At 61.7% G+C, this 229,707-nt stretch carries 200 protein-coding genes, 2 tRNA genes and 22 pseudogenes (2 of these 224 running past the window's edge); 114 read left to right on the forward strand and 110 right to left on the reverse strand.

Annotation, left to right across the window (positions count from 1 at the left end):
- From uvrA to V5B59_RS19495, 3 genes are all read left to right on the forward strand, one after another.
- Positions 1-1,596: the 3' portion of an excinuclease ABC subunit UvrA gene (gene uvrA / locus V5B59_RS19485; protein WP_169069738.1), read on the forward strand. The gene continues 1,290 nt to the left of window position 1, outside the view; 1,596 of the gene's 2,886 nt are visible here — the last part of the coding sequence; its start codon lies off the left edge, out of view; its stop codon occupies positions 1,594-1,596.
- A gap of 199 nt (positions 1,597-1,795) precedes the next feature.
- A complete protein-coding gene (locus V5B59_RS19490; protein WP_169069651.1) occupies positions 1,796-2,107 on the forward strand; it encodes an HU family DNA-binding protein in 312 nt (103 codons plus the stop codon).
- 99 nt (positions 2,108-2,206) lie between these two features.
- Positions 2,207-2,704: a hypothetical protein gene (locus tag V5B59_RS19495; RefSeq protein WP_332352243.1), complete on the forward strand. Its 498-nt coding sequence runs from the start codon at positions 2,207-2,209 to the stop codon at positions 2,702-2,704.
- On the opposite strand, the gene V5B59_RS19500 is transcribed toward V5B59_RS19495, so the two are convergent.
- Positions 2,701-4,236: a DUF6399 domain-containing protein gene (locus V5B59_RS19500; RefSeq protein ID WP_332351228.1), complete on the reverse strand. Its 1,536-nt coding sequence runs from the start codon at positions 4,234-4,236 to the stop codon at positions 2,701-2,703. The genes V5B59_RS19495 and V5B59_RS19500 overlap by 4 nt on opposite strands.
- A 414-nt stretch (positions 4,237-4,650) precedes the next feature.
- Here V5B59_RS19500 and V5B59_RS19505 point away from each other — a divergent pair.
- Positions 4,651-4,726 (forward strand) — tRNA-Ala (locus V5B59_RS19505).
- A gap of 112 nt (positions 4,727-4,838) precedes the next feature.
- Here V5B59_RS19505 and V5B59_RS19510 read toward each other — a convergent pair.
- From V5B59_RS19510 to V5B59_RS19565, 12 genes are all read right to left on the reverse strand, one after another.
- A complete protein-coding gene (locus V5B59_RS19510; RefSeq protein ID WP_169069649.1) occupies positions 4,839-5,726 on the reverse strand; it encodes a lambda-exonuclease family protein in 888 nt (295 codons plus the stop codon).
- A complete protein-coding gene (locus tag V5B59_RS19515; RefSeq protein WP_169069648.1) occupies positions 5,726-6,442 on the reverse strand; it encodes a DUF1071 domain-containing protein in 717 nt (238 codons plus the stop codon). Before V5B59_RS19515 ends, V5B59_RS19510 begins: the two co-directional genes overlap by 1 nt.
- Before the next feature lie 403 nt (positions 6,443-6,845).
- Positions 6,846-7,745: an ArdC family protein gene (locus tag V5B59_RS19520; protein WP_169072246.1), complete on the reverse strand. Its 900-nt coding sequence runs from the start codon at positions 7,743-7,745 to the stop codon at positions 6,846-6,848.
- Positions 7,746-7,944: 199 nt separating this feature from the next.
- Positions 7,945-8,220 carry a hypothetical protein gene (locus tag V5B59_RS19525; protein WP_034909542.1) on the reverse strand — a complete coding sequence of 92 codons (276 nt, stop codon included), beginning with the start codon at positions 8,218-8,220 and terminating at the stop codon, positions 7,945-7,947.
- A gap of 12 nt (positions 8,221-8,232) precedes the next feature.
- The gene (locus V5B59_RS19530) at positions 8,233-8,433 is read right to left on the reverse strand and encodes a hypothetical protein (RefSeq protein WP_169069646.1); all 201 of its coding nucleotides are present in this window, start codon (positions 8,431-8,433) and stop codon (positions 8,233-8,235) included.
- Between the two features lie 384 nt (positions 8,434-8,817).
- Positions 8,818-9,933: a PEP-CTERM sorting domain-containing protein gene (locus V5B59_RS19535; RefSeq protein WP_332352244.1), complete on the reverse strand. Its 1,116-nt coding sequence runs from the start codon at positions 9,931-9,933 to the stop codon at positions 8,818-8,820.
- Positions 9,934-10,374: 441 nt separating this feature from the next.
- Entirely contained in the window at positions 10,375-10,890 is a 516-nt protein-coding gene (locus V5B59_RS19540; protein ID WP_332352245.1) for a hypothetical protein, read from the reverse strand.
- 45 nt (positions 10,891-10,935) lie between these two features.
- Positions 10,936-12,240: an IS701 family transposase gene (locus V5B59_RS19545; protein WP_246149239.1), complete on the reverse strand. Its 1,305-nt coding sequence runs from the start codon at positions 12,238-12,240 to the stop codon at positions 10,936-10,938.
- 226 nt (positions 12,241-12,466) lie between these two features.
- On the reverse strand, positions 12,467-14,002 hold the full coding sequence (locus V5B59_RS19550; RefSeq protein WP_332351228.1) for a DUF6399 domain-containing protein: 1,536 nt from the start codon (positions 14,000-14,002) through the stop codon (positions 12,467-12,469).
- 514 nt (positions 14,003-14,516) lie between these two features.
- Positions 14,517-16,265, reverse strand: a complete 1,749-nt coding sequence (tnpC, locus tag V5B59_RS19555) for an IS66 family transposase (RefSeq protein WP_332352246.1) — start codon at positions 16,263-16,265, stop codon at positions 14,517-14,519.
- 331 nt (positions 16,266-16,596) lie between these two features.
- A complete protein-coding gene (gene tnpB / locus V5B59_RS19560) occupies positions 16,597-16,944 on the reverse strand; it encodes an IS66 family insertion sequence element accessory protein TnpB (RefSeq protein WP_332351654.1) in 348 nt (115 codons plus the stop codon).
- Positions 16,932-17,348 carry a hypothetical protein gene (locus V5B59_RS19565; RefSeq protein ID WP_332351655.1) on the reverse strand — a complete coding sequence of 139 codons (417 nt, stop codon included), beginning with the start codon at positions 17,346-17,348 and terminating at the stop codon, positions 16,932-16,934. The genes tnpB (V5B59_RS19560) and V5B59_RS19565 overlap by 13 nt, the downstream gene beginning before the upstream one ends.
- A 141-nt stretch (positions 17,349-17,489) precedes the next feature.
- Here V5B59_RS19565 and V5B59_RS19570 point away from each other — a divergent pair, with 141 nt between their 5' ends.
- From V5B59_RS19570 to ychF, 8 genes are all read left to right on the forward strand, one after another.
- Positions 17,490-18,794, forward strand: a complete 1,305-nt coding sequence (locus V5B59_RS19570) for an IS701 family transposase (RefSeq protein ID WP_246149239.1) — start codon at positions 17,490-17,492, stop codon at positions 18,792-18,794.
- A gap of 114 nt (positions 18,795-18,908) precedes the next feature.
- A complete protein-coding gene (locus V5B59_RS19575; protein ID WP_169071993.1) occupies positions 18,909-19,790 on the forward strand; it encodes a reverse transcriptase domain-containing protein in 882 nt (293 codons plus the stop codon).
- A 9-nt stretch (positions 19,791-19,799) separates the two neighbouring features.
- Positions 19,800-20,063 (forward strand): group II intron maturase-specific domain-containing protein, encoded by a 264-nt coding sequence (locus V5B59_RS19580; RefSeq protein WP_332352474.1) that lies wholly within the window; start codon positions 19,800-19,802, stop codon positions 20,061-20,063.
- 249 nt (positions 20,064-20,312) lie between these two features.
- Positions 20,313-20,389: transfer RNA gene (locus tag V5B59_RS19585), tRNA-Gln, on the forward strand.
- Between the two features lie 89 nt (positions 20,390-20,478).
- Positions 20,479-21,429 (forward strand): ribose-phosphate pyrophosphokinase, encoded by a 951-nt coding sequence (locus tag V5B59_RS19590; protein ID WP_288129305.1) that lies wholly within the window; start codon positions 20,479-20,481, stop codon positions 21,427-21,429.
- Between the two features lie 215 nt (positions 21,430-21,644).
- A complete protein-coding gene (locus V5B59_RS19595) occupies positions 21,645-22,253 on the forward strand; it encodes a 50S ribosomal protein L25/general stress protein Ctc (RefSeq protein ID WP_034910473.1) in 609 nt (202 codons plus the stop codon).
- A gap of 66 nt (positions 22,254-22,319) precedes the next feature.
- Entirely contained in the window at positions 22,320-22,889 is a 570-nt protein-coding gene (pth, locus tag V5B59_RS19600; RefSeq protein ID WP_332352247.1) for an aminoacyl-tRNA hydrolase, read from the forward strand.
- A gap of 16 nt (positions 22,890-22,905) precedes the next feature.
- Positions 22,906-23,997 carry a redox-regulated ATPase YchF gene (gene ychF / locus V5B59_RS19605; protein ID WP_288129307.1) on the forward strand — a complete coding sequence of 364 codons (1,092 nt, stop codon included), beginning with the start codon at positions 22,906-22,908 and terminating at the stop codon, positions 23,995-23,997.
- Between the two features lie 15 nt (positions 23,998-24,012).
- On the opposite strand, the gene V5B59_RS19610 is transcribed toward ychF, so the two are convergent.
- The gene (locus V5B59_RS19610) at positions 24,013-24,579 is read right to left on the reverse strand and encodes a plasmid pRiA4b ORF-3 family protein (RefSeq protein WP_332352248.1); all 567 of its coding nucleotides are present in this window, start codon (positions 24,577-24,579) and stop codon (positions 24,013-24,015) included.
- 452 nt (positions 24,580-25,031) lie between these two features.
- The gene (locus V5B59_RS19615; protein WP_332352249.1) at positions 25,032-25,397 is read right to left on the reverse strand and encodes a hypothetical protein; all 366 of its coding nucleotides are present in this window, start codon (positions 25,395-25,397) and stop codon (positions 25,032-25,034) included.
- A gap of 161 nt (positions 25,398-25,558) precedes the next feature.
- Here V5B59_RS19615 and V5B59_RS26500 point away from each other — a divergent pair.
- The 4 genes and pseudogenes from V5B59_RS26500 to V5B59_RS19630 form a co-directional block, all read left to right on the forward strand.
- A pseudogene (locus V5B59_RS26500) lies at positions 25,559-26,251 on the forward strand (IS21 family transposase); the annotation flags it as partial.
- A gap of 7 nt (positions 26,252-26,258) precedes the next feature.
- Positions 26,259-26,801: a Mu transposase domain-containing protein gene (locus V5B59_RS26505; protein WP_434735633.1), complete on the forward strand. Its 543-nt coding sequence runs from the start codon at positions 26,259-26,261 to the stop codon at positions 26,799-26,801.
- Between the two features lie 12 nt (positions 26,802-26,813).
- Positions 26,814-27,548 (forward strand): annotated as a pseudogene (gene istB / locus V5B59_RS19625) (IS21-like element helper ATPase IstB).
- A 211-nt stretch (positions 27,549-27,759) separates the two neighbouring features.
- The gene (locus V5B59_RS19630; protein WP_169071141.1) at positions 27,760-28,041 is read left to right on the forward strand and encodes a hypothetical protein; all 282 of its coding nucleotides are present in this window, start codon (positions 27,760-27,762) and stop codon (positions 28,039-28,041) included.
- Positions 28,042-28,098: 57 nt separating this feature from the next.
- On the opposite strand, the gene V5B59_RS19635 is transcribed toward V5B59_RS19630, so the two are convergent.
- The 8 genes and pseudogenes from V5B59_RS19635 to V5B59_RS19670 form a co-directional block, all read right to left on the reverse strand.
- A complete protein-coding gene (locus tag V5B59_RS19635) occupies positions 28,099-28,650 on the reverse strand; it encodes a DCL family protein (protein ID WP_248594961.1) in 552 nt (183 codons plus the stop codon).
- 40 nt (positions 28,651-28,690) lie between these two features.
- Entirely contained in the window at positions 28,691-28,924 is a 234-nt protein-coding gene (locus V5B59_RS19640; protein WP_034909706.1) for a hypothetical protein, read from the reverse strand.
- Positions 28,845-29,113: pseudogene (locus V5B59_RS19645) on the reverse strand (phosphohydrolase); the annotation flags it as partial. The gene V5B59_RS19640 and the pseudogene V5B59_RS19645, both read right to left, overlap by 80 nt.
- Positions 29,113-32,409 carry a type I restriction endonuclease subunit R gene (locus V5B59_RS19650; protein WP_332352250.1) on the reverse strand — a complete coding sequence of 1,099 codons (3,297 nt, stop codon included), beginning with the start codon at positions 32,407-32,409 and terminating at the stop codon, positions 29,113-29,115. The gene V5B59_RS19650 and the pseudogene V5B59_RS19645, both read right to left, overlap by 1 nt.
- A gap of 185 nt (positions 32,410-32,594) precedes the next feature.
- Entirely contained in the window at positions 32,595-33,371 is a 777-nt protein-coding gene (locus tag V5B59_RS19655) for a DUF3800 domain-containing protein (RefSeq protein ID WP_169071140.1), read from the reverse strand.
- Positions 33,368-34,612 (reverse strand): restriction endonuclease subunit S, encoded by a 1,245-nt coding sequence (locus V5B59_RS19660; RefSeq protein ID WP_169071139.1) that lies wholly within the window; start codon positions 34,610-34,612, stop codon positions 33,368-33,370. The genes V5B59_RS19655 and V5B59_RS19660 overlap by 4 nt, the downstream gene beginning before the upstream one ends.
- Positions 34,609-36,786: a type I restriction-modification system subunit M gene (locus tag V5B59_RS19665; protein ID WP_169071138.1), complete on the reverse strand. Its 2,178-nt coding sequence runs from the start codon at positions 36,784-36,786 to the stop codon at positions 34,609-34,611. The genes V5B59_RS19660 and V5B59_RS19665 overlap by 4 nt, the downstream gene beginning before the upstream one ends.
- Positions 36,787-37,005 carry a helix-turn-helix domain-containing protein gene (locus V5B59_RS19670; RefSeq protein ID WP_034909712.1) on the reverse strand — a complete coding sequence of 73 codons (219 nt, stop codon included), beginning with the start codon at positions 37,003-37,005 and terminating at the stop codon, positions 36,787-36,789.
- An 868-nt stretch (positions 37,006-37,873) separates the two neighbouring features.
- Between V5B59_RS19670 and ilvB the strand changes: the two genes are divergently transcribed.
- Both ilvB and ilvN read left to right on the forward strand, forming a co-directional pair.
- Entirely contained in the window at positions 37,874-39,556 is a 1,683-nt protein-coding gene (ilvB, locus tag V5B59_RS19675; protein ID WP_169071137.1) for an acetolactate synthase large subunit, read from the forward strand.
- 2 nt (positions 39,557-39,558) lie between these two features.
- Positions 39,559-39,867 (forward strand): acetolactate synthase small subunit, encoded by a 309-nt coding sequence (ilvN, locus tag V5B59_RS19680; RefSeq protein WP_169071136.1) that lies wholly within the window; start codon positions 39,559-39,561, stop codon positions 39,865-39,867.
- Between the two features lie 51 nt (positions 39,868-39,918).
- On the opposite strand, the gene V5B59_RS19685 is transcribed toward ilvN, so the two are convergent.
- Positions 39,919-40,257, reverse strand: a complete 339-nt coding sequence (locus tag V5B59_RS19685; protein WP_332352251.1) for a hypothetical protein — start codon at positions 40,255-40,257, stop codon at positions 39,919-39,921.
- A gap of 108 nt (positions 40,258-40,365) precedes the next feature.
- On the opposite strand from V5B59_RS19685, the gene V5B59_RS19690 reads away from it, so the two are divergent.
- Positions 40,366-41,535, forward strand: coding sequence for an HD-GYP domain-containing protein (locus tag V5B59_RS19690; RefSeq protein WP_169071135.1), 1,170 nt, complete (start codon positions 40,366-40,368; stop codon positions 41,533-41,535).
- Positions 41,532-42,611, forward strand: a complete 1,080-nt coding sequence (gene aroG, locus V5B59_RS19695) for a 3-deoxy-7-phosphoheptulonate synthase AroG (RefSeq protein WP_169071134.1) — start codon at positions 41,532-41,534, stop codon at positions 42,609-42,611. Before V5B59_RS19690 ends, aroG begins: the two co-directional genes overlap by 4 nt.
- Positions 42,612-42,721: 110 nt before the next feature.
- Here the strand turns inward: aroG and rpmG are convergent, their stop codons facing one another.
- The 5 genes from rpmG to V5B59_RS19720 all read right to left on the reverse strand — a co-directional run bounded on the left by rpmG (position 42,722) and on the right by V5B59_RS19720 (position 46,922).
- The gene (rpmG, locus tag V5B59_RS19700) at positions 42,722-42,877 is read right to left on the reverse strand and encodes a 50S ribosomal protein L33 (RefSeq protein ID WP_034928807.1); all 156 of its coding nucleotides are present in this window, start codon (positions 42,875-42,877) and stop codon (positions 42,722-42,724) included.
- Between the two features lie 14 nt (positions 42,878-42,891).
- A complete protein-coding gene (gene rpmB, locus V5B59_RS19705) occupies positions 42,892-43,125 on the reverse strand; it encodes a 50S ribosomal protein L28 (RefSeq protein WP_169071133.1) in 234 nt (77 codons plus the stop codon).
- 509 nt (positions 43,126-43,634) lie between these two features.
- On the reverse strand, positions 43,635-44,495 hold the full coding sequence (gene ispE, locus V5B59_RS19710) for a 4-(cytidine 5'-diphospho)-2-C-methyl-D-erythritol kinase (protein ID WP_169071132.1): 861 nt from the start codon (positions 44,493-44,495) through the stop codon (positions 43,635-43,637).
- Positions 44,492-45,121, reverse strand: a complete 630-nt coding sequence (gene lolB / locus V5B59_RS19715; RefSeq protein WP_034911718.1) for a lipoprotein insertase outer membrane protein LolB — start codon at positions 45,119-45,121, stop codon at positions 44,492-44,494. The genes ispE and lolB overlap by 4 nt, the downstream gene beginning before the upstream one ends.
- A 46-nt stretch (positions 45,122-45,167) precedes the next feature.
- Positions 45,168-46,922: a tetratricopeptide repeat protein gene (locus tag V5B59_RS19720; RefSeq protein WP_169071131.1), complete on the reverse strand. Its 1,755-nt coding sequence runs from the start codon at positions 46,920-46,922 to the stop codon at positions 45,168-45,170.
- A gap of 91 nt (positions 46,923-47,013) precedes the next feature.
- On the opposite strand from V5B59_RS19720, the gene mutM reads away from it, so the two are divergent.
- Entirely contained in the window at positions 47,014-47,841 is an 828-nt protein-coding gene (gene mutM / locus V5B59_RS19725) for a bifunctional DNA-formamidopyrimidine glycosylase/DNA-(apurinic or apyrimidinic site) lyase (RefSeq protein WP_034915143.1), read from the forward strand.
- Between the two features lie 75 nt (positions 47,842-47,916).
- Positions 47,917-49,872, forward strand: a complete 1,956-nt coding sequence (locus V5B59_RS19730; protein ID WP_169071130.1) for a dynamin family protein — start codon at positions 47,917-47,919, stop codon at positions 49,870-49,872.
- 189 nt (positions 49,873-50,061) lie between these two features.
- Here V5B59_RS19730 and V5B59_RS19735 read toward each other — a convergent pair whose 3' ends face one another.
- The 4 genes from V5B59_RS19735 to V5B59_RS19750 all read right to left on the reverse strand — a co-directional run bounded on the left by V5B59_RS19735 (position 50,062) and on the right by V5B59_RS19750 (position 53,024).
- Positions 50,062-50,466, reverse strand: a complete 405-nt coding sequence (locus V5B59_RS19735) for a hypothetical protein (protein ID WP_308240156.1) — start codon at positions 50,464-50,466, stop codon at positions 50,062-50,064.
- A gap of 56 nt (positions 50,467-50,522) precedes the next feature.
- A complete protein-coding gene (locus tag V5B59_RS19740) occupies positions 50,523-51,707 on the reverse strand; it encodes an MFS transporter (protein ID WP_169071129.1) in 1,185 nt (394 codons plus the stop codon).
- A gap of 62 nt (positions 51,708-51,769) precedes the next feature.
- Positions 51,770-52,111 (reverse strand): hypothetical protein, encoded by a 342-nt coding sequence (locus V5B59_RS19745; protein WP_034919512.1) that lies wholly within the window; start codon positions 52,109-52,111, stop codon positions 51,770-51,772.
- A 64-nt stretch (positions 52,112-52,175) separates the two neighbouring features.
- Positions 52,176-53,024, reverse strand: coding sequence for a cache domain-containing protein (locus V5B59_RS19750; protein WP_169071128.1), 849 nt, complete (start codon positions 53,022-53,024; stop codon positions 52,176-52,178).
- Positions 53,025-53,291: 267 nt separating this feature from the next.
- Here V5B59_RS19750 and V5B59_RS19755 point away from each other — a divergent pair, with 267 nt between their 5' ends.
- Complete coding sequence (locus V5B59_RS19755) at positions 53,292-54,422, forward strand: ABC transporter substrate-binding protein (protein ID WP_169071127.1); 1,131 nt, start codon at positions 53,292-53,294, stop codon at positions 54,420-54,422.
- Between the two features lie 33 nt (positions 54,423-54,455).
- The gene (locus tag V5B59_RS19760) at positions 54,456-58,511 is read left to right on the forward strand and encodes an EAL domain-containing protein (RefSeq protein WP_169071126.1); all 4,056 of its coding nucleotides are present in this window, start codon (positions 54,456-54,458) and stop codon (positions 58,509-58,511) included.
- Between the two features lie 110 nt (positions 58,512-58,621).
- On the opposite strand, the gene V5B59_RS19765 is transcribed toward V5B59_RS19760, so the two are convergent.
- The 5 genes from V5B59_RS19765 to V5B59_RS19785 form a co-directional block, all read right to left on the reverse strand.
- Positions 58,622-59,131, reverse strand: coding sequence for a hypothetical protein (locus tag V5B59_RS19765; RefSeq protein WP_332352252.1), 510 nt, complete (start codon positions 59,129-59,131; stop codon positions 58,622-58,624).
- Between the two features lie 958 nt (positions 59,132-60,089).
- Positions 60,090-60,299: a hypothetical protein gene (locus tag V5B59_RS19770; RefSeq protein ID WP_332352253.1), complete on the reverse strand. Its 210-nt coding sequence runs from the start codon at positions 60,297-60,299 to the stop codon at positions 60,090-60,092.
- A 183-nt stretch (positions 60,300-60,482) separates the two neighbouring features.
- On the reverse strand, positions 60,483-61,253 hold the full coding sequence (gene istB, locus V5B59_RS19775; RefSeq protein WP_169071123.1) for an IS21-like element helper ATPase IstB: 771 nt from the start codon (positions 61,251-61,253) through the stop codon (positions 60,483-60,485).
- Positions 61,243-62,715 (reverse strand): IS21 family transposase, encoded by a 1,473-nt coding sequence (istA, locus tag V5B59_RS19780; protein ID WP_169071122.1) that lies wholly within the window; start codon positions 62,713-62,715, stop codon positions 61,243-61,245. The genes istB (V5B59_RS19775) and istA overlap by 11 nt, the downstream gene beginning before the upstream one ends.
- On the reverse strand, positions 62,712-63,104 hold the full coding sequence (locus V5B59_RS19785; protein WP_169071121.1) for a hypothetical protein: 393 nt from the start codon (positions 63,102-63,104) through the stop codon (positions 62,712-62,714). The genes istA and V5B59_RS19785 overlap by 4 nt, the downstream gene beginning before the upstream one ends.
- Before the next feature lie 902 nt (positions 63,105-64,006).
- Here V5B59_RS19785 and V5B59_RS19790 point away from each other — a divergent pair.
- Entirely contained in the window at positions 64,007-66,115 is a 2,109-nt protein-coding gene (locus V5B59_RS19790; RefSeq protein WP_169071120.1) for a hybrid sensor histidine kinase/response regulator, read from the forward strand.
- Between the two features lie 296 nt (positions 66,116-66,411).
- Complete coding sequence (locus V5B59_RS19795) at positions 66,412-67,002, forward strand: CHRD domain-containing protein (protein ID WP_034909861.1); 591 nt, start codon at positions 66,412-66,414, stop codon at positions 67,000-67,002.
- A 480-nt stretch (positions 67,003-67,482) separates the two neighbouring features.
- On the opposite strand, the pseudogene V5B59_RS26325 reads toward V5B59_RS19795, so the two are convergent.
- From V5B59_RS26325 to acnA, 5 genes and pseudogenes are all read right to left on the reverse strand, one after another.
- A pseudogene (locus V5B59_RS26325) lies at positions 67,483-67,665 on the reverse strand (aconitase family protein); the annotation flags it as partial.
- 116 nt (positions 67,666-67,781) lie between these two features.
- A complete protein-coding gene (locus tag V5B59_RS19805) occupies positions 67,782-68,840 on the reverse strand; it encodes an MBL fold metallo-hydrolase (RefSeq protein ID WP_169071119.1) in 1,059 nt (352 codons plus the stop codon).
- Positions 68,837-69,166: a hypothetical protein gene (locus V5B59_RS19810; protein WP_169071118.1), complete on the reverse strand. Its 330-nt coding sequence runs from the start codon at positions 69,164-69,166 to the stop codon at positions 68,837-68,839. Before V5B59_RS19810 ends, V5B59_RS19805 begins: the two co-directional genes overlap by 4 nt.
- Before the next feature lie 243 nt (positions 69,167-69,409).
- Positions 69,410-70,162 (reverse strand): hypothetical protein, encoded by a 753-nt coding sequence (locus V5B59_RS19815; protein WP_332352254.1) that lies wholly within the window; start codon positions 70,160-70,162, stop codon positions 69,410-69,412.
- A 16-nt stretch (positions 70,163-70,178) separates the two neighbouring features.
- Positions 70,179-72,923 (reverse strand): aconitate hydratase AcnA, encoded by a 2,745-nt coding sequence (gene acnA / locus V5B59_RS19820; RefSeq protein ID WP_169071116.1) that lies wholly within the window; start codon positions 72,921-72,923, stop codon positions 70,179-70,181.
- A gap of 284 nt (positions 72,924-73,207) precedes the next feature.
- On the opposite strand from acnA, the gene V5B59_RS19825 reads away from it, so the two are divergent.
- From V5B59_RS19825 to V5B59_RS19860, 8 genes and pseudogenes are all read left to right on the forward strand, one after another.
- A complete protein-coding gene (locus V5B59_RS19825) occupies positions 73,208-74,377 on the forward strand; it encodes a toxic anion resistance protein (protein WP_169071115.1) in 1,170 nt (389 codons plus the stop codon).
- Complete coding sequence (locus tag V5B59_RS19830; protein ID WP_169071114.1) at positions 74,374-75,153, forward strand: hypothetical protein; 780 nt, start codon at positions 74,374-74,376, stop codon at positions 75,151-75,153. The genes V5B59_RS19825 and V5B59_RS19830 overlap by 4 nt, the downstream gene beginning before the upstream one ends.
- Before the next feature lie 64 nt (positions 75,154-75,217).
- Complete coding sequence (locus V5B59_RS19835; RefSeq protein WP_169071113.1) at positions 75,218-76,915, forward strand: VWA domain-containing protein; 1,698 nt, start codon at positions 75,218-75,220, stop codon at positions 76,913-76,915.
- Positions 76,916-76,922: 7 nt separating this feature from the next.
- A complete protein-coding gene (locus tag V5B59_RS19840; RefSeq protein WP_034910513.1) occupies positions 76,923-77,339 on the forward strand; it encodes a hypothetical protein in 417 nt (138 codons plus the stop codon).
- Between the two features lie 10 nt (positions 77,340-77,349).
- Positions 77,350-77,421, forward strand: a pseudogene (locus tag V5B59_RS19845) (protease); the annotation flags it as partial.
- 360 nt (positions 77,422-77,781) lie between these two features.
- A complete protein-coding gene (locus tag V5B59_RS19850) occupies positions 77,782-78,555 on the forward strand; it encodes an ABC transporter substrate-binding protein (RefSeq protein ID WP_169069902.1) in 774 nt (257 codons plus the stop codon).
- A gap of 28 nt (positions 78,556-78,583) precedes the next feature.
- Positions 78,584-79,342 carry an amino acid ABC transporter permease gene (locus V5B59_RS19855; protein ID WP_169069901.1) on the forward strand — a complete coding sequence of 253 codons (759 nt, stop codon included), beginning with the start codon at positions 78,584-78,586 and terminating at the stop codon, positions 79,340-79,342.
- A 13-nt stretch (positions 79,343-79,355) separates the two neighbouring features.
- Positions 79,356-80,114, forward strand: coding sequence for an amino acid ABC transporter ATP-binding protein (locus V5B59_RS19860; RefSeq protein ID WP_211203346.1), 759 nt, complete (start codon positions 79,356-79,358; stop codon positions 80,112-80,114).
- Between the two features lie 13 nt (positions 80,115-80,127).
- Here the strand turns inward: V5B59_RS19860 and V5B59_RS19865 are convergent, their stop codons facing one another.
- Genes V5B59_RS19865 through ccmA form a run of 10 tightly spaced genes read right to left on the reverse strand, consistent with a single transcriptional unit; the run spans position 80,128 to position 88,143 of the window.
- The gene (locus V5B59_RS19865; RefSeq protein WP_169069900.1) at positions 80,128-81,027 is read right to left on the reverse strand and encodes a DMT family transporter; all 900 of its coding nucleotides are present in this window, start codon (positions 81,025-81,027) and stop codon (positions 80,128-80,130) included.
- A gap of 52 nt (positions 81,028-81,079) precedes the next feature.
- Positions 81,080-82,285 (reverse strand): c-type cytochrome biogenesis protein CcmI, encoded by a 1,206-nt coding sequence (ccmI, locus tag V5B59_RS19870; protein ID WP_169069899.1) that lies wholly within the window; start codon positions 82,283-82,285, stop codon positions 81,080-81,082.
- Positions 82,282-82,767, reverse strand: coding sequence for a cytochrome c-type biogenesis protein (locus V5B59_RS19875; protein ID WP_332352255.1), 486 nt, complete (start codon positions 82,765-82,767; stop codon positions 82,282-82,284). The genes ccmI and V5B59_RS19875 overlap by 4 nt, the downstream gene beginning before the upstream one ends.
- Positions 82,764-83,348: a DsbE family thiol:disulfide interchange protein gene (locus tag V5B59_RS19880; RefSeq protein WP_169069898.1), complete on the reverse strand. Its 585-nt coding sequence runs from the start codon at positions 83,346-83,348 to the stop codon at positions 82,764-82,766. Before V5B59_RS19880 ends, V5B59_RS19875 begins: the two co-directional genes overlap by 4 nt.
- A gap of 10 nt (positions 83,349-83,358) precedes the next feature.
- Positions 83,359-85,362, reverse strand: coding sequence for a heme lyase CcmF/NrfE family subunit (locus V5B59_RS19885; protein WP_169069897.1), 2,004 nt, complete (start codon positions 85,360-85,362; stop codon positions 83,359-83,361).
- Positions 85,363-85,374: 12 nt separating this feature from the next.
- On the reverse strand, positions 85,375-85,854 hold the full coding sequence (ccmE, locus tag V5B59_RS19890) for a cytochrome c maturation protein CcmE (RefSeq protein WP_169069896.1): 480 nt from the start codon (positions 85,852-85,854) through the stop codon (positions 85,375-85,377).
- Positions 85,851-86,075, reverse strand: coding sequence for a heme exporter protein CcmD (ccmD, locus tag V5B59_RS19895; protein ID WP_211203345.1), 225 nt, complete (start codon positions 86,073-86,075; stop codon positions 85,851-85,853). The genes ccmE and ccmD overlap by 4 nt, the downstream gene beginning before the upstream one ends.
- Before the next feature lie 4 nt (positions 86,076-86,079).
- Positions 86,080-86,829, reverse strand: coding sequence for a heme ABC transporter permease CcmC (gene ccmC / locus V5B59_RS19900; RefSeq protein ID WP_169069895.1), 750 nt, complete (start codon positions 86,827-86,829; stop codon positions 86,080-86,082).
- A complete protein-coding gene (gene ccmB, locus V5B59_RS19905) occupies positions 86,830-87,498 on the reverse strand; it encodes a heme exporter protein CcmB (RefSeq protein ID WP_034919750.1) in 669 nt (222 codons plus the stop codon). It abuts the gene before it with no gap.
- 12 nt (positions 87,499-87,510) lie between these two features.
- Positions 87,511-88,143 carry a cytochrome c biogenesis heme-transporting ATPase CcmA gene (ccmA, locus tag V5B59_RS19910; protein WP_169069894.1) on the reverse strand — a complete coding sequence of 211 codons (633 nt, stop codon included), beginning with the start codon at positions 88,141-88,143 and terminating at the stop codon, positions 87,511-87,513.
- A gap of 138 nt (positions 88,144-88,281) precedes the next feature.
- Here ccmA and V5B59_RS19915 point away from each other — a divergent pair, with 138 nt between their 5' ends.
- From V5B59_RS19915 to V5B59_RS19935, 5 genes and pseudogenes are all read left to right on the forward strand, one after another.
- Complete coding sequence (locus V5B59_RS19915; RefSeq protein WP_169069893.1) at positions 88,282-89,283, forward strand: nickel-dependent hydrogenase large subunit; 1,002 nt, start codon at positions 88,282-88,284, stop codon at positions 89,281-89,283.
- Positions 89,276-89,617, forward strand: a complete 342-nt coding sequence (gene hypA / locus V5B59_RS19920) for a hydrogenase maturation nickel metallochaperone HypA (RefSeq protein ID WP_034920174.1) — start codon at positions 89,276-89,278, stop codon at positions 89,615-89,617. Before V5B59_RS19915 ends, hypA begins: the two co-directional genes overlap by 8 nt.
- 19 nt (positions 89,618-89,636) lie before the next feature.
- Entirely contained in the window at positions 89,637-90,671 is a 1,035-nt protein-coding gene (gene hypB, locus V5B59_RS19925) for a hydrogenase nickel incorporation protein HypB (protein ID WP_034920176.1), read from the forward strand.
- A gap of 1 nt (position 90,672) precedes the next feature.
- Positions 90,673-93,004, forward strand: a pseudogene (gene hypF, locus V5B59_RS19930) (carbamoyltransferase HypF).
- Between the two features lie 11 nt (positions 93,005-93,015).
- Positions 93,016-93,273 (forward strand): HypC/HybG/HupF family hydrogenase formation chaperone, encoded by a 258-nt coding sequence (locus tag V5B59_RS19935; protein WP_034920180.1) that lies wholly within the window; start codon positions 93,016-93,018, stop codon positions 93,271-93,273.
- Positions 93,274-93,360: 87 nt separating this feature from the next.
- Here V5B59_RS19935 and V5B59_RS19940 read toward each other — a convergent pair whose 3' ends face one another.
- The 5 genes from V5B59_RS19940 to V5B59_RS19960 form a co-directional block, all read right to left on the reverse strand.
- Positions 93,361-94,617 (reverse strand): dihydroorotase, encoded by a 1,257-nt coding sequence (locus V5B59_RS19940; RefSeq protein ID WP_169069891.1) that lies wholly within the window; start codon positions 94,615-94,617, stop codon positions 93,361-93,363.
- Positions 94,618-94,620: 3 nt separating this feature from the next.
- On the reverse strand, positions 94,621-95,580 hold the full coding sequence (locus V5B59_RS19945) for an aspartate carbamoyltransferase catalytic subunit (protein ID WP_034910797.1): 960 nt from the start codon (positions 95,578-95,580) through the stop codon (positions 94,621-94,623).
- The gene (pyrR, locus tag V5B59_RS19950) at positions 95,573-96,085 is read right to left on the reverse strand and encodes a bifunctional pyr operon transcriptional regulator/uracil phosphoribosyltransferase PyrR (protein WP_332352256.1); all 513 of its coding nucleotides are present in this window, start codon (positions 96,083-96,085) and stop codon (positions 95,573-95,575) included. Before pyrR ends, V5B59_RS19945 begins: the two co-directional genes overlap by 8 nt.
- 110 nt (positions 96,086-96,195) lie before the next feature.
- Positions 96,196-96,657, reverse strand: a complete 462-nt coding sequence (gene ruvX / locus V5B59_RS19955; protein WP_169069889.1) for a Holliday junction resolvase RuvX — start codon at positions 96,655-96,657, stop codon at positions 96,196-96,198.
- Positions 96,650-97,210, reverse strand: coding sequence for a YqgE/AlgH family protein (locus V5B59_RS19960; RefSeq protein ID WP_332352257.1), 561 nt, complete (start codon positions 97,208-97,210; stop codon positions 96,650-96,652). Before V5B59_RS19960 ends, ruvX begins: the two co-directional genes overlap by 8 nt.
- 47 nt (positions 97,211-97,257) lie before the next feature.
- On the opposite strand from V5B59_RS19960, the gene V5B59_RS19965 reads away from it, so the two are divergent.
- Positions 97,258-98,709 (forward strand): cryptochrome/photolyase family protein, encoded by a 1,452-nt coding sequence (locus tag V5B59_RS19965; RefSeq protein WP_169069905.1) that lies wholly within the window; start codon positions 97,258-97,260, stop codon positions 98,707-98,709.
- On the opposite strand, the gene V5B59_RS19970 is transcribed toward V5B59_RS19965, so the two are convergent.
- The 6 genes from V5B59_RS19970 to V5B59_RS19995 form a co-directional block, all read right to left on the reverse strand.
- Positions 98,687-104,044 (reverse strand): hybrid sensor histidine kinase/response regulator, encoded by a 5,358-nt coding sequence (locus V5B59_RS19970; protein WP_169069888.1) that lies wholly within the window; start codon positions 104,042-104,044, stop codon positions 98,687-98,689. The two genes, V5B59_RS19965 and V5B59_RS19970, sit on opposite strands and share 23 nt — an antisense overlap.
- 7 nt (positions 104,045-104,051) lie before the next feature.
- Complete coding sequence (locus V5B59_RS19975; protein WP_169069887.1) at positions 104,052-106,229, reverse strand: methyl-accepting chemotaxis protein; 2,178 nt, start codon at positions 106,227-106,229, stop codon at positions 104,052-104,054.
- A gap of 72 nt (positions 106,230-106,301) precedes the next feature.
- A complete protein-coding gene (locus V5B59_RS19980; RefSeq protein WP_169069886.1) occupies positions 106,302-106,811 on the reverse strand; it encodes a chemotaxis protein CheW in 510 nt (169 codons plus the stop codon).
- Between the two features lie 5 nt (positions 106,812-106,816).
- A complete protein-coding gene (locus tag V5B59_RS19985; protein ID WP_034916360.1) occupies positions 106,817-107,179 on the reverse strand; it encodes a response regulator transcription factor in 363 nt (120 codons plus the stop codon).
- A 40-nt stretch (positions 107,180-107,219) separates the two neighbouring features.
- A complete protein-coding gene (locus V5B59_RS19990) occupies positions 107,220-107,582 on the reverse strand; it encodes a response regulator (RefSeq protein ID WP_211203344.1) in 363 nt (120 codons plus the stop codon).
- 127 nt (positions 107,583-107,709) lie between these two features.
- Positions 107,710-107,898 (reverse strand): rubredoxin, encoded by a 189-nt coding sequence (locus V5B59_RS19995; RefSeq protein WP_034916348.1) that lies wholly within the window; start codon positions 107,896-107,898, stop codon positions 107,710-107,712.
- 117 nt (positions 107,899-108,015) lie between these two features.
- Here V5B59_RS19995 and thiD point away from each other — a divergent pair, with 117 nt between their 5' ends.
- Genes thiD through hemL form a run of 3 tightly spaced genes read left to right on the forward strand, consistent with a single transcriptional unit; the run spans position 108,016 to position 110,771 of the window.
- Positions 108,016-108,858: a bifunctional hydroxymethylpyrimidine kinase/phosphomethylpyrimidine kinase gene (gene thiD, locus V5B59_RS20000; protein WP_169069885.1), complete on the forward strand. Its 843-nt coding sequence runs from the start codon at positions 108,016-108,018 to the stop codon at positions 108,856-108,858.
- The gene (thiE, locus tag V5B59_RS20005) at positions 108,851-109,519 is read left to right on the forward strand and encodes a thiamine phosphate synthase (protein ID WP_169069884.1); all 669 of its coding nucleotides are present in this window, start codon (positions 108,851-108,853) and stop codon (positions 109,517-109,519) included. The genes thiD and thiE overlap by 8 nt, the downstream gene beginning before the upstream one ends.
- Positions 109,491-110,771 (forward strand): glutamate-1-semialdehyde 2,1-aminomutase, encoded by a 1,281-nt coding sequence (gene hemL, locus V5B59_RS20010; protein ID WP_169069883.1) that lies wholly within the window; start codon positions 109,491-109,493, stop codon positions 110,769-110,771. The genes thiE and hemL overlap by 29 nt, the downstream gene beginning before the upstream one ends.
- Positions 110,772-110,880: 109 nt before the next feature.
- On the opposite strand, the gene V5B59_RS20015 is transcribed toward hemL, so the two are convergent.
- Complete coding sequence (locus V5B59_RS20015; RefSeq protein WP_034916357.1) at positions 110,881-112,230, reverse strand: CorA family divalent cation transporter; 1,350 nt, start codon at positions 112,228-112,230, stop codon at positions 110,881-110,883.
- A 472-nt stretch (positions 112,231-112,702) separates the two neighbouring features.
- Here V5B59_RS20015 and mgtE point away from each other — a divergent pair, with 472 nt between their 5' ends.
- The 4 genes from mgtE (at position 112,703) to V5B59_RS20035 (ending at position 119,223) form a co-directional block, all read left to right on the forward strand.
- Complete coding sequence (gene mgtE / locus V5B59_RS20020) at positions 112,703-114,091, forward strand: magnesium transporter (RefSeq protein ID WP_169069882.1); 1,389 nt, start codon at positions 112,703-112,705, stop codon at positions 114,089-114,091.
- 192 nt (positions 114,092-114,283) lie between these two features.
- Positions 114,284-116,188, forward strand: a complete 1,905-nt coding sequence (locus V5B59_RS20025; RefSeq protein ID WP_169069881.1) for a potassium transporter Kup — start codon at positions 114,284-114,286, stop codon at positions 116,186-116,188.
- A gap of 84 nt (positions 116,189-116,272) precedes the next feature.
- Positions 116,273-117,616, forward strand: coding sequence for a hypothetical protein (locus V5B59_RS20030; protein WP_034914570.1), 1,344 nt, complete (start codon positions 116,273-116,275; stop codon positions 117,614-117,616).
- Positions 117,617-117,696: 80 nt separating this feature from the next.
- Positions 117,697-119,223, forward strand: a complete 1,527-nt coding sequence (locus V5B59_RS20035; protein ID WP_169069880.1) for a C13 family peptidase — start codon at positions 117,697-117,699, stop codon at positions 119,221-119,223.
- Between the two features lie 25 nt (positions 119,224-119,248).
- Here V5B59_RS20035 and dsbD read toward each other — a convergent pair whose 3' ends face one another.
- The 4 genes from dsbD to V5B59_RS20055 all read right to left on the reverse strand — a co-directional run bounded on the left by dsbD (position 119,249) and on the right by V5B59_RS20055 (position 122,404).
- The gene (gene dsbD, locus V5B59_RS20040; RefSeq protein WP_034914573.1) at positions 119,249-121,048 is read right to left on the reverse strand and encodes a protein-disulfide reductase DsbD; all 1,800 of its coding nucleotides are present in this window, start codon (positions 121,046-121,048) and stop codon (positions 119,249-119,251) included.
- Positions 121,049-121,067: 19 nt separating this feature from the next.
- On the reverse strand, positions 121,068-121,400 hold the full coding sequence (gene cutA, locus V5B59_RS20045; RefSeq protein WP_034914576.1) for a divalent-cation tolerance protein CutA: 333 nt from the start codon (positions 121,398-121,400) through the stop codon (positions 121,068-121,070).
- A 182-nt stretch (positions 121,401-121,582) separates the two neighbouring features.
- Positions 121,583-121,957: an Hsp20/alpha crystallin family protein gene (locus tag V5B59_RS20050; protein ID WP_034914578.1), complete on the reverse strand. Its 375-nt coding sequence runs from the start codon at positions 121,955-121,957 to the stop codon at positions 121,583-121,585.
- 12 nt (positions 121,958-121,969) lie between these two features.
- A complete protein-coding gene (locus tag V5B59_RS20055; RefSeq protein WP_211203343.1) occupies positions 121,970-122,404 on the reverse strand; it encodes an Hsp20/alpha crystallin family protein in 435 nt (144 codons plus the stop codon).
- 150 nt (positions 122,405-122,554) lie between these two features.
- Between V5B59_RS20055 and V5B59_RS20060 the strand changes: the two genes are divergently transcribed.
- From V5B59_RS20060 to V5B59_RS20075, 4 genes are all read left to right on the forward strand, one after another.
- Positions 122,555-123,508: a DnaJ C-terminal domain-containing protein gene (locus tag V5B59_RS20060; protein WP_034914580.1), complete on the forward strand. Its 954-nt coding sequence runs from the start codon at positions 122,555-122,557 to the stop codon at positions 123,506-123,508.
- A gap of 3 nt (positions 123,509-123,511) precedes the next feature.
- Positions 123,512-123,814 carry a chaperone modulator CbpM gene (locus V5B59_RS20065; RefSeq protein WP_034914583.1) on the forward strand — a complete coding sequence of 101 codons (303 nt, stop codon included), beginning with the start codon at positions 123,512-123,514 and terminating at the stop codon, positions 123,812-123,814.
- Positions 123,815-124,003: 189 nt separating this feature from the next.
- Positions 124,004-124,330 carry a PepSY domain-containing protein gene (locus V5B59_RS20070; RefSeq protein WP_034915421.1) on the forward strand — a complete coding sequence of 109 codons (327 nt, stop codon included), beginning with the start codon at positions 124,004-124,006 and terminating at the stop codon, positions 124,328-124,330.
- Positions 124,331-124,414: 84 nt separating this feature from the next.
- Positions 124,415-125,029, forward strand: a complete 615-nt coding sequence (locus V5B59_RS20075) for a cytochrome b/b6 domain-containing protein (protein ID WP_169069879.1) — start codon at positions 124,415-124,417, stop codon at positions 125,027-125,029.
- A 123-nt stretch (positions 125,030-125,152) separates the two neighbouring features.
- On the opposite strand, the gene V5B59_RS20080 is transcribed toward V5B59_RS20075, so the two are convergent.
- Both V5B59_RS20080 and xseA read right to left on the reverse strand, forming a co-directional pair.
- The gene (locus tag V5B59_RS20080; RefSeq protein WP_169069878.1) at positions 125,153-125,740 is read right to left on the reverse strand and encodes a superoxide dismutase; all 588 of its coding nucleotides are present in this window, start codon (positions 125,738-125,740) and stop codon (positions 125,153-125,155) included.
- A 92-nt stretch (positions 125,741-125,832) separates the two neighbouring features.
- Positions 125,833-127,242, reverse strand: coding sequence for an exodeoxyribonuclease VII large subunit (gene xseA / locus V5B59_RS20085; protein ID WP_034915414.1), 1,410 nt, complete (start codon positions 127,240-127,242; stop codon positions 125,833-125,835).
- A gap of 302 nt (positions 127,243-127,544) precedes the next feature.
- Here xseA and V5B59_RS20090 point away from each other — a divergent pair, with 302 nt between their 5' ends.
- From V5B59_RS20090 to V5B59_RS20125, 8 genes are all read left to right on the forward strand, one after another.
- Positions 127,545-128,153 carry a MotA/TolQ/ExbB proton channel family protein gene (locus tag V5B59_RS20090; protein WP_034915423.1) on the forward strand — a complete coding sequence of 203 codons (609 nt, stop codon included), beginning with the start codon at positions 127,545-127,547 and terminating at the stop codon, positions 128,151-128,153.
- Between the two features lie 9 nt (positions 128,154-128,162).
- Positions 128,163-128,579 (forward strand): ExbD/TolR family protein, encoded by a 417-nt coding sequence (locus tag V5B59_RS20095; protein WP_034915412.1) that lies wholly within the window; start codon positions 128,163-128,165, stop codon positions 128,577-128,579.
- A gap of 14 nt (positions 128,580-128,593) precedes the next feature.
- A complete protein-coding gene (gene lpxK, locus V5B59_RS20100) occupies positions 128,594-129,628 on the forward strand; it encodes a tetraacyldisaccharide 4'-kinase (RefSeq protein ID WP_248594757.1) in 1,035 nt (344 codons plus the stop codon).
- Positions 129,609-129,785, forward strand: a complete 177-nt coding sequence (locus V5B59_RS20105; RefSeq protein WP_169069876.1) for a Trm112 family protein — start codon at positions 129,609-129,611, stop codon at positions 129,783-129,785. Before lpxK ends, V5B59_RS20105 begins: the two co-directional genes overlap by 20 nt.
- A 62-nt stretch (positions 129,786-129,847) precedes the next feature.
- Positions 129,848-130,612: a 3-deoxy-manno-octulosonate cytidylyltransferase gene (gene kdsB, locus V5B59_RS20110; protein ID WP_034910724.1), complete on the forward strand. Its 765-nt coding sequence runs from the start codon at positions 129,848-129,850 to the stop codon at positions 130,610-130,612.
- A gap of 131 nt (positions 130,613-130,743) precedes the next feature.
- Positions 130,744-131,397 (forward strand): adenylate kinase, encoded by a 654-nt coding sequence (adk, locus tag V5B59_RS20115; protein WP_034910720.1) that lies wholly within the window; start codon positions 130,744-130,746, stop codon positions 131,395-131,397.
- A 132-nt stretch (positions 131,398-131,529) separates the two neighbouring features.
- Entirely contained in the window at positions 131,530-133,935 is a 2,406-nt protein-coding gene (locus V5B59_RS20120; protein WP_169069874.1) for a sodium-translocating pyrophosphatase, read from the forward strand.
- A 261-nt stretch (positions 133,936-134,196) separates the two neighbouring features.
- Positions 134,197-135,813 (forward strand): IS1634 family transposase, encoded by a 1,617-nt coding sequence (locus tag V5B59_RS20125; protein WP_332351692.1) that lies wholly within the window; start codon positions 134,197-134,199, stop codon positions 135,811-135,813.
- A 33-nt stretch (positions 135,814-135,846) separates the two neighbouring features.
- Here V5B59_RS20125 and V5B59_RS20130 read toward each other — a convergent pair whose 3' ends face one another.
- The 3 genes from V5B59_RS20130 to V5B59_RS20140 all read right to left on the reverse strand — a co-directional run bounded on the left by V5B59_RS20130 (position 135,847) and on the right by V5B59_RS20140 (position 139,343).
- Positions 135,847-136,494: a YbhB/YbcL family Raf kinase inhibitor-like protein gene (locus V5B59_RS20130; protein ID WP_169069796.1), complete on the reverse strand. Its 648-nt coding sequence runs from the start codon at positions 136,492-136,494 to the stop codon at positions 135,847-135,849.
- Between the two features lie 19 nt (positions 136,495-136,513).
- Positions 136,514-138,052: a murein biosynthesis integral membrane protein MurJ gene (gene murJ, locus V5B59_RS20135; protein ID WP_169069797.1), complete on the reverse strand. Its 1,539-nt coding sequence runs from the start codon at positions 138,050-138,052 to the stop codon at positions 136,514-136,516.
- Positions 138,053-138,158: 106 nt separating this feature from the next.
- Positions 138,159-139,343 (reverse strand): lipocalin family protein, encoded by a 1,185-nt coding sequence (locus V5B59_RS20140; protein WP_169069798.1) that lies wholly within the window; start codon positions 139,341-139,343, stop codon positions 138,159-138,161.
- Positions 139,344-139,531: 188 nt separating this feature from the next.
- On the opposite strand from V5B59_RS20140, the gene V5B59_RS20145 reads away from it, so the two are divergent.
- The 6 genes and pseudogenes from V5B59_RS20145 to V5B59_RS20175 form a co-directional block, all read left to right on the forward strand.
- Entirely contained in the window at positions 139,532-140,317 is a 786-nt protein-coding gene (locus tag V5B59_RS20145; protein WP_332352258.1) for an extracellular solute-binding protein, read from the forward strand.
- A complete protein-coding gene (locus tag V5B59_RS20150; RefSeq protein ID WP_332352259.1) occupies positions 140,314-140,811 on the forward strand; it encodes a hypothetical protein in 498 nt (165 codons plus the stop codon). Before V5B59_RS20145 ends, V5B59_RS20150 begins: the two co-directional genes overlap by 4 nt.
- Positions 140,808-141,552: pseudogene (gene ugpQ, locus V5B59_RS26330) on the forward strand (glycerophosphodiester phosphodiesterase). The gene V5B59_RS20150 and the pseudogene ugpQ overlap by 4 nt, the downstream one beginning before the upstream one ends.
- Before the next feature lie 114 nt (positions 141,553-141,666).
- Positions 141,667-144,313, forward strand: a pseudogene (gene alaS, locus V5B59_RS20165) (alanine--tRNA ligase).
- 37 nt (positions 144,314-144,350) lie between these two features.
- Positions 144,351-144,943 (forward strand): annotated as a pseudogene (locus V5B59_RS26335) (beta-eliminating lyase-related protein); the annotation flags it as partial.
- Between the two features lie 478 nt (positions 144,944-145,421).
- Positions 145,422-145,709 (forward strand): annotated as a pseudogene (locus tag V5B59_RS20175) (NUDIX domain-containing protein); the annotation flags it as partial.
- A gap of 164 nt (positions 145,710-145,873) precedes the next feature.
- Here V5B59_RS20175 and V5B59_RS20180 read toward each other — a convergent pair.
- Genes V5B59_RS20180 through V5B59_RS20210 form a run of 7 tightly spaced genes read right to left on the reverse strand, consistent with a single transcriptional unit; the run spans position 145,874 to position 152,097 of the window.
- Positions 145,874-147,121 (reverse strand): EAL and HDOD domain-containing protein, encoded by a 1,248-nt coding sequence (locus tag V5B59_RS20180; protein ID WP_034913190.1) that lies wholly within the window; start codon positions 147,119-147,121, stop codon positions 145,874-145,876.
- A gap of 14 nt (positions 147,122-147,135) precedes the next feature.
- Positions 147,136-148,515: a phosphomannomutase/phosphoglucomutase gene (locus V5B59_RS20185; protein WP_169069801.1), complete on the reverse strand. Its 1,380-nt coding sequence runs from the start codon at positions 148,513-148,515 to the stop codon at positions 147,136-147,138.
- A 1-nt stretch (position 148,516) separates the two neighbouring features.
- Complete coding sequence (locus V5B59_RS20190) at positions 148,517-149,482, reverse strand: hydrolase (protein ID WP_034916983.1); 966 nt, start codon at positions 149,480-149,482, stop codon at positions 148,517-148,519.
- The gene (locus V5B59_RS20195) at positions 149,479-149,928 is read right to left on the reverse strand and encodes a YybH family protein (RefSeq protein ID WP_034916984.1); all 450 of its coding nucleotides are present in this window, start codon (positions 149,926-149,928) and stop codon (positions 149,479-149,481) included. Before V5B59_RS20195 ends, V5B59_RS20190 begins: the two co-directional genes overlap by 4 nt.
- Positions 149,925-150,941: a lipopolysaccharide heptosyltransferase II gene (gene waaF, locus V5B59_RS20200; protein ID WP_034916986.1), complete on the reverse strand. Its 1,017-nt coding sequence runs from the start codon at positions 150,939-150,941 to the stop codon at positions 149,925-149,927. The genes V5B59_RS20195 and waaF overlap by 4 nt, the downstream gene beginning before the upstream one ends.
- A 21-nt stretch (positions 150,942-150,962) precedes the next feature.
- Positions 150,963-151,160: a zinc-finger domain-containing protein gene (locus V5B59_RS20205; RefSeq protein ID WP_034916988.1), complete on the reverse strand. Its 198-nt coding sequence runs from the start codon at positions 151,158-151,160 to the stop codon at positions 150,963-150,965.
- Positions 151,161-151,176: 16 nt separating this feature from the next.
- Positions 151,177-152,097: a branched-chain amino acid transaminase gene (locus V5B59_RS20210; protein WP_034916990.1), complete on the reverse strand. Its 921-nt coding sequence runs from the start codon at positions 152,095-152,097 to the stop codon at positions 151,177-151,179.
- Positions 152,098-152,202: 105 nt separating this feature from the next.
- Here V5B59_RS20210 and V5B59_RS20215 point away from each other — a divergent pair, with 105 nt between their 5' ends.
- Genes V5B59_RS20215 through mnmA form a run of 3 tightly spaced genes read left to right on the forward strand, consistent with a single transcriptional unit; the run spans position 152,203 to position 154,386 of the window.
- Complete coding sequence (locus V5B59_RS20215; protein WP_034916993.1) at positions 152,203-152,658, forward strand: NUDIX hydrolase; 456 nt, start codon at positions 152,203-152,205, stop codon at positions 152,656-152,658.
- Entirely contained in the window at positions 152,658-153,272 is a 615-nt protein-coding gene (locus V5B59_RS20220) for a hypothetical protein (protein WP_332352263.1), read from the forward strand. Before V5B59_RS20215 ends, V5B59_RS20220 begins: the two co-directional genes overlap by 1 nt.
- 13 nt (positions 153,273-153,285) lie before the next feature.
- Positions 153,286-154,386 (forward strand): tRNA 2-thiouridine(34) synthase MnmA, encoded by a 1,101-nt coding sequence (gene mnmA / locus V5B59_RS20225; protein ID WP_169069802.1) that lies wholly within the window; start codon positions 153,286-153,288, stop codon positions 154,384-154,386.
- A 19-nt stretch (positions 154,387-154,405) separates the two neighbouring features.
- Here the strand turns inward: mnmA and ettA are convergent, their stop codons facing one another.
- Positions 154,406-156,070 (reverse strand): energy-dependent translational throttle protein EttA, encoded by a 1,665-nt coding sequence (ettA, locus tag V5B59_RS20230; RefSeq protein ID WP_169069803.1) that lies wholly within the window; start codon positions 156,068-156,070, stop codon positions 154,406-154,408.
- 111 nt (positions 156,071-156,181) lie between these two features.
- Positions 156,182-156,957 (reverse strand): annotated as a pseudogene (locus V5B59_RS20235) (ferredoxin--NADP reductase).
- 99 nt (positions 156,958-157,056) lie between these two features.
- Here V5B59_RS20235 and V5B59_RS20240 point away from each other — a divergent pair.
- Together V5B59_RS20240 and V5B59_RS20245 are read left to right on the forward strand one after the other, a co-directional pair.
- Positions 157,057-157,984 (forward strand): annotated as a pseudogene (locus V5B59_RS20240) (LysR family transcriptional regulator).
- A gap of 137 nt (positions 157,985-158,121) precedes the next feature.
- Complete coding sequence (locus V5B59_RS20245) at positions 158,122-158,535, forward strand: CZB domain-containing protein (protein ID WP_034920387.1); 414 nt, start codon at positions 158,122-158,124, stop codon at positions 158,533-158,535.
- 62 nt (positions 158,536-158,597) lie between these two features.
- Here the strand turns inward: V5B59_RS20245 and V5B59_RS26510 are convergent.
- Both V5B59_RS26510 and V5B59_RS20250 read right to left on the reverse strand, forming a co-directional pair.
- Positions 158,598-158,696: pseudogene (locus V5B59_RS26510) on the reverse strand (transposase); the annotation flags it as partial.
- A gap of 75 nt (positions 158,697-158,771) precedes the next feature.
- Complete coding sequence (locus V5B59_RS20250) at positions 158,772-159,998, reverse strand: IS110 family transposase (RefSeq protein ID WP_169069805.1); 1,227 nt, start codon at positions 159,996-159,998, stop codon at positions 158,772-158,774.
- 750 nt (positions 159,999-160,748) lie between these two features.
- Between V5B59_RS20250 and V5B59_RS26345 the strand changes: the two genes are divergently transcribed.
- Both V5B59_RS26345 and V5B59_RS20255 read left to right on the forward strand, forming a co-directional pair.
- Positions 160,749-160,973, forward strand: a complete 225-nt coding sequence (locus tag V5B59_RS26345) for an addiction module protein (RefSeq protein WP_169069806.1) — start codon at positions 160,749-160,751, stop codon at positions 160,971-160,973.
- Positions 160,970-161,266 carry a type II toxin-antitoxin system RelE/ParE family toxin gene (locus V5B59_RS20255; RefSeq protein WP_169069807.1) on the forward strand — a complete coding sequence of 99 codons (297 nt, stop codon included), beginning with the start codon at positions 160,970-160,972 and terminating at the stop codon, positions 161,264-161,266. The genes V5B59_RS26345 and V5B59_RS20255 overlap by 4 nt, the downstream gene beginning before the upstream one ends.
- Positions 161,267-161,697: 431 nt before the next feature.
- Here V5B59_RS20255 and V5B59_RS20260 read toward each other — a convergent pair whose 3' ends face one another.
- From V5B59_RS20260 to V5B59_RS20275, 4 genes are all read right to left on the reverse strand, one after another.
- Positions 161,698-161,883 carry a type II toxin-antitoxin system HicA family toxin gene (locus V5B59_RS20260; protein ID WP_169069808.1) on the reverse strand — a complete coding sequence of 62 codons (186 nt, stop codon included), beginning with the start codon at positions 161,881-161,883 and terminating at the stop codon, positions 161,698-161,700.
- Entirely contained in the window at positions 161,883-162,098 is a 216-nt protein-coding gene (locus V5B59_RS20265; protein ID WP_169069809.1) for a type II toxin-antitoxin system HicB family antitoxin, read from the reverse strand. Before V5B59_RS20265 ends, V5B59_RS20260 begins: the two co-directional genes overlap by 1 nt.
- A gap of 418 nt (positions 162,099-162,516) precedes the next feature.
- Positions 162,517-162,777, reverse strand: a complete 261-nt coding sequence (locus V5B59_RS20270; protein ID WP_169069810.1) for a hypothetical protein — start codon at positions 162,775-162,777, stop codon at positions 162,517-162,519.
- A gap of 79 nt (positions 162,778-162,856) precedes the next feature.
- Positions 162,857-163,177 (reverse strand): hypothetical protein, encoded by a 321-nt coding sequence (locus V5B59_RS20275; RefSeq protein WP_169069811.1) that lies wholly within the window; start codon positions 163,175-163,177, stop codon positions 162,857-162,859.
- A gap of 156 nt (positions 163,178-163,333) precedes the next feature.
- Here V5B59_RS20275 and V5B59_RS20280 point away from each other — a divergent pair, with 156 nt between their 5' ends.
- The 14 genes and pseudogenes from V5B59_RS20280 to V5B59_RS20345 all read left to right on the forward strand — a co-directional run bounded on the left by V5B59_RS20280 (position 163,334) and on the right by V5B59_RS20345 (position 175,423).
- Positions 163,334-164,230 carry an IS66 family transposase gene (locus V5B59_RS20280; protein WP_332352264.1) on the forward strand — a complete coding sequence of 299 codons (897 nt, stop codon included), beginning with the start codon at positions 163,334-163,336 and terminating at the stop codon, positions 164,228-164,230.
- Complete coding sequence (locus V5B59_RS20285; RefSeq protein ID WP_332352265.1) at positions 164,208-164,774, forward strand: IS66 family transposase; 567 nt, start codon at positions 164,208-164,210, stop codon at positions 164,772-164,774. Before V5B59_RS20280 ends, V5B59_RS20285 begins: the two co-directional genes overlap by 23 nt.
- 629 nt (positions 164,775-165,403) lie before the next feature.
- The gene (ltrA, locus tag V5B59_RS20290) at positions 165,404-166,357 is read left to right on the forward strand and encodes a group II intron reverse transcriptase/maturase (RefSeq protein ID WP_332352266.1); all 954 of its coding nucleotides are present in this window, start codon (positions 165,404-165,406) and stop codon (positions 166,355-166,357) included.
- Between the two features lie 22 nt (positions 166,358-166,379).
- Positions 166,380-166,796 (forward strand): hypothetical protein, encoded by a 417-nt coding sequence (locus V5B59_RS20295; RefSeq protein WP_332351655.1) that lies wholly within the window; start codon positions 166,380-166,382, stop codon positions 166,794-166,796.
- Positions 166,784-167,131: an IS66 family insertion sequence element accessory protein TnpB gene (gene tnpB / locus V5B59_RS20300; RefSeq protein WP_332352267.1), complete on the forward strand. Its 348-nt coding sequence runs from the start codon at positions 166,784-166,786 to the stop codon at positions 167,129-167,131. The genes V5B59_RS20295 and tnpB (V5B59_RS20300) overlap by 13 nt, the downstream gene beginning before the upstream one ends.
- A gap of 331 nt (positions 167,132-167,462) precedes the next feature.
- The gene (gene tnpC / locus V5B59_RS20305; RefSeq protein WP_332352268.1) at positions 167,463-169,211 is read left to right on the forward strand and encodes an IS66 family transposase; all 1,749 of its coding nucleotides are present in this window, start codon (positions 167,463-167,465) and stop codon (positions 169,209-169,211) included.
- A gap of 201 nt (positions 169,212-169,412) precedes the next feature.
- Complete coding sequence (locus V5B59_RS20310; RefSeq protein ID WP_332352269.1) at positions 169,413-169,841, forward strand: group II intron maturase-specific domain-containing protein; 429 nt, start codon at positions 169,413-169,415, stop codon at positions 169,839-169,841.
- 177 nt (positions 169,842-170,018) lie between these two features.
- On the forward strand, positions 170,019-170,510 hold the full coding sequence (locus tag V5B59_RS20315) for a hypothetical protein (protein WP_332352270.1): 492 nt from the start codon (positions 170,019-170,021) through the stop codon (positions 170,508-170,510).
- Between the two features lie 226 nt (positions 170,511-170,736).
- Positions 170,737-171,194: pseudogene (locus V5B59_RS20320) on the forward strand (tyrosine-type recombinase/integrase).
- Positions 171,191-172,299, forward strand: a pseudogene (locus V5B59_RS20325) (IS91 family transposase). Before V5B59_RS20320 ends, V5B59_RS20325 begins: the two co-directional pseudogenes overlap by 4 nt.
- 365 nt (positions 172,300-172,664) lie before the next feature.
- Positions 172,665-172,937, forward strand: a complete 273-nt coding sequence (locus tag V5B59_RS20330) for a BrnT family toxin (protein WP_169072141.1) — start codon at positions 172,665-172,667, stop codon at positions 172,935-172,937.
- Positions 172,900-173,220, forward strand: a complete 321-nt coding sequence (locus V5B59_RS20335; RefSeq protein ID WP_169072142.1) for a BrnA antitoxin family protein — start codon at positions 172,900-172,902, stop codon at positions 173,218-173,220. The genes V5B59_RS20330 and V5B59_RS20335 overlap by 38 nt, the downstream gene beginning before the upstream one ends.
- Before the next feature lie 189 nt (positions 173,221-173,409).
- Positions 173,410-174,320 (forward strand): annotated as a pseudogene (locus V5B59_RS20340) (tyrosine-type recombinase/integrase).
- On the forward strand, positions 174,317-175,423 hold the full coding sequence (locus tag V5B59_RS20345) for an IS91 family transposase (RefSeq protein ID WP_332352271.1): 1,107 nt from the start codon (positions 174,317-174,319) through the stop codon (positions 175,421-175,423). The pseudogene V5B59_RS20340 and the gene V5B59_RS20345 overlap by 4 nt, the downstream one beginning before the upstream one ends.
- Positions 175,424-176,250: 827 nt before the next feature.
- Here V5B59_RS20345 and V5B59_RS20350 read toward each other — a convergent pair.
- Positions 176,251-176,817, reverse strand: a complete 567-nt coding sequence (locus tag V5B59_RS20350; RefSeq protein WP_169072145.1) for an N-acetylmuramidase family protein — start codon at positions 176,815-176,817, stop codon at positions 176,251-176,253.
- A gap of 477 nt (positions 176,818-177,294) precedes the next feature.
- On the opposite strand from V5B59_RS20350, the gene V5B59_RS20355 reads away from it, so the two are divergent.
- The 4 genes from V5B59_RS20355 to V5B59_RS26350 all read left to right on the forward strand — a co-directional run bounded on the left by V5B59_RS20355 (position 177,295) and on the right by V5B59_RS26350 (position 180,131).
- Entirely contained in the window at positions 177,295-178,401 is a 1,107-nt protein-coding gene (locus tag V5B59_RS20355) for an IS4 family transposase (RefSeq protein ID WP_332352272.1), read from the forward strand.
- An 82-nt stretch (positions 178,402-178,483) separates the two neighbouring features.
- Entirely contained in the window at positions 178,484-178,906 is a 423-nt protein-coding gene (locus V5B59_RS20360; RefSeq protein ID WP_034931510.1) for a hypothetical protein, read from the forward strand.
- Positions 178,903-179,826: a hypothetical protein gene (locus V5B59_RS20365; protein ID WP_332351391.1), complete on the forward strand. Its 924-nt coding sequence runs from the start codon at positions 178,903-178,905 to the stop codon at positions 179,824-179,826. The genes V5B59_RS20360 and V5B59_RS20365 overlap by 4 nt, the downstream gene beginning before the upstream one ends.
- A gap of 68 nt (positions 179,827-179,894) precedes the next feature.
- Positions 179,895-180,131: an IS4 family transposase gene (locus tag V5B59_RS26350; RefSeq protein ID WP_246149237.1), complete on the forward strand. Its 237-nt coding sequence runs from the start codon at positions 179,895-179,897 to the stop codon at positions 180,129-180,131.
- A gap of 833 nt (positions 180,132-180,964) precedes the next feature.
- Here the strand turns inward: V5B59_RS26350 and V5B59_RS20375 are convergent.
- Positions 180,965-181,459 (reverse strand): hypothetical protein, encoded by a 495-nt coding sequence (locus V5B59_RS20375; RefSeq protein WP_332352274.1) that lies wholly within the window; start codon positions 181,457-181,459, stop codon positions 180,965-180,967.
- 329 nt (positions 181,460-181,788) lie between these two features.
- Between V5B59_RS20375 and V5B59_RS20380 the strand changes: the two genes are divergently transcribed.
- Positions 181,789-182,976 carry an IS4 family transposase gene (locus V5B59_RS20380; RefSeq protein ID WP_332351557.1) on the forward strand — a complete coding sequence of 396 codons (1,188 nt, stop codon included), beginning with the start codon at positions 181,789-181,791 and terminating at the stop codon, positions 182,974-182,976.
- Between the two features lie 454 nt (positions 182,977-183,430).
- On the opposite strand, the gene V5B59_RS20385 is transcribed toward V5B59_RS20380, so the two are convergent.
- From V5B59_RS20385 to V5B59_RS20395, 3 genes are all read right to left on the reverse strand, one after another.
- Entirely contained in the window at positions 183,431-183,952 is a 522-nt protein-coding gene (locus V5B59_RS20385) for a hypothetical protein (RefSeq protein WP_169069078.1), read from the reverse strand.
- 194 nt (positions 183,953-184,146) lie between these two features.
- Positions 184,147-185,043, reverse strand: a complete 897-nt coding sequence (locus V5B59_RS20390) for a nucleotidyltransferase domain-containing protein (protein ID WP_169069077.1) — start codon at positions 185,041-185,043, stop codon at positions 184,147-184,149.
- An 11-nt stretch (positions 185,044-185,054) separates the two neighbouring features.
- Positions 185,055-185,984: a patatin-like phospholipase family protein gene (locus V5B59_RS20395; protein ID WP_169069076.1), complete on the reverse strand. Its 930-nt coding sequence runs from the start codon at positions 185,982-185,984 to the stop codon at positions 185,055-185,057.
- Between the two features lie 408 nt (positions 185,985-186,392).
- On the opposite strand from V5B59_RS20395, the gene V5B59_RS20400 reads away from it, so the two are divergent.
- On the forward strand, positions 186,393-187,628 hold the full coding sequence (locus V5B59_RS20400; RefSeq protein ID WP_169069075.1) for an IS110 family transposase: 1,236 nt from the start codon (positions 186,393-186,395) through the stop codon (positions 187,626-187,628).
- 216 nt (positions 187,629-187,844) lie between these two features.
- Here the strand turns inward: V5B59_RS20400 and V5B59_RS20405 are convergent, their stop codons facing one another.
- Complete coding sequence (locus V5B59_RS20405; protein ID WP_332352275.1) at positions 187,845-188,213, reverse strand: hypothetical protein; 369 nt, start codon at positions 188,211-188,213, stop codon at positions 187,845-187,847.
- Positions 188,214-188,840: 627 nt separating this feature from the next.
- Here V5B59_RS20405 and V5B59_RS20410 point away from each other — a divergent pair.
- The 5 genes from V5B59_RS20410 to V5B59_RS20430 all read left to right on the forward strand — a co-directional run bounded on the left by V5B59_RS20410 (position 188,841) and on the right by V5B59_RS20430 (position 193,381).
- The gene (locus V5B59_RS20410) at positions 188,841-189,779 is read left to right on the forward strand and encodes an integron integrase (protein WP_308240027.1); all 939 of its coding nucleotides are present in this window, start codon (positions 188,841-188,843) and stop codon (positions 189,777-189,779) included.
- A gap of 348 nt (positions 189,780-190,127) precedes the next feature.
- Complete coding sequence (locus tag V5B59_RS20415) at positions 190,128-190,859, forward strand: UPF0149 family protein (protein WP_248594621.1); 732 nt, start codon at positions 190,128-190,130, stop codon at positions 190,857-190,859.
- Between the two features lie 59 nt (positions 190,860-190,918).
- A complete protein-coding gene (locus V5B59_RS20420) occupies positions 190,919-191,650 on the forward strand; it encodes a hypothetical protein (protein WP_169069073.1) in 732 nt (243 codons plus the stop codon).
- Positions 191,651-191,652: 2 nt separating this feature from the next.
- The gene (locus tag V5B59_RS20425; protein ID WP_169069072.1) at positions 191,653-192,282 is read left to right on the forward strand and encodes a phosphatase PAP2-related protein; all 630 of its coding nucleotides are present in this window, start codon (positions 191,653-191,655) and stop codon (positions 192,280-192,282) included.
- A 4-nt stretch (positions 192,283-192,286) separates the two neighbouring features.
- Positions 192,287-193,381 carry an acyltransferase family protein gene (locus V5B59_RS20430; protein ID WP_248594620.1) on the forward strand — a complete coding sequence of 365 codons (1,095 nt, stop codon included), beginning with the start codon at positions 192,287-192,289 and terminating at the stop codon, positions 193,379-193,381.
- Between the two features lie 3 nt (positions 193,382-193,384).
- On the opposite strand, the gene V5B59_RS20435 is transcribed toward V5B59_RS20430, so the two are convergent.
- The 4 genes from V5B59_RS20435 to V5B59_RS20450 form a co-directional block, all read right to left on the reverse strand.
- On the reverse strand, positions 193,385-195,745 hold the full coding sequence (locus V5B59_RS20435) for an SEC-C metal-binding domain-containing protein (RefSeq protein ID WP_248594619.1): 2,361 nt from the start codon (positions 195,743-195,745) through the stop codon (positions 193,385-193,387).
- Between the two features lie 88 nt (positions 195,746-195,833).
- Entirely contained in the window at positions 195,834-198,035 is a 2,202-nt protein-coding gene (locus V5B59_RS20440; RefSeq protein WP_169069070.1) for an EAL domain-containing response regulator, read from the reverse strand.
- Positions 198,032-200,251 (reverse strand): HDOD domain-containing protein, encoded by a 2,220-nt coding sequence (locus tag V5B59_RS20445; protein WP_169069069.1) that lies wholly within the window; start codon positions 200,249-200,251, stop codon positions 198,032-198,034. Before V5B59_RS20445 ends, V5B59_RS20440 begins: the two co-directional genes overlap by 4 nt.
- A 21-nt stretch (positions 200,252-200,272) precedes the next feature.
- Complete coding sequence (locus V5B59_RS20450; protein ID WP_169069090.1) at positions 200,273-201,070, reverse strand: outer membrane lipoprotein-sorting protein; 798 nt, start codon at positions 201,068-201,070, stop codon at positions 200,273-200,275.
- Between the two features lie 53 nt (positions 201,071-201,123).
- Here V5B59_RS20450 and V5B59_RS20455 point away from each other — a divergent pair, with 53 nt between their 5' ends.
- Positions 201,124-201,972, forward strand: coding sequence for an ABC transporter ATP-binding protein (locus V5B59_RS20455; RefSeq protein ID WP_372703481.1), 849 nt, complete (start codon positions 201,124-201,126; stop codon positions 201,970-201,972).
- Complete coding sequence (locus tag V5B59_RS20460) at positions 201,953-203,491, forward strand: DUF1302 family protein (RefSeq protein WP_169069088.1); 1,539 nt, start codon at positions 201,953-201,955, stop codon at positions 203,489-203,491. The genes V5B59_RS20455 and V5B59_RS20460 overlap by 20 nt, the downstream gene beginning before the upstream one ends.
- A 151-nt stretch (positions 203,492-203,642) precedes the next feature.
- On the opposite strand, the gene V5B59_RS20465 is transcribed toward V5B59_RS20460, so the two are convergent.
- Entirely contained in the window at positions 203,643-204,629 is a 987-nt protein-coding gene (locus tag V5B59_RS20465) for a zinc-dependent alcohol dehydrogenase family protein (protein WP_169069068.1), read from the reverse strand.
- A 146-nt stretch (positions 204,630-204,775) separates the two neighbouring features.
- Here V5B59_RS20465 and V5B59_RS20470 point away from each other — a divergent pair, with 146 nt between their 5' ends.
- The 5 genes from V5B59_RS20470 to V5B59_RS20490 all read left to right on the forward strand — a co-directional run bounded on the left by V5B59_RS20470 (position 204,776) and on the right by V5B59_RS20490 (position 209,438).
- Positions 204,776-205,861, forward strand: a complete 1,086-nt coding sequence (locus V5B59_RS20470; protein ID WP_034910347.1) for an ABC transporter ATP-binding protein — start codon at positions 204,776-204,778, stop codon at positions 205,859-205,861.
- Entirely contained in the window at positions 205,836-206,702 is an 867-nt protein-coding gene (locus tag V5B59_RS20475; RefSeq protein ID WP_169069067.1) for an ABC transporter permease, read from the forward strand. The genes V5B59_RS20470 and V5B59_RS20475 overlap by 26 nt, the downstream gene beginning before the upstream one ends.
- Positions 206,702-207,496, forward strand: a complete 795-nt coding sequence (locus V5B59_RS20480; protein WP_034910344.1) for an ABC transporter permease — start codon at positions 206,702-206,704, stop codon at positions 207,494-207,496. Before V5B59_RS20475 ends, V5B59_RS20480 begins: the two co-directional genes overlap by 1 nt.
- Complete coding sequence (locus V5B59_RS20485) at positions 207,493-208,563, forward strand: polyamine ABC transporter substrate-binding protein (protein WP_169069066.1); 1,071 nt, start codon at positions 207,493-207,495, stop codon at positions 208,561-208,563. The genes V5B59_RS20480 and V5B59_RS20485 overlap by 4 nt, the downstream gene beginning before the upstream one ends.
- 260 nt (positions 208,564-208,823) lie before the next feature.
- Complete coding sequence (locus V5B59_RS20490) at positions 208,824-209,438, forward strand: Uma2 family endonuclease (RefSeq protein WP_332352276.1); 615 nt, start codon at positions 208,824-208,826, stop codon at positions 209,436-209,438.
- Positions 209,439-209,499: 61 nt separating this feature from the next.
- Here the strand turns inward: V5B59_RS20490 and V5B59_RS20495 are convergent, their stop codons facing one another.
- From V5B59_RS20495 to V5B59_RS26360, 3 genes and pseudogenes are all read right to left on the reverse strand, one after another.
- Positions 209,500-209,970: a gamma-glutamyltransferase gene (locus V5B59_RS20495; RefSeq protein ID WP_332352277.1), complete on the reverse strand. Its 471-nt coding sequence runs from the start codon at positions 209,968-209,970 to the stop codon at positions 209,500-209,502.
- Between the two features lie 25 nt (positions 209,971-209,995).
- Positions 209,996-210,562: pseudogene (locus V5B59_RS26355) on the reverse strand (gamma-glutamyltransferase); the annotation flags it as partial.
- A 73-nt stretch (positions 210,563-210,635) separates the two neighbouring features.
- Positions 210,636-211,067, reverse strand: a pseudogene (locus tag V5B59_RS26360) (gamma-glutamyltransferase); the annotation flags it as partial.
- Here V5B59_RS26360 and ndk point away from each other — a divergent pair.
- The 10 genes from ndk (at position 211,060) to V5B59_RS20560 (ending at position 220,965) form a co-directional block, all read left to right on the forward strand.
- Positions 211,060-211,470 carry a nucleoside-diphosphate kinase gene (gene ndk, locus V5B59_RS20515; RefSeq protein WP_332352475.1) on the forward strand — a complete coding sequence of 137 codons (411 nt, stop codon included), beginning with the start codon at positions 211,060-211,062 and terminating at the stop codon, positions 211,468-211,470. The pseudogene V5B59_RS26360 and the gene ndk overlap by 8 nt on opposite strands.
- A 25-nt stretch (positions 211,471-211,495) precedes the next feature.
- Positions 211,496-212,614, forward strand: a complete 1,119-nt coding sequence (gene rlmN, locus V5B59_RS20520; protein ID WP_034912340.1) for a 23S rRNA (adenine(2503)-C(2))-methyltransferase RlmN — start codon at positions 211,496-211,498, stop codon at positions 212,612-212,614.
- Positions 212,611-213,414: a type IV pilus biogenesis/stability protein PilW gene (gene pilW, locus V5B59_RS20525; RefSeq protein WP_034912336.1), complete on the forward strand. Its 804-nt coding sequence runs from the start codon at positions 212,611-212,613 to the stop codon at positions 213,412-213,414. Before rlmN ends, pilW begins: the two co-directional genes overlap by 4 nt.
- A gap of 7 nt (positions 213,415-213,421) precedes the next feature.
- Positions 213,422-214,303: a helix-turn-helix domain-containing protein gene (locus V5B59_RS20530; protein ID WP_169069061.1), complete on the forward strand. Its 882-nt coding sequence runs from the start codon at positions 213,422-213,424 to the stop codon at positions 214,301-214,303.
- 37 nt (positions 214,304-214,340) lie between these two features.
- The gene (ispG, locus tag V5B59_RS20535) at positions 214,341-215,573 is read left to right on the forward strand and encodes a flavodoxin-dependent (E)-4-hydroxy-3-methylbut-2-enyl-diphosphate synthase (protein ID WP_169069087.1); all 1,233 of its coding nucleotides are present in this window, start codon (positions 214,341-214,343) and stop codon (positions 215,571-215,573) included.
- Positions 215,573-216,868 (forward strand): histidine--tRNA ligase, encoded by a 1,296-nt coding sequence (gene hisS, locus V5B59_RS20540; RefSeq protein ID WP_034912323.1) that lies wholly within the window; start codon positions 215,573-215,575, stop codon positions 216,866-216,868. The genes ispG and hisS overlap by 1 nt, the downstream gene beginning before the upstream one ends.
- Positions 216,868-217,551, forward strand: a complete 684-nt coding sequence (locus V5B59_RS20545; protein WP_034912321.1) for a YfgM family protein — start codon at positions 216,868-216,870, stop codon at positions 217,549-217,551. The genes hisS and V5B59_RS20545 overlap by 1 nt, the downstream gene beginning before the upstream one ends.
- A complete protein-coding gene (bamB, locus tag V5B59_RS20550) occupies positions 217,551-218,696 on the forward strand; it encodes an outer membrane protein assembly factor BamB (protein WP_332352281.1) in 1,146 nt (381 codons plus the stop codon). Before V5B59_RS20545 ends, bamB begins: the two co-directional genes overlap by 1 nt.
- Positions 218,693-220,147: a ribosome biogenesis GTPase Der gene (der, locus tag V5B59_RS20555; RefSeq protein ID WP_034912315.1), complete on the forward strand. Its 1,455-nt coding sequence runs from the start codon at positions 218,693-218,695 to the stop codon at positions 220,145-220,147. The genes bamB and der overlap by 4 nt, the downstream gene beginning before the upstream one ends.
- A 284-nt stretch (positions 220,148-220,431) precedes the next feature.
- Positions 220,432-220,965 (forward strand): low molecular weight protein-tyrosine-phosphatase, encoded by a 534-nt coding sequence (locus V5B59_RS20560; RefSeq protein WP_169069060.1) that lies wholly within the window; start codon positions 220,432-220,434, stop codon positions 220,963-220,965.
- Between the two features lie 5 nt (positions 220,966-220,970).
- Here the strand turns inward: V5B59_RS20560 and V5B59_RS20565 are convergent, their stop codons facing one another.
- The 7 genes and pseudogenes from V5B59_RS20565 to lgt form a co-directional block, all read right to left on the reverse strand.
- Entirely contained in the window at positions 220,971-225,494 is a 4,524-nt protein-coding gene (locus tag V5B59_RS20565; protein WP_332352282.1) for an EAL domain-containing protein, read from the reverse strand.
- 37 nt (positions 225,495-225,531) lie between these two features.
- Positions 225,532-226,342: pseudogene (ppk2, locus tag V5B59_RS20570) on the reverse strand (polyphosphate kinase 2).
- Between the two features lie 870 nt (positions 226,343-227,212).
- A complete protein-coding gene (locus V5B59_RS20575; protein WP_332352284.1) occupies positions 227,213-227,686 on the reverse strand; it encodes a VOC family protein in 474 nt (157 codons plus the stop codon).
- Positions 227,687-227,886: 200 nt separating this feature from the next.
- Positions 227,887-228,003, reverse strand: a pseudogene (locus tag V5B59_RS20580) (malonyl-CoA decarboxylase domain-containing protein); the annotation flags it as partial.
- A 112-nt stretch (positions 228,004-228,115) separates the two neighbouring features.
- Positions 228,116-228,720 (reverse strand): annotated as a pseudogene (locus V5B59_RS26365) (malonyl-CoA decarboxylase domain-containing protein).
- Positions 228,620-229,126: a malonyl-CoA decarboxylase N-terminal domain-containing protein gene (locus V5B59_RS20595; protein ID WP_332352286.1), complete on the reverse strand. Its 507-nt coding sequence runs from the start codon at positions 229,124-229,126 to the stop codon at positions 228,620-228,622. The pseudogene V5B59_RS26365 and the gene V5B59_RS20595 overlap by 101 nt, the downstream one beginning before the upstream one ends.
- A 38-nt stretch (positions 229,127-229,164) precedes the next feature.
- Positions 229,165-229,707: pseudogene (lgt, locus tag V5B59_RS20600) on the reverse strand (prolipoprotein diacylglyceryl transferase) (it continues 254 nt past the right edge of the window).

Here is a 229,707-nt window from a genome sequence, read left to right on the forward strand (position 1 = left end):
CACGAAATCAGCCGCCAGCCACTGCGTGAAGCGCGTGACTATTTTTTGGCGCTGCAACTCCCCGGCAACAAGGCGCAGGTTGCCGAGAAGGTACTCAAGGAGATCGGCAACCGCCTGCAGTTCCTGATCAACGTTGGCCTCGACTACCTGTCGCTCGACCGCTCGGCAGAAACGCTCTCCGGCGGCGAGGCGCAGCGTATCCGTCTGGCATCGCAGATCGGTTCCGGGCTGACCGGCGTGATGTACGTGCTCGACGAACCCTCGATCGGCCTGCATCAACGCGACAACGAGCGGCTGTTGAAGACCCTCAAACAACTCAGAGACATCGGTAATACGGTGATCGTCGTCGAACACGACGAGGAAGCCATCCGCAGCGCCGATTACGTGGTCGACATCGGTCCTGGTGCCGGCGTGCATGGCGGCCATATCGTCGCTGAAGGAGCACCTCAGGCAATCATCGACAATCCGGCCTCACTGACCGGCGACTACCTGGCCGGGCGAAGGCGCATCGGCATGCACGGCAAGCGACGCCAGCCGGATGCCGCACGCCTGCTGCAGGTCGTCGGCGCGCGCGGTAACAACCTTGCGAACGTCAGCGTCGACATCCCGGTCGGCCTGTTTACCTGCATCACTGGCGTCTCTGGCTCAGGCAAATCGACGCTGATCAACGACACCCTGTACGCGGCCGCGGCCAGGCATCTCTACGGATCGTCGGCCGAGCCGGCGGAGCACGACCGGATCGTCGGCCTTGATCATTTCGACAAGGTGATCAACGTCGATCAGAGTCCGATCGGACGCACGCCGCGCTCCAACCCCGCGACCTACACCGGCCTGCTGACGCCGATCCGCGAGTTGTTCGCGGGCGTCCCGGAAGCCCGCGCACGTGGCTATGGCCCCGGTCGTTTCTCGTTCAACGTCAAGGGTGGTCGCTGCGAGGCCTGCCAGGGAGATGGCTTGATCAAGGTCGAGATGCACTTCCTGCCCGACATCTACGTCGCCTGCGACGTTTGTCACGGCAAGCGTTACAACCGCGAGACCCTGGAAGTCCAGTACAAGGGCAGAAACATCCACGAAATCCTGCAGATGACGGTCGAGGTCGCGCGCGAATTCTTCGATGCCGTGCCGGTGGTGGCTCGCAAGCTGCAGACCCTGGTGGATGTCGGTCTCAGCTATATCACCCTGGGTCAGGCGGCCACGACGCTCTCGGGTGGTGAGGCGCAGCGCGTCAAGCTGGCGCTCGAGCTGTCGAAGCGCGACACCGGCAGAACCCTGTACATTCTCGACGAACCGACCACCGGGCTGCATTTCCAGGACATCGAAATGCTGCTGACCGTGCTGCACCGCCTGGCTGACCACGGCAACACCGTGGTGGTCATCGAACATAATCTTGATGTCATCAAGACCGCCGACTGGCTGGTGGACCTCGGCCCGGAAGGTGGCGCCGGCGGCGGCCGCATCCTTGCGGTCGGAACCCCGGAACAGCTTGCCGTGGTGCCTGGCAGCCACAGCGGTCGCTTCCTGGGTCTGCTGCTGGCGCGCCATAGCCAGAGCAGCGTCGCCGAAAATTCTTCGAGCACTGACGAATCCGAGCGCTGAACAGGCAGCAGCTATGCCTGACGAACACCAGTCGGGGCTCGCTTCGGAAAAGCCATTCGCGTTTGCAGTTGGCTTGCTGCTGCTGGCAAGAGCAGAAACTTGTCTGCAGCGGTGGAATCCATGCCAGAATTGCAGCCTTCCATTCTTGATCGCTGCCCTTCCCTAGTCGGCTGTGAAGTGCCAGAATTCGGCCAGAGAAATGCCCTTAATCACCAGAGGAGATACCATGAACAAGTCTGAAATGATCGATGCCATCGCCACCCGTACCGACCTGTCAAAGGTTGCATCAGCGAAAGCGCTGGATGCCGTAATCGACACCATCGTTGAGTCGGTTGCCAAGGGCGAGGCGGTGACTCTGGTCGGTTTCGGATCCTTCAAGGCCAGCGAGCGCGCTGCCCGGGAAGGCAAGAATCCGAAGACCGGAGCTAAAATCCTGATCCCGCAAACCATCGTTCCGAAGTTCGCTGCCGGCGCAACTTTCAAGGCCAGGGTCGCAGGCAAGGACGAGTAACTTTTCCACTTCCTTTTCAGTGGGCTTGGCGAAGTAAGCAGCCCGTTCGAGCACAGTCAGCCCATCATCCCCACATTTTTCCCGCTATCGGAGTCTTCAATGCGTATTCGTGTCGCACTTGCTGCTGCAGCCTTGGTCCTTTTCCCGCTTGCGGTATCCGCACAGCAACCCCCCGTCGCCGAAGCCATGACCGCTGTCGCGCCCGGCAAGTTCGCCGGCCTGATCGAAGCCAGGGTTACCCTGCTCGTAGACTCAATCGACAAGGCATCGCGCAGCGTCGTTCTCAAGAACGCCAGGGGCGAACATTTGAAGGTCATTGCCGGGGACGACATCAAGAATTTTGACCAGATCAAGGTCGGTGACCACGTCATTACGACCTACACCCAGGAACTGATGATGACGCTCAAGAAGGGCGGTGGAGCGCTTCGCGAGCGGATCGACAGCTCACAACAGGGCTCGGCCGCCGCAGGCCAGAAACCGGCAGCCTACGAGGCGAAAGAGGTAGCCTTCGTCGCCGATGTGCAACAGGTTGATCGCAAGAAACAGACCGTGACGCTACGCGGCGCGAAGAAGACGCTTACTCGGCTTCCCACTTAAGCCGGGACAATCTCTAACTTCAATGGGTTATGCACAACCCGGTGGCGGGACTTCCTCGGTAAGGGAAGTTCCCCCATCTGGTTGAGCAGCCAATCGAAAAGATCAGGGAAAGAGGTGCTAAACAGACGTTCGGCTGCGATAGTGCCGTCACTACGTCTCACCCCATAGTTGTGGATAACCGTTAGCGCAGCCAGGCGGCATTTCGTCAGACCTCGCCCGTTATGATACAACTGGGACAAGCGGCCATTGCGCCCTTCGACGGCGGAGGAGCTGCGATGGAACTGTCGCACCATCCATTCCCCCCATTCTAGCCAGCGCTGCAACTCACTCTCGGAGAATCCCGAATGGAACGGGTCTGCTTTCCAGGCCTCTAATGCTCGCTGCCAAGCCTCCTGATACCGTTTCCGGTGAACCCTGTTTTGCGTTTTCCGCATTTGGTAGTGCCAATAGAGTACGGGCAACAGCTTGCTCGTCAGCCATTGCCGAGTCGCTTCATCCAGAGACCAGCCCAGCAGGATTTCTTCTACCCAAAGCCACCAAAAGCTGACGTGACTCGATAAGGCGCCGATCTGGGCACGGAACTTCTTCAGGGCGGAACGGGTATCCTGGATCCCTTGTTGCGCCGCCAGAGTTTCCAGGGCCTGTGCTCGCGTTTCCAGTCCTGCCACTACGCTCTCCGCCGTCGTGCGAGTATTCTCCTCCAGGGAGAAGGGATGGATTTCCTCGGCGATTCCCAGCAACTGCTTCTGGTACTCTTGCTGCGCCTGTTCCACTTGCGCGCGGGCTTCCCAGGCACAGGCCTGTTGTGCCGCCAAAGCCGCCTTTTCCTCGGTACTGGCTCCGCGCGACGGCTGATCAAGGGCCTTCTGGGCCAGTTCGCAGCACTGATCCGCCTTGGCTTTTCGACGTCCCAAGGCCGGTGACAACCAGCGACTGAGGCCATATTGCTCGTGGAACGTATCCGCGCCCGAGGTACACTCAAAGCCTGTGACCGCTAATTTGATCAGGGCCTTCGCCCGGTCACTGATGGCGTGGTTGACTTCGATACCCAGTGCTTCCAGGCGCGGGGTCACCTGGGCAAACCAGGTATCGAAACCCCGGTCCTTCTGAATCGACTCCAGCAATAGGTAGCCCGAGGACAAATCCATCAGCACCAAGATCAGAATCTCCCCAAAGAACGTCTCATCCGCGGCCACCACCGCTTGGCGTGTCCGCGTCGGTACCGAGGCTTCACACTGTTGCTGAAACAGGGGCAACAGCGCTTCCATCCGGCTGAGTTGGGTCTGCAAGGCGCTGGGAGACACCCCCACATGGGTATGAAGGCGGATCAATTGGAAGAAATCCGACAAGGCACCCGCCCCCACATGATGTTGCAGCCCGAACGTGTACAGCACAGCAAATACCAGCAATCTCAGCCATGCCTCCCCCTCTTCGGTTTCCCAAAACCCCGATTCAGGATGTCGGTTCCTACGGGCTTGCGCTTGCAGGTGGCGATGAACACTGCTTTTCGGGCGATGAATTAATTCCCCCACTGCACGCAGGCTTCGTTTTCCCTGGTCTGTAAGTGCGGCAAAAATGACGCGGCTGGTTGTCCGTATGGCTTGAGTCGTAGAGTTTTTTTGTCATAAAACTGATGATACAGGAGATGCGGCAACCAGTTCCCATCTCCTCAGCTCCCTTCATCCTCAGACTCTATCGGTAGCATGACTGTCCCGCTTTAAGTGGGAAGCCGCTTACTCTGAAGATCAAGGATCCGGAACAACTCAAACTGATCAGCAAGGGTGATCAGGTGGAGGGGGTTTTTGCCGAGGCCATCGCCATTGCGGTTGTTCCTGCACCCGCCAAGGCAAAAAAATAATCCCACTATTCGACGGTAGCGCGATCGGGTGCGTGCGATCCTCGGGATTGACGTGGCAAATCGTGCAGCATAGAATGCATGCGCATTCGGGGGCATAGCTCAGCTGGGAGAGCGTCTGGTTCGCAATCAGAAGGTCGGCGGTTCGATCCCGCCTGTCTCCACCAAGAAAACAATCAGTTAGGCCAGCCTCTCGGGGCTGGCCTTTCTGTTTTCGGCTCTGTGTAAGCACCATGTAGGCATTTTGGCGGTGCCTATTCGCGCCAAATTGGGCTCCGCCTATCGCACGGCGGTTTCAGCTTTCGCAAGCGTCACCCTCGTCTCGAACCGCCCCTTCTGCCGATAGGCCTCAAGATTGACGCCCTGCAGCTCAGGCACCCGCTTGTAATCGACGTTGCCCTGCTTCCAGTAGCGAGTCACGGAAACACCGAAACCGGCCTCGCTCGGATGGGTGCTCAGTTCGAGCAAACGATCCTTCGCTGAATCGAGTCGTGCAACCAGTGCATCGGCGTCACGCTTCAAGCTCACGTACGCCTCTGCCGCCAGCCGCCAGTCTTCGTCCTTGCGAATCACCTTGTCCCGCTCGGTCAGTTCCGGTGGCGTGTCCGTTTCCAGGCAGCGCATGAAGCCGTCCCAGGCCTGCTGTATCCGCTTCCAGCGGGCGGGGTCCGGCGCCACTTCGAACAGGAGGCCCTGCTGCTGCTCACCGTCAAAGACGTACAGATGCGCCATAGCCGCCTTCGATACCATCAACTGGTGTTCGATCTGCCAGTCGTAGTGAGCGGGTACCTGGCCATCGGCAATGGCCTTCCAGAGGGTGGAAGCGCTTCCCTTCACCGGGCACTTGATCTCCAGAATCAGATCGCCGTCGAAGGTCAGCCCGTCGAGACTCGCAGAGTACAAGCCGTCGACCAATACCAGCGGCTGCATGACATGGCCGGTGAGGGCCTCGTAGGCAGCGCGGGCCTGTGGCTCCAGCGCCGTACCGCGGGCCATGGCCGCATTGACCTCGGGCTGCCGGCGACCGGTGCGCAGTTCCCACAGTTGATAGGGCGTCTGCCACGGTGAAGCGCCCATCACCACCGCCGTTTCGGAAGCGTTGCGACACTTCGCCCGGTGCTCGTGCCATTCCGGGCTGCCCTGGACCAGTTTGACGATGGTGGTCATCACGCGGCCCTCCGCTTCTTCGTTTCAAGCGCCGCGATGACACGGGTCACCTCGCTCCTGGGAATGGTCTCCAGCGAGTCGAAGCCAAAGTACGCCAGCAACTGCGCGACCTGGGTACCCGTCTCGGCGATCAGCCGCTCGATGAACTTCTTCTGGGCAGCGGTCAGGAAATGCTCGGATCCCGGCTGCGGGGTTTCACGATCCTCCTTGGTTGGCAGATTCGTGACCTTGGCCGCTGTAGCGGTGCGCCTGGGCTTGACCACAGGTACCGGAACCTCGGGGCTTCCCTCGCCGGTCTTGCTGGCGTTGCCTGCATCCTCCAGGTCAGGCAGGTCCTCGCCAGCGTAGATGGAGAGTCCCAGCCCGTGCAGCGCGATAGCCTTGACCAGGCAGCGCTGGATCGAGGTGTTGATGTCGAATGGCGTCGGCGCCAGGATCGGCCGGTTCTTGTTGTCCAGGACCGGATGAATCTGACTCAGTGTCACGCCTTGCACCGTCACCGCGACCTCGACGAAGAAGCCGAGTTCGCTCGACAGGTAGGGCAGCCCGTCGAAGCGGCGCACCTCCCAACTGGCGTCGGGATCGGCGAGCCGCAGTTGTGCCACGGCGAAGGGCCAGCTCAGGTACGAGAACAGGCCTTTCTTCTCGACGTGCTTCGACACATCGATCTGGAACAGGCGACGGAAGGGATTGGTTGAATGGGACGTGTTTTCCATGATGAACTCCAAAAAGGAACGCGAGAAACGACAACGCCCGACCGGCACAGGGCCAGGTCGGGCGTTGTCAGGGAACCGCCGGAATGGCGGCGATCAGGGTTGCGACGTTGTCAGATTTATTGACCGCATCAATGTCGCCCAACAGTCTTGTGGTGATTGCGGGAAGCCATGCCGGTCACCGGCAGAGCCCGCCCAGCGCCCTGGGGTGCAGGGACAGATCGCGTATCGGTGAAGAGATTGCCCAATACGTCAGCAGCACCGACGGGAGATCAGCGCAGCCGGGAAATCCGGGAGGTTTCCACAGGCTTTTTCGACGATCTATCCACAGAATTTGTGGATGAGCCGGCTCTCCACAGCCTGTCCTCAGCTTTGTCCACAGAATTGCCCACAGCGTCTGTACGCTTCAGGCAGCGAGCGGCATGGCGTCGGCCGGGGTGATCAGCCCGGCGTGTTCAAGCAGATAGTCGGCTGCCTTCTGGGCTTGCGCGGAAGCGGTGAACACCGCGCGCTTGTCGCGCTTGAGGACTTCCAGCCAACTGGCGATGTAGTTCGCGTGCTGCACCTGAACTTCAAGCCGGCAGTGCGCAGCCAGGAAAGCCGCGCCCATCTCGGCGATCAGCTCTTCCATCGCGTACGCCGATTCGCCAAAGCGCTTGCCGAGCTTCCTGCCGAGGCGAGAGCCGTGGCCCGTCCAGTGGCAAAGCTCATGGAGTGCCGTGCTGTAGTAACTCGCCTGGTCCCTGAAGGAGGAACGGAGCGGCAGGTAGATGAGATCGTTGGGTGGCGAGTAGAAGGCCCGGAAGCCGCCATGACGAATCTCGGCTCCGGAACACTCGATGATCCGCTCAGCGATCTCGGAAGGTTCCCAGGCGGGTCCCGTGTCCGGCGCCGCCCGGTATTCGTTGGGCAAGCCATCGACCTGGTCCAGATTGAAGACGTGGAAGACTTTGAGCAGCGGCAGGAAGCGCTTCTCGTCGTCGTCGCCTTCGGCGAGTGCTTTGCTGTCGGCCTTCTCGACCTGCCGTAGTTCGTAGTAGATGATGGTCGAACTGCGCTCGCCCTTGCGGATATGACCGCCAAGTTGCAGCGCTTGCCGGAAGGTCAGCCACTGGTGAGTGGTGTAACCGCGGCACAGCGCTTCCAGGCCGAGGACGATGGTATTGATGCCGCGATAGGGGCGCTGCGAGAGCGCATTGCGCGGGAACGGATCGTCGCCGCCGGCCCACGGTCGTATCCACGGCACGGTGCCGGCTTCCAGTTCGGCGATGATCTTGTCGGTGATGCTTTGATAGATGTCGTTCATTGCGAGTCTCCAAATAGGAACGCCCCAGCCGGGGATGACCCGGACTGGGGCGCGAAAGGGATGGATGAAAGGGAAAGATCGCCTGCAGGCTATCTCAGCAGGCGCAGGCTGTAACGCAGGATCAGGCGGACCCCCTGGCGTCCGGCTTCACCGGTGGCGGCAGCGAGGAGGACCCAGCGCAGCGACTGGTTGCCGCGTTTCACACGTCGAGGCGGATGCGTCCCGGATAGTAGTTCTGGCCGTCCGCGTAGCCGATCAGGCGTTTCAGGCCCGAGGTCGCCAGGCTGGTCAGCAGACCCGCCACCGTCGCTGCCATCACACCGCTGAAGGTGCCCCAGTGAATCAGAAGGACCAGCAGCGTCACCGCCAGGTCGAGCAGCAGGTCGTGCTTGAGTGCCCGCAGCATGGTTCGCCGGGGGAGTTTCGCCAGCAGCAGTGCGCCCGCGAGAAAGATCGTGAAACCGGTGGTCAGCATGATCTTTCTCCTTCAGGCGTTTGGGCGGGAGGACTCCTCCCACGCGTCACGGACATCGGAGGCTGCTTGACCGACGATACCGGGCACCGTCTTGGCGGCGTTGATGGTCGCGCGCACGAAGCGGAAGGTCACGAGCGCGGCGCTCTTGATGAGGCGCGTTTCGCTCTCGGCAACGGTCGGCGTGAGGGGGACGGGTTGAACTTGGGTTTTCATGGTATTGCTCCTGTTGAAGGTACCAATGGAAAGCGGCACCGCTCCAGAGGAGACAATGCCGCTACGGGTGTGAGGATCAGGGCGGTTGTCCTGGACCTCGACTACGGGGAAGGCTGGCGGCTACGTTGAGCGCAGCGCCAGACCGACGCAACGGGGAACGACGTTTGTCCGGAGAACGGACGAAGAAAAAGGAGTCTCTTGATCTAGAGGCTAAAGAGACTCCTTTTTCGGGGAAGAGAAAGCGATTCCGAACCGGGGGGCGGGTTTGTGGGAAGGGGGGATGGGTAAGGGCGCGAGCGGGTGCGCCCAAATTTTTGCAAAAATTTTTTGTGGCTCTCTAGCGCGCCTCAATTCGGCACAGCCGAAAGTTCTCTATGGTCGAGATCAGGTTGCGGACTCTTTAAAGCGACGACGCGAGGCCAACAAGCCCAGACCAAGCAGTAGCAAGGCCCAGGTTTCTGGCTCGGGAACCGGTGCCAATAGGTAGCCTTCATGAGTACCAGTGTGAATGTTGAGCGCTGGGCCGACAATCCACCCTTGGTCGTTGATAGCGTTAGCCCCGATAAGTACCCAGCCCGCACTCACTACGCTCGGATCGAGGAAGCTGTTGAGATCGGTCGCCGTCGCGCCATTCCACAAGGTAGCATGCTCAGCAACGTTGCCCGTGGTGTACGACCACCCTACCACTTGGCCAGAGTTATTGATGGCGACGGCTTGGCTGTGTGTGCCACCTACCGTGCCTAAGTCAATGGTCGTGGTGCCATTCCAGATGGTCGCGTGAAAGGCAGTGCTGCCCAGGATATCTGAAGACCCTGCCACCACGCCGGAGTCGTTGATGCCGCCGGCGTGACTATTGGCCCCGCCAAGCGTGCCTAAATCGGTCGCCGTAGCTCCGTTCCACACGGTGGCGTGGTAGACGCCTCCGACGATGTCAGAAAACCCTGCCACCACGCCGGCATCGTTGATGTCCATTGCGTAGCTGTTCGTCCCGCCCAGCGTTCCCAGGTCGGTCGGCGTGGCACCATGCCAAATGGTTGCATGATACGGAGCGCCACCTGGGGCAAGAAGGGAATACCCTGCCACGACGCCAGCGCTGTTGATAGATTGGACGAAGCTTTGTGTTCCCCCCAGCGTACCGAGATCGGTGACCGTAGCACCGTTCCACATCGCAGCATGGAAGGTAGCATTGCCCGTGGTATAGGACTCCCCGGCGACGATGCCGGCATCGTTGATGGCGATGGCGTAGCTGTTTGTCCCACCCAGCGTACCTAAGTCCGTTGATGTCGTGCCATGCCAAACGGTAGCGTGAGTGGCGGTATTGCCGATGATGCTGGCCGACCCTGCGATTACTCCAGTATTGTTTATGACATAGGCATCACTGTGAGTCCCACCCAGCGTGCCCAGTAATGTGAAGGTATAGGGTTGAGCACTCACCTGGGTCGCGCTCAATGTCACGCCCGTGAAGGCGATTGCACACACGGTTCGCACGCTCGATTTCATGAGGTTCTCCAGGTCGGGGTACGTGTCGTTCAGCTAAGCAGACACAAGATAATCTTAGATTCTGAATCAGCGTGCAGCAGCGTCTACGCCCCGCGATCCACGCATTTGGCAATGGCAGCATTCGATCGCAGGTTGAGGCAGTGTCTTAACCCAAGTTTAACATCCGGGATAAAAACATCTATTTAATCAGCTTGTTGCGACGGTACGGTTTTTTGTAGTGCAAAATAGCCGTAACTACTCAGGTAAAATTGTTATGTAAAAACAATTGGTTAGAAACATGAAAACAATGGCATAAATTTGCAACCACTTGATTCTAAATCAGTCCCATTCGTCATTATGCTATTTCAATATTCGCAACGTGTTGATTTTTAACAAGATGCAGTACCTGAGTAGTTACAAATAGCCTTATAACACATTGATTGTAAAAATGTTTTTTGCATGTTAAACCCCGGTTAAGTCAGAATTGCCGGGCTTGGTGTGAGCAATTCCTCTACTCGCTGATCTAGACTTGATCTGTGGGTGGGTGTCTGCTGGCGGGCTCGCCGCAAGAACTACTGGTTGCGGTGCGGGAGCAATAGGTGTTGACGGTGAGGGCGCCAGCAAGGCTGTGGGCTTGTCGGTGGTTTTGTTGGCGAGAAACGCGGCAACGACGATTAAGGTGACAACGGACCCAGTCCAAGATGCCCCTTCTTTCTTTTCTTCCGGCATTGTTGGGGGCAACTTGGGCGCCTTTGGCACAACAGCTTTCTGACTGTTTATGTAAGAGATGCCCACGAAAAATGCAACAGCCACTGCGAGTAGATCGACAGCCGCATAGGCTGGACTGCCGGTTACCACACCGATGACGCCAGCAATCATCGCGGTGACCGCGAGCCAAATCTTGCTGCGTTTCACTGCCCCAACGACAAGCACCGGAACGGCGTGCAGCAGGGCAATGAGGATGACCGTAAGCGTCATCGCGGAATCCTAAGGAGGCGAGCAATATTAACTTGTAATTCTACATTAACAGATTCTAATGGCATTTTTGGGTGCTGGCGGCTGCCTTCGGTAGGCGCTGTCGCGGGCGCTTTGTCGCCGTGCATGACGCTCGGCGATGATTCGCACGAGGTCTTCGCGACCGTGAATCTTCACCGGGAGCTGCGCCACGAGCATGTCGACGACATCGGCACAGGACAGTAATTCGGCGTAGGGTGAGTGTTGCCGCCGCTCCTTGACGAGAAAGAGTAGTGCAACGCAGACGAGCGCCATGTGGTTGTACCAAGCCCGCCACTTGCGTACCTGGTAGTCGGCCATCCCACAGCAACCTTTCGCATTCTCGAAGGCGCGCTCGATGAAGTGGCGCTGTGCCTGCATGCGTGCCAGCTCGCGAAGTGGCGTGTCGGGCGCCGCGTTGGAGAGCATGAACTTCACCTCCTTGCCATCGCGGCGTGCCAGGAGATGCCATTGGCGGGCCTGTGCGCTGTTCGGATGACTGATCCACACGCGGGTATGGGCAAACATCGCGCGCACTTCACCCTTCTCCCCGTCGCGCAGGATCACCGGGTGCCACTCCTTTCGTTTCAGGCGCGCGGCCCATTCGCGGGCTTCCCAGGCCGGTACCCACGCCTTTCCCGGATCGGTAAAGTAAAACTGCTGGTCGCTGTGCACCTCGGTGGCGAATACCTCACCTGCATCGTCCCAATCAAACAGCAGCCAAGTCGCGTGGCCATAGAGGCCGTCGGCACCGATGAAGCCAAAGCGCACCCCGGCGGCTCGTGCCCGCTTGACCATCTCGGCAGCCATCTGCGGCTTAGTCCGAAAGACCCGTGCCGATTCCGGAATCCCCGCTTCCTGGCAACGCTTGGCGTCTTCAACCCAACGCTCTGGAAGGAACAATTCGAAGTCGATGATCGCCGCCTGCGACCCTCGTGCCAAGGCGGCATACACTCCAACCTGCGAGTTCTCGACCTTACCCAGGCGACCGTTGTACTGCCTGGCGACGCCCGCTGAATGGTCGCCCTTCTTTTGGACCCCAGACTCATCGAGCAACAGTCCCGTCTCTGGCCCACCGATCCACTCGTCCGCTTGTCGCGCCGTCTCCCGACGCACATTCTCAAAGTCCCATGCAGCATCGCTCAACAGGTGGTGGAGGCTGTAATACTCGGTCTCCGCCACCGTCTCGCTCATCTGTTCCAGGTTCGCACGAGGGCTTTGAAAAAGGCCCCGCAAGTACTGTTCAGCTTGCTCGGCCGTGCTTCGCGTTTTACTGCGGAAACACTCCCGGAACGACTGAAAATGGCTGGTCAGATTCTCGCAGCAGCTGGCCACCGCACGCCCGATCCCAAATAAATAAATTTGGCGATTTCATCGTCATACTCCTTATGTGGTAGAGCATTAGATATGTAGCTCAATAGCCTGTATTTCAACCATTTTAGAAATGTGGCAAAGTAGAAGTAACTACTCAGGTACTGCATCTTGTTAAAAATCAACACGTTGCGAATATTGAAATAGCATAATGACGAATGGGACTGATTTAGAATCAAGGGCTTCCCACTTAAGCCGGGACAATCTCTAACTTCAATGGGTTATGCACAACCCGGTGGCGGGACTTCCTCGGTAAGGGAAGTTCCCCCATCTGGTTGAGCAGCCAATCGAAAAGATCAGGGAAAGAGGTGCTAAACAGACGTTCGGCTGCGATAGTGCCGTCACTACGTCTCACCCCATAGTTGTGGATAACCGTTAGCGCAGCCAGGCGGCATTTCGTCAGACCTCGCCCGTTATGATACAACTGGGACAAGCGGCCATTGCGCCCTTCGACGGCGGAGGAGCTGCGATGGAACTGTCGCACCATCCATTCCCCCCATTCTAGCCAGCGCTGCAACTCACTCTCGGAGAATCCCGAATGGAACGGGTCTGCTTTCCAGGCCTCTAATGCTCGCTGCCAAGCCTCCTGATACCGTTTCCGGTGAACCCTGTTTTGCGTTTTCCGCATTTGGTAGTGCCAATAGAGTACGGGCAACAGCTTGCTCGTCAGCCATTGCCGAGTCGCTTCATCCAGAGACCAGCCCAGCAGGATTTCTTCTACCCAAAGCCACCAAAAGCTGACGTGACTCGATAAGGCGCCGATCTGGGCACGGAACTTCTTCAGGGCGGAACGGGTATCCTGGATCCCTTGTTGCGCCGCCAGAGTTTCCAGGGCCTGTGCTCGCGTTTCCAGTCCTGCCACTACGCTCTCCGCCGTCGTGCGAGTATTCTCCTCCAGGGAGAAGGGATGGATTTCCTCGGCGATTCCCAGCAACTGCTTCTGGTACTCTTGCTGCGCCTGTTCCACTTGCGCGCGGGCTTCCCAGGCACAGGCCTGTTGTGCCGCCAAAGCCGCCTTTTCCTCGGTACTGGCTCCGCGCGACGGCTGATCAAGGGCCTTCTGGGCCAGTTCGCAGCACTGATCCGCCTTGGCTTTTCGACGTCCCAAGGCCGGTGACAACCAGCGACTGAGGCCATATTGCTCGTGGAACGTATCCGCGCCCGAGGTACACTCAAAGCCTGTGACCGCTAATTTGATCAGGGCCTTCGCCCGGTCACTGATGGCGTGGTTGACTTCGATACCCAGTGCTTCCAGGCGCGGGGTCACCTGGGCAAACCAGGTATCGAAACCCCGGTCCTTCTGAATCGACTCCAGCAATAGGTAGCCCGAGGACAAATCCATCAGCACCAAGATCAGAATCTCCCCAAAGAACGTCTCATCCGCGGCCACCACCGCTTGGCGTGTCCGCGTCGGTACCGAGGCTTCACACTGTTGCTGAAACAGGGGCAACAGCGCTTCCATCCGGCTGAGTTGGGTCTGCAAGGCGCTGGGAGACACCCCCACATGGGTATGAAGGCGGATCAATTGGAAGAAATCCGACAAGGCACCCGCCCCCACATGATGTTGCAGCCCGAACGTGTACAGCACAGCAAATACCAGCAATCTCAGCCATGCCTCCCCCTCTTCGGTTTCCCAAAACCCCGATTCAGGATGTCGGTTCCTACGGGCTTGCGCTTGCAGGTGGCGATGAACACTGCTTTTCGGGCGATGAATTAATTCCCCCACTGCACGCAGGCTTCGTTTTCCCTGGTCTGTAAGTGCGGCAAAAATGACGCGGCTGGTTGTCCGTATGGCTTGAGTCGTAGAGTTTTTTTGTCATAAAACTGATGATACAGGAGATGCGGCAACCAGTTCCCATCTCCTCAGCTCCCTTCATCCTCAGACTCTATCGGTAGCATGACTGTCCCGCTTTAAGTGGGAAGCCGAATCAAGTGGTTGCAAATTTATGCCATTGTTTTCATGTTTCTAACCAATTGTTTTTACATAACAATTTTACCTGAGTAGTTACATTAACTTGAACATATTGATAAAAAAATATAGCAAAAACATATTGTTAGAGCGTTGGTGTCCTTTCGGCAACGCTGCGAAACCCCGGTCGCGCGGGCCTCAGCCGCGCGGCGGCTGATCCGCGGTGACCGCCACGGGTGGCGCGCGGCCCCGCGGCCGTGCGCAGGCAAGCCCCAGCGGCAACCCGGCGTTCGCTTCCGTTCGGAACGTTGGAGATCGTTGCGCTGCCGGGTTAGTCCGGCGGAGGTTCGGTACTCTCCGCCTCGGCGTGTGCGAGGGCTTCGCTATAGTTCCAGGGCATCCAGGCCGCCGGATCGAGCGCCACCTGGCCCGAGTGGCGCAGCAGGGAAACGAGGTAGTGGAACGGCTCGATCTTGTGGAGTTCGGCGGTATGGATCAGGGTCATGAACAGATCACCGACGCGCGCGCCGTTCAACGTGCGATAGAAGAGCGCGTTCTTCCGATGCAGAATGGCCTTTTTGAGTATACGTTCGGTGATGTTGTTGTCGAGTGGGGCGCCCGGCACGCGCAGGAACAGGGTCAGCTTCTCCCAGTGGTTCTGCATGTACGCGATCGCCTGGCCGAGTCCTGAGTGGGGCTCCACGGTGTGCTCCGCGAACTGCTTGGCCATCCAGTCTTGCAGCGCCTTCATCCGTGGGCCGCTTTCCTTCTGGTGAAGGAGCAGGCGCTCGGCGGGCGAGAGCCCCTGCTGCTTGGCCTGCGCGTCGGTGTGGAAGACGGCGCGCAGCGTGTGCAGGACAAAGGCCACTTCTTCCGGAAAGGCCTCGACCACATCGACGTAATTGCGTCGCGCATGCGGGATGCACGAGGCGGACAGCGTGGAATGATCGCCCGGCCGGTTGCGCGTCGAGGCATCGGACATGTGGATCGGCGGATCGGTCACTTCCCGCAGATCGAGCACTTCGGCAAGGTGTTCGCCGGCATGACAGGGCCCGGTCTTGAACAAGGCGATCAAACCATTTGGCGTCTCGGCAACGACACCGGAAGTGAACACGCCGGTGCGATCGGCGGACGCGCCGACGGGCAGCGCTTCGGCGCGTGCCTCTTGCGTCAGGGTCAGGATGCGCATCGTCGTATCATCGTTGTACACCACGGTTCCTTGGGCTGCCTGCCGTGCCAGTTCGTCGAAGACCGGCATGAGGGGCGCGGCGGCGGCGGCCACGACTTCCCATTGCGTGCCGACCGGCATCGGGATGGCCAAACCCTGTTCCAGCCGCTCGATGCGGTGGAACGGCAGACCGCAGCCGTATTTGAGGAGCGCGATCATCGCCGCGGCGCTGTCGTCGTACTTTGCCTTGCCGACGCCTGGCGGGGGGTCGGCGGTAAACACGGTGCCACACAAGCCGCAACGCAGCCGTTCGAGTTCGTAGACCTCCGCAAGCAGCGGCGCTACGCCGGTGATGCGAACCAGGACCGCGGGCTCTCCTCGTTGCCCATACACCCGACCGGTACACCCGTCGACGGGACACGGATCGCCGTGCCGTAACGTCGCATGCGGTACGGCAATATGCGGCGCTCGCGGATAATCGGCCGCCCCGTTCCTTCCGTGCCCGGGGCGCTTCTTCTTGGGCTCGGCTACCCCGGATTCCGGGGAGGTGGTGTCCGAAGGAGCCTGGCCGGCGGCTTGCTCGTCGCCGCCTTCCGCCGATGGACGGGTCGGCGTGTCCGCTGGCGGCGTTTCGCCCTTCTTCCCTTCCCCGAGCACATGGGCCGTGCGCTCGGTCGGCGCGCCGAAGAGAATCCGCCGTAGGCGTGCCAGCGTGGTTTCCTTCGTCTCGAGTTCGGCGGTGAGCCGCGCGAGGGTGTCCACCGCTGCCTTCAGGGTCGCCTGTTCGGTCTCGGTCAGCGGTCTGGTTCCGCTATGCTCGACGATGGCCTCGATCTCCTGCACCGGGATGACCATCCGCTGCGGCGGGTTGTGTGCAGGCCGCTTCCGGTGGGATGCCCGCTGCCGGCTCATGGCCGTACGCCAACGAGCTGGCCGAAGTCCCCCCGCAGCCGCTTCCGGCAACGGTTCGAGCGATGGCGGGGGGCCTTGCGGCCACTGACCGCGGCTGCGCGGAGGCTCGCAACCTCCTCGGCGCGGAACTCCCGTCTGCCGTACCCCCAGCTTTGCGAACTCACCAGCTGCATTCTCAGTCCTCCAGCAGTGACCCTTTCTACCCAAGGTATTCTGCCAAAGACCAGCGACGATGTCTAGTCCTTTCGCGAAAGGTCGTTTTCGGTATCCCCGTTGCGGTGGGTGACGACCGGCTTTCGGAAGTTCTGCTTGCGGGCTGCGCTCTCGCAGGTCAGACGACCGCTCGCCATTCCGGGATTCCGCCGGCCGCGGCGTAGTCGCCTCCCGAGAGCAGGACCGCCAGCGCGTGCGGGGCGAGGAGCTTCCCTGGTGACTCCTGCGGCCAGAAGCGGTAGTGCCCCTGCGACAGCCGCTTTTGACAGAGCCAGAAGCCTTGCCCGTCATAGACCAGGAGTTTGACCGCCGTGCGCCGGCGATTGCAGAAAACGAACACGCCGCCGCTGAACGGGTCTTGGGCCAGTTTCTGCCGCACACGTCGGGCGAGACCGTCGATGCCGCAACGAAAATCCGCGGGCTCGGCAGCTACCCAGACACGCAGGCGCGCGTTCAGCGCGAGCATGGCTGGACCTGCCAGAGGCTACACGCGACCTCGGCCATGTGGCTGCTGGCCGCTTGTGGCAGTTCGATGCGCAGCGCGCGGCCCGCTCGGTCGGTGAGAACCAGGACGCACACAGGTGGCGCCAGCGGCAGGCCGAGATCGAGTTCGACGAAGCTCGATGACACGGGCGCGCTGCGCGCGTCTTCGGCGGCGTTCCTGGCGGTCAGGCGGTGCTTCAGGCTCTTGTAGTCGAGCTTCAGGGCGACGGCAACCTTGGCGATGCCGTACCGCTCGGCGAGTTCGGTCGCTTGCGACCACAGCTCCTCCGGAATGCGAGAACTGCGGCGGCGGGTGCTCCGCCACTGGGCAAGCGCCGCGGCGGTTTCGGCCAGTGGCGGGGCGGTTGCAGGTAAAGACGTTGACATTGGTAGGCCTTTCTAATTCTACTTTGCCACATTTCTAAAATGGTTGAAATACAGGCTATTGAGCTACATATCTAATGCTCTACCACATAAGGAGTATGACGATGAAATCGCCAAATTTATTTATTTGGGATCGGGCGTGCGGTGGCCAGCTGCTGCGAGAATCTGACCAGCCATTTTCAGTCGTTCCGGGAGTGTTTCCGCAGTAAAACGCGAAGCACGGCCGAGCAAGCTGAACAGTACTTGCGGGGCCTTTTTCAAAGCCCTCGTGCGAACCTGGAACAGATGAGCGAGACGGTGGCGGAGACCGAGTATTACAGCCTCCACCACCTGTTGAGCGATGCTGCATGGGACTTTGAGAATGTGCGTCGGGAGACGGCGCGACAAGCGGACGAGTGGATCGGTGGGCCAGAGACGGGACTGTTGCTCGATGAGTCTGGGGTCCAAAAGAAGGGCGACCATTCAGCGGGCGTCGCCAGGCAGTACAACGGTCGCCTGGGTAAGGTCGAGAACTCGCAGGTTGGAGTGTATGCCGCCTTGGCACGAGGGTCGCAGGCGGCGATCATCGACTTCGAATTGTTCCTTCCAGAGCGTTGGGTTGAAGACGCCAAGCGTTGCCAGGAAGCGGGGATTCCGGAATCGGCACGGGTCTTTCGGACTAAGCCGCAGATGGCTGCCGAGATGGTCAAGCGGGCACGAGCCGCCGGGGTGCGCTTTGGCTTCATCGGTGCCGACGGCCTCTATGGCCACGCGACTTGGCTGCTGTTTGATTGGGACGATGCAGGTGAGGTATTCGCCACCGAGGTGCACAGCGACCAGCAGTTTTACTTTACCGATCCGGGAAAGGCGTGGGTACCGGCCTGGGAAGCCCGCGAATGGGCCGCGCGCCTGAAACGAAAGGAGTGGCACCCGGTGATCCTGCGCGACGGGGAGAAGGGTGAAGTGCGCGCGATGTTTGCCCATACCCGCGTGTGGATCAGTCATCCGAACAGCGCACAGGCCCGCCAATGGCATCTCCTGGCACGCCGCGATGGCAAGGAGGTGAAGTTCATGCTCTCCAACGCGGCGCCCGACACGCCACTTCGCGAGCTGGCACGCATGCAGGCACAGCGCCACTTCATCGAGCGCGCCTTCGAGAATGCGAAAGGTTGCTGTGGGATGGCCGACTACCAGGTACGCAAGTGGCGGGCTTGGTACAACCACATGGCGCTCGTCTGCGTTGCACTACTCTTTCTCGTCAAGGAGCGGCGGCAACACTCACCCTACGCCGAGTTACTGTCCTGTGCCGATGTTGTCGACATGCTCGTGGCGCAGCTCCCGGTGAAGATTCACGGTCGCGAAGACCTCGTGCGAATCATCGCCGAGCGTCATGCACGGCGACAAAGCGCCCGCGACAGCGCCTACCGAAGGCAGCCGCCAGCACCCAAAAATGCCATTAGAATCTGTTAATGTAGAACTAACGGTCGTTACGGGCCTACCAAGGTACCAGGCCAGCGCTGGAATTTCACGCAGCATTGCCGAAAGGACACAGACTACCGACCGGAAGCGGTCAAGCGGGTCTGGATTCCCAAGCCGAACGGCAAGCTGCGCCCCTTGGGCATACCGACGATCACCGACCGGGTAGTCCAAACGGCGGCCATGCTCGTGCTGGAACCCATCTTTGAAGCCGATCTGCAACCGGAGCAATACGCGTACCGGGCAGAGCGGGGAGCGCAGGATGCGGTACAAGCGGTTCATCGTCTATTGAACACTGGACACCAGCAAGTGATCGATGCGGATCTATCCGGCTATTTCGATAGCATTCCGCACCCTGAGCTTATGAAGAGCGTCGCCCGTCGGATCGTGGATCGGCACGTTCTGCACCTCATCAAGCAATGGCTGGACGCGCCAGTGGAAGAGGACGATGGACACGGTCACCGGAAACGGACGACGTCCAACCGGGACACCGGACGTGGCACCCCGCAAGGGGCTCCGATTTCACCGCTGCTGTCGAATCTGTACATGCGGCGCTTCATCCTCGGATGGAAGACGTTGGGGTATGCCCGTCGCTGGTCGGCGCAAATCGTCAATTATGCGGACGACTTCGTCATCTGCTGCAAGGGCCGGGCAGAGGATGCCATGGCGGCGATGCGAGGAATGATGGAGCAACTGAAGCTGACGGTGAACGACGACAAGACCCACCTATGTCAGATACCGCAAGAGCGGTTTGACTTCCTGGGATACACCTTCGGGCGGTGCTACAGCCAGAAAACCGGGCGCGCCTACATCGGCACCCGGCCCTCGCCGAAAAGCGTCAAACGGATGGTGGAAAGCATCACTCAGGAAACCGACCGCCGCCGAACCATACTAGGTGATTTCCGCAAAACGCCGTACCAAGAGTCATGGCGTCAGGCCGGGCTCAGGGCCAGAAAAACAGGCCGCTGCGGTAGTTGTTCGGGATCCTGATTCCCGGAAATCACCCTAGATGCCGAGTTTGTCGTGGGACGGCTGAACCGGAAACTGATCGGCTGGGCGAATTACTTCTGCCTGGGTTCCGTCAGTCCGGCCTATCGGGCGATCAACACCCATGTCACGCAACGGCTCCGCCGGTGGTTATGCAAGAAACACAAGGTCTCCGGCACCGGGTGGGCGCGCTACCCGAATCAGTACCTTTACGAAAAGTTGGGACTGGTCAATTTGCCGGCGAGGACCCATGACCTTCCGTGGGCGAAAGCATGATGTCTTGTCCGAGAGCCGGATGCGGGAAATCTGCACGTCCGGTTCGATGAGCGGGATGTGGAAACGGGGCTATGGCAAGGCTACCTGGGCACCGTCAGACGAAAGGGACGGAAACAGACAAGCCGAACCTACGGCTACCGCGCCACATCTCGACTCTACACCCCCCCCCTGGATCGACACTTGTGCTTGCCGAAGAATCCCCGGTATAATCCGCGCCTCGTTCGTGATCCATGCGATACGAGCGACCGCTGGGGAGTGGCCAAGTTGGTTAAGGCACCGGATTTTGATTCCGGCATTCGAAGGTTCGAATCCTTCCTCCCCAGCCATTTCATTTCTGTCAAAGCGGGCAGGCAGTCTTGGCTGCCCGTCTTGCTTTATACGGCGCCGATGCTTCGCGCGCCACGGGAAGCGCAGCATGGCCTATGACAGCCTGATGGTATTTACCGGCAACGCCAACCCGGCATTGGCTGCCGATGTCGTCAAGCGTCTCAACATCTCACTAGGACGCGCCCAAGTCGGCCGATTCTCCGACGGCGAGATCAGTGTCGAAATCCAGGAGCACGTGCGCGGCATGGATGTGTTCATCCTGCAATCGACCTGCGCGCCGACCAACGAGAACCTGATGGAACTCCTGGTCATGGCCGACGCGCTGAAGCGTGCCTCGGCTGCCCGGATCACCGCCGCCATCCCCTATTTTGGTTACGCCCGCCAGGATCGCCGCGTGCGCTCGGCGCGCGTGCCGATCGCCGCCAAGCTGGTTGCCGACCTGCTGACGGCAGCGGGTGTCCACCGGGTGCTGACCATGGACCTGCACACCGAGCAGATTCAGGGCTTCTTCAACATCCCGGTCGACAACATCTACTCGCTGCCGATCATGCTGGGCGACGTCTGGAAGAAGAATTTCGATCACCTGATGGTCGTCTCGCCCGACGTCGGCGGTGTCGTCCGGGCACGGGCGCTGGCCAAGCGTCTCGAATGCGATCTGGCGATCATCGACAAGCGTCGTCCGAAAGCCAATGTTTCCGAAGTGATGAACATCATCGGGGATGTCCAGGGGCGCACCTGCGTGATCATGGACGACCTGGTCGACACCGCCGGCACCTTGTGCAAGGCCGCGAGCGCGCTCAAGCAACATGGCGCCAGACAGGTTCTTTCGTACTGCGTGCATCCAGTACTTTCGGGCCATGCCGTCGATCGCATCAACGCTTCCGATCTCGACGAACTGGTCGTCACCGACACCATTCCGCTGCGCCAGGACGCGCTCACTTCGCCGCGCATTCGCCAGCTTTCGGTGGCCGAAGTGATGGCCGAAACGATTCGCCGGATCAGCAACGAGGATTCCGTTTCCTCACTATTCATCGAGTAAGGCGCTCCACGCCTGCCCAACGGTCATGACTTTTTTCGACCCCCCGATCATGGAAGTCATGGCCGTTTCCCTCCCCTCCCCCGCGAGTGGGAGGGGAGCCCTTCGACAAGGCTCAGGGCCGGATTCGTGAGTCGCTGACGCGACTTTCACGGTAATCGATTTCTCAACCCTCCGCCTGGTCGCGGGCGGGGCTTGTATCACACCAGGAGTTGTCCATGAAGTTTCAATTCGAAGCGCGCAAGCGCACCTTGCAGGGGTCCGGAGCGAGCCGCCGCCTGCGTCGCCAGAATCGCGTGCCGGCAATCGTTTACGGTGGCTCAGCGGCACCGCAGTTGATCGACCTCGATCACAACCAAATTCTGCTCAACCTGCGCAAGGAAGCGTTTCATTCTTCCGTCCTGACGCTGGACATCGAGGGCAGCATCGAGAGCGTCGTGCTGCGTGACTCGCAGATGCACCCCTGGAAGCCTCTGGTCCTGCACGTCGACTTTCAGCGGGTCGATATGGGGCACGCCATCCACCAGCGCGTGCCGCTGCATTTCATCAACGCTGACATCGCGCCAGGGGTCAAGATCAGTGGCGGTCACGTCGCACACGTCCACAACGACGTCGAAGTGAGCTGCCTGCCGCAGGACCTGCCGGCGTTCATCGAAGTCGACCTGCAGAATCTCGAAGCTGGTCACTCGATCCATGCTTCCGAGCTGATTTTTCCGGCGGGGGTCACCCCGGTCCTGCACGGCGAGGATTACGTTCTGGTGTCGATCCCGGCCAAGAAGGGCGGCGAAGAGTCCGGTGCGGCCGAGGGCGAAGCGGCTGCCAGCTAAACCCGAACTTCATGCCTGCCCGCCGTCCGGCACCCGCTGCCCGCGGCGGCTTGGGCAGCACAGCGCATGCCACCACCCCGCCTGATCGTCGGCCTCGGCAACCCCGGCAAGGAATACGAAGATAACCGGCACAATGTCGGTTTCTGGTTCATCGACCAGTTGGCGCGGCGCTTGCAGGCACCGCTGACGCCGCAGGGCAGATTCCTTGGCCGCGTTGCCCGCATCGACGAGCTGTGGCTGTTACAGCCGATGACCTACATGAACCTCTCCGGCCAGGCGGTAGCCGCGCTGGCGCGTTTCTACAAGATCGCCCCCGAAGAGACGCTGGTCGTGCATGACGACCTCGACCTGCCACCCGGCAGCATCCGCCTCAAACAGGGCGGTGGCAACGGCGGGCACAATGGTCTCAAAGACATCCAGGCCCGCCTCGCCAGCCCGAATTTCTGGCGACTGCGCTTGGGAATCGGACATCCCGGCGAGCGCTCCGAAGTCATTCACCACGTCCTCAAGGCACCACGGCGAGAGGAGCAGGAACTGATCGACCCGGCCATCGATCGCTGCCTGATGGCCTGGCCCCTGCTCGCCGCCGGCGACTACGCTGCCGCGCAACGGCAACTGCACCTCAAGACCATTTAAATATCGGAATCCCAGCATGAGCCTCCAGTGCGGTATCGTCGGCCTGCCGAATGTCGGCAAGTCCACCCTCTTCAATGCCCTGACCAAAGCCGGCATCGCCGCCGAAAACTATCCCTTCTGCACCATCGAACCCAACGTCGGAATTGTCGAAGTGCCCGACCCGCGCCTGCAGCAGATCGCGGCGATCGTCAAACCGCAGCGCATCCAGCCGGCGATCGTCGAGTTCGTCGATATTGCCGGTCTGGTCGCCGGCGCCTCGAAAGGCGAAGGCCTGGGCAACCAGTTCCTCGCCAACATCCGCGAAACCGACGCCATCGTCAGTGTCGTCCGCTGCTTCGACGATGACAATGTCGTGCATGTCTCGGGGCGTGTCGATCCGCTGTCGGACATCGAAACCATCCTGACCGAACTGGCGCTTGCCGACCTCGCAGCCGTCGAACGTACTCTCAATCGCGAGAGCAAGAAAGCCCGCTCCGGTGACAAGGAAGCGCAGAAACTGGTTGGCATTCTCGAACGTCTGCTGCCACACCTCAACGACGGCAGGCCGGCGCGCACGCTGACCCTGGCCGCCGACGAGAAAGCGCTGCTCAAGCCCCTGTGCCTGCTGACCATCAAGCCGACGATGTACGTCGGCAACGTTCTCGAAGACGGATTCCGGAACAACCCGCACCTCGACCGCCTGCGCGAGCACGCGGCCACCGAAGCGGCGCCGGTGGTCGCCCTGTGCGCCAAGATCGAAGCCGAACTCGCCGATCTCGACGACGAAGACAAGGCGATCTTTCTCGCCGACCTCGGGCTCGAAGAACCCGGGCTGAACCGCCTGATCCGCGCCGCCTACCAGTTGCTCGGCCTGCAGACCTACTTCACGGCCGGTGTCAAGGAAGTGCGGGCCTGGACCATCCACGTCGGCGATACCGCCCCGCAGGCCGCCGGCGTCATCCACACCGACTTCGAAAGAGGCTTCATCCGCGCGCAGACCATCGCGCTGGCCGACTTTCTCGCCTGCAAGGGCGAGCAGGGAGCCAAAGAAGCCGGCAAGATGCGCGCCGAGGGCAAGGAGTACGTCGTCAAGGACGGTGACGTATTGAATTTTCTGTTCAACGTCTAACAGAAGCTGCAGCCATTATTTCAGATCCGCAAGGCGGGCGTTGATTCGATCGATGTCGACTCTCACCGGATCAAAACCCTCGCCGATCCACTCCTTGTAATATTCATGTTCGGGGTGTTCGGGATCAGCCATCGCCGCCAGGAATCCCGCGTAGCCCCAGACCCCGCCGACATCTTCCGGCGGACACGCGCGTACGCATTTGATGCATTTTGGCAGGGTCATTTCGGGATCGGCGGGCAGAATTTTCTCGAGGTCGATCTTGTGCTCCCAACTATCGCCAAAATCATACTCATAGACCAGCGAATTCCGGACATTGATCAGCAAGCTGTCGAGGCGGACCTTGCGCTCGTCGATCACCTCGAAGTCGAATTGCGGGTCGGGTTCCCCGTAGTATTTCCCCGCCGCGACAAACTGGTGCAGGTGACAGTTGTACCAGCCCATGGCGGCTTGCAGCACCCGGTGCAGTTGCGCCAGGGTGATCGAAGACGGCACCAGCAGCCGCCGCCAGATCGGCGGACTGCTGTATTTGAGGGTGACCTTGATCTGGTAGATTTTCGCATGCGAACTGGTGGACGTTGCCATGGGGCATTCTCCTTTGAGTGGCCATCGATGACGCGCCAGGGGTCGCGCCGGTGCGTCGTGTGGTTGAAAGGGAGAGGAATTCCGGATTGACAGGAAGAAAACGATTGCGGTCGACGTTCGATTTTCGAAAGGAACGACCCTGGCAGGCAAGCTTGCGGACGATTGCGTCCCGGTCCACACCGGCTTCTCCCTCGGCGATGGCCGGAGCGGGTAGGCTGGCCATCGCTTGACGCAAACTATAGCATGCCGCCACAGGCGGCTTCCAGTGCGTCAAGTTGAAGTCACGGCGATTGCTTACTTAGCGCGGCCGTTGGCCGCAACCAAAAAGGATGTCGCCTCACGTTGGCGCCGGATTGAATTTGCGAGGACAATATCCTCAACCTCACGCAGGAGGTAGACCACCGCACGACAACGGAGGCGACATGGACATTTTCCTGGAAAAACACCGGGAGTCAATCCTGGGTGTCGTTGAAGGATTCGACCGGATCATCTTCAAGGGCTACCTGACCGCGATGTTTCCGGATGGAGCGTTTGGCCGCTACCTGTACAAGCGGGGCGTGTTGCTCAAAGATGCCGGGAAATTCTTCGAGGGCGAAACCGAAGCCCTCATACAACACGCCAAGGCAACCGCCGAACAAGCGGGGCGTCCCTACCGCTACCTCGACTCCGCGCACACGCACGCGAGCGGCCAATCGAAAGAAGCGATGGCCCGGGCTATTGCCGAGCAAGACGGGATCACCTTCGAGCGCAGCGACCACAAGATTGTTTGGGTTTCCGATTTCGACGCGACTGCCAAACTCGCCGAGCAGTTCAAGCATATGGAATGGCCCACCTTTCTGATTCGCCAGGTGGCGGCGGTCAATCCGTGCGTATTCCACGGCAAACTGGACACCAATTCCACAGCAAACTGGAGAGTCATTTGTCCTAGCGTAGCGCGCGGGATAACCGTGGCATCCTCGGTAAATTTGCCGAGGCCCACATGGCGAATACCAGGTTATCCATGCGCAAGATTGTTGACGTGTTACGGCTGTCCCACGAGGGTAGCCTCAGCCATCGCGAGATCGCTCGAGTGGTCAAAAGCTCGCCGACGACAGTCGGCGAAATTCTCCGCCGAGCGAAGCTCGTTGGCGTGGCGTGGCCGCTGCCAGCCGAAACGAGTGAGGCGTGGCTGGAGGCGCAGCTCTACCCGCCGGCGGTGGCGTCGAGCCAGAGTCGTCCCGAACCCGACTGGCCGGGTGTGCACCGCGAGCTGCGGCGCAAGGGCGTCACGCTCGACCTGCTGAGGCAGGAATACAAAGCCGAGCATCCGTCGGGCTACCACTACAGCGGCTTCTGCGCCCACTATCGGCGGTGGGTCGTCCGGCTCTCGGTCAGCCTGCGCCAGACGCACACCCCGGGCGAGAAACTGTTCATCGACTACGCCGGCCCGACGGTGCCGATTACCGACCCGATGACCGGCGAAATTCGCCAGGCGGCGATCTTCCTCGCCGTCCTGGGCGCCTCGAACTATACCTACTGCGAAGCCACCTGGAGCCAGAGCCTGTCGGACTGGATTGGCAGCCATGTGCGCACCTTCGAGCCCCTCCATGGTTGTACGGCTCTCCTGGTCCCGGACAACCTCAAGAGCGGGGTCACCACCCCCTGCTTCTACGAGCCCGAACTCAACCCGACGTAAAGTGGTGCGGGTCGGCATCAACGATCACGTCGAGGTCGTTGGCCACTACTACTCGGTGCCCTACCGTTTTGCCCGGGAGAAGGTCGATAGTCGGCTGACGGCGACGACCGTCGAGTGGTTCCAGCGCGGCGTGCGCATCGCGAGCCATGCCCGGAACGACGCCCGCGGTCGGCACACCACCGTCGATGCGCACATGACCCCGGGCCACCAGGCGGTCCTCGGCTGGAATGCGCCACGCCTGCTCGACTGGGCGACGCGGATCGGGCCGCATACCGCTGCCGTCGTGCAGAGCGTTCTGCATCAGCGCCGACCTCCGCAGCAGGCTTACCGGGCGTGCCTGGGCATCCTGCGCTTCGGTCAAGCCTACGGCGACGACCGCCTGGAAGCGGCCTGCGAGCGGGCCGTCGCCATCGGCGCCACCTCCTACAGCAGCCTGAAGTCGATTCGGAAGAACGGTCTGGACCAGAAGCGGGTCGTCAGCGCCCCGGCCCAGACCGGTTTGCCCCTCGAACACGCCAATCTGCGTGGCCCCGATTACTACCACTGAAAGCGACTTGCCATGCTCAACCATCCCACCGTCGAGAAACTTCATCAACTCCGCCTCTCCGGCATGGCCCGTGCCTTGGCCAGCCAGGCGCAGACCCCGGACATCGGCCAGTTATCGTTCGACGAGCGGCTCGGCTTGCTCGTTGACAGCGAAGCCGCCGAACGCGAGTCGCGGCAGAACGCCGCCCGTCTGAAACGGGCCCGGCTCAAACAGGCGGCCACACCGGAGGAGGTCGACTATCGGCATCCGCGCGGCCTCGATCGGGCGCTGTTCGCTCGCTTGATGACCGGCCGCTGGGTGGGCGAGCACCAGAACGTCCTGCTCTGTGGCCCGACGGGCATCGGCAAGACCTTTCTCGCCTGCGCACTCGCCAATCAGGCGTGCCGGCAGGGTCATTCGGTACTCTAGGTGCGCTTGACTCGACTCCTGCCGACCCTGGCTATCGGCCACGGCGATGGCAGTTACCTCAAGACGTTGGCGCAGCTTGCCAAGACCGAGGTGCTGGTCATCGACGAGTGGGCGCTGGCGCCGCTGACCGACGAGAGCCGCCGCGACCTCCTGGAGATCTTCGATGATCGCCATGGGACTCGCTCGACAATCATCACCGGTCAATTGCCGGTCAAACACTGGCATGCCGCAATCGGTGACCCGACGCTCGCCGATGCGATCCTCGACCGCCTGGTGCATCAGGCGCCTGTCCTGGATCTCGATGGCGAATCGCTGCGCAAGAACGGCAAACCCGAATGAACCGCCGCGCCAGACTGACGAGTGATCCACCGCCGCCCGCCAGCCGTCCAGCTATAGAAGGAGCGCCGTCTGGCGGGCGCCCGTGGATAACTCTGCGCTTTGCCCCTCCCGGGCGCCAGGCATTCCACCGCCCGCGCCTCGGTTTCAGGGATTTCCTGCGTGCCAGCGCGCAAACCGTGCGTTACTGCGTAACGCTCATCAGGAGGTAAGAATGGCCAAGACCAACGCGCAACGACAGTTGGAATACCGGGAACGTCATCTGAAAGATGAAAACGGACACGGCGATCGGCTGAATATCGTTCTTCATTTCCACACCAAACGCGCACTCGAACGTCTGGCATTCTGTTACGGCGTAACACAACAGGAGTTCCTGGAGAGGCTTCTTCGTCAGGCCGATAGCGACGCCGCAACGCAGGCGTCGAGGCTTCCCGATGGCAGCGCCGACTACTACGAGAAACAGCGTCGATTGGGTCCGGAAATCGTTACGCCGTAACGAAATTCGCCCCGACTGACACGCACTAAAAAGACCAAAGACATTTATTCGGGTGAGCTAAAAACTTGACCCGAGTAAGCGTCTTGAAGTACCACCCATCAACCCCGCGTCGCTACGCTCCGACTGTCCAGTTTGCCGTGGAATCAGTGTCCAGTTTGGCGTGGAATGAGTGTCCAGTTTGCGTGGAATACACACGTACTGGGCGAATGCCTGCTTCTTGGCCTGGATGAGGTCGAGCGCGACGGCCTGCCGGCAGGCACCATAGAAGTCCTGGGACCGCCCCTTGGGTTGGCCCTTGACCGCGTCGATATACGAGAAGTCGGTGTCAGTCCCGTCTTGACGAACAACCCAGAAGCCGGAACTGCTCCAGCCGGTCCCGGTGTTTAGGCGCCGCTCGAAGTGCGCGATCTGGCCATCACCCTTGGTGGGTTCGCCAACCGCGTCGAGCACCGGGTCGTAACGCTCGATGAGCGCCACGAGGTCGGCATGGTCGTCCTGCTTGGAGACACGCTGCCCGTCCTGGTACCGGTGCAGGACTGCCTTGTAGTGATCAAGGGCACTTTTCTGGGTCCGGAAACTCCCGGACCCGATTTCGACCGATTTTGCCATTCGAACTCCAATACGTAAAGGCCGTCAAGACCTGTTACTTCTAAAGGGGCAGCACCTCAGGTGCAAGCCCCTCTTTGTTCATCAAGCGCTGCAACTCGCTGGCGTGTTCTGCTGGAATGGTCAAGGTAAGCATTCCAAAGAGCGACAGCCTCCCACCCGCCCCCAAGGGAGTGCAGATGCCGCGCAAGCTGATGTCATTGCTGAAGCCGCCCGAGGTAAGAAAGCGGAAATGGGCATACGGACGGGGCACGCATACCGAGGTCACCAGCGACAACCTTGGCAGTCCAGTCGAAATATGCCTGCTTCCGCTCCACTGGCCAGCCTGCAGGAGGTGATGCCAGCATGTCTCGCACGTTGCAGATCTTGTCGGCCAGTTTCACCAGTTTGGCCTCAGTCGAGAGGTGTGGCGCGTGTTCGACTTGCCGTTGCGGACATGCTTCTCCAACGATTTGTCGTCGGTCATCAGTGGTACGCCCTTGCAGCCTCACCGAACCCCGTCGTGTAGATGTGCGCAAACACGGCGTTGGCCTTGAGGTTGATCTCGTCCGCGTCGTAGACGCCAGACGGCATGTACGCGAACAAGTGCTTGATGATCTCGGCCTTGACCTGGGCCTGCGCGGTGGCCTTTTCGCGCCAGTGGTCAATCTGCAGCTTGCCGCTGCTCAGCTTGTACAGCAACTCCTTTGCTATCTTCTTGATGGCATCACGGTCACCCTTGGTCAGGCTGTCCTTCTGCAGCAGGTCGAAAACGGCCAGTTGGTCTTCGCTCTCCAGCCCTTCACGCAGGTAGCGTTTCTCTTCTTCGTTGAGGTTGTCGTTGAAGGTGAACAGGTCATCCATCACCTTCTGGATCTCGGCGGCGTCCTTGTCCTTGTTGTACTCCTGGATGATTTCCTGGTAGCGCTCGTACAGGTCGACTCGGGTCGGGTTGAGCGCCACCATCATGGCCAGACGCTCTTCGATCTTTTCCTTCAGGTTCAGCGTGACCACGTTCTTGAACGGCGACTTCTCAAACTCGGTCCGCAGGCGTGAGAAGTCGATGTTTGAGAGGTCGTAGCGTGCATGGCCCTGGTTGGCCACGGCGGGTGCTGGTTTGCCATCCGTCGTCAGTGCCGTGTCGACGACCTCGTACAAGTCTTGCAGCAGCGCGCTGACGTCGGGCGACTCGCGGGCGTCCTGCAATTTGTTGTAGATCGCAGTGACGGCGCTCTCTTCGGCATCGAAGTCAAACAGGCCCGGGTGCGGGAACAGGCCCCGGTGGCGGGCCCGCACGTCCTCCACGATCACCTGATAGGTCTTGCGGCGCTGGTCGCTCTCGCACAGCAGATTCACCGCGACAAGGATCTGCTGCTGCTTGTCGAAGCCCTTGGCGGCAATGAGCCTGTCCAGATCGAAACCGAGGTCCCCCAGAAAGTCCCTGGCCGCCTTCAGGCTCTGAGCATACTCGGCCAGCGCTTCCGAGTCGTCGCGCACTGTGTTCTGCTCGCCTTCGCCCTTTCCTGTGCCGGCGCGGTCGCCCTGGGCAAATGTGGCCAGGGCCTTGCGCAGACTCTTGAGCATGCCGTTGTAGTCAATGATCAGGCCATGCTTCTTGCCGCCGCCCACGCGGTTGACGCGGGCGATGGCCTGCATCAGCGTATGGCCCTGCATCGGCTTGTCGAGGTACAGCGTGGCCAGGCACTTCACGTCGAAGCCGGTCAGCCACATGGCGCAGACGATGGCAATGCGGAAAGGGTTATCGGCCTGCTTGAACTCCTTCTCCAGGTTGCGCTTGACCATCTTCTCGCGGTGCGAAGAGATGTCCAGCGGCTCGTCGCGGAAGTTGCGCCACTTCGCGAACTCGGCCACCTCGCCCTGCTCCTGCGAAACCACCACGCAGCATTCGGTGGTCTTCATCCACTCGACCTGTTTGCGGCGCTGATGCAGCAGCTTCGGCAGTGCCTTGCCCTTGGCGGCGAACAACGCCTCCTCAGCGGCCACGCTCGCTTCCAGCTGGGCGGTCTTCTCCTGCCACTTGGCTTTGACCAAGTCGTGCATCTTCACGCAGGTGATCTTGTCCAAGCAGACCATCATGGCCTTGCCGCCGCCGGTGTCCACCACCTTCCAGCGCTGGTGGAAGTGATCGACGAAATCCTGTGCCACCTTCTCCAGGCGCGTGGGTGAGGTCAGGATGGGGTAGTCGCGCGCCAGCTCCCGGTAGAGCTTTTCCTCCTTCTCGTCGGTCCAGGGGTCGTTCAGCGTCGCGCCCTGCCTGGCCGCTTCGATGTGCTCGGCAATGCGTTCGCTCACCTTTGGGTCGACGATCTTCAGCTTCTCGCCACGGTTCTCATAGAACAAAGGCAAGGTTGCGCCGTCTGCCACAGCGCGCTGGAAGTCGTAGATCGACACGTAGTCGCCGAATACCTCGCGCGTCAGCTGCTTCTCGCCGGCGTCGATCAAGGGCGTGCCAGTGAAGCCCAGGAACTTGGCGCGCGGCAGGCCCTTGCGCATGTTCAGCGCCAGGCGGCCGTACTGGGTGCGGTGCGCCTCGTCACTGATGACGATGATGTCGTCGCGCTCCGAATAGGCCTCTTTCACCAGTTCGCGGTATTTCTGGATCAGGCCGAACACGTAGCGGCGGTTCTGGTCCCGCAGCATCTTGCGCAAGGCGTCGCCGCTGGAGGCCTGGTCCGTTTTGCTGTTGGCGCGGCCGGCATTGGTGTAGGTGGACGCAATCTGGTCGTCCAGCTCGGTGCGGTCGGTGATGACCACGAATGTGTAGCTGCCCGAGATCCGGCGGTGGATCTTCTCGGTCAGAAAAAGCATCGAATACGACTTGCCCGAGCCCTGCGTGTGCCAGAACACGCCCAGTTGCCCGGCCTTCACTTCGGCCTTGACCTGCGGGTCGTCAGACGTGAGGCGCTCGATCACCCGGTTGACGCCCAGATACTGGTGGTTGCGCGCCACGATCTTGTGCGTGCCCCCTTCGCTGGCATCGAATAGCACGAAGTTTTCGACGATGTCGAGCAGACGGGCCTTGTTCAGCATGCCCTTGAGCAGGATGGGCAGCAGGGGTTGGTCTTTGCCCGGCTCCGGGTCGTCCTCGTCCTGCCGCTTCCATCGGTAGAAGTGCTCGCGGGTGCTGGTCAGCGACCCATACTGCGCATCGTGGCCGTTTGAGATCACCACCAGCGCGTTCCAATGGAACAGGTGCGGAATGGTGTCAAGGTAGTCGCTGTAGTTCTTCTTGTAGGCGCTGTCGATGTGCACCTCGAAGCGCTTGAGTTCGATGAACACCAGCGGCAGGCCATTGACGTAGCCGATCAAGTCCGGGCGGCGCAGCCACAGGCGCCCGCGCACCCACAGCTCGCGCACCGCCTGGTAGCGGTTGTTCTCCGGGTGGTCGAAGTCGATCAGACGCAGGCGCTTGTCCACCAAGCGGCCAGCCGCGTCCCGGTACTTCACCGGCACGCCATCGCGCAGCAGCTTGTACTTCTCTTCGTTCAGGGCAATCAGCGTCTTGGTGATGTCGTCCTGCAGCACCTGCGCCAGGGCCTGGCTGTAGGCCTCTGCGGCCAAGCCCGGGTTCAGGCGCTTCAGCGCGGCCAGCACCTCGCGGCTGAGCACCACCTCGGTGTCGTTGCTGCGGCCCAGAAGGCTGTCTGGCCCGAAGTCCTCGTCGTCCTGGGCGAACACGGTTTGCCAGCCGAGCTGCTTTTCCAGCAGTTCGGCGGTCGGCGCCTGGATCAACAGGTCTTCGGAATAGTCCTTCTTGGCCATCGTCTTGTTTCCCTCCAGTCCCCGGGCCCGCCACGAGCAGGGCCCGGCCGTCTGGGCCCGGCCGTCTTGTCAAGTCATGGTCGATCCGCTACCATTGTGGGCAAATGGGTTGCGACTACGCGGCCGGCGTCGGGCTCCTGGTACTACAGGGGCCCTTCTGCTTTCTGGGGGGCGGTTTTCGGTTGTCACGGAAACACCTTCAGCCCCATGCCCAGCTTATTGCCGGCCTTGTCCCGGTAGAACTTCCCCTCCAGCACCTCTGCCGCCCGGTTGGCCTGTCCCGGCCGTAGCACCGTCAAGCCGATCGGCCGTGCCGTCAGGTCGGCCAGTTGCAGGCCTTCCGAGTTGGTCTTCTTGTCGGCAATAATCAGGTCGAACGGCAAGGGGCGGTGGAAGTAGTTCGCGCCGTCACGGATGCGGCGAAATTCCAGCTCCAGATCGGCGTCTTCCTTGGCTCCGCGTGCCTCGCACACGCTGTAGGTCAGCGCGTCGTCCTGGCCCGCGCCCTTCAGCAGCCGATAGATACGCTCGAGCCCGAACTCCAGCGCCAGGTGGTACGGGTGCGCCGGGATGTTGTAGCGGTCCTTGAGCTTGCGCTTGTCGATCACCACGGCGATCAACTGGAAATCGGCCTCGCCGATGATGTCGGTCAGTGCGTTCAGGAAAGCCTCGCGCGGTTCTTTCGACAGCCGCGAAAATGCCCCCTTCTTGCGCCGGATGTCCGCCTCGTGCAGCACCACCATGTCGTGGCCGAAGGTGGCGAACTTCAGCTGCCGGATGACCGGCGTCACGCCTCTCGCGTACCCATCCTTGCGGAAGATGCAGAACGACAGCACGAACACCGGATAGTCCGGGTCGATGGACGTGAGGCTGTGATCGCCGCTTTCGTCGACGTAGACGATGTAGTCGCTGTGGCCGCCGCCGGCCCGAGGGATGACATAGCTCGCCACCGGTCCGGTCATGCCGCGACCTCCTCGGGCAGACGGATGCCGGAGACGTCGAGTTGGCCAGACATCAGATTGGGGAGCAGCAGGTCGCGGGCATCCGCTAAACGACGATTCTGCAAATCGAGGGTATCGATCTGGCGGTCAATGTCGCCGATCAATCGGTCAAACGCCGTAGCAATATCTGCGTTGGGTTGCAGGATCAACTGACCGAACAGTTCCTTCTTCCCCACTGACGCAAAGATCGCACCGCCGCCGATCATGTCCTCTTCTACGAAGAGTGCCCCCAATTGATAGAAGAGAAGCGATTGGCGGCCCGCGCGGCTTCGCATGGCCGACAGACCACGCCCAATCGCTATCCTGTCCCGAGTCACGTTAAGTCTGCCTACAGGAGCACGAACGCTACACAGGATGTCTCCCGCCTCTGCAACCCGTGTGGTCTGCTTTGTGAACATTTCGTGCGTGACAAATCGATGCCCAAAATCGGACACGCCTTGGTGAAAAGGCAGCCCATCGCCATCGGTGTTGTAGTACTTGGATTCCGGGCTCTGGCCCATCGTGATTTCCGCGACATCGCCAAGTGGCAATTTGGTCCACCCCTGCGGCACCCCGTCCTTCACCGGCACCGTTTCACAGCCGGGAAAGCGCAAGTGCACGAACCACTCTCGGTAGAGGCGGCGGGCGGCGTCTTCGAGCAAGGCGATGCGACGCTGGTTGGTGGCGATCAGGTCGTCGTAGGCTTGCGCAATTTCCGCAATCGCCTGTTGGTCGGGAAGAGGCGGAAGTGGAATCAAAAAATTTTTTAGAATGCCGAGATTGATGTGCGGAACGCCCGCCGTAATGGTTCGATTCAGGATTTCCTGAATCGTGGATTCAAGGCGAAAGTACTGGTAGACGTACCTTGCATCCACTCTGCTCGGATCGACAGTGAGCTTCATCTGACTTTGAGACACCACGTACCTATCGTACTTCGAGTCGCTGGGGATGAAGCCGACCTGCCCAAGCGTGCCACGTTGCGTAAACAGGACGTCGCCGCGAAAGGCCAAATTGGGCCGAAGCTGATCAGCCTTCTCCGGGGTAACAAAGACGAAACCACTTTCGTCAAAGCACCCAGGACCGCCGAGGTTCTGGCCGCGAATTACCGGTACGCCCTCATCCACATAGTGTTGCGATGTCAGGTTTGAACCGAACGGCCCGCCGACACACGCGTAAGGAACGTTGGCCTTGATGCTATCCAGCGTTACTACTGGCCAACTCATCCCAGCAACTCCCCAAAGTTGCTGGCAATCCGCCCCGCCAGTTCCACCGCCTTTTCGTTCAGTTCGGCCAGTTCGTCGTGGATCTCGCGCAGCTTTTCGACGAAGTCGTCCTCGTCTTCGGTCGCTGCCGCCGCCACGCCCACGTAGCGCCCCGGCGTCAGCGAATAGTCGTTGGCGGCGATCTCATCCAGCGTGACGGCCTTGCACAGGCCCGGAACGTCCTCGAACACGCCATGCGGGAAGCGGCTATGCAGCCAGTGAACCTGGTGAATGAAGTAGGCAGCCTGTTTCAGCGCGTCGAGCACCGCGTCGCGCACCGTGGGGGCTTCGTTCTTCTTCTCGTCGGCGGCCAGCAAGGCGCGCTTGGCTTTGCGGGTGGCTTTGCCGTCGAAGGCCTTGCTCTGCCGGGCGCGTAGCTGCTTTTCTGCGGTGTCCAGCAGCTTGAGCCACTGCTTGTGGCGAGCTTCCAGGGTCTTGCCCATGGCCTTGAGCTGTGGTGCCAGGGCATCGAGCGTGGCCTGCAGCGCCACCTGCCCGGCGTGGCTGGCGAGGTCGGCTTGGGCGACAGCGGCGCGGGCGTGGGTGCAGGCGGTGAGCAGTGCAGCGATGGCATGTGCCGCGTGGGCGTCGGCCTGCACGGCGGCCAGTTCCGCCTTGAAGGCATCGAGTTGGGCCTGGGTGAGGTGCGCGTCGTCAGGCTGGTCGGCGTTCAGTTCAGCCAGCGTGGCACCCTGCGCGAACGACTGCAACTGCGTGGCCAGCCCTTCCACGGCAGCGGTATCGGCGGCCATGCGGTCCGGAACGGCTGCCAGCCGTTCATCCACCTGCCGTTGGTAGCGGGCGACGAGCGCCAAGAACTTCTCGGTCTCGCCCCGGTACAACCAGACGATGGCGTTGAGGTTGGCGTGCTGCTCGTCGGTGAAGATGTGCGAGCGCGCCGAGACGACGTGGTACACGTTGCGCGCGTCGATCATCAGCACCTGGTCTTGCAGGTCCTGCGGCTTGCCCTTGTCGAAGAACCACAGCGTGCAGGGCAGGCTGCGGGTATAGAAGAACTTGTTGCCGATGGCCATCATCACGTCGACGTGGCCGGTCTTGACCAGCTTCTCGCGGATGTCGCGGTCCTTGTTGCCGGCATCCGAGGCGCTGGACGCCATGACGAAACCGGCGCGGCCGCTGTCGTTCAGGTAGGCATAGAAGTACTGAATCCACAGGCTGTTGGCGTTGCTGATGGCACCGGTCTTGGCATTGGTGCCGGGCAGTCCGAAGGGCAAGCGTCCGCCGTCGCTGGCCTGGCCTTCCACCTTCTTGGTGTCCACGCCGTCGACGTTGAACGGCGGGTTGGCCATGACGAAGTCGCACTGGCCGACGAGGTGGTCCACCTGGTCGTAGAAGGTGTTGCCCTGACGGATGTTGGAGGCGTCCAGCCCGTGCACCACGAGGTTCATGCGCGCGAGCTTGGTGTTGGTGTCGCTCTTTTCCTGACCATGGAAGGTGACGGTGTCGTTGGCCTGCTGGTGGCGCACGTCTTCGATGAAGTGGCCGGTCTGCACGAACATGCCCGCCGAGCCGCAGGCCGGGTCCAGCACCAGGCCGTGGTCTGGCTCGATGATGTTGACGATCATGCGCACCAGCGACGGCGGCGTGAAGAACTCGCCGCCTTCCTGTGCGCCGCTCATGGCGAACTTGTTGAGGAAGTATTCGTAGATGCGGCCGAACACGTCACCGGTGGCGGCCTTGATGGCGGGGCGGTCGAAGATCTTCACCAACTCGGCCAGCAAGTCGGTCTCGAAGGCGGGGTAGCCGCGCGGCAGCGCCCCTTTGAGCACTTCGTATTCGGCCTCGATCACGTCCATGGCGCGGTCGATCACCTCGCCCACGTTCGCCCCTTGCGGCAGGCTGGCGATGCGGTCGAAGCGCGCTGCTTCGGGCAGGTAGATGGCGGCCTTGCCCTGGAAGCCGAGCTTGATCAGCGTCTCACGCTGAGCGGCCGGCACCTGCGGCGGGATGTCGGCCTCGATCTCGGGCAGGTAGGCCTTGAAGCGGTTGTCGGCGTGGCGCAGGAAGATCAGGCCGAGCACCGGCATCGCGTATTCGGCGGCGGTGAGCTTGGAGTTGGCGCGCAGCTGGTCGGCGGCCTCCCAGAGTTCGTTTTCGAGTTGCTGGACGTTCATTCAATCGTTCCCGTTGTTCTGTTCGGCACCGGCCGCAGCACCCTCGTCGGCCCCGCCCGCGCGCACCCATTCATCGACCTCGGACAACTGGAACTTCCACAGTCGACCGATCTTGTGAGCGGGCAGGCCTTTGCGCTCCCGCCAGCGGTAGACGGTGTCCTTCACGACGCCCAGGTGCTGGGCGACATCACTTGCAGTAACCCACGGTTCTGGATTCATGGCATTGATACTTCGGCGTCCCTCACAGTCGTCTTAAATTGTCATCAGTCTAACAGAATGACGCATAACATATCTGGCTCGAGCGGGTGGTATCGACGACAGTTTGTCACGGTTGTGGCAACTGGCCGACGACCACTTCGGCCACGATCCGGACGCCATCGCTGGAGTTGCGTCGGCGATCTAGGGCGAGTGGATACCGGGCTGAACGGCCTCCGTCGCCGTAAAGCTGGCGGCTAAGCCATTCGCCCTCGCGGAAGCCTGTGCCCCCGACCCGATCAGACTCACAAGATCTCCCGCCTTAGGTGATTTCCGGGAATCAAGATCCCGAACAACTACCGCAGCAGCTTGTTTTTCTGGCCATGGGCCCGGCCTAACACCATGACTCTTGGTACGGCCATTTGCGGAAATCACCTTAAGCTTCCCGGCGCCTGGTGGGCACCCAGAAATGTCGAAGCATGCTGGCCCTACGGATCAACCGCGCCAACCGGGAATGGGCTGATTATTGGAAGGGTCTCGAAAAGCAAGCCGCATAACCAGAGCATTTCGCTGGCGCATCACTTTGAATCACACCCAGGGCTGCCTGAAGGCTTGCTTTTCTCTTTGCACTCGGTTCTAATGGGGCATCTTGGACTGGAGACTGATGATCATGTACCGTTCCGACAATCCCCATCGACTGGTTGTGCTTCCGGTTGCTGGTTTTGCCGTGGGCCATGCTTCGGTAGCTGTACTGGTGGTACGCGCAGGGCCTGATACACCGTCGAGGGTCGAAACAAGATAAGTCGAAGCACAGCAAATTCCACAAACCCCCGCCGGTGCAAACCGAGCGGGGGTTTCGTATTTCCGGACCAACGCTTTTGAGGAGATTCCCTTGTCCCAACCAACCCCAGAAACCCTCACCGGAGCACAGATCGTTGTCCGTCTGCTCGAACGACAGGGCGTCCGTACGCTGGCCGGCATTCCTGGTGGCGCCATCCTGCCGATTTACGATGCCTTGTCGAAGTCAGTGCTGATCCATCATGTCCTTGCCAGGCACGAGCAGGGCGGCGGCTTCTTGGCCCAGGGGATGGCGCGCGCCACCGGCATGCCGGCAGTCTGCATGGCGTCTTCCGGCCCCGGCGCGACCAATCTGCTGACGGCGATTGCCGACGCCAAGCTGGATTCGATTCCGCTGGTGGCGATCACCGGGCAGGTGCCCAGGGCGATGATCGGTACCGATGCCTTTCAGGAAGTCGATACCTATGGTTTGAGCATCCCGATCACCAAGCACAACTTCCTGGTCAGTTCGGCAGACGACCTGTTGAGCGTCATTCCGCAGGCTTTCCGCATCGCCGCTTCGGGGCGTCCCGGGCCGGTGCTGGTCGATATTCCCAAGGATGTGCAGAACCAGCTCGTCGAGGTCAGCAACTGGCCCGATCCGGGCTGCGCCGATCCCGTCCCGGCGCCGGCAGCCGAACTGATCGACCGTGCTGCTGCGATGATCAACGCGGCCACCAGGCCGATTCTCTACCTCGGGGGGGGCGTCGTGCATTCGGGCGCTTCCGGAACGGCGGTGTCTCTTGCCGAAAAGGCCCGCCTGCCGACGGTCATGACCTTGATGGCGCTCGGCGCGATGCCGGTCGATCACCCCTTGTCGCTGGGCATGCTCGGCATGCACGGGGCGCGCTGCACCAACCTTGCGCTCGACGAGTGTGACCTGCTGATTGCCGTTGGCGCTCGCTTCGACGACCGGGCGACCGGCAAGGTCGCCGGTTTCTGCCCGCAGGCAAAAATCATCCACATCGACATCGATCCTTCCGAACTCGACAAGATCAAGACCGCGCACATCGGTATCGCCGGCGACGTCGGTACGGTCCTGCAGAGCTTGCTGCCGGCGATCGCAGCGCCGGTGCACGACGACTGGCTGGCGCGTGTGGCCAGCCTGAAGGCGGAGCATCCGCTGCGCATGCCCGGCATCGACGATCCGCGCACCCCCTATGGCCTGATCCGTGCGGTTGCCAATTGCCTCGACGATGCCGCGACAATCACCACCGATGTCGGTCAGCACCAGATGTGGGTTGCGCAGGCGTATCCGCTACGCCGCCCCCGGCAGTGGCTGACCTCCGGCGGTCTCGGCACGATGGGATTCGGCATGCCGGCAGCGATCGGTGCCGCCCTGGCCGAACCCGAGCGCACGGTAGTCTGCTTCACTGGCGACGGCAGCATCTTGATGAATGTCCAGGAGTTGGTGACTGCCGCCGAGGAAAACGTCAATGTCAAGATCGTGCTCATGAACAACTCGTCGCTGGGCCTGGTTTTCCAGCAACAGACGCTGTTTTACGGCGAACGCATCTACGCTTCGAAATTCAAGGGCATGCCCGACTTCATCCGGGTCGCCGAGGGATTCGGGGTGCCTGCCATCGACCTCGACCAGGAGAGCGATCCGCTGGCGGCTCTGGCCAGGGCGCTGTCGACATCCGGGCCGATGCTGATCCACGCCAGCATCGCGATGCACGAACAGGTATTGCCGATGGTGCCGCCGGGTGCGGCCAACAAGGAAATGATCGGAGGCTGAAGATGAACTCGATTTCACGAAGTGAAAACCAGGCACTGGCGCGTACGGTGCTTGAACTGGACGTCAACAACCACCCCGGCGTCATGTCGCACGTCGTCGGCCTGTTCTCCCGCCGTTCGTACAACGTCGAAGGCATCCTGGTGATGCCGGTGGGCAATGGCGACACCAGCCGCATCTGGCTGCTGGTCAATGAAGACGAACGCCTCGATCAGATGGTGAAGCAGATCGAAAAGCTCGAAGATGTGCTCGCGGTGCATCGGCACGGCGCCGAGCACGAGGTGTTTGTACGGCTGGAGGAGTTTTTTCGCTAACGGCCATGACTTATTCAGGCACCCCAGATGAAATGACTGCAAAACAATGGGTTACCGGCAGAGCAAATGTACCCCGTGGCTCTGCCGCTTGACCTGTTCGGTCATCTTGAGACGAACAATCCGGCCATAGGCGCCGGGATGGACTTTGCCTGCGGCGTGGCAGGCCGGCGCCTGGGTACACACTCCCCACGTAGGCCGCCGGGCAACGGTACTTGAGCGTGTCTCGATCGGCTGCGAAGCCCTGAAAGACCAGGTCGGCGGGTGATCGACAGCGGCTCGCGCCAGATCGCCTACTAGATTCCCCTGATCAAAATCGGCGAGTGTCTCTTCGAAACGGTGGACAGCATAGCGATTTCCTCGCCGCTGCTCTGCACAAACGCGGCTGCGCATGCGGCGAGGCAAAATCTGTCAAAAGGGAAACGAGCAGCCATTGACGCTTTCCCGGATAATGCGCGCGGGCCGATTGCTGTTTCTCTCTGTTTCCCCGCTAGGAACCTCATGGCAAGCATTCTGATCGTTGACGATGTCCCCGAAACCCTGGCGCTCCTGTGCGGCCTGTTGAGCCCCATCCATCAGGTGCGCGCAGTCACTTCCGGGCGGCGCGCCTTGCAGGCGGCAGCCGAACAGCCGCAACCCGATCTGATCCTGCTCGACGTGATGATGCCGGAAATGGACGGCTACGAGGTGATTCGGCGCCTGCTGTCCAACCCCGCCACGGTAGACATCCCGGTCATCTTCGTCAGCGCTCTCGAACAAGCCGACGAGGAGGAGCACGGTCTGGCCCTCGGCGCGGTGGACTACATCACCAAACCGATCAGGCCGGCAATCGTCATTGCGCGCGTCAAGGCCCATCTCGACCTGAAAGCTGCCCGCGACCTGTTGCAGGATCGCAACCGCTGTCTGGAAGGGGAAATCACCCGGCGCATGGCGGACAACCTCCTGATCCAGGATACCAGCATCCGCGCACTCGCCCGCCTGGCCGAGATCCGCGACCCGGAGACCGGCAACCACCTGCGCCGCACACAGGGCTATGTGCGCACGCTGGCGATGGAACTGTGCTCGCACCCGCGTTTCGCCGATTTCCTGACACCACGCCGCATCGAGGTGCTCATCAAGTCGGCACCTCTGCACGACATCGGGAAAGTCGGCATCAAGGACCACATTCTGCGCAAACGCGGCAAGCTGACGCCGGATGAGTGGGCCATCATGAAGACGCACAGCCAACTTGGCTATCAAGCACTCGAACAGGCCGAGCAGGGTGCCGAGTACCCGATCGAATTCTTGAGCATGGCCAAGGAGATCGCGCATTATCACCACGAGAAGTGGGATGGATCCGGCTACCCGGAAGGATTGACAGGGGACGCGATTCCGGTTTCTGCACGCATCATGGCGCTGGCTGACGTCTTCGATGCATTGATCACGCAACGGGTCTACAAGAGAGCTTTTTCCCTCGAAAAAGCGCTGCTGATCATCCACGAAGGGCGGGCGACTCATTTCGACCCGGATGTGGTGAATGCCTTTTTCGCCCGTCAGGAGGAATTCATCCACATTGCCGCAAGGCATGCCGATGGCGAGACGGACGTGCTGAGCCAAACCGCCATCGCGATACCCGGAGTAGAATCGAGCCCTTGGTCGAACCAGGCCAGGAGCCAGGAGAATATTGCATGACCTTGCAGAGCAAGCCCAATACCGACGACGTTCGCATTCGAGAAATCAAGGAACTGGTGCCGCCAGCGCACGTCTTCCGTGAATTTCCGGTTGGTGTGCGTGCGGCAACGACGACCTATGAAGCGCGCCAGGGTATCCACCGCATCCTGCATGGCGCCGACAACCGCTTGCTGGTGGTGCTTGGACCCTGCTCGATTCACGACGTCGATTCGGCCGTTGAATACGCTAAGAGACTGCAGAAGGAAGTTCCCCGTTTCGTCAACGATCTGCTGATCGTCATGCGCGTGTACTTTGAAAAACCGCGCACGACGGTCGGATGGAAGGGCCTGATCAACGATCCTCGTCTCGACAACAGCTTCCGGATCAATGAGGGACTGCGCCTGGCGCGTGGCCTGCTTCTCGAAATCAACGACCTGGGCCTGCCCTGTGCGACCGAGTTCCTCGATACGATCACCCCGCAATATACGGCTGACCTGATTGCCTGGGGGGCGATCGGCGCGCGTACCACGGAATCACAGGTGCATCGTGAACTGGCTTCCGGCTTGTCTTGCCCGGTCGGCTTCAAGAACGGCACCGATGGCAACATCCGCATCGCCATCGACGCCATCCGTGCGGCGCAATCACCGCACCATTTTCTTTCGGTGACCAAGGCGGGCCATTCGGCAATCGTGTCTACGGCCGGCAACGAGGACTGCCACGTGATCCTGCGCGGCGGCAAGGAGCCGAACTACGACGCCACGCATGTCGACGCCGCCTGCAAGGAAATCGCCGCCGCCGGCCTCGCCGCACGCCTGATGATCGATGCCTCGCATGCCAACAGCAACAAGCTTTTCAAGATGCAGATCGAGGTCGCCAGGGACACCGCCAGCCAGATCGCGGCCGGCGACGAACGCATCGTCGGCGTGATGGTTGAATCGCACCTCGTTGAAGGACGTCAGGATCTCGTTCCCGGTCAGGATCTGGAGTACGGCAAGAGCATTACCGATGCCTGTCTGGGATGGGAGGACTCGCTGGTAGTCCTGGAGAGCCTCGCCAAAGGGGTTCGCGCACGCCGGCTGGTCAAAGCGGCGCAGTAATTCGCCGGGCTGATCGAGCGGCTTCGGGAACGCGAACGCAACAGCCGGGTTACTGTGGCTGTCGCCAAATACTGGTCATGCAGCCACGCACGGGAACCTGCCAGAACTGCTTAACGCAGCTTGATTTCCTTGTAAATTACGTGCTTGCGTGCTTTGGGATCGTACTTTTTGATTTCCATCTTGCCGGGCATCGTGCGCTTGTTCTTGGTCGTGGTGTAAAAGTGGCCGGTACCGGCGGTCGACTCAAGCTTGATCTTGTCACGCATGGCTGTTCTCCTTGTCAGATCTCGCCGCGGGCGCGCAAGTCGGCGAGCACGGCGTCGATGCCATTCTTGTCAATCGTTCGTAAACCGGCGTTCGATACGCGCAAGCGGAGCCAGCGGTTTTCGCTCTCGATCCAGAAACGGCGATACTGTAAGTTCGGAAGGAAGCGGCGCTTCGTTCTATTGTTGGCATGGGAAACATTGTTCCCTGCCATCGGGCCCTTGCCCGTAACCTGGCAAACACGCGCCATGATCAATACTCCAATTGTATTTGGGGAAGAAAGCCCGCGATTCTAGCCCATGCAGGCGGTCGATTTCAAGCAATTTCCTGCCAGAGACATTTTCGATGCGTCGATTTTCCGGCGGCAAAATATACCCTACGCATTTTTGGCGCTGGCGTCGACGTACTGGCAGCCGTCGGAGGCGAGGCTGCGCTGGATTTTTGTCGTCGGCGCCCGGTTTTTTCCAGTTTGGACGATCCTTGGGCGCCACCCGTCCCCGCCGAAGAATCGCCGTCTGGTATGCCGGATACGAGGGAGTCGCCTGGAGGCGCTAACCGCTGGCCGGTCGTGGAGTCTGGACCAGTGAGCGCATTTGGTGAGTACACCCCTGCTGGATGTGCCCGAGCGCCATCGCGAGCATGACCGCGAAGGCCAGCCCTACGCGCAGCTTCATCTTGTTTCACCCAGGAATGGCAAGGGTTTGCGAGGAGCGAAAATGCCTTCAGGGGTTGTGTTGCCAACAGCGCCCGGCGGCGGCTTCAACTCGCCAGTTCGCACAGGGGATGCCGGTCCAGGCTCCTTGCCACCCAGCCGCGCATCGCGGCGGGCAATTGTCGCAGCGCGTTCTCGGCGTCTTCGCGGTTTGCGAACTCGGCGAAAACACAGGCACCGGAGCCGCTCATGCGCGCCGGGGCGAAGGCGGACAGCGCTGCGAGATGCTCGGCAATCGCCGGAAAGCGGGCACAGGCCACGGCTTCGAGGTCGTTGCCACCGAAGCCGGGGCGCCACGACGCCGGGGCGATCGCGAGCGAATCGCGTTTGAGTTCCGGCGCGCCAAAAATGACTGCGGTCGGCACCTGCAGCGGTGGTTCGAGGACCACATACCAGCACGCTGGCAATTCGACTGCCAGCAGGTTTTCACCGACGCCATCGGCAAAAGCGTTGCGTCCGAAAACGAAGACCGGCACGTCGGCGCCAAGAGCGAGGCCGATTTCCTGCAGGCGCCGACGCGGCACATGCAGTTTCCAGAGGTGGTTGAGTGCCAGCAGGACCGTCGCCGCATCCGAACTGCCGCCACCGAGACCGCCGCCGAGCGGCAGCCGTTTTTCGATGCTGATATTGACGCCGGCCAGGCAATGGGTTTCGGCCTGCAACAGGCGGGCGGCGCGAACGCTCAGATCCTGATCGGGCGCGACACCTGCCAGCGGCGTCGCCAGACGCACCAGGCCGTCGGCACGTGGCGAAAAGCGCAGCCGGTCACCCTGTCCGAGAAAGCGAAACACCGTCTGCAACAGGTGGTAGCCATCGGCACGGCGGCCGACGACATGCAGGAAGAGGTTGAGTTTGGCGGGCGCCGGATAGACGCTTTGCCAGTCCCAGAATTGGCGGCTGGAAGTCATGGGATGCAGTCTACGGCAGGCAGCCGATTCGGCAGCGCAGTGGGCCACATCTGCCACTCTTCGATGCGCAGGCGCAGTGCAAAACCGCTTTCATGCTCGACGAAGAGGCGGCCGGGCAGGGCTTGCGGGTCGTCGCTGTCGTACTCGTAGTCGATCCGCCAGTCCTCGTGGCGCAGGGATAGCGGGCGGCCGAGGCTGTCCCGTGCCAGGTCGCCGCCGTCGGGATGGTGGCCACGCAGCCAGTCGAGCAGTTTGCTCAAGGGCAAGGGATACGCCAGGATCGACTGCAACAGTTCATCGGCAGTCGCTGCCGTATATGAACTGCCGTCGCTGGTGGCCAGGCGCGCACCACCGGCGTCGCTGACGATCTCGGCCAGGCCTTGCCCGAACGGCGAGGACAGCAGCAACTCGTCGCGGTCGCCGTCGTGACGCCAGTGCAGGCGACCAGGGTAGTTCTTGCCTTCCTGGCGAACCGAAAAGCGGCCGGCCAGTGCAAAGGCCTGCAGGTCGTCTCGCGCGACGGCGAGCGGCGCATGCGCGCTGGCCGCTGCCGGCAGGGTGGTACAGGAGCTCAGCCCTGGCAAGCCAAGGACGATCAGGAGTGCGATCAGGACTCGCGGCTGCATCGGAGCGCTGGCGCGACGGTCATGGAACGGCGCGGGTATTTGCCGGTCAGGGCGAGAACTTCCTGATCGCTTCGTTCAGTACCTCGTTTGCCGGATCCCTTTTGTGCGCTTCGCGCAGGGTCCGTTGCGCCTCTTCCTTGCGGCCGAGCATCCACAGTACTTCTCCGGTATGTGCTGCGATCTCGGGGTCGGGGCGCAGTGCAAGGGCGCGTTGCAAGAGAGCCAGCGCGCCTTCGTGATCCCCCTGCCGATACAGGACCCAGGCCATGCTGTCGAGAATGAAGGGGTCGTTGGGCGACAGTTGCAGCGCCTTTTCGACGAGCTGCCGGGCTTCGGGCAGCCGCAGGTTGCGATCGGCGTAGGAGTAACCGAGTGCGTTGTAGGCCTGCGCATTCTCCGGCTGCAGTTCGATCAGCTTCCTGAGACGGCTTTCCATGATTTCCACGCGTCCGAGCTTTTCCGCCAGCAGCGCCGACTCATAGAGCAGCTCTGGCTGCTCCGGCTGCGTGCTCAGTTCCTGGTCGAGCAGGGCAAGAGCCGCCTCGGTCTGCTTCGCATCGCGCAGCAGGGTGGCTTCTGTGATCGATAGCTGGACGCGCAACTGCGGGTTCTTTGTTGCCGCTTCGCGAAGCTGGCGTCTCGCCTCTTCGACCTTGCCTTGATTGCCGAGGATGCTGGCGCTGCGAAGCTGCGCCGGGAGATAGTGCTCGCCTGGGCCAACCTGCCGGTAATCGGCCAGCGCTTCGTCAGCACGCTTGCCTTCTTCGGCAAGCTGACCGAGGTAATAGTAGGCAGCGCTCTTGTCCGGGATGTCGAGCGTCACCAGGTGTTTGAACTGCGTTTCGGCAAGTTTCCGGTCGTTTTCCTGCAGAGCCAGGATGGCCACCGGGAAAACCACATCCGGGTTGTTCGGGTAGGTGAGCAGCAACTGCTCGAACTGCAATTTGGCTTCGCCATAACGCTTCTCGCCGACCAGTGCGCGCGCCAGATGCAGTTGTACTTCGCGCGCCTTCGGATGACGATCGACAAAACGTTGCAGGGCAGCGATGGCTTCGGCGGGTGACTTCTGGGCGAGTAGCTGCGCTTCCAGCAGTGCAGCAGCCTCCCAGTCCGGGCGCAAATCGAGTGCGCGCCGCGTTTCCGCAAGTGCGCGGGGGTTGTCGCCGGCTGCGCTGGCAGCCATGGCGATCGCGTAATGCGCTTCGGGCAGGTCCAGGAATGTCGCGCAGATCTTGATGATCAATTGCAGGACCGCCTGGCGATCCTGGCTGCGGGCAAACATCCGGTTCAGTGCCAGCAGGTTGCCCGGCAGCGCTTCCTTGTCGGCTTCCAGCATGCGAATCAGTTGCGGTGCCAGGCCATCGAACTGGTTGGACAGGATCATCACGCCGACCAGCACCTGTTGGGCACGCTTGGAATCCGGTTCGACCTGCAACCACAGGCGTGCGAGGTCGAGAACCAGATCGTAACGACGCGCGTAGCCAGCCACCTCGATCGCTCGCGCCAGGATTCCCGGGTCGCGGGTGCGCACGGCCAGGTCGGCATAGGCCTGGCTGGCGAACTCGGCTTTGCCTCGCTGCAGCGCCACTTCGGCGAGCAGCAGCTGATAGACCACCTGTCCGCTGAGTTCCTTGTAGTCCTTGTCGTCGAGGCGTGGCGCGAAGGCCTCCGGCGCATTGCGCTTGAACTCATGCGAAGTCGATTTGCGTTTCCCGGAGGGGGCGTCGCCGGCAGCCAGAGCGGGCACGCCGAAGGCCAGCGCCAGCGTCGTGCAGAGGAGAGTGTTCTTGATCGATTTCATGGTTTCCTTGCCTGCCGCGAACCATTGCAGGAACCGACGGCGACTTTGCGTCATAATTTGCGCATGTTATGGACTTTTCGCGGTAGCAGCAATGCCAGAACTCCCGGAAGTTGAAGTCAGCCGACAAGGATTGCTCTCCTGCTTGTCCCGACAACCGATCATCGGCGCGGTGGTGCGCACGCCGCGGTTGCGGCACGAGATTCCCGCCGGGCTGGCTGCGCGCCTGGCCGGTCTGCGTGTGGACGCCATTTTGCGGCGCGGCAAGTATCTCTTGCTGGACTGTCAGAGTACCAGCGGTGGCGGCTGGCTGCTCATTCACTTCGGCATGTCGGGCAGTCTGCGCCTGGTGCCGCCGGCTACGCCAGCACGGCTCCACGACCACTTTGATCTGGTCTTCGCCGACATCGTTCTGCGTTTTCGCGATCCGCGCCGCTTCGGAGCGCTGCTCTGGCACGAGGGCGGCGGCGTCGAAAGTCATCCGGCACTCGCCCATCTGGGTATCGAACCGCTCTCTGATGATTTCAACGGCGATTGGCTGTATGCGGCGACGCGTTGCCGCCGGGTGCCGATCAAACCGCTGCTGATGGACAGTCGTCTGATCGTCGGCATCGGCAATATCTACGCCGCCGAAAGCCTCCATCATGCCGGTGTGTCACCGCTGCGCACCGGTGATCGGATCAGCCGTCAGCGCTATCGCGTACTGGCGGATGCCATCCGTGCAACGCTGCTTGCGGCAATTGCTGCCGGTGGCAGCAGTGTGCGTGACTACGTGCATAGCGACGGTGGTGCCGGTTGCTTCCAGCTTTCCTGCAGGGTCTATGGTCGTGCGGGCGAGCCCTGTCCGACCTGCGCCGGACCGGTACGGGTCATTCGCCAGGCGGGCCGCTCGACATTCTACTGTCCGCGTTGCCAGCATTGAGTTGTCGGTCTATGTCGCTGATTGAGCACGACCTTGTGGTAGAGTGAAAACCTGTGCCTTGTGCTGGAACCTGCCATGACGCTTGCCCAACATTTTGCCGCCTACAGCGAATGGCGTGCCCGCATCTCCGGGATCCTGGAGAAGTTCGCAGGCTGGCTCGTCGAGAACGAATTGACCGACGCCCAGATCGATCGCCGCATCGCCCAACTGCTGGACAATCTACGCGAGGATCGCCTGCATGTGGCATTCGTCGCCGAGTTTTCGCGTGGCAAGTCGGAGTTGATCAACGCCATCTTCTTCGCCGGTTACGGCAACCGCATTCTGCCCTCGACCGCCGGCCGCACGACGATGTGCCCGACCGAGTTGATGTACGACCAAACGAGGTTGCCATCGATCGAGTTGCTGCCCATCGAGAGCCGTGAATCCAACGGCAGCATCAGCGAATACAAGCGCTCTCCCGAGGAATGGGAACTGCTCCCGATCGACACCAGCTCGGCCGAGGCCATGCAGGACGCGCTTCGCCATGTCAGCGACGTCATCCATGTCGACCTGGCAACTGCCGAAAGGCTCGGCTTTGCCATGACCGACGGCGACGTGGCGGCCTTGCGCGTCGACGAACAGGGCGGCGTCGAGATCCCGCGCTGGCGGCACGCGATCATCAATTTTCCGCATCCGCTGTTGCAGCAGGGATTGGTCATCCTCGATACCCCCGGTCTCAACGCGATTGGTACGGAACCCGAACTGACCCTGTCCCTGCTGCCCAATGCGCATGCCGTACTGTTCATTCTGGCTGCCGACACCGGCGTGACGCAATCCGATCTGACCGTCTGGCGCGAACACATCGGCACCTCTGTGGGTCGCAAGAAGGGCCGCATCGTCGTACTCAACAAGATCGACAGCTTGTGGGACGAACTCAAGTCGGCCGAAGAGATCGACACAGAAATCGCCAGACAGGTCGACACCTGCGCGTGGGCGCTGGATTTGCCGGAGGATCAGATTTTTCCGGTTTCGGCACAGAAAGCGCTGGTTGCCAAGATCAATGATGATCACGTGTTGCTGCAGCGCAGCCGTTTGTCGAGGCTTGAGCATGCGCTTTCCGAGGAGTTGATCCCGGCCAAGCAGGAGATCGTTCGCGACAGCATCCATGTCGAGTTTACCGATTGCCATCAGCGCACCCGCAGCCTGCTGGAGTCGCGCCTTGTCGGTCTGCGCGAACAGCTTGGCGAGCTGGCAGAACTGCGAGGCAAGAACAAGGGTGTCGTCGAGTACATGATGGGCAAGGTGCGTTGCGAGAAGGAGGAGTTTGAATCCGGTCTGCAGCGCTATTACGCGGTGCGCAGCGTTTTCTCACAACTGACCAACAGACTTTTTGCCCATCTCGGACTCGATTCGCTGCGCCTGCTGAGCACGGCGACGCGGGAGACGATGGTGCAGGCTACCTTTTCCAGAACGCTTACCGAAGCGATCGATCACTTCTTTGTGGTCGCTCGCGGCAATCTCGCCAACTCGAAGGCAGAGGTCACGGAAATCACGAGCATGATGGAGGCCATCTACAAGAAATTCGCCGTTGAACATGGCCTCAAACTGGGTACGCCGATCGGTTTTTCGCTGCGGAAGTACGAGAAGGAAATCGACCGCCTCGATCAATGGTGCAACACCCACATCAACTCCGTGTTCCAGTTGCTGACGCACGAAAAGAGCCAGCTCACACAGCGCTTCTTCGAGGAGGTGGCGGCGCAGGTGCGCAAGACTTTCGAGCATGCCAACCGCGATGTCCAGGCATGGCTGAAGGCGATCATGACGCCGCTGGAGATTCAGATTCGCGAACACCAGATTCAGCTCAAGCGCCGGCTGGAAAGCATCAAGCGGATTCACCAGGCCACCGATACTCTCGAAGAGCGGATCGAAGAGCTGCAACATGTCGAGGCCAAACTTCTCCTGCAGTTGAATATACTCGGCAAGATCGGCGAGAACTTTCGCGAGGTTCTGCAGCAGACGGTGAACCTTGAGGATATGCGTAGCACCGCCTGAAGCAGCGACCTTGGCCGCCTGAAAAACGATGGCCGCTCACCCTGGCGGATGGTTGTGGGCGCGGCGATTGCCAACCCCCTTAATGTGAAAGTCGCGAACGCGACTGAGGAATCTCCCCTCCCCCTCGGGAGGGGGAGAGGGAAACGGTCATGACTTCATGATCGGGGGTGCCTGGAAAAGTCATGACCGTTAGTCCGGCGTCAGGTGGTAGAGACGTTGATTCAGATATTGCGCAACCTGCGCAATTTCTTCATTGCTCCAGCCAAGCCCCGCAAGCTCCTGCCAGCGGCGTACTTCTTTCTGCAGACTCTTCCAGTCGGTCACCAGTTTCTTGTCTCGCCAATGAATTTGTGTGTCGTGGCAGGCGATGCAATGTGTCGAGTACAACAGCTCGCCGCGTGTCGGGGCTGGCAATGCCTGGGCGCCGACGTCGGCGATACTCCCGAACAAGGCGAAGCACACCGTGGGTATCCATTTCCGAAACATCATGCCTCCTGTCGTTCCAATCAATGCTAAAAGAGTAGCCGCTCGCCCTGAATATGCTTTTGCCATAGACCGGCTCGGTTGCGCATGCCTTTCGACGATTTCTTGCACGCGATCCTCGTCGGTTTGTATCTTCCGGGAAGACTTCGCTGACGGCGGTTGCGATCTCACGTCGACTCCAGCGACCTGAGGCGCAGCAGGAACAGCAGCGCCACACACCATGCGGCCACCGGCAAGAACGCGTCGACAGTGGCGAAGCCCAACCCGCCAGAGGCCGCCAGACCAAGGCGCGACATTGCCGCGACGGCCAGTGTCGCCATCAGCGCGCCGGTATTGCGGCCAGTCTGCAGCGGCTGACCGCATTCGGTCGCCAGGCCGATCGAGGCACAGAGGATGAAACCCCAGAACACCCCGGCAGCGAACTGGCTCGATGCCAGCACGGTCAATGAGCCGGCCATTACCGTTCCAGTGAGCGCCAGCGCACCTGCTGCACAGGCCAGTTGCAGGAGCAGCCAGACGCCGCACGCGCGGAGCACGCGCTCGACGAGCAACAGACCGAAGCTGAAACCGACCCAGAAGATGGGCATCAGCCAGGGAAGCAGTGCCGGATCCGCGAGCCGCTTGAACTGCGGCGCCGAGTTGACCGCCGTATGCCACTGCTGGCCGACAGCGAGCAACCAGGCGACGAGCAGCAGGTAGCCCCAGGAGGCGTTGCCCGAGCGGCCCACTGCATTCGCCTTGGCAGAAGTGACAACTGACTGGGCGGCAGGCAGGGAACGTTCGACATATGCCAGCGCCAGCGCTGAAAAACCCACTGCCAGCGCGCTGAGCAGGAACGGCAGCGCGGCATCGACACCCTTGAGCACGATCGCCAGATACGGCGCCAGCGACGAAGCGATCGCCAGACCAAGCAGTTGGATACCTGCCAGACGCGGGATCGAAGAACGTCCGGCGTAACGGGAGAGAAGAACGTAGGGCGGCGCACGCAAGGCCGACGAAGTGGCCACCCACAAGGTAGTCATCAGCAGGAAGAGCATCGGCATCCCGGCCAGTAAGGGCAGCAGCCACATGGCCAGCGCCGAAAGCGTCGACAGCAGCACCAGCAATGGCCCGATCCTGCGCAACGCTGCGCGGGCGCGGTCAAGCGCGACGCCGACCGACCAGTCGGACAGCGCAAATACCAGTTGGTCAGCGGCCAGGAACCACGGCACATAGCGTTGGTCGATGCCGCCGCGCGTCAGCAGCTCGGGAAGAAAGATGACGTAAACCACCCAACTCAAGGAGAAGAAGAACTCCACGCCCGCCAACAACCAAGCCGCCCTGGAGTCGTGAAGAAGGGGAGAACTGATCATGTCGTCTGCTCTCCGGCATTGTACCGCCGGGGAAGGTCACATCGGTTCATCATCACGCACAGTCAACGCATGAGTTGCCGGAGATACGCGCTGATGGTCAGCAACTGGCTGTGATCCAGACGCGCGATGATCTTGCGAATCACCGGGCCGATGACCCGGACTGCGCCGGCCATCCCGAGATTTGCCGACTGTCGGAGGACAAAGCCCACCCCGGCTTGCTCGAGCGGCTTGAGGAAGTAGTAATCCATGCCGATATCGGTCAACTCGACCACCAGATCCCCCAGGGCATTTGCATGCCTGGTCGGATCTTCGGCCTGTTCGAGAGTATCCAGGAATTGCAGGGTGCGTATGTGCAGGGCTTCCGGATAGAAGAAGCGAAGCGAGGGCTGGACAGATTTGCTCATGATCATTCCTTCTACGGCGGTGGGCATCACCCCCGAAAGTCTTCGAGAAGCCGCTGTGTGTTCTTCACGTTGTTGGACAAAGACGAGATGGTGACGCGCGCTTCCTGGATCGCCGCGTCTTCGGATTTTCCAGCGAGATGCCGAGCAGCCAATCGGTACCTTTGATTGGCGCAAGAAAGAGCAGCCGGTCACCGTCGTTACGCTGGACGGAAAACATTTTCCCCTCGCTCGCGGCGTGCCCGATGCGGTCGCTGCTCAGCTCCGGAACCTGCTCGGTCACCGGTTTCATCACGGCTTCCTTGAGCGGGTGCGCGAGTACGGTGCCGTCCTTGTGCAGCAGAAAACCAAAACCGTTACCGGCCAGTTTGAGCGCCAGCACTTCGCTGACGATTCGATCGATGAAGAGGTCGGCGGCGGCAACGCCGACGGTGTTGCCACCATCCTTGACCAGAGACGAAATCGAGATCACCAGTTTCTTGGTTCCGGCATCCGCGTAGGGTTTGGTAATGACGATGCGTGCTTCGCCAGCCAGCTCGGCTTCCTTGTACCAGGGGCGGCTGGTGGGATCCCAGTCCGCGGGAAGGTTTTGTGACTCGGAGAAGAGTGCGCGCTTATCGGGGTAGCCAGCGTAGACAGTGTCAAAGCCGCCAGCCGCTTTGGCCAGCACGAAAACGCTTTTTGCCTCCGGTGTTCCGATCACCGGCTTGATCGCCTTCAGCAACTGAACCTTGGCGGCCATCCATTCGCCAATGGCCAGCGAGTAAGCGGTAGCGGCGCTCCGGATTTCATTCTCTATTCCTTCCAGCAACTGGCCTCGCAACTGCTGGTAGAAAAGGACACCGAGGAGGAGGACAGCGCTGGCGATCAGCCCGACGACGAAAGCGACAAGTTTGCTCTGCAGGGTGCGCGGCATGAAATTCTCCCGATGTGGATCAATGATGAGCTGGTCATGCTTGCGGCGAGGGATTGGGCAGCGAAAAGGTGAAAGTATCGATTCTCGGCTCAGGGCGAGACTTTTTCAACCATCCATCGATAATTCGTGTTCATTCGCACCTTTTTTGGACAGTGAACTCGACATTCTGCATAATGCCCTGGATTACATCAGACTATCTGTTTGCGGCGTGCAGCGCGTCGTTAGCGCTGACGTGTCTTTTTCGACGGATGTCGAGAGGATCGATCCTTGGCTGGAGAGAGTTCGCTTCCACGCAAGTGGCAATGGCTTGTCGCCCGGTTTGCGATTTGTGGCGCGTTGCTTGGCTGTGCACCGCCGGAGCCGCTGCGCCTGGGCTTCCTCGGCGGTATTTCGGGCCGGGTGGCCGACCTGGGAATTGCCGGTCGCAATGGCGCGACGCTGGCCGTCGAAATGCGCAACAGCAGCGGCGGTGTAAACGGCCGGGCGGTCGAACTGATTGTCGAGGATGACAAGCAGGACCCGGATCTCGCCAGAAAAGCCGTTGGCCGGCTATTGGAGCGCAAGGTCGAGGCGATCATCGGGCCGATGACCAGCGCCATGGCGGTGGCTACAGTGCCGCTGGTCAACGAGGCCGAACTGGTGATGCTCAGCCCGACAGTGACGACAACGACGCTGACCGGGATCGACGATCATTTCCTGCGGGTCATCGCTTCGACCGCCGAATACGCGCGTGTCAGCGCCGCTTATCACTTCGATCGATTGGGGCTACGCCGTGTCGCAGCCGCCTATGATCTGAACAATCGGGCCTATACCGAGGGCTGGCTGGCCGACTATCGCCACGCCTTCGAATCGGCCGGTGGCACGCTCGGCATCACCGTTCCCTTCAGTTCCGGCAAGGAAACCTCGTTTGCTGACCTGGCGGAGGGTCTTCTCAGGGCGAAACCGGACGCTGTGCTGATCCTGGCCAATTCGGTCGATGCCGCCCTGCTCGCGCAGCAGCTCCGCAAGCGCGATGCCGTCGTGCGCATCGGCACCTCGGAGTGGGCTGCCACCGAACGGCTGGTCGAGCTGGGTGGCAAGGCGGTCGAAGGCGTCGTGATCGCACAATTTGTCGATCGCGACAGCACACAGCCCGCTTATGTGGCCTTTCGCAGGCGCTACGTCGAGCGCTTCGGCCAGGAGCCGGGATTTGGCGGCCTCACCGCCTTCGACGCGGCGAATGTGGTGCTCGACGCGCTTGCGGCCAAACAGCCCGGCCAGACCCTGAAGCAGGTCATTCTTGCGCGCGGCGTGTTTTCCGGCGCGCAGTCGGAGATACGTTTCGACGCCACCGGCGACGCGGCACGCGAGACCTATCTGACTACCATCCGTGATGGCACCTTCGTGCGCCTGCATTGACCAACCTCCAGGAACGACGAGACCACGGCAATAATGTCACGTTCGCTACGATTCTGGTTGTCGCTTGGACTGTCGTCGCTGGTCGCGCTGGCCATCCTGACGCTCATCGCAGTGCTGCTCGGCGTTCTCCTGCCGCGTCTCAACGCTGGTGTGGAGGCCCAGATCCGTGCGCTCGGCACAACGACGGCGACGCAGATCGACGCTTTTCTCGCGGAATTTTCTTCTCATCTTGGCCTCCTGGCTGACGATGTCGGCAGTCAGCCGAGGATGGACACAGCCCAACTGCGCGTCATGCTCGATACCCTGGCCCAGGCAGATGGCGCCATCGAGTCGATCTACGTCGTCGATGGTGCCGATCGGGTTCTCGAAGTCGGCTTGCCGAAGGCTCGCCGTACCTTGCGCGACAACCAGCTCGGCGTCGATTTCTCTGGCCGTCGCTTTGTGCACGCGGCACGTGTGCAGCAGCGCCCAGTGTGGTCCGATACCTATTTGTCGACCGGTGGACACATCGTTGTGGCGCTGGCCCTGCCATTGACGATTACAGCGGAATTGGCTACTGCGGCACCCAGGCACGGCGTCCTGGTGGGCGAACTCAATTTGCAGGAAGTCTCGCGCTTTGCCGAATTGCTCGCCCGCGCTGCCGATGTGCTGCCGGTCATCGTCGACCGGCGCGGCAATGTCGTCGGACATCCTGACGCCGAGCGTGCCCTGCGTCAGGAAAACCTCAGCCACCTGCCGCCACTGAGTGGGAGTGGTGCGGCCTCGCTGCAAACCGCGCGTTTCCATCTGGACGGCATCGACTACATCGGCAGCAGTACGCCGATCCACGAGGCGGGCTGGACGGCGCTGATCGCGCAGCCGACCGAACAGGCCTTTGCCACGTTCCACTCGACGCTGCGGTCGCTGGCCTTCGGCAGTCTGCTGGCGCTATTGCTGGCAGTCATTGCGGCAGTGCTGGCGAGCCGGCGGATGACGCAGCGGCTTGGCCAGTTCGCCAGGCACCTGGAAGCGGTGGCCGATGGCAATTACCGCGCGCAGATTCCACCCTCGGGCACCGACGAGATCGAAAAGCTGGCGCAAAGCATGCGCCGCATGGCCCAGGTCGTGCTCGAACGGGAAGCGCTGCTGCGCGAGAGCGAGGCCAAGTACCGCGGCGTCGTCGAGACCACCCGCGACCTGATCACCCGTGTCGATCATGAGGGGCGATTGAGCTTCGTCAATTACATGGCCGAGACCTATTTCGGCCTGCCGGCCGCGGACTGTATCGGACTGTCTGCCTTTGAATTCGTCCACCCTGATGATCGCGAGCGCACTCGACAGGCTTTCGCCACCTGGCTGCAAGGCGATGACCCGGCCTTGCAGTTCGAGATTCGGCAGTTTGCGCGCAATGGTGCGGTGCACCTGCTGCAGTGGAACATTGTCGCCGAGCGTGCGGGTACCAATGGCAACTCCGCCATCGTCGGCTTTTCCGGCATTGCCCGCGATGTCACCGCCGAACGCGCTGCCGCCGAGCAGCTCGCCGCGTCGGAAGAGCGTTACCGAGGCCTGTTCCGCATGGCGCCTCTGCCCTACCAGTCGCTGGACATGCATGCGGCGATCCTTGATGTCAATGAGGCATGGCTCGCCCTGCTTGGCGGTTATACGCGTGACGAGGTGCTCGGGCGTCCGATCACCGATTTCATCGAGGAACACTCGCTGCCGGTGCTCGCCGGGAATTTTCCGAATGTTGCTGCCGACCACATCGAAGGCCTGCTGTTCGACTTGCGGCGCAAGGACGGTGAAACGCGTACCGTGCTCATCAACGGCCGAATTACTTGCGATCGGCAGGGTGTGGCGCGGACGCACTGCATCCTGACCGACATTACCGAGCGCCAGCGTGCCGAACAAAGACAGCAACGGGCGGACGAGTTGCTTGCCCTGCAGGCGGCGCGCGCCACGGCGCTGCACGAAATGCCGCGCGCCGCCGAGCGGATGACAGAAGCCGAATTCATGCAGTACGGTCTTGAAATTGCCGAGCGGCTGACCGGCAGCGCAATCTCTTTCGTCCATTTCGTTGCCGACGATCAGGAGATGATCGAGTTTGCGGCGTGGTCGCGGCGCACGCTCGACGAATTCTGTACGGCGGCATTCGAGAAACACTATCCGATCAGCCAGGCCGGTATTTGGGCCGACGTCGTCCGCCACCACGAGCCGATGGTCTGCAACGACTATGGGTCAGCAGAGGGCCGTCGCGGCCTGCCGCAAGGGCATTCGCCACTGCTTCGCCTGGTCAGCGTGCCGGTCATCGCCAACGGCAAGGTACGGCTGATCGCCGGAATCGGCAACAAGGCCGAACCCTACACGCCGCTGGAGGTCGAGACCCTGCAACTGATCAGCCAGGAAATCTGGCGCATTGGCGAGGAGCGCCGCGCCGAGGCAGCGCAACGCCTGGCGGCGACCGTGTTTTCGGCGAGCGCCGAAGGCATTTGCATCACCGACGCCGAGCAGCGGATTCTCTCGGTCAACCCGGCCCTGCTTGCCCTTTCGGGTTATACGGAGCATGAACTGATCGGGCAAACCCCGAGAATTTTCTCGTCCGGGCGGCACGATGCCGACTTCTATCAAGCCATGTGGGAACACATCCTTGCTGTCGGTGTGTGGCGCGGTGAGGTATGGAGCCGGCGCAAGAATGGCGAGATCTTCCCCGAGTGGCTGACCATCACCGCCGTTCGCAATGCGGGCGGCGAAGTGACGCATTACACCGGGACTTTCTTCGACATCAGCGAGCGCAAGCAGTGGGAGCAGGATATTCACTTCCTTGCCCACCACGATGCGCTGACCAAGCTGCCGAACCGCACCCTGCTCGACGACCGGATTCGTCAGGCCATCGCCAAGTCGAAACGCAACGACGACCACATGGCGGTGCTGTTCCTCGATCTCGACCACTTCAAACTGATCAACGACACCCTCGGCCACGACACCGGCGACCGCCTGCTCGAGCAACTCGCGCAGCGCCTGACGGAAGTATTGCGCTCGACCGAGACGGTGGCGCGCCTGGGCGGCGACGAGTTCGTCATCGTCATCCCCGAGCTGGCGGCCGTCAGGCGCGTGGCCGTGGTCGCCAGGAAAGTGCTGGAGGCCGTTGCCGCGCCGTACTTGCTCGAAGGCAGCTCGCTGCATGTGACGCCGAGCATCGGCATCAGCGTTTATCCGGAAGATGGCGATGACGCGGCAACCCTGCTGCGCAATGCCGACACGGCGATGTATCACGCCAAGGAACAAGGCCGCAACAATTTCCAGTTCTTCACGCAGGCGATGAATCAGAGCGTGCAGGAACGGGTCACGATCGAGAACGATCTGCGTCTGGCGATCGAGCGCGGCGAGTTCCTGCTTCATTACCAGCCGCAGGTCGATTGCCGCAGCGGCGAGGTGATCGGCATGGAAGCGCTGATTCGTTGGCAGCATCCGCAACGGGGACTGATCGCTCCCGACCGTTTCATCACCATTGCCGAGGAGACCGGGCTGATCGTGCCGATCGGCGAATGGGTGCTCGGCGAGGCCTGCCGTCAGGCCAGGCGCTGGCAGCTTGGCGGACATCCCGGTCTGCGCATCAGCGTCAATCTGTCGGCGCGGCAGTTTCAGCAGCGGGACTTGAGCGCGCGGATCTCGGCCATGATTCACGCCTCCGGGATCGATCCGGCAAGCCTCGAACTCGAATTGACCGAGAGCATGTTGATGATCGATCCCGAACAGGCGAAGGCAGTCTTGCACCAACTCGCCGCCGCAGGCGTGAAAATGGCGATCGACGATTTCGGCACCGGCTATTCGAGTCTCGCCTACCTGAAGCGATTTCCGGTGACGCGCCTGAAAATTGACCGCTCCTTCGTGCGCGACCTTGCCAATGACAGTAACGATGCCGCCATCGTCGATGCCATCGTGGCCATGGCGACCAGCCTGAAGATGGAAGTCATCGCCGAAGGAGTCGAGACCATCGCCCAGCTCGATTATCTGGAAGCGCACGGTTGCCATGCCATCCAGGGCTACTACTACAGCCCCCCGGCAGTGGCGGAATCCTTTACCCGTTTCCACTACAGCCGCAGGGCAGGCTAGTGGGTCGTGCTTCCCGCAGGTACTCCAGGCAGTTCGCCGAAGTTCAACTCATGTCTGCACAGGTGAATGGGTTCGCGTGAGCGGAAGCGGCCTCCGCTGGCGCGCACCTGCTAGCCAAGACGACCAGAGATCCCGCAATACCCGCCCTTGGCGATGGGCTGGGAGCGGCGTGCCGCGGCATCCGTATCGGGCACTCTGCTGGGCGTTTGCCCGCCATCCGGCCAGCAGCGTGATGGTTTTGCCCACCAGCCGTTGCGGGCGAAGTTCCACGGCCCGGCGTCCAGGTAGCTGCCGGTGAGCCGGGCATAGCTGTGGAAGCTGCTGCCTTCGTCTTCCTGCTGGAAGTCGGCCCAGGCCTGCACGTTGTCGACGCTGAAGGGTGATCCCACGGGCTGGCCAGCCGGCGTGGCGGTCTGCGCATGGCGACCCAGGGCAATCCACTCGGCCGCGCTGGTAACCGAGTAAGCGCTGGACCAGGGCGGTGGCGCCTTCAGCACACTGGTGAAGCGCGCGTCCGAGCGCATGCTCAGCACGTCGACTTCGGCCAACGCCGGCACGCTGGCAAGCGCCAGCAGACCTGCGAGCAATACGGTGCGACCCGGCAGGGTCGGTGGGGTCATGTGCTCGTTCTGGGTACAGGATTGGTTCGATCGGTGCGACCTGGGTGGAGGCGCCGGTCGCTCGTCCAGAGCGAGCCATGCCACATCCGCCCGGCCCACCGGGGAGTTTTGCAAGAGGCTCATTGTATTGACTCCTTGTTGACTTGCGTGACATCGATGAACGAATGGGACCACCTGCAGGTGAGCGCCTGGGCGCGCCAGGCGCGTGTAATCGTCAAGCACCGCGCATTCGAAACGTGGCTGACGCGCCGGCGAAGCCCAAGCCCGCCTGCGCATCGCGACTTCTTCAGTACACGGGAAGCACGGCCTTGAGCGCGCACGGCATGTTCTCGCGCCGCGCGTATCGCTTTACTACCCCACTCTGGCCGTGCTGGCGGTGGACGTGTGCGATGCACCGAGCATGGCGGCGGTACCCTTTCTGAATCCTGGAATTTGAAGCGCATGGCCGTATTGCGTCTGCAGTAAGCAAAACACCAAGGAAAGGTGCGCCTTGAGCGTAAAAACGAGATTTCCCGCTCCAAAATGAGCCATTCCGCTCAAGATTTTGGCTGTTTCAGCCCAAGTCCGACAGGCTGCTAGTGTCGAATCGATTTCGTCGACGAAGACGACGGTGCGACCGCACGTTTTCGGCAGGACGACTTCGCGGAACTAAACAACCACCGGCTAAAGCCGGTGGGTTTATGTTGCGGACTGAAAGTCCGGATACGCGTCGCCTAAACGACGCGTGCATGTCGGTGAGCGTCACGCCTGCAGGCGAGCCGATGTCCGGCACCTGCCAGGTGTCGCCCGTAGTGCCGTAATAGGCCTGACCGCTGAGCGTCAGCCGGTGACCGCCGCCCATCGTCCAGTCGCCGCGGAAACCGGCGCGTCCGGCGCGCCAGTAATCGTTGGCCGTCTGTCCTGTGAGCGGCGGCGTGAATTCCACTTAAATTTGGCGGTTTGGAATCCATGCTCCCCATCATTCTTCCGAGACCGTCACAAATCCGTATCGCTGCCCGAAAGCCAGCCATGCCCGTCGTGCCGAATGACGTGCCGGTTCGGATACCTCGACCCGTTCCAGGATGTACAGCAGCGCCCGAAGTGGCGCGTCCTGCTCATGGCCGATCGCGTTGATGGCGTTTCTTTTGTCTCGCACCCGTTGGGCACGTTTGCGCTCTGTGTCAGTCATTGGCCGGTCGCCCTTGAGAGGCTGGCCGGGTTTCGTAACGGTCACCAAGGGGTCGGTCATTTGTTCATCCAGGTTTTGTGACAGTCACGACGTTCATCGATCGGGCACCCCTCGACCGGGGTACCGGCTTACCGATGGCTCAGGACTCGGGGGTTGCGCACGGGGCGTGTCAGGCGGCCCACGTCATGCCTCGATCTGCTCTTTCATGCGATAACTCTTGCCCTCGATGACGGCGGTTTCGGAATGGTGGAGCAGTCGATCCAGGAGTGCCGAGGTGAGGGTGCTGTCCTGGTTGAAGATTTCCGGCCAGTGCTTGTAGGCGCGATTGGTAGTGATGATGAGGGCGCCGCGTTCGTAGCGTTCGCTGATGATCTGGAAGAGCAGATCGGCGCCATGCTTGTCTATCGGGAGGTAGCCGAGCTCGTCGACCACCAGCAGACGCGGCTGCAGGTACTTGCGCAGTTCGCGCTTGAGATTTCCCTGCGCTTGGGCGGCAGAGAGCGAGTTGATGATATCGACCGCGGTGGTAAACAACACTGGGTAGCCGCGCAGGCAAGCGGCATGCCCCAGCGCGATACTGAGATGGCTTTTCCCCAGGCCAACATTGGCAATGAAGATCACGTTGCCCTTCTCCTCGATGAAACGCAGTCGGAAGAGATTCTGAATCTGGGGCCGGTTGATTTTGCTCGGCCAGTTCCAGTCGAACTGATCAAGGGTCTTGAGCACCGGAAAGCGGGCGAGCCCCACCCGTCGCTGGATGCTGCGATCTTCGCGGGCATGCGCCTCGCCCTCGATCAGCCGCGCCAGATACTCGACGTGTGACCATTGCTCGGCACCCGCTTCCTGGGCCATGGGTTCAAAACGTTCGAGCAGATGGGACAGTTTGAGGCTCGCCAACTGGGCGCGTAGCGCCTCGGTGGGGACATCGGAAAGGATCCGTCGGTCAGTGCCCATCGCTATGCCTTTCGTAGGGAGAGAGATCGGGTGCGGCGATCTCGAGGTCCAGGAGATCCTGGCGGCGGGTGAGATGCAGCGCCCCCGGCTCGGGGGTTTCACGAGCCCGCATTTCCAGGATGTTGGCGATGTACTCGCAACTATAGGCAGCAAAGGCAATGCCGTCCTGGATCGCCCGATCGACCGCGTCGATGCCGTAGATTTCGCTCAAGGCGACGATCTTGCGCAGGTGATGACGCGGGTTAACGCGACGTTGTTCGATGCCTTCGAGATAGACCTGGGCGTGTCTGGACAGGCTCAGGAACTGCACCAGCAAGCGCTGCTCGCGCGCGTTGCGCCGCTGGGCGAGCAGCGCCTTCGGATGATCGGGGTCCTCGATATCCTGATGCCGGTCATAGCTGCGCAGGTGACGCGCGATGAGTTTGTCCTGGTGGTAAATGCATACCCGATCCGGGTAAGCCTTGAGCGTCACGCGTTGACTGGCAAACTCGGCCGGCACCGAATAGTGATTGGTGTCGAGCGCGACCCGGAACTGCTTCGAGGCGCGCTGACTCTGGATGCGACCGATGTCGTAGGGCATCGGGTTGAGTGGCTGCAGTAGCGCCTGTTCGTCCTTGAACCGATCCACGGGTCGCTGGTGTGTTTCACCATGGAGACGGACATTGGCGATGCTCGCCAGCCACACCTCGGCGGCCGGGTTCACTGCACTGAAGTCGAGGAAGTCAGCGCCGTTGAGCAGGTTCTTTTTGACATAACCCACCCCGCTTTCGACCCTCCCTTTCTCATTGCCTTTCGCGACATTGCAGGGCGAGATGTCAAACCCCCAATGACGGGCGAAATCAAGATAGCGCGGATTGAAGACCGGCGCTTCGCCGACCACGCGGCGAAGCACTGCCGACTTCAAATTGTCGATCATCAGGCGGCCCGGACAACCGCCAAAGGCCGCGAAGGCGTGCTCGTGAGCCGCGAGAAAGTGCTCCATGGTTTGCGCGACGGTGAATTCGACGTACATCAGACGGCTATAGCACAGCACCCTGACGAAGAACGAGAGCCGCCGGCGAGTCGAGCCCACGCCAATCGAACCGTACTCGCCCCAGTCCACCTGGGCAGCTTCACCCGGAGCAAACGAGAGCTTGAGGAAAGCTTCTCGACGCACCGGACGGACCCGACGCACATAGTCCTTGACGATCGTGAAGCCGCCCTCGAAACCGCCCTCGCGCAGGCGCTGGTAGATTTGCTGCGCGCTGTACGGGTGCGTTTCGAGCAGACGAATGACTTGGTCCTTGAACGGATCGAGCTGACTGCTTCGCGGTGCCGATTGCCGGGGGTGGAACTGCTCGCAGGCCAACCATTTCACCACCGTTTGCTCATGCAGGCCAAGGGCACGCGCGGTCTGCGCGACGGTCAGTCCCTGCCGCTCATGGCAGTCCTTGATCTTGCAGTACAGCTCGTATTTGATCATGAGGTCCATCCCAAGACGGCGCGCAACTGGCCGATCCGGACACTGATCTCGTCAGCTCCGAGTTCGCCCCCTTCGCTGCAGGGCGGAGAATCGAGGGACAAGACCTGGTAGAGCGGGTGTTGATAGGCAATGAGGCCGATGCGTATCAGATCGCTGCGCGCCTGACTCAGACGCGCAGGCGTCAGCGACAGGCAGCGACCGAGCGCAGCATCCGAGTAGTAGCTCAACCCCTGGACATCGGCAACCGTCACCAGAAACAGGTACAGCGCCGCTGCCGGCGGATCACAGCGCTCGATGTACCGTTCCCGCACCAGGCGGTGGTCGAGCCAACTGAATTGAATCGGGATCTGCCGGACTCGCTCTGGACAAAGAACGCGTTTGATCGTCATTTTTAATTCTTCCCGCCATGATGTCAGTCCCCAGTTGTACTAGCAGCCGGGTGCTCCTGGCGATGTCATCTTGTAACGTACTGCCCATGAAATGAGCGATAAAACCAATCACAACAGCGGGTTGGCCAAGCCAGACATCTTGTAACGCAGGTTGCAAGATGTCTTGAGGCTCGGTAGTGATTTCAATGGGTTGCGTGGGGCAGACATCTTGTAACGCAACTGGCTCTGCCGGCCCTGTCGTCGCTTCTCCTCTCTGGCCTTTCGGTCGTCGCCAATACCCCGGGTGGGCCTCGCGCCATGACTTCACCCGCGCGACATTCTCGGCACCGCGAAAGTAGTTCTGGTTGTCGCTCTTGGCCAGCCAGGCGCGATGACTGGCGGCCTTGCTCTCCTTGCGGCAAGCCGGCGCGGAACAGTATTTCTGGTGCCGCGTGTTTCGCGCATCCGCCACAAAAAATGCCCCGCACAACAGACACTTGAGATCTTCTGTACGCGCCATGGATTCCCTTCGCTTTCCCCGAAATGCGGCGCAACAGCGCGCTGCTCAGCACACTATGAACGCATGAGGAAAGGGAAAAAGCGAAGAAGGAAGAAAACCGAAGAACGAGGAAGAAGAGTCAAAAAGACCTTCAGAGGAAAGTCGTCGAAGAAAATCGACGAAGAAAATCCATGACGATCAAACCGCCAAATTCACATGACTTTCGGAACGCCCCTGACACGCAGACCGCTGCTGCGCCGTGCCGCAGGCTCCCAGGGCCTGTTCGTCGCCGCTCGATCGCGGGTTGACCGGCGCTGATTGCCCCCCCTATACTTGATTGCATGCCACTCCCCCTGCACCCTCCTGGCGCTCCGCTCGTCGCCCCGCAACGGCGGCAGGGCCAGCGGCTGGTGGTGGCCGCGGCGTGAGCAGCCGGCGCTTCATCGACTGGTTCGTGCCGCCGCGTGCCGACGCCCGCGTCGCGGCACGGGCGCGGATTGTCGCCCGCTCGCTGTTGACCATCTCAGCCGTGGTGTCGCTGCTGCTCGTCGCCTTCATCGTCGTGCGCAGCCGGCCGAGCACGCTCGAACTGACGCTCTTTGCGGTCGCGATCTTGACGCCGGTCGGCGCTGCGGCCGCCATCCGCTTCGTGTCGCGGCCGACCGAAGTCCTCCTGCTCACCAACCTGCTCGGCAGCGTGTATGTCGTCGTCTGGGCCTTTGCCACCGGCGGCGTTCTGTCGGCGGCGGCGCCCTGGCTGATCGCGCTGCTGGCTACGCTGGGCACCTTCGGCCGCGCGCGCGTGCTGCTGGCTGCCTTCGCCATCGACATCCTGCTGCTCTTCGCGCTGTACTGGGCGACGGTGTGCGGGCTGCTGCCGCCGAACCTGGTCCCCGCCGAGGAAGCCGCCCTGCTTGCGTTCATCGGCCAGCTCTCGTCGCTGGTCGTCGTCGCCATGGCAGCGCGGATCGTCCTGCGTGCGCGGGCGGCCGACAGCACCAGCATACGGCGTGGTGAGCAGCGCCTGCAGCGCATCGTCAATGGCATGCCGGCGGCGATTGCCCACGCCGATTACACCGAGAGTATGCCGCGCTATTCCTTCGTGAACCGGCGCTACGCGGAGTGCTTCGGGCGCACGGCCGAGGCCGTCGGCGGCATGGGCGTGCCGGAGCTGCTTGGCGACGAGGCCTATTGCCAGATCGAGCCCCATCTGCAGCAGGTACGGCGGGGAGAGGCAGCCGAATACGACATGGCTCTGCCGATGTCCGACGGAAGCACCCGCTATGACCGCACGTACCTGTTGCCCGACCGGGCAGAGGATGGCTCGGTACAGGGTGCCTACATCTTCGCCATCGACGATAGCGAGCGCAAGCGGATCGAGCAGCAACTCATCGCCGCCAAAGAGGCTGCCGAGTCGGCAAGCCGGGCCAAGTCGGCTTTCCTGGCCAACATGAGCCACGAGATCCGGACGCCTATGAACGGCGTCATCGGCATGGCCGACCTGCTGCTGCATGAGCCCCTGGCGGAGCGGGCGCGGCACTACGCACGGACCATCCAGCGCTCGGGGCGGGCGCTGCTCGGCGTGCTGGACGATGTTCTCGACCTCTCGAAGATCGAGGCGGGGAGGCTGGATCTGGAATCAGCGTGCTTCGATCTGCCGGCGATGCTGCGCGAGCTGCAGGATCTCTTCGGCGAGACCGCGCGGCTCAAGAACGTGACCCTGCGGGTGACGGCGGCGGCGGATCTACCGCGTTGGGTGACAGGCGACGTCGTCCGGCTGCGCCAGGTGCTGTTGAATCTGGTGTCGAACGCGGTGAAGTTCACGACACACGGGACGATCGACGTCGACGCCTGTCGTGAGGCTGATGGCGCTCTGCGTTTCGCCGTCCACGACACCGGCATCGGCATCGCGGCGGACAAGCAGGCGCAGATCTTCGAAGCGTTCGCGCAGGCCGAGCAGGGGACGACCAGGCGCTTCGGTGGTACCGGGCTCGGGCTGTCGATCGCGCGTGAACTGGTACGCCTGATGAGTGGCGAGATCGGGGTGCAGAGTTCACCGGGCGAGGGTTCATGCTTCTGGTTTCGAGTCCGCCTCCCCGAGGCAACGGCGCCGGCGGCGGCGGGGCGCCGTGCCGTCGCCGGGTCTTTCGCCGGTCGCCGTGTTCTGGTCGCCGAGGATGACCCGGTCAACGCCGAGGTGACGCGGGCAACGCTGCTGCACTACGGAATCGACGTCGTGCTGGTGCCCGACGGTGAGCAGGCTGTGACCGAGCAGGCGCGCCAACCCTTCGACCTGGTGCTGATGGACTGCCAGATGCCGCGAATGGACGGCTTCGAGGCGACACGCCGGATTCGCGAGGTGGAGAAGCTGCGCGGTACGCAGCGGACGCCGGTGGTTGCGCTGACGGCGCACGCCATGGCAGGCTACCGTGACGAGTGCCTGCAGGCGGGAATGGACGACTACCTGGTGAAGCCGTTCGAGGCGGCGGCGCTGCGGCAGATGCTCGGGCGGTGGCTCAACAACCAGCCATGAGCGACGGCACCCCGCCACCGCTCTCGGGCAGCCGACCGCTCCCGTCGGGCTGTAGCGAATATTTTCCGAGTGATTTTGTCGGATTTTTTTACAGTCGCGCCGTGCCCGCAGGCTGGAAGCTCATGCAAACAATGCCTTGCAACAATGGTGCGGATCTTGCTTCAGTCTGCACGGGGGCGGGCTGCCCGAATCGCGCGAAGGTGCCGGTTGGTCGATCGCGCGTCCGCTCGACCCCCGCACGCGGCGGCCGTGAGGCTCGCCATGCGGACAACCAGCCTGACAAAGGAGACTACCCGATGCGTACACGTTCATGGCAATCCTGTTTTCTGGCGGCAACCCTGAGCCTGACTTCCAGCCTGGCCTCGGCCACCGTCTACACCTACGCCGCTGATCTTGGCCCCGAAGCCCTGGGCGCCACCGGGTCCGGTATCGTCAAGCTCAAGTTCGATGATGCGACCAACGATCTGTCGATCCACGCCGATTTCACCGGCCTGTCCGGAACGACGACGATTGCGCACATCCACTGTTGTACGGCAACCGCCGGTACCGGAACGATCGGCGTGGCAGTGACCCCGGGCACGCTGCCCGGCTTTCCTGTGGGCGTATCGGCGGGCTCCTACTCGGCGCTCATCGACCTCGACCTGGCCAGCAGCTTCACCAGCGCGTTCATCAACAACTTCGGTGGCGCGACCGTTGCCGGCGCGCGCACTGCGCTGTTTGCCGGCCTCGATGCCGGCACGGCGTACTTCAACATCCATACCAGCAAGTTCCCCGGTGGCGAGATCCGCGCTTTCCCCGAGCGCGTTCCCGAGCCCGCTTCGCTGCTCCTCGGCGCCATGGGCATCGGAGCGCTGGTGCTGACCCGGCGCGGACGGCGACGCCTCTGAGAGCACGGCTTTGGCTGCGGCGCCGGTCGGGCGCCGCAGCCGGGGGGCCTCAGCAGTCGACACCCGGAATTCGACGCGACGGTCGAGGGCGTCGCCGGCATCGTCGGTGCCGGTGCCGACGAATTTCGCAGTCGCCGAGCATGTTGGTCAGGCCGTCGGTGCATAACAGCAGCCGGTCGCCGGCGGAAAGATCCAGCACCGCCGTGTCAGGGAAGTCAGGGCTTGGGCATTGCTGCCGCGCCGTCCCTGGATGTCGGCCATGGCGGCATGGGTTTTGGTTCGTCACGGCCCAGATCGCGGAACGAGAGCGCCAGGTTGTTGAGCCCGTCGGCATCGAGCGCGGCCACGGCCTGAAGGGGCGGGCATGGGGCCGTTCGAGCGCGGCGACGTCGACTTGCAGGCATCGGCCCAGCAGATCGGCCACGGCGGCGGGCATCGCCGGGTATAGGCTGTTGGCGTTTCGCGGCGCGGCCAGGTAGGAGCCTGGTTGAACGCCGGGTCGAAGTCGCCGGCATTGCCGATACAGGTCGTGCAGCCGTAACCGGCGAGCGCGAAGCCGAGTTCGGCGAGCGGCTCCAGGAGGCCGGCCTTTTCCAGATAATCGGTGACCATCCGCGAGCCGGGAGCCAGCGAGGTCTTGATGTGCGGCTGCACGCGCAGGCCTTACGCGAAATTTCTGGTTGGTGAAGGGTGCAGATGGCGCATTGCGACTATAGAACAGTGGAGATAGCCCTCCAAAGCAGACTCTTACGCCTTCCAGCACAGTTTTTTCTGCTGCCCTACAAAGCGCAGGCCGCCCCGAAGAGTTCCACGGCCCAGTTCGCTGCTGGCAACTTTCGCAGCCGGATCGCGCCAAAGCCTGAATTAACCCGTGAAACCTTCTTGCAGATGTCTTCCAGCCGCTTCAACACCGCCGCGTCCATTTCCGGCCGGCGCGTTGCTCCGGAACTCAAATAAGCAATTGCCGTATTGGCTTTGATGCGGGCCTTGTCTTCATCAGACGGTAACCTATGACCTCGGTTAAACGGGGTCAGGCAAGCGGTCGGATTTTCCCCGAGCAGCGTGGCCCAAATGTTCGGGTGGTCACCAGAATAGGAGCCATGGTGCGCCACTTTGTAAGCTGAACCCGTAGGCCGAGCGGCGCACCAGGCGTTGGACACCACCGCGCCCCAACCGCAGGTAGGATGGCTTTCCAAGTCAGAGCCTAACAACGCCGCATCCCCGTCAAAGTCAATGTGTAGCACCACCGCTTCGTGGTTGGGGCGCAGGTCCGGTGCGTGGTTGATTTGCGCTACATTTCGCGGTAGATACTGGGCGAAATGGGCCAGGGATTGGGCGAAAGCAGCTGGGACTGGCGAGAGTGCCGATACTCGAACGTTCCGACCATTTGCGGACAACTCCAGTACAGAGAAGCGTTGCTGTAGAAAACTGACCTCTGCTCGCTGGGCGACCACAGAAAACAGTTCCTTTGCGCCACGTGCCAAGCCGGGGGCCGCTGATCCCCCATAGGCTGCGAGGAAAGCAGAAGCCTCGTCGCTGTTGAACACAGCGGACAACATAAACTCGGCATCCGGGTAGTGCGCAGCCAGCCGGGACATGCCTCGCACGTGATCGTCATGCCAGTGCGATGCTACGATAGTCTTGACATGCTTGGGCTGAACACCGATGGCCTGGAGGTATGCGTGGGTTGCCGGGCCTTTGGTTGCGGGATCGATGCAGGAATCGACCAGCAGCCAGTTGTTTTCGCCGAGATGGACCGCGATCGCTTCACCGAAGCCAGGCCCGAAGAGCGTGATTTCCAGCTCGTCGTGAGCAGGACCGCTGCCGTAATCACTCATTCAGCGATTGGCCGAGCCTTCATCTTCGAACGTATCATTGCCGCGTCTGCCTGGATACGCTGGATCTGCTGCCTGGACCAGGCCGGCCGCCGCCGAAACCGCAGTTCCTGCGCGTTCTCTACGCTGCCCCGGCGCAGTCGTTTGAAGAGAGTCAGGTAAAACACGGCACCGGGCTGGACCAGATCACGGTCTTGGTCGGCCACCCATTGCAGGTCGATTTCAGCGGTATGGTCAGCAACCTGCCCAATTCTTGCAGACAAGAGGACGCTCATCACCTCACTCTGCAAGTCCACGCTCAGTACGCGGCCTTCCCAGATCTGGATCACTGAGGCATCAGTGTCAACCTGGGTTCCGACCGACTTGACAGGCAATGGCGCCAAGAACGCCTTTTCGGCGCGCTGCGAGACACTGCTCGCCAAGTCCGTCCGATCGTAGAACACGGTGGAACTTCGCACGACTTCAACGGGTTTCGGAGCTACAGGCTCGCTCTGGAAGTCGAACGGGTCGGCGATGCGGGAGCTACGGCCCCTGCGCGCTGGACTAGTGGTCTGGACTAGCATGTTTGGTGGTTATCCAGCCAGAGCCTGCGAAAGAATACCATCAAATACCCGAACGGCGTCTTGCCAAGATGTCTCCCAGTTCAAAGCGATGGTATCGGATGCAACCTCGGCGGCAGTTACGGCGTCATTGCTGGAGGCAACGACATGGTGATCGTTGTAGGCGAAAAAAACCCCGCAACGAACCTTGGTAGAAGGCTGGACGGAAATCCGCTTCTCATCACCGGATACGGGGTTCCGGCTCTTGTCGGTGCGCTGGATGAGCATTGTCAGATCGACCAGGCCGGTGGTAGCGTGCTTTTCGGGGTAAAGACCGTTCCAAATGGTTTTTGGTGCCAATACGTCGCCGACTCGGTGGTACTCATCCTTGCTGGCTAGCCGGTAATGTCCGAGGAAATTTAGCCCGACAGCAGTGATTGGTGTGTGCGGCACCAAGGACAGGATCCCGATTGCCAAGTCCGCAAACGCCGGGGTCAAAGGTCCCTTGCTGGTCAGCGAAAACTGCTCTTCGAACACCTGAAGCGCAAACCAGTCGGTTTCGAACGCACAAACCTGGTGCGAAACTATCAAAGACGCGTCGTTCCGCGCACCGTCCAGGTCGTCTGTTCCGATCAGATTGTTTCGCTCTAGCCAGTCCGGCGTGAAAATGGCCGGATTGAAGGCACCTACCGCGACGATGGAAGAGCTGAATATGTCCGCTTGTCTGGTCAAAGGAGGCAGGTGTGCAGGGGTTGGATAGCGCGCAATTATATGAGATTTCAACATAGCCATTCTGCAGCAATTAGTCGGTCGTGTTTCCCGCAGGTGCTCCGAGCAGTTCGCCGAGAACGTAGGGCAGGATGCCGCCCGATCGGTAGTAACTGACCTCGATCGCCGTGTCGATGCGGCACAGCAACGGGCGTTCGCTGCGTTCGCCGTTGGCGCGCTCGATCACCAGGGTGAGCGCCTGCATCGGCAACAGGCTCGGGCCGATGCCGAGGATGTCGAAGGTCTCGTCGCCGCGCAGGCCCAGAGAAGTCACCGAATCGTCGGCAACGAACTGCAGTGGCAGTACGCCCATGCCGACCAGATTGGCACGGTGGATTCGTTCGTAGCTGCGCGCGATCACCGCCCGCACGCCGAGCAGGCGGGTTCCCTTGGCGGCCCAGTCGCGTGACGACCCGGTTCCATACTCCTCGCCGGCGAAGATCAGCGTCGGCGTGCCACGCTCGAGATGGCGCATCGCGGCGGCGAAGACCGTCGTCTGCTGGCCGTCGAACAGCGTGTAGCCGCCCTGTGGCTGGCGTCCTTCGGCGTCGGCCGGCAGCATCAGGTTACGGATGCGCACATTGGCGAAGGTGCCGCGCATCATCACCTCATGGTGGCCGCGGCGGGCGCCGTAGGAGTTGAAGTCGACGCGTTTGACTCCCTGCTGGGTGAGCCACTGCCCGGCCGGCGTGTGCTCGCCGAACGAACCGGCCGGCGAGATATGGTCGGTAGTGACCGAGTCGCCGAGGATCAGCAGCGCCCGCGCGCCGCGAATGTTGCCGGCAAGCTGCGCTGGCAGTTCGAAGAACGGCGGGCGGGCGATGTAGGTCGATGGTGGCCAGTCGTAGACCTCGCCGGCCGGCGCCGGAATGGCTTTCCAGAGATCCTGGTCGGCGCCGACGTCGGCGTAACGCCGGCGGAAGGTCTCGGGATCGAGCGCGAACGGCAGCACGGCGTCGATCTCTTGCGAGCTCGGCCAGATCTCGCGCAGATAGACCGGCTGGCCGTCGGCACCGCGACCCAGCGCTTCGCTGTCGAGGTCGATATTGGCCCGGCCGGCGATTGCAAAAGCCACGACCAGCGGCGGCGAAGCGAGGTAATTGGCGCGCAGATTGGGATGGATGCGCGCTTCGAAGTTGCGGTTACCCGAGAGCACCGCGGCGGCGACGAGCTGGTGATCGGTAATCGCCTGGTTGAACGCCGGGTCGAGGTCGCCGGCATTGCCGATACAGGTCGTGCAGCCGTAACCGGCGAGCGCGAAGCCGAGTTTGGCGAGCGGCTCCAGGAGGCCAGCCTTTTCCAGATAATCGGTGACCACCCGCGAGCCGGGAGCCAGCGAGGTCTTGATGTGCGGCTGCACGCGCAGGCCTTTGTCGACGGCCTTCTTCGCCAGCAATCCGGCGGCGATCATCACTGCCGGATTGCTGGTATTGGTGCATGAGGTGATCGCCGCGATCAGCACGTCGCCATGGCCGAGATCGACGCCGGGCCGCCCGGTCGCGTAGCGCTGTCGCAGGGTCTCGGGTGGGCGAGCGAAGCCGTCGGCCGACTCGGGTGCGCTCAGCAGGGTATTGAAGCGGCTCGCCATCTCGGGCAGCGCGATGCGGTCCTGCGGCCGCTTGGGGCCGGCCAGTGAGGGGACGATGCTGGCCAGATCGAGGCGGACGGTACGCGAGTAATCGATCTGGCCGGCGCGCGGAATGCCGAACAATCCCTGTGCCCGGAAATAGGCCTCGAAGAGCACACAATCCGCTTCGCTGCGGCCGCTGCTGCGCATATAGTCGATGGTCTTCTCGTCGACCGGGAAAAAGCCCATCGTCGCCCCGTACTCCGGTGCCATGTTGGCCAGCGTCGCGCGGTCGGTCACCGACAGCGTGCTGGCTCCCTCGCCGAAGTACTCGACAAAGGTGCCGACCACTTTCTCACGGCGCAACAGCTCGGTTACCGTCAGCACCAGATCGGTGGCGGTGACGCCTTCGCGCAGGCGGCCGCTGAGTTCGACGCCAACTACGTCCGGGGTCAGGAAATAAACGGGCTGCCCGAGCATCGCTGCTTCTGCCTCGATGCCGCCGACCCCCCAGCCGACGACGCCGACGGCATTGATCATCGTGGTGTGCGAGTCCGTGCCGACCAGCGTGTCGGGAAAGCACAGCCGTCCCTCGGCGCGCCCTGTACCCGCTTCCCGCATTGCCTGCTGACGAACGCCGTGGAACAGATGTTCGAGATTGACCTGGTGGACGATGCCCACTCCCGGCGGCACGACGCGGAAGGTCTCGAAAGCCTGCATTCCCCATTTCATGAACTGATAGCGTTCGCGGTTGCGCTCGAACTCGAGAGTCATGTTCTGCTGCAGCGCCTGTGGCGTGCCGTAGTAATCGACCTGTACCGAGTGGTCGACGACCAGGTCGACCGGCACCAGCGGCTCGATGCGCCGCGGGTCGAGTCCGCGCGCCTGCGCCACCTGCCGCATCGCTGCGAGATCGCAGAGCAATGGCACGCCAGTGAAATCCTGCAGCACGACGCGCGCGACGACGAAGGGAATCTCCTCGCTGCGGCGTGCGCGCGGCTGCCACTCGGCAAGTTCGAGGATGTGTTGCTCGCTGACGCGCTGGCCATCGCAGTGACGCAACAGCGCTTCGAGAACGATGCGTAGCGACACCGGTAAACGAGGCACATTGCCAATCTCGGCAGCCGCCAGTGCCGGCAAGGAATAGAACAGAACCTCCGATTGGCCGGGAGGCGTGAAGCGAGACAGCGTATTGAATGGCGAGTGGGACATGTCGAACCTCCGGACAGATGCGCGCCTGGCGCAGATGGTGGATTGACAGCGGGTGGTGGCAGTACGTTCGCTGCTGCTGGCACGGATTCACTTCGTGAGGCTCAGCGAGGGCAGAATCGACGATGGACCGCCACTGGATGGGAAACATCTACTCTCGTCGCTGGGATAGAATGCTGACGTAGTCCCGCAAGTGTCGGGGACGGGTGCAAGCAGGATGGGCCTGCATTGCCGCGATTCCCGCTTGAGCTTAGCGTCCGCGCGCATTTTATGAAGGCTGCCAGGCAATGAGTTCCGATCCTTCCAAACCCGCCGGCCACAGTCCCCGGCAATCCGTGCCGGATCTTGCCGCCGCTTCGCCCGCTGCGGACCCGCTTGTGGTGCAGGCGCGACAATTCGTCGACCACCTGCTGGAGCGGGCAGCCGCACAACAGGCGGCCGGGCGTGATGAGGTGGAACATCTCGGCCATCTCGAACAGGCCGAACTCGCCCGTCGCAGCGCGATGCTCAAGGAGCCGCTGCGCGCGCTGGCCGGGCGCGCCGAAGACGGCGGCGACGTGGCCCAGGCATTGCTCGCGCTGCGCGACCGCGTGGAGGAACTCGATCCCGCCCGCTTCGATCTGGAGCCGGGATTCGCCACACGCCTGATCGGCTACATTCCGGGGATAGGCACGCCGCTCAAGCGCTATTTTTCTCGTTATGAAAGCGTTTCGACGGTCATCGACCGCATTTTGCAGTCACTGCGTGCCGGGAAGGAGCAGTTGCGGCGCGACAACCTCACCTTGCAGGGCGATCAGAAGGAGATGCATGCCCTCGCCGAGCGGCTGGAACATTCGATAGGGCTATCGCGGCTGGTGGATGCGGAACTTGAACAGCGGCTCGCCACGCAGATCGAACCCGACACGGCACAGGCCAGATTCGTCGCCGAGGAATTGCTGTTCCCGCTGCGGCAGCGCATCCAGGACATGCAGCAACAGTTGCTCGTGGGCCAGCAAGGCTACCTCACCACCGAAGTCATCGTGCGCAATAACCGGGAACTGATGCGTGGTGTGGATCGCGCCGTCAATGTGACGGTGAATGCGCTGCAAACTGCTGTGGCGCTTGCGCTCGCACTGGCGAACCAGAAGATCGTGCTGGACAAGGTGCAGACCATCACCGACACCACCAACAAGTTGATTGGCGCCACCGCCGCGCGCCTGAAAAGCCAGGGGGTGGACATCCATCGTCAGGCTGCTGCTACCCAGCTTGATCTGGAGGTGCTGCGCAAGGCCTTCTCCGACGTGCGGGCAGCCCTGGACGCGCTAGCCAGTTTCCGCCGCGCGGCGCTGCCTGAAATGGCGAAGTCGATTCTCGAAATGGACCGCATCGCCGTTGCGGCCGCAGGTAGCGTGCGCGCGCTGCAGCAGGGCAATGCTGCAGCGGATGACTGGCACACACCTGACCAGAACGGCGCATGAATCCACTGGCGCCGCGTGCTCTCCGGAGCTTGCTGCGCGATCCGCGCAGTGGGTTCGTGCTGGCCGTGACGGGCTTTCTGGAATGGGCGTTTGCCGCGTGGTTCGCGCCGTCCGCCGCGATCCACATCGTCGCGCTGGCGCTGGGCGCCGGACTGCTGGTGCTTTGGCCGGTCCTGGCTGCACGCGCTGCCCAGGAAAATGCGCGCACCGCCCCCGCCGATGACATTGCTCCGCTGGCGGCCGAATTGCGCGAACTTGGCGCGCGCCACGCGGATGCCCGCCGCGGCGTCGAACAATTGAGCATCCTGTGCGACCAGCGCCGTACCCTGGCCATCGTGCTGGGCCGGCGGCTGGACGCCGGCGAACTCACCTTCGACCGCTATCTCGCAACGGCCGACAAGGTCTATCTCGCGGCGCTGGATAACCTGCACGAACTGGCTTTGGGTTTGCGCAGCGTAAGCAGCAGGGATGCCGACTATCTCGACCAGCGCCTGCGCGAAATGCACGCTGCCGGCACACACCCGGACAGCGCCGGTGCATGGCACGAACGCAAGCGCTTGCACGCCGGCCAATTCGAGAAAGCGGCCGACCTGCTGGCCCAGAACGAAGCCGCGATTACCGCGCTGACCAGGGTGGCGACAGCATTCGCCAATACGCATACCGGCAAGGATCGCAGCGAACTCGACACCCGCACGGCCATCGCGGAACTCGAACGACTGGCAAGCCAGACCGGCCGCTATGCGGCGGACGGCGCACGGCCGCCGGGCAAGAGATGAACGGCTCGCCGCTGCTCAAGCGGGCCGACTGGCTCGGCACAGGCCACTCACCGAAAGGTAGATCATGAACAATTCCTCTCCAGGCGCGTTCGGCATCCTTCTTGGCGCACTCCTGACCTTGCTGCTGTCGGCTTGCGGGCCGGATCGTTCCCAGCCATTGACCAGCGAGCAGGCCCACGCCGAACTCGCAAAGCACGTGCAGCGCGTGGCCTATGACACCCGTCCGGTGCGTGCGCAGGTCAATCTGCCTGTCGGCGCGCCGGCCACGCTGGCCGATACACTACCCGACATCGCAAAATTCCCGGTCGTCGTGGAGCCGGCCGCTGGCGCCGGTGACGTGGTGGCCGAAATATTCAGTTCGATCGAAAAATCCGGCAATGGCAGCGATGGCTGGCTGACCGAGGTTGCGCGCGATTTCAATGCCGCGAACGAGAAGCTTGCCGACGGCCGGCGTGCTCAGGTCCGCGTGCGCAACATCGCCTCCGGCACCGCCTACCAGTTCATCGCCTCGCGCAAATATGTTCCCGACGCCTATACCCCATCCTCGCATCTGTGGATACGCATGACGGCCGCGAGCGGCATGGCGGTCACGCCGATCAGTGAGCGTCTGGCCGGCAATCTTGCGGGCGTCGTGCTGAAAAAGGATAAAGCCGACAAGCTACGCACCGCGGGCGGCCAACTGGACGTCAAAATGCTCATCGACGCGACCGTACAGGAGCGCATCGTGATGGGCTACACCGATCCCTATGCGAGCACGACCGGCCTGAATTTCCTCCTCACGGTGCTGCAGACCTTCGCCGGCGGCGAAACCGCGCGCATGCTGGCGCCGGACGTGGAAAGCGCGTTCGAGGGCTTTCAAAGCAAGGTGCCCTTCGTCGCCATCACCACCCTGCAAATGCGCGATTCGGTACAGAGTGGCGGCTCGCTCGACGCCTTCGTGATGGAGCGCCAGACCTTCGCAAACATGCCGGAATTGAGCAGCGGCTACGAATTCGTGCCGTTCGGCGAACGCCACGACAACCCACTCTACGCGCTGGGCAAGATTCCCGCCGAGCGCGTCGAAGTACTGAAGCGCTTCGCGGCGTTCGCGACACAGCAGAAATATCAGGCGAACGCAGCCAAGTATGGCTTTAATTCGCCCATGGACCATAAAACCCCCTTTGCAGCGCCGCCCGGAGAGATGATCGCGCAGGTACAAAAACTCTGGAAAAAGGCCAAGAACCAGAGCCGGCCGGTCGCAGCGGTATTCTTGTGTGACATCAGCGGTTCCATGCAGGGCAGCCGGCTGCGCAACGTCAAACAGGCCCTGCTGCAGGGCTCCGACCTGATTGCCGCGAGCAATTCGATAGGCATGGTGCTGTTCAACGACAAGGTGACCGAGGTGGTGCCGATCAAGCCTTTCGATCTACGCCAGAAAGCCACGCTGCGCACGGCGATCGCACAGATCGATGCCGCCGGTGGCACCGCGATGTACGACGGCATCGCGGTAGCCCTGTCGCTGCTCGTCAAGGAGAAGGCCACACACCCGGACGTGCAGCCCATGCTGTTCGTGCTCACCGACGGCGAAACCAACCAGGGCATGAGTTTCGACGACATGCGAATGATCATCAAAGGACTGAATATTCCGATCTATGCCGTGGGCTACGAGGCTGACATCAAGGAACTGGCACGCCTGTCGGGTCTCGTCGAGGCGGCCAATCTGAATGCCGGCGAGGGCGACATCGGCTACAAGATCGGTTCGCTGTTGAACGCGCAGATGTAAGCCGGCCATGTCTGCTCTGCGCACCTGGCTGGCACTGGCCGTCACGACTTTTGCTGGGCTCGGCGCAGGCTACCATGGCTACCTGCAGACCCACCCGCGTCAAGTCGTGGTGGTCGTGGATAGCTCCTATCCCATGCTCGAAGTCTGGCCTCAGGTTGCCTCCGTGCTGGACGATCTGGGCCGGCGGCGATATACGCAGTTTTTCCTGAGCACGGAGAAAAGCGTCGTCCACGAATGGTCCGACCGGCTGCAGACGGGCCGCATCACGCCCTATGCACCGCGGGACTTTTCCCGACTGAACGGCCTGCTGCCCCCGGCCGCGAATGCCGAGGTCTATTTCCTGACCAACGCCGAAAGCGCACTGACGGAAAGCTTTGCCGGCTGGCATGTGATCCGGCTGACACGCCCGCACAGCTCGAATTGAAAATTCTGATTTCGCCCATGCCGGCAAGCCGCTCGCCGCGATCTGCCACGGCGCGCAACTGCTGGCCGCCGCCGGCGTACTTTCATGATCGGGGGTGCCTGGAAAAGTCATGACCGTTAATGTGAAAGTCGCGTATGCGACTCACGAATCTCCCTCCCCCCTCGCGGGGGAGGGGTCGGGGGAGAGGGAAACGGTCATGACTTTCATGATCGGGGGGGCCTGGAAAAGTCATGACCGTTAGACGTCACCTGGCGCCGCGCTTGCCGGAATGCCGCCAGCCGCTGCTTTGCGCGTGCTGCCGGCATTGTGATTCTTGCGCCTCATCGACCCTGTTTGTTGTACTCTTCACTGCTTTTTCGCCAACTTGGCCAGGGTAGTACGGGTCATGGCGTGACGGCAATCCCTTGTTCCACGAACTTTGACTTTATCAACAGGAGATGTCATGCGTTTCTTAGCCAGGTTATTGAGTGTCGTCATTCCGCTCTCGCTGATGCTCGGCGGTCCTTCACAGGCCCGCGAATGGGAGGTGATCAAGAGTTCCGGGACCATCCTTGCGGCCACTGAAGGCGGTTTCCAGCCCTTCAATTATTACGACGGCCCCAAGCTGACCGGTTTTGAAGTGGATCTGGCCGAAGCCATCGCCAAGAAGCTCGGCTTGAAACTCGAATGGAAGGTGGTCGCCTTCGATGCGCAGTTGGCGGCACTCAAGCAGGATCGTTTCGATTTTGCGATTGCCTCGCACGGGTATACCGAAGAGCGTGCCAAGTCGGTCGATTTCGCCAATCCGCATTACTGTACCGGCGGACAGATCGCCGCGGCCAAGGATGGCCCACTGACCGTGGCATCGCTCAATGGCAAGACCGTCGGCGTGCAACTCGCCACCACCTACGCCGATGCCGCCAGGAAGATCAAGGGGCTCAAGAACGTCAAGACCTACAAGGGCGACCCTGAAGCGTTCTCCGCGCTGCGCGCCAAGAAGGTCGATGCCTGGATTTCCGACAAGTTCACGGTCAAAGCGACTCTCGACAAGAATCCCGACGCCGGCATTACGGCTGGCGAAATGGTGTTTGTCGAGCGTGTCTCGATGATCCTGCGCAAGAACAACAAGGAACTCGCAGACAAACTCAATCAGGCGCTGGTCGAGGTGATGAAGGACGGCACCTACAAGGCGCTGTCCGAGAAGTATTTCAAGGAAGACATTTCCTGCCGTTCCTGAAAACCAGTCCACATGAACTGATGAACTGATGAACTGGACCAGGAAATATCCGGGCTGGGCGATGTTCGCCGCGATGATCGGGCTGCTCGTTTTTCTCTGGGGGATGGCGCTGCCGCTCGCCGCGGCACCGGCGCCGATCGGCCCGGCGGCGCAGCAATTCGCAGACGGGGCCAGAATCACCGTCGGCCTGACGTTGATCGCCGGCGTCGCCGGGGTCGTGATCGGTGTCCTCGCCGGACTCGGCAAGCTATCCCGTTTCTGGCCACTGCGCTGGCTGTGCGACAGCTATGTCTGGCTGATCCGCGGTACGCCTTTGCTGTTGCAGATTCTGTTCGTCTGGCTGGCGTTTCCGGAGATCATGCCGGAGGGCGTCGAGCTGTCCGACTTTGCCTGTGCCGCGATTGCCCTGTCGCTGAACATCGGGGCGTACAACACCGAATGCGTCCGCGCCGGCATTCTCGCGGTGCCGCATGGCCAGGTCGAAGCCGCGCGGGCACTCGGCCTGACGCCCTTTCAGACCTTCATGGACGTGGTGTTGCCGCAGAGCATGCGCGTCGCGCTGCCGGCGCTGGCCAACAACCTGGCGTCGCTGGTCAAGGATTCGTCGCTGGCTTACGCGATCAGCGTCGTCGAACTGACCATGGTCGGCTACCGGATCCAGGCCGAGAGCTATCAGCCGATCCCGGTGTTCATCACCATTGCCGCCATTTACCTGATCCTGACCACCGCGTTTACGACGCTCACGGCGGCGCTCGAAGCGCAGCTCGATGTTGGCCAGAAGCGTTAGCAAGGGCGATGACATGAACAGCGAGGCCACACTCCGACCAATCATCGAAACGCGCAAGGTCGACAAGCGATTCGGTGCCTTCCATGCGCTCAAGGACGTTTCGGCGACCTTCTACGAGGGGCAGGTCACGGCCATTGTCGGGCCGTCCGGTTCGGGGAAGTCGACTTTCCTGCGCACGCTGAATCGCCTCGAAACGCATGATTCCGGCGAGATCATCATCGATGGCATCGTTCTCAACGACAATCTGAAGAATCTCGATGCCATTCGCCGCGAGGTAGGAATGGTTTTCCAGAGTTTCAATCTGTTCTCGCATCTGACGATCCTGCGCAACGTCGCGCTGGCGCCGATGCGCGTCCGCAAGATGCCCAGGGCAGCCGCCGAGGCCAAGGCGATGAACCTGCTCGAACGGGTTGGTCTGAAGACCCAGGCCAGCAAGTACCCGGTCCAGCTCTCCGGCGGCCAGCAGCAACGGGTGGCGATTGCGCGTGCCCTGGCGATGGACCCCAAGGTCCTGCTGTTTGACGAGCCGACCTCGGCGCTCGACCCGGAAATGGTCAACGAGGTTCTCGCCGTGATGCGCGAACTGGCTTATAGCGGCATTACCATGCTGGTCGTCACCCACGAGATGGGCTTCGCGCGCGAAGTCGCCGATCGGATCATCTTCTTCGACGAAGGCGTGATTCTCGAAGACACCACCCCCGACAGCTTTTTTTCGAATCCCGACCACGATCGTGCCAAGGCCTTCCTGTCGCAGGTTCGGCACGGCTATTAATGCGAAAGTCGCGTCAGCGACGCACAAATTGCCCAGCGGGAGTCAGTGGCGCGATCTGGACGACGACGATGCACACCAGAATCAGCGCGCAGCCCGCCATACCGCTGGCGTTGAGGCGATCTCCCATGAGCAGGAAACCGAACAGCGCCGCGAAAACGGTTTCCGCCGAGAGGATGATCGCCGCGTCGGCCGGCTGTGAATAGCGCTGCCCGACCACCTGTGCGGTGAAACCGATGGCCACTGAAATCACGCCGGCATAGACGATCGGCAGCCCTGCCTGGCGAATCCCGCTCAGGGTGATCGTCTCGCTCAGGCCAGCGGCAAGCAGGCTGATCACTCCGCAGATCAGGAACTGCCCGCAGGCAACCAGGAAAGGAGCGGCGATGCGCTCGGCGACGCGTCCGACAAAAAGCACATGCAAGGCCCAGAAGACGCTGCTGGCAATCACCCATAGGTCCCCGACCACCGGATCGATCCCCTGCGCGCCGGATAGCAGCCAGGTCCCGGCCAGGCAGCCGAGCGATGTCGGCCAGACCGACCAGTGCGGGCGGGTCCTGAGAATCAGCCACGCCAGCAGCGGCACCAGCGGCACGTAGAGGGCGGTGAGAAAGCCGGCGTTGGTCACCGTGGTGCTGGTGATGCCGATCTGCTGCAGCACCGCGCCGAGCATCAGCAACACGCCGAGGGCACTGACACCGAGGACATCGCCGGCCTGCGGTCGAGCGCCGCGCACCGACAGCAATCGCCATTCGCGCCAGGCCAGCGGCAGAACGATGCTGGCCCCGAGCAGGAAGCGAATGCCGGTGAAGGTCAGAGGCCCGACCCCCAACATTCCCTCTGCCTGGGCGACAAACGCCGAACCCCAGATGACGGCGACGGCGAGCAGCAACAGATTGGCTTGCGAGCGGTTCAAGTGGGCGTGTCCGTGAGCAATCGAAGGGGATGGCTCTGATCGGAAGAACTGCTCACGGTTGCACCTGGTCGATCAGCACGCGCAGATTCCGGCTGCCGGGCTTGACGCCGCTGAGGGTGCCGAAGAGGTCGCCGCTCGAACTCTGCGCCTGGCCCGCCCTGGCGACCCGCGCTTCGATGCGGATCGTGGCGAAATCCGAAATCTTCTTGCCGCCGGCGAGTGCCATCGAATCGTCGAACTGGAAGCGCAGCGGCAGGTCGGCAACGCTGGCGCGTTTGGCGGCGAGCGGCATGCGCGGTCCTTCCTCGGCGCGCGCAAAGACGAACAGCACGTCGCCGGGCTGGACCATGCCGGCGAGCTTGCCGCTCAGCGTCACCTCGCCACTGACTACGCCGGCGCTGGCGCCGGGTTTTGCGGTGCCGCTGGCCTGGGTGGCGGCGAACTCGCGCGCCTTGCCGATCGCGGCGGTGAGGGCATTGGCTTCCTCGGAGCCGGGTTCGACCAGTTCCAGGAGGCGCGACCAGTACTCGGCGGCGGCTGCGAACTGCTGGCGGTCGGTGGCCGCAGCGCCAGCCAGCAGCAGCGCTTGCGGTTCCCTGGGGTTGATCCGGAGGGCACGTTCGATCAGTTCGCTCGGCCTGCCCTGCAGGCTGCCGCCCTGGGTCTGCGCGAGGACATCGGCGTAGTCGGCGAGCAGGGCCGGGTCCTGGTCGACCAGGGGAGCGGCGCGTTCATAGGCCTTCGTTGCTTCCGGGAAACGTTCGAGCACCTTGTACGACCGGGCCAGCATCACCCATCCCTGGTGGTCGTCGGGGTTCTTCCGCAGCTTGTCGACGAGGCCGTTGAGCATGGCCTCGATCTGTTCGGGAGCGATGCGCGCCTGCCGCTGCAGCGGGTCGAGCGCGCGCGGCTCGCCGAGCAGCGCATAGCCGGCAGCAGCAGCGAGCGGGATGAGCACCAGCAAGGCCAGCGCGGTCTTGCGACTGCCGCCGTCGGCGGTCACCGGCGCGGCCGGCGTGGACACTTCTTCGAGCAGACGGCGTTGCAGTTCGCTTTTCGCCTGGGCGAAATCGGCCTCGGCGAGAGAACCATCGCGGCGCTCGCGTTCGAGTTCGGCAAGCTGGTCACGGAATATCGCCAGGTTCGCTTCGCTCTGGCCGGTGTTGCCCGAAAACCGTGGCGTGCGCAGCAGCGGTGGCAAGAGGAGGGCGATGACGGCGACGACCAGCAGGGCCGCGGCGATGAGGAAGGCGGTCATGCTTGTCCTTGCCGTGAATCCTGTTCGTGCAGCAGCGCTTCAGCGCGGCCTTGCTCGTCGGCGCTCAGAGGATGGTCGCTGATCGCCCGGTCGCGTCGGCGCAAGTAGAGCAGCAATGCCGTCAGGCCAGCGATGAACAGCAGGCCCGGGCCGAACCACAGCAGCAGCGTCGTTCCCTTCAATGGAGGCCGATAGCGGACGAAGTCGCCGTAGCGGCTGACCATGAATTCCATGATTTCGGCGTCGCTCCTGCCGTCCTGGATCAGCGTGCGAATTTCGCGGCGCAGGTCGTTGGCGAGTTCGGCATGCGAGCCGGCGAGCGACTCATTCTGGCAGACCAGGCAGCGCAATTCGGAAGAAATCGCGATCAGGCGCTTTTCGGTCAGCTCGTCTGCGGCGAGCGGCCGGGCTTCGCCAGCGTGCAGGGGGGGCATGTGCAGGTTGAACACGGCGAGCAGCAGAAGCATCAGGAAGGGTCTCATTTCGACAGTTCCGAAAGCAGCGGCAGGATCCTGCCGGAGAAGACCTCGGGGGTGATCGGGCCAGTGTGCTTCATGCGGATGATTCCTGCCCGGTCGATGACGTAGGTTTCCGGTACGCCATAGACGCCGTAGTCGATGCCGGCACGGCCATCCATGTCGAGCACCGACAGCGTGTACGGATTGCCGTGCTTGGCGAGCCAGTCGGAGGCGCGTTCAATGGCCATTTTCCGTTCGCTGCCGGGGGGCAACTGGTCGATATCGATGCCGCCGTCGCCGCGCACTTCCTTGTAATTGAGGCCGATCAGCGGTACTGTCTGGCGCTTCGCCAGTTCGACCAGCAGTGGATGTTCCTGCCGGCACGATACGCACCACGATGCCCAGACATTGAGCAGCCAGACCTTGCCGAGCATCTCCTGCGGCGAGAACGACTGCGCGGGCGCGTCTAGGCGCGACAGCGAAAACTGCGGGGCCGGCTTGCCAAGCAGCGGCGAAGGCAGGTCGCGCGGGTTGAGCCGGAGGCCGACGGCGAGCAGCGCGACGAGTACGACGAAGCCGATCAGCGGCCAGAGAAATCGGTTCATGGTCCGTTCCCTACGCTTTCTGGGCGAGCACCGCGGCGGCGGCCGCAGCGGCGTGCGCGCCGGCGCGCGCCTGGACACGGTAGCGGCGGTCGCTGATGGCCAGCAGTCCGCCGATGCTCATCAGCACGCAACCGCCCCAGATCCAGTCGACGAAGGGCTTGTGGTAGACGCGCACCGCCCAGGCGGCATCCGGCCTGGCCTTGTCGATCGGCTCACCGAGCGAGACATAGACGTCGCGCAGGAAGCCGGTATCGATCGCCGCTTCGGTCATCGGCATCGATGACGCGACGTAGAAACGCTTCTCCGGGAACATCTTGCGCACCGCCACGCCGTCCTTGAAGAGGTCGATGTCGCCGACCAGCGCGCGGTAGTTCGGTCCCTGCTGCTGGCGAACGCCGTTGAAGAGAAAGCGGTAGCCGCCGACGCCGACGCTGTCCCCGACCTCCATTTTGACATCCTTCTCGGACTGATAGGCGCCAACCAGGGTGACGCCGACGACGAAGACGGCAATGCCGAGATGCGCCAGATGCATGCCGAAGAAGCTGCGCGGCTGCCGCAGTGCGGTGGCCAGGAAAGAGCGGCCGGCACGCGTCGCCTGCACGCGCTCGACACCATTGAGCAGGGCGCAAAGAACGATCCATGCCGACAGCAGCAGGCTCAGGGCGACCAGCGGCTTCCATTCGCCAAAAAGGAAGGGGGCGCCGCAGCCGACCAGGGCCGCCGCGAGAAAAGCCCAGCGCAGCGTGCGCGCGAGTTCGCCGACGCTGGCATGCTTCCAGCGCGCAAAGGGCGCAACGCCGATCAGGAACAGCGCCGGCAGCATCAGCGGCACGAATACCGCGTCGAAGTAGGGCGGACCGACCGAGAGCTTGCCGGCGCCGAGGGCATCGATCAGGAGCGGGTAGAGCGTGCCGAGCAGGACCGAGGCGCAGGCGACGACCAGCAGCACGTTGTTGGTAAGCAGCAGCGATTCGCGCGAGAGCAGGCCGAAGCGTCCGCCGAGACCAACCTTCGGCGCCCGCCAGGCGAACAGTGCCAGCGAACTGCCGATGACCGTTCCCAGGAAGGCGAGGATGAAGATGCCGCGGGTCGGGTCGGTGGCGAACGCATGCACCGAAGTCAGTACGCCGGAACGGACCAGGAAGGTTCCGAGCAGCGACAGCGAGAACGCCGAGATCGCCAGCAGTACCGTCCAGTTCTTGAAACTGCCGCGTTTCTCGGTCACCGCCAGCGAGTGCATCAGCGCCGTGCCGACCAGCCAGGGCATGAAGGAAGCGTTTTCCACCGGATCCCAGAACCACCAGCCGCCCCAGCCGAGTTCGTAGTACGCCCACCACGACCCGAGAGCGATCCCGAGCGTCAGAAAAATCCATGCCGCCGTGGTCCAGGGCCGCGACCAGCGTGCCCAGGCAGCGTCGAGCTGACCCGAGAGCAGGGCGGCGATGGCGAAGGCAAAAGCCACCGAGAAACCGACGTAGCCCATGTACAGCATCGGCGGGTGAATGATCAGGCCGGGGTCCTGCAGCAGCGGGTTGAGGTCGCGCCCCTCTTCGGCAGCCGGCAGCAGGCGCTCGAAGGGGTTCGAGGTGAGCAGGATGAAGCACAGGAAACCGGCGCTGACCAGGCCGAGAACGCCGAGCACACGCGCCACCATGGGCATGGGCAACGGCTTCGACAGCAGCGCCACGGCCAGCGACCACAGCACCAGCATCAGCATCCACAGCAGCAGCGAACCTTCGTGCCCGCCCCAGACGGCCGCGACACGGTACTGCAGCGGCAGCAGCGTGTTCGAGTGCTGTGCGACATAGAGCACCGAAAAATCGTTGTCGACGAAAGCGCTGCTCAGGCAGGCGAAAGCCGTCACCAGCAGCAGTGCCTGCGCGATCGCCGCCGGGCGGGCCAGGGCCATCCATGGCTGGCGGTTGAGGTGGGCACCGAGCAGCGGCAGCGTTCCCTGCGTCAGGGCGACGCAGAGCGCGAGGATGAGGGCGAAGTGGCCGATTTCCGGGATCATGGTCTTGTCGTCCTACGGTTTGAGGGTCCTGGCGGTGGCTTCCGCCGCTGCCTTGTTGGTTGCCGCGCGTTCGTGGGCATCGCTGACGGCCTTGGCGGCTTCCGGCGGCATGTAGTTCTCGTCGTGCTTGGCGAGCACCTCGGTGGCTGCAAAGACGCCATCCTCGGCGAGCTTGCCCTGCGCGACGACGCCCTTTCCCTCGCGGAAAAGATCCGGCAGGATGCCCTTGTAGGCGACGGTCATGTCCTGGTCGGTGTCGGTGACGACGAAGCGCAGGGTCACGCCGTCGGGCTGGCGCTGCAGCGATCCCTCCTTGACCATGCCGCCGATACGGAAGCTCTTGCCCCTGGGCGCTTCGCCGGCGGCCACCTGCGAGGGGGAAAAGAAGAACACCAGATTGCTCTGGAAGGCATTGAGCACCAGCGTTGCGACCAGGGCGAGAATCGCCAGACCGCCAACGATCAGAGCCATGCGTTTGTGACGTGGTTTCAATCCGGACTCCTGCGGGGACTGGCGCTGCTGCGCCGGGCTTCGGTTCGCTCGGCACGGTACTGGCGCTTGAGACGAGAGACGAGTTTCTTCCGACCCTGCAGCAGCAGGATCGGTTCCGCCAGCATCAGCAGCGCCATCACTGCCAGAGATCCCCAGACGTAGACGCCATGGTTGCCCATTGCCAGAAAGTCGGCGAGACTGTTCCAGTGTATGTTGAGCATTCTTCTACTCCTGCTCGGCGAGCAACTCGCGCACCCAGTCGGTGTGCCGCTCGCGCTCGAGCATGATGATGCGGACGCGCATCAGGGCGATGGCAATGCTGTACATCCAGCATGCCAGGGCGCACAGCAGCATGCCCCAGAGCATCAGCGTGGCCATGCTGGGTGCTCTGCTCAGGCTGACCGAAGCCCCCTGATGCAGGGTGTTCCACCACTTGACCGAAAAATAGATGATCGGAATATTGACCACGCCGACCAGCGCGAGGATCGCGCCGGCCTTGTCGGCGCGGCGGGGATCGTCGATCGAGGCCTGCAGGGCGATGAAACCGATATAGAGGAAGAGCAGGATCAGTTCGGAAGTCAGGCGCGCATCCCAGACCCACCAGGTGCCCCACATCGGCTTCCCCCACAGTGCGCCGGTCCATAGCGAGAGGAAGGCAAAAAGGGCGCCGGTCGGCGCCAGTGCCGAGGCCATCATCCCGGACAGGCGGAAGTTGAAAGCCAGCCCGATGGCAGCCCAGAAAGCCATCACCAGATAGATGAACATCGACATCCACGACGCCGGGACATGCAGGAAGATGATTCGATACCCTTCGCCCTGCTGCGCGTCGGTCGGCGCCAGCAGAAAGCCGATCATCAGCCCGAGCACGCCGAAGATCGCAGCGAGCGTCCAGAACCAGGGAATCAGCTTGCCAGCGAGCGGGTAAAAAGTCTGTGGGCTGGCGTATCTGAACCAGTTGATTACGCGCTTACTCATCTATTCCAGGGCTACTCTCAGGGCCGCGGCAGTCGGCCACGGCGCAAAAAACACGCCGCCCAGCGCGAGCGCGCCAAGCAGCGACAAATGGGCCTGCGGTCCGAGTCCGCTCAGCGTCGCATCCACTGCCCCGGCACCGAAGATCAGCACCGGGATATACAGCGGCAGGACCAGCAAAGACAGCAGCACGCCGCCGCCGCGCACGCCGAGCGTCAGCGCTGCGCCGATCGCCCCGATCCCGGACAGGGCCGGGGTGCCGATCAGCAGCGACAGGGTCAGCACTGCCAGCGCGTCGCCGGCCAGGTCGAACTGAATACCCAGCAGCGGTGCCAGCAGGACCAGTGGCAGGCCGGCCACCAGCCAGTGCGCGACGACCTTGCCGAGCACGATCAGCGCCAGAGGCTGCGGTGCCAGCGCCAGTTGTTCAAGCGTGCCGTCGCGGTGATCGTCGGCAAACAGGCGCGGCAGCGAGAGCATCGTCGCCAGCAGTGCGGCGACCCACAACACGCCTGGCGCAAGCCGGCGCAGTTGCTCCGCTTCGGGTCCGACGCCAAGCGGGAACAGACTGACGACGATGATGAAAAAAAACATCGCCGCGACGATGTCGGCCTGCCTTCGCATTGCCAGCCGCAGGTCGCGACCGATGACGGCGCGGATCGATTGTAGCATCAAGGACAACCGCTATTGTGCTGTGTCATCGGCGCCGAGCCACAACTCGCGCAGCGCAGCGGCCGGTACGGCAACCGCCTGGTGGGTGGTCAGGACAGCCAGACCGCCGCGCTGCAGATGCGCACCGATCAGGCCGGCGACCAGTTCGATCGCGGCCGCGTCGAGCGCCACATAAGGTTCATCGAGCACCCACAGCGCGCGCCTTTCATGTACCAGACGGGCGAGCGCGGCGCGGCGCTTCTGCCCTTGTGAAAGGTAGCGGCAGGCGAGGTCGGCGCGGCTGCGCAGTCCGAGCTGTTCGAGGGCATCGAGCGCCGCGTCCTCGTCGAGCGTTTCCTGCGCCAGTGTGGCCGACGACCGGATATTCTCCAGCGGCGTCAGTTCCTCCTTGATCGCGTTCTGATGGCCGAGGTAGCACAGTTCGCTGCGGAACTCGTCGCCGAGCTTGCCGATCGGCTGGCCGCGCCAGTGAATGTCGCCGCTGGCCGCTGGCGTCAGACCGCACAGCATGCGCAGCAGGCTGGTTTTTCCCGAACCGTTCTTTCCCTGTAAATAAAGCATCTCGCCGCCTGCGAGCCGAAAGCTGACGCCGGCGAAGAGGCGACGTTCGCCGCGTACGCATTCCAGATTTGAAGCTTCGAGCATGCAGAGGGTGATCCGGGAAGTGGTCAAGACCGGCGAGGGCATATTGTGAAGGCGGGAGTTTAGCCCCGGATTGATGAAAATCAAAATCGATTCAGTGGCTTTGGGTATTGTTCACTGGGTTCTTCCGGGAGCGTGGCAGTGGAACAGGGTGTTCTGCAGTTGACACTGGCGTGGGACGGCAAAGAAATCGTCTCGGCCGAGATCGTTTCCACCCGGCCCATGCTCGCCGGAGCCCTGCGTGGGCTGCCGGTGGCGCGAGTTTCCGAGATCATTCCGCGCGTTTTCAGTCTCTGCCGCAATGCTCAGGATGCTGCTGCGCGCTTGTGCGTGCAGGCGGCGCGCGGTGAGCGGGCCGCGGTCGATGACGCCCGTGATCCGACTTTGGCGGTTGCCATCGAGGCGATCGTCGAACACCTGTACCATTTGTTGATGGTCTGGCCGCCACTGCTGCAGAAACCCTATCGAGCCAACCGGATCCAGGAGTTCGGCGCCTGGCGCAAGCGCCTGCAGGCGGTCGTCGATGCCGCTGCGGCTGCGGCACTCGGTGTCGATCTCTCGAACTGGCTAAACGAGCTGGAAGCGCCGCCGTTTGCCGATCGGGTGGCCGCCGCCGCGGTCGCGCTGCTGCCACAACTCTCTGCCGCCGAGTGGGCAGCGCTGATCGATCATGAGGATTTCGCCACGCAGCCGACCTTTGCCGGCCAGGCCGTGGAGACCGGGGTTCTGGCTCGACACGCCGGCGAACCCGGGGTGGCCCTCCTGCTTGCCGGTGGCCAGCGCGTCCAGGCCCGCCTGGCAGCGCGCCTGCTCGAACTGCGCTGGCTGACGGCAGGTCTCGTCGAACCGTCGCGCCTGTCGGCCCTTGTCGATGCCACGGCCATCGCGGTCGGTTGCGGTCTGGCGCGCGTCGAAACTGCGCGGGGTACCTTGCTGCACCGCATCGAGATCGCTGCTGACTGCGTCGAGCGCTATCGGATCATCGCGCCGACCGAATGGAATTTTCATCCGCAAGGCGCTTTTGTCCGCGAGATGTCTGGCTGTCCGGCACAGACCCGTGACGATGCGCGGATCCGGGCTACTTGCCTGGCCCTGTCACTCGATCCGTGCGTTCCCTTCGAAATCAGGATCGTCGATGCATGAAATGTCACTGGCCATGAGTGTGTTGCAGATCGTCGAGGACGCTGCGCGCGCACAGTCGTTTCAGCGCGTCCGCCTGGTGCAACTCGAAATCGGTGCGCTGGCTGCTGTGGAAGCCGAAGCGATGCGCTTCTGCTTTGCTGCGGTCAGCCGCGGGACGCTGGCCGAAGGCGCCACCCTGGAGGTAATCGAGGTGCCCGGCCAAGGTTTATGCTTTAATTGTAATATGACGGTGCCACTTGCGGCACTGTACGACCCCTGTCCAGCCTGCGGCGGGCATCCGGTTCAAGCAACCGGGGGTACCGAGATGCGGGTGAAGGAACTGGAAGTCGAATAACAATGAGGAGACAGCAAAGATGTGTACCACTTGCGGTTGTGGCACCGGCGAGATCCATGTCGATGGCAAGGCTTTGTCCGAGCCCGAGAATACACAAGCAGCCCACCCGGCACACGCTTCACCGCCGCTTCGCGAGGGCGCCGAGCAGCTTCCTGCCGGGATGAGCTACAGCGCCGCTGGCGCTCGGCATGGGCAGGCCCATTCCCACGCCGATGGCCGGCGGCATGTTCATGCGCATGACCATGAGCACGCAGCTTCCCACATGCATGTGCACGGCCATGCGCACGCCTCGGCAGCGGCGCAGGCGCCGGCAACGACGCCGTCGCGGCTGATACAGATCGAACGCGACATTCTCGCCAGGAACGATGGCTATGCCGCCGAAAACCGCCGGCGCTTCGACGAGCAGGGGATATTCGCGCTCAATCTGGTATCCAGCCCCGGCTCGGGAAAAACCAGCCTGCTCTGCCGCACCATCGAGGCACTTCAGGAACAACTGCCGATCGCCGTCATCGAGGGCGACCAGCAGACCAGTCGCGACGCTGAACGCATCCGTGCCACCGGCGTTGCCGCGCTGCAGATCAATACCGGCAAAGGCTGCCATCTCGACGCCCATATGGTCGGCCATGCCTTGCACGAACTGGCTCCAGCCGACGATTCGCTGCTGTTGATCGAGAATGTCGGCAATCTCGTCTGTCCGGCGGCTTTCGATCTGGGTGAAGCCTGCAAGGTCGTGATCCTGTCGGTCACCGAAGGCGAAGATAAACCGCTCAAATATCCGAACCTATTTCATGCGGCCTCACTGATGCTGCTCAACAAGATCGATCTGCTGCCCTACGTTTCCTTCGATAGCGATCTGGCGATCGCTTATGCCCGGCAGGTCAATCCGGCATTGCAGGTGATCCCTTTGTCGGCGACGACGGGGGAGGGCTTGGAGCAGTGGCTGGCCTGGCTGCGGGCCGGCTGCAGCGCACGCCGGCAGCAGAAACGGGTGACGATGGCATCGCTGCAGCGCCGTATCGCCGAACTCGAAGCACGGCTGGCTGCAGGAGGCTGAGATGTCCGAGCCCATCGTTTGCCAGAACATCCGCGTCAGCGGTGTCGTTCAGGGCGTCGGTTTCCGCCCCTTTGTCTGGCGGCTGGCCAGGGAACTGGGTCTTGTGGGCTGGGTCCGCAACGATTCACGCGGTGTCGAGATCGAGGTTCGCGGCGCGGCCGCACAGGTGCAGAGTCTCGTCGATCGACTGGAGCAGGACGCGCCGCCGCTGGCCCGGGTCAACTCGGTGACCGCCCGCGATACGGCACCGGCACGCATCGGCAAAGATTTCGTGATCATCGACAGCCGCAGTGGCCGGGCCGCGACGATGATCGGACACGACACGGCGGTCTGTCGCGAGTGCCTGACCGAGATGTTCGACCCCGGCAGCGCGCGCTGGCGTTATGCCTTCACCAATTGCACCAATTGCGGACCACGCTACACCATCAGCCGCGGCCTGCCCTACGACCGCGTACGCACCAGCCTCAAACCTTTTGCGATGTGTCACCGTTGTCAGTGTGAGTACCGGCGGCCCGAGGACCGGCGTTTTCATGCCGAGGCCAATTGCTGTCCGAAGTGCGGACCACAGATGTTCCTGCTCGACGGCGAGGGACACCGCCTGCCCGATGACCCGATCAGCACGGCCCTGACCCTGCTGCTGCAGGGAAAGATTCGTCGCCATCAAGGGCCTGGGCGGTTTCCATCTGGCCTGCGACGCGCGCAACGCGGTCGCCGTCGCTTTGCTGCGTGAGCGCAAGCAACGTGACGAGAAGCCCTTTGTGGTGATGCTGGCGAATGCCGCTTCGGCCGCTCCGCTCGTCCAGATCGGCGTCGGCGAACCGGGTCTGATGGCCCTGCCGACACGCCCGGCGATCCTGCTCCGCAAACGCGGCAGTTGCGACGCCGCGCTGCCCGGTGTCGCCCCAGGCCTGGCCTGGCTTGGCGTCATGCTGCCATACACGCCGGTGCAGTTTCTGCTCTTCCACGAAGCGGCAAAACGTCCGGCGGGTGTCGGCTGGCTGGAACGATGCACAGGACCTCGCGCTGGTGATGACCAGTGCCAACCCCGGTGGCGAACCGCTGGTGGTCGGCAACAGCGAAGCCCTGCTGCGTCTCTACGGGATCGCCGACGCTTTTCTGATGCACGACCGCGACATCGTCACACGTTGCGACGACAGCGTCGCGCGGATCACCACCGGCGGTCTGCAGTTCATCCGTCGCGCACGCGGCTACACGCCACGCGCGATCAAGTTGCCGGTCTCCGGACCCTCGGTACTGGCAGTCGGCGCCTGGTTCAAGAACACCGTCTGTGTGACCCGCGGCGATGAAGCCTTCGTTTCGCAGCATATCGGCGACCTCGACAATGCCGCCGTTTGCGATTTCCTCGAGGAAAGCGTCGCGCAGTTGCTGAAACTGCTGGGCGTCGAACCGGCGATCGTGGCGCACGACCTGCACCCGGATTTCCACTCGACGCGTTTTGCCGCCGATTTCGCCATGCAGCGTCGCCTGCCGCTGCTGGGCATCCAGCACCATCATGCGCACGCGGCGGCAGTGCTCGCCGAACACGGCCTGCAAGGCGCCACCTGGCGCTGTCGCTCGACGGCGTCGGCCTGGGTACCGATGGCGCGGCCTGGGGCGGCGAATTGTTGCGCGTCGACGGCGCCCGCTTCGAGCGTCTCGGCCATCTCTCGCCACTCGCGCTGCCGGGTGGTGACCGCGCGGCCAACGAGCCGTGGCGGATGGCGGCGGCGGTGCTGCACCAACTCGGTCGCAACAGCGAAATCGGCGAACGTTTTGTCGGTCAGCAGGCCGCACCGGCCGTCGCGCAGATGCTGGCCGGCGACATCCATTGTCCGCTGACGACGAGCATGGGCCGGATTTTCGATGCCGCCGCCGGCCTGCTCGGCATCCGGTCGGTGATGGCCTACGAAGGGCAGGCGGCGATGTTCATGGAAGGCCTGGCGCAGTGTTACGGCGACATTCTGCCGCTCGATCAGGGTTGGCGGATCGAACGGGGCCGCCTCGACCTGTTGCCGCTGCTGGCGGCGCTGGCGGATGAGAAGAGCGCCGAGCGTGGCGCCGCGCTGTTCCACGCCACGCTGGCCGCGGCCATCGCCGACTGGGTGCGAGTCCTGGCGCCTGACGAAAAGACGGTGGTCGGCAGCGGCGGCTGTTTCCTCAACCAGGTCTTCGTGCGTGGCCTGCGCGCTCGCCTCGGCGCGCAAGGGATAAAACTCGTTGAAGCGCGCCAGGTACCGCCCAACGATGGCGGACTGTCGGTCGGTCAGGCGTGGATCGCCCTGCAGCATCTGCTGGGTATGATCGGGGGTGCCTGGAAAAGTCATGACCGTTAGAGGAGTAGAGCATGTGTCTTGCCCTGCCCTGCCGGATCGTCGAACTGCGACCCGATGACCAGGCGCTGATCGACATTGCCGGAGTGAGCAAGGAGATTTCGCTGGCGCTCGTCGAAGACGTCGCAGTCGGTGACTACGTCATCGTACACGTTGGCTACGCGCTGACCCGGCTCGACCCCGAAGAAGCAGAAAAGACCCTGGCGCTGTTTGCCGAATTTGGCGAGGCAGCTTTGCGGGAGGCTGGTGTTAAGATGGCCTCGCCGATGTGATGTTCTCACGATCCGTGCGGAAGCACTTCATGGTCATCGCCCGCTTCCTGCAGCGCGTATCAGGCCGAGGCGCTGAATTGAATCGCATCAGGCCTCGAAAACGATACGCCCGCCGACCAGCGTCATGCGTGTCCGGCCGCTCACTTCGTAACCCAGGAAGGGCGTGTTCTTCCCCTGGCTGCGCAGCGCTTCCGGGGTGACACGCCAGGACTCGTCGGGGTCGAAGAGGCAAATGTCGGCCGCACTGCCGATGGCCAGCGAGCCGGCCTCGATACCGAGAATGGCGGCCGGATCACAGGTGATGCGGGCCAGCGCCAGCACCAGCGGCAGCTTCGCCTGTTTTGCCCAGAGCAGTGTCAGCGGCAGCAGGAGCTCGAGTCCGCTAGCCCCGGGCAGTGCTTCGGCAAACGGCAGTTGCTTACCATCCGCGTCGACCGGCGTGTGGTCCGAACAGATCGCCGCCAGTCCGTCCCGGACGGCGACGCGCAGCGCGTCACGGTCGCTTGACGCGCGTAATGGCGGGTCAAAGCGTGCATTGCTGTCGAAGTAGCCGATGTCCATTTCCGACAGATGCAGGTGATGGATCGAGACGTCGCAGGAGACCGGCATGCCGGCATGTCTCGCGGTACGGATCAGGGCGACGCCGGCGGCCGACGACAGCCGCGAAAGATGCAGGCGAACATTGGTTTGCGCTGCCAGTTGCAGTGCCGTGGCGATGGCGACGGTTTCCGCAGACACCGGGATGCCGGTCAGCCCCAGCCTGGACGCGACCTCGCCATCGTGGGCCACTCCTTCGCGTGCGAGAAACTGGTCCTGTGGCCGCAGGCGCACCTTGTAGCCGAAAGTGGCGGCGTACTGCATGGCACGCAGCAGCAACTGCGTGTCGACGATCGGATGCTTGGCCTGTGAGAAGCCGATACAGCCAGCGCGCGTCAGGCTGTTCATTTCGGCGAGCTTCTCGCCCGCCAGTTGCTGAGTCAGCGCACCGATCGGATAGACCCGCGCCAGGCCAAGCGTTTCGCTGCGCCGGACGAGGCGCTCGACGAGTCCCGGTTCATCGAGCGGCGGCTTGGTGTCGGGCGGGCAGGCGAGTGAGGTCACGCCACCGGCGACCGCTGCGGCAAGTTCGGTTTCGATGCCGCCTAGGCGGGTGGATAGATCGACCAGGCCGGGGCAGGCAATCAGCCCTTTGGCGTCGATCTGACGTTCCGCAGCGAAGCCTGTCGGCGGCTGTCCGATCGCGGCAATGCGTCCATCGACGATGAACAGATCGAGGCAGGCATCCAGGCCGTTTTTCGGGTCGATCAGATGGGCGTTCCGGAGGTGGAGGAGTTGCTCGTTCATCGTTCAGTTTCCCGCCAGAATGCCCATCACCGCCATGCGCACCGCAATGCCGAAGGTGACCTGCGGCAGGATCACCGCCTGCGGCCCGTCGGCGACATCGGAGTCGATTTCGACGCCACGATTCATCGGCCCCGGATGCATCACGATGGCATCGGGTTTGGCCAGCGCCAGCATCGCCGGTGTCAGTCCGTAGCAGTGGAAGTATTCGCGCGCCGACGGCAGCAGCGCACCATTCATGCGTTCGTTCTGCAGGCGCAGCATGATCACCACATCGCAATCGCGAAGTCCTGTCCGCAGATCATGGCAGACCCGCAGTCCCATCTTGTCCATGGCCGTCGGTAACAGCGTTTGCGGGCCGATGGCGCGCACCTCGGCAGCACCGAGCGTGGTCAGCGCGTGAATATCCGAACGCGCTACACGGGAATGCAGGATGTCGCCGACAATCGCCACCACCAGATTGTTGAAGTCCTGTTTGTAGTGACGGATGGTGTACATGTCGAGCAGGCCCTGCGTCGGGTGGGCGTGGCGCCCGTCGCCGGCATTGACCACATGTACATCATTCCGCCCGAGGCGGCGCAGGTGGTCGGCGATCAGGTGTGGTGCACCGCTGGCGGCGTGCCGGACGACGAACATGTCGGCGTGCATGGCCACCAGATTGTCCACCGTGTCGAGCAAGGTCTCGCCCTTGGCGGTCGAGGAGCGCGTCACGTCGAGGTTGATGACGTCAGCGGAAAGTCGCTTGGCGGCAATTTCGAAGGTAGTGCGCGTGCGCGTGGAATTCTCGAAGAACACATTGAAGACGCTTTTGCCGCGCAACAAGGGAACCTTCTTGACGTCGCGGTGCGAGACCTTGAGAAAGCTCGATGCGGTGTCGAGAATGTGATTGATCACTTCGCGAGGCAGGCCCTCGGTCGACAGCAGGTGTGTCAACTCGCCATTGGCGTTGAGTTGTGGATTACGCATGCGCATTCTCGGCCAGGCTCCACTGCAGGCGACCACTGGCGTCGGTCGAGAGCACCAGTTCCAGTGCTGGATCGAGATCGACTTTCCAGGGACAGAAATCGGCGCAGATCGGGAGTTGACGGCGACCGCGGTCGGCGAGAACAGCGAGCTGGATGCTGGCCGGGCGACCGTAGTCGAAAAGTTCGTTGATCGCCGCGCGCGTCGTGCGGCCGGTATACAGCACGTCATCGACGAGGATCAGTGGCCGGCCTTCGACATCGAAGGGAATCGAACTCGGCCGGACGCGTGCATGCAGACCCCTTGCGCCGTAATCGTCACGATAGAACGAGACGTCGATCAGGCCGATTTCATTGCGCAGCTCCAGGATTTCGCGCAGGCGCCTGGCCACCCAGGCGCCGCCACTGTGAATGCCGACCAGGACCGTGTCCGGTCGCAAGCGGGGTCGGATCAGTTCGGCCAGTTGGGCGCACTGCGCTTCGGCATCGGGGAGGTCAATGGGAGGCATCGGTTTCGCGGTCATCCGAGTAATTTTGAAAGTCGCTTCAGCGACTCGGGAATCTCCCCTGGGTGCGGGAGATGGGAAGGGGGAAGAAATCGTTCATCAGCGTCTGGCGTTCACCATGGGTGTTCGTGGCCCGCTTCGGCCATGCCGTCAAAATAGCTCTGCAGAATCAGCTGGGCAGCCAAGGCGTCGAGACGCTGTTTTGCCCTGCGGGTGTCGTGCCCGGCGGCATGCAGGAGTTCCTGCGCAGCGCATGAGGAGAGCCGTTCCTCGGCATAATCGACGCGCAGTCCGAAGCGGCCACGCAGCTGGTTGGCGAAGCGAGTACAGCGAGCGGTCATGGCGTGTGGCGTGCCGTCGAGTGCGAGCGGCCGGCCAACGACCAGGCTGGCTGGTTGCCATTCCCGGATCAGGGTGGCGATGGCGGCGAATCGCTCGGCGTTGGCCTCGCCGTGCAGGGTGGTCAGGGGATGCGCCTGCAGCAGTTGCCATTCGCCAACGGCGACGCCGATGCGTTTTTCGCCGAAGTCGAAAGCGAGTACCGTGCCCGTGGTTTTTCTGGCTGGTTCAGGCATGGCCGGCGGCATCGGCGAGGTTGGCGAGATTGACGCCAAGCAGCTCGAGTGCCGACGCGAGTCTTTCCTCGTAGGGAGATTCAAAAAGGATGTCGAGCTTGGCGCGCACGGTCAACCAGGCGTTCTGTGCCAATTCGTGTTCAAGCTGGCCGGCAGCCCAACCGGCGTAGCCCAGTGTCACCAGCACATCCACCGGCTGGCCGCTACGGGCGACGGCCTGCAGGATGTCGCGTGAACTGGTGAGGCCGATGTGCTCGTTGATCACCAGCGTGGACTGCCATTTTCCGACCGGCCGATGCAGGACGAAGCCACGGTCGGTCTGTACCGGCCCACCGAAGAAGACCGGCAACTGGGCGAAGCCCTCGGCCTGCAGGGGAATGTCAATTTTTTCGAGGAGCGTTCCCAGGCTCATGTCGATCGGTCGATTGACAATCACGCCAAGCGCGCCGCGATTGTTGTGTTCGGCGATATAGACCAGGGTCTTGGAAAAAAAAGAGTCCACCAGTGCCGGCATGGCAATGAGAAAATGGTCCGTGAGATTGATGCTGTACATGGCCCTATTCTAATCGGCAGCGGCGCCTGACACAAAGGTAATCCATGATGGGGAATGCGATTCTGGTCTGGTTTCGGCGCGATCTGCGGGATTTTGATCACGCGGCGCTCTGCGAAGCGCTGCGGCGTGGCTGCCGCGTCTATTGCGCTTTCGTCTTCGATCGCGAGATCCTCGATGCGCTGGAGCCGCGCCGCGATCGCCGCGTCGAGTTCATTCGCGAGTCGCTGGTCGAGCTGGATCTGGCGCTGCGCGTCCGCGGCGGCGCCCTGATCGTACGCCATGGCTGGCCGGTCAGCGAAATTCCGAGCCTGGCAAAGGCGCTGGCCGTGACTGCGGTGTTTACCAATCGCGATTATGAACCGCAGGCGAAGAAACGCGATGCCGCGGTCAGGGCGGCCTTGCAGGCGCAAGGAATTGCCTTCGAGTCGTTCAAGGATCAGGCGCTGCTCGACGGTGACGAAGTGCTGACCCAGGCCGGGCGGCCCTACACCGTGTTCACCCCTTACAGGAAAGCCTGGCTGAAGCGTCTCAGCGACGATGACTGGCAGCCCTACGCAGCCGGAGACGGGAGGCTGGCAGCGCTGCCGGGCGCCGGCGGTGTACCGACGTTGGCGGAAATCGGCTTTTCCGGCAGCGATCTGCGAGCGCTGGGCATCGTGCCGGGGATGTCCGGCGGCCGGCAGCTCCTGGCCGATTTTCGTCTGCGTATGGCGCGTTACCACCAGCAGCGTGATTTTCCGGCACTGCAAGGGGGTTCGTATCTCTCGGTTCATCTACGCTTCGGGACCGTCTCGGTTCGCGATCTGGTGGCCCAGGCGATGGCTGCCGGTGCCTTGCGCGCCGCTGCCGAAGGGGCTGCGACCTGGCTTTCCGAACTCATCTGGCGCGACTTCTACTTCATGATTCTTGACCGTTTTCCGCAGGTTTGCGAGCGCGCGTTCAAGCCGGCGTACGACGCGATTCGCTGGGAACAGGGGCCATCGGCGGATGCGGCCTTTGCTGCCTGGTGTATGGGACGCACCGGTTTTCCGCTGGTCGATGCCGCGATGCGGCAGCTCAACGGTACAGGCTACATGCATAACCGCCTGCGCATGCTGACCGCTTCGTTTCTGATCAAGGATCTGGGCATCGACTGGCGGCGCGGTGAGGCCTATTTTGCGCGCCAGCTCAACGATTTCGATCTGTCGGCCAACAACGGGGGTTGGCAATGGGTGGCGTCCAGCGGCTGCGATGCACAACCCTATTTCCGCATCTTCAACCCGGTGACGCAATCGCAACGCTTTGACCCTGCCGGCAGGTTCATTCGCCGCTACCTGCCGGAGCTGGCCGCTGTCCCCGACCAGTTCCTGCATGCGCCATGGCGGATGAGTCTGCCCGAGCAGGAGGCTTGCGGCGTGCGGATTGGCCGCGATTTCCCGGCGCCGCTGGTCGAGCACGCGCAGGCGCGGCTGCGGACCCTGCAACGCTACGCCGTGGTCAAGCCTGGCGCTGCTCCCTGACATGTCCGGCCACCAGGCGCAGTAACTCCTCTTCCTGATAGGGCTTGCCGAGATAGTGATTGACTCCCAGCTCGATGGCGTATTGACGGTGTTTGTCTGCCGTTCGCGAGGTGATCATGATGATCGGGACCATGCACAGGCGGTTGTCGGCACGCACGTTGCGGGTGAACTCGAAACCATCCATGCGCGGCATTTCGATGTCGACCAGCAGGACGTCCGGGACCAGAGCAAGCAGTTGTTCGAGCGCATCGACGCCGTCCTTGGCGGTCATCACCTGGTAGCCTTCACGTGCCAGCAGACGACTGGTGATCTTGCGCACAGTCAGCGAATCGTCCACGATCATGACCGTCGGCACGGTGGCGGTGACGCTGTCCGTGGCCACCGGTTGACGAACGGTTGGCACCGGCGAGACCGCGCTCACCGTGCGATCGCGGCTGGCCAGGGCAATCGGGTTCAGGATCAGCACCACCTGGCCATTCCCGAGAACGGTCGCGCCATCGACGCCGATCACCCGTGCCAGTTGGGGTCCGATGTTCTTGACGACGATTTCCTGATTGCCCAGCAGTTCGTCGACCTGCATCGCGATTCGCTTGCTGCCGCTGCGTAGCAGCAGAACCCAGTACTGGGAATGTTTCTCCGGTAGCGCACGGGTTTCGCCGAGAAGGTGAGGCAGGTAGCTGAAAGGATAATGGTTTCCGGTCCAGACGGCTTCCCTAGCGTCACGAATGCGGGCCAGCATCTGCTCCTTGAGATCGAGTACCTGCTCGATCATGGCCGAGGGGATCGCGTACTGCCGATTGCCGGAGCGTACCAGCAAGGCCTTGGTGACTGCCAGGGTGAGCGGCAGGTACAGGCGGAAGGTCGTTCCCTGGCCTGGGCTCGACAGCACTTCAATGCGGCCGCCCAGGCTGCTCACTTCGCTCTTCAGTACATCCATGCCGATGCCACGCCCGGAGAGACGCGACACCTCGCTGGCCGTCGATATTCCCGGCGCAAAAATCAGGTCCACCACGCGCGTCGGATCGCGGGCTTCTTCCTCGGTCAGCAGACCGGCGAGCAGACCGCGTTCGCGCAGCCGGTCGAGATCGAGGCCGGCGCCGTCATCGGCGAAAGAGAGAATGATCTCGTTGCCTTCCTGTGTCAGCTTCAACGAGATCTCGCCAATCTCGGGCTTGCTCCTGGCCAGGCGCGTGGGCGTGTCTTCGAGGCCATGCACGACGGCGTTGCGCAGCATGTGTTCAAGCGGCGCCAACATTTTTTCGAGAACCGTTCGGTCGAGTTCGAGTTGGGCACCCTGGATTTCCAGGTTCGCCCGTTTGCCGATTTCCTTGCCGGCCTGCCGGACGATCCGGTAGAGACGATCGGTAATGCTGCTGAATGGCACCATGCGCACCGACATCAGTTCCTGCTGCACTTCGCGGTTCAGACGCGCCTGCGAGACGATGGCCGCGTTGGCGTCGTCCAGATTCTTGAGCAGATTCTGCTGCACCGTGGCGACGTCGTTGACGGATTCGGCCATCATTCGCGTCAGTTCCTGGAAACGCGTGAAGCGGTCGAATTCCAGGGGATCAAAATCGGCGTGCTGTTCAGCGCTCTGCCCGACACGTGACTGCATTTGCAGTTCGGCCTGGATTTCGATGTCGCGCAACTGCCGGCGCAGACGGATGACATTCTCGGTCAGGTCGAGCAGCGATCCCTTGATGGCTCGCATCTCGCCTTCAATCCGCGAGCGGGCGATCGACAACTCGCCGGCTTCGTTGACCAGCCGGTCGATCAGGTCGGCACGCACCCGCAGGGTGGCCCGTTGTGCGGCCGCTTCGCTGTCGACTTCCTGCGGGCCGGCGGCAGCACCCTGTTCGGAAGCCGGGACCGGCTGGTCGGCGGCGTGTTCGGCAGCCAGTTCCGATGCCGCCGCGTCGGATATCTCGACGGGCGCATCTGCAGATTCACCATGCTGCAGGCGCTCGACAATCTGCACGATCACGTCGAAGGCATTGTCGATGTCGTCGATCAGTTGCAGCGGCGCACTGCTGGCCTCCTGTGCTTCCTGCATGCGCGTTTCAATGGCGTGTGTGAGTTCGCCAAGATTCATCGCGCCGGCCATGCGCGCGCTACCTTTGAGCGTATGGAACAGTCGCGCCAGTCGGCGCACGGCTTCACCGTCAGAGGGATTGCTGCGCCAGGCGTGTAACTGTGTGGCAATGTTCTGGTTGAGATCGAGCGCTTCCTCAAGAAACAGTGGCAGCAGTTGCTCGTCCAGTTCGTCGTGCAGTTGCGGGGCTTCGACCGCGGTGCTCGTCGGGCTGGCGCCAGGCGCTACGGCTGCGGTACCCTTTCCGGCAGCGACTGATTGCGGCTCGCTGGTCGCTTCCAGAGCTTCCGGTTTTTCGACGACCAACTCCGGATACAGCGTGTCGAGCATCTCGACCAGGGTGGGTGCCGCTTCGGGCTCATGTTGGCGAACCACATCCGACAGCATCAAGGTGAGTGCGGCGATTGCCTGCTGGACGCAGGCAATCGCTTCGAGGCTGTCGGGGTGTGCGGTGTGATTGCGGCGCAACAGCGCCATTTCGAGTGCGTGCGCCAGGATCTTGACCGGTGCTATGCCGACGGTTCCGGAGATGCCGGCAAGGGTATGCGCAGCCCGGTACATTTCGTGCGTTGTCGGGGCGGCCAGGTCTGTTTCCAGGACCGCGAACTCGCGCTGCAAAGTAGCCAGGTGAGCACTGGCTTCTTCGTTAAAGATCTCGGCCAGTGCCGGAGCGATCGAAAGCTGTGTGCGGGTTTCCTGTACAGCGAGGTGGACCGCTGCCGATGTCGCCTGGCTGGTTTCCTCTGGAAGAGCGGCTGGCGCAGCCTCCGCAAGGCTTTCGCTCGGCGCTGCTGCAGCGGCCTCGCCGGGCAGCGGCAACAGGACGCCGGTTTCGCTGCCGTCGCGAAGGGAATTGGCCAAAGCGACCATGCTCGTTACATCAGGTGCGTGGCCGCGCCTGGTCTTGAGATGCTCGACCCACGCGAGAAAGACGCGGTAGGCCTGTTCAAGCAGGTCCAGGAGGATTGGCGTGACTTCCTGTTCCTGTCTTAACCAGAGGTTGAGAACCTGTTCTATCGACCACGCCGCTTCGCCGAAATCCTTGAGCCCGACCATCCGGCCGCTGCCTTTGAGGGTGTGCGCGGAACGACGGATGGCAGTCAGCAATTCCACGTCATGGGGTTGCTCATGCAGCTGGCGCAGGTTTTCATGAGTCCTGGCCAGGACTTCGTCGGCTTCCTCAAGAAAGATTTCGACCAGCTCGGCATCGACTTCCTCGGTGGTGGCCTGTGCGAGCTGGATGGTTTCTGCCGATGGCGGGGGAGCTTCCGGTGTCTGCGGCTTGAGCTTCGCCATGGCCGCGTCAATCTGCTGTGCGGCGTCACCGCCAGCAGCCAGCGCCGAGAGTACATGTTTGGTTTGCTGCCCGAGTTCCTTGTCGGCGACCAGATCGGCATCTTTCTGCAAGGCCGTCAGATTTTGTCGGAGCTCCTGGCGCAGCCCGGCATCGCTGGGCTGCTCCTTGAGGGCCACCAGCAAGGCGTGCGTATCGCGCTTTTGCTGCTCCAGTTCCTGCTCGACGCTTGCCGCCGTGTCGTCCACCTTGTGGACCACGGCCGCCTGCATCTTGCTGACGAAAGTCGCGAAATCGCTTGCGCCGTGCTGCATGGCATCGACGAAGAAACCAACCAGCGACAGTTGCTCGGCAACGTTTTCGAAGTCGGTCACTCGCGGTACGTAGTCCGCTTTCGAGAAGCATGCGATGTCTTTCGCACACTGCTGCAGAACGGCCACTGCATCATCGTGGCGCATCATGGTAAGCGCACCGATGACCTGTCGCAGCGGGGTTTCCAGTCCGTTCAGATCGGCACGTTTTTCGGCATCGCGGAAAAAGCCATCGAGAACCTGCTCGATTTGTGCGAGGTTGTTGGTAATCTCCCTGGCGACCTGGGCAACGAGCATCCTTTCCTGTGCCAGGCGTGACATTTCGTCGAGTGACGGCAACTCCGACTCTGGTCGCGGTGGGTTTCCGGCAATACAACCCTGGAGCCGCTCGACCATCACATCCACCTGGTGCGAGAAACTGCTGCCCAGGTACTGGATGTTCTCCTGCGCGTTCTGGGCGAGCAGGATGGCCGTCGCGGTTTCCATGGCCAGCGCTTCGGTATGGCGAGACGGGCTTTGCGTCAGCAGGCCGGCAACCTCGGCAATGGCTTGCACCAGACGGCGATAGTCGGCGTGACCCAGTTCTTCGACCAGCGTCGACAGCGTACTGGTATGGGTCCTGAACAGAGGCAGAACCTGCGTTGTTCCGGCGCAGAACCGGTTCCAGGTTTCTTCGGTGGCAGCAATCGCTTCACGCAAGCGACGGCGTACGGACTCCACTGCGACCGGCGCCGCACTGATCGCGCCGGGTATCAAGGCCGCCAAATGGTAAGCTTCCTGGACTTGGCGTACGAGGGGATCGTCGCTGCGAGCCTTGCCGACCAGATACAGCGCATCGCGCATCAGGCGCTCGGCGACATTGCTCGAACCTTCGAGGAGTCGGCGAGTCTGCAGGTCGATGCGGCTGCAGAGTTGCCGGGCATCCGCATCTGCCGGCAAGCTGTGTTCGCCCAGGGCGGTCAGGAAAGCCGTGGCGATCCACCAGAACGAGCGCGCCGATGGTGTTTCCTGGATGGCTGCGATCCGTTTGACGGCGTTGAGCATTTCGGCCACGCCCTGGTCGTCCTTGGGTGTGCGCAACCACGCCAGCAGGCCGTGCTGAAAATGTGCACGTTGCTGATGGAGTCGGTGTGCAAACTCGCCACGGCGGTGTTTCGGCACCGGGCCGGTACGTTGGGGTGGCTGGACGCTGAGGTCGGGGTAGAACAGATCCGTCGCGAAGACACGTTCCCGCCCGCGTGCCGACTGCACTTCTCGGTACAAAGGCAATAGCCGGAGTGGCTGGTTCGGTTGGCCGCTGATCAGATCATCAAGGTAATGGCGAAGCGCCGCCAGCGCGCTTTGTGCAAGCTGGACAGTAGCTGGGGTGGCGGGACGCTCCTGCAGTTCGATGGCCTCCAGCAGCGACTCCAGTGCTTCGGCAAACTGGGTCACACCATCCAGGCCGACGATCGTCAGGGCGCCCTGCACCTGGTGCAAATGGGTGCGGCAGAACCGGATTTGCGTGCGGTCGCCGCTCCCATCGGCAGCGCTCGCGGTGAATTGTTGCAGTGCCGTGTCGCCTCGTTCGAGGGCGAGGTCGATCTCGCTCTTGACCCAGGTCAGCGGGCCGATATCGAAGTCCGTCGGAGCATTCATCTGAGTTTCAGGACACCTTGAAGCCGGCTACGGAACCCTTGAGCTCGGTCGCCAGAGCAGCCAGTTCGCCGATGGCCATCGCCGTTTTTTGCGTTCCTGCCGTGGTTTGCCCGGTGACCAGCAATATCTCCTGCATTTTGCGGGCCACCTTGGTCGCCGAATCGGCCGCCTGGCGGGTGGCGCCGGAGATGTTCTCGATCAGTGCCGTGAGCGTTCTCGAAACCTCACCAATCTCGGCCAGCGCCTGACCCGCCGCATCGGAAAGCCTGGCACCCTCGACCACGCCACGGGTCGATTCCTCCATTGCCGAGACCGTGTCCTGGGTGTCGGTCTGGATGGTTCTGACGATCGCTCCGATCTGTTTCGTCGCCTCGCCCGAACGCTCGGCAAGGCGCTGCACCTCCTCGGCAACGACCGTGAAGCCGCGCCCCGCTTCCCCGGCAGAAGCAGCCTGGATGGCGGCATTGAGTGCCAGTACGTTGGTCTGTTCGGTGATGTCCGAAATGAGTTCGACGATCTCGCCGATTTCCTGCGAGGACTCACCGAGGCGCTTGATGCGTTTGGATGTCTCCTGAATCTGCTCGCGGATCTTGTTCATGCCCTTGATCGAGTCTTCCACGGCCCGCGCACCCTTGCCGGCTGCAGCCAGGGACTGGCGTGCCACGGTTGCCGATTGTTTCGCGTCGCCGGATACGTTGGTCATCGAGCTGGCCACGGCCAGGACCGACTGGCCGGCCGCCTTGATCTCGGTGGCCTGGCGCTCGGCGGCAGCAAGCAATTCGGCGGAGGTCTGCTGGGCGATCTCGGTTGCCAGCGTCACCCGTCTGGCCGCATCGTTGATGCGGCCGACGAGTACCCGCAGCTCCTCGATCGTGTAGTTGATCGAGTCGGCGATGGCGCCGGTGATGTCCTCGGATACGGTTGCGGTCACCGTCAGGTCGCCGTCGGCGAGGTCGCCGAGTTCGTTCATCAGACGCAGGATGGCATCCTGATTCTGGCGGTTGAGAAGATCGGTTTCATGGCGGCGTTGTTCGGCCTGTTCGGTCTGACGCTGGCTATCCGCGAGGTAGGTTTTGCCCAGCAGAAACACCAGCGAGATGGCCAGAAGGATCAGAACCAGCAGCGCCAGGCCATACGAGGTACGTTGCATGAAACTGCCATGGTAGGCCTGTTCCAGTTGGTAGGTGTTGGTAAGCAACTCTTCACTGTCGCGGAAGATTTGCGAACCGGCCAGTTTGGCGATGGTCAGTTTCTGCATGTTGCCTTGGATGCCGCTAACGGCGGTTCGATACTCTTCAAAGCTGGCATCGAGTGCGTTGAGTTTCTGCCGGGTATCCGCATCCGTCGTCGGAGCGATGCGCAAGGTTTCACTTCCCTTGATCAGCGCTTGTATGGTGTCGCGAAAGGTGTTCGTGTCCTTGCCCAGAAGGAAGCCGACTTCCGTGTCGATGGCATCACCCAGCAGCAGCGCACTGGCGTTTTTCGCGATCCGCTGGGTCAGCATCACCAACAGGTTGGCCGCCGCAATCTCTCGGATGCTGGCACTGCCCTGCAGCTTGAGCGCAGCGACCTGTTGAGACAGTTCGAGCAACTGGGGATTCTTGTCGTTGATGGCGGCGACATCCTTGCCCAGCGAGATCAGGCTCTTTTCCATTTCGAGCAGGAGCGAAGCATTCTTGTCGGTCTTGTCCCAGATCTGTGCCACCGTCTGCAACTGCGGCTGTACGCCACTTGGCGAAGGTGGCACTTGCGTGCCTGTCAGTTCTCCACCATTGGTCAATCGTTCCAGGTTGGCGCCGAAGCTGTCACGCGATTCGCGGACCTGCTTGAATGCGACCGAGTCACCCAGCAGTGCCAGGCTCGAAGCCTTTGCCAGGCGCTGAGAAAGCATGCGCATCTCACCGGCGGTCGCAATGTAGACCGTGTTATAGGCCGCCTGACGGTCGTCGCGATAGACGAGGACAGCAATCACCAGCATTACCAGCACCAGACAGCCGCCAAGGATCTGGAGTTGTTTGATCACCGGCAAGCGGTTCAGGAAGGGCAGCAAGAAGGGGATCGTCCCTTTGCTCACCGGTTCCCCGGAATCGATCACGGTACGAGCCAAAAGGGTCTCGCTTGCCGCCGCTGTCATTCGAGACAGGAAAGGGGACAGGAAAGCCGGTAGCTTGGGTTTGAACGTCATCTTGCTTCTCCGGTTACACTTTCTCGACGGTGCAAATCACGGTCGTTGAGGATTTCTTGGTACGCAAGCGGCTCAAGCGCCAATATCCATGAACGCCTCGTCAGCCAGTAGTTCACGCACCTTGAGTTTGTTCCAGCGACGCCCTTCGTTGTCCGAATAGGCTTCACGTGCCCAGTCCGGCACGCCTGACGCAGCGGTTTCGGGAGTCAAGGCCTCGATATTGCGCAGGCCGATCATGCGCGTGACGAGCAAGGCCGCATTGCTGCCATGACGGGTACCAATCAAGAGGAGTCGCGAGCTGGTGTTCTGGGGCGTCGCTTCCTTGCCCAGGAAGGCGGACAAATCCACCACCGAGTACAGATTGCCGCGAATGTTGGCGATCCCTGCGAACCAGGGTTTGGTCAGGGGAACCTTGGTCAGGGGGGTCAGCGGGATGATTTCGCCCGAGTCTGCCAGGTCGAGCAGCCAGTAGTCTGGACCGGCCTGAATTCCCAGCAGGCCAGCCGAACTCTGATTACTGGTGCCGGCCAGCCGTGCCGCGAGATAGGACTGAAATTCATGCAGGCTGATCTTCTTGGCCATGACCGTTAGAGCGCTGCGATTTTGGCCAGCAACTCCGGGCCATTGACTGGTTTGACCAGGTAATCCTGGGCACCCTGGCGCAGGCCCCAGATCTTGTCCGTTTCCTGGCCTTTGGTGGTGCATACGATGACCGGAATGTTCTTGGTCGCCGGATCGCGGGTCAGGGTTCGGGTGGCCTGGAAGCCATTGAGGCCGGGCATCACCACGTCCATCAAGATCAGGTCCGGCAACTCGCTCTTCGCCTTGGCAATGCCTTCTTCACCGCTCTCCGCGGTAATGACCTCATAATCATGGCTGGTCAGCAGGACCTTCAGCACATGACGTTCGGTCGGCGAATCGTCTACGACGAGGATTTTCTTGATAGTCATGGCCTGTCCGTTCCCGTAGCTGCCTTTCAAGGAGTTTGCTTCATTCGGCGGCTGCCGGAGCAAAAGTCGCGACCGTTTGCAGCAGACTGTCTTTAGTGAATGGCTTGGTCAGATAATGGTCCGATCCGACCATGCGGCCACGAGCGCGGTCAAACAGACCGTCTTTCGACGACAGCATGATCACTGGTGTGGTACGAAAGCGCTGGTTCTTCTTGATCAGGGCGCAGGTCTGGTAGCCGTCGAGGCGCGGCATCACGATGTCGCAGAAGATCACTGCGGGCTGGTGATCGGCGACCTTGGCCAGCGCGTCGAAGCCATCTTCCGCGAGCAGCACTTGACAGCCGGCCTGCACAAGAAAAATTTCCGCGCTGCGTCGGATCGTATTACTGTCATCGATGACCATGACCTTGACGCCGCGCAGGTTTGCAGCTTCAGCCAATTCTCTCCTCCAGACTATCCCGGATCGTTGATTTATGGGAGTTCCGGTTCGCGCATGATTTTGCGCCAGCGGCTACTATAACGCATTGTCTTCAGATTTCGACCATTTCGAAGTCTTCCTTGCGCGCCCCGCATTCCGGACAAGTCCAGTTGATGGGTACATCCGGCCAGCGCGTGCCGGGTGCGATGCCTTCGTCCGGCAGGCCTTTGGCTTCTTCATAGATGAAGCCACAGGTCAGGCACATCCAGGTACGATAGGGCTCATTGCTTGCTGTGTTCATAGTCTTTATCGGTTTTCGGTTAGAATCGAGAAGAAAATTCACGAATTCTAGCCAAACCTTGCTTCTTCCGCCAAGATTTTGTCGACGGTAGCTCCTGTACGACGCCTGTTTGCTCTCATGAACCTACACTCTCTACCCCTGCCGCCGCCCATCGTTCTCACCTTCTCCGCCAGTGACCCCTCCGGAGGTGCCGGGATGCAGGCCGACTTGATGACCCTGTCTTCGCTTGGCTGTCATCCCTTGTCCGTGGCGACGGCGCTGACTGTGCAGGATACTGTCGGCGTGGGCAGTATCCTGGCAGTCGATGCAGATTGCGTCGAGGATCAGGCGCGGACGCTACTCGAAGACATGCCGGTCGCCGTTTTCAAAATTGGCCTGCTCGGCAGCATCGAGAATATCGCGGTGATCGCCGAAATCCTCGCAGACTACCCCGGCATCCCACTGGTTCTCGATCCCGTGCTTGCCTCCGGGCGTGGCGATGAACTGGTCGACGAGGAAATGATCGCCGGCTTGTGCGAATTGCTGATGCCGCTGACGACGATACTGACACCCAATTCTCTCGAAGCACGTCGACTGCTGGATGGCGACACGGATGATGAACCGCGGACACTGGTCGAATGCGCAGAGATCCTGCTCGACCTGGGTTGCGAGTACGTGCTATTGACCGGTACCCACGAAAACACCGCGCGCGTGGTTAATAGCCTCTATGGCAAGAGGTTTGGCCTGCTGCGCAGCGATGCCTGGGACCGCCTGCCCGGCAGCTACCACGGTTCGGGTTGTACTCTCGCCTCGGCGATTGCCGCGCATCTGGCGAGGGGCTTGTCGGTGGAGCAGGCGGTAGAGGCCGCCCAGGAATATACCTGGCAATCGCTGGCCGCTGGTTTTCGACCGGGAATGGGCCAATTCATCCCGGATCGCTTCTTCCAGATCCGCCGCCGTAGCGGTATGCTGAATGCCTGAAGCGGTCGGCAAACCCCTGCGTGGTCTCTATGCGGTCACGCCCGAAGGCCTGCCCTTGAACACGCTGCTGGCGCAGGTCGAGGCGGCCTTGCAGGGGGGCACGGTCCTCGTTCAGTACCGGGACAAGAGCCGTGATCCTGCCCGGCGGGCCGCCACGGCACGCGCGCTGCTGAGCCTCTGCAGAGGATTCGGCGCGCGCTTGCTGATCAATGACGACCTCGCGCTGGCGCTGGCGGTCCATGCCGACGGCGTACATCTTGGGGCCGCTGATGGGGAGTTGCCGGCGGCCCGGCAGGCGCTTGGCGCCGGTGCCTTGCTCGGCGCCTCTTGTTATGACGATTTCGAACGTGCTCGCGTGGCGGTGTCGGCGGGTGCCGATTATGTTGCTTTCGGAGCCGTCCATCCTTCAGCAACCAAGCCGCTGGCCAGGCCCGCACCACTGTCGCTGTTCACCCGCTGCCGCAGCGAACTACGGGTGCCGGCCTGCGCCATCGGAGGCATCACCGTGGACCGGGCCAGGCCCCTGCTGGCCGCCGGTGCCGACCTGCTGGCGGTGATCAGTGATTTATTCGAAGCGCCTGACGTGACGGCACGTGCGGCGGCCTATCAACTACTGTTCGAGGAAGATCACCGTGAGTTCTTGCAGCGAGCAACTTTTTGAACGCGCGCAGCAGCGCATCCCTGGCGGCGTCAACTCACCGGTTCGGGCATTTCGCTCGGTCGGCGGTACGCCGCGGTTTATTGCCGCCGGTAGCGGCGCGCGCGTGCGCGATGTCGATGGCCTGAGCTACATCGATTACGTCGGATCCTGGGGGCCGTTGATCCTCGGGCACGCGCATCCCGAGGTGGTCACCGCCGTTCAACAGGCGGCGCTTGCAGGACTGTCCTTCGGGGCACCGACGGCAAGCGAGGTCGAGTTCGCCGAACTGCTGTGCGAGTTGCTGCCTTCGCTGGCCATGGTTCGTCTGGTCAGTTCCGGAACCGAAGCGACGATGAGTGCGATCCGGCTGGCGCGCGGCTTCACCGGGCGTGACCTGCTGATCAAGTTCGAAGGCTGCTACCACGGCCATTCGGACAGCCTGCTGGTGAAAGCCGGTTCGGGGATGCTGACTTTCGGCAACCCGAGTTCCAGCGGCGTACCGGCCGACTTTGTCAGGCACACCCTGGTTCTCGACTACAACGACAGCACCGGACTCGAAGCGGCGTTTGCCGAGCACGGGCCACGCATCGCCGCGGTGATCGTCGAAGCCGTCGCCGGCAACATGAACCTGATCGCGCCTCAGCCTGCTTTCCTCCAGAGCCTGCGCGAGCTGTGCAGCCGCCACGCTGCCGTACTGATTTTCGACGAGGTGATGAGCGGTTTCCGCGTCGGCGCCAGGGGGGCGCAGGGCCTCTATGGGGTCACCCCGGATCTGACGACTCTGGGCAAGGTGATCGGTGGCGGCATGCCGCTTGGCGCTTTTGGTGGCCGGCGCGAGATCATGAGCCAGATCGCACCGCTGGGTCCGGTGTACCAGGCGGGCACCCTGTCAGGCAATCCGGTGGCGGTCGCCGCCGGTCTGGCGACGCTGAAACTGCTGCAGGCGGAGGATTTCTACGAGTCCTTGAGGCAACGCACCCGGCAACTCACCGACGGGCTGGCTGCCGCCGCCGGCAGGCATGGGGTAGCGTTCTCGGCGCAGGCGATTGGCGGCATGTTCGGGCTGTACTTCCGTTCCGAGTGCCCGCAGAGCTACGCCGAGGTGATGGAGTGCGACACGCAGGCTTTCAATCGCTTTTTCCACGCGATGCTCGACGCCGGCCATTATTTCGCGCCTTCGGCCTTCGAAGCCGGCTTCGTATCGGCGGCGCATAGCGAGTCGGATATTGCCGCGACCGTCGCTGCCGCAGAAGGGGTTTTCAGCAGCTGGTGACGAGTGCTCTACGGACTGGGCGGCGCTGCTCGTCGCCGGGATCGCCAGTCTCGAATCGGTGACGTTAACCGGCGAACGGCTTTACGAATGCTGGATCAGGCAGGCTGGATCAGGCAGCCCTGCGGTTCTCCGCACGCGGGCGCTTGGGTTGTCGCTTTTCGAAGAGACGCAGGCCGAAAAACATGATCGATCCGACCACACCCATGCCGAGAAAAAAACCCGTGTAGGCGAGTGGCATCGGCCAGTCGAGCGCCTGCGCCATGCTTGAAAACTCGGACATGCCGCCGGCGCCGGCGAGGACGTTGATCGGCATGAAGACGACGCTGAGCACCGTCAGCCGTTCGATTTTCTTGTTCTGGTTGATGTTGATCGCGCTGTCCGTGGCGTCCATCAGGAAGTTGATCTTGTTGAACAGGAAAGCAGTATGTCCGTCGAGAGATTCGATGTCGCGCAGGATCTCGCGCACATCGAGCTGTTGGGCGTCCGACAGCAACTTGCCACGCAACAGGAAGGACAGGGCGCGCCGGGTATCCAGCACGCTGCGGCGCGTGCGTCCGTTGAGATCCTCGGCCTCGGCAACGGCGGCGAGGATTTGCGATGCCTCGACGTCGGTGACATGCGACCGCAGCACCTGTGTGCCGGCCTTCTCCAGTTCTCCGTACACATCTTCCAGGGCGTTTGCCGAGTATTCGACATCTGCCGCGTAAAGGTCGATGAGAACGTCCTTGCCGTCGGTGACGTAGCCGGGTCGAGTGCGCGCCCGTGCCCGCTGCAGGCGAAACACCGGCAGTTCCTCGGTACGCACGGTAAACAGGATTTCGTTGTGGAGAATCAGAGCGACCGGAACATTGCGTGACTCGTCCCGGGTGTCGAGCAGGAAGTCGGAGTGCAGGTGTACCTCGCCGTCGTCCTCCACATAGAAGCGCGCACTCGCTTCGAGGTCGGTCAGGGTGAGCGGGTCGGGCACCTCGACGTCGAACATCTCGCCGATCCAGCCGCGGATTTTCTTGGTCGGGGCAACGAGATCCACCCAGATCGGGTGGACGTTCTTCAGGTCCTCCGGACCGGCCACCGAGATCTGGCGCAGTCTGCCTTCACGCAGTTCGAAAGCAGTGATCGTCGTTTTTTCGTTGCGGTAATGGCTGTCGTCGATCAACTCCTCGAGGACATCATCGGAGAGGAGTGCCAGGATCGGGTCGGCGCCTTCCTTGACTTCATCCCAGACCACCAAACGCTCATTGGGGTCCAGCGATTCCAGAATGTAGGCAACTTCTTTCGGGGGCATCCGCTTGAGTTTCTCGCGAAGTTCCTTGCGATACTGCTGTTGAATCTCCGGGTCGAGTTCACTCTGGTTGGGTCCATCCTGCTCGGGAACGAGGTCTTCGACCAGTTTCTGCAGCGAGAGCAGGGAGCGCACCTCGGTGAGGTGCACGTCGGCGATGCCCTTTCTCGGTGTCATGACAGGAGGTTGCAGCTTTTGGTCTTCGCCCATAGAAGGACTCCCGGGTGACTGGATGCCAAAGCGCACCATTCTAGCACCGGCGGGTTCATCAGGGATAGAGTTCAGGTGGTTTTCCCTGCGTGCCCAGCAATTTGCGGTCAACGAGGCGACTGAAGCATTGCAGCGCTTGTCAGTGCTCAGCAAATCAGATACTTGGCGCCTGATCTTCTATCAGATCTGCCGCATAGGCAGGATTGGCGGCTGCAGGGCTGGTTTCCGGCCATTGAAACGGGCTGAAAGCCTTTCTGGAGGCGTCTCCACGCCTGCGAATCGGCAGCGCACACAAGAGACACTGGACCACGCAAATCCCAGCGCTTAGACTCTACGGCTCAATCATTTTTCATGGGAACTACTGAGGAGCCCTCCGTGCTGCAGAGGGCTCCTCAGTCGTTACCACTTTTCATGCATATTGACTTTGGGGGGAATCGCCATGCACATCAACGTGGAAACCAAGCCGGCTACCTTGAACACCTACGACTCGAGGAAAAAACGGCTCGTCGAAACCATTGATCGCCTCTATCACCGCGACGCCCGGGGCTCTTTGCAGAAAATGATCGCGCGCATCCACCCCGCTGACATGGCAGCGATTCTCGATGAACTGCCGCCCGAGCATGTCGTCGATATCTTCCACACGATCGGCGACAAGGAATTGGGTGCCGAAGTCTTCAGCCAGATGGGGCCGCACTTGCGCACGCAGGTAATGACCGAATCGCCGGTCGAGAAACTGGCGGCGCTGCTGGAACATATGCAGCCCGATGACCTCACTGACCTCGTCGGCGAACTGCCGGAGGATCAGCGCGCCGAATTGATGGCCATGCTTGGCCGCGACAGCAAGTCGGAAGTCGAAAGTCTGCTGAAGTACGACCCGAACAGCGCCGGCGGCATCATGACCACCGAGTTCTTCTCGCTGCCGCACAGCCTTACCGTGGAACAGGCGATCGAGAGCATTCGCAGCCGCGAAGATGTCGAGATGGTCTTCTATCTGTATCTGACCGACGAGGAGGGGCGGCTCGTGGGTGTCGTTTCGCTGCGGCAATTGCTCCTCACCCGGCCCGACACGGCTCTGCGCAGCATCATGAACCGGCGCGTGATCAAGGTGAATACGGATGCCGACCAGACCACCGTCGCACTGCTGGTCGACAAGTACCGCTTGCTCGCCATTCCCGTGGTTGACCAGGACGATATCCTGGTCGGCATGGTCACCGTTGATGACGTGATCGACGTCATCGAAGAAGAGACGACGCGGGACATGCTGAAGATGGCCGGTACCAGCGAATCGGAAACGTTCACCCACTCGGCGCTCAAGGTGGCCGGGATCCGCCTGCCCTGGCTGCTGGCTGCGTTCATCGGCGGACTCGCCGCGACGATGGTGATCGAGAAATACGAATCGATCCTCGCCCAGGTGCTGGTGCTGAGCGCTTTTTTGCCGGTCATCATGGGCATGGCCGGCAACGTCGGGGTGCAGTCCGCTACCGTTGCCGTGCGTGGTCTGGCAACCGGTGCGATCGACGTCAGGGACACGCTGCCGCTGGTACTCAAGGAGTTGCGTGTCGGTCTGGTGCTGGGCGGGTTCTACGGCGTGATCCTGGCAGCATACGGCTACTTGATGCACGACAGCCTTCAGCTTGGGCAGGTCGTCGGCCTGACGATCCTCGGGAACATGACGGGCGCGGCCTTGCTGGCGGTGCTCCTGCCGATGATTTTCCAGCGCCTGAAGGTCGACCCAGCGGTTGCCACCGGCCCGTTCGTGACCACGGCAATCGACATTCTCGGGGTTCTCAACTACTTCGTGATTGCGAGCTGGATCTACAAGCTCTGAGCGCTGCGGCGCCAGGGAGGTGGCAGCGGCGTGGCTTGGATCGACGACGACTGCTTCGTCCTTGTTGCCGCTTCTCATTGGCCCTACAATGGCGCCCGCGATGCTGCGTTGCGGCAAGCGTCAAGGTCACCGGGAGGAAGTTGAGCAAGTTGTCGATGGGTTAATGTAAAAGCTAAGGTTCCTGGAGGGGTAATGACCGCAACAAGCGCGCCGCACGGCGAACAGTCAGGTCTGGCGGCCACCGCACTGGCGGCCATGGGCGTCGTCTTTGGCGACATCGGCACCAGTCCGTTGTACACCGTCAAGGAAGTCTTTGGCGGTCACCATCCGCTGGCCGTTACCGAAGCCAATGTGCTGGGCATCCTCTCGCTGGTGTTCTGGGCCTTGACGATCACGGTTTCTTTGAAGTATGTCCTGTTCATCACCCGTGCCGACAACAAGGGGGAGGGCGGCATCATGGCGCTGACCGCGCTGGCACTGCGGACCGCGAATGCGTCGCCGCGGATTCTCTGGCTGATGTCGGCTCTGGGGATTTTCGGTGCCGCACTGTTCTACGGCGATGCCGTGATCACGCCGGCGATGTCGGTGCTCTCGGCGGTCGAGGGACTCGAAGTGGTCACCCCTTTGCTCACACCCTACATCCTGCCGACCACGATTGCCATCCTGATCCTGCTGTTCTTTTTTCAGCGGCATGGCACGGCGGCCGTCGGCGCGCTGTTCGGCCCGGTAATGATGTTCTGGTTCGCCACCCTCGGCGCTCTCGGCCTGTGGAACGTGATTCAGTATCCCTCGGTTCTGGCCGCGATCAATCCCTGGTACGCGCTCGCCTTTGTCATCGAGCATCAGGGCCTGGCTTTTCTGGCGCTGGGTTCGGTGGTACTGGCAATCACCGGTGGTGAAGCGCTCTACGCCGACATGGGCCATTTTGGCCGCCGTGCCATCAAATGGGCCTGGTTTTCTTTCGTTTTCCCGCTGCTGTACCTCAATTACCTCGGTCAGGGAGCGCTGATCCTCAACGATCCGAAAGCGATCGAGAGTCCCTTCTTCCTGATGGCACCCACTGAAATATTGCTGATTCCGCTGGTCGTTCTGGCCACAGTGGCCACGGTGATCGCCTCGCAGGCGGTGATTTCCGGTGCCTTTTCGCTGACCAGCCAGGCCATGCAGCTCGGCTATTGTCCGCGCATCCAGATCAAGTTCACCTCGGAGCGTGAAAAGGGCCAGATCTATGTTCCGAACATCAACTGGCTGCTATTGATCACGGTGATCATCGTCGTTCTCGGTTTCCGGTCTTCGTCGAATCTGGCTTCGGCTTATGGCATCGCCGTCACGCTGACGATGATGATCGATACCATCCTCGCCTTTGTCGTCGTCCGCGCCCTGTGGAAGTGGAGTTGGCCGCGTGCGGCGCTGTTTCTGGTATTTTTCGTCGTCGTCGACTTTGCTTTTTTCTCGGCCAATGTGATCAAGATCCTCGATGGCGGCTGGTTCCCGCTGACGCTGGGTTTCTCGGTGTTTGCCCTGCTCTCCACCTGGAAGCTCGGTCGCAAACTGCTGTATGAGAAACTCAAGCAGGACTCGATACCCCTGGATGCCTTCATTACCAGTCTCGCTACCGGAGGACCCTTGCGTGTCGAGGGGACCGGTGTCTTCATGACTGCCGACCCCGGGAGCGTACCGCGTGCGCTGCTCCATAACCTGTATCACAACAAGGTGTTGCACGAGCGGGTGGTACTGCTCAATGTGGTGACTGAAGATGTGCCGCATGTTCCCGAAAACGAGCGCGTCCGCGTCGAAGCGCTGGAGTCAGGATTTCATCGGGTATACGTCCGCTATGGTTTCAAGGACGACCCCGACCTGCCGTATGCCATGGATCTGTGCGCAAAGCAGGGACTGGACTTCGAGATGATGGAGACCTCGTTCTTCCTCGGTCGCGAGACGGTCGTCGGCATGCCGATTACCAGGCGTTCGCGAATGGCAAAATGGCGGCAGATCCTGTTTACCTGGATGTTCCGCAACGCCGATACCGCAACGGCTTTCTTCAAGCTTCCACCCAACCGGGTCGTCGAACTCGGCGCCCAGGTCGAGCTGACGTAGTTCCTCCAGATGACGATCCGTCGATTGCAGGCAGGGCAGGGGATGTCAGACCGATCAGGGAGTCGCGGGCAACTACCGGGTGTAATGCGCTACGCAAGACGGTTCACGGCCGTTCTGGCGATCGGCGTGGCCGCCAGCGCCATATCGGCCGACAATCTGCCGCCGGCACCCGAAGAATTGGGCAGCATCCGTCGCAATGCGCAAGGTCAGCTGGAAGTGGTCAGGACGCCGCCGGCGAGTCAGACCAGTGCCTTGTCGGCGCAGGATGATCTGCTTGCCGGCAAGGAAGCTGCTCAGGGCAATGCCCTCGAAAAGAAAATGCCGGGTGCTGCGGCGAGTGGCCGGACCATCGTCGTCGGACCACAGGAGCCGGTGACCAGCATCAAGGAAGCGGCTCGCATCGCTCGTGACGGCGACACTGTCGAGATCCGGTCGGGCGAGTACCGGCAACAAGCGGTGGTCTGGACGCAAAACCGGCTCACCATCCGAGGCACCGGCAAGCGCCCGCTGCTGATTGCCGATGGGGACAGCGCGGAAGGCAAGGCGCTATGGGTGGTACGCAGCGCCGAGATGTCGATCGAGAACATCGAGTTCAGGGGAGCGCGCGTCCCGGATGCCAACGGTGCCGGGATTCGCCTGGAAAAGGGCCATCTGAAAGTCATCCGCTGCGCGTTTTTTGACAACGAAATGGGCATTCTGACCAGCAATGCTGCGGACTCGGTGCTCGAGGTGGAAGACAGCGAGTTTGGCGAGGCGCCGAAGTATTACACTGGTGCGCTGCACCACCTCCTCTATGTCGGAGCGATCGCCCGCCTGAGCGTCAGCGGCAGCCGCTTCCAGCAGGGCTTTCGTGGGCACCTGATCAAGTCGCGGGCACGCGAAAACTCGATCCTGTACAACCTGCTCGTCGACGGTACCGGTGGCAGTGCTTCGTACGAACTGGAGTTTCCGAATGGCGGTCTGGCCTGGGTGATCGGTAACGTCATCGGGCAGAGCGCGACGACGGACAATCCGGACCTGATCTCCTACGGTGCCGAGGGCCAGCGCTGGCCAGACAACGCGCTCTATCTGGCGCACAACACGCTGATCGACGACAAACTCGATGGCCGATTCCTTCGCGTCTGGACCAGTCGCATGCCGCCGGGGACCGAGGTCTGGGCCATCAACAACCTGCTCGTCGGGCGCGGCACTTTTGCGCCGCAAGCGCCCGGTCGCTATGATGGCAACCAGGTCGTTGACCGATCCATGCTGGTCGATGTGCATGCGCTGCCCTTCGCCTTGCCGAGCAACTCGCCGCTGCGCGGAAAAGCCAGGCCTCCCGGCTTCGTTCGCGAGCAGAGTCTGACGCCAATCGCGGAATTCCATCTGCCCGCCGGAACGCGTCTGCTGCCGCTCGGGAAACCACTGTCGCCGGGCGCGTTGCAGTAACACGGTAGCGAATCGTAGCAGCAACGATTCTCGGTAGCAGCGATCAAAGGTGTCTGTCTGCGCCCTCTCCAGGAGAAGCCATGCCAGCGTCCATCGAACAAGCCGACACTATGGCGTCGGGAGAAACATCCATCCCCTCCGAAGCCGGTACCGCAGCGGCCAACTGGCAGCCGGTCATGCACGACGAGCCTACCTCTCCTGACAGCGCACCCGCAGCACCGCCGGGGGGCACGCTCATTCGCTGGCAGTATGAGGGAATGCGCTCCGCTCTGCTGCTGAAACCCCGCTGGCACCTACTGCACGCGCACCCGCTGGCCATTCTCGGTCTGCTGTGCTTTGGCGTCCTGCTGTCGCTGCTGGTACAACGCCTGTGGATCGTTGGACCGGCGAACTTCAACTGGTCCCCGCTGCTGACGGGATGGCTGGTCCCGGCGGCAACGGCATGGGCCTGCTATGCGCTGCTGCATCGGACGGAAGCGGTCGAAGCCACGCTCGCTCCCAGCGCCGCGCACCTCTTCGGCCTCCTGGCGGCGCAAGGGGCTTTGCTGTCGGCCCTCTTCGGCCTCGCCTGGGCTGCCTTGCTCCGCCTGGGCTACGACGAGTCCTCGTTGCCGCCGTTGGCACACCGGGCATTGTGGATCGGCGCCTGGTTCTGGCTGGGCCTGGCGCAGACGCTGACCCTGTGGCGTGGAACCCGGCGCAAGGGGCAAGCGCTGCTCTTGGCCGCGGCGCTGCTCGCGCTGGCCATCGCCGAAAGCGAGGGCGAACGCGACACGATGTGGATCGCCGATGCCTCGGCCACAGCATCGGAACAACGGCCGGCACGACTCCGACTGACACAGGAACTGATGGAGCGGCAGCCGCACTTGCTCAGCGAGCGCCTGCAAGCGCTGCGGCCGCAACGCAAGGGCGTGGTCGATCTCTATGTCCTGACCTTCGCACCCTACGCCTATGAAGACGTCTTCCGCCGCGAAAGCGCGCTCGTTGCCGGCGTGATGGAGCAGCGCTTCGACGCCGCGGGACGCACGCTGCAACTCGTCAACCACGTCGATACGAGCAACGAATGGCCGTGGGCGACGCCACTGAATCTGCAACGGGCGATCCGGCACATCGCGCGACTGATGGACAAGAACGAGGATATCCTCTTTATCCACCTCACCTCGCACGGTGCCCAGGACGGCAAGTTGTCGGCGAACTTCTGGCCGATGAGCGTCGACGCGGTGACGCCACAACTGCTCAAGACCTGGCTCGACGAGGCCGGCGTACGCCATCGTGTGGTGTCGGTTTCCGCCTGCTATTCGGGAAGCTGGATCCAGCCGCTGCAGGACGACGGTACGCTCGTGATGAGCGCCGCCGACGCCGAGCACACGTCGTACGGCTGTGGCCGCAAGTCGGATCTGACCTACTTCGGCAAGGCCATGTACGAAGAACAACTGCGCCACGCAACGCGTTCGTTCGAGCAAGCGCATGCCGCCGCGCGAACGCTGATCGACGAGCGCGAACAACAGGCCGGCAAGAACGACGGCTATTCCAACCCGCAGATCGCCGTCGGCGACGGCGTGCGCAAACAGCTCGAAAAGCTGCGCCGGCGGCTGGACGCGGGCTGAGGATCGAGCCGTTGATGCAGTAACGCTAGCTCAAGCGTGACAGCAGGCTGAGAAATTCCTCGGCATTCTGGAAACCGACGACGCGCAGGCCTTCGATCTCCTGGCCATTCCGGTCGAAAAAAATCAGTCCCGGCGGACCGTAGAGCTTGAAGCGTTGCAGTAGCGCCTGGTCGGCATCGGAGTTGGCCGTCACATCGACCTGCAGCAAGGTCCAGCCAGCGAGCCTGGCGTGAACGCGCGCATCGGTGAAGGTAAAACGTTCCATCTCCTTGCAAGATACACACCAGTCGGCATAGAAATCGAGCAGCACCGGTTTGCCTGCCGCCGCAATACGGGTTTCGAGTTCGGCCAGTGAGCGCACGCGCGTGAACGCCAATGGCCTGGATTCACTCGCCGCGTTGCTGCGCAGTACCGACAGCGGTTGCAGCGGGTCGCGCGAGCCGGCCAAGGTGCCGAGCAGCATCGCCGCACCGAACAGCAGCATGACGATGCCAATGCCTTTCCAGAAACGCTGCCAGCCTTTGGCGTGTGGCGGCAGGGGGTCGAGCGCGTGCAGGTAGATCGCCGGAACGATCAGCAGCAGTGCCCAGGCCAGCATCTGCACGACCACCGGAATCACTGGCGAAACGAGCCAGACTGCGGTGGCCAGCAGGATCACGCCAAAGGTTTTCTTGATGGCTTCCATCCACGCGCCGGACTTCGGCAGCAGCGTACCTGCCGACATGCCGACCGCGAGCAGCGGCACACCCATGCCGAGTCCCATCGCGAACAGTGCCGCAGCGCCGAGCGCGGCGTCACCGGTCTGGCCGATATACAGCAGGGCACCAGCCAATGGCGCGGCAACGCAGGGGCCGACGATGATTGCCGACAGTGCGCCCATCGCCGCCACACTGGGCAACGAGCCGCCATGCAGGTGGCTGGCTTCTTCCGAGACCCGGCTTTGCAGAACGGTGGGTAGTTGCAGCTCATAGAAGCCGAACATCGACAGCGACAAGACTACAAAGATCGCGGCAAAAGCACCCAGCACCCAGGGGTTTTGCAGCGCCGCCGTCAGCAGTGTGCCGGTCAGCCCGGCAGCGACCCCGGCCGCCGCGTAGGTGACCGCCATGCCGATGACGTAGGCCAGCGACAGCGCGAAGCCGCGTGCGTGCGACACGCCATGCCCGTTGCGGCCGGAGCCGACAATGATGCTGGAAAGAATCGGAATCATCGGGAAGACACAGGGGGTCAGCGACAGCAGCAGTCCGAAGCCGAAAAAGCTGCCGAACAGTACCCAGAAGTCGGCGTGCTTGAACAACTGCGCGATGCGTCCCGACTCGTCGGCGAGCGGGCCTTGCATCGGCGGCGCTGCCCGCGGCACTTCTGCCGCTGCAGCTGTCCTATCGGGCAGTTGCAGGCCGAGTTGCTGCTGCTGCGGTGGATAGCAGATGCCGGCATCGGCGCAGCCCTGCGAAGTCACCTTGAGGATCAGCGGCAGCGGCCCCGAGCTGTTACGCTCGACCGGCAGGCGGATGACCGCCTGATCGTAATACACTTCGACCTTGCCGAAGGTCTCGTCATGTTTCTCCTTGCCCGGCGGCAGAATCGCCTTGCCGAGCTGCACCGTCGACGGCTCGGCGGCGAAACGGAATTTGTCGCGGTAGAGGTAGTAGTTTTTGGCGATCTCGAAGCGCACTTCGATGCTTTGTCCGTCGACTGCGCGGACGCTTGGCTGGAAGGCGACGGCCGGGTCGAGGAACTCCTCGGCGGCTGCCAGAGTGCTCAGCAGGAAGGCGAACACGATGAACGCGAAAAGGAACGGTGAGAACAGCAGCCTGAAGGTCATGGTGGGAGCCTTGCAGAGGTCAGTCGGAGCTGCGCGTTTCGCTGTCCACCCAGGCGAGATACGCCGGCAGCCCCTGCACCACTGGCAGTGCGATCACTTCCGGCAGCGAGTAGGGGTGGTGGCTGCGAATCGCCGTTTCGAGTGCGGGATAGCGTTCGCTGCTGGTCTTGATCAGCAGCGGTACCTCATCGGCCGTTTCGATTGTTCCCTGCCAGCGATAGACCGACCGGCACGGAGCCAGGATATTCACGCACGCCGCCAGCCGTGCCTCGACGAGTGCGTTTGCCAGCGCTTCGGCAGCAGGTCGGTCGGGCAGATTGGTCAGGACGAGCAGGGTGGTCACGGGGCGAATTCTACTCCTCCACTCCTTCAGGTCACCGGCACATTCGGCGTTGCGCCTGTCGGGTCGGCGAAAAACAGGTCGGGTCTGCTACGCTGACCCGACCTGGGAGTCCTGGGCGGGCTGGAGGACGTGGATTGCGTCGGCCACGGTCACTCCTGCCGATGAGTGATGATCGGGAAGGCGCGTCGCCCTTATGCCACCTTGACTTCGACCTTACGCGGCTGCGCGTGCTCTGCTTTGGGGATCAAGAGCTTCAGCACACCGTTCCTGAACTCGGCGCTGACCTTGTTGGGGTCGAGTTCCTTGGAGAGGGTGAATACCCGCCGGTAGCGCGACAGGTTCACTTCGGTGTGGCTGGCCTCGATGCCGCCGGGCATTTCCAGATCGATCTCGCCTTCGATCGTCAGGGTGTCGGCTTCCACCTGCAGATGGAGCTTGTCCCTGGGAACTCCAGGGAGATCGGCATACAGGGTGATTCCCGAAGCGTCCTCGATGACGTCGACCGGTGGGAGCAGGGTCGTTTCATCGCTGGGGCTCGGTTTCGTGACTTGGCTGTGCTCGGACATCTTCGATCCTCCTTATTGAATGGTGATGCGGCGTGGTAGCGCGGACTGCTTGCGGGCGACGCTGATGCGCAGCACGCCATCGGTGTACTTCGCGTCGACGAGGTTGGGATCGATATCGTCGGGTAAGGTCACCACGCGCCGGAAACGGCCCTCGAAACGCTCGTCGATATGCACCGTGGCGTCTTCGCCGGAGGGCTGCCGCTGGCGCTCGCCGGCAATGATGAGCATGCCTTTCTCGATCTGCACATCGAGACTGGCTGCGTCGATGCCGGGCGCGAAGGCATAGATGTCGACGGATTGCTGTGTGCCACCGACGTTCATCGCCGGGAAGCCGCCGCGGGCGATGCCGCGAATGCTCGGAGAAAGACGAAAATTCTGCTGCATCTCACGCTGCAGCCGATCCAGTTCCGCAAACACGTCGCGGGGAAACAGAGAGCGATAGATCATGTTGAATCCTCCATAATGGGTGAGGGCGCCACGACTGGCGCTGCATAGCGCAGTTGGGGGCGGTTCGGCAGACTTCAATATCCGGATTCGCAGTGCTTCAGCGGAATTGGCTATTGTTGTACGATTACCCTTGTCGATTGAGGATCATGTATGGAATTCAAGGACTACTACCAGATTCTCGGAGTCCCGCGCGACGCCACGGCGGAGGAGGTCAAGAAGGCCTTCCGAAAACTGGCGCGCAAGTATCACCCGGACGTTTCCAAGGAAGCGGATGCCGAAACACGCATGCAGGAACTCAACGAGGCGAATGCGGTGCTCTCGGACCCGGAAAAACGCGCCGCCTACGATCAGTTGGGACGTGGCTACCAGCCTGGCCAGGAATTTCAGCCGCCACCTGATTGGGATGCCGGCTTCGAGTTTTCGGGGCGAGGTTTTTCGCCGGGCGAAGCGGGTGATTTCTCCGATTTCTTTGCCGAACTGTTCGGTCGACCACACGCTGCGCACGGCTTCAGTGCCGGCCAGCGTGCGCACTTCCAGGCGCGCGGCGAGGATCATCACGCCAAGGTGCTGCTCGACCTCGAAGATGCCTTTACCGGAGCGACCCGGCAGATCTCGTTGCGCGCGCCGCGCACTGACGCGCAAGGCCGCGTCGTGCTGGAGAACCGCACGCTGAACGTCCGGATCCCGCAAGGCGTGCACGCCGGTCAGGTGATTCGCCTGGCCGGGCAGGGCGCACCGGGAATCGGTGGTGCAGCGGCCGGTGACCTGATGCTGGAAGTGCGCTTCAGGCCGCATCCGCGTTTTCGCGTACAGGGCCGTGACCTGCATCTGACGCTACCGGTCGCGCCTTGGGAGGCAGCCCTGGGTGCGGTGGTGACGGTCGACCTGCCGCAGGGCAGCGTCAAGGTACGCATCCCTGAAGGCGCGCAAAGCGGCCGGCAATTGCGGGTGCGCGGCAAGGGAATTCCGGGCGCGCAAGCGGGTGACCTGTTGCTCGACATCCAGGTGGTGCTGCCACCCGCGGATACGGCGAGGGCGCGCGCACTCTACGAAACCATGGCGCGGGAACTCGCCTTCGACCCGCGCCAGCAAGGGAGGGTCTGAGTGATGCGTGACGAGGAAATCCTGATCGGCAGCCTGATGGACAGTAGCTGGCTGACCCTCGAACAACTGGCTGCGGCGTGTACCGTCGAACCAGGCTGGCTGCTGCGCCACATCGAGGAGGGGCTGTTCCCGCACGCCGAGAGCGTTGCCGGCGTGTGGTGTTTTTCCAGCCACAGCCTGCTGCGCGCGCGGCGCATGCGGCAACTCGAACGCGATTTCGATGCCGTTCCCGAACTGGCTGCGCTGATGGCGGATCTGCTCGAGGAACTGGACGAGCTGCGCGCCCGCCTCGGTGTTGCTGAGTGAGTTTGACGGTCACTGGCGGCTGCGTGGAGTCTTCGCCCTGGTCGGCGGGCGCCAGCTCAACAAGCGGTCCTAAGATTGCATTAAGAATGTCGAGATAGGATGGCGTCCGTGCCTGCGGTTTCGCCCAAAGCACCGGGGTCGCAGGCCGAAGTTTTCACCATCCTCCATTCTCCATGAAAGACCGATCAGATGAACAAGCCTACCGTATTTACCGCCGCCGCCCTGCTGCTCATCGCTAGCAGCTTTGCCGGCAGCACTTTCGCCGCCGACAGCAAGACCGCCGCCCCTGCGGCCACGGCCCCGGCTGCCGCCACCGCTCCCGCGCCAGAAATCAGCAAGGAGCAGGCGGTCGAAATGGCGCTCAAGGCGCACCCTGGCACGGTGACCAAGGCCTATGAAGACACCAAGAAGGGCAAGAAGACCTGGGAAGTCAAGATCAACGGCAACGATGGCAAGAAGTGGGAAGTCCATTACGAAATCAAGTCGGGCGCTCTGGTCTCCGAAGAAGGCAAATAAGCATCCGCTCGTCGTCAATCAGCTGATCCATTCACGCGCTTTCTTGCTGCCGGCAGGGAAGCGCTGTCACAAGCATTGCAAATCATGAGCACTCCAAGCGATTCGACCGAAATCCCGGTCTGGGACCCGCTGCTTCGCCTGTTCCACTGGACACTTCTACTATGTTTCTGCACGGCTTACCTTTCGGAGGGCGAGTGGTTCGAAGGCCTCCAGGACCGATTGGATGGCGAGTTGCTGCAGGTCGTGCATGTCTGGGCGGGCTATGGGCTTGCCGGGCTGTTGCTGTTTCGCCTGCTCTGGGGCTTCGTCGGCCCGCGCTACGCCCGCTTCAGTGACTTCGTCTGCCGCCCCGGTGAAATCCTCGCTTATCTTTACGCGGTGCTGACGCTGCGCGCTCCCCGCCACCTCGGACACAACCCCGCTGGTGGGGCGATGATCATCGCCATGCTGCTGGCCTTGACTGCGACCGTCATCACCGGCCTGGCGCTGTACGGTGCCGACAAGGGGTTGGGACCGCTGGCGGGATGGCTCGCCGGGAGCAGCGACACCCTGATCGACGCCATCAAGGAAGCGCATGAAGTGGCCACCAACGGCACGCTGCTGCTGATCGCCGGCCATCTGCTCGGCGTCGCTTGGGAAAGTCTTTTGCACCGCGAAAATCTGGTGCGCGCAATGATCACCGGGCGCAAGCGTGCCTGAAATCGTTGCTGGCGGCGATCACTTGTCGCCGGCAGGACAACAGGCGTCCCTCTCGGGACGCCCCTTGGTGAATCGCGGCCTATCCGACTTGCTGGCGTCTGCACGGCCGCGACGCCATGCTTGCTAGCCGGCGAAGTTCTGCTCGGCGAAGTGCCAGTTGGCGAGTTTGCCGAGGAAGGTTTCGACGAACTTCGGGCGCAGGTTGCGATAGTCGATGTAGTAGGCATGCTCCCAGACGTCGATACACAGCAGGGCCTGGTCGCCGGTAGTCAGCGGCGTGCCGGCAGCGCCCATGTTGACGATGTCCACCGAGCCGTCGGTTTTCTTGACCAGCCAGGTCCAGCCCGATCCGAAGTTGCCGACGGCGGAAGCCTGGAAGGCTTTGGCGAAGTCCGCGAAGGAACCCCATTTGGCGTCAATGGCTGCTGCCAGGGCGCCAGTCGGTGTACCGCCGCCGTTGGCTGACAGGCAATTCCAGAAAAAGGTGTGGTTCCAGACCTGCGCCGAGTTATTGTAAATCCCGCCTGCCGGTGCTTTCCTGACGATCGCTTCGAGGTCGAGTGCCTCGTATTCACTCCCCTTGATCAGATTGTTGAGGTTGGTCACGTAGGCCTGGTGGTGCTTGCCGTAATGGTATTCCAGGGTTTCCTGCGACATGTGCGGAGCAAGGGCGTCGATGGCAAAGGGGAGTGGCGGCAACTGATGTTCCATGGATGTTCTCCGTTAGGCTCGTTATGGGGCGAAATAAGGACGACGTGCAAACCTGTTGCGAGGGTTTCTGCGTTCTGCCTGGCTGCGGGATTCTATTCGGGGCTTGTGGCGCTGGCAATGGCAGGCGCTGCGAAAGCGATGCCATCGTCTTCGAAAACGGTCAGTACTGCCGCCTCGGCGCGTCCACGCTGGAAGAAGACAGCAATCTGCTGCCCAGGTTCCAGGACTTTGCTCTCGCGAACGATCTGTCCCTGTGCGTTGCTGACAACACAGTAGCCGCGGGCGAGTACCGCCGCCGGATTGAGGTGCGCGAGGCCGGCTGCCAGGCGATCGAGGTCGGCGTACCTGGCCTGCGTTGTCGTCTGCCAGGCGCTGCACAGCCTCGCTGCCAGCGCTTCGAGGTGGCCGGCCTGGCGCACCGGATCGGGGCGGCTCAGCAGCAGGCGACGGGTGACGCTGACCAGTGTCGCCCGTGCCTGCGCACTGGCTTGCAGCAGGCCAGCGCCGAGGCGGCGCTGCAGCTTGTGCAGATGGTCCTGGTGGCGTGCCAGATACTGCGCCGGGCGCTGCAGTCGGTGCGCGAGCCAGTCCAGTTGCTGGCCGCGCTGGTTGAGATTCTGCTCGATCTGGCGGCGCAGGGCAAACCGACAGGCAGCGAGGCGGGCGAGCAGCGCGGCCTGTTCGGGTGCGGCCAACTCGGCGGCAGCGGTGGGGGTTGGCGCGCGTTGATCAGCAGCGAAATCGGCAATGGTGAAGTCTGTTTCATGACCAACACCGCTGATCACCGGCAGCGGACAGGCACGTATTGCCCGCGCCACGGCCTCGTCGTTGAAAGCCCAGAGATCTTCGATGCTGCCACCACCCCGACATACGATCAGCAGTTCGCATTCCCGACGCTCGCCGGCGCAGCGAATGGCTGCGGCGATCTGAGAGGCTGCGCCATCACCCTGTACCTGCGTCGGGTAGATGACGATGCCGACCTGGCCGGCACGGCGTCTGAGCGTGCTCAGCACGTCGTGCAGCGCCGCCGCCTGCAGTGAAGTGACGATGCCGACGCGACGTGGAAACGCGGGCAGGGGGCGCTTGGCAGTGCTGTCGAACAGGCCTTCGCGTGCCAGCTTGTCCTTGAGGCGAAGGAACTGATCGTAGAGGTTGCCGATCCCGGTGCGGCGAGCCGCTTCAACAGTGAGCTGGAAATCGCCGCGTACTTCGTAGAGTGTCACCAGCACGCATGCCTCGATGTGCTGGCCGTTCTCCAGTCGCCAGCCGAGCAGTTGCGCGCGGCTGCGGAAGAGGACGCAGCGAACCTGTGCGGCGCTGTCCTTGAGCGAGAAGTAGACGTGCCCGGAAGACGCATGGCTGAGATTGGACACTTCTCCAGCCACCCAGCAGAGGGGAAAAGCCGCTTCGAGCCGCTCGCGGGCGAGGCGATTGAGCAGGGAAACCGGGATCACCGGCAGCGGTGTGGCCAGGTCGGCGCTGTTGGGGAGAAGGTCTGGCATGCGGGGATTCTACAGGGCTGACGGGTCTTTGCGTCAGCAGGTGTGCGGGCATGGCAATCACATTCTGCAGCGGCGATTGGCGATGGTGATTCGCCTGCTCGCTGCACGCATTCCCGGCAGGGATGAAAATACCTTCTGTGATAAGCACTTGGCCGTTTCACCAACAGGCTACCGGCATGGTTGTCCACAGATTCTGTGGAGAGGGAACGATTCGCGACGAAGTCGATTCGGGACTCCAGGGCTTGCTGCAAACGCCGGTGCAGGCTAAAGTGCCCGTCTGTGTAAATCTCCCGGAGGAAAACGTGTTTTCCATCGTTCAGGCTGCTGGCTGGCCCATCTGGCCCTTGCTTCTGGCGTCGATCATCGCCGTCGCACTGATTCTCGAGCGTCTCGTGGCGCTGCGGCGCAGCAAGGTCGTACCGCCTGGCCTGCTGCAGAGGGTCGTCACCGAGTACCGGCAAAATGGGGTGAACGTTGCCATGGTCGGCGATCTCGAGAACCACTCGCCGCTCGGTCGCGTCCTCGGTGCCGGTTTGCGCAACGTCGGCAGTTCGCGCGAGATCATGAAGGAAGCGATCGAGGAAGCCGGTAGTGTCGTGTCGCACAATCTCGAACGCTACCTGACGACGCTGGGGACGATTGCATCGATCAGTCCCCTGATGGGCCTGTTCGGTACCGTGGTTGGCATGATCGAGATTTTCGGGTCACAGGCACCGAGCGGCAGCAACCCCATCCAGCTCGCACACGGCATTTCGGTGGCCCTGTACAACACCGGTTTCGGGTTGCTGATCGCGATTCCAAGCATGATCTTCTGGCGGCATTTCCGCGCGCTGGTGGATAGTTTCGTCGTCGAGATGCAGCAGCAGGCGGTGCGTCTGGTCGAGGTTCTGCACGGCCAGCGCAATTCCTGAGGGACTGTCATGAACTTTCGCCGCGGTCGCGCCAGTGACGTGCCCGAAATCAACCTGATCCCGCTGATCGACGTGCTGCTGGTGATCATCATCTTTCTGATGCTGACCACCACCTACGCCAAGTTTTCCGGTCTGGAGATCAACCTGCCGACCGCCGATGCCAGCAAACAGACAGAGACACCCAACGAGATCAACGTCGGGCTGACGGCTGCCGGTCAGGTGTTGGTGAACAAGGTGCCGCTGGCCACGGTCAGCGTACAGGCGATCAGCGAAGCCTTGCGGCGGGCAGCCGGCGACACCAAGGAACCGGTGATCGTGATCAATGCCGATGCCAAGGCCAACTATCAGAGCGTCGTCGATATCATGCAGGCGGCGCAGACTGCCGGCTATCCGCGGATTTCCTTCGCTACCCAATCCCCGCACTGATGGCTCGTGCCGGCATGGCGCAGTGTCTGACTGGCTGCTGGTACCAGAGCCGTCTGGCGCTCGTGCTCTGGCCCTTGCTGCCCTTCTCCTGGCTGTTCGGCGGGCTGGTCGTACTGCGACGCTGGCTGTACCGCTCCGCTCTGCTGCGCTCATATCGCCTGCCGGTGCCGGTGGTGGTGGTCGGCAACCTGACCGTTGGTGGCAGTGGCAAGACACCATTGGTACTGTGGTTGGTGAGCCGCTTGCGCGAGCAGGGCTGGCGGCCAGGCATCATCAGTCGTGGCTACGGCGGTAGTGACGGGCAGGTGCGGCCGGTGGACGCGTCCTCACAGTCTTCCCTGGTCGGTGATGAACCCTTGTTGCTGGCCAGGCGCAGCGGCGTTCCGGTCTTCGTCGGCCGCGACCGCCCTGCCGCCGGGCAGGCCTTGCTGGCGGTTCACCCCGAATGTGACGTGATCGTCTCCGACGACGGCCTGCAGCACTATCGCCTGCAACGCTCGATCGAACTGGTGGTTTTTGACGGACGCGGCGCCGGCAACGGCCGGCTGCTGCCGGCCGGCCCCCTGCGGGAATCCTTGCGGCGTCTGGCGGGTGTGGGCGCCGTGGTGTGGAATGGCCCGCCGGAGAGCCGGGTGGTGGACGCGGCTCGCCACTCGCCGCAATTCGACATGCGCCTGGTCGGCCAGCATTTCGTTGCCGCGAGCGGAGAACAGCGCCGCTGCGCTGTCGCCGACCTGCAGGATCGCAAGCTGTATGCGATTGCCGGGATCGGCGATCCGCACCGCTTTTTCCGGCAGTTGCAAGCTCTCGGGCTCAAGTTCGCAGCGCATCCCTTTCCCGATCACCATCCCTATCAGGCCAGCGATCTCACCTTTGCCAGCGACGGGGTACTGCTGATGACCGAGAAGGATGCGGTAAAATGCGCATCGCTGGTCACCGGCGAGGCCTGGGTACTGCCGGTCGAGGCGGTCATCCGTTGTTCACAACCCGGCCAGGCAACCCTGTTCGAGACCATTCTGGAGAAACTGCATGGACGCACGCCTGCTTGACATTCTCGTCTGCCCGATCTGCAAGGCCAATCTCGAATATCGCAAGGCACAATCAGAACTGCTGTGCAAACCCTGCAGACTGGCTTTTCCAATCCGCGACGGGATCCCGATCATGCTCGAGGAGGAAGCGCGACAACTCCTGAGCGACGGGACATGACTGCTGCAAATGGCAGCCGAGGGGTTGAAAGTGCTTGTCGGGGAAAGGATGTCGGGGTGGTGATGCGCTTCAAGGTCGTCATTCCTGCGCGTTATGCCTCGACACGCTTACCGGCCAAGCCCTTGCTCGATCTCGCTGGCAAGCCGATGGTGGTGCGGGTGGCCGAGCGTGCGCTGCTCTCGGGAGCCGAGGAAGTGGTGGTGGCGACCGACCACGCGGAAGTGGCGGCGGCTGTCGAGCGGCACGGTCTGCGCGTCCTGCTGACCCGGGCCGAGCATGCGAGTGGCACCGATCGTCTGGCCGAGGTGATCGAATCGTCGGGATGGCATGACGACACGATCGTGGTCAATGTGCAGGGCGACGAGCCCTTGATCGATCCAGCCTTGATTGTCCGTGTGGCCGTTGAACTGGCAGGGAGTGGTGCCGAGATCGCGACACTGGCGCATCCGCTGTCGGAAGCGGCTGAATTTTTCAATCCGAACATCGTCAAGGTGGTCCTGACGGCAAGTGGCGATGCCCTGTATTTTTCGCGTGCGCCGATTCCCTACGCGCGCGATCACTTTGCTCGCGAGGCCGGCGGCGAGACCTTGCCGATCGGGATGCTCGCTTATCGGCATATTGGCCTGTACGCCTATCGCGCGCATTTCCTGCGCACCTACACTGGCCTGGCTCCCTCGCCGCTGGAAAGCCTTGAAGCGCTCGAGCAGTTGCGCGCCCTGTGGCACGGCCTGCGCGTCCGTGTGGCGATTGTCGATGATCTGCCGAGCGCAGGCGTGGATACCCCTGAGGATGCACATCGCGTGCAGGAATGGTTCAAAAACGTTTGACCGTACGCGCATTTGAGGGTAAGTTTCGGCCTGTTGATCACGACAGCGTTCTGCCGCAGCGCGGTAGCTGGAGTGCAAGTATATGAAGTCTTGGATAAACCGCTTGATTTGATTCTCTCCGAAGGCGAACCATGAAACTCATTCTGCTCGGCGCTCCAGGTGCTGGCAAAGGCACTCAAGCCCAGTTCATTCGTGAAAAATTCGGCATCCCGCAAATCTCTACCGGTGACATGCTGCGTGCAGCGGTGAAGGCCGGTACGCCCCTCGGAGTCGAGGCGAAGAAGGTCATGGATGCGGGTGGACTGGTGTCGGACGAAATCATCATCGGTCTGGTCACGGATCGACTGCAGCAGGAGGACTGCCGGAGCGGTTATCTGTTTGATGGTTTCCCGCGCACCTTGCCGCAGGCCGAGGCGATGAAGGTCGCCGGCGTGGCCCTCGACTACGTGCTCGAAATCGACGTCGCCGACGAAGAGATCATCGAGCGGATGGGCGGACGGCGCGTGCATCCGGGTTCCGGCCGTACTTACCACATCCGCTTCAATCCGCCGAAGCTGGCCGGAAAAGACGATGTCACCGGCGAGGACCTCATTCAGCGCGACGACGATCAGGAAGAAACGGTCAGGAAGCGGCTGCAGATCTATCATTCACAGACCAAGCCGCTGCTGGAGTACTACCGCGCCTGGGCAGCGACGGGTGATCCCAGGGCGCCAAAGTGCCGCAGAATCGCTGGTGTCGGGGGTGTCGACGAGATCATGAAGGCAGCTTTCGAGGCCTTGCAGTAAGCGCCATCGATGACCGTGGCGGGGAAACATCTTCCGGGTTTGAACGTTGTTTGTTTCGTGTAGTACTGGGGTCAATCCGGCTCACGGGGATTTTCCGGGGAGTCTGGGTCACTTTAAAGAGGGAGGTTGCTTATGTCGTCAGCTTTGATGTTCGCGCTGGTTTGCGCTGTCATTGCGGTGCTTTACGGTGCCGCAATGACCAAGTGGATTCTTTCGTTGCCAGCCGGCAACCCACGCATGCAGGAGATCGCCAAAGCCATTCAGGAAGGCGCTTCTGCCTATCTGGCCAAGCAGTACACGACGATCGGTCTGGTCGGTGCCGTGCTCTTTGTGCTGATCTGGTTTGCGCTCGGCAAACTGATGGCCGTCGGCTTTCTGATCGGTGCGGTGCTTTCGGGCGCCACCGGCTTCATCGGCATGAACGTTTCGGTGCGTGCCAATGTGCGTACTGCCGAAGCCGCGCGCAGTGGCATTTCCGCGGCGCTCAGCGTCGCTTTCAAGGGTGGTGCGATTACCGGCATGCTGGTCGTCGGCCTCGGCCTCCTTGGCGTGGCCGGCTACTACGCCTTTCTCAAGGGTACTGGCGCTGACTTCCAGCACACGGTGGAACCGCTGGTCGGTCTGGCCTTCGGCGGATCGCTGATCTCGATCTTCGCTCGTCTGGGTGGTGGTATCTTCACCAAGGGGGCAGACGTTGGCGCCGACCTGGTCGGCAAGGTCGAAGCCGGCATCCCGGAGGATGATCCTCGTAACCCGGCCGTCATCGCCGACAACGTCGGTGACAACGTTGGCGACTGTGCCGGTATGGCCGCCGACCTCTTCGAGACCTATGCGGTGACGGTGGTGGCGACGATGGTGCTCAGCGCGATGATGCTCAAGGGTGTCGTCGGTGCCACCGACAACCTGATCGTCTACCCGCTGGTGCTCGGTGGCGTGTCGATCATTGCTTCGATCATCGGCTGTTTCTTCGTCAAGGCCAGCGATGGCGGCAAGATCATGAACGCCCTCTATCGGGGCCTGGCGGTGGCCGGCATACTGGCCTTGATTGCCTTTTATCCGATCACCACCATGCTGCTCGGCGATGGCATCACCCTCGCCGATGGCAGCCTGATCAGTTCGATGAAAATCTTCTGGGCTGCGGCGATCGGTCTGGCGCTGACCGGATTACTGGTCTGGATCACCGAGTACTACACCGGTACCGATTTCTCGCCGGTCAAGCGTGTCGCCGAAGCTTCGACTACCGGCCATGGCACCAACATCATCGCCGGCCTCGCGGTTTCGATGAAGGCCTGTGCCTTGCCGGTGATCTGCGTCTGTGCGGCAATCTACATCACCCATGCGCTGGCCGGCCTGTATGGCATCGCCATTGCTGCCACCTCGATGCTGTCAATGACCGGCATCATCGTCGCGCTGGATGCCTATGGTCCGATCACCGACAACGCTGGCGGTATCGCCGAAATGTCCGGTCTGCCGAAGTCGGTGCGTGACGTGACCGACCCGCTCGACGCGGTCGGCAATACCACCAAGGCGGTCACCAAAGGCTATGCCATCGGTTCCGCGGGTCTGGCCGCGCTGGTTCTCTTCGCCGATTACACGCATGCGCTGGAAACCCAGTTTGGCGGCAGCTTGCGTTTTGATCTTTCCGATCACATGGTGATCATCGGTCTCTTCCTCGGCGGCCTGATTCCCTACCTCTTTGCCGCCATGGCGATGGAAGCGGTGGGCCGGGCGGCCGGTGCGGTGGTCGTCGAAGTTCGCCGGCAGTTCAAGGAAATCAAGGGCATCATGGAAGGCAAGGCCAAGCCCGATTACTCGCGCGCCGTCGGCATGCTGACCGTCGCAGCGATTCGGGAAATGATCGTTCCCTCGCTGCTGCCGGTGCTGGTGCCGGTAATTGTCGGTCTGCTGCTTGGCCCGAAAGCGCTCGGTGGACTGTTGATGGGGACGATCATCACCGGCCTGTTCGTCGCCATATCGATGACCACCGGTGGTGGTGCCTGGGACAATGCCAAGAAGTACATCGAGGACGGCCATTTTGGTGGCAAAGGCTCCGATGCCCACAAAGCGTCGGTGACCGGCGACACCGTCGGCGACCCCTACAAGGACACGGCTGGTCCGGCGGTCAACCCGCTGATCAAGATCATCAACATCGTTGCCCTGATGATCGTCCCCTTGATGGTGCCGCCTGCCTCGGTGGCCAAGCCCGTCGCGGCGGCTGCGGTGGCGGTACCGGCAGCCAAGCTGTACTTCGCGATGGGTGCGGCGGAAATCCCGGCCGACGCTGGCAAGACTCTCGAAATCGTCGTTGCCTATGCCAAGGACCATCCGGCTGCAAAGCTTGCCATTTCCGGATTCCACGATCCGAGTGGCAGTCAGGCGGTCAACGAAGAGGTCGCCAAGAAACGCGCAATCGCCGTCCGTGATGCCCTGAAGAACGTCGGTATCGCCGAGGAACGCATCGAGCTCAGGAAGCCTGTGGTCACCACCGGTACCGGAGATCCTGCCGAGGCCCGTCGCGTCGAAGTCAGCGTGCAGTAATTTTGGCAGATTCTCTGCCCATATCAAGGAAAAAGGCCGCTTTGCGGCCTTTTTCGTGTCCTCTTGCAAGACCCCGTGCGTCGGCTACCCAGCGTTCAGCAATGGATTGAGGGTGTACGTGCCGGTCAGACGGACCTTCCCGGAGCCCTTGAGGTAAGTCGTTGATTCATGGCAAGAAACCAGAAAATCGGCAAAAATGTAGGCATGTAAATATAATAATAGCTATTTACAAACAATGTGCTATTGGCTATTATTGTCGGCATGTACATCGCCCGCGTCCCCAACCGAAAGTCCAGGCCGGCCATCCTGCTTCGCGAGTCCTATCGCGAGGGAGGCAAAGTCTGCACACGAACCATCGCCAATCTGACGAACTGGGCACCGGAACGAATCGTCGCCATGGAACGTCTGGTGAAGGGCGAATTCGACGACTGGTCGGGAGAGATGACCAGCGGCGAGATTTTTGGGGTGCTGTTTGCCCTCAAGCAGTTGGCCGACCAGGTGGGCCTCACGCGGGTGCTGGGCAGCGCTGCGGAAAGCAAGCTCAACCTGTTCCTGATTCTCGCGCGTATCGCGCATGGTGGCTCGCGGTTGTCGGCGGTACGCTGGGCGAAACAGCACACGGTGGCCGATGTGTTGGCGGTGGAGGCGTTCGATGAGGACGACCTCTATGCCGCGCTGGACTGGCTGGCGAGCCAGCAGGAACGCATCGAGCGGGAGCTTTACCAGGCCTATGTCAAGGCGCAGGGCCAACCGCCCGTGCTGGTGCTTTACGACGTCACTTCGAGCTACTTTGAAGGGGAATGCAACGAGCTGGGGCAATATGGTTACAACCGCGACGGCAAGCGCGGCAAGCCGCAAATCGTCATCGGTTTGTTGACCGCGGAGGACGGGGAGCCTCTGGCCGTGCGGGTCTTCGAAGGGAATACCGCGGACCCGACGACGGTGGCCAGCCAGATCACGATCCTGAAGGAACAATTCGGCATTGCCGAGGTGGTGATGGTCGGCGATCGGGGAATGATCAAGGCCAAGGGGAAAGCCGCGCTGTCGGTACAGGGCTTCCGTTATATCACGGCGTTGACGGACGCGCAGATACGCACCTTCCTCAAGGAGGGGGTGCTGCAGACGGATCTCTTCGATGCGCATCTGTGCGAGGTGGAGCACAACGATAAACGCCTGATCGTGCGCCGCAACGAGACTGTGCGGGTGCGCGAGGAGCGTCGGCGGGAGGACAAGCTGGCGCAGTTGCAAGCGAAGGTCGCCGAACGTAATGCCTTCGTCAAGGACTCCAAGCGCGCCAGCGCGGCAGCAGGCCTGGCCGCCTTGCAGCGCTGGACCAAGAGCCACAAGCTCAGCGCGTTTGTCACCCTGACGCTGAAAGAACGCGTCATTGTCTGTACCATCGACGAGGAGGCCAAAGAGCAAGACGCTCTGCTCGACGGCTGCTATCTGCTGGAAACCAATGTGCCGCTCACCTTGATGGACGCGAAGACGGTCGATGCGCGTTATCGCGATCTGCAAAAAGTCGAGCGCAACTTCCGCACCGTGAAAACCACCTTTCTGGAAATTCGCCCGATCTTCCTGCGCAAGGCCGAGCGGACCAAGGCGCATGTCTTCGTGGCGATGCTGGCCTTAAAAATCACGCGGCGGTTTGAAGCGGCTCTGCGGCAGACCTTCGGCAGCACCGAAGACGACCCCGCCGCCATCACCCCGGACGACGCCCTGGTGGCCCTCGGACGATTGACCTATCTCTACACCACCGACCGCAACGGTCAGCGTCACACGCATCTGCCACGCCCGGACGATCAACAGGCCAAAATCCTCAGCGCCATCGGTCTGTCCTTCCCGCTCAAGGCCAAAGCCGACAAGCTCGCCGCGTAGGCAGGCGCCGCTTTTGCGGCATCGGCTATTTTTTTAACAAAAACCGATAGTTACAGCATAACTGCGCTTGCTGGCTGGGGGAAGATCCGTCAGACTCGCATCGGCCAGAATGTGCCCCTGCATTGCCGCGCGCAGCTGCTGGCCGGTCAGCTTGCCATCGATGTCCAGTCTGGCGACATCCAGTGCGAAAAGCGTAAACACGTAATGGTGGACGATCTCGTCGTTCCAGGGCGGGCAGGGACCATCGTAGCCGTAGTAGTCGCCGCGCATGTCATTGTCGCCGGCGAACCAGTTGGTATAGTCATTGATTCCCTGGCGTGCGTCATGCGGGGCATGCGGACCGGATTTCCCGCGTGGCGTGACATCGTTGGAAAATTCGCCTGCCCTGATCTCGCTGAGTGTGGCCGGCAAATCAAGCAGCACCCAGTGGAAAAAATCGACCCGCGCCAGCGATGCCGGAACCGTGCGGTCTTCCTGATTGACGTCATCGCCCTGGCTGGGAACGTCCGGGTCGTGACAGATGAGGGCGAACGAGCGCGTTCCCGTCGGCGCGCCGCTCCATGCCAGATGCGGGTTGCGATTGCTGCCCAGGCAAACATGGTGTTCGGGGTCGGGGATACAGAATGCAAAGTCACCCGGGATCCGTTGTCCGTCACTGAAGCTGCTGCTGATCAATATCATCGTAAATTCTCCTGATTGATTACTCGGCCGCGCTGCGTTTGAAGTCGCGCAGGCGAAAACCTGCGACCCATAGTGTAGCGAAATAGACGCTCGCACCGAAGCCGACCGCTACAGAAAGACGCAGCAATCGTTCTCCCAGGTGCCAGTTGAGCCAATCGACCGTTGTGCCGACCACAAACCACAGCGCGGCGCCCATGCTCAGCATGGCGAAAGCGAGTCTGCCGTAAAACAGCAGCCAGCCAGGCTGCGGGGTATAAATGCCGCGCTGGCGAAGACCACGGTAGAGCAGCGTGGCGTTGAGGCTGGCGGCCAGTCCGATCGAAAGGGCCAGGCCGGCATGCTGCAGCCAGCCGATCAGGAGCAGGTTCAGTACTTGCGTGACGAAAAGGGTCAGCAAGGCGATCCTGACCGGAGTGCGGATGTTCTGGCGGGCATAAAAGCCGGGTGCCAGCACTTTGACCAGAATCAGGCCGAGCAGCCCAATACTGTAGGCGACCAATGCGTCGCGCGTCCTGAACACGTCGTCGGCGGTGAAAGCGCCATGATGGAACAGGGTGGTGATCAGCGGCACGGCGAGAATGCCGAGCGCCAGGGCCGCTGGCGCCGCCAGCAGAAAGGTCAGCCGCAAGCCCCAGTCGAGCAATCGGGAATATTCCTCGTGCCGCTCTGCGGCATGGCATTTGGCCAGCGAGGGAAGCAGAACGGTGCCGAGTGCGGCGCCGAGCATGCCGGCCGGAAATTCCATCAGGCGGTCGGCATAATAAAGCCAGGAGACACTGCCGGTTTTCAGGAAGGAAGCGAAGACGGTGTTCAGCAACAGGCTGACCTGCGCCACGGAAACACCGAGCACGGCTGGCGCCATCAGTCGGAAAATGCGCCTGACCCCCTCGTCGTGCAGATTGATCGAAAATCGCGGCAGCATGCCAATACGCCTCAGGCTAGGGATCTGGAAGGCGAGTTGCAGGGCACCACCAAGAAAGACGGCCCAGCCGAGGGCCATGACCGGCGGGTCGAAGTAGGGCGCTGCAAAGAGTGCCATCAGAATGAACGAAACATTGAGCAGCACCGGCGTGAATGCGGGTACGGCGAAGCGGCTCCAGGTATTGAGAATGCCACCGGCCAGCGCGACCAGCGACATGAAAAGGATGTAGGGGAAAGTGATGCGCGTCAGCTTGACGGTCAGGGCAAACTTTTCGGGGTCATCGGTAAAACCCGGAGCCGAAAGGTAAACGAGTACCGGCGCGGCCGCCATGCCGAGCAGGGTGACCGACAGCACGACGAGAAACAGCAGACTCGCGACACGGTCTACCAACTGCCGGGTCTCCTCGGCTGGACGCTGGTTCCGGTATTGGCCAAGGACCGGAACGAAGGCCTGCGAAAAAGCGCCTTCGGCAAACAGTCGGCGCAACAGGTTGGGGAGCTTGAAGGCAACAAAGAAAGCGTCGGTCAGCGCCCCGGCACCGAAAGCGCGGGCGATCACGAAATCGCGGACAAAACCGAGTATGCGCGACAGCAGGGTCATACTGCTGACGGTGGCGAGGGTCTTCAGGAGGTTCATGGTTTGTCCGGGCAGCGCCTCAGGCGCAATCCCCTCATCTTAGCGCCTGGGACCCCGACTAGCAAAACGCCGGGATACGCTTTCCAGGCGCTCAGCGGGCTTCAAGCTACCGGCTTTTTGTTGCCGGTTCCGCCTGCGGATCGTAGCCGCTCAGTTCCATGAAACCGACACCCTTGTGCGAGCCGCTGAACTTGACCGCACCTTCCCAGTAGACGTTCAGCGTCGTCGTCCGGGCGTCGAACTCACTACTGGGGATCACCGGATCGACTTTCAGCTTGATGCCCCTGGCGGGTACCGAGATGGTCCAGTGGATCGGATAGAGCACGCCACCCGACGAAGGACTTTTCCAGGTGCCGCGGGATGTCGCTTCGAAGTCGGATGCACCGAGCGCGCTGACCACACCGTCCTTGCCATAGGTTCCCATGCGCAGCACCGGCCCGCCCTGGCGATCAAAGAGTTCGAAGATCATCAGGTCGGCACCATCCGTCAGTTGCAGCGCAAACCAGTTCCAGCGTAGCTTCGCCGCTTCGAAGTCACCCCACTGATGATCGAACCAGACCTCACCATGCACCGCTTTGGCGGTTCCGCCAAGGGTCAGCGTGCCCTGCGCAGCCATGCGTGGGCGCGAGGTGTAATAACTCTTGCCGGCGGCACCGAAATCCAGCAGACCGGCGACCGGCGTACCCGGCGCCTGGTGCAATACCGGTTGCCGGTGGTCATTGAGTTGCAGATCGAGTGCAAAATCCTTGCCGGCCATCTTCGCGGCATGTTGCGCGCCATCTCCCTGCAATTGCCAGCTACCGAACTTGAAGGCAAATCCGTCACGGCGCCCATCCGACGGGTTGCCTGCGGTGCGTGCCTGCTCGGTATACAGCTTCTCGGTCTGATGGTCGAGCAGTGAGCCGTGGAATACGGTGTGGGTGAGCGTTCCCTTGCGCAAGAAGGAGGCGAGATGAAACGAATAACGTTCGCCTGAATCCGCTTGCAGATGACCACTGTAGTACCACCATTCGGTGAGCGTGTCATGCGCTGCATCGTCGGCGGGTAGCTTCACCGGCGACATGGTCGCGGCAGCAATTGTCGCCGATTGCTCGCTCCCAGCGCCGGCAGTGGAAGCCAATGGTATCTTGTCGGAGCGTATGAAGACGACCCAGCCGACCGCCACCATCATGATCAGCCAGCCGGAGATGACCAGCCAGCGATAACGCCTGAACCAGCGCGACGAGCCTGGACGGGCCTTGCCACGGCTGCGCTGCCGTATTCCATAAGTACTGCTGATTCCAGTGTTCATTCGGACAGATCCTCTCGCTCTTCCCGCCCATACCCATCGGCGAGCAAAAGCAGGCGGCAAAGGGCATGGTGAATACTCAGGCTGCCAGTTTGCCCTCGACGAAGTCGATCAGCGTCGCCAACGAAGCGAAGACCGATCCGTCGATCTCGTCGTCTTCGACCGTAAACCCGAACTGTTCAAGGATCGGCATGCGTTTACTCAAAATTCTCCCAGCTGCACTGGCATTTGCGCTTGCTGCGCCCTTTTCTTCGTTGACGGCTGCGGCGCCGACAGAAATCGACCTTTCGCATCAGCTTGACGAAGAACGTGCCGAGCGACTCGAGAAACTGGTCGAACGTTTCAACTCGCGGCAGAAGGACTACCAGGTCAAGCTGGTGCGCCGTGTGCAGGGCGAGGCGCCCAAGGACCTCAACCTGGTGACGCGCGAGGAGCAGGCGCGCTTCGTCGCCGCGAAAGCGAATTTCAAACCCTTGCATCAGGTGATGAAGGAAGCGGGCCTGCCCTTCGACGGCGGCAAACTGGCGCCGGAACTGCGTGTCGGCCTGGGCGATGCCAAAGGAAACCTCTTTGCGCTGCCGATCGGGCTGTCGACGCCGGTGCTGTTCATCAACAAGGCGGCCTTCCGCAAGGCCGGTCTCGACCCGGAAAAACCGCCGAAGACCTGGGCCGAGATGCAGAAGGCGGCCGACAAGCTGTTCGACGCCGGCAGCACCTGTCCCTACACCACCTCCTGGCCAGCCTGGGTGCATATCGACAACCTGAGTTCCTGGAACGGCGTCGAGGTGGCCGACGCGAAGGGCAAGCTGAACTTCAACGGCCTGGTCCAGGTCAAGCACACGGCGATGCTGACCACCTGGGCGAAAGGCCCGTTTCTTCATCTATTTCGGCCGTCGCGACGAGGCCGACAACCGCTTTGCCGCGGGCGAGTGCGGCATGCTGACCAGTTCGTCTTCGCTCTACGGCGCGCTGCATGAGAGCCGCAAGGTCGAAGTCGGCGTTTCGTCGCTGCCGTATCACGACGATGTGCCGGGAGCGCCGCAGCAGACGCTGGCCGGCGGGCTACTCGCTGTGGGTCGGCGCCGGCCAGAAGCCGGCCGAGTACAAGGGGGTAGCGCAGTTCGTGAGTTTCCTGATGGAGCCCGACCTGCAGGTCGAACTCAGTGCCGTGGCCGGTTTCCTGCCGATGACCTCGGCGGCCCGTGCCGCCGCGGGCAGCAAGCTGTTGAAGGCCGATACCGCCGGCCTCAATGTCGCTTACGCGCAGTTGCAGGGACCAGGCGCTCTGCGCGTGCTGCGCGTTTCCGAGAATCGAGCGGGTGCGGATCATCACCGAAGAGGAACTCGAAGCCGCCTGGTCCGGCAAGACGCCGGCCAAGCAGGCGCTCGACAACGCTGTCCAGCGGGGCAATGTCTCCTGCTTGCCGGGGCGCCAAAGGCACTGGCACCGGCGCCGCAACGGAAGAAGTGATTGCTCCGCGCCTCGGCTGGTCCTTGCCGCGCGTCTTCGCGCACCGCTGCGGCGGTGCGCTGGCGCCGGAGAACACCCTGGCCGGTCTGCGTATCGCCGCCCGCCTGGGCCTGCGGGCGGTCGAGTTCGACGTGATGCTGTCGGCCGACGCTTCGCCGTGGCTGCTGCACGACGAAACCCTGGCCGCACGACGAACGGCGTCGGCCGGGTATGCGAGACACGCGATGCCGAACTGTGCGTCCTCGACGCCGGTGTTCGCCAGCACCCGGCGTTTGCCGGCGAGCCGCTGCCGACGCTGGCGTCGGCAGCGCTCGTCTGTCGGCAACTGGGTCTGCTGGCCAACGTCGAGATCAAGCCGGCAGCGGGTTTCGAGGCGCTGACCGGCGAGGTCGTCGCGCGCGCGGTGCGTACCCTGTGGGCCGGCGCGACCCGCTGCCGCTGGTCTCGTCGTTCTCCGAAGCGGCCCTGGCGGCGGCGCGCGCGGCCGTCCCGAACTACCGCTCGGTATGCTGTATGAACGCCCGCCGGCGGACTGGCTGCGCGCGTCTTCGGCAGCTCGCGGCAGTGACCCTGCATTGCGACGCCGATTCTCTGAACGACGATCTGCTGCGGGAAGCGCGCGCCGCCGGCATCCGGTGCTCTGCTACACGGTCAATGATCCAGCTGCTTGCGAGCGTGCTCTATCGGCGGGGCGTGGCGGCGGTGTTCAGCGATCGCATCGACTGCGTCGCCGGGGACTAGCTTGGTCGGCCAAGCGCCCGGGGCCTCAGGGCGATCGGCGATTCGGCCGGCGAATCCGACTTTCACGTTAGAATCGCAGCTCCTTGAACGAGCCCCACAGCGGGATGGATCATGATGAAAAGCGCTGAAATCCGCGACAAGTTCCTCAAGTTCTTCGCCTCCAAAGGCCACCAGATCGTTGCCTCGAGTTCGCTGGTGCCGCATGCCGATCCGACGCTGCTGTTCACCAACGCCGGCATGAACCAGTTCAAGGACGTCTTTCTCGGTTTCGACAAGCGGCCCTACCTGCGCGCGACCACTCGCAGAAATGCGTTCGCGCCGGCGGCAAGCACAACGACCTCGAAAACGTCGGCTACACTGCGCGTCACCACACCTTCTTCGAAATGCTCGGCAATTTCTCGTTCGGCGACTACTTCAAGCTCGACGCGATCCGCTACGCCTGGGAACTGCTGGTCGAGGTCTACCAGTTGCCCGCCGACCGCCTGTGGGTCACGGTCTATGCCGAGGACGACGAAGCCTACGACATCTGGACGCGCGAGATCGGTGTGCCGGCCGAGCGGGTGGTGCGCATCGGTGACAACAAGGGTGCGCGCTACGCCTCCGACAACTTCTGGATGATGGGCGACACCGGTCCCTGCGGACCCTGTACGGAAATCTTCTACGACCACGGTGAAGGCATTCCCGGCGGGCCACCGGGATCGCCCGACGAAGAGGGCGACCGTTACATCGAGATCTGGAACAACGTCTTCATGCAGTTCAACCGCGACGAGGCCGGCGTCATGCACCGCTGCCCAAGCCGTCGGTCGATACCGGCATGGGGCTCGAGCGCACGGCCGCGGTGCTGCAGCACGTGCATAGCAATTACGAGATCGACCTGTTCGTCCGCCTGATCGCTGCCGCCGCGCGCGAGACTTCGTCTGCCGACCTCGACAGCCCGTCGCTGCGGGTGCTTGCCGACCACATCCGCGCCTGCGCCTTCCTGATCTCCGACGGCGTGATCCCCGGCAACGAGGGGCGGGGCTACGTCCTGCGCCGCATCATCCGGCGCGCCATCCGGCATGGCTACAAGCTCGGCGCGCGCGCGGCCTTCTTCCACCGCATGCTGCCCGATCTGGTGGTCGAAATGGGCGCTGCCTATCCCGAACTGGCCAGCAACCAGGCGCGCGTCAGCGAGGTGCTGCGGCAGGAAGAGGTCCGTTTCTTCGAGACCATCGAGCACGGCATGAGCATCCTCGAAGGCGAACTCGCGGCGATGCAGGGCAAGCGCAACCGTCTTCAACGGCAAGACCGCCTTCAAGCTGCACGATACCTTCGGCTTCCCGCTCGATCTGACCGCCGACGTCTGCCGCGAGCGCGGCGTCAGCGTCGATGTGGCCGCCTTTGACGCGGCGATGGCGCACCAGAAGGAACAGGCGCGCGCCGCCGGCAAGTTCAGGATGGCCGCGGCGCTCGATTACCAGGGACCGGCGACGACCTTTCATGGTTACGAGGCGACTCGAGTTCAACGGCAAGGTCCTGGCGCTGTACCGCGACGGCAGCCCGGTCGAGCAGCTCAGGGAAGGCGAACTCGGCGTCGTCGTCCTTGACGAAACGCCGTTCTACGCCGAATCGGGCGGCCAGGTCGGCGATCGCGGCGTCTTGCAGGGCGGGCAGGGGATCTTCGCAGTCGAGGACACGCAGAAAATCCAGGCCGCCGTCTTTGGTCATCAGGGCGTCGTCAGGACCGGGCTAATCAGCGTTGGCGACGGCGTTTCCGCCAGGGTGGACGCGCTGGCGCGCGCGCGCACCGTGCGCAACCACTCGGCGACGCACCTGATGCACAAGGCGCTGCGCGAGGTGCTCGGCAGCCATGTACAGCAGAAAGGCTCGCTGGTCGACGCCGAGAAGACGCGCTTCGACTTTGCGCACAATGCGCCGATGACCGCCGACGAAATTCGTCGTGTCGAGCTCATCGTCAATCACGAGATTCTCGCCAATGCTGCGACCGAGGCGCGCGTCATGCCGATCGAGGAAGCACAGCGGTCGGGGGCGATGATGCTCTTCGGCGAGAAATACGGCGACGAAGTGCGCGTGCTGACGATCGGCTCGTCGAAGGAGCTTTGCGGTGGCGTGCACGTCCGGCGCAGCGGTGACATCGGCCTGTTCAAGATCGTCGCCGAAACCGGCGTCGCCGCCGGTATCCGCCGTGTCGAGGCGGTGACCGGTGACACCGCGCTGGTTCTGGTCCAGCATCAGCAGGCGCGTTGAGCGAAATGGCTTTTGAGCTTGGCGTTCAGGCGCCTCTGCGAACGCCGGCCATCGGCTCGCGCAGGTTGTAAAGCTGACAACGTCCGGTCGCTACGAGTTGGAAAAGGATCTCGCCCGTCTCAAAGCAAAGCTCGCCTCGGCGCAGGGCGACGATCTGCTCGCGCAGGCGGTCGAGGTCAAGGGCGCCAGGGTACTCGCCGCGGTCATGGATGGCGCCGACGTCAACGCCTTGCGCTCGACCATCGACAAGCTGCGCGACAAGCTGCAGAGTGCCGCCGTCGTGCTCGCCTCGACCAACGACGGCAAGGTGACGCTGATCGCCGGCGTCACCGCCGATCTGACCGGCAAGGTCAAGGCCGGCGAACTGGTGAACATGGTTGCCCGCCAGGTTGGCGGCAAGGGCGGCGGTCGTCCCGACATGGCGCAGGCCGGCGGCAACGAGCCGGCCAATTTGCCTGTGGCGCTGGCCTCGGTGCGGGCCTGGGTCGAGCAGCGGCTTGTGACCCGGAACTGATGAACGGTTTGCATGAATGCCAAGCCGGAGCCCGGCGATGCAGCACTTTGCCAGTGACAACTACGCCGGCATCTGTCCGGAGGCGCTCGCCGCGCTGCTGGCGGCCAACGACGGGCATGTACGTTCGTATGGCGACGACGAGTGGACGCTGCGCGTGGCCGACCGCCTGCGCGAATTGTTCGAGACCGACTGCGACGTGTACTTCGTCTTCAACGGCACGGCGGCCAATTCGCTGGCGCTGGCGGCGCTGTGCCAGCCTTACCACAGCGTGATCTGCCATCAACTGGCGCACGTCGACACCGACGAATGCGGCGCGCCGCAGTTCTTCTCCAATGGCGCCAAGCTGTTGGCGGTGCCGGCGAGCAGGGCAAGCTGACGCCGGAGGCGATTGTCGAAGTCGTGACCCGGCGCAGTGACATCCACTATCCCAAGCCGAAGGTGGTGACGCTGACGCAGGCAACCGAGGTCGGCACCGTGTATCGTCCCGACGAACTGCAGGCGATCGCCGATACGGCGCGCGCGTATGGCCTGCGCGTGCACATGGACGGCGCCCGCTTTGCCAATGCCGTCGCCGGTCTCGGCCTGAGTCCGGCCGAAGTGAGCTGGCGGGCCGGCGTCGATGTGCTGTGCTTTGGCGGCACCAAGATGGGCCTGCCGGTCGGCGAGGCCGTCGTCTTTTTCGACCGCAAGCTGTCGGACGATTTGCCTATCGCTGCAAACAGGCCGGCCAACTGGCGTCGAAGATGCGCTTCCTGTCCGCCCCCTGGCTCGGAATCCTCGAAAACGGTGCCTGGTTGCGGCACGCCGCGCACGCCAATGCCATGGCGCGACGGCTGGCGGCTGGTCTGGCCGAAGGCACTGGCCTGCCGGCGCTGTTCCCGGTGCAGGCCAACGGCGTTTTCGTGCGCTGCCCGGCCGTATCGAGGCCGGCCTGCGCGCGCGCGGCTGGTTGTTCTACAACTTCATCGGCTGGCGGCGCGCGTTTCATGTGTGGCTGGGATACCGCGCCGGAGACCGTCGATCGCCTGCTCGCCGACATCCGCGAGTTGGCCGCGGAATCCGCTTGAGCACCTGGCGTTTCTGTCCGCTCTGCGGCGCCGGGTTGGAGATGCGCGCGGTCGGTGGTCTGCCGCGGCTCCATTGCCATGCCGACTGCGGTTTCGTGCATTGGGACAATCCGGCGCCGGTGCTGGCGGCGCTGGTCGAATACCGGGAGCACATCGTGCTGGCGCGCAACCACGCCTGGGCTGCCGGTGCTTTCGGCTTGATCACGGGTTTTCTCGAGCGCGACGAGGCGCCGGCTGCCGGCGTCGCGCGTGAGGTCAGGGAAGAACTCGGCCTCGACGCCACGGCGGTGACGCTGATCGGCGTCTATCCGTTTGCGCGCAAACACGAAGTGATCATTGCCTACCATGTACTCGCCGATGGCGAGATCCGGCTGAACGAGGAACTTGCCGAGATTCCGGCTGATCGCCCCAGAAAAGCTCAAGGCCTGGGACTTTCGGGACCGGCCTGGCGGTCAGCGACTGGCTGGAGCGTCACGGGGTTTAGTGGTTTGGTCTACTCGCTGCCGCCGTTCAACCAGCGTAGCGCGACGCTCAGGCAGGTATTCAGGGTGAGATGGTCGAAGTGGCCGGGCAGGGCTGACAGCAGTTGGTCACAGCCCGGCGCATCGTCGTTGTCGAAGCACTCAAGGAGCGCCAGGATGTTCCCGAGCAGACCGCCATGCTCGCAGAGCGCGCTGCGCACTTCGCGTTCAACGGCAATCTGTTCGAGGATTTCCTCGATCGGCAGGCTGAGCGCTATCGGCATCATCGACAGGATGCCGGTGATGAAAGCCAGGTCGCCCAAATGTCGATGATTGCCTGGCGGACCAAGCTCGATCAACAACTCCATCATGCGGCCACGCAGGGCGGCAACCTGCAGCAGTGGTGAGCGGGATGGATCGGCCGCGTGGCTTGGGGCCAGCAGGAGCAGCGACAACCAGCGCTGCAACTGGCGGCGTCCGAACAGGGTGATCGCATGCCGCAGCGAGGTCACCGGCTGCGCGAGGCGGCTACCGCGGCATCCGACCGAGTTGACCACCCGCAGCAGGTTGAGCGTCAGCGCGGGCTCGTGCTTGAAGGCATCCTCGATCAGCGCAGTCTCGACATCGCGTCCGACGAGGTTGACCAGGCGAATCAGTGCCGCCTGCGAGGCCGAGAGGCGGCGACCTCTGACGATTTCGGCCTGCGCGAAGTAGCGGCCCTGAAATAGTTCGAAACCGAGGTTGCGACAATGCTCCATCTGTTCGCGGCTGGTGACGCCCTGTGCCAGCAGCTTGATCGGCAGCTTGCGCAGCGAGCCGGCGAGGTCCCGGAGTTGGCCTGCCTCGGCAGCGACAAGGTCGATCTTGATGACCTCGACCATCGGCAACAGTGGCCGGCTGCGGTCGTCGATGCCGCGGTAGTCGGTCAGCGCCAGCGCATAGCCGCGCGCGCGCAGGCTCTGGCAACGCGTCAGCGTCGCTTTGTCGGCGACGCCGTCGAGCAACAGTTCGAGGACCACGCTGGCCGGCGGCAGCAACTCGATGGCCTCCTGGTGCAGAAAGTCGGCATCGATAGCGATGAACGCGCAATGGTTGCCAAGCGCACTCTGCATGCCCAGTTCGGAATAGGCCGCACACAGCGCGGCCGTAGCAACGGGGCCACTGTCGGTGGTCGTGGCGCTGCTGCGGAACGATAACTGGTAGCCGGCCAGTTCCTGCTGCCGGTTCAGGATCGGCTGTCGGAACAGGAAGGCGTTCCTGAGGGATTGATCGTCTGTCATCGGGGCGCAGCGCCTCAGAACGGCAGTACCAGACCGGGGCGAGCGGCGTTGAGGACGCGGCGAAAATCGGCCTGAATACGTTCAAGGGCCTGGCTGTCGTCGGCCTCGAACCGGAGCACGACCACCGGTGTGGTGTTCGACGGCCGCGCCAGTCCGAAGCCATCGGCATACTCGACGCGCAAGCCGTCGATGCTGATGATCTCGCGTGCCCCTTCGAAGTGCGCCTGCCGCCGCAGTTCGTCGATCAGCGCCAGGGGTTCGCCTTCCTGCATGGCGATGTTCAGTTCCGGGGTTGAACTGCTGTCGGGCAGGGCCTTCAGCACGCTGTTGGCATCGACTGCGCGGGAGAGGATCTCGAGCAGCCGGGCGCCGGCGTAGAGGCCATCGTCGAAGCCGAACCAGCGTTCCTTGAAGAACATGTGGCCGCTCATTTCGCCGGCCAAGGGTGCACCGGTTTCCTTGAGCTTGGCCTTGACCAGCGCGTGCCCGGTCTTCCACATCAGCGCTTCGCCACCATGCTGGCGGATCCATGGCGCCAGCAGGCGTGTGCATTTGACGTCGTAGATGATCGCCTGGCCTGGGCAGCGGTCGAGCACGTCAGCGGCAAAGAGCATCAGTTGACGATCGGGGTAGATGATCTCGCCGTCGCGGGTGACGACACCGAGGCGGTCACCATCGCCGTCGAAAGCGAGTCCGAGTTCGGCGCCGGTGCTGCCGAGCGCCTCGATGACATCTCGCAGGTTCTCTGGTTTCGAGGGATCGGGGTGATGGTTCGGAAAATTGCCATCTACCTCGCAGAACAGTTCCACCAGCTCACATCCCAGCGCGCGAAAGAGCTGCGGGGCGAGGCCGCCGGCGACGCCGTTGCCGCAGTCGATGACGATCTTCATTGGCCGCGCCAGGCGGACGTCGCCGGTGATGCGCGCGAGGTAGGCAGATTGGACGTCGGCGCTGCTGGCCTGGCCGGCAGCGTGGCTGAGCCGGCCGGCGTCGACACGTTGCCGGATGCCCTGAATCGTTTCGCCAGCCAGCGTTTCGCCGCCGATGACCATTTTCAGGCCATTATAGTCGGGTGGATTGTGGCTGCCGGTGACGGCAACGCAACTCTGACAACCAAGTTCATGCGCCGCGAAGTAGACCACCGGTGTCGGCACGCAGCCGACGTCGATGCTGTCGATGCCGGCCATGCGAATGCCTTCCATCAGCGCCGAAGACAGCTCCGGTCCCGACAGGCGGCCGTCACGGCCCACCGCGATCGCGCGTTGGCCGCGCTCGACGGCCAGCGAACCGAGGCCATGGCCGATGCGCCGGACGATGTCTGCGGTCAGGGTCTTGCCGACGATGCCGCGAATGTCGTAGGCCTTGAAGATTTCGGCGGGCAGGGGAGCGTGCATGTCAAACCTCGTGCTGAAAGTAGTCAAGAATGCGCTGTGGCAGCCAGTCGAGTCGCCCCGGCAGGCTGCCGGTGACAAAACCCACATGGCCACCCTGACGCGGGAACTCCAGCTGCACGCAGGCAGCAACCTGGCGGGCAGTGGGCAGAGCCCGTGCCGGCAGGAAAGGGTCGTTCTGGGCATTGAGCAGCAGCGTCGGCAGCCGGATGCCGGACAGCCAGGGTTTGCTGGAGGCTCTCCGCCAATAGTCGTCGGCGCCGGCAAAGCCGTGCAGTGGTGCCGTGACGACTTCGTCGAATTCATGAAGGTTGCTGGCCGCGCGCATCCGCCGTTCGTCGAACAGGCCGGGATAGTTGCGCAGTTTGTCAGCGGCATGACGCTTGAGGGTGCGCAGAAAGTGCCTGGTATAGATGCGGTTGAAACCGCTGGCGAGTGCGTGGCCGCAAGCACTCAGGTCGAGCGGTGCGCTGATCGCGGCGGCGGCCTGCAGGGTGTCGGCGGCGAGCGCCTGGCGTTCGCCGAGCCATTTCAGCAGGGCATTGCCGCCCAGCGAGACGCCAACCGCGTAGCGCGGGTGGCTTGGAAAAAGCGCCTGCAGACGCCGCAGGATCCAGTCGATCTCGTCGCTGTCGCCGGAGTGGTAGGCGCGAGGCAGGCGATTGCTCTCACCCGAACAACCCCGGAAATTCACCACCACGCCTGCCCAGCCGATGGTCGCGGCCGCGCGCATCAGGGTGATCGCGTAATGGCTGACGGAACTGCCTTCAAGACCATGAAAAAGCACCAGCAAGGGTCGATCATCCGGGATGGCTGATGGAGTAACGTTCCAGTCGAGATCGATGAAGTCGCCATCCGGCGTCTCCCAGCGTTGCCGGTGGTAGGGCAGGGGATCGGGTTGGATCAGCAGGGGGTAGAGGGTCTGGGCGTGGCCACCGGGCAGCCAGCGCGGTGCACGGTAGCAACTCAATGCAGGGTCCGCGGCATCTTGGTGCTGCCTTCGTCGGCGCTGCCGCTGTTCGTCAGGTCCCGGTCGGCCGCGGTCGAGGAGTGGTGCGAGAGCAAACGCCAACCACTGGCACCGCGCTGGAAGACATTGGTCGCCAGCATCGGCCCGTGCGGTTTGCGCTCTTCACCGATGTACAGCGTTTCGACGACGTTGTGCACCGACAGCAGCATGCCGTTCCAGCGAATACCGCGCGACAGGCGCACCATCAGGCGTGGGTTGTTGGCGAAAATGCTGCGCCAGCTTTCGCGGATCGCATCGGTCCCGGTCAGGCGCTGGCCGGTCGGGTGGATGCAGACGATTTCTTCATCGTCGGCCCAGACGCTCATCAGGGCGCCCAGATCGGCACGTGCGATGGCCTCGTAGAAGGCCGTTTCGACGTCCTCAGGGGTGGCAAAAATGATGATCATGCAATCGCCTTGGTCAGGCAGGCGTCGAGAACGCGCTGCGGGTCGAGCTTGTTCAGGCAGTCGAGATGGCCCAGCGGACAGGTGCGCTGGAAGCAGGGGCTGCAGTCGAGATCCTGACTGATGATCTTTGCCCGTACCGAGAGAGGCGGTGTGAAGCCGGGCGATGAGGAGCCGTAGAGGGCAATCAGCGGTCGGTCGAGGGCGGCGGCGACGTGCATCAGCCCTGAATCGTTGCAGACGACAAATGCAGCCGCGGCCAGCAGGTCGATGGCCTGGGTCAGCGAGGTGGCACCACAGAGGTTGTGGGGTCGTCTGGCCAGGTCGGTGAGGTCGACGATCTGGTTGCCGATGGCCCGGTCTTTCGGCGAACCGAGCAGCCAGACCGCGTAGCCCTGGTCTGCCAGGGCGTTGGCGAGAGTGGCGAAATGCCTTGCCGGCCAGCGCTTGGCCGGACCATATTCGGCGCCGGGGCAGAACACCGCCAGCTTTTCGGGTAGCTCGATGCCGAGCGATGCCAGAGTCGCAGCACGTTGCCAACTGTCGGAGTGCAGGCGCGGCAGTGGTAAGGGTCTTGGCAGCGCCGTCCCGGGTGCCTCGGCGAGTTGCGCAAAGCGCTCGGCCATCTGTGGTAGCTGCGCTTTGTTCAGCGTGTGCCGGCGGTTGATCAGCCCGTAGCGGCTTTCGCCGACGAAACCGATGCGCTCGGGAATGTCGGCAAAAAACGGAATCAGCGCCGATTTGATCGAATTGGGCAGAATGTAGGCGCGCTGGTAGCCGCCCTGTGCCAACTGGCGAGCCAGCCGGTGCCGCGCTTTCAGCGACAGATCTCCGTGTGCGAAGGGGCTGTCGATGAGTTTCGTGATCTCCGGCATACGTTCGAGGACCGGTGCGACCCAGCGGGGTGCCAGAGCGTCAAGCTGCAGGCACGGGGTCCGCTCGTGCAGGCGCATGAACAGCGGTTGCGCCAGCACCGTGTCGCCAATCCAGGACGGGGCGACGATGAGTGCTTTCATGATCGGCTGTTCAGTCGCCGATCAGTGGTGCCCCTTCGGCAACTCCCCCTTGAGGACGTAGTGCGCGCTGCAGTAGGGACAGACGACTTCTCCGCCATGCGTGATGTCGAGAAAGACGCGCGGATGCCTGGCCCACAGCGGTGCATCCTTGGTCGGACAGTGCAAGGGGAGGTCCTGAGCGGTGACCTCGATGGGCTTCTGCGGGGTGTTCTGAGACATGGTGGCAACCTTGAGGTTAGACGTAGGCAAGCCAGTCTGCATGCGCGGGTAGGCGGCCGTTCACGCAGTCAAAGAAGAGATTCTGGATGCTGGTGGTGATCGGGCCGCGGTGGCCGGCACCGATCTGGCGATTGTCGAGTTCGCGAATCGGCGTCACTTCGGCAGCCGTGCCGGTAAAGAAGGCTTCGTCGGCGCAATATACTTCGTCACGGGTGATCCGTTTTTCGATGACCGGAATGCCCAGCTCATCGGCCAGCTGCAGGACCGAGGCGCGGGTGATGCCTTCGAGGCAGGAGGTCAGATCCGGGGTATATAGCTTGCCTTTCTTGACGATGAAAACGTTCTCGCCGGCTCCTTCGGCCACATAGCCGTCGACGTCGAGCAGCAAGGCCTCGTCGTAACCGTCGTGCGCCACCTCCTGGTGGGCAAGGATCGAGTTGGTATAGGTACCGACGGACTTCGAGCGGCACATATTGACATTCACATGATGGCGGGTGAAAGACGAGGTTTTGACGCGGATGCCCTTTTCCATCCCATCGGCACCGAGGTAGGCACCCCATGGCCAGGCAGCGATGGCCACGTGCGTACTCACCGCGGTAGCGGCGATGCCCATCGCCTCGGAGCCATAGAAGACGATCGGCCGGATGTAGCAGGATTCGAGCTGATTGGCGCGCACTACTTCCTTCTGCGCTTCGAGCAGGGTTTCCCGGTCATACGGCATCTTCATCTGAAAGATGTAGGCCGAGTTGAACAGGCGGTCGGTATGTTCCTTGAGACGAAAAATCGCGGTGCCCTTTTCGGCCTTGTAGGCGCGGATTCCCTCGAAAACCCCCATGCCATAGTGCAGGGTGTGCGTCAGCACATGCGTTGTGGCTTGGCGCCATGGCACCAGCTTGCCGTCGTACCAGATGAAGCCGTCGCGATCTGCCATGGACATGGTGTTCTCTCCCTTTGCCGGAAATCCTGAAGCAGAAATTCTAGCCGATTTCGCCCCCCGGTTGGCGGTAAAATGGTCCTATTACCGCTCTGCAAGGCTTCTGCCATGGTCTGGAAACCCAACGTCACCGTCGCTGCGGTGCTCGAACGCAATGGTCGCTTCCTGCTCGTCGAGGAGGAAACGGAATACGGTATCTGTTACAACCAGCCGGCAGGCCATCTGGAATGCGGCGAGTCGCTGATCGGGGCGGTGGTCCGCGAAACCCTCGAGGAAACGGCTTATACCCTGACACCGCAATACCTGATCGGGGTCTACAACTACCGTAACGAGGCCCGGGATGTGAGCTACCTGCGCTTTGCCTTCGGCGGCGAAATCACGGCTCACGATCCCCGGCGAGCACTCGACGACGGCATCCTGGCGGCGCACTGGCTGACGCTCGATGAAATCCGGGAGCGCCAGATGCAGCACCGCAGTCCGCTGGTTCTCCTGTGCATCCAGGACTGGCTGGCCGGCAGGCGCTATCCGCTCGAACTGTTGCACCAGCATACATGCGCTGGCTGATGTCATTGCTGCTGATCGGCCTGGCGCCGGCGGTGTCGGCTGATTCGCTGAGCGTCTGTTACAACTACGATTGTCTGGCCGAGGCAGAGGTGAACTACGGCGCCGAGCAGTTGACGCGGGTGCGTGACCTGCTCGGCGTCGCCCGGAACGCGGCCGAGGAGCGCGAAAGACTGTCGCTGGCCATTGGCTGGCTACTCGGCTGGGCGGGCGAGCAGACACCCATTTCGGCGGACCGCGGTGGCAACTTTGCCGACGATGGCGTCTTCGGGCGGATGGACTGCATCGATCACTCGACGACCACGACGCGCCTGCTGCGGCTGCTGGAAAGTCATCGCTGGCTGTCTTTCCACCGTGTTCTCGAGCCGGTGCGACGAGTGCTCTATCTGTTCGAAGTCCACTATTCGGCACAGATCGAGGAAATCGAGTCGCTGACGACAGCGTCCGCGCTGGCTGCGGCGCCGGCGCGTTATGTCGTTGACAGCTGGTTTCGCGACAACGGTCGCCCGGCGGTGGTGATGGCACTGCCGAGCTGGCTCGACGGCCAGGGTTGGGAAGAGAGTGGAGTGTCTGTGGTCGCCGGCGGGCTCGGCGATGGCTCGCCGATCGAACACTAGCAGGGATACGAAAATGAACAAGGGAAAGACTGTCGTTGTCGGATTGTCCGGCGGTGTGGATTCGTCGGTAGCTGCCTGGCTGCTCAAGGAACAGGGATGGCATGTGGTCGGCCTGTTCATGAAGAACTGGGAAGACGACGATAGCGACGAGTATTGCTCATCGCGCCAGGATCTGATCGATGTGATCAGCGTTGCCGACCGGCTCGGCATCGAGGTCGAAGTGCTGAACTTCGCGAGAGAATACAAGGAACGCGTTTTTGCGCACTTCCTTGAGGAATACCAGGCCGGTCGCACGCCGAATCCGGATGTGCTGTGCAACTCCGAGATCAAGTTCAGCGCTTTTCTCGAGTACGCCCAGAAGATTGGTGCAGAGCGTATCGCTACCGGTCATTACGCCGGCGTGCGCGAGTTCCAGGGCGCCTGGCAGTTGCTCAAGGCCGAGGACGGGACCAAGGACCAGAGCTATTTTCTGTACCGTCTCGATCAGCAGCAACTGGCGAAGACACTATTCCCCCTGGCCGGCTTGTACAAGCGGGAAGTTCGCAGGATTGCCGAGGCGGCTGGTCTGCATGTCGCACTCAAAAAGGATTCGACCGGCATCTGCTTCATCGGTGAGCGACCGTTCAAGGATTTCCTGATGCGTTATCTGCCTCGCAGCAAGGGTGAAATTCGTTGTCTCGACGACGACCGCGTGCTTGGCGAACACGATGGGGTGGCCTACCACACCATCGGCCAGCGCAAGGGTCTGCACATTGGCGGTGTCAAGGGCGGCAGGAGCGGCGACAGCGGTGACCATGACGCCTGGTTCGTGGCCCGCAAGGATGTCGCCGAAAACGTCCTCTACGTCGTACAGGGGCACACCCATCCGGCCCTGCTGGCCGACGAAGTGAGCGCCTGGGATTTGTCCTGGGTGGCCGGTGAAGCGCCGCATACGCACTGGGTGTACACCGCCAAAACGCGCTACCGGCAGGCCGATGCCGCCTGCGAGATCGAGCGGGTCGGCGCCGACGCCTGCCTGATCCGATTTGCCGAGCCACAATGGGCGATCACGCCGGGGCAGTCGGTAGTGATCTACGAGAGCCGCGTTTGCCTCGGGGGTGGTGTGATCGCTTGAGCCGAGTACCGGCACTCCCCTATCGCGTGATCGGCTTGTAGCGAATCCGTCTGGGCTTCGTCGCTTCCTCGCCGAGCCGGCGCTTCTTGTCTTCCTCGTACTCGTGATAGTTGCCGCTGAAGAAGGTCCATTGTGAATCGCCTTCGCAGGCTAGGATATGCGTGCAGATACGGTCGAGGAACCAGCGGTCGTGGGAAATCACCAGTACGCTGCCGGCAAATTCGAGCAGGGCGTCTTCGAGTGCGCGCAGCGTTTCGACGTCCAGGTCGTTTGATGGTTCGTCGAGCAGCAGGACGTTGCCGCCGGCGATCAGGGTCTTGGCCATGTGCAGACGGCCGCGTTCGCCGCCCGAGAGCTGGCCGACACGCTTTTGCTGGTCGCCACCCTTGAAGTTGAAGCGGCCGATGTAGGCGCGCGCCGGGGTCTCATAGCGACCGACGGTGAGCACCTCGGCACCGCCGGAGACCTCCTCGAAAACGCTCTTGTCGCCGTCGAGACAATCGCGGCTCTGGTCGACGTAGGCCAGCTTGACGGTGTTGCCGATCTCGATCTCGCCCGAATCGGGCTGCTCCTTGCCGATCAGCATCCGGAACAGCGTCGATTTACCGGCGCCGTTCGCGCCGATGATGCCGACGATTGCGCCCGGCGGCACGCTGAAGCTGAGTTTGTCGAGCAGCAGACGGTCGCCGAAAGACTTGCTGACCTCCCTGAATTCGATCACCTTGCTGCCGAGACGTTCGCCGACTGGAATGAAGATCTCCTGCGTTTCGTTACGCTTCTGATATTCGACGTTCGACAGCTCCTCGAAACGCGAGAGCCTCGCCTTGCTCTTGGCCTGGCGCGCTTTCGGGTTCTGGCGCACCCATTCGAGTTCCTGCTTCATCGCCTTGATGCGGCCAAGCTCCTGCCGACCCTCGGTTTCCAGGCGTGCTTCCTTCTGTTCGAGCCAACTCGAATAGTTGCCCTTCCAGGGGATGCCGTGGCCGCGGTCGAGTTCGAGGATCCATTCGGCGGCATTGTCGAGAAAATAGCGGTCGTGAGTGACGGCGACCACCGTGCCGGGGAAACGCACCAGGAACTGCTCCAGCCATTCGACCGATTCGGCGTCGAGATGGTTGGTCGGTTCGTCGAGCAGCAACATGTCCGGCTTCGACAGCAGCAGTTTACACAGCGCGACTCGCCGCTTCTCGCCACCGGAAAGATTGCCGATCAGTGCGTCCCAGGCTGGCAGGCGCAGCGCGTCGGCAGCGAGTTCGAGCTGGCTGTCGAGGTCCGAACCGGCGCTGGCGATGATCGCTTCGAGGCGGGCTTGTTCCTCGGCCAAATGGTCGAAATCGGCGTCAGGCTCGGCGTAGGCCGCGTAGACCTCTTCGAGCCTGGCTTGCGCCTGAAAGGCTTCGCCGAGGCCGGATTCGACTTCCTGGCGGACGGTCTTCTCGGCATCAAGCTGCGGTTCCTGCGGCAGGTAGCCGATGTGCAGATTGGGCATCGGCGTCGCTTCGCCGATGATGTCCTTGTCGACTCCCGCCATGATGCGCAGCACCGTCGACTTTCCCGAGCCATTGAGGCCGAGCAGGCCGATCTTGGCGCCAGGGAAAAAGGAGAGCGAGATGTCCTTGATGATCTGGCGCTTGGGCGGGACGATCTTGCCCACGCGGTTCATCGTGAATACATATTGAGCCATGGCAGTCGATTCAGGGGTGGTGGTTGGCGAACGCAAAGCGTCTCAAGGAGCACCAGTCTACCCGAGACTGGCGGCCAATGGCTCGCCTCTGCATCGACGATTTCAGCGCATCTACTTGTCGACGAAAGCCCGCTCGATCACATAATCCCCCTGGGCGCCGATGTACGGCGAAACCTGGAAGCCGCGCTGTCGAGCAGGGCGCAGCAGTCCTTGATCATCGCCGGGCTGCCGCAGACCATCGCGCGGTCGCGCGCCGGGTCGAACGGTGGCAGGCCAATGTCGGCTGAACAGGCGGCCGCTGTCGACCAGTTGCGTGATGCGGCCCTGGTGGCGGAAGGGTTCGCGGGTCACCGTCGGGTAGTAGATCAGCTTGTCGCGCACCAGATCGGCGAAAAATTCGTGACTCGGCAACTCCTCGCTGATGAACTCGCTGTAAGCCAGATCCTTGATCCAGCGAACACCGTGGATCAGCACCACCTTTTCGAAACGCTCGTAGTCTCGGGGTCCTGGATCAGGCTGATGAACGGCGCGAGGCCCGTGCCGGTGGCCAGCAGATAGAGATTCTGGCCGGGGCGCAGGTCGCGCAGCACCAGCGTGCCGGTCGGCTTGCGGCTGACCACGACCTCGTCACCGACCGCCAGGTGTTGCAGTTTCGAGGTCAGCGGGCCGTCGGGGACCTTGATGCTGAAGAACTCGAGGTAGTCGTCGTGGTTGGCGCTGGCGATGCTGTAGGCACGCGTCAGCGGACGCCCCTCCTGCGGCAGGCCGATCATCACGAATTGTCCGTTGATGAAGCGCAGCGCGGGGTCGCGCGTGGTGCGAAAACTGAACAGGGTTTCGTTCCAGTGATGAACCGAAAGGACGCGTTGGGCGGAATAATTGCTCATGGCCTGGACCCTGCTGTGCGATTGATGCGAATTATCGTAGTTGCTCATGCTATATTTGTAAAACCGATTTTTTGAATAAAGTATATCTGCAAAATAGATATGAGATTCACCTTGCGCCAGATCGAGCGTGTTTGTGGCGGTCGCTCGCCACGAGAGCGTCTCGCGTGCTGCCGCAGAGCTTGCGCTGTCGCAGTCAGCGACCAGCACGGCGCTTGCCGAACTCGAACGACAATACGACACGCAACTTTTCGACAGGTTCGGCAAGACCTTGCATCTCAACGAACTCGGACAGGGGCTGCTGCCGCAGGCGGTCGAACTGATCGAGCGGGCGGCGGCGATCGAAAGCGTGCTCGAAGGTCGCGCCGGCTACGGCAAACTGCGCATCGGCGCGACGCTGACCATCGGCAACTACCTGGCGACGCTGATCGTCGCCGACTTCCTCAAACGCCACCCCGAGAGCACGCTGCAATTGAGCGTGCACAACACTGCCACGATCATCGATCAACTGGCGCGCCACGAACTCGATCTGGGCTTGATCGAAGGATCATGCCGGCACCCCGATCTGGTCGTCGAACCCTGGGTGGCAGACGAACTGGTGGTGTTCTGTGCGCCCGAGCATCCGCTGGCGGGGCAGGGCAGGGCAACGCTGGCCGAACTGGCCGAACAGGCATGGATCGTTCGCGAACCTGGATCGGGAACGCGCGAGACCCTCGACCAGGCGCTGCGCCATCAGCATTTCGCCTTGCACGTCCGGCTGGAACTGGAGCATACCGAAGCGATCAAGCGCGCCGTCGAGTTCGGTCTCGGCATTGGCTGCATCTCTCGCCTGGCCTTGCGCGAGGCCTTCCGGCGCGGCAGCCTGGTGGCCATCGAGACACCCGAACTCGACCTGCGCCGGCACTTCCACTTCCTCTGGCACCGTCGCAAGTTCCAGACCGCAGGTCTGCGCGAGTTCATCGCCCTCTGTCGAACGATGACCGCAGGCATCGAGCGCAGCGAGCAGATCGAGTGGTCGTTCATTCCCTAAGCTCTCAGGGGCGAATCACGGCGCCGCTTGCCGACGACTGCTCTTCGGTCAGACGGCACATCGTCCAGGGATGTAGAATAGGAAAAAATCAAACAGCTCGGTGGCCCGGCAGGTGGGCACGCAACGGAGGAGAAGCAGTGGACAGTGTGGCGAACATTGAAGAGGCGATTGGCGCACATTCCCGGTGGATGTCGCAGCTCAGGGAGGTTGTTTTTGAAGCGCACCCTGGCGTCGATGTGGAAAGCATCCGGGCGGCTGACCAATGTGAATTTGGCAAATGGTTGCACGGTCCCGCCTGGTCCGCAGAAGAACAACAATCAGACGATTACCAGGAAGTCAGCCGATTGCATACCGAGTTTCATGAACTGGCTGCGCAAGTGGTCGAGCTGGCAGCTTCCGGCAAGAAAAACGAGGCCTATGCCTTGTTCTACGGCGAATACGTCACGATGTCCGGAAGACTCGCCCTTGCCCTGCGGGCCTGGCAGGACAGGCTTACCGTGAAAGCCCGGGAAACAAAGACAAACACAGACCTCCCGCCGTCAGCAGGATAGTCAAGTAAAGCGATGGCTGGTCAGGCTGAGGCAGCGGTTGCTTCTGGCAGCTTGCCGATATTTTTGAGGGGCAGGAGCACGTCGTTGCCGTCGATGCCGAGGATACGCTCGTTAGAGATCGCCACCCGATGCGTGTAGCGACCGAGGTACTCGAGTACCGCTTAATGTGAAAGAAGCCCCCCGGAAGGCGAACGAAGGCCTGACCGGCGCCGGTCATGACGATGAGTTGGCGTGAATCAAGCGGCTGCGGGGATGAAGCCGAAGCGAGTTAGAGCCTTGATCCAGCGAGAAGCGTTGCGCTGTACGGAGATCTGCTCATAGTTGGTGGCGGAATCCCGGTAATATTCGCCCCGCTTGAGCATGAAAAAGATGGTGCGCAACATCTTGTGAGCCAAAGCGACGATGGCTCGTTGGTAACCGCGGCGAACGATCAGCGACTGGAACTTGGCCTGGAACGCCGACTTGGTGCGTCTGGCGGCGTGAGCGAACTCACACAGGAGTCGGCGGACGTAGGGATTGCCCTTGCGGATATGCCCCGACTTGCGCTTCCCCGCCGACTCATAGTTTCCTGGACAGATGCCGACCCAGGAAGCCAGGCGGTCGGGGGTACCGAAAACGCTCCTGTCGCTGCCGATTTCGACCAGCAGCATGGCCGCACCGATGACGTCGACACCGGGTAAGGTTTGCAGCAGTGCCAGGGCATTTTTCTCGCTCGCCAACTCACTGAGCAGGCGGGCGTCGAAACGGGCGATGCTCGCTTCCAGTTCTTCGATATGCCGCAACAGTTCGTCGAGAACGAACCCATGGCTCGCGGTCCATTCACCCTGGAGGGCATCGTACCATTCCTCGCGGCTGGCTTTGAGACGTCGGCTGGCGAGATGGAGCACCTCATGCGGAGGCTGGCCGTCGAGAATCGCCTTGATCATGGCGCGTGCCGACTGGCCATGGAGATCACTGACGACCACGCCCAAGCGAATGCCTGCATCGGAAAGCACTTTGTGCAGGCGGTTCTTCTCGGAGGTGAGCAGGCTGACCAGCTTCTGTCGCTGCCGGGAGATCACCCGGAGTTCACGCAGTTTGGCCGGCGGCACGAATGACCCACGCAGCAGACCGGCACGCGCCAGGGTCGCGAGCCACTGGGCGTCGCCGACATCGGTCTTGCGCCCAGGCACCTGCTTGACGTGACGGGCATTGACCACCTTCGCCCGGATGCCCACCACCTCCAGCGCCGCATAGGGGCTCTTCCAGTAGATGCCCGTGCTTTCCAGGACCACTTCGTCGGGATTCAGCGCCGCCGCCCAGGCCGCCAACGCCCGCCGGTCCTTTTTGAAGGCCCCCAATCCCAATTGATGCTGCTCGATGCGTGTCTCGCCATCCGCTTCCTCAAGGATCGCGCATGCCGTGATCTGGGCCTGATGAACGTCGAGTCCGATGACTCGTTTGTGGATGGGAACCAGTTCCATACCGTCTCCTTTCACAATACACTCGAAGGCGGGAAGCGGTGGGTGCCAGAACCGAAATTGCCTGAAGGCGACCAGTCGCCAGCGGCCCTTTTCATGTGTGCGCTCGATGGCAGCAATCCGGGGTACGAGTCGGTTCAGCGGGTCCCGTTAGCTTGTGGGGTCAAGCCGCCAAAATATTGTGCGACCTCTTCCCGCCGCTTCCCAACTCGGATCTTCTTTCATCATCCGGGGTGGCCGCAACTGCAATGACCGTTAGTGTGACGAGGCTACGTCTAGGTTCACTTGCGTTGCGGCCTGCTGCTTTGCCCTGGGAAACTTATGACCTCCGATTACTCGAACGCCGCTTCCCGGTGCTAGAAAGGCGTACGGACAACTCCTTTCACGGGACTTTAACCCGCTGGATATACCGCCGATCACGGCGAACAGCCTGGCCCCTTTATTGATTCTCCTTTTGATTCCAAACGCCCAGCCCATTGGCGGTGAGCCGATGCGGCGGGGTAAGCGCCCTGCCGACCACGCCACGCCGCCGCGTCAGCCCCAACAGGGTCGCAACGGGCAAGCACTGCGGTGGCCAGTAGCGCCGCCCATGGGCAAGGCCGGTGGCCAACGCCGCCGCCATCGGCCAAGCCGGTCGCCGGAAGAGCCAGAGGTCATGATGTGGCCGATGCGGAACTCAACAGCAGGGTTGGGTGGCGGCTCGAAGCAGGCAAGGCAGTGACCGAGCACGGCTTGAGTGCTAAACTTAGCCCCATGAACGCCCACGTAGACCACATTCTTGACGAAGCTCTCGGATTGCCTCCCGACGAGCGTTCGGCGTTGACGGTAGCGCTACTCGATAGCCTCGAAGGCAGTGACGATTCTTCAATCACGGAAGCGTGGCGGCAGGAGATCAGGGCGCGGCAAGCGGCCCTTCGGGCTGGGACAGTCAAGGCCGCTCCTTGGGCGGAAGCCAGAGCGAGACTGAGCGCTCTGTGACGCGCTTCGCAGTCGAAATTCTGCCCGAAGCAGAGGCAGAAGTCAGAGAGGCATTCCTTTGGTATTTCGATCGCAGCCCTATCGCGGCCCAGGCTTTTCGAACTGAAACGCTTGAGGCGATTGATCGACTTGCGGTCGATGCGCTGATGTGGCCCGAAGACGAGGATGCGATCAGGCGACATGTTCTTCGTCACTTCCCCTACACAGTCTTCTACGAGATTCTGGGCAGTACAGTGACAGTGCTCGCTGTCGCGCACCAGCGCCGTAAGCCAGGATACTGGCACATGCGCTAAGGCCACGTAAGGCTCCATCTTCCAATGCCCAACGTGAAAGCTCAGGCGACGGCCGCGGCTTTATGCGGCCGGTCGCCTGGAGCGCAGGGTTGGGCGAAAAGTTGGCAAATGGTCCGCCACGGCTGAGTGGCCTGCCGACGCGGCCACGGGCTAAGCATCCGGCCCGGCCGCGCCACGCCGCAAGCGCGTCAGCCAGCCAGGCTTGCAGGATAACGACGCCCGCCCAGCACACCGCCTCGCCAGCGGCTGCACGGCCGCGAGGGGGAAGTGCCGCGTTTGGCAAAGCCACAGCCCCTGGGCAAAGCCTTCGGCCGCGACAGCTCTGGGTCATGATTTGGCTCCGCACGCCCAACGTGAAAGCTCAGCGGCACACGGCCAGCCGGAGCGAAGCGGAGGCCGGCCTGCCCGCTGGAGCGCCTTGTTGGGCGGCATCACGGCTGAGGAACGTCAAGATCCTTGCAAATACGGCAAGCAAGGTACTCATTGATTTCTCGGTGACGCGGGACGGTGGTCGATTTTCCCGCTACGCGATTAACAAACACCGTGTGGCTGCCACCCTCCCGGAATAGCTCGCAGCCGTGACGCTGCAAGTGCCTCACGAGATCATGGCGTTTCATTACGCAGCCGCAACAAGCCGCTCTTTAAAGACTTGGCGCCCTTGGATCGATTCCTCGGCAAGCGCGCGATTAGCTTCTAAAACCAACTCGATGGCTTCATGCAGATTCTCCCGAGCTTCAGCCAAAGTGGTGCCCTGCGTATTGGCGCCAGGAAGCTCTTCAACGAAGGCGATGTAGCCTTCAGGAACCTTCTCAAAAACCGCCGTGAATTCCATGATGCACCTCGCCATGAACCGGGACTGGGCAATTATATCAGAGCGCGCTTTCTTGACGCCCAAAGTGAAAGCGCAGGGCCCCAGGAAGTGCTGGGTTGGGCGAAGAGTTGGCAAATGCCCGGCCACTGCTGACCGGCCACGGGCCAAGCATCCCTCCGGACCACGTGGGGACGCAAGCGCGTCAGCCAGCCAAATGGCAGGATAACGACGCCCGCCCAGCACGCTGCCGCGTCAGCCGCTGTGCGACCGCGAACGGATGAACATAACCCCAAGGCCAGACGTAACTACTCAGGTACTGCATCTTGTTAAAAATCAACACGTTGCGAATATTGAAATAGCATAATGACGAATGGGACTGATTTAGAATCAAGTGGTTGCAAGTTTATGCCATTGTTCTCATGTTTCTAACCAATTGTTTTTACATAACAATTTGACCTGAGTAGTTACGGCCAGACAATAAGAGCAGGAGCGTCGCGGGCTCCGGTACGGCGGCGACATCGCCGGGGCGAACCGCCCAGGCAAAGAACTCTTTGTCCTTGCCGCTCGCGCGCTGTTGGCCGTTGACGGTGTAAAAATGCCACGCAGCGGTTGCTGCCTCCGGCGCGTACTCCGTGGCGGACCAAAAATTGTCTGAATTGTCGGACGGGTCGGCAGAGGTGGACGGGATGTTGATAAACATTGCAACATCAGGATCGGTACTGGTCAGGAGAGAGTACCCGGCAGTACCCCCCAGGTCCGCGTAAAACAGATGCCCCATCTCACTGCCAGTAGTTGTAGCCAAAGCTTATACCACCAGCCAGGTGGTTGCTACAACTGGCATCCGGTTGCAGCGTGGTGGGTAGGCGCCAGTCACTGTAGCCGCCGTACACCAGACCCGCCGCCCAAGCGTTGGCAGCCGTCCAGTTCATCAGGCCATCCGCGTCAACGCCACTGGTCTTGGCGTAATTGGCATCGGACAACCAGGTTATGTTGAGTACGTTGTCGTAAATCAGGCCGCCGCCACGGTCAATCAACATGGCCTGCGCCGCGCCGCTCAGTGCAATGCCCGCCAGCAGGGCGGTAAGCGCAGGAATTTTCACAAGACTCGTAACTACTCAGGAGTCCTCCGCCAAGCGGACAGGCTGAAGCGTGGCGACGCTCAGGTACTGGAATTTTTGCTCAGAGCGAACGTCCAAGCTTTCAAGAGAACCCAGCATTGACCTCGCAATGGATAGGCTTCGTACAGGTGAGTGGGCATGGACGAGATTCCCGACCTTGAACGACTGAGTGTTGCCGAGAAGGATGATCTGATCCGCGAGCTTTGGCCCTTACGTGCGCTGGTGCGGCAGTTGAGGGGAGAAGTGGAGAAGCTGCAGGCGAAGGTGCAGGAACTGGAAGGTCGAGGGGCCAAGAATAGCCACAATTCGAGCAAACCACCGTCCTCGGATGGGCTGGCCAAGCTGCCGGCCAAGCCCCGTTCGCTGCGCAAACCGGGGCAGCACCCGAATGGCGGACAGCCGGGGCATACTGGACACACGCTCCAGAAGGTAGAAAAGCCGGATCGAGTCGTCGTGCATTTGCCCGCGGCCCACTGCCACGCGTGCCAAGGCCCCCTGGGGGAAGCGACGATGGCCGAGAGCCGGCAGGTGTTCGATCTGCCGCCGTTGCGCTTTGAGGTCACCGAGCATCAAGTTTGGGCGGCGACCTGCGCCTGCGGCGAGGTGTGCCGTGGCGAGTTCCCGGAAGGCGTTTCTTCGCCGGTCCAGTACGGGCCGGCGGCGTTGGCGGCAGCGGTGCATCTGACGCAACACCACATGATGCCGGTGCAACGCACGTCGGAGCTGATGGACGATTTCTTCGGACTGCCGATGGCCGAAGCCACGGTACTCGCCGCCTCACAGGAGGCCGGGGTCCGGCTGACGCCGACGGTGGGCACCATCGGCCAGGCCCTTCAAGTCGCCGATGTCGCGCACGCCGATGAGACCGGGCTGCGTGTCGCCGGCTCGCTGCACTGGATGCACGTCCTGGCGACCACACTGCTGACCTGGGTCGCCTGCCATGCGAAACGCGGCAAGCAGGCGTTCGATGCCCTGGGAATTCTGCCCGGCTTCCTGGGCACCCTCATTCACGATGGCTGGGAAACCTTATCGTGACCTCCTCTGCAAGCACGGTCTGTGCAATGCCCATCACTTGCGCGAGCTGACCTACCTCTTTGAGGATCTCGGGCAAGCCTGGGCCGGCCGCATGATCGATCTCCTGCTGACGGCCTGTCATGAGGTCGGTCAGACCGGTGCGCCGCTGCCGGAATCCCGCCGGGCGTTCTTCCTGTCCCGCTACGCCGACATTCTCAGTGAAGGGGAAGCCCTCAATCCCCGGGCTCCACCCTCGGGCAAACGCGGGCGTCCCCGGCAAAGCAAGGCGACGAACCTCCTCCTGCGCTTGCGCACCTACACCGACGATGTCTGGCGCTTTGCCACGGATCCCGGCGTTCCGTTCACCAACAACCTGGCCGAGCAAGCCGTGCGCATGTCCAAGGTCAAACAGAAAGTCTCCGGCGGCTTCCGGACCAAGAAGGGGGCCGATGCCTACTGCATCATTCACTCGTATCTCGCAACCATGCACAAGCAGGGCGCCAATCTCTTCCACGCCCTGATCCTCACTTTCCAGGGCCAGCCCCCTCAGCCTCGCCTCGCTTGAGCTTCGGCGTGGTCGCCCTGAGTAGTTACCAAGACTCTTGCGTTTCACAATGATCTCCTCAGAGAAAAATGCGGCGCATCAGGGCGGCTCCGCAGCGCCCAACTTTCTATTGGGCATGGATGCATGATTGCAAGACTTGACCGTTCGCAGTAACAGCAGCAAGTCTAGCGGGTTTAAGTCCCGTCTGGGGAGTTGTCCGTACGCCCCGGTAGCATGAGGAAGCGGCGCCGTGGCGACACGGGGTCGTGAGTTTCCAACAGCAAGAGAGCAGGCCGTAACGCAAGTGAACCTATGAGTAGCCTCGTAAATTATGTGGAGGAGCCGACCCTGTGGTCAGAAGGGGAAGGCCGTTGGATGGGCGCTGGAATAACGGAAGTGGCGTCAATCGACTCCCGGGGTAGCAGGGATGGCATGTTCTTGAAGACTTACTGCCCAGTGCTGGAGGCCCGTCTGCGGAGGTGGGGAGACCACCGACTGCTGCGTATAAGGCAACGAAAGCGCAGCGGCTGCAGGCGGGAGTCGGAGGGGTTCATAGTACCGTCTGAGTTCGTGGGACAACATAACCCCGGACGAGGGAAGGGACCCTACTTTGTTCGTGCAACCGAAGAGCGGAGGATCGAGGGATTGCCATGTCGCTAACCACCCCGGACACGATCAGGACGCTACAGAGGAAGCTGTATGCCAAGGCCAAGCAAGAACCAGCCTATCGCTTTTACGCGCTTTACGACAAGCTCTACCGGGAAGACATCCTCAGTCATGCCTGGCGGCTTGTCCGGTCGAACCGAGGCAGTCCCGGTATGGATGGGATCAGCTTCGAGGCCATCGAGAGCGGAATCGGGGTAGAGACGTTTCTGCGGGACCTGGCCCGTGATCTGAAAGACAAGACCTACCGCGCCCAGCCGGTAAGGCGCGTCATGATTCCCAAAGCGGATGGCAGTCAGCGCCCGCTTGGGATACCGACGCTCCGCGATCGGGTCGCACAAATGGCGGTGAAACTCATCATCGAACCGATCTTTGAAGCCGACTTCTGTGAGCACTCGTACGGATTCCGGCCCAGGAGGTCGGCCCACGATGCCGTGGATGACATCGCCCACACGTTATGGGCCGGCTACACTCAAGTCATAGACGCCGATCTATCAAAGTACTTCGATAGCATTCCGCATGCCAAGCTACTGGCCGTGGTGGCCGAGCGTGTTGTCGATGGGGGGATTCTGCACCTCATCAAGCAATGGCTCAAAGCCCCGGTCATCGGCGAAGACGACAACGGAGTGAAGAAGACCGTAGGTGGTGGAAAAGCCAATCGCAAAGGCACGCCGCAGGGCGGCGTGATCTCCCCGCTCTTGGCCAACTGCTACCTGCATATTCTCGACCGAATATGGCAACGGCAGCACCTGAAGGGCAAGCTATCCGCACATCTCGTGCGTTACGCGGACGACTTTGTCATCCTGTGCCGAAAAGAGGTAGAGGAACCGCTGAAAGTGGTGCGTCATGTCCTGGACCGTCTGGACCTCAGCCTCAACGTGTCCTTTCGGCAATGCTGCGTGAAATTCCAGCGCTGGCCTGGTACCTTGGTAGGCCCGTAACGACCGTTCGAAAGGCCTACCAATGTCAACGTCTTTACCTGCAACCGCCCCGCCACTGGCCGAAACCGCCGCGGCGCTTGCCCAGTGGCGGAGCACCCGCCGCCGCAGTTCTCGCATTCCGGAGGAGCTGTGGTCGCAAGCGACCGAACTCGCCGAGCGGTACGGCATCGCCAAGGTTGCCGTCGCCCTGAAGCTCGACTACAAGAGCCTGAAGCACCGCCTGACCGCCAGGAACGCCGCCGAAGACGCGCGCAGCGCGCCCGTGTCATCGAGCTTCGTCGAACTCGATCTCGGCCTGCCGCTGGCGCCACCTGTGTGCGTCCTGGTTCTCACCGACCGAGCGGGCCGCGCGCTGCGCATCGAACTGCCACAAGCGGCCAGCAGCCACATGGCCGAGGTCGCGTGTAGCCTCTGGCAGGTCCAGCCATGCTCGCGCTGAACGCGCGCCTGCGTGTCTGGGTAGCTGCCGAGCCCGCGGATTTTCGTTGCGGCATCGACGGTCTCGCCCGACATGTGCGGCAGAAACTGGCCCAAGACCCGTTCAGCGGCGGCGTGTTCGTTTTCTGCAATCGCCGGCGCACGGCGGTCAAACTCCTGGTCTATGACGGGCAAGGCTTCTGGCTCTGTCAAAAGCGGCTGTCGCAGGGGCACTACCGCTTCTGGCCGCAGGAGTCACCAGGGAAGCTCCTCGCCCCGCACGCGCTGGCGGTCCTGCTCTCGGGAGGCGACTACGCCGCGGCCGGCGGAATCCCGGAATGGCGAGCGGTCGTCTGACCTGCGAGAGCGCAGCCCGCAAGCAGAACTTCCGAAAGCCGGTCGTCACCCACCGCAACGGGGATACCGAAAACGACCTTTCGCGAAAGGACTAGACATCGTCGCTGGTCTTTGGCAGAATACCTTGGGTAGAAAGGGTCACTGCTGGAGGACTGAGAATGCAGTTGGTGAGTTCGCAAAGCTGGGGGTACGGCAGACGGGAGTTCCGCGCCGAGGAGGTTGCGAGCCTCCGCGCAGCCGCGGTCAGTGGCCGCAAGGCCCCCCGCCATCGCTCGAACCGTTGCCGGAAGCGGCTGCGGGGGGACTTCGGCCAGCTCGTTGGCGTACGGCCATGAGCCGGCAGCGGGCATCCCACCGGAAGCGGCCTGCACACAACCCGCCGCAGCGGATGGTCATCCCGGTGCAGGAGATCGAGGCCATCGTCGAGCATAGCGGAACCAGACCGCTGACCGAGACCGAACAGGCGACCCTGAAGGCGGCGGTGGACACCCTCGCGCGGCTCACCGCCGAACTCGAGACGAAGGAAACCACGCTGGCACGCCTACGGCGGATTCTCTTCGGCGCGCCGACCGAGCGCACGGCCAATGTGCTCGGGGAAGGGAAGAAGGGCGAAACGCCGCCAGCGGACACGCCGACCCGTCCATCGGCGGAAGGCGGCGACGAGCAAGCCGCCGGCCAGGCTCCTTCGGACACCACCTCCCCGGAATCCGGGGTAGCCGAGCCCAAGAAGAAGCGCCCCGGGCACGGAAGGAACGGGGCGGCCGATTATCCGCGAGCGCCGCATATTGCCGTACCGCATGCGACGTTACGGCACGGCGATCCGTGTCCCGTCGACGGGTGTACCGGTCGGGTGTATGGGCAACGAGGAGAGCCCGCGGTCCTGGTTCGCATCACCGGCGTAGCGCCGCTGCTTGCGGAGGTCTACGAACTCGAACGGCTGCGTTGCGGCTTGTGTGGCACCGTGTTTACCGCCGACCCCCCGCCAGGCGTCGGCAAGGCAAAGTACGACGACAGCGCCGCGGCGATGATCGCGCTCCTCAAATACGGCTGCGGTCTGCCGTTCCACCGCATCGAGCGGCTGGAACAGGGTTTGGCCATCCCGATGCCGGTCGGCACGCAATGGGAAGTCGTGGCCGCCGCCGCCGCGCCCCTCATGCCGGTCTTCGACGAACTGGCACGGCAGGCAGCCCAAGGAACCGTGGTGTACAACGATGATACGACGATGCGCATCCTGACCCTGACGCAAGAGGCACGCGCCGAAGCGCTGCCCGCCGGCGCGTCCGCCGATCGCACCGGCGTGTTCACTTCCGGTGTCGTTGCCGAGACGCCAAATGGTTTGATCGCCTTGTTCAAGACCGGGCCCTGTCATGCCGGCGAACACCTTGCCGAAGTGCTCGATCTGCGGGAAGTGACCGATCCGCCGATCCACATGTCCGATGCCTCGACGCGCAACCGGCCGGGCGATCATTCCACGCTGTCCGCCTCGTGCATCCCGCATGCGCGACGCAATTACGTCGATGTGGTCGAGGCCTTTCCGGAAGAAGTGGCCTTTGTCCTGCACACGCTGCGCGCCGTCTTCCACACCGACGCGCAGGCCAAGCAGCAGGGGCTCTCGCCCGCCGAGCGCCTGCTCCTTCACCAGAAGGAAAGCGGCCCACGGATGAAGGCGCTGCAAGACTGGATGGCCAAGCAGTTCGCGGAGCACACCGTGGAGCCCCACTCAGGACTCGGCCAGGCGATCGCGTACATGCAGAACCACTGGGAGAAGCTGACCCTGTTCCTGCGCGTGCCGGGCGCCCCACTCGACAACAACATCACCGAACGTATACTCAAAAAGGCCATTCTGCATCGGAAGAACGCGCTCTTCTATCGCACGTTGAACGGCGCGCGCGTCGGTGATCTGTTCATGACCCTGATCCATACCGCCGAACTCCACAAGATCGAGCCGTTCCACTACCTCGTTTCCCTGCTGCGCCACTCGGGCAAGGTGGCGCTCGATCCGGCGGCCTGGATGCCCTGGAACTATAGCGAAGCCCTCGCACACGCCGAGGCGGAGAGTACCGAACCTCCGCCGGACTAACCCGGCAGCGCAACGATCTCCAACGTTCCGAACGGAAGCGAACGCCGGGTTGCCGCTGGGGCTTGCCTGCGCACGGCCGCGGGGCCGCGCGCCACCCGTGGCGGTCACCGCGGATCAGCCACCGCGCGGCTGAGGCCCGCGCGACCGGGGTTTCGCAGCGTTGCCGAAAGGACACGCCTCAACGAGACGAAGACCCACATCGTGGACGCCACCCAAGCAAGCTTCAACTTCCTGGGTTTCACGATTCAGATGAGTCGAGGGGCCAAGACTGGAAAACCGTACCCGAATGTCCGGCCAGCAGACAAATCGCTGAAGAAAATCAAGGCGAGGCTGACGGAACTCACGGGCCGGAAACTGACCCCCATCCCCTTGAGAGATATCGTGGGAAACGTCAACCGCAGCCTGCGAGGCTGGGCAAACTACTTCCACTATCGAAACTCAAGTCTGGCGATGAGCAAAGTCAGATACCACGCGGAAGACCGGTTGCGAACCCATTTGATGAAGCGTCATCAGGTGAAGGACCGAGGAACTGGTTTCCGCCGGTTTCCAAGTGCTCATCTCTACGGGCGCTACGGGCTATACAAAGTTCCTACGAAGGCGGGCTGGAACTCGGCGCATGCCGTGGCGTGAAGAGCATCGGAAAGCCGTGTGCGGGAAAATCGCATGCACGGTTTGATGAGGGAGGGCAGGCGAAAGCCTGTCCTCTACTCTACCCAAGCTTTTTTGACCCCAAGCTTTTCCCTCCGTGTCAATATGGCCTGAGACACCTACCCCTCACGAATTAGAGTAGAAAGGTAGGACTGAATCATGGCCAATACGAAAGAAGACACGATGAGCACACCCAACGCCTTGGCGCTGGAGGACCCGTTGGAAGGAGCCCGAAGGGCGACTGGAAACGGGTCCTCCAGCGCGCCGCCGCCGAACCCGGAAGTCGCGGCTACGGCGAAACGGCGCCAGTTTTCCAGTAGCGAGAAGCAGCGCATCCTGGCCGAGGCCGACGGCTGCACGGAAGCCGGTGAGATTGGCGCGCTGCTGCGTCGTGAAGGTATTTATTCCTCGCACTTGAACACCTGGCGCAAGCAGCGGCAGGCCGCCGAGCAGGCCGCGCTGACGCCGCAAAAGCGCGGGCGCAAAGCCGACCCGGCTCTCCAAGAGGCCCGGAAAATCACCACACTCACCCAAGAGATTGAGCGCCTGCGCCATAAGCTGGCGCAGGCCCGTACCATCATCGACGTCCAAAAAAAAGTTTGCGCCTTGTTGGGGCTGCCGACGGACGAGACGCTGCAAGAGTTATTCTGATGAACGCCGTCCATGTCTTGGCTCCGGCCGTCGGGCTGGCCTGTGCCTGCGCCGTCATGGACATCCCGCGTAGCGGGGTCTACCGCGAGGACGCCCGACGACGTCAAGTGGTGTTCGGCCCGATGGCGCCAGCGCCCCGCCCGCCGGCACCGCTGGCTCTTTCCGATTCACGCTCTATAGCCTCGGACTGCGCCTGGGGGAAGGGCTGCGGCTGCAGGTCGGCGACATCGATGGCGCACGCGGGCGCGTGCATATCCGTGACGCCAAGGGCAACCAGGATCGTCTGGTGCCGCTGCCGCAAGCGACCCATCAACTCCTGCGCCGCTTCTGGCAGGTGCATCGTAACCCGGTCCTGCTCTTTCCCAGTCGCCACGACGGCCTGAAAGGCGCGGCGACCGCCACGACGCCGATGGACCCCGGTGGCGTACAGACCACCTTGCACCGGGTAGTCGAGGCCTGCGGGCTAAAAAAAAGATCACCCCCCACAGCCTTCGCCATTCGTACGCGACCCACCTGATCGAGGCTGGCGTCGATCTGATCGAGGTGCAGAAATTCCTCGGCCATCACTCGATTCTGACCACCGCTCGCTACACCCATCTGACCGACCAGACCAAGCATCACGCCATCGCACGGATCAACGGCCTGATGGATGGCTTCTCCATCACCTGGGGGCAGGTCAAATGATCCGCCTGGCTACCGTCATTGACACCTTCGAGGCGGACTTCCTGGCGCAATACCGGGATCAACTCACGCCTGATCACTACCGCGCACTCGCGGCCATGAAACATTGCCGCACGCAGGCCAGCCCCATGATGCAGGTCAAATGCACGGCATGTGAGCATCAGAAACTGGTGCCACATTCCTGCGGCCACCGCCACTGCCCGCACTGCCAGCATCATGAGAGTCAGCAATGGCTGGAACGTCAGTTGAAGAAGCAGGTGCCCGCCGAGTACTTTCTGCTGACCTTCACCCTGCCCGCCGAATTCCGGACGCTGGCCTGGGCGCACCAGAACGTCGTCTATGATCTGCTCATGAGTTGTAGCTGGGAGACGGTGCGTACCTTCAGCCAGAACGACAAACCGCTTCAGGGGACGCCGGGTGCCACTGCGGTGCTGCACACGAACACGCGCCGGCTGGATTATCACCCGCATGTCCATCTCGTCATGCCGGCGGCAGTGGTCGACGGTAAGCAAAAGCAATGGCGAACCAAGCCGCGAGGCAAGGCCAAAGGGGGCTATCTGTTCAACCACAAGGCTCTGGCCAAGGTCTTTCGGGCGAAGATCCTGGCGGCGATCGAAACGGCCGGGCTGACGCTTCCTGCTCGCTATCCCAGGAGTGGGTGGTGGATTGCAAATCGGTGGGCAGCGGCGAGTCGGCCCTCATCTATCTGGGGCGCTATCTTTATCGGGGTGTCATTCAGGAGAACGATATCGTCGCCTGCGCCAACGGGCAGGTGAGCTTCCGCTATCGCAACGCCAAGACCGACGAGGAGGGAACGGCGGACCGTGTCCGGCGCTCTTTTCCTGTGGCTGGTCCTGCAGCATGTCTTGCCGAAGGGCTTCCGGCGGGCGCGCAACTTCGGCTTTTTGCACCCCAACTGCAAGCACGTGATCGCCTTGCTGCACGTGCTGCTGAAGTGCGTTCCTGGTCAGACTTGGCCTGGGTCAAGGAACGGGCGCCGATTCTGTGCACCTGCTGTGGGGCCGTGATGGCGATCGTGCAAACGCAGCTTCGGCCGCTGTTCGCAGGAACCCTGTCGATTCCCATCGCCACTCAGGAGGCGAACTGACCCTGTAAACGTGACTCCCCTTGGTCATTGACGGGAGATCAGCGCCCACAAGCTGAGGGAACGACTTGCCTCGAATCGGGGCAAATTGGAGCACAATAGATCCGCCAACCCACAAAACAGGCATCGGCTGTCGCAACGGCATCCATGAAGCGGGCTCTCCAGCCCCGCCCTCCCGGTAAACCTTCCCACCGGGGTACTTCCCAAATACATATTTTCTAGGCAGCTCGCTCAGTGTCCCCCGGGCTCGTCCAACAAACGGTTCAGATCGTGGCTTCGCTTCGCTCGCACGATCTAACCTTATTCGTTGGGCCACTGTAGTTACGAAAAGCTTGACACGGGTAGCTTTTTGTAACGACAATGGGTCGATGATTACCTGGGACGAACTCAAGCGGAAGAGGAACCTGAAGAATCACGGCATTGATTTGGCTGAGGTTGCTTGTGTTTTCGATGCCCCGATGGTCACGGTGGAAGATCAACGCGAACATTACGGCGAGCAGCGCCTGCAAAGCCTCGGCTGGTTTCACGATCGCGTTGTCTTCTTGGTATGGACGGAGCGCAATGACGGCGCTCGATTGATTTCCTGTCGTTACGGTGACAAACATGAAACGCGCGCCTACTTCGAAGCCCTCGACCTTTAGCAAGGAACAGAGAGCGGCAGCCATTGCGGCCGCACCTGACAAGGTGAATGATCCGGAGTGCCCATACGACCCCAACGATGCGGCGTCGGTAAAGGCTTTTTGGGCGAAGGGCAAAGTTCGCCTGCCCGGCCAACGAGGCCCACAAAAGCAACCTACCAAAGTAGCGGTAACGGTGCGATACAGTCCCGAGGTGGTGGAGTACTTCCGAGCAACTGGCGAGGGCTGGCAAACCCGCATGAACGATGCATTGCGGGCGTATGTAAAGCGACACCGTGCGGCGTAATCCATCGGAATCTCAGTGGCCCAACGTCTGAATTCACCGGCCTGCGCGGCTTTTCGCGCAGGTCCGGTGGAATGATGGGTTGGACGAAGCCGCTACGCGGAGGATGCGCGGTTGCGTCTCTGCCTTCAAAATGGAGCCTCACTCCCTCGGACGAGGGGTCTCTTTGACGAAACGTGAGGTTACCGGAAAATGGAAGGATTGTCCGCAGCAGAGAGGTTTGAGAAGAACTACCAGCAGCACCTGAAGCATCTGACGCTCCAGGGATTACAGCCCAAGACGATTGAGGCCTACGCACGCGCGATCCGGCGGGCGGGTGCGTACTTCCATCATCGGATTGACGAGCTGACCGAGGAGCAGCTGCTGGACTACTTCACGCAACTCGTGTCGTCGCACTCGTGGAGTTCGGTCAAGCTGGATCTGTACGGCTTGAAGTTCTACTACGAGCACGTCTTGCGCCGACCGTGGGTAGCGCCGGACCTGATCCGGCCGCCCAGGAGCCAGCACTTGCCGGACATCGTCACCGTCTCGGAAGCCGAACGAATCTTTCGGCAGACGCGTGTGGCGAGCTACCGGGTGTTCTTCTTCACCCTCTACAGTCTGGGCCTGCGCCTGGGCGAGGGGTTGCGGCTGCAAGTGGGGGACATCGACGCGGCGCGCGAGCGCGTGCATATTCGCGATGCCAAAGGGAACAAGGATCGCCTGGTGCCCCTGCCAAAGGCGACGCTCGCAAGCTTGCGACGCTTCTGGCAGCTCCATCGTCACCCGGTGCTTCTCTTTCCCAACCGCGCCGGCGGTTTGAAAGGCGCCGCGCTGGCCACCTCGCCGCTCGATCCAGGCGGCGTGCAGAAGGCCCTGCACAAGGTCGTCGACGCCTGCGGGTTAAAAAAAACATTACGCCTCATAGCTTGCGGCATAGCTACGCCACCCATCTCATGGAAGCCGGCGTCGATCTGATCGAGGTACAGAAGTTTCTCGGTCACCATTCGATTCTCACTACGGTCCGTTACACCCATCTGACAGACCAAACCAAGCACCACGCCATCGAACGGATCAATGGCTTGATGGACCGCTTCCCCATCGCCTGGGGGAACGTCAAATGATTCGGCTGGCTTCGGTCTTCGCCGCCTTTGAGGCGGACTTCTTGGCGCAGTACGCCAATCAAATCTCCGCGGAACCTCTTCGCGCGCTAGCGGCGATCGCGCAATGTCGTACGCAAGCGAGCGCGAAGTTCGAAGTGCAATGCACCGAATGCGACCATCAGGTGGTCATCCCGCATTCCTGTGGGCATCGCCTTTGCCCGCATTGCCAACATCACGAAAGCCAGGAATGGCTCGAACGTCAGGTCCAGAAGCGGTTGCCTGCCGAGTACTTTCTGCTGACGTTTACACTTCCGGGAGAGTTTCGGGATCTGGCGAGAGCGCACCCCGGCGTCGTCTTTGACTTGCTGTTGCGCGCGAGTTGGGAAACCGTCCGTACGTTTGCCAAAAACGACCAGTCTTTGGAGGGCGATGCGGGGGCCATCGCGGTGCTGCATACGAACACGCGGCAACTGGACTACCACCCTCATGTCCATCTGCTGATGCCCGCCGCGGTGGTCGATCAGAGGAAGAAGTGCTGGCGAACGAAACGCCAGGGAAAATCCGGGCGGGTCTATCTGTTTCCCGAGAGAGCGCTGGCCAAGGTGTTTCGCGCGAAGGTGCTCGCTGCGATCGAGGCGCAGGGACTGGCGCTCCCGCACCACCATCCCCGAAAGTGGGTGGTACACATCAAATCGGTCGGCAGTGGGGAGCAGGCGCTGGTCTACCTGGGGCGGTACTTGTACCGAGGCGTCATCGCAGAGAAAGACCTCCTCGCCTGCGAGAACGGTCAGGTCACCTTCCGCTATCGCAACGCCCGCACGGGAAGGAGTGAAAAGCGCACCGTTCCCGGTCCGCAGTTCCTTTGGTTAATTCTGCAGCATGTGCTGCCCAAGGGTTTTCATCGCGTGCGATGCTTCGGGTTTCTCCACCCAAACAGCAAGCGCCTGATCGCCTTGCTCCAGGTAGTGCTCCACGTCGTTCCTCGTTCTGTGGCGCCGCACGTCAACGACCGTGCTCCGATCTTCTGTCCGTGTTGCGGAGCGGTGATGGTGATCGTGCGCACCCGTCTGCGCCACATTTCTCCTGCCAATCCGCCGAACGACCCGTCGCCGAAGGAGGGCTAAGCAGGTAACGCGACTCTATTGGCGCTCTTTCCGGGACATCCGTTCCCCAGCGGAGGTGATCGTTTGCCGAAAAATCGGCTCCCGCAGAGCAAAACAGCCCTCTCCAGCGTCCGAAAACCACCCCAACGTCACTCCGCGCACCGACCCCCTCGCTCCCAACGCCTCGCCAGATCCCTGGCGGGGCCTGCTCCGCGAAACATATTTTCTGTACTCCTCTCCCCCGCCGCTTCCCTCCGAATCCGGGCTCGTCCAACAAACGGTTCAGATCGCGGCTTCGCTTCGCTCGCACGATCTAACCTTATTCGTTGTACGTCGCGATGCGCGAAGGGCAAGGCGATGGGTTTGCTGCTGCGGTCGAGAGGCGGCAGAGGATTGCGAGAGGCAAGAACGAAAGAGGCACTAATGGCCCATGCGGTGCCCGACGATGTGGCCCGAAGCGAGTGACAAGGGTCGACAACGCGACCGGCAGTCGCAGCAGCCGACGTGCGACCAGAGGTAACGGGTGGCCCCAAGACCGACACGGTAGAAGCGGAGCGCGAGCGCTGGAAGAGCATTGTGACCGACGACGTACAACGCTTCAGCTGTTGAGCCTTGAGCATCGCAGGCGGGCGCTTGCGAAACAAGCGCCCGCTGAGAAGCGCAGAGGCTCCAACGAGTTGATAGCCAGAGCGCGAAGCGCGGCGGCTATCAAGCCGGTGGAGTGGAGCGAAGCGGAACTCAACAGCTGAAGCGATAGCGCAGCACCGCGCGAGCGGTGCTGCGCTATCGGCAATGCTCAGCGGCGCGCGCCTTTGGCGCGTCCGCTGGAGCATTTTGTTGGGCATTAATCACGTCTGTTTAGAAAATTTCTTGTATGCATCTGCCATTTTCTTGTCGTAACTATTTTTCCAATATTCTGGACCGTTGTACCTCTTGGCAAATTCAGCCCAGCTTTTAGTTCTCATGGCGTCTCCAAGCCCCACATGTTTCACATACCCAATAAACGCTTCTAAATGATTTCCCTCATTAGCTTGCATTTCGTCATAGAAATCATCAATCGATGGATATCCGCAAATTGCAAAATTAAAACCCATTATTTGAAACTTTCCATAGCTAGCGGACAATCTTGCCGCAACCTTGTCCAGCTTCTCCGCTTTAGCCAATCTTTCGTACTCACCAGCGCCGCCGACATAGTACTGCTTAGTCCACTTTTTATAGTTAATATCAGATTCTGGATATTTACCCTTAGTGTATTTATAAAATATGTGCCCTTCAAATAAGATTTTGGCGCGGCCATCCTGCAGAAAGCCAGCGCCAGCGCTTTCAACTTCTGCAACTGCCTTGACAGCAGCCACTTCGCATCCAATCTCGAAAGCAGCCGATTCATAGTCGTGTTCTTGTAGCAATTTAGTCATAAGTTACTCCTGAGAGTGCTTGAAAAACGAAAGGCCCAACGTCGAAGCTCAGGCGACGGAAGCGGTTTTATGCGGCCGGTCGCCTGGAGCGCAGGGTTGGGCATGGATGCATAATTGCAGGACTTGACCCCAAGCTCTTGCACGCCCGTGAGCGCTTTTCTGCGGTCTGCTGACTGCGCTGATTAAGTCTATGGGGCGGGAGGTAGGCGCTCGCCCTTTATCAAGATATAGGCAGAGCCTAACAACTCAGAGACCTTTCCGTTAATGAGGTCAGCCTCGCAAAATTGCATTTTTTCTAGCGTATCGAGGCACCCGATTACCCACAACTCACTTGACATAGGAGCGCGCGGCGTGGCTTGACTCCAACGCGATAGCAAACGCTGTTGCATTTCCGCTTACCCACCCCATATATGCAAACGGCAACAGTTTTCAAGCTGTTGTTAAAACGTATATTTCGTAATCTTGCGGAGGTATGGCATGGGTTGGGCAGCGGAGGAGTTCAAGGATCTGGATTTGGGGGATGCGCGGCGGACGCGGCGCTTGATCAAGCTGGTGGATGATCTGTCGGCACAACCGACCGGAAGCATCCCGGTGGCTTGCGGGGGTTGGGCGGAAACCAAAGCGGCCTACCGGCTGCTGGACAATCCCGCGACGGACTGGCGTGAAATCCTGGAGGTTCATACCCAGCAAACGATAAAGCGGATGCAGGGCCAGCCGGTTGTCTTGTGTGTTCAGGATACCACCGAAGCGGATTTTACCTCGCAGCCGGGGATTGCCGGGCTGGGACGGTTGAGCTACGACGCCCAGCATGGGATGTTTGCGCATCCGACCCTGGCGATGACGCCGAGCGGGTTGGTGTTGGGCGCGACCGACTGCTGGATGTGGGCGCGAAAGCCAAAAGGTCAGCCCGACATCAAGGAAAGTATCCGCTGGGTGGAAGGCTATACCATCGTGGCCGATCTGGCCGAGACCGTGCCTGGTAGCCGGCTGGTATACATAACGGATAGGGAAGGCGACATTCGAGCGGTGATGAACACGGCCGCCGAGCGGGACTATCCGGCGGACTACCTGATCCGGTCCAAGCATAACCGCAAGACGAGCATGGGCGACAAGCTGTGGGACCGTGTGGGCGGTGGCGAAGCGGAAGGAGAACTGGAATTCACCATGCCCGCAGCGCCAGACCGCCCGGCCCGACTGGTGCGGCAAACGCTTTACCGGGAGCGGGTCACCTTGCCCGTACGCAAGGGTGCGCCGGTCGTGACCGTGACCGCGATCCTGGCGCGAGAAGAAAACCCGCCGGTTGGGGAGGAGCCCATTGAATGGAAATTGCTGACCAATCGGACGGCGGAAACGCTCGAAGACATCGTACAACTCATTGATTGGTATCGCCGCCGCTGGCTGATAGAAATTCTTTTCCGCATTTGGAAATCAGGCTGCAAGATAGAATCCCTGCAGTTGGGCAGCATGGAGCGACTGGAACGCGCCTTGGTCATTTACCTGATTATCGCCTGGCGCATCCTGTCCTTGGTTACCTGGGGCCGGGACTGGGGTGCGAACGAAAGTGTTGGGCGAGTCCCGCTCTGATAATTGTCAGCGACGTGAGCAAACGTAAGGAAATTAGCGGAGAGTTGCGATAGAGTAGGGAACCCATCCACGGAGAGAAGCCATGCCTAAGATTTCCCACATCGAACCTTGCGATTCCAGAGACTTGGTGGCCCGTTTGGAGGCTAATCCAAAGATACTGGCGAAAGTGCTAGAGATGCTGGAGTTGGTGGAGAACGCCGAAGGGGATCTGCGTCGGGCCGATGAAGCCGAGCGCCGCGTGATAGAAATTCTCCGCGGGACGGGCCAGGAGATTCTGACGGGATGGGCCGAGCAGGTTGCTGAGGCGGTGACAGCCGAGGTGCGGGCCGCTGAGCCGGTCGTGGTACACGCGAAAAAAAAGTTCTCTGGTATACGACATACGGCTCGGTCATGGTGGAGGAGGAATGCTTTCTCCACAAAGAAACAAACCGGCTGCTTCGTCCTTTTTCAGAAGCTGCCGGTGTCCGTTGCCGGAGCCATTCTCTGCCACTGGAGCGCGCCGTGACGGACTTGGGCGCCGACCTTCCCTTTGGACAGGTTGCGGCAAAAATCAAGGAGCACTACGGTGTTGACTTGGCGGTCAGTGCGCCCCGGACGCTCACCGAACGGGTGGCCTGTGAATTAACGGAGGCAGATTGCCTGCCGGTGGCGGGCCCATCGAACACCGCGAAGAGGCTGATTGTGGAGACGGACGGCGGAATGGTGCCCCTTGTCGAGACCGTGGAGGGCGCTGCGGACGCCCGCAAGGGGAAGCGCACGCACTGGCGAGAAGCGAAGGTCTGTATCGCACAGCGGCAGGGCGAGGCCGTTCCCAAGGCCGGCGTGACGATGGAGGGTCCCCGGGAAGCGGGGGCCATCCTGAAGCGGCTGGTCGATGCGCTGGGATTTGGCCCCAAGACCCAGGTTCACTGTGTTGGCGACGGGGCGGCTTGGATAAGCAGCCAAATCGAGGAACTGTTCGGTACTCAGGGGACCTTCCTGGTCGACTTGTTCCACGTCTGCGAATATCTGACCCCAGCCAGCAAGGTCTGCGCGCCGGATTCTGCCCAGGATTGGGTGGCCTCCCAGAAGGCGCGATTCCTGCTGGGACAGGCCCGCGAGGTGGTTGCAGAGATGAAACTGCACCTCGAACCTGCATCGGTCGATGACCCGCAGGCTCCGGTGCGCGTCGCCTGGCGCTATTTCTCCAACCGACTCGACCAGTTGGACTACCCCCGCGCACTTGCGCTGAATCTGCCCGTCGGCTCTGGCGAGGTCGAGAGTTCTCATCGCTACCTCGTGCAGGCCCGCCTCAAGCGCCCAGGGGCTTGGTGGCGTGCGGACATGGCTCAAGCCATGATCAACCTGCGTGTCATGCGACATAACCAGCTGTGGGAAACCTATTGGGAAAAGCGCTGGGCGGAGCCTCTACGCAGAGCGGCTTAAAACCGAGACTCCCCGTCCAACACTTTCGTTCGCACCCCCGGGACTGCCCCGATTTGCCCTGTGACGTGGTGTTTGATATCGAGGAATGGCAAGCCGCCTGGATCGTCGCCCATCGCTCACCACCGCCGGATGCTCCCCCGCCCCTGGGTCAGATGGTGCGGCTGATTGCCGGCTTTGGCGGCTTTCTCGGGCGAAAACACGACGGGCATCCCGGCCCCAAGGCGATCTGGGAAGGGATGCAGAAGGTCAGGGCATTTGCCATTGCCCTGGAGGCTGGCCGTGCCGCCTATTTCAATGACGGATGAGTTGTGGGTAATCGGGTGCGTATCGAGGCTTGTTCGCACAGGATCATTGATCTGGGCATCGTCCGCGCGGTCGCTATATTCGAAATACTTCTTAGAGCCAGACCCCAGTACAACAATCTCGTCTACGCCCATATCTGGACCACCCGGCGTAACATAAATTGAGTGTTCAAACACCTTGTCAGCGCCCCGGTTGGCAACCCAGTCATCTAAGGTTTTCCCTGTTATCCCTAAGACCATATCGAAAATTCCAAATACCACGTCTCTGAGCCCCTTTGTAAATACATCACCAGGCGAGTAACCTGCCTGCTCAAAGCTCTCGATATCTGTATTTCTTACTCTTCTTAGCGCTTTGACCAGCTTTTTCGTATCTACTTCGTATCCTTTAATAACTACTTGGTAGAAACCATCTACCGTTTCAGTGAAGAAAACTGGCTTTTGCACTACAACTGGTTGATATGCCGACATATGCTCGGCGATATCGGTGATTTTGCTATACCTCAGAAATTGGCCATTCCTATATATTTTGGCGTACAGCAATAATTCACGATTTCCGAAATACTTATAACCATTTTTTATTGCGTTACTTTCCTGCAATTCTGCGAAGTAAGCGCTTCGAACGGATAAACGCACCAACGTTCCTTCCTTTGCCTGTATTGCGCTTGTTGGGTGCCGGCTCAACCGGCGCGAAGAATCGTTAGGACTACATGCTGAATCTCGTTGCGCAGAATATTTGAATGTAAATGATGGCGCAATTGTGCTAGCACATCCGCTCAATCCGACTGCCACGAGTCCTACAATTAGCACTCTCTTCATTACTTGCTCCTTGCTGTCGTTTATGCCGGCCTTTGGCCAGCTTTTGCCTGGGCAACAGTAACGTCGGTTGGTTGGATATGCGTCGGGTCCCAGCCGATCTTGACATGGGCATCCCAATCTTGTGAAGCAATCGCAACATCAATGCCTCCAATGAGCTTCTTGGGCACACCCCAACGTATGCCGGTAATGAGCCCTGCTGCCTCCGCCGCCGCCGCCAACTGCAAGAGGTAATTTTTGCTTGGGCTCAAAGGCGAGTCGTCATCAAGCAAGTCAACTGCAAGGGCTTCTGGAGTGCCGTCTGACGCTGTGACATTATGGAAGCCAAACAAGATTTTTGCATGACCGTTTTTGACAGCTATCGCTTGATCGGCTAGAGATCGCCATGCATCTTGAATACGAGGGCGAAGCTTCTTGGTCTCAAGCGCATCGATTACCTTCTCGACACGTACGCGAAAAGTGGGATAAAGCTCCAAAAGACGAGAGCTGTTTCTCTTCTTACGATCTGCTTCTTTCATGTCTTGCTCCTCGACGGTTAGACCCAACGCCAAAGCTCAGCCCTGTTGGGCATTAGTTTGCAATGAAGCCTTTCTGTGTGGTGCTATATGAGTAGTATCTTCTGGTTCATGGTTTTTCCCAGGTTAGACTCCAATGCTCTCAACGTAACGCGCCATTGTCATAATTTGATCAACGGTCAGATACCCGGTTGCACGTCGGGCAGGCTCCTGGCAAAATGCCTATCCCCTTGATACCCAGGTAAGATTTTATATGCCAAGATCTTTATGTCAATGTCGTTGACTCGTTCTCTAACTTCCTTTTTTCTCAAGCTTTTTTCATTCAGTCGCGTTTGACGGAGAAGGCTTTCTCCCGAACAGGCATCCTCAGTTTTCCCCGCCTGATCGCCTGCCTGCTCGGTGGGTACACGTCCAAAGTGCAGTCTGAACTGGACGCCTTCTTCGCCAACCTGGCGAACCGCGCCGACCTGGCACGAGAAGTCTCGGCGCAGGCCTTTGCCAAAGCCCGGAAGCAGGTGTCGGCCGCCGCCTTCTCGCTTCTCAACGATCATTTCCTCACCCTGGTCGATGCGCAGTTCGGCTTTCCTCTCTGGCACGGGCTGCGCGTCGTCGCCGGCGATGCCACGGACTTGCACCTGACCCTGTTCGGCAAGACCCGTGACGGCAAGCGCTCCGTCCGCCACAAGATCGAGGCCAAAGGCTTCGCGCTCTATCTGCCCGGGATCGAAATGACCCTGGCCGCCAGGCTCTACTCCACCGACGTCGGCGAGCGCCAGATGCTCTTCGAACACCTCGACAAACTCCGCCACAATGACCTCCTCGTGCTCGACCGCGGTTACCCAGCCTACTGGCTCTTCGCCGCCTTGTGGCAGCGAAAACTCCATTTCTGCATGCGGGTCGACAGCCTCAATTTCAACGTCATCAAGACATTCCGCCGATCCGGCCTGCTTGAGCAAATCGTCACCCTGCCAGCCCCCTGCAAACAGGACGCGCTCGATTACGAAATTGCCCGCACTCCTTGCCAGGTTCGACTCATTCGCCAGGTGTTCGGCCACAAGGTGCGCGTTCTCGTGACCTCGCTCCTCGATCTGGATGCCTACCCCGCCGCCGCCTTCGGGGCGCTCTATCACTCCCGCTGGAGAATTGAGGAAGCCTTCAAACGGCTCAAGCACCGTCTGGCCCTCGAACACCTGTCGGGCATGTCCTGGCTGGCCGCACAACAAGACTTCGGCGCAAAAATCCTCTGCGACAACCTCAATGCCCTGGCCGTCCATGCTGCCAGTGAATCCCTCGATCCCAATACCCGCGCACGCTACTTCATCAACCGCGGCGACACCTTCTCTCGCATCAAGCGCACCCTCGGACGCTGGCTCCTCCAGGGCATCAATGCTCTCGACAATGTCGCCTCCGTCTTCGACGAACTCATCAAGAACCTCGTCCAGATAAAACCAAACAGGTCATCTCCCAGAAATTTCACCAAAAAACCACATTTATCACATGCTTACAAAAACGGGGTATGACTATGTTCTGATAGGTTGAGAGCATTGGGTTAGACTCCACTACCGCAGAACGTTTGAATTTACCGGCGCCGGGACGAGGCGTTGCCGAAGAGCCCAAGCCGCTGCACCGGCGTCCGGTGGAATGAGAAGTTGGACGGGGAACCAGCAATAACCCCCCGCTCGTGTGGCAAGCCGACGCGGCCACGGACCGGCCCGACCAAAGACACCACGCCGCCAGCGCGCCGACCGAAAGCGCTCCCCTTGGCCCCCCCGGCCCAGGCGGCCCTGGTTCGGGCGGGCACGCTACCGCAGGCAAGCGCCACGGTGACCCGTGCTTGGCCCGAAGAACCGAGGACGGCGGCCAAGCACACGACGAATACTTGGTGGCGCCAACGCCCAACGTAGAGCTAACCGGCGCTGCGCGGCTTTATCGCGCAGCGTCCAGCGACCAAAGGGAGCGAGGTTGAGCGCCGGGTTAGCCATGCTGCAAGACGTATAACCCACTTTGTGTAGCCCACTCTGATATGGCACCCATAGCCGTTGGCTTTGTAAAGAAGAAATGGTTTGTATCATCCCAGCTTTCATAGAAGACGCAATCCAACTCGGGCAGTGCCACATAAAACTGACGATGCCCAAGCATCCGACCGCCGCGGGGCGAGCAATAGTTAGCAAGCGCTGAAGCCGACGTAAACTCTCGGAACACCAAGCGATCTTTTTGACGCCGCCGAAAAACAAAAGAGAATACGGTAGTGCTGGCGACAAGCAGGGCACAAAACTTGGCATGTAGCGCATCTCGACGAGCCTGCTCGGCCGGTGAAATATTTTCAAGCAAATCACAGGCTTCTTCGCGGGAGAGCCAATGATCGAAGACAGTAACCGACAAAACTTGAACTCTTTTTGGCCGCTCGCCTTCATGTACTTCTTTCAGCCAAGGGTACTGAAGCCGCAACTCGGATTGACGGCTCGCAGGTAGATTAAGAAGGCGGCGCTTGTTCATGGCTAACGTTCGAGTTAACCGGCCCGCGGAGGCAGGCACCGTAAGGCCGGGCTGAGATGATGCACCATGTGCCTCAGCCCGGCCTTGCGGTGCCTGCCGTAGCGGGTCCGGTTGAACGAGGGGTTAGGCATCAGCTTACGCACCGACGAGCGGTTGGATTCTTGTGCGGGGCGCGCTGGCGGCGCAAGCTGGGCTCATGTGCCCCACTCGTTCCAGTACTTCTTTACCGCCGCAATATAGGTTTCAAAGTCGGCCGGCTTCCAGCAGTTTCCACCGCCTTCCCGGATCAGCCAGTAGAGGTCGTTCGCGCACGCGAGCTGCGTCTTGTCGGAGTCGTTCACCCAATTGAAGGTGTCGACGAACGAGTCCTCAAAGCTAGTCCCGAACTTGCCGTTCGGGACATTCCACAGCATCCCTTCAATGAAGTAGGAGGGCGCGACGCCTTCCGCAAGGTAACCATCTTCGACCATGCGGTTCCGTATGTTCTTGTAAACGCGCACCATCTTCTTGAACCACTCGTTCGAAGCCTGATGCTTTGCGGTGCAGTTGTCGCGATGCTGCTCGGGAAAATTCGTAACGCGTGTTTTGTCGGGTAGAAAGAAGCAAATTCCCTCGTCGTACTGGTCGTCGGTGCCAGTGCTTCCATTCCGGTAGCGGCGCAATTTTGCGCAAACGAGAACGTCGGAATCGCGACGACCATTGTTGCCACTAATGAAGATTGCCTTCTTGCCCGGCTTCACGTCGGAACCGAACTGTTTCGTGAGCCAGTCAACCACTTGCGCGCGGAACTCATGAAAACCGTATTGCACGTTGGGATAAGCGACGTCGAAGCTGCTCTTTGCACCCTCTTCCAACTGCGACAGGTCAGAATAGAAAGTCTGGTTCAGACGGATGATGATATCGACATCGCTGTCCTTCCAAACGTTCGTGTTGTTCCCGTACGAACCTTGAAGAAAAATCGAGTAGTCCTTCGCGTAGTACGGAGATGCGCTGTCATTCAGTGCCTTCTTGATCGTTTCGTACGTGGTCGCCGACTGCATGATTGAACCCTGCGCGGACCACGTCTTGAGTTGTGACTCTGGGATTGCCATTGACTGCTCCCTCAGCAAAGGAACGCTTTGAGCTTTTCTTCGTGCTCGGCGTACGAGTGAACACCGCGCTGCGTAAGGACGTTTAGCTTTTTGAGGTCATGTTCGAACAAGTCGGTCGCCATGGCCGGCTCCGAAAATGACTGATTAATACGAACGGTTTGAATGTGCTTGTACAGAATTGTCCGGAGTTGCTCCATCGACTGAACGTTTATCTCAAGTGTCTTCTGTAGCAGTTGAACACCGGGGGTTCTCTGCTTCCAGTAGTCCAATGTGAACTTGCTGAGGGGCCTCGGCGGATAGTTGCCGCACCCGAGGCTGACTACGCGAATATCGTCCGAGGGAACCTGCATCGAGATCGTCGCATCCGCTATCGCGTAGAGCGTCGGGTTGTTAGCGCAGAAGCCGCCGTCAATGAGTTCGATGTTGTCGCCGTTCGACGTGGTGACGGCCTTACGGTTGAAGTAGGGATAGGCGGAACAAGATGCCTGGACAGCTTCTCCCACCTTCACTCCAAAGCCAGGAACAAAGGAACCTTGCCTGCCGTGCGCCTGAGCAATGTTCCCCTTGAATATCATGGGTTGCTCAAGCACCCACTTAGTCGTCACCACACCTACGTTAGTCTTCACGTCGGTGAACATCGCGTCCTTGAAGATGGCCTTCGACAGGTTCGCGAGAGCCCCAGACCGCCCGTCTGCGTTTTTATGCTGCATTACGGTGGGGACGTGTTCCTGGTAGAGCGCGATGATCTCGTGAACTGACTTCCCCAACGCCAACATCGAGGCGATGATGGACCCGGTACTGGTACCAAAGATGAGATCGAACCGCTCATGAAGCGGACACCGGATTAGCGCCTCAATCTCCCGCAGAATGCCAAGCGTGTAGAAGCCTTTGGCACCTCCGCCATCGAGACATAGCACCCGAAATAGATTCTCCCTCGACATGCGCCTCTCCCTGGTTCGTGTGTAGGCGTCGAGAGGAATTATCCAACCTGACGCTTCAGCGCGCTGGGGTCACAAATCGCGCCCAGGAGCACATGTCATTACTGCTGCGTCGCGGGGCGCGTTTCTGATGCCTAACCCATCATGATTGACGATTGACTCGCCCCTGACGATGAAAGCAAGGTCAAGAAGTGAGAAGATCTCGTGTGGAAGAAGGCGGTGCAGAGGTCGAAGTACGAATGGCGGCTACACCCCGATGCCTAACCGGACCCACCTGGGCTGGCTCGCACCCCCGATTGTACCGCTTGGATGTTGACCAGCAGGACGCACGGTAAAGAGACCCTTTGAGGATCATCCAGCCCGCCGCGCCGACTTCTCCCAAGGTCATTTTTTACCACGGGAGATGAATTTATGGAAGGACTATCCCCTTTACATCGGAGAGTTGCCGGTATCGATGTGCATCGCATGCTGCATGTCGTGACGGTGCTGATTGAAGAAGACGATGGCACGATCAGCAAGCATCAGCGAGAGTTTGGTGGCTTCAAGCGCGACATGAAGGCGATGTCGGCCTGGCTGCAAGAGCTGGGTGTGGAGTTGGTGGTGATGGAGAGCACGGGCATTTACTGGAAGAGTGCGCATGCGCATATCGAACGGGTGGGCATTCCTGCGTTGGTCGTGAATGCGCATTTCATCAAGTATGTGCCGGGCCGCAAGACCGACATGGGTGATTCGGAATGGCTGGCTGTGCTGGCGCGGTTTGGGCTGGTGCGGGGCAGTTTCATTCCGCCGAAAGACTTGCGTGAATTGCGCCTCCTCTCGCGCTATCGCCGCAGAGTTTCGCAGATGCTCGCGAGCGAAACCAATCGGATGCACAAAGTGCTTGAGGATGGCGGGATCAAATTGGGTGCGGTCGTATCCGATATCAAAGGGGTTTCCGCACGCGAGATGGTGGCTGGGCTGATTGAAGGCAAACCGCTTGGCGAGATGCTCGCCATGGCGCGTGGCAGCCTGAAGAACAAACGCGACGACCTGGCCGCATCGCTCGATGGCGATCTCTCGCCACGCCACCTGTTCGTCCTGCGCCAGTTGCATGAGCACGTGACCGCATTGGAACGACAACTCGCCCAAATTGATGCCGAATTGTTTCAGGCGATGACGCCTTACCACTGGGCCTGGGTACTCCTGCAGACGATTCCCGGCATGGATGCCATCGCCAGCGCCATGATCCTGATTGAGATCGGCGACGACATGTCGCGTTTTGGCGATGCCGACAGACTGGCCTCATGGGCCGCCCTGTGTCCTGGCAACCATGAATCGGCGGGCAAGCGAAAATCAGGAAAAACGCGAAAAGGAAACGCCATTGTTCGTTCCCTCTTGTGTGAGTGCGCGAATGCAGCGCGAAGGACGAAAAGTAGTTTGGCCTCCAAATACCGCAATCTGAAAGTTCGCAAGAGCCACAACAAGTGCATTGTTGCTATCGCACATAAACTGATTCGCATTATCTATTTCATGCTGTCGCGGCGCGAGCCTTATCGTGATCCAGGGGTGAATTACGAGGCCATGTCCGCTCAAAAGAACGCTCCACGCTGGATCAAGGCTCTCAAAAATATCGGCAAGTTGCCAGAAGCAACCGCTGCCTCCGCCTGACCAGCCATCGCTTGACTTGACTATCCTGCTGACAGCGGGAGGCCTTTGTTCGTCTTTGTTCCCCGGGCTTTCACGGTAACGTTTGAGCTAACCGGACCGTTGCGGTATGTGGCTAAAGGCCCAGAATGAAATGGCGGGCCTTTAGCCGCATGCCGCAATGGGTCCGGTTGAGCGAATTGTTAGGCGTCAGTTGGGCCATGTTGGCATTGCGTGAGGCTAACCCTCGCGTTTGACCTCACCGTTTTGTGAGACCCAGAACACATGACACCCTAGTAAGCCGAGCGTGGCCTTCGTTCGCTTCACGAGGTTCTCATAGGTGGTGAAGCCAGCGGGGAAGCCAACGGCGAGACGCGCTTTGTCATTTTCCGCGCGGTATAGCGCCAGATCCAGGAGTGCCCCTGCAAACCAGTGCCTCGCTTGTGTGTTCGCACTACTCTCGGGGAAGCCTTTGACGGAAACCCACAGGGTCGCGCCATCTCTTTCGATCGCCACGATGTCCTTGCCTTGCTCCCGAGTCGCAGTGTCTGCTTGCGACTGAACCGAGGCGCCGGATGCCTTTAGAAACTTGACTATTTCGGATTGCACGTGACCTTCCCAGTACCACGGGCGGTTGACAGAAACGTTAACGAGTGGGCCAGGTCTCTTGACGTCGAAGTGCAGCCCGGACTCTGCGACTTGGGCGCGCGGTCTCTGGTTGTCTGGCTTTAGGAGGCGGCCGTTCGTGATCTTCATCCGATTGCACGCCTCACAACTCTCAGTGAGCCGTGTCAGTACTCCTTCTTGACGTAGTGCGCTGCACGCCTGAGAGACGGACTGCCGCGGCTTGACACCAGCCACGTCGGAGAGACAGTCGTCGCACAGCCTGCGGCCAGTGGCAAGTGCGGCAAGAATTCGGTCCTCGCGGGTCATGGTGGTGGAGTTTCTGACGCCTAACGTATAGTGAACACCTATTTCGGTGCAATCTACTTTTTCGCGAGGTGTGTTCGCAGGGTGTAGTTCCAGACGCCTCAAGGTGTATACCGAGACACATTGATGTGTATACTGCGAACTCGTGAGAACAATGCTCAGATTCATAACGAATTGTTGCCCGTGAACACACCAGGAAACACACCGGGAAACACCCCAGGACCGCCGAGAGAGACACCTTCCGGTCCGGAAAACACGCCTGCCGAAACCGGAAACTCCCCCTCCGAACCCAAGCTTCTCGACCAAGTGCGTGATCAGATCCGCCTGCGCCACTACAGCATACGCACTGAAGCACAATATGTCCACTGGGTCAAGAGGTATATTCTCTTTCACCACAAGCGCCATCCCCGTGAGATGGGCGCGACTGAGGTGGAGGCGTTCCTGACCCATCTTGCCGTCGACGAGCATGTGGCATCGGCGACGCAAAACCAGGCCTTGTCGGCGCTGTTGTTCCTTTACCGCAAGGTATTGGGCGTCGAGCTTCCGTGGCTCGATGATGTGGTGCGAGCCAAGCAATCGCAGCGCCTGCCGGTGGTGCTGACACGTCTCGAAGTGCAGCGGGTGCTGGAGCGGATGGACGGGGTCCATGGCTTGCTCGCCCGCCTGCTTTACGGCACAGGGATGCGCCTGATGGAGGTGATCCGCTTGCGCGTGAAGGATCTGTATTTCGAGCAGGGCGAGATTCTGATTCGTGAGGGCAAGGGGGCCAAAGATCGTGTCACGATGCTGCCGGATTCGTTGGTGGCGGATCTACGCGCTCACCTGCTGCGACGAAGGCAAGTCTTCGACGACGATCTGCGGATGGGCAAAGCGACCGTTTACTTGCCGGATGCACTGGAGCGCAAGTACCCCGCGGCGAATACGAGCTGGGGGTGGCAATATGTTTTTGCCTCGGGCAGTTACTCGGTCGACCCGCGTAGCGGCGTGGAGCAGCGTCATCATCTCGATGAGAAGCTGCTGCAACGGGCGATGAAGAAGGCAGTGACGGCAGCGGGGATCGCCAAGCCGGCGACTCCGCACACGCTTCGCCATTCCTTCGCCACCCATCTGCTGGAAAGTGGATACGATATTCGCACGGTGCAGGAACTGCTGGGCCATGCGGATGTCGCGACGACGATGATCTACACGCATGTGCTCAAGCGGGGTGGGCGAGGTGTTCGCAGCCCGCTCGATGCGCTCGGGTAGCAAGGCGCACCGCTGTATCATGCGCGAATCGGCCGGATCAACCCGAAACTTTCCACCCGGCATGCTCGGCAACAGCCCGAATGACTGACGAAGGAACGTTTATTGTCATCGTTTATGCAAGGTAACGATGAGAGGTAGGCGAACCGAAAGCCAAGCATGTCACCATCCGCAAAGCCAATACCGCCCTCCTTTCGGAAACGCTCGAACGGGTATTTGCGGAGCAGTCCTGAATGCATTTCATACAGCATGGGTCGGATATTCCCGCAGCTCTGTTGCAGGCACGCGAGGAAGCGTTCGAAAATGCGTATGGCTACATCCTCCACTACTACTGAGAGCAGAAAGATAACGATGATGAAACTGAATCAAGGGCTCGATGACGAAGAGCTCGAAGAACTCGACGATTTTCTTGCCGACGAGTCCATCGAGGAGAGGTCGATGGACGTTTCCACTCTGGACGGGTTCCTGACCGCGATCGCCATCGGCCCGCGCGCTGTTTTTGCGTCGGAATGGCTGCCGTGGGTTTGGGACATGAAAGAAGGCAAGGCCAAGGCCCAGTTTGACAATAAGGAGCACGCCAGTCGAATCATGTCGCTCGTCATACGGAACTATAACGGCGTCGTCCATGCATTCCTGGACGATCCGGTATCGTTCGAACCTGTCTTCCGGCGTGGTGCCCAATGGGGTGCAGCCGAGTGGTGTGAGGGCTTCATCCTCGGCTTTCAGTTCGCCGACGAGGCATGGAAGCTGTTGGGCGTTGCGCAACCTGCCTGGTTTACTCCTTTCCTGCGTTTGGGCACCGGCGATGGCATCGCGATGAGCGAGAAGCTTGGCGATGGCGAGAAATGGATGAACGAAATCGTGCCGTCAATCGTGAAAATTCATGCCTACTGGAAGGAGAAGTGTGGCAGCCGGCCTAAAGGAGTGGTCCGGAGCGAGTTTCGCCTTGGCGAGCAGAAGGAGGCCTCACCAAGAGTTCGTGGTGGGCCGAAGATCGGCCGCAACGATCCGTGTCCTTGCGGCAGCGGCAAGAAATACAAGAAGTGCTGCGGAGCGAACGACACTCCGGCAGCGTTGCATTGAGGTGCATGAACTGAACATGCGCCTCTGTCAAACACGGTAATTTATTTCGGTACCCTGTCATGCAAAGACTCCTTGCCCTCATCGGTCCCCTGCCATTCATCGCTCTCGCCATTGTCGCGGCGGGCCTTTCGCTGGGTGTTGCGGTGTGGCTGTTTGGCGAGGTTTTCACGCCGACTCTGGCCACTTTCTCCGCGGGCTGGCGCTATCCCTTGACCGGTCTGGCGCTGGCGGCCAGTTACTTCGCCTACGGCCTGACGCTGCTGCTCGTGGCACCGCTGCTGAATTTCCTGCTCGGCGGGCGGCTGCAGCCCTATCGCGGCTCGGCGGTTTCGTTGACCGCGCTGCGCTGGTATGTACATTGCACGCTGACGCTGGTGGTTCGCTATTCATTCCTGGAATTCGTGACGCCGTCACCTTTCGCACAACTCTACTACCGCTTGATGGGAATGAAGATCGGGCGCAATGTCACCATCAATTCGACCGCCATCGCCGATCCGTCACTGATCGAAATGGCTGACGGGGTGACCATCGGTGGCTCGGCGAGCGTCATGGCGCATTACGCGCAGGGCGGCTACCTGGTGATTGCGCCGGTCAGGCTCGGTGTCGGTGCGACCATCGGCCTGCGCGCCATTGTCATGGGCGGCGTCGAGGTTGGTGAAAGGGCCAAGATCCTGGCCGGATCTTTCGTCCTCCCCAACACCCGCATTCCGGCAGGCGAAACCTGGGCAGGGATTCCCGCCCGGAGCATCGAGCTGGAGCGCGACGCGGCTGCCGGTAACGGCGAGAACTGAGCGTGCTCGCCGACCTGCCTGCCTGGGAAATCATCGCGCTGCGGCTGCTGGCGATCGCCGGCGGTCTGCTCGCCTGGTTCTTCACCCAGCGCCTGATCGGCGCCCGCCATCTCGATGGCACTGGCATTGATGACCATTTGCACCGGCTCACCGCCAAGGGCAACGCCTGGCTGCACGAGCATCCGAGTGCGGCCAGGGCAGCCTTGATCGCCAGCTCGCTGGGGATCGATGCGGTAACCCTGTTCGTCCTCGGCTACGCCGTTCTCGGCCCGAGCTTCAATCCGTTCTGGGGCTTGCTGTGTCTGTTCGTCCTGCGCCAGCTGAGTCAGGCGGTGGTCGCGCTGCCACCGCCGCCGGGGATCATCTGGCGCGATCCGGGTTTTCCCTCGCTCTTCGTCACCTATGCTGTTGGCAACGATTTCTTTTTTTCCGGGCACACCGCACTGGCCGTCTTCGGGGCCATCCAGATGGCCACTCTTGGCATCCCGGCACTGACTTTTTTCGGGGTGTTGCTGGCCCTGCTGCAGATGCTCCTGGTGATCGTGCTGCGCGCGCACTGGACTCTCGACGTGCTGGCGGGACTCTTCGCTGCGTTGATGGTCGGCGCCGTTTTCTGGCGGATTGGAGTCTGACGCCTTGCCGTACGACAGCCCGCGACTGACCCGGAACAACTTCGACCTGCTGCGGCTGTTGTTCGCTGCCACCGTCTGTCTGGTGCACGCGTACGATCTTTCCGGATACCCGCAACTCGCCTGGCTGGGCCATGTTTTGTCACCGGCATCGGCGCTGAAGGGGTTTTTCGTGGTCAGCGGTTTTCTGGTGTTCATGAGCTTTGAACGCTCTTCGTCGCTGGCATCTTACGCGCGCAAGCGCATGCGGCGAATCTACCCGGCCTATTTCACCGTTGTCCTGCTCTGCGCAGTCGGTCTGCCGGCGGTCGGTTCGCAAGGGGTCGGTGGAATTTTCTCTCTGGCCTGGGGCAAGTACGTTCTTGCCAACCTCGTTTTCCTGAATTTCCTGCAGCCCACATTGCCTGGCGTTTTCGAATCCAACCCCATGGCAGCGATTAACGGCGCTCTGTGGACGCTCAAGATCGAGCTGATGTTCTACCTGATGGTGCCTTTCTTCGTCTTCCTTTTCCGGCGATTTTCTCGTCTGCCCGTACTCGTATTGATCTATTGTCTGTCGCTTGCCTATGTCGGCTTGCTGGCAGGGATGGCAGAGCGCACCGGTTCCGGAATCTACCTGGAATTGGCTCGCCAATTGCCGGGGCAGCTCTCGTATTTCATGGCGGGGGCTTTCTTCTATTACTTCCTGCCGCAGTTCGAACGCCGCCGCATCTGGTCTTTGCTTGCCGCAACCCTGGTGCTTGCAGTCAATACGATTTTTCCCTTGCCCTTCCTTGAACCCCTGGCGATCGCCACGGTGGTCGTTTTCTTCGCGTTGTTCCTGTACGTCGGGAACTTCGCAAAGTACGGTGATTTCTCGTATGGCGTCTACATCATCCATTTTCCGGTGATTCAGCTGCTGGTGCACAGCGGCTGGTTTCGTGATCACCCTGGGCGTTTCCTGGCGACCCTGATTCTGCTGACGGGCATTGGTGCCCTGGCCATGTGGCACCTGGTCGAAAAACGTTTCCTGTTGCGCAACAGTCATTACCTCGCCGGCGCATCGCTCTCTGCCGCGGCTGCGACCGAACTCGCGCCCGACCAGGGCACGCCAGTTCGCTAACCATCAGCTCATGCAGCATTTCTTGAATTTCTTGCCGCTACCGCATGGACAGGGTTCGTTTCGGCCGGTCCTGGGCGCCTTGTCGACGAATCCGGGCGCGCCGGTCACGGCGGCGGCAGTCTCCGCAATTCCCAATAGTTGTCGCACATGCCTGAAAAGCAGCGCGAATTCGCCGCGCCTTTCGATGGGCCGTTCGGACATCGTTTGCCAGCGGCGGCTGTCTTTCTGGGCTCCATCGAGCAGGTCGAAGGCATCGTTCAGGTGTCCGGAGTTGAGCAGCAATTCTGCCAGGTCGATGATCGTGTCGAGGGAAAGCGGGTTGATGCTGTGCGCCTTTCTCAGACACGGCAGGGCGGCATTGGGGCGATTGATGCGCCGCAGGAGTTTGCCCAGGAGAAACCATGAGCGCCAGTCTTCCGGATTTCGCCGCACCTTTTCCTGCAGGCTCACGTAGTAACTCGGAAATGTTTTCCTTGAGCCATCCGGTAGTTGCACTCGGTCAAGGATCAGCCGTTGCGGGGCATTGTTCTTGCCGGAGCGAGTAGCAGCCTGGGCCAGAAAGATTTCAGCGATCAGTGCCATTTTCGCTTCGGGTTCGAACTCGAACTCCGGAAACGCGCCACAGCCGAGGCAGGCAATCTCGTCGGCAACCAGCATTTGATCCTTGTCGGTGTCTCCGATCACGACGCCCTTGACATCATAGCTGCGAACCGTGCCACAGGCAGGGCAGCGCAAAGATAGAGACAAGCTGTGGCTCGGTTCCGGAAAAGTTCCACTGTCGAAAATTGCCTTGCGCTCCTGTTGCCGGCTTCGCCGCTGCATGATTTTTGCGCGCAGCTCGTCGAGCTCCGGGCAACTCGCGTCCAGCAGGCGGCATAGACGATAATAGGTTTCGTTGATCAACGACTCATCGTGGGGCAATTCGTGGCGAAGAAGTGCGAGTAGGCGTTGATCCGGCGCGGCCAGCGCGAGCGCGCACCAGAACTCGAGATTTTCGCGGAGCAGCGCGTCTGAATGGTGCAAGGCGAACTCGGTGACTGGCTGGCCACCCACAGTGGTGATCACCGACTCGCCAAAGATTTGTTGTGAGGTATCGAGGGTTTCCCATTGTGCGATCAAGGCGTCGCGTGCACTTTCGCCGATGGCGATCAAGGCCTTCTGGGCTGCTACGCAGACGAAATCGCCATGGTCATCCAGCATGCAGGCCAGCAGCGCCTCGGTGAATTCCGGCCACGCGAGATCGCCCATCGCCCGGGCCAGCGTGACTCCGCCGTAGGTGTCGATGCTGTCCGCGAGTTGACGCGTCATCGCGGGAATGGTCTCTGCCCTGGGGAAACTTCTCAAACGCTCGAGCAGTGGTGCATAGTGGATGTTGGTGTGGACATCGAGCGCCAGCAGGCCGATCACTTCGGCAAGCGGCATGCTCGCCGTGTCGATGTTCTTGCGCTCGCCGGAAGCGGCGACCGCGGCGAGGGCAAGCGCCGCCAGATGCACGGGGTGCTGCCCGTTCTGGCAAGTTTTGCTTTGCTGAATCAAATTCCAGGCCAAGGTCGATTCTGGCGACCGGTCGTAACAGCTTGCCAACAAGCTCAGAGCAGGCGCCAAAGGATCTGCCGACTCCAGCACTTCGTCCATCGCGGCAATCGGCGTGTCGGTAGCGAACAGGCAGGCCAGTTGCTGGAAAGATGTACTGCTGTAAGCCTTACGACGCCAGAAGAACAGGTCGGCATACGAATCGTGGCCGAAGAGGCAAGTGGCTAACGAGTTGACGGCGCCTTGTACCCTGGATTCTGTTCCAGAGAATATTTCGTCAAGCAGACGTGGCAGAGTCTCAAGCTGCTTGAGCATGAGCGCCGCCGCAAAAGCCTCCTCGCGCAGGATCAAACCGCACATCTCATCCTTGCTCCAGGCCAGAGGGATGAGTCTCTCCGCCAGACGGAGCGCAGCGTTCAGCGGCAGCTTGACAAGGCAACTCAGAATGGCGGCTGCTCGCTCAATCGACCATGTCTGGGAGCTTTCCAGGTAGCGAGAGAAGGTTTCGGCGGCCAGTTCCGGTGCTATGCGCGCCAGGATGTGCGCCCCTGAATGGGCCATCGTTGGTGGCCACTCGCTCCAGCGTGCGGCAATGATCGGGGCAAAGGCCGCGAAGCGCTCCTTCGGAAGGTATACGAAGAGGAGTTTGAGGGTATCGAGGTCGTTCCCCTTGATCCAGTATTCGATCGTGGGGTCATGAAACCAGAGTGTTCCTAGGGTATCCCGCAGTTCCGAATGCGCTGGCAGTGCATCGTAATGGCGGAGGGCCCAATCGATCATGATCGGATCGTCGAGCGAAGCTGCGGCATGCGCAAGGTAGGATGCTTGCATGTAGGACTTCTCTCCAGGATGGATGCAAAAGTATCGGCCCCTCCGCCGCTTGCGGAGGAAGGGGTGAGTCGCTGACACGACTTTCACATTAAAGTATCTGCTCTCGGTCGAGTGCCGGGAAGCACCCGCCGGTCAGGAAGCCCTCGAACGCTTCGGCGGCGAGCGGCCGGCTGAACAGGAAACCCTGCATTTCATCGCAGGCCAGGCCGCTGAGCATTTGCCTCTGGGCTTCGGTTTCGACGCCTTCGGCGAGGATGCGCAAGTCGAAGCTGCGGGCGATGCAGGCAATGGCGTGAATGATCGAGGTCGAACTGTGCTTGTCGGGGTTCAGGTCGCGGACGAAGGACTGGTCGATCTTGATGCTGTGGATCGGGAAACGGCGCAGATAGTTGAGCGACGAGTAGCGGGTTCCGAAATCATCGATGGAAACCCGCAGCCCACAGTTGCGCAGTTGTTTCACCATGCTGATGTTTTTCTCGGCATCATTCATCAGCAGGTTCTCGGTAATCTCGATGTCGAGCGCCGCCGCCGGAATGGCGTAGGCATCGAGACGCTGCAGGATTCGCTCGGGCAGGTCGCCACGTTCCAATTCTTTCGGCGAGAGGTTGATCGCCAGTTGCAGGCTGGTGAACCCCCTGCTGCGCCAGGAAGCCAGCTGGCAAAGTGCCCGGTCGACGACCCATTCCCCAAGGGCGACGATCATTCCGGTATCTTCGGCCAGGGGAATGAAGGTGTCCGGCATCATCAGGCCATGCCGTGGGTGGTGCCAGCGGATCAACGCTTCCATCCCGATCGTTCGTCGCTGGCTGAAGCTGATCTGTGGCTGATAATAGAGTTCGAACTGGTCGCCGCTTTCCAGTGCCTGCCGCAGATCGCCCTCCAGCGTGAGGCGCATGCTTTGGCCGCTGTGCATCTCTGGCGCATAATGCAGGTAGCCGTTCTTGCCGCGTCCCTTGATCTGATACATCGCAATATCCGCGTTGCGCAGAAGCATCTCTGGAGTTTTGCCGTTGTCGGGGTAGAGCGCGATGCCGATGCTGACGGTGGTGAAGAAATCCACACCGGCGATCTTGAAGGGTTGCCTGAGTTCGGCCAGCATCTTGGCTGCGATTACCGAGGCATCTTCGCCGTCACCCAGATCGGGCAGCAAAACGGTGAATTCATCGCCCCCCTGGCGCGCCAGGGTGTCTCCCGAGCGCAGGCAACTACGGCTGCGCTGGGCAAAACACTTGAGCAACTCGTCTCCTTCGTGATGGCCATAGGTGTCATTGACCAGCTTGAAGCGGTCGATGTCGATGAACATCACACCCACTCGCTTGTTTTTCCTTTTCGCCTGCTTCAGGGCAACTCCCAGTCGGTCCTTGAACAGGATCCGGTTGGGAAGACCGGTTAGCAGGTCGTGAAAGGCCTGGAAAGCGATCGTTTCCTCGGCCTTCTTGCGGTCGGTGATGTCCCGCGCAACGCCGGAGGTGCCCATGAAATGCCGGCTGGCCGGCTCCTCATTGGTGGCATAGATGCCCTGTGCACTGAGGATGGCGACGATGGTCCGGTTTTCGAAGTGGCGCACCCCCTGGTTTTTCGTCTGCAGCCGGATTTCGACGTTGGTGCTTGCCCGGTCACCGATTCGCCGTTCGTTGAAGGCAAAGCGGGCATGTTCCAGATCGTCCGGATAAACGATCATCGAGTAATGCTTGCCCAGGAGTTCTTCACGGGTGTAACCGAGCAATGCCTGCACACGGCCGTTGACGAAAATGAAGGCACCATCCTTGTCGAGCGTATAGATGATGTCCGGTGACTGTTCCACCAGAAAGCGATGCAAACGTTCGGATTGCTCCAGGCGAACCGTCATCAGGGCGTGTTCCCGTTCGACGCGGCGGCGACGCAGGACGCGGTCTACGGTGTCGATGAGTTCCTGGGGATCGCCATGCTTGCGAATGAATTCAAAGGCGCCGTGGCGCAGGGCACGGATTGCCGAGTCGATTGACTCGTCGCCACTGAAGACGACCACCGCCGTCGGCACATGCTGGTGCAGCATCCATTCCATGATTTCCAGCCCATTGATGTCGGGCAGCATGAGATCGAGGATCAGAACATCGATGTCGCGATGGTCAAGCCGACGAAGGGCTTCGTTGCCGCTGCCGCATTCCTCGATAATGCGTCCCTCGCCAGCCAGCAGGTGACGATAGGCCTCCCGGATCCGCTCCTCGTCGTCGACGATCAGGATATTGCAGGGGGTCTCCTGGATGTCCGGGCTTTGCGGCGAAAAATCAAAATTCGCGATGGCCTTCATGGTTGCTCCTGAGCGGTGTCCGGCGACGGGATGGTCTTCTGCTGTGGCTGGCTTTCGCCGCTGCCCAGGGACGGCGTCCGCTCCGGTATGGGCACCAGCAAGGCGATCATGGTTCCCAAACCTGGCTTGCTGCGGCAGCTCACCAGGATTCCCAGGCGCTGTATCAGTGCGCCGACGATCGACAGCCCGATGCCGCGGTTTCCTGCGCTGCGCACTTCGGCCGGGCGATACAGTACACGCATGGCTTCTTCACTGATGCCAGGCCCGTTGTCTTCGATCTTCAGTTCGGCGAAGTGCTGCCCTTGATGCAGAATGCCGTCGGTCAGCGAGATCTTGCAGCGTTGCCCTCTGGAAAGCGCTTCGGAGACATTTTTCCACAGATTCAGGAGGATCTGTTTGATGCTGTCACGATCACAAGCGATGCGCACGGTCTGCGCCGGCAGGACCGTTTCGACGGTAATGCCGCGCGAATCGAAAAGCACCTCGCGATAGAGCAGCAGCAGTTCGCGCAGCAGCTTGCCGAGGTCAAGCGTGTGCTCATCGGCCTGTGCCTCGGGAGTATCGCTCATGCGCTGCACAATGCTGGCCACCCGTTCGATTTCTTCCGTCAGAATGTTCAGCTCGTGGCGAACATCGGTTGCCTGTGGCAGCTTTGCGCCCAGAATCCTGAGGTAGCTCTTGATGATGCTCAGTGGGTTTCCCGCTTCGTGCACGATGCGTCTGGACTGGCGAGTGAAGCGCGCCACGACCGCGTCCTCGGTCTGTGCGCGGACTTCCTGGGCTGCGCGCCAACTTTCCAGACTGCCGCCGGCAATTCGTCCGAAGTTGGCCAGTCCCGGCAGGCGGCGACCAAGGCGAGCGTACTGGCCAGCACTCAGACCGGCGACGATGACCCCGACCGTTCGTCCGTGCCCGATCATCGGAATGCACAACAGGCCGTTGCTCGAAAAAGCCCGGGCAAACTGCAGGTCCATCAGGGACTTTGCGGGTAAGGGATCACGGTCGTAGGAAGACCGGATCTGCTTGCTGAGTGCCGCTGCTGCCACCAGGCTTCGCTGTGCCTCGGGAAGAATGCTGACCTGACTGAAAACAGCAGCTTGTCCGGCGATGCCCATGCCCGTCAGCCGGCCATCCGGCGGGTCGCACAGCAGGAAAGCGAGGTGATTCAGATCAAACAGGATGCGTGCGGACTCACGCAGGCCGAGAAATACCTCGGCAGCGGTATCGAGCGCGAAGAGATCATCCTGCAGAGGTTGCATCAGAGCCTTGTTGCCGATGATGTGGGCGATCTGGCCATGGGTATCGGGTATGGAGCGGGTGCCCATGCCGAGCACTCGCGGCAGGCCGCCGGCGCTGCTGCACGCCGGGTAGTCCTGGGGCGTAATGCCGATGGCGTCGGCAATCATGCACATTCTCTGCGCTGCCTCAGCACGCATTCCACCCAGTAGACCATCGCCGGTATTGCCGAACATCTGCTCTGCGAGCTTCCCGAATTTCTCGGGTACCTCGTCGTCGCAGGCCAGTGCGTGCGCCAGCCACACCACCTGGATCAGCTGCGTGCCGGTCACGATCTGTTCGGCCGGCAAGTGGTGGAAAAGAATGCCATCGGCAAGCAGTGAATCAAGATGCCACTGATCTGCGAGCCAGCTGCCGATCTCGCCATGGTGAACGCCGAGCTGTTCCGTTTCCATTGCCGACAGCGCACTTTCGTCGGGACACGCGGCGAGGATTTGCAGATAGGGTTCGCCCAGAGCCGAAAGCAGAATGAGTTCTCCGACATCATGCAGCAGTCCAGCCAGATAGGCCTCGTCGGGTCGCTGATAACCGGTTGCTGCCGCCAGGCTGCGGGACAACTCGGCAACCAGCAGCGAGTGGGTCCAGAACGCCGACAGGTCGACCGCCCGCGTGGCTGTCCTTTCGTCAAACAGGCTCTGAACCGACAGGCAGGTCGCGATCGAACGAACCAGGCGGGTGCCGAGCGCCAGCAGGCAACTCTCGATACTGCGCAGGGGATTGCCTCGTCGGAGAGCGGATGAGTTGGCAGCAGTCAGAATCCGGGTGCACAAGCCGGGATCCTGCTCGACCAGCCTGGCGAGTTCGGCCATGGTCGTGCCGTCATCGTCCACCATCTGCAGGAGTCGCAGCAGTATCTGCGGCGGCGATGGCGCGCGTCCCGACTCCATGGCCTGGCGTATCGGTTCCGGCAAACTATACATCGCGATGACGGCAGGGGATCGCTAATCGAGCTTCTTGAGATAGTCCTTGGTGAACACCTTGTCCGGCAGATCCCGCAACTTCATGCCCCCATACTCGAGGACGGACTGTTCGCCACCACGCAGGGCGTCTTCCATGACCAGTCGCGTCGGCCGCTTTTTTCCCTCCATGGTCTTGAAGTTCTCGTATTTGCAGGTCTTCAGCAGGCGGTTGGAGAGTGAATAGAACTCCGCTCTGAAAGGCCAGAAGTCCTTGGTCCGGACCCAGTAGAGTACCCGCTGGTAGGTGACGCCGCGGTCGACGCCGATCAGTTCGAGGACGTGATATTCTTCGTTGCCGATTTTTTCACTCCGTAGCAGCCTGGGGTTGTAGTCGGCAGCAAAGTTGGCGCGCGCCAGATCGCCGTTGGCGACCTGGCCGGTCAGCCGTTGCGAGAGGGAGAGCCGAATCGGCTGCGAAACGTCGGGCATGAAAACCCACAGGTCACGACCTTTCATCAGCAGGATCTGGCCACGTTCGGAAGCCGGTTCGGTGACCATCACGACACTGTTGGTGTTGCCCTTGGAAAGCACGCGGTACTTGCGCACCTCGGCATCCTGCCCGCTGCCGGTCGTCGTGATGCTGACGTCCACCTGAAAACCATCCGCAGGGAAGCGAACCTGGTCGGCCTTTTCAACGATCTGCCGGGCCTCGGCATCGTCGCCCGCGGTTTGCGAAACGGACTCCGCCGCCCGGGCCGGCACAGCACAGGCCAGGACAATGGCAAACAGGAGTGCCAAGGCAGTGTTGACACCAAGATGGCGGATGATCATGATTTCCATAGTATTCAACCCATTGTGCTGACCGTCGACGCGGTTGGCAGGAAGTGCCACCGATGAGCATGCTCGAACCCATTGTCCGCATAGAACATGTATACAAGGATTATCTACTTGGCGAACAGAAAGTCCAAGCCCTGAAGGACATTCATTTGAGTATCGAGCCTGGTGTCTTCCTCGCGATTGCAGGTCCTTCGGGCAGTGGCAAGACCACCCTGTTGAACCTGATCGGTTGTATCGACACGCCGAGCCGCGGCAAGATCTACATCCATGGTGAGGATGTGAGTGGGCGGACGCCTGATCAGTTGGCCGATCTTCGGGCGCGCAAGATCGGTTTCATCTTTCAGACCTTCAATCTGTTGCCGGTGTTGTCAGCCGCCGAGAATGTCGAATATCCTCTGCTGCACCGCAAGGATCTTTCGAGCACCGAGCGTCGGAAACGCGTCGCATATTTCCTGGATGTCGTCGGTTTGTCGAAATACGCGGCGAATCGCCCGAATCAGTTGAGTGGTGGTCAGCGCCAGCGGGTGGCGATTGCCAGAGCGTTGGCAATCCATCCGGCGATTGTGCTGGCGGACGAACCGACGGCGAATCTCGATCGTCAGACCAGCAAGGAAATCCTTTTCCTGATGAAAGAAATCAATCGCTCGCAGGGCACGGCTTTCATATTCTCGACCCACGATGATCGGGTGATCAACAATGCTCGCCGTCAGATCCGCATCGAGGATGGCGAAGTCATCACGCTCGGCAAGCGTCCTTCCGGCGGGAAGTGGATTTTCTTGCCCGCTCGCAAGCCCGAGAGCCCTCTCAACAATGACAACGATGAATGGTTCAGCCAATCTGCCGACCTGTTGAATACCTCCATGGAAGATGACGATGAAGACCGCGATGCAGATCAGAAGAATTAGCCGGCATTGCGTTGGCCTCGCCGTCGCGGCTCTGCTGAGTTCGCCGATGGCCGTGGCGAGTGACCCCACGGGCAGCGCCGGCCGCTCCGAGGTCGACGTGTCCGACCGCTGGGCGAGCAGGTCAACGCGCGTTCTGCTCGCCGCCAAGTCGGCCGACGCCTTGCCGACGAGCAGGGATAGCCTGTTTGGCGACAACGAGCCCGAGGCGGCTGCAGACCAGCAGCCTGCCAGTCGGGAATCCTTGTTCGGCGATGATCGGCCTTCGCCTCCGCAGGCCGCAGCCATTGACGAGCAATCGTCGGCACGTGCAGCGGCTTTCAAGGGGTTCATCCAGAACGTGATGGCCTATGACTGGCCCAAGCCACGACACTGGTCGGAAATGATGACCCGCGTCGATCTGAGCACGCAGGGCGATCTCGGCAACCATGTCAAATGGAAACTGGGCGCGCGTGTCGACTATGACGCGACCTATACCTTCACCGATTTCTATCCGCAGGCGGTGGCGGATAATCAACGCTTCAATGTCCTGCTGCGCGAAAACTATCTTGATGTTGGCGCCGGGGATTGGGACTTCCGCCTCGGCCGGCAGCAGATCGTCTGGGGTGAAATGGTCGGGCTGCTGTTCGGCGACGTCGTCTCCGCCAAGGACATGCGGCAGTTCATCCTGCCGACCTTCGATATCCTGCGTATCCCACAATGGGCGGCCAGGGCCGAGTATTTCAAGAACGATTTCCACGCCGAGCTGGTCTGGATCCCGGTCGCCAGCTACGATAACATCGGCAAGCCGGGCTCCGAGTTTTTCGCCTACACGCCGCCGCCACCTCCGGGTGTCGCCAGCATGTTCCGCAACGAAAAAATTCCGGCGCGCAGTCTGGACAATACCAACTATGGTCTGCGGCTGTCGATGCTGCGCGATGGCTGGGATGTGGCTGGCTTTGCCTACAGCAGCATGAGCGTCGCGCCGACCTTCTACCGGGCAATCGTTACCGATCCACTGCCGACCGTGATTTATCAGGCCAGGCATGATCGCATCAATCAGTTGGGCGGCACGCTGGGCAAGGATTTCGGTTCGCTGGTCCTGAAGGGCGAGATGGTGTATACGCGCGGTCGCAACTATGAGGTCACCAATGCGACCGATGTTAACGGGGTGGTGCCGCAGAACACGCTGCTCTGGGTGCTTGGCCTGGACTTCAACCAGTTCGCCGATACCCGGATCAACATGCAGATCTTCCAGAACCATTTCTTCAACCATGATCCGGATATCATTCCCTTGGGCAAGGAATATGGTTATAGCCTGTTGCTCAACCACAAGTTCAGCGACAAGGTCGAGGCACAGGCGCTGTGGATCGCCAGCCTGAACCGAACCGACTGGATGCTGCGCCCCCGGGTGAACTGGAATTTCGAAAAGAACTGGGGCCTGGCGGTGGGTGTCGATATCTTCAAGGGGTCACCTGAAGGGTATTTCGGTCGCTACGACGCCAAGGACCGCGTGTATACCGAGATCCTTTACAACTTCTGACGAGTCGAGATCGCCGCCAGATCCTGGTGATGTTCATGTGAAAGTCGCGTCAGCGACTCACGAATCTCCCCTCTCCACTCGCTGGAGAGGGGTCGGGGGAGAGGGAAACGGTCATGACTATGATCGGGGTGCCTGGAAAAGGTCATGACCGTTAGCCGGTGACGAGAACTGCAGCACCGCGAATCTGGCCCGCCCGCAATTGCTGCAGCGCATCATTGGCCGATTCCAGGGGAAATCGTGTCACTTCGGTGCGGACGCCGGCCTTGGGCGCGATGGCAAAGAACTCTTCGCCGTCGCGTCGGGTCAGATTGGCCACCGAGCGCACGCAGCGCTCTCCCCAGAGAATGGCGTAAGGGAACTCGGGAATGTTGCTCATGTGGATGCCTGCGCAAACCACCGTTCCGCCCTTGACCGTGTGACGAAGCGCCTGCGGAACCAGCTCTCCGACCGGCGCAAAGAGAATCGCGGCGTCCATTTCCTGCGGCGGCGCGCTGCCGGCATCGCCGGCCCAGGCGGCCCCCAACTGGCGCGCGAATTGCTGGCCATCGGTATCGCCGGGCTTGGTGAAGGCGAATATTTCGCGGCCCTGCCAGCGAGCCACTTGCGCAATGATGTGCGCGGCCGCGCCGAAACCGTAGATGCCCAGACGCCGCGCATCGCCGGCAGCGATCAGTGAGCGATAACCGATCAGTCCAGCACAGAGCAGCGGTGCTGCTTCGGCGTCCGGGTATTCGTTCGGCAGTGAAAAGCAGTAGCGCTGATCGGCCAGCGCGAACTCGGCGTAACCGCCATTCAGCGTGTAGCCGGTGAACTCGGCCGCATCGCAAAGGTTTTCGGAAGCGCTTGCGCAGTAGCGGCAATGGCCACAGGTATGCCCCAGCCAGGGTACGCCAAGGCGTTGGCCAAGCGCAAAACGTTCCACTCTGGCGCCTTTCTCGACGACGACACCGACGATTTCATGGCCGAGGACGAGCGGCAGCCTGGGGTGCTGCAGATCGCCGTCCATGACGTGCAGATCAGTGCGGCAGACTCCGCAGGCCCGTACTTCGAGCAGAACCTGATCAGCCTCGGGTTTCGGCCGAGGCACCTCGGCCAGCCGCAACGGCTGGCCTTGGGCGTCCAGAAGCATGGCTTTCATGCGCATCTCCAGCAGTAATACAGGGTCTTCCTAAGTCAAGCGCCAAGCAGCCCAGCAGCCCAGCAGCCCAGCAGCGTCACCGGTGATTGTACGGGTAAAACAAGGGTTTTACTGATCAGGATCTTCTGAGCTAAACTACGCAGACCATGGCGCTACTCGAGATCCGCAATGTCAGCCGCCGTTTTGGCGAACTCCAGGCCGTCGACGACGTTTCCCTGTCGATCGAGGCCGGCGAGTTCTTTACCCTGGTTGGTCCCTCGGGCTGTGGCAAGACCACCTTGCTGCGCCTGATCGCCGGATTCGATCAGCCGGACACCGGCGAGTTGCTGCTCGACGCGCAACGGCTGGCCGGCATTCCGCCCGAGAAAAGACCGGTGCACACGGTTTTCCAGAGCTATGCGCTGTTTCCGCACATGACCGTGGCGCAGAACGTCGCTTTTCCCTTGCAGATGGCGGGCAAGTCTCAGAACGAGATCAGTAGCCGTCTCAAGGAGGCGCTGGAACTGGTGCACCTGGCCAACAAGGCTCGCCAGTTTCCCCGCGAATTGTCCGGCGGACAAAGGCAGCGCGTCGCTCTGGCGCGTGCGCTGATCAACAAGCCGCGCCTGCTGTTGCTCGACGAACCGCTGGCGGCACTCGACGCCAAACTGCGCGAGCAGATCACAGGGGAGCTGATCGCGTTGCAGCGCGAGGTCGGCATCACCTTCGTCTTCGTCACCCATTCGCAGCAGGAGGCGCTGGCGGTGTCGCACCGCATCGCAGTCATGAATAATGGGCGGATCGAACAGGTCGGTGCTCCCGAGCAGATCTATGGCTATCCGCGCAACCGCTTTGTTGCTGATTTCATCGGGACCATCAACCTGCTGCCGGTCGAAGTGCGAGCGGCCGGTCAAGATGGACTGCGCCTGTTCGCCGCTGGACTCGGAGAGATTATCGGCACGCCGGTAGTCGGGCCCAGCACCGGCGAGCATGGGGCCTTTGCCGTCCGTCCGGAACAACTGCGCATCGTCACCGCCGGGGACCTGACCGAGCTGGACAACCACTTCCATGGCCGCGTGCGCGACCACCTTTACCTCGGCGACGTCACCGTTTACAAGATTGCTCTGGAAAATGGGGTGGTGCTCGAGGCGATGCTCACCAACGCGGTTCCCGGACGCGCCAGGTTCCTCGAACGCGGCGCCCCGGTCGCAGTCGGCTGGCAACGTGATGCAGGGGTCTACCTGCGTGACTGAAACAGCCAGCCGCCCGGTCGGCCGAGGAGAGTCGTTGACCAAATGGCTGGTCAGCCTGCCGCCAACCCTGTTTCTGGTGGTTTTTTTCCTTGCCCCGGCCTTGCTGATGGTCGGTGCCTCGTTCCAGCAGCCGGGTGACTTCGGTGGACTGGTACCGGCTCTACAGAATGGCCAGTTGACCCTGTCACTGGAAACCTACCAGTTCTTCTTCGGCGACTGGATCTATGCCGAGATCTTCGGCCGTTCCTTCCTGGTCGCCGTGACCACCACCCTGATCAGCCTGCTGATGGCCTATCCGCTGGCCTTGCTGATCGCCCGCAGCGACAGGCGTCATCGCGATCTGCTGGTGCTGCTGGTGATCCTGCCTCTGGCCAGCAACTTCCTGATCCGTATTTACGCCTGGATCATTCTTCTTGGCCCGGCCAATCTACTCTATACGCCTTTCGCAGTAATCGCCGGAATGGTCTATGTACACCTGCCATTCATGGTTCTGCCACTGTACAACAACCTGGAGCAGCACGACCCGGCACTGCTCGAAGCGGCCCAGGATCTCGGTGCCGGCACCTGGACGCGCTTCTGGCGAATCACCCTGCCGCTCTCGCTACCCGGTATCTGGGCGGGCTCGGCACTGGTCTTCATTCCGGTCCTCGGCATGTTCGCCATTCCCGAGTTGCTCGGCGGCACGCGCGACCTGCTGGTCGGCAACCTGATCAAGGAACAGTTCCTCGACAACCGCGACTGGCCTCTCGGCTCGACCTTGTCGCTGCTGCTGACCGCCGCGGTGCTGGCGCTGGCGGGACTGTCGGCCTGGGCCGGGCGGCCACGCCGGGGGAGTGCCTGATGGCGCGTCCTCGCCAGTCGCTCTGGCTTTGGGCTGCGGCCCTGGCCGTCTACGCCTTTCTTTACCTGCCGCTGGCGGTGGTGGTGATCTTCTCTTTCAACGATTCGCTGCTCAATGCCGAGTGGGTCGGTTTCACGACCCGCTGGTATGGCACGCTCTTCGACGATACCGAGATGCTGAATGCCGCAGCCAACTCGCTGTTCATCGCCATCACTGCGGCCAGCGTGGCGACCGTGCTCGGTACCATGGCCGGTATTGCCATGCAGCGCTGGCGAGCGGGTGTTCTGCGCGGTCTGCCTTTTCTGGTGCTGACGCCGGTGGCGATGCCCGAGATTCTGCTCGGGGTCTCGCTCCTGCTATTCTTCCGGCAGGTGCTCGACCTGACGCTCGGGCTGATCTCGATCCTGATCGCGCATATCACTTTCTCGATCGGCTTCGTCGCGATCATCGTCCGTGTTCGTCTGGCCGGGATGGACGAGAGCATTTTCGAAGCCGCCCGGGATCTCGGCGCCAGCCCGTGGCAGACTTTCCGGCGCGTCACCCTGCCCTTGATCCTGCCGGGCATCCTGGCCGGTTTTCTGATGAGCTTCACGCTCTCGATCGACGACTTCGTGATCACTGTCTTTGTCGCCGGCGTTGGCGTCACGACGCTGCCGCTGCAGATCTACTCGATGATCAAGGTGGCCGTGAGTCCCGAAGTCAACGCCGTGTCTACGCTGCTGATGGCGCTGACGCTGACCTTGATCGCGCTGGCGTCGAAACTTGCACCTGACACGCTGCAGGGCAGGGCATGAAAGCGCTGCGCGCCAGCGTCGTTGCAGTGCTGCTCGCCGTCCTCGCGATGCTGGCGCATGCTGAAGACGTTCTCTATCTCTACATCTGGAATACCTACCTCTCGGACGACACCGTGCATCGGTTCGAGGCGCAATGTCGCTGTCGGCTGAAACAGGACTTCTACTCCGACAACGAGGAAATGCTGGCCAAGCTCGAGGCCGGTGCGATCGGTTACGATCTGATCGTTCCCACGGGTAACGCCGTCGAAACGCTGCTCCGCAAGAACGCGCTGCGTCCGCTCGACAAGAGCAAACTGCCCAATCTGCAGAACGTCAAGGCCGAGTTTCGCAACCCCTGGTACGATCCCGGCATGCACTACGCGGTGCCCTATGCGACCACGGTGACACTGCTCGGTTACAACGCCAGCCGGCTGGCCGAACTTGGCCTGCCGACCGATAGTTGGGCGCTGATCTTCGAGCCGCGTTACCTGGAGAAACTGAAAGGCAAGGTGACGGTCCTCAACAGCCAGCGTGAACTGATGGCCGCGGCGATGAAATACCTCGGCTACTCGGTTCAGGAGAGTGATCCGGCTCGCTGGGATGAAGCCAAGCGCCTGATCCTGCGCGCCAAGCCGTACTGGGCGACTTTTTCCAACAGCACCTACATCAAGGATCTGGCGATCGGCAACATCTGGGTCGCGCACGGCTACTCGAGCGACATGTATCGGGCCCAGCAGGACGCGCTGGAAGCGAAGCGCCCATTCACCATCGACTTCCGGATGCCGAAGGAAGGTGCGGTGCTGGCGGTCGACAGCTTGGTCCTGCACAAATCCGGCGGCCGCCCCGACCTCGCGCACCAGTTTATCGATTTCATGCTCGAAGGCGCCAACGCCGCCGATGTTTCCAACCTGATCGGCGCCGGCAACCCGAACGCGGCAGCGACGCCGTTCATTCTTCCCGAGATTGCCGGCAATCCTGGTATCTTCCCGCCGCCGGACGAGCTCTTGCGACTCGAAATGTTGCGTGATTTCGACCCGAAAACGCGCCGTTCACTGTCGCGGATGTGGACCGAGATCAAGGTCCGCTGAATCCGGCCATGCCTCGGCGACCACGACGCCGCCACGTCTGCGCCCAGCGGCGATTGGCTGAACCAGGATCGCTTGGCGTGATTCATCGTGGAGGTGGTCGACCAGCTTGATCTATCGAACCGGACGCGACAGTATGCTGGATGAAAATGCAGTCCTCGTTCAGGCTCATACCACGTTGGACAAGGCTCTCCCTCTTTCGCTTGCCTTGCGGGCAGACCTCAAGGCACAATGCCAAGGCCTGCACTGCCGGAGTCAATAGCATGGCCTTGCCGAGAGCCACGGGACACCGCTTTACCTATGCCGACTACCGGCAGTGGCCCGATGATGAGCGCTGGGAACTGATCGACGGCGTAGCTTACGCGATGGCGCCGGCACCGACGATCAGCCACCAAATTCTGACTGGTCAGCTTTTCCGACAGATCGATCAAGCCCTGGATGGCACCCCCTGCCGCACCCTGATCGCTCCGGTCGACGTCCTGTTGCCGGCAGCGAACGAAGCTGACGAGCAGGTGACGACCGTCGTCCAGCCCGATATTCTGGTGGTCTGCGACCCGGCCAAGGTCACCGAAAACCATATCCGCGGCGCCCCGGACTGGATCATCGAGGTTCTCTCCCCGGCCACCGCCCGCCACGACCACCTGACCAAGCGCGCCCTGTACGAACGCGCCGGTGTCCGCGAATACTGGCTCGTTCACCCGGTCGACCGCGTCATTACCCTCTACACGCTGAAGGACGGACTCTACGGCGGCCCGGAAATCGTCGAGATGGCCGGAGAACGGTCGCCGGCCATCTTCCCTGAAATCGTCATTCGTTGGCAGGCGGTTCTGGACAAGCTACCGGATCACTCCGCCGCGCCGGTCGATCAGCACCCTTGACGATGACTTTACTACGTGGAAAACGCGTCCGGTCTTCGAGATCAAGGTCCGCTGAATCCGGCTATGCCTCGGCGACCACCACGACGCCGCCACGTCTGCGGTCACCGGCGCCAGACAGACGACCGTTGGCGCTGGCGACGCAGTTGACCCCGCCAAAGAACATGCTCGTCGAGTCGAAGCGGGTCGCTGCCGGCCAGGCCTGCTGCAGGGCGTCAGCCGTAGCCGTTGCGAGGCCGACGTTCTCGAACCACAGCTTGCTGCCTTCGACATGCAGGCGGGCGGCGTTCAGCGCTTCGTCGAGCGGGCGCCGATAGGCCAGCAGATTGAGCAGCGCCTGCAGGATGGCGCTGCGAATCCGGTTCGACCCACCGCTGCCGAGGGCAAAACACGGCCGATCGCCGGCGACGACGATGGTTGGTGACATCATCGTGCTCATCCAGCTTCCCGCTGCCAGTCGATGGAAGCCGGCCGGGTTGATGTCGTCTTCGCCGAGGAAAGTTGTTGACGTGGATTCCCAGTCCCGGTAGGACATGGCCGCAACCTTCGCCGTTGCTGGTGGTCATCGCCGCGGCCATGCCCTCGGCGTCGATCACCGAGATATGCGTGGTCGCGCCGAGCGGGTTCTCGTCAGCGCGCGCTCGTGCCCACTCGACCCAGGCCGGGAGCGCGTCGCCGGCAACCAGCGCACGGATCGACGCCGGGTCGGCATGCAGTCGGTGGTCGTAACCCGACTGGCGAATCTGCGATACGGTTGCCAGTATCGCCGCCACTGCGAGTTGATGATCGCGTGAGAGAAACGCCTCGTGGCCGATGCCAAGGCTCTCGGCGATGCGCAGCCCGGCGCCGATCAGGCCGCCGCCGGCGGCCGGCGGCGGGTTGGTCAACACACTGTAGGGGCCGAAGGGGACACGCAGCGGTTCGCGCACGACTGGCGAGTAGGCGGCAACATCCTGCGTGGTCATCAGCCCGCCATGTGCAGGGCCGAAGTGTTCGACCAGCGAAGCCCGGTATGTGGCGACCAGGGTTTCCGGATCGCCTTCGCCAAGTGCCTGCAGAAAATCGCCGAGGTCGGGGTTGGCCAGGCGATCGCCGGCTTGCGGCAGGCGTCCGCCAGCGAGGAACAGGCGATGCTGCCGATGGCGACGATTTGGCGATCGGCGCGATCAGGCCGATAATCATCGCGATCTGCGGACTGACCAGGAATCCGTCGCGCGCCCAGGCTGCTGCCGGCGCTACGACCTCACGCAAGGGCAGGCGGCCGGCGCGCCGATGCAATTCAAGCAGGCCGACCAGTTCACCGGGAACCGCTGCCGCCGCCTTGCCGATGTGAAAGACCTGCTTGGTCTGGCCGAAATCGATGGTCACCGGCGCAAAGTCCAGTTCTGGAAACGCTTCGAGGCCACGCCCCGGCGCCGCAGCAAAAAAATCGAGCACTTCGTAGCCGTCCCTGGCGTCTCCCCAGATACAGGCGCCGCCGCCGCCGAGCGAGGTCAGCGGCAACTCGGTGACGGTGGCGGCGAACTTGGCGGCGACGATCGCGTCGACCGCGTTGCCGCCGCGGCGCAGTAGGCGCGCTCCGGCCAGTGCCGTATGCGGCTCGGACGCCGCGATCACTCCACGAATGCTCATGGTCAGAGTATACGCCGTTGCGAAGAATGTGATCGGCAAGATCTACTCCCGTTTTGAGACGAATGGCCTGAAGGTCATCGCTGCCAAACTGGTCTGGCTGTCGCCGCAGGAAGCTGGCGCCTTCTACGCCGTCCATAAGGAGCGTCCTTTCTTCAACGATCTGGTTTCCTTCATGATTTCCGGCCCGGTGATGATCCAGGTTCTTGAGGGCGAGAATGCGATCACCAAGAACCGCGAACTGATGGGGGCGACGGATCCGAAAAAGGCCGATCCGGGAACGATCCGCGCCGATTTCGCCGAGTCGATCGACGCCAACGCCGTTCATGGTTCCGACGGCGAGGATACGGCGAAGGTGGAAATCGCCTTCTTCTTCCCGGCGATGAACGTCTATTCCGGCCGCTAGGGCGGGGGCGGGGCAACACGCTCAGATGACGGTCAATCTTCTCGATCTTGATGCCGCCAGCCTGACGGCTTTTTTCGCCGAGAATGGTGAAAAGCCGTTTCGCGCCAGGCAGCTGCTGCGCTGGCTGCATCGCTTCGGGCAGCGTGATTTCGACGCCATGACCGACATTGCCAAGAGTCTGCGCGAGAAACTGAAGACCCTGGCGGTGGTGGTGCCGCCCGTGCTCATTGCCGACCGGGTCGCGGGCGACGGAACGCGCAAGTTCCTGTTTGATGTCGGTGGCGGGAACGCCGTCGAATCCGTCTATATCCCCGAGCTTGATCGGGGAACGCTGTGCATTTCAACGCAGGCCGGCTGCGCGCTCGACTGTTCGTTCTGCTCGACCGGCAAACAGGGTTTCAATCGCAATCTGACGGTGGCCGAGATCATTGGTCAGTTATGGCAGGCCAGGCAGGTGCTGGGTGCTTGCCAGGAGCAGGAGGGGCTGTCCGAGCGGGTGATCAGCAATGTCGTACTGATGGGCATGGGCGAGCCGCTGGCCAACCTCGACAATACGGTGACAGCACTGCGCCTGATGCTTGATGACCATGCCTATGGCCTGTCGCGCCGCCGGGTCACGGTATCCACCTCGGGTCTGGTGCCGGCGATGGATCGTCTGCGCGACGAATGCGCGGTAGCGCTGGCGGTCTCCCTGCACGCACCGAATGATCGCCTGCGCGATGAACTGGTGCCGATCAACCGGAAATACCCCCTGCGTGAGCTGCTGGCCGCCTGTCGGCGCTACCTCGAGAAAGCACCGCGTGACTTTGTGACCTTCGAGTATGTCATGCTCGACGGGATCAATGACGCCGATGCGCAGGCGCGTGAGTTGCTGACCCTGACGCGCGACGTACCGTGCAAATTCAACCTGATTCCCTTCAATCCCTTTCCGGGCTCGCCCTATCGGCGTTCGCCAGCGACACGCATTCGGCGTTTTGCCGAGTTGCTGATCGACGCCGGAGTCGTGACCACCACCCGCAAGACGCGCGGTGACGACATTGATGCCGCCTGTGGTCAACTGGCCGGGCAGGTTCTCGACAGAACGCAGCGGACGGGTCGGCGAAGCTTCGCTATCCACCTCGATCGTCAGGAGGTCTGCAGTTGAGGAAGACGGCCTTGGCGATTGTTGCCTGTCTGTGCCTCGCTGCCTGTTCATCGACAGGCGTCTCGCAGGCGACCAGGCAGAAGGAGGCCGAAGAGGCGGCCGACTCGCGTACCCCGACCAAGCCTCGCGACGCTCGCACGCGCGCCAAACTGCATACCGAGCTGGGTTCGCTCTATCTCCAGGATGGCAATCTGGCGGTGGCTCTTGAAGAGCTGACCATTGCCATCGACATCGACCCCGACTATGCCAAGGCTTATGCGACACGCGGCCTGGCGGGCTTCCGGATACGCGAGATGCAGGCTGCCGACCAGGACTTTCGTCGAGCCTTGAGCATCGACGCCAACGACCCCGAGATCAACAATAATTACGGCTGGTTCCTGTGCCAGGTGGGGCGGGAGAAGGAAGCGATCACGTTCTTTCAGCAAGCGATCAAGAACCCGCTCTATGAGACCCCCGAGAAGGCTTATCTGAACGCTGGCGCCTGTTACGCCAAACTTGGAGACCTTGCGGTTGCCGAGAACTATATTCAGCAGAGCCTGCACATCGCGCCGAATAACCCGCAGGCCTTGCTGCAACTGGCCAGAATCAATTACCAACGCGGTTATCTGGAGCTGGCCAAGCAGCAGCTCTCGGATCTGTTGCGCAGGACCGAGCCAAGTGCCGAGGCATTGTGGCTGGGCGTGCGAGTCGAGCGCCGACTCGGTGAGCGTGTCGCTGAAGCCAGGTACGGCAGTCAGTTGCGGCGAAAATTTCCGCTCTCGCCCGAGGCGCAGGAACTGCTGAGAGGCAACTTCGAATGAGTGAAGAATGAGTGAACCTTCCCGATTCCCAACGCCGGCAGCGCCCGAGCTGCCAGTGGCGGAACCGTCCCGCGAGCAGGGGGAGAGCGGCGAAGTGCTGGCACCCGTGAGCGGTAGCGTCGGCCAGCAATTACGTTCCGCCCGCGAGGCCAGAAACATGAGCCTGGCCGAGGTGGCGCAGTCGCTCAAGCTGGGTCCTCGGCAGGTGGCAGCGATCGAGGCCGAGGATTGGGCGTCATTGCCCGGCAACACGATGATCCGCGGCTTCGTCCGTAACTATGCGCGCCTGCTCAATCTCGACGCCGATGTCCTGATGCACGGGCTGGATGCCGCACAGCTGCAGCAAAAAGCGCAGCTTGAGGTGTCAGCCGGAACCACCGCCAGCCTGCCGAATACCAGCAGCCGGCGCGTGCAGCGCCGCGATTATCTTGCCGTATTGGCTGGCTTGTTGCTGTTGGGGCTGGCGGTGTTGGCCTATTTCTATGCCCCGGCGGACTTCTGGCAGGGAAAACTGACGGCGCTGCTCGCCCGTGATGCGCCTGTCCAACAGCCGGCTGCCACAACGCTTGCTCCACCGCCCGCCGCGGCCGGCGAATCGGTGACGGTACTGTCGACACCGAATGCGACGGTGCTTGCAGACGCGCCGGGCAGCGGCCTTGGTCTGCGGCTGAGTTTCGCGCAACCCGCCTGGGTCGAGGTTCGCGATGGCCGCAACCAGATCATCTTTGCCGAGTTGAGCCCGGCCGGTAGTAAGCGGGAGGTCGTGGGGCAGCCGCCGTACTCGTTGGTGGTGGGCAACGCAACGCAGGTGACGGTCGAGTACCAGGGCCGGATGATCGAGCTCTCACCGCGCAGCAAGGGCGACGTCGCCCGGCTGACCGTCGAATGAGCCGGTGCCGGCCAGGGCACGAGCCGTGAGCCATCCATTGCCTGGTACAGTACGTCGGCGCACGCGTCCGGTCAGGGTTGGCCAGATCACGGTGGGAGGTGAGTCGCCGGTGGTCGTCCAGTCGATGACCAACACCGATACCGTCGACGTCGTCAGGACGGCGATTCAATGCGCAGAACTGGCGCGCGCCGGCTCGGAACTGGTGCGCATCACCGTCAATACCCCCGAAGCTGCGGCAGCCGTGGCGGCGATCCGCGCCCACCTCGACCGCATGGGTGTCGACGTACCGTTGATCGGCGATTTTCACTATAACGGTCATCGCCTGCTCGCCGAACATCCGGCGTGTGCCGAAGTGCTGGCCAAATATCGCATCAACCCGGGCAATGTCGGACACGGCCGCAAGCGCGATGAGCAATTCGCGCAGATGATCGAGATTGCCTGCCGGTATGACAAACCGGTGCGTATCGGGGTGAACTGGGGAAGCCTCGATCAGGATCTGCTGGCGCGCATCATGGACGAGAACGCCCGTCGCCCCGACCCGCGCGATGCAGTCGAAGTGATGCGCGAAGCAATGGTTGCCTCGGCGCTCGAATCAGCCGCACGCGCTGAAGCCATCGGTCTGCCGGGGGAACGCATCATCCTCTCTTGCAAGGTTTCCGGCGTGCAGGATTTGGTTGCCATCTATCGCGAGTTGTCGCGCCGTTGTGACTATCCTCTGCACCTCGGCCTGACCGAAGCCGGTATGGGCTCCAAAGGCATCGTCGCGTCGACGGCGGCGATGGCGGTGCTGCTTCAGGAAGGCATCGGTGATACCATCCGCGTCTCGCTGACCCCTGAACCCGGCGGCAAACGCACCCAGGAAGTGATCGTCGCGCAGGAACTGTTGCAGACCATGGGCTTGCGGGCGTTCACCCCGATGGTCGTCGCCTGTCCGGGTTGTGGGCGGACGACCAGTACCTTTTTTCAGGAACTCGCGCAGTCGATTCAGGAGCACGTTCGCCAACGCATGCCGCAGTGGCGGACCGACTATGACGGCGTCGAGAATATGACCCTGGCAGTGATGGGTTGCGTGGTCAACGGGCCGGGCGAGAGCAAGCATGCCAACATCGGCATCAGCCTGCCGGGTACCGGCGAAGTGCCGGCAGCGCCGGTGTTCGAGGACGGTACCAAGACCGTCACCCTGCGCGGCGAGCATATCGCCGAGGAATTCACCCATATCGTCGATGCTTATGTGGCTCGCACGTATCAGAGAAAGTCCGCAGGCCAATGATGATTGCAAAGATCCAGTCGGTACGCGGGATGAACGACATCCTGCCGGACGAGGCCGAATTCTGGGACCTGTTCGAGGAAACCATCCGCTCGTGGCTCAAGAGTTACGGCTACCGCCCGTTACGCCTGCCGATCGTCGAACCGACACCGCTGTTCAAGCGCGCCATCGGTGAAGTGACCGACATCGTCGAGAAGGAGATGTACTCCTTTGTCGATAGTCTCAATGGCGAGCCTCTGACGCTGCGTCCCGAAGGTACCGCTGGCTGCGTGCGTGCCGTCATCCAGCACAACCTGATCGCGCAGCAACCGCAGCGGCTTTACTATCTGGGCCAGATGTTCCGGCACGAGCGGCCACAGAAAGGACGCTACCGCCAGTTTCACCAGGTCGGTGTCGAAGCGCTGGGTTTCCCCGGTCCGGATATCGATGCCGAACAGATCCTGATGGGTGCCCGCCTCTGGGACGACCTCGGTCTCGATGGCATCACCCTGCAGCTCAACACGCTTGGCCAATCCTCGGAACGAGCCAGTCATCGCGCCGAGTTGATCAGCTACTTCGAGCGGCACAGCGAAGCGCTTGATGACGATGGCCGGCGGCGCCTGCACAGCAATCCGCTACGCATCCTCGACAGCAAGAACCCGGCTTTGCACGACCTCATCATCGGGGCACCACAACTGATCGATCACCTGGGTGCCGAGTCGCTGGCGCATTTCGAGGGCGTACAGCAGGTGCTGCGCGACGCCGGTTTGCCGTTCCAGATCAATCCGCGCCTGGTGCGCGGTCTCGACTATTACAATCTGACGGTTTTCGAGTGGATCACTGACCGCCTCGGCGCGCAAGGGACTGTCTGTGCCGGTGGTCGTTACGACGGTCTGGTGCAGCAGCTCGGCGGCAAGCCGGCACCGGCCTGCGGTTTTGCAATGGGTGTCGAGCGGCTGTTGGCGCTGATTCGTGAAGCCGGTGGCGAAGCCAGGGCTGCGGCCGTCGATGTCTATGTCGTGCATCAGGGCAGTGCCGCTTCGCGTCTCGCGGCGCGCGTCGCCGAGAGACTGCGCGACCGCGGCATCGATGTCCTTTTCCATTGTGGCGGCGGCAGCTTCAAGACGCAGATGAAGAAAGCCGACGCTTCGGGCGCGGCCTTTGCCGTGATCATCGGCGATGACGAGGCCAGGGTCGGCGAGGTGACTCTCAAGCCGCTGCGCCCGCTTGGCGAGCAGCCGAATGAACAGACGCGGGTGCGTGTCGACGACCTCGCCGACACGATCATGGCTTCCATTTTGAATGGGGAAGACTCGTAATGGCAACTTACGATCTCGAAGAGCAGGAACAAATCGCCGAAATGAAGGCGTGGTGGCAGCAGTACGGTAATCTGCTGGCCGGCATCGTGACCGCTGCCTCGATCTGCGTGGTCGGCTGGCAGGGCTGGAACTGGTATCAGCGCAATCAGGCGGCACAGGCTTCGCTGGTTTACAGCGTCATGCAGAAGGCCGTTCTCGAAAACGACGCGCAGCGCATCAAGGCGGCGAGTGGAGAATTGCTCGAGAAATTCCCGGGAACCGCGTACGCGCCCCTGGCCGCCTTGATGGCCGCCAAGGCGACGTTTGCTGCCGGCGATGCAAAAACCGCCAAGCTGCAGTTGCTCTGGGTGGTGGAACACGGCAAGGATGAACTGCGGGATCTCGCGCGTTTGCGTCTGGCCAGCGTGCTGCTCGACGAGCAGGCCTACGATGAGGCGCTCAAGCAGCTTGATGGCGCGCCGAGTGCCGGCTTCACAGTCCGTTTCCAGGATACGCGCGGCGACATTCTCGACGCTCAGGGCAAGACCGCCGAGGCGCGTGCGGCTTATCGGACCGCGCTGGCCAAGCTGGATGAGACCGACCCGAGCGGCAAGGGAAAAAATACGCTGCAGGACCGCCAGGCCAATGCCGCCTATCGTGAAGCGCTGCAGCAGAAGCTGGATGCACTTGGGGAGTCGAGCTGATGAGATACCCCCTGCTCGTGGCGGCAGGGCTGTCGCTGTTCCTGGGCGCTTGTTCGACGCTCGATGCCTTGAATCCCTTTTCGGGCCCGAGTGGGCCGAAGATGGCTGAACTACAGGCGATCGAGCCGACTGATGCGCTGCAAGTGCTGTGGTCGGCAGATGTCGGCAAGGCCGGCGACCATACTTTCGTTCCCGCTGTGGTCGATTCCTCGGTCTACGCGGCGGCCATGGACGGTACGGTCGTTCGCCTCGACGAGGGCCAGCAGGTCTGGAAAATCAATGCCGGGAAGCCGCTCTCGGGGGGGGTCGGCGCAGATCAGCGGATGCTCGTGGTCGGCACCGCCAAGGGCGAGTTGTTCGCTTTTGCCACAGCCGACGGCAGCCTGTTGTGGAAAGCCCGCGCCAGCAGCGAGATCGTTGCGCCGCCGGCGGTGGGCTCGGGCCTGGTGATCGTGCGCAGTGGCGACCATCGCCTGGCTGCCTATGACTCGTTCGACGGCAGGCGTAAATGGGTCTATCAACGTCCCAGCACGCCGCTGTCCTTGCGTGTGGCGGCCGGCCCGGTGCTGATCGATAAGTATGTCTTTGCCGGATTTCCCGGCGGCAAGCTGATTGCGGTGAGCGCAGAAAACGGCGCGCCGCTGTGGGAGGGGACGGTCGCCTTGCCGAAAGGGGCCACCGAACTCGACCGTGTTGCCGATGTCACCAGTGTCCCGGTCATTGATGGACGCATGATCTGTGCGGCTGCTTTCCAGGGGCGCGTTGCTTGTTTCGACCTGGGGACCGGCAACCTGATCTGGTCACGCGATATTTCGAGCGCTGCCGGCGTGGCGATCGACAGCCGTTACGTGTACGTTTCCGACGACAAGGGTGCCGTGCATGCGCTCGACAAGGCCAGCGGTGCCAGCCTCTGGAAGCAGGACAAGCTCTTCCTGCGACGGCTGACGGCGCCGTTTCCGATGCGCAATCTGATCGCCGTGGCGGATGTCAAGGGTGTCGTCCATTTTCTGAATCGCGACGATGGTTCATTCGCGGCGCGCCAGCAGACCGATGGCAGCGCGGTGCGTTCGCCCCTGCAGCGACAGGGGATCCACCTGGTCGTGCAAACAGCCAGCGGGCGCGTGCTGGCGATCGAGATCCAATGAAGCCGAGCGTGGTTCTCGTCGGGCGACCCAATGTCGGCAAATCAACGCTTTTCAACCGCCTGACCAGGACTCGCGACGCCCTGGTTGCCGATCTCCCCGGTCTCACGCGTGACCGTCATTACGGTCATGGCCGACTCGGAAACAAACCCTATCTGGTGATCGACACCGGCGGTTTCGAGCCGCTCGCCAAAGATGGCATCATGTACCAGATGGCGCGCCAGACCGAGCAGGCGATCTTTGAGGCCGACGTCGTGGTTTTCGTGGTCGACGGTCGTAGCGGAATCACCCTCCTCGACAGGGAAATTGCCAACCGCCTGCGCAAATCCGGCCGTTCGGTACTGGTCGCCGTGAACAAGGCCGAAGGCATGAGCCACGGGCTCGTCGTCGCAGATTTCCACGAACTCGGTCTCGGTGAACCTTTTGCGATCTCGGCGGCGCATGGCGAGGGGGTAAGGACGCTGATCGAGGAGGCGCTCGCCCCGTATGAGGAGCCGCCGGAAGGCTACATCGACAGTGATGTGGTCAAGGTCGCCATCGTCGGCCGCCCGAATGTCGGCAAGAGCACGATGATCAACGCGCTGCTCGGCGAAGAAAGGGTCATCGCCTTCGATCAGCCAGGAACGACTCGCGACGCCATCGAAGTCGATTTCGAGCGCGGTGGCCGCCGGTATACGCTCATCGACACCGCTGGCCTGCGCCGCCGCGGCAAGGTTTTCGAGGCCATCGAGAAGTTTTCGGTGATCAAGACGCTGCAGGCGATCGAGGACGCGCAGGTAGTGATTCTGGTGGTAGACGCACGTCAGGACATCTCCGACCAGGATGCGCACATCGGCGGCTTTATCCGCGAATCCGGGCGTGCGCTGGTGGTTGCCGTGAACAAATGGGATGGACTCGATGCCTACGTTCGCGAGCAGATCAAGAGTGCTCTCGAAAGCCAGTTGTCGTTCATCGATTTCGCCCGCTTCCACTACGTATCGGCGCTCAAGGCGCAGGGTCTCGAAGCGCTTTTCCGCTCAGTGGATGCCGCCTACCAGGCGGCTACTGCCGATCTGCCGACACCCAAACTGACGCGTGCGCTGATCGATGCGGTGGCTCGACAGGCGCCGCCGCGCAGCGGCCTGTTCCGGCCGAAGCTGCGCTATGCGCACCAGGGTGGCAGGAACCCGCCGCTGATCGTGATTCACGGCAATGCCCTCGACAAGATCCCGGATTCCTATCGACGCTACCTCGAGCATACCTTCCGGGAGGTTTTCCAGTTGCAGGGGACACCGCTGCAAATCCAGTTCAATGTCTCGACTAACCCTTATGCCGACAAGCCAGCTCCCGAACAGAACCGGCGCAAGCCCAAGCCGACCGAGATGCCGGCGCCCAGAAGTACTGCGGCCAGAAAAGAAACACGCCCAGTACCTGGCCGGAAAGCCGGATCGAAGCCGCCATCCCGGCCCCATTGATGGGAGGCTGCGAAGAGACAAGCCGCGTGTCGGGAAGCGGCGGCATCCGCCAAATCCCCTGAAATGCTGGCACAAGGTTGCAATGGTGGCCTTTTCGACGGATGATGAAGGCCTCGACCGCGTCGGCAGCATGCCACCGGCGCAAGCCAATGGGTCGGGTAGCGGGCGATGATCGTTGTTTGCTGCAGGGAGCAGTGATCTGCGCGACAGACCTGTGGCTGCCGGTTCTGGACGAGTCGATCTGAGGCTGGGAACAAACGTATCTGGAATTTGGAAAAAGGACGGTGATCAAGGTCTTATTTGTTTGCATGGGGAACATTTGTCGCTCGCCAACGGCCGAGGGCGTTTTCCGCCACCTTCTTCGTCAACGGAACCTCGAAGACAGGATCGAGGTCGATTCGGCAGGGACGCACGGCTATCACGCGGGTGAGGCACCGGATCAACGGACGCAGCGTGCCGCGGCGGTTCGTCAGTACAATCTGTCCGACATGCGCGCGCGCAAGGTGGCGGCGCAGGATCTCGAGTACTTTGACCTGATTCTGGCGATGGACCACAACAACCTCGCGGTGCTGAAACGCATCTGTCCCCCGGACAAACATGACCGTTTGGGATTGCTGATGAGCTATTCAAAGAACTTCGACGACGATGAAGTTCCTGATCCCTACTATGGTCTTGGGCATGGCTTCGACCTGGTGCTCGACATGATCGAGGATGCCGCCAGTGGGCTGCTCGAAAGCCTTGAGCAGCGACTCATGGATGAGGACAATCCAGGTGTTGAGGATAGAGATGAGTCCGCCCAAGGTAACGGCACGAACTGAATGAATCAGGGCGTGTTGCGTGCGCGCAGCCACTCGGCAAAGTCTTCTGGCGACAGCGGTCGGGCATAGAGATAACCCTGGCCGCTGTGGCAGCCGGAAGCGTCGAGTTGGGCATGCTGATCGGCCATTTCGACGCCCTCGGCGACAACGCTCATCCCGAGGTGGCGCGCCAACGCAATGATCGCCGAACCAATTGCGCGGTCATCGGCATTGCTCGATATGCCGTCGACGAAGCCGCGCGCGATCTTGAGTTCGTGGATCGGGAAGCGCTTGAGGTACGACAAGGAGGAAAAGCCGGTACCAAAGTCATCGATGCTGATCATCAGACCGAAAGCCACGAGTTCGGCCAGCATGCGCTGGGCACGCTCGAAGTCCATCAACACCCCTTCAGTGATCTCGATGCACAGCCGTTGCGGTGAGACGCCATGTGCATTGACGATCCGCATCAGGTCGGCAGCCATGCCTTCCTTGCGGAAATGCCGAGCCGAGATGTTGACACTGATGCGTACTGCCGGCAGCCCTGCCTGGTCCCACTCGGCGATCTGACGACAAGCCTCGCCAAGCACCCATTCGTCGATGGCCACGATCAGGTTGCTTTGTTCGGCGACCGGAATGAATACCACCGGATCCACGACTTCACCGTTGTATTGCCAGCGCAACAGTGCTTCGGCACCAACGACGCGATAGCTTTCGAGGTTGACCTGCGGCTGGTAATGAATGAGCAGCTCGGCGTTTTCGATGGCGCGGCGCAATCCCGTTTCCAGCGCCAGGCGCCGTGTCGCCAGATGGGCCAGGTCGGCGGTGAAAAAGCGAAAGGCATTCTTGCCGTGATCCTTGGCGCGATACATCGCCGAGTCGGCATTGCGCATCAAGGCACTGGCATCGGTAGCATCTTCCGGGAACATGCTCAGCCCGATGCTGGCACTGATGAAGCATTCGTGCTCGTCGAACTGATAGCTGGCACTCAAGGTGCTCAGCAAACGCTCAGCGGTCAGCGTCGCTTCGTGGCGATCGGCGGTTTCGAGCAGGACCACGAACTCGTCGCCGCCCAGGCGTGCCACCGTGTCTTCTGCGCGCACGCAGTCGAGCAGGCGCAGCGCCGCCTGCTTGAGCAATTTGTCGCCGGTGGCATGACCGAGGGTGTCGTTGACCACCTTGAAGTTGTCGAGATCGATGAACACCACGCCGATACTCTCGCGTGATCGCTCGGCACGTGCCAGAGCGAGATGCAGGCGGTCATTGAACAATGCCCGGTTGGGCAGTCCGGTCAGTTCATCGTGGGTTGCCAGATACTCGACGCGCTGCTGCGACTCGCGCACCGTGGTAATGTCGCTGAACATGCCGACGTAGTTGACCACCTTGCCGCTTTTGTCCTTGACGGTATTGATCGACAACCATTCAAGGAAAGCCTCGCCGTTCTTGCGGCGATTCCAGATCTCGCCCTGCCAGACGCCTAGACGATTGACCCGCTCCCACATTTCGACGTAGAGCTCGGGCGGCGTCTTTTCGGATCGCAGAAGGCTGGGCTTCCTGCCGACGACCTCCTGGCGGGTGAACCCGGTGAGGGTCGTGAAGGCGTCATTGACGGTCAGGATACATTGCTCGGTATCGGTCACCATGACGCCTTCGGAAGCGCGATCGAAGACCATCGCTGCCAGCCGCAAACTTTCCTCCGCGCGCTTGCGGGCGGTGATGTCGGTGGCCTGGAAGCAGAGTCCGGTGATCGCCCCGTCGTTGTCGAAGAGCGGAAAGCGAACCGCCAGGAAGTGGTGATCGCCACCAGCCAGAGGCAGGGTTTCTTCACGTTCGATCTCCTTGCGCAGACGCATCGCTTCGAGTTCGCTCTCGCGGAAGATCTTCGATACAGCGTCGGGAAAGAGCTGCAGATCGGTCTTGCCGATGGCCTGCCCGGTGGCGAAGCCGAAAGTCTGTTCGAACCTGGGGTTGGCAAACTGGTAGCGACCAGTGGCGTCCTTGACCGCCATCAGCCAGACCGAGTTGTTCATCACCGCGAGCAACCTGACCTGTGTTTCGCGTGCCGAACGTTCGATTTCGTAGAGGCTGGTATTGTCGGCAAACAGCAGGATCACGCCGGCGCTGCGCTGCGCGTCGCGCAACAGCGGTGCGATGTGCAGCGCATAGTGACGCCGGTTGGCGTTGACGATCTGGCGGTCGAGGGCGTTCTGCGTGTCGATTACCTGCTGACTATCGGTGACCAGATCGGGCATGTCCGGCAGCGCCAGATCGCGCAGATGCCGACCAATTTGCGCTGCGCCGAGCCTGAACAGCCGTGCGGCTGCGCTGTTGAAGCGCTGCAGGGCGGATTTCTGATCAAGCACCAGCAAGGGGTAGTCAACGCTGTTCTGGATACATTCCAGTTCGATATTGAGTTCCTGTGTTTCCGCGGTCTTGATCTGCAATTCCTCATTGACCGTCGCCAGCTCTTCGTTGGTCGATTGCAGTTCCTCGTTCGACGCCTCGAGTTCTTCGTTCGATGCCTGCATTTCCTCATTCGAGGCCTGGATCTCCTCATTGAGCGCCTGCATTTCCTCGTTCGAGGTCTCGAGTTCCTCGACCAGCGTCTGCAGATGTTCGCGCGTTGCTGCCAGTTCGTCTTCGAGTTCCTTGTCCGTGACGTTGTTGCTGTCCTCGATGGTATTCTTGCCGGCCGGCGCCGGAATCCACTCGATACAGACCATGAACAGCGTTTCGTTGCCGGGAGCCAGAACCGGGTGCACCGAAAGACGGACGCCACGATTCGGGTCGAGCGCCTTGATGTGCCGTGGCCGCCCGTGCGCCACAGTCTGCTTGACCTGTGCCTGTCGCATCAGCACCTGCACCTCGGTGCGCAGCTCGCGACGGATCAGCGAGATCAGGTCAAAAGCCGGTTTGCCGGGCGAAACATTGAGCAGCCGGCTGGCGTCACCGTGAATGTGGCGAATTTCGAACTTGCCGTTGATCAGGATGCTGGTCGGGATGAAATACCGCCCAGCCGCCTCGAGCAGGATGTTCTCGAAACCCAGCGGGGTGGTAGGTTTGGCCGGCCTCAGATGCTGGTTCAGACCGGCGGCCGGAATGGCCATCTCGGAACGTAGCAGCGGCAGTCGGGCAGCGACCCCGTGCCGGCGGTACAGGCGCCCTTCCTTGTCAACCACGCCGAACAGCGCCTCCTGCTGGAAAATCCCCTCGGACTTGCCGAGGAACAGGTAGGCGCCCGGATTGAGCGCGTAATGGAACACCGACAGCAGCCGGGCCTGCAACTCACTCTGGAAATAAATCAGCACATTACGGCAACTGATCAGGTCGAGGCGTAAGAATGGCGGATCCTGCACCAGATCCTGACGGGCAAAGATGACCACGTCACGCAGGTTCTTGTTGATCTCGTAGCGGTCACCGTGTGGCGTGAAATGGGCGCGGATGCGACTGCGATCCATGTGTGCCAGACTGGCGGCAGCAAAGACGCCGCGCCGTGCCAGAGCCATCGCGTCGAGGTCGATGTCGGTGGCGAAGATCTGCAGTCGGTACTGATCGAAGGAAGCTCCCAGACGTTCGGAAAACAGGATGGCCAGCGAATACGCTTCCTCGCCGGTGGCGCAGCCCGCGGTCCAGACGCGGATGTCGTCACCGGGCTGTTTGTTGGCGAGAATGTCGCCAACCACCTTGTCGAGGCGGGCAAAGGCATCGCTGTCCCGAAAGAAGGCGGTGACCGAGATCAGGATGTCCTTGCACAGCCGGTCGAGTTCGACCGGCGTGTCGTCGACCACCTGCAGGTAATCCTGTAGCGTACTGACATGGTTTGCCGCCATTCGCCGCTCGATCCGTCGCCACAAGGTCGGTTCCTTGTACTGCGAGAAATCGACCTTGGTGCGGCTGCGTACCTTGCCGAGCAGTGTCTTGAGCGTTGCCGGGGCACTTGCCGCCTGCGTGGCCACCGGGATCAGTCCGCGGTTGAGGACAATCAGACTGATCTCGGCGCCCATCGTCTCGGGCGGTAGAATCCAATCCACGCTGCCGGTATCGATTGCTGACTGGGGCATGCCGTTATACTTGGCGGTTTCGGGATCCTGGGAAAAGGTGAAACCGCCCGCCGCCTTGATCGCGTGGATTCCCGCCGCACCGTCAGAGCCGGTGCCGGACAGGATGATGCCGATCGTTGATTCGCCGACTTCCTCGGCCAGTGAGGCGAAGAAACGGTTGACCGATGGCTTGGGCATTGATTCCTTGGTGGGTTCGACGAGCCGGAAGTGACCCGCTAGCAGCGTCAGATTGCGATTCGGTGGCGTGATATAGACCGTATTTGCTTCGGGCAACATTCCGTCCTCGATGTCCCGGACCGGCATCGTCGTTTCGCGACCCAGCAACTGCGCCATCATGCTGCGGTAGGTCGGCGACAGGTGTTGCACGACGACGTAAGTCAGCCCAAGATTCTTTGGCAGGCTCGGCAAGAGCAGACTCAGCGCTTCCAGGCCACCGGCCGAGGCTCCGATCCCGACGATGAACGGCCGCTCGTCGGACCTGAAGGGATACACTGCGTCGCCAATCGGTTTTGCTGTGGCAAGAGGCTTTCTAGAGACCGAGCGTTTTTTTTCGGGTTCTTCTGCGTTGACGGTACTCTCTTGACTTGTCCTCAGTACACAGTTCCGGAATGAAGGTCTGGTCGGTGATCGGCGGGCGGACATAGCCGCCCTCATCCTGAGCGGGGCGGCAGGACGATCGGCTGCGGTCGTGAGGTCCTCGTAGTCGATCATGTTCAGCAGATGGCGTGATGACGTTCAACCGGGCGCGCTTCTTGTCGTCACCGTCGACCACATACCAGGGTGCCTGCTTGATGTCGGTGTGCGCGAACATGGCGTCCTTGGCTTTCGAGTATTCGACCCAGCGCGCGCGCGACTCGAGATCCATCGGGCTGAGCTTCCAGTGCTTTTCCGGATGAAAGATGCGCTTCTGGAAACGGCGTTCCTGCTCTTCGTTGCTGACCGAGAACCAGTACTTGATCAGGATGATGCCGCTGCGGACGAGCATGCGCTCGAATTCGGGGCAGGTGCGCAGAAACTCCCGGTATTCTTCTTCAGTACAAAAGCCCATCACCCGCTCGACACCGGCACGGTTGTACCAGCTGCGATCGAAGAGGACCATTTCGCCGCCGGCCGGAAGGTGCTGGACGTAGCGCTGGAAATACCACTGGCGTCTGCTCACGGTCGGTCGGTGCCGGCAACGCGGCAACGCGGGTGACGCGCGGGCTGAGGCTCTCGGTGATCCGCTTGATCGTGCCGCCCTTGCCGGCGGCATCGCGCCCTTCGAACAGGACGACGACTTTCAGCTTCTTGAACTTGATCCACTCCTGCAGTTTGACCAGTTCGATCTGCAGCTTCGACAGCGTCTCTTCGTAATCCTTGGTCTTGAGCGGTGGCTTGCGAGCAGGTTGTGCGCGCTTTCGTTCAGATTGACCTTGCCTGGGGGGGAGTTGCCTGCTTCGGTCTGCCGGCTTTGCCTCTTACCGCCTTTTGACCCTTGGTCTTCACGGCATCCTTCTTTAACACCGTTTTCTGCTCGTATTCTTTGCGGCTGCTTTCGCAGGCGCCTTGGGCGCGGCCTTTCGGACTGCAGCGCTGGCGGAGCCGCTGCCTGCTCCGAGGTCACGCTTTGTAGTCCGTATTGCTTGTTTTCCGGTACGACTTCTTCTTGCACGGCTTTGACTTCACTCATTGATGCCTCCTTGGTGTGGCTGAAAACTGGTAAGAGATGAAACGTCTCGTGGCCGGGGATGCGGTCACGGACGACGTCCCACGGCGCAGGCCGCCCACGGCTTGCCCAGCCGGATCAGGGCTCGGTGAACGAACGAGCCGAGTTCTACTGTGGACTCGAATTGTTGGCATGGTTCTACTCCTCGTTGCGCGGGAGTTTCCCGGGCCGACAATTATCGTTCTTTTCTGCGCAAAAAAGAACAATCCGGTGCACAAAACGTGCAATCCATCGAGGCTCATCAGGCAAACTGGCAGCGGTGTTTGGCGCACATGGCTTGCGGCAAGCGAGCGTCGTGCCGAACGCTTGTGATGCAGGCGCCTGTCGGTGGCGTCATGGCGTAAGCCAGAGCCAGGAGTGCGGGATCTATGCAGTGGCAATTTGAGCAGAATGCGCCAAGCGGACGGGCAGCGCCTGACTGCCCGTCCAATGAAGTATCTGCGCGAGCGAATGGTCGGTCAGGCCCCTTGCCGAGGGCTGCCGGTTCCGGGCAGTGTGCCTGTTCTCAGCCGAGTTTGGCGAAAGCTTCGATCACTTCCGGCGGTGCCTGCACCATTTCGATCAGCACGCCTTCACCGGCGATCGGAAACTCGGCACTCGCCTTCGGATGCAGGAAGGTGATGTCGAAGCCGGCGGCACCCTTGCGGATTCCGCCCGGCGCGAAGCGAACGCCGTTGGCAGCAAGCCATTCAACCGCCTTTGGCAGGTCGTCGATCCACAGACCGACGTGATTGAGCGGCGTGGCATGCACTGCCGGTTTCTTTTCGGGGTCGACCGGTTGCATCAGGTCGACTTCGACCTTGAACGGTCCTTTGCCCATGGCGACGATGTCTTCATCGACGTTTTCGCGTTCGCTGACGAAGTTGCCGGTGATTTCGAGGCCGAGCATGTCGACCCAGAGTTGACGCAGCTTCAGCTTGTCCGGGCCGCCGATGGCGATTTGCTGGATACCGAGGACTTTGAAGGGACGTTCGTTCATGGATGTTCTTTCTCTTAACAGGATGAAAAAAGGGGTTCTGATGTGCAATCTCAGTCACGGGCAGAACGACGGATGGCTGCAGCGGCAGCAATCTCGCCGCTGCGCGAAAAAGCTTCGACGTTGGCTTCGATAGTATCAGGGTCGTAAAGATAATTCACCATCAGACCGTAGGACTGCTGCTGGCCGCGTGCCGAGGTGTCGGCCAGATAGTTGAGACGTTCGATGCGCGCGCCGTTGCCGAGGTGAAAGCGGGCGACCGGGTCGTAAGGCCGCCCGCCCTTGCCGGTGGTCAGCAGGTAGCGTGCGGCCAGGCGCAGTCAGGCCGTGTTGCAGGGCGCGTGCCAGGCGCTCGTCATTCATCCAGCGATCGTCGGCAAGCAGTTTCGGCAAGTCGTCGCTGGCATCTGGCCGGTTGCGGCATTTCCGGCGTCAGATGGCGTTTGATCCGTTCGAGGTCGGCGGCGCTGAAAGCATGCGGCCAGGCTCCGGGTTCTTCTCGGCCCAGCGCCGGAACGAGGGCAGGGGAGAGAGGGTGGCAAAGCTGACCAGGCGCGGGTAATCGCGCTTCAGATCGTCCACAACCCGCTTGAGCAGGAAATTGCCGAATGACACGCCACGCAGGCCGACCTGGGTGTTCGAGATCGAATAGAAGATCGCCGTGCTTGCCCTGTGCGCATCGAATACCGGTGCATGTTCGTCGAGCAGTGTCTGCACATTGTCGGCGAGATGTTCGGTCAGCGCCACCTCGACGAAGATCAGCGGCTCCATCGGCATGCGGGATGAAAGAAGGCGTAGCAGCGACGATCGGAATCGAGGCGGTTCTTGAGATCGCTCCAGGAACGGATCTGGTGCACCGCCTCGTACTCGATCAGTTTTTCGAGCAGCGCTGCCGGTGAACTCCAGGTGATGCGCTGCAGTTCCAGGAAGCCGACGTCAAACCAGGCACCCAGCCGGGATTCGAGTTCGCGATCCAGCGAACGCAGGGCGACATCCTTTTCGACAAAGCGCAGCAGGTCGGCACGCAGGTCGACCAGGAACTTGACGCCTTGTGAGCAGGGTGTTGAATTGCGTCAGGATGCGCAGGCGAGACGAGCGCATGGCGTTGCGCAGGGCGGACTCGGCAGTCCACTGCGCGTCGCTGCCGATCGCCGCCTGATAGTCTGCGTGCGCCTTGGCGACCTGCTGCGGGTCGGGACCGAATTCGGTGGCGACGATGCGCAGGAAAGTGGCGCGACCCTCGTCGTTGAGACGCAGGTAGGTTTCCGCCAGACGGCCGGCACGCTGCCTTGCCGAGACTTCACCGCCGATGCCGCTGGCGCATTCATGCAGCAGATCACGAATGCGTACCAGTTGTTTGCCATCCAGGCTGCGCGGAGTGCCACCGTCAGCGAGCAGCGTGCGCACCCGGCGCAGCCCCCGCACTACCATGCCTTCTGCCATTTCTTTCTCCTCCGTCTCGCGGCCAGCGACGCTTCGACTCAGATGTGCTGGCGATTCGCGATGACGACAAAAATGATCCCGACAACAATCATCGGCAGCGACAACCACTGCCCCATGCTGACGGTGTACGAAAATCCGAAGATTCCCTCATCCGGCGACCGAAATACTCGGCGATCCAACGCAGGACCCCGTAGCCGATGAGAAAGACCCCGGAAACGGCGCCGCGTGCCCGCGTCTGACCTGAATACAGCCACAGGACAACGAACAGGGCGAGGCCTTCGAGTCCGGCCTGGTAGAGCTGCGAGGGGTGGCGCGGCAAATCGTCGACCCAGGGAAAAACCATTGCCCATGGCAAGGAAGGATCAGCCGCACGCCCCCACAGCTCTCCGTTGATGAAGTTGCCGATGCGCCCGGCAGCCAGGCCGAGCGGCACCAGCGGCGCGATGAAGTCGGTGATTTCGAGCCACGTCCTGCCAGTTTTGCGCGCGTACAGCCACATCGCGAGCAGCACACCGAGAAAACCACCGTGAAACGACATACCTCCTCGCCAGATGGCGAAGATCTGCAGTGGCTGCGTGAGA

Source organism: Candidatus Accumulibacter contiguus (assembly GCF_036625285.1).
GTDB lineage: Bacteria > Pseudomonadota > Gammaproteobacteria > Burkholderiales > Rhodocyclaceae > Accumulibacter > Accumulibacter contiguus.

Excerpts from the sequence above, each read along its gene's own strand:
- V5B59_RS20495 (WP_332352277.1), bottom strand. The coding sequence starts at position 209,970 with ATGTCCTACCGGGACTGGGAATCCACGTCAACAACTTTCCTCGGCGAA.
- V5B59_RS19535 (WP_332352244.1), bottom strand. The coding sequence starts at position 9,933 with ATGAAATCGAGCGTGCGAACCGTGTGTGCAATCGCCTTCACGGGCGTG.
- V5B59_RS20205 (WP_034916988.1), bottom strand. The coding sequence starts at position 151,160 with ATGTCTCAGAACACCCCGCAGAAGCCCATCGAGGTCACCGCTCAGGAC.
- dsbD (WP_034914573.1), bottom strand. The coding sequence starts at position 121,048 with ATGACCTTCAGGCTGCTGTTCTCACCGTTCCTTTTCGCGTTCATCGTG.
- V5B59_RS20530 (WP_169069061.1), top strand. The coding sequence starts at position 213,422 with ATGAGTGAACCTTCCCGATTCCCAACGCCGGCAGCGCCCGAGCTGCCA.
- V5B59_RS20015 (WP_034916357.1), bottom strand. The coding sequence starts at position 112,230 with ATGACACCGAGAAAGGGCATCGCCGACGTGCACCTCACCGAGGTGCGC.
- V5B59_RS19730 (WP_169071130.1), top strand. The coding sequence starts at position 47,917 with ATGACGCTTGCCCAACATTTTGCCGCCTACAGCGAATGGCGTGCCCGC.
- V5B59_RS20140 (WP_169069798.1), bottom strand. The coding sequence starts at position 139,343 with ATGAACACTGGAATCAGCAGTACTTATGGAATACGGCAGCGCAGCCGT.
- V5B59_RS20120 (WP_169069874.1), top strand. The coding sequence starts at position 131,530 with ATGTCGTCAGCTTTGATGTTCGCGCTGGTTTGCGCTGTCATTGCGGTG.
- V5B59_RS20545 (WP_034912321.1), top strand. The coding sequence starts at position 216,868 with ATGGCAACTTACGATCTCGAAGAGCAGGAACAAATCGCCGAAATGAAG.
- V5B59_RS20445 (WP_169069069.1), bottom strand. The coding sequence starts at position 200,251 with ATGTATAGTTTGCCGGAACCGATACGCCAGGCCATGGAGTCGGGACGC.
- lpxK (WP_248594757.1), top strand. The coding sequence starts at position 128,594 with ATGGCGCAGTGTCTGACTGGCTGCTGGTACCAGAGCCGTCTGGCGCTC.
- V5B59_RS19935 (WP_034920180.1), top strand. The coding sequence starts at position 93,016 with ATGTGTCTTGCCCTGCCCTGCCGGATCGTCGAACTGCGACCCGATGAC.
- V5B59_RS19740 (WP_169071129.1), bottom strand. The coding sequence starts at position 51,707 with ATGATCAGTTCTCCCCTTCTTCACGACTCCAGGGCGGCTTGGTTGTTG.
- V5B59_RS20075 (WP_169069879.1), top strand. The coding sequence starts at position 124,415 with ATGAGCACTCCAAGCGATTCGACCGAAATCCCGGTCTGGGACCCGCTG.
- V5B59_RS19855 (WP_169069901.1), top strand. The coding sequence starts at position 78,584 with ATGAACTGGACCAGGAAATATCCGGGCTGGGCGATGTTCGCCGCGATG.
- V5B59_RS20350 (WP_169072145.1), bottom strand. The coding sequence starts at position 176,817 with ATGACTAAATTGCTACAAGAACACGACTATGAATCGGCTGCTTTCGAG.
- V5B59_RS20080 (WP_169069878.1), bottom strand. The coding sequence starts at position 125,740 with ATGGAACATCAGTTGCCGCCACTCCCCTTTGCCATCGACGCCCTTGCT.
- adk (WP_034910720.1), top strand. The coding sequence starts at position 130,744 with ATGAAACTCATTCTGCTCGGCGCTCCAGGTGCTGGCAAAGGCACTCAA.
- rlmN (WP_034912340.1), top strand. The coding sequence starts at position 211,496 with ATGACGGTCAATCTTCTCGATCTTGATGCCGCCAGCCTGACGGCTTTT.
- mutM (WP_034915143.1), top strand. The coding sequence starts at position 47,014 with ATGCCAGAACTCCCGGAAGTTGAAGTCAGCCGACAAGGATTGCTCTCC.
- V5B59_RS19615 (WP_332352249.1), bottom strand. The coding sequence starts at position 25,397 with ATGCTTGAACTGCTCGGCGAGTTTGGCAGTCGCGTCGAAATCGGAAAC.
- V5B59_RS19975 (WP_169069887.1), bottom strand. The coding sequence starts at position 106,229 with ATGACGTTCAAACCCAAGCTACCGGCTTTCCTGTCCCCTTTCCTGTCT.
- V5B59_RS19990 (WP_211203344.1), bottom strand. The coding sequence starts at position 107,582 with ATGGTCATCGATGACAGTAATACGATCCGACGCAGCGCGGAAATTTTT.
- istB (WP_169071123.1), bottom strand. The coding sequence starts at position 61,253 with ATGGGCACTGACCGACGGATCCTTTCCGATGTCCCCACCGAGGCGCTA.
- rpmB (WP_169071133.1), bottom strand. The coding sequence starts at position 43,125 with ATGGCGCGTGTTTGCCAGGTTACGGGCAAGGGCCCGATGGCAGGGAAC.
- V5B59_RS20470 (WP_034910347.1), top strand. The coding sequence starts at position 204,776 with ATGGCGCTACTCGAGATCCGCAATGTCAGCCGCCGTTTTGGCGAACTC.
- thiD (WP_169069885.1), top strand. The coding sequence starts at position 108,016 with ATGAACCTACACTCTCTACCCCTGCCGCCGCCCATCGTTCTCACCTTC.
- V5B59_RS20415 (WP_248594621.1), top strand. The coding sequence starts at position 190,128 with ATGATGAAACTGAATCAAGGGCTCGATGACGAAGAGCTCGAAGAACTC.
- ccmI (WP_169069899.1), bottom strand. The coding sequence starts at position 82,285 with ATGACCGCCTTCCTCATCGCCGCGGCCCTGCTGGTCGTCGCCGTCATC.
- ilvN (WP_169071136.1), top strand. The coding sequence starts at position 39,559 with ATGAACTCGATTTCACGAAGTGAAAACCAGGCACTGGCGCGTACGGTG.
- V5B59_RS20390 (WP_169069077.1), bottom strand. The coding sequence starts at position 185,043 with ATGGCAATCCCAGAGTCACAACTCAAGACGTGGTCCGCGCAGGGTTCA.
- V5B59_RS19830 (WP_169071114.1), top strand. The coding sequence starts at position 74,374 with ATGAATCCACTGGCGCCGCGTGCTCTCCGGAGCTTGCTGCGCGATCCG.
- waaF (WP_034916986.1), bottom strand. The coding sequence starts at position 150,941 with ATGAAAGCACTCATCGTCGCCCCGTCCTGGATTGGCGACACGGTGCTG.
- V5B59_RS19665 (WP_169071138.1), bottom strand. The coding sequence starts at position 36,786 with ATGAACGTCCAGCAACTCGAAAACGAACTCTGGGAGGCCGCCGACCAG.
- V5B59_RS20335 (WP_169072142.1), top strand. The coding sequence starts at position 172,900 with ATGAAACGCGCGCCTACTTCGAAGCCCTCGACCTTTAGCAAGGAACAG.
- V5B59_RS20065 (WP_034914583.1), top strand. The coding sequence starts at position 123,512 with ATGCGTGACGAGGAAATCCTGATCGGCAGCCTGATGGACAGTAGCTGG.
- V5B59_RS20270 (WP_169069810.1), bottom strand. The coding sequence starts at position 162,777 with ATGTTTATCAACATCCCGTCCACCTCTGCCGACCCGTCCGACAATTCA.
- V5B59_RS20025 (WP_169069881.1), top strand. The coding sequence starts at position 114,284 with ATGACCGCAACAAGCGCGCCGCACGGCGAACAGTCAGGTCTGGCGGCC.
- tnpC (WP_332352246.1), bottom strand. The coding sequence starts at position 16,265 with ATGAGCCGGCAGCGGGCATCCCACCGGAAGCGGCCTGCACACAACCCG.
- V5B59_RS19760 (WP_169071126.1), top strand. The coding sequence starts at position 54,456 with ATGTCACGTTCGCTACGATTCTGGTTGTCGCTTGGACTGTCGTCGCTG.
- V5B59_RS20050 (WP_034914578.1), bottom strand. The coding sequence starts at position 121,957 with ATGTCCGAGCACAGCCAAGTCACGAAACCGAGCCCCAGCGATGAAACG.
- V5B59_RS19610 (WP_332352248.1), bottom strand. The coding sequence starts at position 24,579 with ATGGCAACGTCCACCAGTTCGCATGCGAAAATCTACCAGATCAAGGTC.
- V5B59_RS19690 (WP_169071135.1), top strand. The coding sequence starts at position 40,366 with ATGGCAAGCATTCTGATCGTTGACGATGTCCCCGAAACCCTGGCGCTC.
- V5B59_RS20460 (WP_169069088.1), top strand. The coding sequence starts at position 201,953 with ATGCAGATCAGAAGAATTAGCCGGCATTGCGTTGGCCTCGCCGTCGCG.
- V5B59_RS19685 (WP_332352251.1), bottom strand. The coding sequence starts at position 40,257 with ATGCGCAGCCGCGTTTGTGCAGAGCAGCGGCGAGGAAATCGCTATGCT.
- V5B59_RS19960 (WP_332352257.1), bottom strand. The coding sequence starts at position 97,210 with ATGTACAGCATCAATCTCACGGACCATTTTCTCATTGCCATGCCGGCA.
- V5B59_RS20215 (WP_034916993.1), top strand. The coding sequence starts at position 152,203 with ATGGTCTGGAAACCCAACGTCACCGTCGCTGCGGTGCTCGAACGCAAT.
- V5B59_RS19875 (WP_332352255.1), bottom strand. The coding sequence starts at position 82,767 with ATGAGACCCTTCCTGATGCTTCTGCTGCTCGCCGTGTTCAACCTGCAC.
- V5B59_RS19995 (WP_034916348.1), bottom strand. The coding sequence starts at position 107,898 with ATGAACACAGCAAGCAATGAGCCCTATCGTACCTGGATGTGCCTGACC.
- V5B59_RS20480 (WP_034910344.1), top strand. The coding sequence starts at position 206,702 with ATGGCGCGTCCTCGCCAGTCGCTCTGGCTTTGGGCTGCGGCCCTGGCC.
- V5B59_RS19940 (WP_169069891.1), bottom strand. The coding sequence starts at position 94,617 with ATGAACGAGCAACTCCTCCACCTCCGGAACGCCCATCTGATCGACCCG.
- V5B59_RS19815 (WP_332352254.1), bottom strand. The coding sequence starts at position 70,162 with ATGTTGAAATCTCATATAATTGCGCGCTATCCAACCCCTGCACACCTG.
- V5B59_RS20130 (WP_169069796.1), bottom strand. The coding sequence starts at position 136,494 with ATGATATTGATCAGCAGCAGCTTCAGTGACGGACAACGGATCCCGGGT.
- V5B59_RS20595 (WP_332352286.1), bottom strand. The coding sequence starts at position 229,126 with ATGGCAGAAGGCATGGTAGTGCGGGGGCTGCGCCGGGTGCGCACGCTG.
- V5B59_RS20210 (WP_034916990.1), bottom strand. The coding sequence starts at position 152,097 with ATGTCCATGGCAGATCGCGACGGCTTCATCTGGTACGACGGCAAGCTG.
- V5B59_RS20440 (WP_169069070.1), bottom strand. The coding sequence starts at position 198,035 with ATGAAGGCCATCGCGAATTTTGATTTTTCGCCGCAAAGCCCGGACATC.
- V5B59_RS19970 (WP_169069888.1), bottom strand. The coding sequence starts at position 104,044 with ATGAATGCTCCGACGGACTTCGATATCGGCCCGCTGACCTGGGTCAAG.
- V5B59_RS20360 (WP_034931510.1), top strand. The coding sequence starts at position 178,484 with ATGCCTAAGATTTCCCACATCGAACCTTGCGATTCCAGAGACTTGGTG.
- V5B59_RS20220 (WP_332352263.1), top strand. The coding sequence starts at position 152,658 with ATGTCATTGCTGCTGATCGGCCTGGCGCCGGCGGTGTCGGCTGATTCG.
- V5B59_RS19770 (WP_332352253.1), bottom strand. The coding sequence starts at position 60,299 with ATGACTGACACAGAGCGCAAACGTGCCCAACGGGTGCGAGACAAAAGA.
- rpmG (WP_034928807.1), bottom strand. The coding sequence starts at position 42,877 with ATGCGTGACAAGATCAAGCTTGAGTCGACCGCCGGTACCGGCCACTTT.
- V5B59_RS19525 (WP_034909542.1), bottom strand. The coding sequence starts at position 8,220 with ATGCTGACCACCGGTTTCACGATCTTTCTCGCGGGCGCACTGCTGCTG.
- V5B59_RS20250 (WP_169069805.1), bottom strand. The coding sequence starts at position 159,998 with ATGGAACTGGTTCCCATCCACAAACGAGTCATCGGACTCGACGTTCAT.
- acnA (WP_169071116.1), bottom strand. The coding sequence starts at position 72,923 with ATGTCCCACTCGCCATTCAATACGCTGTCTCGCTTCACGCCTCCCGGC.
- istA (WP_169071122.1), bottom strand. The coding sequence starts at position 62,715 with ATGATCAAATACGAGCTGTACTGCAAGATCAAGGACTGCCATGAGCGG.
- V5B59_RS19985 (WP_034916360.1), bottom strand. The coding sequence starts at position 107,179 with ATGACTATCAAGAAAATCCTCGTCGTAGACGATTCGCCGACCGAACGT.
- V5B59_RS19520 (WP_169072246.1), bottom strand. The coding sequence starts at position 7,745 with ATGAACGACATCTATCAAAGCATCACCGACAAGATCATCGCCGAACTG.
- V5B59_RS20070 (WP_034915421.1), top strand. The coding sequence starts at position 124,004 with ATGAACAAGCCTACCGTATTTACCGCCGCCGCCCTGCTGCTCATCGCT.
- tnpB (WP_332352267.1), top strand. The coding sequence starts at position 166,784 with ATGCTCGCGCTGAACGCGCGCCTGCGTGTCTGGGTAGCTGCCGAGCCC.
- murJ (WP_169069797.1), bottom strand. The coding sequence starts at position 138,052 with ATGAACCTCCTGAAGACCCTCGCCACCGTCAGCAGTATGACCCTGCTG.
- V5B59_RS20180 (WP_034913190.1), bottom strand. The coding sequence starts at position 147,121 with ATGACAGACGATCAATCCCTCAGGAACGCCTTCCTGTTCCGACAGCCG.
- lolB (WP_034911718.1), bottom strand. The coding sequence starts at position 45,121 with ATGCAGCCGCGAGTCCTGATCGCACTCCTGATCGTCCTTGGCTTGCCA.
- aroG (WP_169071134.1), top strand. The coding sequence starts at position 41,532 with ATGACCTTGCAGAGCAAGCCCAATACCGACGACGTTCGCATTCGAGAA.
- ychF (WP_288129307.1), top strand. The coding sequence starts at position 22,906 with ATGAGCCTCCAGTGCGGTATCGTCGGCCTGCCGAATGTCGGCAAGTCC.
- V5B59_RS20345 (WP_332352271.1), top strand. The coding sequence starts at position 174,317 with ATGATTCGGCTGGCTTCGGTCTTCGCCGCCTTTGAGGCGGACTTCTTG.
- V5B59_RS19650 (WP_332352250.1), bottom strand. The coding sequence starts at position 32,409 with ATGGCCAAGAAGGACTATTCCGAAGACCTGTTGATCCAGGCGCCGACC.
- V5B59_RS20035 (WP_169069880.1), top strand. The coding sequence starts at position 117,697 with ATGCCAGCGTCCATCGAACAAGCCGACACTATGGCGTCGGGAGAAACA.
- V5B59_RS19785 (WP_169071121.1), bottom strand. The coding sequence starts at position 63,104 with ATGACGATCAAACGCGTTCTTTGTCCAGAGCGAGTCCGGCAGATCCCG.
- V5B59_RS19980 (WP_169069886.1), bottom strand. The coding sequence starts at position 106,811 with ATGGCCAAGAAGATCAGCCTGCATGAATTTCAGTCCTATCTCGCGGCA.
- tnpB (WP_332351654.1), bottom strand. The coding sequence starts at position 16,944 with ATGCTCGCGCTGAACGCGCGCCTGCGTGTCTGGGTAGCTGCCGAGCCC.
- mnmA (WP_169069802.1), top strand. The coding sequence starts at position 153,286 with ATGAACAAGGGAAAGACTGTCGTTGTCGGATTGTCCGGCGGTGTGGAT.
- V5B59_RS19945 (WP_034910797.1), bottom strand. The coding sequence starts at position 95,580 with ATGCGTAATCCACAACTCAACGCCAATGGCGAGTTGACACACCTGCTG.
- V5B59_RS20055 (WP_211203343.1), bottom strand. The coding sequence starts at position 122,404 with ATGATCTATCGCTCTCTGTTTCCCCGCGACGTGTTTGCGGAACTGGAT.
- V5B59_RS20455 (WP_372703481.1), top strand. The coding sequence starts at position 201,124 with ATGAGCATGCTCGAACCCATTGTCCGCATAGAACATGTATACAAGGAT.
- V5B59_RS19540 (WP_332352245.1), bottom strand. The coding sequence starts at position 10,890 with ATGACGCTTACGGTCATCCTCATTGCCCTGCTGCACGCCGTTCCGGTG.
- V5B59_RS20435 (WP_248594619.1), bottom strand. The coding sequence starts at position 195,745 with ATGCAAGCATCCTACCTTGCGCATGCCGCAGCTTCGCTCGACGATCCG.
- V5B59_RS20355 (WP_332352272.1), top strand. The coding sequence starts at position 177,295 with ATGGGTTGGGCAGCGGAGGAGTTCAAGGATCTGGATTTGGGGGATGCG.
- V5B59_RS20095 (WP_034915412.1), top strand. The coding sequence starts at position 128,163 with ATGAACTTTCGCCGCGGTCGCGCCAGTGACGTGCCCGAAATCAACCTG.
- V5B59_RS19495 (WP_332352243.1), top strand. The coding sequence starts at position 2,207 with ATGCGTATTCGTGTCGCACTTGCTGCTGCAGCCTTGGTCCTTTTCCCG.
- V5B59_RS20330 (WP_169072141.1), top strand. The coding sequence starts at position 172,665 with ATGATTACCTGGGACGAACTCAAGCGGAAGAGGAACCTGAAGAATCAC.
- V5B59_RS19720 (WP_169071131.1), bottom strand. The coding sequence starts at position 46,922 with ATGAAATCGATCAAGAACACTCTCCTCTGCACGACGCTGGCGCTGGCC.
- V5B59_RS19795 (WP_034909861.1), top strand. The coding sequence starts at position 66,412 with ATGCGTACACGTTCATGGCAATCCTGTTTTCTGGCGGCAACCCTGAGC.
- ettA (WP_169069803.1), bottom strand. The coding sequence starts at position 156,070 with ATGGCTCAATATGTATTCACGATGAACCGCGTGGGCAAGATCGTCCCG.
- V5B59_RS19805 (WP_169071119.1), bottom strand. The coding sequence starts at position 68,840 with ATGAGTGATTACGGCAGCGGTCCTGCTCACGACGAGCTGGAAATCACG.
- V5B59_RS20260 (WP_169069808.1), bottom strand. The coding sequence starts at position 161,883 with ATGAAACGCCATGATCTCGTGAGGCACTTGCAGCGTCACGGCTGCGAG.
- V5B59_RS19860 (WP_211203346.1), top strand. The coding sequence starts at position 79,356 with ATGAACAGCGAGGCCACACTCCGACCAATCATCGAAACGCGCAAGGTC.
- V5B59_RS20150 (WP_332352259.1), top strand. The coding sequence starts at position 140,314 with ATGAGAGCCGCAAGGTCGAAGTCGGCGTTTCGTCGCTGCCGTATCACG.
- V5B59_RS20285 (WP_332352265.1), top strand. The coding sequence starts at position 164,208 with ATGGCTGGGAAACCTTATCGTGACCTCCTCTGCAAGCACGGTCTGTGC.
- V5B59_RS19515 (WP_169069648.1), bottom strand. The coding sequence starts at position 6,442 with ATGGAAAACACGTCCCATTCAACCAATCCCTTCCGTCGCCTGTTCCAG.
- V5B59_RS20060 (WP_034914580.1), top strand. The coding sequence starts at position 122,555 with ATGGAATTCAAGGACTACTACCAGATTCTCGGAGTCCCGCGCGACGCC.
- V5B59_RS19510 (WP_169069649.1), bottom strand. The coding sequence starts at position 5,726 with ATGACCACCATCGTCAAACTGGTCCAGGGCAGCCCGGAATGGCACGAG.
- V5B59_RS20485 (WP_169069066.1), top strand. The coding sequence starts at position 207,493 with ATGAAAGCGCTGCGCGCCAGCGTCGTTGCAGTGCTGCTCGCCGTCCTC.
- pth (WP_332352247.1), top strand. The coding sequence starts at position 22,320 with ATGCCACCACCCCGCCTGATCGTCGGCCTCGGCAACCCCGGCAAGGAA.
- thiE (WP_169069884.1), top strand. The coding sequence starts at position 108,851 with ATGCCTGAAGCGGTCGGCAAACCCCTGCGTGGTCTCTATGCGGTCACG.
- V5B59_RS19530 (WP_169069646.1), bottom strand. The coding sequence starts at position 8,433 with ATGAAAACCCAAGTTCAACCCGTCCCCCTCACGCCGACCGTTGCCGAG.
- ccmA (WP_169069894.1), bottom strand. The coding sequence starts at position 88,143 with ATGCTCGAAGCTTCAAATCTGGAATGCGTACGCGGCGAACGTCGCCTC.
- V5B59_RS20265 (WP_169069809.1), bottom strand. The coding sequence starts at position 162,098 with ATGGAATTCACGGCGGTTTTTGAGAAGGTTCCTGAAGGCTACATCGCC.
- V5B59_RS19850 (WP_169069902.1), top strand. The coding sequence starts at position 77,782 with ATGCGTTTCTTAGCCAGGTTATTGAGTGTCGTCATTCCGCTCTCGCTG.
- V5B59_RS20375 (WP_332352274.1), bottom strand. The coding sequence starts at position 181,459 with ATGAAAGAAGCAGATCGTAAGAAGAGAAACAGCTCTCGTCTTTTGGAG.
- V5B59_RS19835 (WP_169071113.1), top strand. The coding sequence starts at position 75,218 with ATGAACAATTCCTCTCCAGGCGCGTTCGGCATCCTTCTTGGCGCACTC.
- V5B59_RS20400 (WP_169069075.1), top strand. The coding sequence starts at position 186,393 with ATGGAAGGACTATCCCCTTTACATCGGAGAGTTGCCGGTATCGATGTG.
- V5B59_RS19825 (WP_169071115.1), top strand. The coding sequence starts at position 73,208 with ATGAGTTCCGATCCTTCCAAACCCGCCGGCCACAGTCCCCGGCAATCC.
- ruvX (WP_169069889.1), bottom strand. The coding sequence starts at position 96,657 with ATGCCTGAACCAGCCAGAAAAACCACGGGCACGGTACTCGCTTTCGAC.
- bamB (WP_332352281.1), top strand. The coding sequence starts at position 217,551 with ATGAGATACCCCCTGCTCGTGGCGGCAGGGCTGTCGCTGTTCCTGGGC.
- ccmD (WP_211203345.1), bottom strand. The coding sequence starts at position 86,075 with ATGCTCAACATACACTGGAACAGTCTCGCCGACTTTCTGGCAATGGGC.
- V5B59_RS19885 (WP_169069897.1), bottom strand. The coding sequence starts at position 85,362 with ATGATCCCGGAAATCGGCCACTTCGCCCTCATCCTCGCGCTCTGCGTC.
- pyrR (WP_332352256.1), bottom strand. The coding sequence starts at position 96,085 with ATGCCTCCCATTGACCTCCCCGATGCCGAAGCGCAGTGCGCCCAACTG.
- ltrA (WP_332352266.1), top strand. The coding sequence starts at position 165,404 with ATGTCGCTAACCACCCCGGACACGATCAGGACGCTACAGAGGAAGCTG.
- V5B59_RS19490 (WP_169069651.1), top strand. The coding sequence starts at position 1,796 with ATGCCCTTAATCACCAGAGGAGATACCATGAACAAGTCTGAAATGATC.
- V5B59_RS20145 (WP_332352258.1), top strand. The coding sequence starts at position 139,532 with ATGCGTTTACTCAAAATTCTCCCAGCTGCACTGGCATTTGCGCTTGCT.
- V5B59_RS19655 (WP_169071140.1), bottom strand. The coding sequence starts at position 33,371 with ATGACCGGACCGGTGGCGAGCTATGTCATCCCTCGGGCCGGCGGCGGC.
- ndk (WP_332352475.1), top strand. The coding sequence starts at position 211,060 with ATGCTCATGGTCAGAGTATACGCCGTTGCGAAGAATGTGATCGGCAAG.
- V5B59_RS20575 (WP_332352284.1), bottom strand. The coding sequence starts at position 227,686 with ATGAACGAACGTCCCTTCAAAGTCCTCGGTATCCAGCAAATCGCCATC.
- V5B59_RS20465 (WP_169069068.1), bottom strand. The coding sequence starts at position 204,629 with ATGAAAGCCATGCTTCTGGACGCCCAAGGCCAGCCGTTGCGGCTGGCC.
- V5B59_RS19635 (WP_248594961.1), bottom strand. The coding sequence starts at position 28,650 with ATGGCAAAATCGGTCGAAATCGGGTCCGGGAGTTTCCGGACCCAGAAA.
- V5B59_RS19565 (WP_332351655.1), bottom strand. The coding sequence starts at position 17,348 with ATGTCAACGTCTTTACCTGCAACCGCCCCGCCACTGGCCGAAACCGCC.
- V5B59_RS20185 (WP_169069801.1), bottom strand. The coding sequence starts at position 148,515 with ATGCACGCTCCCCTGCCCGCCGAAATCTTCAAGGCCTACGACATTCGC.
- V5B59_RS19670 (WP_034909712.1), bottom strand. The coding sequence starts at position 37,005 with ATGAATCCAGAACCGTGGGTTACTGCAAGTGATGTCGCCCAGCACCTG.
- V5B59_RS20125 (WP_332351692.1), top strand. The coding sequence starts at position 134,197 with ATGTACATCGCCCGCGTCCCCAACCGAAAGTCCAGGCCGGCCATCCTG.
- hypA (WP_034920174.1), top strand. The coding sequence starts at position 89,276 with ATGCATGAAATGTCACTGGCCATGAGTGTGTTGCAGATCGTCGAGGAC.
- V5B59_RS20280 (WP_332352264.1), top strand. The coding sequence starts at position 163,334 with ATGGACGAGATTCCCGACCTTGAACGACTGAGTGTTGCCGAGAAGGAT.
- ccmC (WP_169069895.1), bottom strand. The coding sequence starts at position 86,829 with ATGAGTAAGCGCGTAATCAACTGGTTCAGATACGCCAGCCCACAGACT.
- V5B59_RS19660 (WP_169071139.1), bottom strand. The coding sequence starts at position 34,612 with ATGAGTTGGCCAGTAGTAACGCTGGATAGCATCAAGGCCAACGTTCCT.
- V5B59_RS19630 (WP_169071141.1), top strand. The coding sequence starts at position 27,760 with ATGGCCAAGACCAACGCGCAACGACAGTTGGAATACCGGGAACGTCAT.
- V5B59_RS20475 (WP_169069067.1), top strand. The coding sequence starts at position 205,836 with ATGCAGGGGTCTACCTGCGTGACTGAAACAGCCAGCCGCCCGGTCGGC.
- tnpC (WP_332352268.1), top strand. The coding sequence starts at position 167,463 with ATGAGCCGGCAGCGGGCATCCCACCGGAAGCGGCCTGCACACAACCCG.
- mgtE (WP_169069882.1), top strand. The coding sequence starts at position 112,703 with ATGCACATCAACGTGGAAACCAAGCCGGCTACCTTGAACACCTACGAC.
- V5B59_RS20295 (WP_332351655.1), top strand. The coding sequence starts at position 166,380 with ATGTCAACGTCTTTACCTGCAACCGCCCCGCCACTGGCCGAAACCGCC.
- V5B59_RS20315 (WP_332352270.1), top strand. The coding sequence starts at position 170,019 with ATGGCCAATACGAAAGAAGACACGATGAGCACACCCAACGCCTTGGCG.
- hisS (WP_034912323.1), top strand. The coding sequence starts at position 215,573 with ATGATTGCAAAGATCCAGTCGGTACGCGGGATGAACGACATCCTGCCG.
- V5B59_RS19745 (WP_034919512.1), bottom strand. The coding sequence starts at position 52,111 with ATGAGCAAATCTGTCCAGCCCTCGCTTCGCTTCTTCTATCCGGAAGCC.
- V5B59_RS19750 (WP_169071128.1), bottom strand. The coding sequence starts at position 53,024 with ATGCCGCGCACCCTGCAGAGCAAACTTGTCGCTTTCGTCGTCGGGCTG.
- der (WP_034912315.1), top strand. The coding sequence starts at position 218,693 with ATGAAGCCGAGCGTGGTTCTCGTCGGGCGACCCAATGTCGGCAAATCA.
- ccmB (WP_034919750.1), bottom strand. The coding sequence starts at position 87,498 with ATGCTACAATCGATCCGCGCCGTCATCGGTCGCGACCTGCGGCTGGCA.
- V5B59_RS20030 (WP_034914570.1), top strand. The coding sequence starts at position 116,273 with ATGCGCTACGCAAGACGGTTCACGGCCGTTCTGGCGATCGGCGTGGCC.
- V5B59_RS20105 (WP_169069876.1), top strand. The coding sequence starts at position 129,609 with ATGGACGCACGCCTGCTTGACATTCTCGTCTGCCCGATCTGCAAGGCC.
- V5B59_RS19965 (WP_169069905.1), top strand. The coding sequence starts at position 97,258 with ATGGGGAATGCGATTCTGGTCTGGTTTCGGCGCGATCTGCGGGATTTT.
- V5B59_RS20490 (WP_332352276.1), top strand. The coding sequence starts at position 208,824 with ATGGCCTTGCCGAGAGCCACGGGACACCGCTTTACCTATGCCGACTAC.
- V5B59_RS20420 (WP_169069073.1), top strand. The coding sequence starts at position 190,919 with ATGCAAAGACTCCTTGCCCTCATCGGTCCCCTGCCATTCATCGCTCTC.
- hypB (WP_034920176.1), top strand. The coding sequence starts at position 89,637 with ATGTGTACCACTTGCGGTTGTGGCACCGGCGAGATCCATGTCGATGGC.
- V5B59_RS19590 (WP_288129305.1), top strand. The coding sequence starts at position 20,479 with ATGGCCTATGACAGCCTGATGGTATTTACCGGCAACGCCAACCCGGCA.
- V5B59_RS26345 (WP_169069806.1), top strand. The coding sequence starts at position 160,749 with ATGAACGCCCACGTAGACCACATTCTTGACGAAGCTCTCGGATTGCCT.
- kdsB (WP_034910724.1), top strand. The coding sequence starts at position 129,848 with ATGCGCTTCAAGGTCGTCATTCCTGCGCGTTATGCCTCGACACGCTTA.
- V5B59_RS19840 (WP_034910513.1), top strand. The coding sequence starts at position 76,923 with ATGTCTGCTCTGCGCACCTGGCTGGCACTGGCCGTCACGACTTTTGCT.
- V5B59_RS19765 (WP_332352252.1), bottom strand. The coding sequence starts at position 59,131 with ATGACCCCACCGACCCTGCCGGGTCGCACCGTATTGCTCGCAGGTCTG.
- V5B59_RS20385 (WP_169069078.1), bottom strand. The coding sequence starts at position 183,952 with ATGAACAAGCGCCGCCTTCTTAATCTACCTGCGAGCCGTCAATCCGAG.
- V5B59_RS20195 (WP_034916984.1), bottom strand. The coding sequence starts at position 149,928 with ATGATCATCATTTTTGCCACCCCTGAGGACGTCGAAACGGCCTTCTAC.
- V5B59_RS19880 (WP_169069898.1), bottom strand. The coding sequence starts at position 83,348 with ATGAACCGATTTCTCTGGCCGCTGATCGGCTTCGTCGTACTCGTCGCG.
- V5B59_RS19595 (WP_034910473.1), top strand. The coding sequence starts at position 21,645 with ATGAAGTTTCAATTCGAAGCGCGCAAGCGCACCTTGCAGGGGTCCGGA.
- V5B59_RS20450 (WP_169069090.1), bottom strand. The coding sequence starts at position 201,070 with ATGGAAATCATGATCATCCGCCATCTTGGTGTCAACACTGCCTTGGCA.
- ispE (WP_169071132.1), bottom strand. The coding sequence starts at position 44,495 with ATGACTTCCAGCCGCCAATTCTGGGACTGGCAAAGCGTCTATCCGGCG.
- xseA (WP_034915414.1), bottom strand. The coding sequence starts at position 127,242 with ATGCCAGACCTTCTCCCCAACAGCGCCGACCTGGCCACACCGCTGCCG.
- V5B59_RS20395 (WP_169069076.1), bottom strand. The coding sequence starts at position 185,984 with ATGTCGAGGGAGAATCTATTTCGGGTGCTATGTCTCGATGGCGGAGGT.